Source organism: Streptomyces sp. NPDC002276, from assembly GCF_053891435.1.
On sequence record NZ_JBSFCQ010000013.1, the window covers coordinates 56,619 to 284,425 of the forward strand.

Here is a 227,807-nt window from a genome sequence, read left to right on the forward strand (position 1 = left end):
GCGGCTACCCGGTGCTGCGGGACGGGCAGCCGCTGGCCGGTCTCGACAACACGACCTCGGCCGTGCGCACCGCCGTGGGCATCGCGCAGGGCGGCCACCGTCTGCTGCTGTTCGCCACGGACGGCGCGGTCGCGTACCGCAGCGGTCTGACGATCGCCGAAGTCGCCGCCGAGATGAAGAAGTTGGGCTCGACCGACGCCTTCAGTCTGGACGGCGGCGGCTCGACGACCCTGGTCGCCCGCGCACCCGGCGCGAGCGCCGTCACGGTACGGAACCACCCCAGCGGCGGCGCCGAGCGGCCCGTACCGAACGGCGTCGGGATCTTCTCGACCCGCTGACCTCACGAATGACCCGCTGACCTCACGAATGACCCGCCGACCTCACGGATGCCCCGCCGGCCTCATGGATGCAGTCCGCTCACCAGATCCGCGGTGGCCGTGAGGCCACTGTGGATCGTGGGCGCCATGCTGGTACTGGCCATGAAGAACCCGAGCAGTGCGCAGACCAGCGCATGGGAGGGCTTCAGCCCGCCGCTGCGCATGAAGATCACCGCAAGGATCAGGAGCAGCAGCACCACAGAGATGGAAATCGCCATCGTCACCCTCCTCCGCCACGCCGTCATGTCTGGTTCGCGGCGTTCGGCCGCAAGTGTGGCGTAGCGGAGGGTTCATCCGGGCTACCGACGTGTCCCCCGAACGTGTGGTGTCACCCCATGTCACGTGGCCACATGTGGTGTCACGCCGTGCGGTGGGCGTCCAGGAAGGCTTCCAGCCCTGCGAGGTCGTCGGTGTTGAGGAAGTCCACACCGGCGGCGAACAGTTCCTCCCACAGCGCGTCACGGGCGGGGCCCGCCAGGTCCGGGGTGTTCCAGAACCGCACGGTCTGCCCGGCCGCGTGCGCCTGCCGCACGATGTCGCGCAGCTTCTGCCGCTCGGCGTCGGGGAAGGCGCCGTCGCCGAGCCAGGTGAAGTTGGTCTGCCAGTTGTCGCTGATGAGCGAGACGAAGGAGGCGGGCGCCGAGGTGCCGAGGTCGGTGAGCCGGCCGTCGTAGAAGGCGCGGCGCACGGTCTGCGCCTCCATGGGGATGCGGGCCGCGCGGTCGCCGGAGATGACGTTGGTGACCGCGCCCTGGTGGACGCGTCCGTGGGCGTAGGTGGTGAACAGGTGCTTGTAGCGCAGGAGATGGCGGTCGAGTTCGAGGTACGTCGAGGAGCCCTCGGTCTTGATGTCGATCAGGAGCTGGAGCGGCTTGTGCCAACCCCGGTACACGGAGCCGTGATTGGCCTTCACGAGGGCGGAGAGCGGGTCCAGGTAGAGGGATTCGAGGGTGCGGCTCGGGTCGAGTTCGGACGCGTCGTGTCCGATGAGGAGTTGGTCGCCGACGAGGAAGATGTCGGCCTCGACGCTGCCGAAACGGTGGTCGAGGGCGTCGAAGAGGGGCCGGGGGTGCTCGTAGTCGTTGTGGGCGTGGGCGCGCCACAACGGGCGCCGGCGGTGCCCCTGATCGGCGGCGAACGCGCTGCCCGCGGGCGGGGCGAGCACGACCGCGAGGGTGGCGCCGAACGCGGTGAGGGCTCTGCGACGGGTGATGAGGGCCATGGTGTTCCTCCCTGTGGGGCGGGTTCGAACCACAGGGAGTATGGAGCTGTACGGCCCCCAACGAACCTGCACATGCCAGGAGTTGGCCGGACCGTCCTTGCTTGTTCACTCCTTCGGCGGTGGCGCACGGAAAAGCCCGCCCCAGGTGGGACGGGCTTCACCGGATGGTCGAACGGCGGTCAGGGGGCGCGCAGATCGACCAGTTCCGCCAGCGCCTCGCGATGGGCGCCCGCCGTGCCGTAGGCGATCGAGTCGGCCTTGGCCCGCTTCAAGTAGAGGTGGGCCGGGTGCTCCCACGTCATGCCGATGCCGCCGTGCAACTGGACGGCCTCCTCGGCCGCGTGGACGGCGACGGACGCCGCGTAGGCCTGCGCCACGGCGACCGCCACCTCGGTGTCCTCGCCGGTCGTGAGCGCGTCGGCCGCGTTCCGCGCGGCGGCCCGCAGACTGACGACCTCAAGCCACAGCTGCGCGAGCCGGTGCTTGAGCGCCTGGAACCCGCCGACGGGCCGGTTGAACTGCTTGCGCTCCTTGAGGTACCGGACCGTCTCCGTCAACGTCCAGTCGGCGAGCCCGAGTTGCTCGGACGCGAGCAGCCCGGCCCCGGCCCGCACCGCCCGCCGTACGGCAGGAGCCGCGTCGCCGATCCGGCGCCCCGCGACCCCGTCGAACACCACACGCGCCAACGGCCGGGTCAGGTCCAGGGACACCTGCGGTACGACGGTCACGGCGCCCGCCTCGACGGCGTACAGCCCGCCGTCCTCACCCGGCACCAGCAGCACATCGGCGGCGGCAGCATCGGCGATCCCGGTCAACTCGCCGTGCAGGGAACCGTTTTCGAGCCGTACAGCCTTGTGGGCGGCGCCCGGCGCGACGCTCAGGGAGACGGCGAGGACACCGATCCTGCGGCCGGACGCCAGCTCGGCGAGGAGGTCATCGGCCCCGCACTCCAGCAGCGCCTCGGTGGCGACGACGGCGCTCGTGAGGTACGGCACGGGTGCGACCGCGCGGCCCAACTCCTCCAGTACGACGGCGACTTCGCGGTGGGTGGCGCCCTGGCCGCCCTGTGCCTCGGGCACCAGGAGTCCGGCGAGGCCGATGCCCTCGGCGAGGGACTTCCACAGGGACAGGTCGTGCGGGGCGTCCGACTCGGTGCGGGCGATGACGCTCGCCGCGTCGCAGTGGTCGGTGAGCAGGTCCCGGACGACGGCGCGGAGCGCCTCTTCCTCCTCCGAGTAGAGCAGGTCGGTCATCGGGCCAGGTCCTTCCAGGCGACGTCCTTGTCGGTGCGCGGCTCGGCCGGGAGGCCCAGCACGCGTTCGGCGACGATGTTCAGCAGGACCTCGCTGGTCCCGCCCTCGATGCTGTTGCCCTTGGAACGGAGGTAGCGGTAACCGGCGTCGCGGCCGGTGAAGTCCACGAGTTCCGGGCGGCGCATGGTCCAGTCGTCGTACAACAGGCCTTCCTCGCCCCGGAGTTCGACCTCCAGGCCGCTGATCTCCTGGTTGAGGCGGGCGAAGGAGAGCTTCATGCCGGAGCCCTCGTGACCGGGCTGGCCCGCGACGAGCTGCTGGCGCAGCCGCTCGCCGGAGAGCCGGGCGACCTCGGCCTCCACCCAGAGCTTGAGGAGGCGCTGGTGGAGGTCGTGGGTGCGCAACTCGGGGCGCTCGCGCCAGGTTTGGCTGATCGGGCCGATCATGCCGCCCTCGCGGGGGATGCGCATGCCGCCGATGGAGACGCGCTCGTTCATCAGCGTGGTCTGCGCGACCCGCCAGCCGTCGCCGACCTCGCCGAGGCGATGGGCATCCGGGATGCGGACGTCGGTGAGGAAGACCTCGTTGAACTCGGCCTCGCCGGTGATCTGGCGCAGCGGCCGGACGTCGACGCCTGGGTCGGTCATGTCGCAGATGAAGTAGGTGATGCCGGCGTGCTTGGGCACGTCCGGGTCGGTGCGCGCGATGAGGATGGCCCAGCGGGCGACGTGGGCGCTGGACGTCCACACCTTCTGCCCGTTGACGATCCAGCCGTCGCCCTCCCGTACCGCGCGCGTGCCGAGCGCGGCCAGGTCGGACCCGGCGCCCGGCTCGCTGAACAGCTGGCACCAGACCTCCTCGCCGACCCAAAGGGGCCGTAGAAACTGCTGCTTCTGCTCTTCCGTGCCGTACTTGAGGATCGTCGGGGCGGCCATGCCGAGGCCGATGCCGATCCGGCGCGGGTCGTTGTCGGGGGCGCCCGCGGTCGCCAACTCGGCGTCCACGACGGCCTGGAGAGCGCGCGGGGCACCGAGGCCACCGAGGCCCTCGGGGTAGTGGACCCAGGCGAGTCCGGCGTCGAAGCGCGCCTTGAGGAAGGCTGTCCTGTCGGTCTCCAGCGGTGGGTGCGCGGCCAGCAACTCGGCCGTACGACGCCTGAGTTCAGTTGCGTCGATGGTCATGCGGCGGCTCCGTTCTCCAACGACGAGTCCTCCAGCGACGGCAGAATGGTGACCCGGCCGGTCGTGACACCGTCGGCGACCCGCTGCACGGCGGCCGCGGCGCCGCTCAGCGGTACGCGCTCGCTCACCAGGGGCTTGACGACACCCCGGGCGGCCAGGTCGGTGAGCTGCTCGTGGCAGTGGAGGATCAGCTTCGGGTTCTTGGTGGCGTACAGGCCCCAATGCAGGCCCAGGATCGAGTAGTTCTTCACCAGGGCGTGGTTGAGCGAGGGGCTCGGGATGGTGCCGCTCGCGAAGCCCACGACCACGATCCGGCCCTCGAAGGCGACGACCTTCGTGGACTGCGTGTAGGCGTCGCCGCCGACCGGGTCGTAGATCACGTCGGCACCGCGCCCGCCGGTGGCCTCCTTGACGGCCGCGACGACGTCCTCGGTGCGCCGGTCGATCACGACGTCGCAGCCCAACTCCCGTGCCACGGCGGCCTTGTCGGCACCGCCGACGACACCGATGACGGTGGCACCGGCGGCCTTGCCGAGCTGTACGGCCGCGCTGCCGACCCCGCCGGCGGCGGCGTGCACGAGGAGCGTCTCGCCGGCCTCCAGGTGGGCGCGCCGGTGGAGGCCGAACCAGCCCGTCTGGTAGCCGATGTGCAGCGCGGCGGTCTCCGCGTCGTCCAGCGACTCGGGCGCGGGCAGCAGTCCGGCGGCGTCCGCGACGGCGTACTCGGCGAAACCGCCGTACGGCAGCGCGGGGTTGGCGATCACGCGGCGGCCGTCCTCGGTCTCGCCGCAGATCTCCACGCCGGGCGTGAACGGGAGCGGGGGCCTGACCTGGTAGTGGCCGCGGCACATCAGGACGTCCGGAAAGTTGATGTTCGCGGCGCGCACCTTGAGCAGGACCTGGCCCGCACCGGGTGTCGGCTGCTGCACCTCCTCCAGGCGCATCGCCTCGCTCGGCTCGCCGTTCTGGTGCACTTGCCATGCCTGCATGCGGGGCCTCCACGGACTGCTCTGTCTTACCGGGCTTGGTCGCATACTAAGCGGTCGCTTGCGGATCTGGAACCGTCGGGTTCGTCACGGTCCACCGGCTGAGCAGGTCCTGTACACCGCGGGCCGGTGGGGGCTGGTCGCGCAGTTCCCGGCGCCCCTTCAGGGCGCGTTTTACTGGACCTTCCTGGGACGTGCACGGACGTGCATCCGCTCCCCCTGCGGCCCGAACAGGCTCAGGAACTCCGCCGGGCCCTCCCCCGTCGAACCGAACCAGTGCGGCACCCGCGTGTCGAACTCGACGGCCTCGCCCGTCGCGAGCACCACGTCGTGCTCGGCGAGTACGAGCCGCAGCCGTCCGGACATGACGTACAGCCACTCGTAGCCCTCGTGGGTCCGTAGATCGGGTTCCTCCTGCCGCTGCGGCACCAGCACCTTGAAGGCCTGGAGTCCGCCCGGCTGGCGGGTGAGCGGCCAGTAGGTGCGGCCGTGCCGCTGGATCGGCTCGGATCGCACCCGCGGATCCCGGACCGTCGGCGTCCCCACCAGCTCGTCCAACGGCACCTGATGGGCCCGCGCGATCGGCAGCAGCAGTTCCAGGCTGGGCTTGCGCAGGCCGGACTCCAGTCGGGACAGCGTGCTCACCGAGATGCCGGTCGTCTCCGACAGCCCCGCGAGGGTCGCGCCCCGCTCCTTCCGGATCCGCCGCAGTCGCGGGCCGACCTCCGCCAGGACCTCGTCCGTGTCGTCGCTCATGACCGGTATTGCAGTTTCGGCAAACGCGTTTGTCAATACGGCAGCGATGGCGCGACCTTCGGGGGTGGAGGTGGTCACCATGACCGAGACACACACCGAGACGCACACCGGGACATCTCCCGGGACCTACGAAGTGGTCGTCGTCGGCGGTGGCGCGGCCGGTCTGTCCGCCGCACTGGTCCTGGGCCGGTCCAGGCGCCGCACCCTGGTCGTCGACGCGGGCGAGCCGCGCAACGCGCCCACCCCGCACATGCAGGGCTATCTGACCCGGGACGGCATGTCCCCCGCCGAGTTCCTGGCCCTGGGCCGAGAGGAGATCGCGCGCTACGGCGTCGAGCTGGTCCGGGACCGGGTGGTGGACGTCACCGGCGGCTTCGCGGTCACGCTGGCCGGCGGCGAGACCGTCCGGGCCCGGCGGCTCGTCATCGCGACCGGTCTCAAGGACGAGCTGCCGGCCGTCCCCGGAGTCGCCGAGCGCTTCGGCCGTGACGTGATCCACTGCCCGTACTGCCATGGCTGGGAGGTCCGCGACCAGGCCTTCGGCGTGCTCGCGACCACGCCGATGAGCGTGCACCAGGCGCTGATGGTCTCGCAGTGGTCCAAGGACGTGACCCTGTTCCTGCACACCGTCGCCGAGTCCCAGCTGACGGACGACGATCTGCGCAGGCTGGCGGCGGCCGGGGTCGCCGTGGTCCCCGGCGAGGTCGCGGAGCTCGTCGTCGCCGACGACCGGCTGACCGGCGTCCGCCTCGCGGACGGCACCACGCACCCCCGCGAGGCCGTGTTCGTGGCGCCCCGCGCGATCCCGCAGACCGGTCTCCTGGAGCAGCTGGGCGCCGACATGCAGGAGACCCCGTTCGGCGCGTACCCGGTGGTCGACCCGACGGGCCTGACGACCGTGCCCGGGGTGTGGGCTGTCGGCAACGCGATGGGCTTCGGCGAGCAGGTCGTGAACGCGGCCTCCGCCGGCTACCGCGCGGGCGCCACGATCAACGGGGAACTGCTCATGGCCGACCTCGACGCCGACATCCGGGCGTAGCCGATATCCGGGCGTGGCCGACATCCGGGTGCGGTCGTCCGGGTGTAGACCGGCCGCCTCCGTTGCACGATGGCTGCATGCTGCTGACCCGGCTCGCGCAGGTGTCCCAGGAGGTCGCCGCCACCTCGGCGCGGTCCCGGAAGATCGCTCTGCTCGCGGAGCTCTTCCGGGACGCGGAGGCCGACGACGTCCCGATCGTCATCCCGTACCTGGCGGGCCGCCTGCCACAGGGCCGGCTCGGCATCGGCTGGAAGGTGCTGAGCCGGCCGGTCGCCCCGGCCCCCGAACCCACCCTGACCGTGCGCGAGGTGGACGCCCGCCTCTCCGCTCTCGGCAAGGTGTCGGGCACCGGCTCACAGGCTGAACGAGCGCTTCTTGTGGGCGAGTTGATGGGCGCGGCCACCGCCGACGAGCAGCGCTTCCTGTTCGGTCTGATCACCGGCGAGGTCCGGCAGGGCGCGCTGGACGCGGTCGCCGTGGAGGGCCTGGCGGAGGCGACCGGCACCCCTCCGGCGGACGTACGGCGGGCGGTCATGCTGGCCGGTTCGCTCCAGACGGTGGCCGAAGCCCTTCTCGCCGACGGCCCGGCCTCCCTCGACCGCTTCCGCCTGACCGTGGGCCGTCCGGTCCTGCCGATGCTCGCGCACACCGCCTCCTCGGTCGCCGAAGCGGTCGAGAAACTGGGTGAATGCGCGGTCGAGGAGAAGCTCGACGGCATCCGCGTCCAGGTCCACCGCGACGGCCAGGTCGTACGGCTCTACACCCGCACCCTCGACGACATCACCGACCGCCTCCCCGAACTCACCGCAGCCGCCCTGGAGTTGAGAGGCGAGCGGTTCATCCTGGACGGCGAGGTGATCTCCTTCGACGCGGACGGGCGGCCCCGTTCCTTCCAGGAGACGGCGGGCCGGGTCGGCTCCCGGGTGGACGTGGCCACGGCCGCCGAAACAGTCCCCGTCTCCCCCGTGTTCTTCGACGCGCTGTCCGTCGACGGCCGCGACCTGCTCGACCTCCCCTGCGCCCAACGGCACGCGGAACTGGCCCAGTTGGTGCCGGAACCGATGCGCGTCCGCCGCACGCTCGTCTCCGGCCCGGAGGACATCCCCGCCGCCGAGGCCTTCCTCGCCGAGACCCTGAAGCGCGGCCACGAGGGAGTCGTCGTCAAAGGCCTCGACGCCCCCTACAGCGCGGGCCGCCGGGGCGCCTCCTGGCTGAAGGTGAAGCCCGTCCACACCCTCGACCTGGTCGTGCTGGCCGCCGAGTGGGGCCACGGCCGCCGAACCGGCAAGCTCTCCAACCTCCACCTCGGCGCCCGCAACCCCGACGGCTCCTTCGCGATGCTCGGCAAGACCTTCAAGGGCATGACCGACGCCGTCCTGACCTGGCAGACCGAGCGCCTCCAGGAGCTGGCCGTGGAGAGCGACGGCCACGTGGTGACCGTACGGCCCGAACTCGTCGTGGAGATCGCGTACGACGGACTACAGAAGTCGACCCGCTACCCGGCCGGTGTCACGCTCCGCTTCGCGCGGGTCGTGCGCTATCGCGAGGACAAGCGGGCGGAGGAGGCGGACACGGTGGAGACGTTGCTGGCCGCGCATCCGGAGGTGAAGCCGTGAGTGGGAAGCGCAGTGCGGGGTTGCTGTTGTTCCGGCACACCGATCGCGGTCTGGAGGTGTTGCTCGGGCATATGGGCGGCCCGTTGTTCGCGCGACGGGACGCGGGGGCGTGGAGTGTGCCCAAGGGTGAGTACGAGCCCGACGAGACCGCATGGGACGCGGCCCGGCGCGAGTTCGAGGAGGAGCTGGGGCTCGCGCCGCCCGAGGGTGAGGCGATCGAGCTGGGTGAGGTGCGGCAGACCAACGGGAAGGTCGTCACCGCGTGGGCGATCGAGGCCGATCTCGACCCGGCGACCATGGTGCCCGGCACCTTCCGGATGGAGTGGCCGCCGAAGTCCGGGCAGGTCCAGGAGTTCCCCGAGCTGGACCGGGTCGAGTGGATGGACCTCGCACGGGCGCGAGCCGTCGTCGTCCAGGCGCAGGCCACGTTTCTCGACCGGCTGGCGGAGCACTCGGGCTGAGCACGGTCGCCCTCTCGACACCGACTGGAGCGCCCCGAAAGCGAACAAATCAATACAGCCGCCCACGCGTTGCGGTCGTCCGCACCGCGCGGGAAGGTCGAAGCACAGTCCGCTCCAGGAGGTCAGCCATGCCCATCGCGACGGTCAACCCGGCCAACGGTGAGACGCTCAAGACGTACGAGGCCATGGGTGACGAGGAGATCGAGCGCAGGCTCCGGCTCGCGGAGGCCACGTTCCGCACCTACCGGACGTCCGCCTTCGCCGAACGCGCCCGGCTCATGCACCGGGCCGCCGACCTGCTCGACGAGGACCAGCGGGACATCGGCCGCGTCATGACCACCGAGATGGGCAAGCCGGTCAAGCAGGCCCGCGCGGAGGCCGCCAAGTGCGCGCGGTCGATGCGCTGGTACGCCGACCACGCACAAGAGTTGCTCGCCGACGAGGAGCCCGCCGCCTCCGACGTGAAGGACTCCGGTGCCTCCCGGGCACTGGTCCGCTACCGGCCGCTGGGCCCGGTGCTCGCGGTGATGCCGTGGAACTTCCCGCTGTGGCAGGTGATCCGCTTTGCCGCGCCCGCGCTGATGGCGGGCAACGTCGGCCTGCTCAAGCACGCCTCGAACGTCCCGCAGACCGCGCTCTACCTGGAGGACCTGTTCCACCGCGCGGGCTTCCCCGAGGGCGCCTTCCAGACCCTCCTCGTCGGCTCCGGCGCGGTCGAGGAGATCCTGCGCGACGAGCGGGTGAAGGCGGCCACCCTCACCGGCAGCGAACCCGCCGGGCGGGCCGTCGCGTCCGTCGCCGGGGACATGGTCAAGAAGACGGTGCTGGAACTGGGCGGCAGCGACCCCTACGTCGTCATGCCGTCCGCCGACATCGACCGGGCCGCGCGGATCGCGGTGACGGCACGCGTGCAGAACAACGGGCAGTCCTGCATCGCCGCCAAGCGGTTCATCGTGCACACGGACGTCTTCGACGCGTTCGCCGAACGGTTCGTGGCCGGCATGAAGGCGCTCACTGTCGGTGATCCACTGGCGGAGGAGACCGAGGTGGGACCGCTCGCCAGCGAACAGGGGCGGGACGATCTGGAAGAACTCGTCGACGACGCCGTGCGCAGCGGCGCGACCGTGCTGTGCGGCGGGGAGCGGCCCGACGGGCCCGGCTGGTACTACCCGCCGACCGTCCTCGGCGACATCACCCGCAAGATGCGCGTCCACCGCGAGGAGACGTTCGGACCCGTCGCCACGCTGTACCGGGTGGCCGACCTCGACGAGGCGGTCCTCGTCGCCAACGACACGCCGTTCGGGCTGAGTTCCAACGTGTGGACGCGGGACGAGGGCGAGGCCGACCGGTTCGTACGGGATCTGGAGGCCGGCGGGGTGTTCTTCAACGGCATGACCGCGTCCCATCCGGCGTTCCCGTTCGGCGGGGTGAAGCGGTCCGGGTACGGACGGGAACTGTCGGGGCACGGAATCCGGGAGTTCTGCAACATCACCACGGTATGGCACGGAGCGTGAGCGTTCCGCGGCTACGATCCCCTGTGTGAACCGCGAAGTGACTCTGCCTCTGATCGTCGACGACCGCGGGACCTTGCAGGTGGCTGCGGCGGATGTCAGCAAGCTTTTGCGTACCGTGGGTGGGCGGTGGCTGCACCTTGTTGAGGCCGGGGAAGAGGGGCTTGATGAGGACACGGTGGCTGCGTTGACGATCGAGCTGGCGAAGCTGGCGGATCGTATTGACGTTGCGTGCATCGCGCACAGCAGTGGGGGGTCGTCGTAGTCGGGCGGGTGCGGGTGGGTTGTGGCTGGGCGCGCAGTTCCCCGCGCCCCTAGGAAACTCCCCCCAGCGTGGTCCAGAACATCGCCTCGTAATGCTTGAGCAAGGTGCTGTAGGTGTTCACCAACCCCTTGTTCGCCCCGCTCGCCCTCGCCGCCTTCTCATCCAATTCCGGGGACGGCTCTGCGAAGAAATCGAAGAAGCCGCAAGCCTCCTCCGTGAAGCCGTACTCGGACCGCAGCGCGCCCGCGATCGTCGCGCAATAGCCGCCCCATTCCGCGAAGTTGGATGTCAGGGCCGCCACCACGTCCGTCGGATCGGCGTTCAGGGCCAGCCACGCCACGTACGCCGGATAGGCCTGGCAGCCCGGTAGTGGCTCATACGCACGCAACCGTTCCTCGTCCACTCCGCACGCCTCCGCGAAGGCGGTCAGTCGCTCGCCCGCCATCGCCTCCCCCGCCGCCACGAACTCGAAGAAGTCGGCTGCCTCCGGAGTGGTCGTTTCGCGTTGCGCCAGATGCAGGAAGGCGCGGCGGTCGGCCGGGATCACGCGGTGTTGTTCCAGGGCAAGAGTTGCGAGGGTTTCGATGGGGGCCGTGCCGGTCTCGATCCGGGCTACCAAAGGGTTCGTGGTCATCGCGTCCTTCTTCGGGCGGGGTCCGGATACTGATCCGACCTTTACACAGGGTCCCTGAATTGGAGTAGTCCACCGAGAGATCGTCGCCCTCAAGGGTGATCGTGGGTGCACCACCCTCTGAGGTGAACCACCTTCTGACCGGCGGGCGAAGGCCTTCCGGAAGGCGAAAGCAGGGACGGTTCATGGCGACTTTGTGCAAACCCTCGGTGTCGGTTCCGGAGCACGTGATCACGATGGAGGAGACGCTTGAGCTGGCGCGCTCCCGCCACGCGGACCACCCCAACCTGCCGCTGGCCCTCCGGCTGATCGAGAACACCGGTGTGCGCACCCGGCACATCGTGCAGCCCATCGAGGAGACCCTGAAGCACCCCGGGTTCGAGGACCGCAACAGGATCTACACGGCCGAGGCGAAGGCCCGGGTCCCGTCGGTCGTACAGCGGGCGCTCGACGAGGCGGAGCTGCTCACCACCGACATCGACGTGATCATCTACGTCTCGTGCACGGGCTTCATGATGCCCTCGCTCACGGCCTGGCTGATCAACGAGATGGCCTTCGAGTCCACCACCCGGCAGATCCCGATCGCCCAGCTCGGCTGCGCGGCCGGCGGCGCGGCGATCAACCGGGCGCACGACTTCTGCACGGCGTACCCGGACGCCAACGCCCTCATCGTGGCCTGCGAGTTCTGCTCGCTGTGCTACCAGCCGACCGACCTCGGCATCGGCTCCCTGCTCTCCAACGGGCTGTTCGGCGACGGTATCGCCGCCGCGGTCGTGCGCGGGCGGGGCGGCACCGGCATCCAGCTGGAGCGCAACGGGTCGTACCTGATCCCCAAGACCGAAGAGTGGATCATGTACGACGTGCGGGCCACCGGGTTCCACTTCCTGCTGGACAAGCGGGTGCCGGCCACCATGGAGCCCCTCGCCCCGGCGCTCCAGGACCTCGCGGGACTGCACGGCTGGGACGCGGCCGACCTGGACTTCTACATAGTCCACGCGGGCGGGCCCCGAATACTCGACGACCTGAGCAAGTTCCTCCAGGTCGACCCGCACGCGTTCCGGTTCAGCCGGGCCACCCTCACCGAGTACGGCAACATCGCCAGCGCCGTCGTGCTGGACGCGCTGCGCCGGCTCTTCGACGAGGGCGGCGCCGAACACCGGGCGCGTGGACTGCTCGCCGGGTTCGGACCCGGTATCACCGCCGAGATGGCCCTGGGCCGCTGGCACCGCGACGACCGAGAGACGGCTTGAGTACGGCATGACTGAAGAGACGATCACCGAGACCCTGCCCCCGGTCAGGCCCTGGCCGGCCCTCGACCTGACCGGGGTGGACTTCGACCCGGTCCTCACCAAGTTGATGCGGGAGGGTCCGGTCAACCGGATCAAGCTGCCCAACGGTGAGGGCTGGGCGTGGCTGGTCACCCGGCACGACGACGTGCGGATGGTCACCAACGATCCCCGGTTCAGCCGCGAGGCGGTGATGGACCAGCCGGTGACCCGGCTCGCCCCGCACTTCATCCCGGCCCGCGGCGCGGTCGGCTTCCTCGATCCGCCGGACCACACGCGGCTACGGCGCTCGGTGGCGCCAGCGTTCACGACGCGCGGGGTGGAGCGGGTGCGGGAGCAATCCCGGTTGCTGCTAGACGAGTTGGTCGACGAACTGCTCCAGGACGGACCGCCGGCCGATCTCACCGAGACCGTGCTGAGTCCGTTCCCGATCGCGGTGATCTGCGAGCTGATGGGCGTGCCGGCGGCCGACCGGCACGGCATGCACACCTGGACCCAGCTCATCCTGTCCTCCTCGCACGGCGCCGAGGTCAGCGAGCAGGCCAAGCAGGAGATGGGCGCCTACTTCGGCGATCTCATCGGGCTGCGGGAGAGCAGCGACGGCGAGGACGTCGCCTCGCTGCTCGGTGGAGCCGTGGGCCGCGAGGAGATGACCCTGGAGGAGGCGGTCGGGCTCGCGGTGCTGCTACAGATCGGCGGCGAGGCGGTCACCAACAACAGCGGGCAGATGTTCTATCTGCTGCTGACCCGCCCCGATCTCGTCGAACGGCTGCGCTCCGAGCCGGAGTTGAGGCCCCAGGCCATCGACGAGCTGCTGCGGTACATCCCGCACCGCAACGCGGTCGGGCTGTCCCGGATCACCATGGAGGACGTGGAGATCCGCGGGGTACGGATGCGGGCGGGCGACCCGGTGTACGTGTCGTACCTGGCCGCCAACCGCGATCCGGACGTCTTCCCCGACCCCGAGAAGATCGACTTCTCGCGCAGCCCGAACCCGCACGTCTCCTTCGGTTTCGGCCCGCACTTCTGTCCCGGCAACATGCTGGCGCGGATGGAGTCCGAGCTGCTGGTGGACGCGCTCCTCGACCGGTTGCCGGGGCTGCGGCTCGCGGTTCCGGCCGATCAAGTGCCGTTCAAGAAGGGCGCGTTGATCCGTGGTCCCGAGGCACTGCCCGTGACGTGGTGAGGTGTCGATGACGGCGACGGAGGGGCTGCTCGTGCCGCCGGGGCACGGCCGGGTCGTACAGACACCCGCGCAGCACGTGACGTTCAAGGTGACCGGGTCGCACTCGCGGACGGCGTCCACCTTCGAGGTGGTGGTGCCGCCGGGGTTCGACGTCGGGGCCCATGTGCACACGCGCAGCGAGGAGTTGTTCTACGTCCTCGAAGGCGAGCTGGACGTGCTCGCCTTCGAGCCGCGGATCCGGACGCCGGACAACTGGCAGCGGTGGGAGTCGAGTTCGGGGAGTCGGGTGGTGCGGGCGACACCGGGGACGGTGATCGTCGTACCGCCCGGGTGTCCGCACGCGTTCTCCAACCCCACGGAGACGCCCGCGAAGATGTTCTTCCAGGCGTCTCCGCCGCCCGATCATGAGCGGTATTTCGAGGAGTTGTTGGAGATTCTCGGGGGTGGGGGGCCGCCGGATCATGCGGCTATCGAGGAGCTGCGGGCGCGTTATGACATCGAGCAGTTGACGCCTTTGAAACACCGGTAGTTGTTCGGCTACCGGCCGGTGGGGGCTGGTCGCGCAGTTCCCCGCGCCCCTTAAGGACACCGGTGCCTGACGGGTTTTCAGGGGCGCGGGAACTCAACGAATCGGCATCCCCGACAACGTCCGTGCGATCACCAGCCGTTGGATCTCACTCGTGCCCTCGAAGATCGTGTAGATCGCCGCATCCCGGTGCATCCGCTCGACGGGATACTCACGCGTGTAGCCGTTCCCGCCGAGGATCTGGATCGCCTGCGCGGTCACCTTCTTCGCCGTCTCGCTGGCGAAGAGCTTCGACATCGAGCCCTCGGCCGCGGTGAACTGCTTGCCGTTGACCGCCATCCAGGAGGCCCGCCACACCAACAGCCGCGCCGCGTCGATGGACGTACGCATGTCGGCGATCTGGAAGGCGACGCCCTGGTTGTCGATGATCGGGCGGCCGAACTGCTCGCGGGTCTTCGCGTAGTCGAGGGCGACCTCGTACGCGGCGCGCGCGGTGCCGACCGCCATGGCGCCCACCGCGGGGCGGCTGGCCTCGAACGTCGCCATCGCCGCGTTCTTCACCCGCTCGCCGCCGCCGGCCTTCGCGCGCTCACGGGCACGGGCGAGGCGCTCGTCCAGCTTCTCCTTGCCGCCGAGCAGGCAGGAACCGGGGACGCGCGCGTTCTCCAGGACCACCTCGGCGGTGTGCGAGGCGCGGATGCCGTGCTTCTTGAACTTCTGCCCCTGGGACAGACCCGGCGTGCCCGACGGGACGATGAAGGAGGCGTGACCCTTGGAGCCGAGGTCCGCGTCGACGACCGCGACGACGACGTGGACGTTGGCGATACCGCCGTTGGTCGCCCAGGTCTTGGTGCCGTTGAGGATCCACTCGTCCTTGGCCTCGTCGTAGACGGCACGCGTGCGCATGGAGGCCACGTCGGAACCGGCGTCGGGCTCGGAGGAGCAGAAGGCGGCGACCTTCACGTCGTTGGCGTCGCCGTACATCTGGGGAATCCAGGTGCCGATCTGCTCCTCGGTGCCGTTGGCGAGGACGCCGACCGCGGCGAGACCGGTGCCGACTATGGAGAGGGCTATGCCCGCGTCGCCCCAGAACAGCTCCTCCATGGCCATCGGGATGCCGAGGCCGGTGGGGTCGAAGTACTGCTGGGCATAGAAGTCCAGGGAGTAGATGCCGACCTTGGCGGCCTCCTGGATGACCGGCCAGGGAGTCTCCTCACGCTCGTCCCATTCGGCGGCGGCGGGGCGGATGACATCGGCGGCGAAGCCGTGCAGCCAGTCCCGCACCTCCTTCTGTTCGTCGTTGAGTTCCATGGTGAACTCGGCCATGACTCCTCCAGCAGCGCACTAGCATGTTACTTGCGGTAACGACAGAGTCTGTTACCGACGGGTAGGAAAAGTCAACTCCCGATGACGTCTCGGCAGCCCGTTCGAGGTGTGTGGCACGTTGAGTGTTAGTTTGCGCAGGCGTTACCGATTCAGCACGGGTGGGGAGAGACCATGAGCACCACGCAGCGGACCGATCAACAGCGGTCCGCCGACCGCCGACGGCGTGAGCTGTTGGAGGCCGCGGACAGGGTGGTGCTGCGTGACGGCCCACAGGCCTCGATGAACGCGATCGCGGCCGAGGCCGGCATCACCAAGCCGATCCTGTACCGGCACTTCGGTGACAAGGGCGGACTGTACGCGGCGCTCGCCAAGCGGCACACCGACGCGCTGCTGTCCTCACTGCGGGCCGCGCTGGACGCTCCCGCCGAGCGTCGGGAGCGGGTCGAGGCCACGCTCGACACCTACCTCGCCGCGATCGAGGCGCTGCCTCAGGTGTACCGGTTCCTGATGCATCCCGTCGAGGGCGGGCAGACCGCGGACCACGGGTTCGACACGGGGAATCACTCGGTACCGCTGCTTCGGCGGATGGGGGAGGAACTCGCTCAGGTCATCGAGGAGCGGGTGGATCTCGGGCCCAACAGCCAGCAGTTGGCCCGGGTGTGGGGGCATGGGATCGTCGGGATGATGCATGCGGCCGGGGACTGGTGGCTGGGGGAACGGCCTTGTTCTCGGGCGGAGTTGGTGCGGAGTTTGGCTGATCTGTTGTGGGGGCGGTTGGCTGCCGCCGGGGACAAGGTGGGTGGGCCGGGGTTCTGAGGTCGTGTTCAGAGTGCGGGTGAGTGGGGGCTGATCGCGCAGTTCCCCGCGCCCCTAAAGAAAAGACCTGAACTCACCGGCGCCATGAAGCTCGGGCCGCTTGTCGCATCAGGCGGTTTCGGCGCCAGCCCGTCACGCGGTCCGCGTACACCCGTCCCTCCACGTGGTCGCACTCGTGCTGCAAGCACCTCGCGAACCAACCCGTCCCCTCCACGGTGATCGGTTCCCCGGTCACCGTGAAGCCCTCGACGACCGCGTGGTCGTAGCGCTCCGTCCCCGCCTCCAGGCCCGGTAGGGACAGGCAGCCTTCAGGGCCGCGCAGCACCAGCCCATCCGTCTCGACCAGGCGTGGGTTCACCACATGACCCAGGTGGCGGGTCTCCTCGTCGTCGGGGCAGTCGTAGACGAACACCCGCAAGGATTCGCCGACTTGGTTCGCGGCGAGGCCCACGCCCTGGGCCGCGTACATCGTCGCGAACAAGTCCTCTACGAGGCGGGCGAGTTCGGGGCCGAAGTTCGTCACCTCCTCGCACGGGGCATGCAGGAGGGGGTCGCCGAGCAGGGTGAGGGGACGGACTCGCCCGTGGGCGCCCGGGATGGAGCCGTATCGCATGGGCGCAAGGGTACGGTTCTCTACGGCGCACGCCCGCCGCGAGGCGTTCGCGGTGCCGCGGGTTCGGGCACTGATAAGGATCTCGATAGGCTGAGGTCCACACCACGTTGCCGGAGGCAGAGGCGCGGCGCGTACGCAAGGAGGATCGAGAACTGATGGCAGGCAACTCGGACCCGCTCACGCCGCGGGCCAAGCTCGCCGTGACGGCGGGCAAGGCGGTCGCGGCGGCATCGCGTGCCGCGGGGCGGGGCAGCGGATCGGTGATCGGCGGCCGAGTGGCACTCAAACTCGACCCCGACCTCCTCGCCCGGCTCGCGCAGAGTCTGGATGTGACTCTGGTCTCGGCCACCAACGGCAAGACCACGACCACGCGGCTCATCGCCGAGGCGCTCGGGGCCGCCGGGCCCGTCGTGTCGAACGCGCTCGGTGCCAACATGCCCGCCGGTATCACCTCGGCGCTGGCCGGCGGCTCGGACGCCAAGTTCGGGGTCATCGAGGTCGACGAGAAGTACCTCGCCGGCGTCGCCCGGGACACCGACCCCAAGTGCATCGCGCTGCTCAACCTCTCCCGCGACCAGCTGGACCGCGCGGCCGAGACCCGCATGCTCGCGGAGAACTGGCGTGAGGGGCTTGCCGGTTCGAAGGCCGTCGTCGTCGCCAACGCGGACGACCCGCTGGTCGTGTGGGCCGCGTCCTCCTCCCCCAATGTGATCTGGGTCGCCGCCGGGCAGATGTGGAAGGACGACGCCTGGTCCTGCCCGTCCTGTGGTGGCGTGATGCAGCGGCCCGGTGACGACTGGTTCTGCGGTGAGTGCGGGTTCCGGCGGCCGACGCCGAGTTGGACGCTGTCCGGGGACCATGTGCTCGATCCGCACGGTTCCGCCTGGCCCATCCACCTCCAGTTGCCCGGCCGCGCCAACAAGGCCAACGCCGCGTCCTCCGCCGCCGTCGCCGCCGTCTTCGGGGTGCCGCCGCAGGTCGCCCTGGAGCGCATGTACCGGGTGCAGGCCGTCGCCGGACGTTATGACGTCGTCCAGTTCATGCAGCGCGACCTGCGCCTGCTGCTGGCGAAGAACCCGGCGGGCTGGCTCGAAACGTTCAGCCTGATCGATCCGCCGCCCACCCCGGTGATCCTCTCGGTGAACGCGCGCGGCGCCGACGGCACCGACACCTCGTGGCTGTGGGACGTCGACTACACGCGACTGACCGGCCACCCCATCTTCGTCGTGGGCGACCGCAAGCTGGACCTCGCGGTCCGTCTGGAAGTGGCCAACCAGCACTTCCAGGTCTGCGACAACCTCGACCAGGCCGTGCAGCAGGCCCCGCCCGGCCGGATCGAGGTCATCGCGAACTACACCGCGTTCCAGGACCTGCGCCGCCGCGTCGGCAACTGAGACCCAGAACCCCCAGAGGACGAATGACCATGAGCGACAACCAGCTCCGTCTGGTGTGGATCTACCCCGACCTGCTGAGCACCTACGGCGACCAGGGCAACGCCCTCGTCGTGGAACGCCGGGCGCGGCAGCGCGGCCTCGACGTGGCACGGCTGGACGTGCGCAGCGACCAGCCGATCCCGACCTCGGGCGACATCTATCTGATCGGCGGCGGCGAGGACCGCCCGCAGCGGCTCGCGGCCGAGCGGCTGCGCCGGGACGGCGGCCTGCACCGGGCGATCGGCAACGGCGCGATCGTCTTCTCGGTGTGCGCCGGCTACCAGATCCTCGGCCACGAGTTCATCAACGACCTCGGGCAGCGCGAGCCCGGCCTCGGCCTGCTCGACGTGGTGTCGGTGCGCGGCGAGGGCGAGCGCTGCGTCGGTGACGTCCTCGGCGACATCGACCCGCGGCTGGGCCTGCCCCCGCTGACCGGCTTCGAGAACCACCAGGGCGTCACCCACCTCGGCCCCTCCGCCCGCCCGTTCGCGCAGGTGCGGCTCGGCAAGGGCAACGGCACGGGCGACGGCACCGAGGGCGCGTACAACGACACGGTGTTCGGTACGTACATGCACGGACCCGTGCTCGCCCGCAACCCGCTGATCGCGGACCTGCTGCTCAAGCTGGCCCTTGACGTGAACGCGCTGCCTCCGATCGACGACCGCTGGTACGAGGCGCTCCGCAGCGAGCGCATCGCCGCAGCTCAGCAGCCCGCGTAAGCGGCGCGTACACCTGGTCTTCGGGTGCGGGCAACCAGCCCGTCTGACGGCTCGTCCGCGCAGGTGAGCGGGGTCGTCCAGCAGGCGGACGCACGCTACGACCCCGCCCCCTCCTGCCGTTAGGGTGGCGGGGATCGTGCCGGACAACGTGGTCCGGTCCCGCCCACGTTGAGAAGGTTCTTTCGGGCTATGCGCATTGGTGTGCTCACGTCCGGCGGCGACTGCCCCGGCCTGAACGCCGTCATCCGGTCCGTCGTGCACCGCGCCGTCGTGGACCACGGCGACGAGGTCATCGGCTTCCGGGACGGCTGGAAGGGCCTCCTGGAGTGCGACTACCTCAAGCTCGACCTCGACGCGGTGAGCGGCATCCTCGCCCGCGGCGGCACCATCCTCGGCTCCTCCCGGGTCCAGCCCTCCCATCTGCGGGACGGCGTGGAGCAGGCCCGGGGCCATGTCGAGGAACTCGGCCTCGACGCCATCATCCCGATAGGCGGTGAGGGCACCCTCAAGGCCGCCAAGCTGATGTACGACGCCGGGCTCCCGATCGTCGGCGTCCCCAAGACCATCGACAACGACATCGCTGTCACGGACGTCACCTTCGGCTTCGACACGGCCGTCGGTGTCGCGACCGAGGCGCTCGACCGGCTCAAGACGACCGCCGAGTCCCACCAGCGCGTCCTCGTCGTCGAGGTCATGGGCCGCCACACCGGCTGGATCGCGCTGCACTCCGGCATGGCGGCGGGCGCGCACGCCATCGTCGTACCTGAACGCCCCTTCGACATCGAGGAGTTGGCCGCACGCGTCGGCGAACGCTTCGAGGCGGGCAAGCGGTTCGCGATCGTGGTGGCGGCTGAAGGTGCCAAGCCGCGTGCGGGCTCCATGGAGTTCGACGAGGGCAAGAAGGACGTCTACGGCCATGAGCGCTTCGCGGGGATCGCGCGGCAGCTGTCCCTCGAACTGGAGGAGCGGCTCGGCAAGGAGGCGCGGCCGGTGATCCTCGGGCACGTCCAGCGCGGTGGCACCCCGACCGCCTACGACCGCGTCCTCGCGACCCGGTTCGGGTGGCACGCGGTGGAGGCCGCGCACCGTGGGGAGTTCGGGAAGATGACCGCGCTCCGGGGGACGGACATCTTGATGGTGCCGTTGGCGGACGCGGTGGAGACCCTCAAGACCGTTCCCGCTGATCGGTACGAAGAGGCTGAGTGCGTGCTGTAGCCCGTACGTAGAACGAAACTGCCCCCGGTCATGATCCTGACCGGGGGCAGTTCTAGTCTGTGTGCGGACAGACTTGCACAACCCCCACGAATCAGGAGCCGTCCGATGGATCACGGCGGGCACGGCATGACCATGGATCTGCCGCCGTTCACGTTGGGGCGCGGGCTCGAATGGTCGGCCGACCCGTTCTTCCTCACCGCCTGCCTGGTCGGGCTCGGGCTGTACGGGTGGGGGGTCGTGCGGTTGCGGCGGCGCGGGGACTCCTGGCCCGTGGGGCGGACGATCTCCTACGTCATCGGTGTGCTGACGGTCGGGCTCGTGATGTGCACCAAGCTCAACGACTACGGCATGGTCATGTTCAGCGTGCACATGGTGCAGCACATGATCATCAGCATGCTGTCGCCGATCCTGCTGCTGCTCGGCGCCCCGGTCACGCTCGCGCTGCGGGCGCTGCCGCCGGCGGCCCGGGGTCGTAAGGGGCCGCGCGAACTGCTGTTGATGTTCCTGCACAGCCGGTACATGAAGATCATCACGCATCCCGCGTTCACGATCCCGCTGTTCATCGCGAGCCTGTACGCCCTCTACTTCACGCCGATCTTCGACTTCCTCATGGGCTCGAAGACCGGGCACATCGCGATGATGGTGCACTTCCTCGCCGTGGGCGTGGTGTTCTTCTGGCCGATCATGGGCGTGGATCCGGGACCGAGTCGGCCCGGTTATCTGATGCGGATGCTGGAGCTGTTCGCCGGGATGCCGTTCCACGCGTTCTTCGGCATCGCGCTGATGATGGCGTCGGAGCCGATGGTCGAGACGTTCAAGCACCCGCCCGCCTCGCTCGGCATCGACGCGCTCTCCGACCAGAACGCGGCCGGCGGTATCGCCTGGGCGTTCAGCGAGATCCCCTCCGTACTGGTGCTGATCGCCCTGCTGTTCCAGTGGTACAGCTCGGAGCAGCGGCAGGCCAAGCGGCAGGACCGGGCCGCCGACCGGGACGGCGACAAGGAACTTGAGGCGTACAACGCCTATTTGGCCTCATTGAACACACGAGGCAATTGAACGCACGCGGCTCACTGAACGGAAATTTCGTTCAGTAGCATAAAGCGCGATGGGGGAACCGCGACCGGGGGGAGCGGTAATGACAATTCGCGCGATTGTGCAAAGCATCGGAATTTCGGTGATCCGCAGGATCGCCGCGCTGCTCGTCTGTGTCCTGGTGGTGAGCGGATGCAGCGCGGGCGCACATTTGTTCGCCGTGCAGGCGGTCGCCGCCGGAGTTCCGTCGCTCGCGCCTTTCTTCGACGAGAAACAGGGCCTGGGACATGACGCCCAGGTCCGGTCGCTGCCGGTGCGGGGCACCTTGCAGCAAGGGGACACACCCGGCCTGTACGGGGGCACCAGGCAGCCGACCATCTGTGACGTGGCGAAGCTCAAGAAGTTCCTGACCGATCCCGCGAACCATCGGAAGGCGGTGGCGTGGTCGTCCGTGCTCGGAATCACCACGGGCGGGATTCCGGCCTATCTCGACCGGCTCACACCCGTACTCCTGCGTCACGACACTCTCGTACAGAACCACGACTACAAAAAGGGAAAGGCCATGCCCTACAACTCCCTTCTCCAGGCCGGAATCGCGATTCTCGTCGACGAGCAGGGGGAACCCGCCGCGAAGTGCTCGTGCGGAAATCCGCTGCGTCCGTTCAAGGGCGACGCGGGGAGGATTTCCGTCAAGTTCGCGGACGGCAACAGGAAGTGGCACGGATATGAGCCGACCTCGGTGGTGGCCGTGCGTCCGGCGCCGCAGAAGATGGACGGGCTCGCCCTCGTGGACGTCGACGATCCCGACGTCGGCATCACGCGTCCGGTCGGTACGACGGGCAAGCGCGACGCCACCTTCGACACGCGGCGGCAGCAGGCGGTGCCGAACCTGATGGGGGTGACGTTCGGGGAGGCTCGGCGGCAGCTGGTCAGCAGTGGGCTGGCCGTCGGGTACGGCGGAAGCTCGGCGCCCTCCGACGACGCGCGGGTCACCGCGTCCGATCCCCCGGCGGGGACCGAGCTGCGGTTCGGGCAGTACGTGACGCTGACCGTGTCCGGTGGGACGAGCGGAGGGGCGACCGGAGCGACGTCCACTCCCCCGGCTCCGACGACCTCAGGACCGACCATCGGCCCACCGACATCCACGGCACCGCCCTCCACGTCCCCGACACCACCGCCCACTACCTCATCGCCACCCGCCTCACCACCCTCGTCGCCGCCCCCGTCCTCGCCCAAGAGCGAGCCGCCGTCCAGCAGTTCACCCTCCAGCGCTTCCCCTGCGACCGTTTCGCCCTCGGTGGTGAGCAGTTCACCCGTGACGAGCGCACCGGTCACCACCAGCGCGGCTCCCTCGACCAGCAGCGTGCCGGTCACCAGAGACCCCGTGACCGGCACCCCCACCACCCCCACCACGACCGAGACATGACGCGGACCCGGGAGGGGGACTCCGGATGCCACAGGGATCGCCGACATCGGGCGTGGGCCGGGTCATCGCCGGCCGTTATCTGCTGCTGAACCAGTTGGGCAGTGGCGGTATGGGACATGTGTGGCTCGCACATGATCAGCGGCTGGCCTGTGAAGTCGCGCTCAAGGAGATCGTGTTCAGCAACCCGGCCTTCGCCGACGCCGAGCGCGAGGCCCGGGTCGCCCGCGCCCAGGCCGAGGCCCGGCACGCGGCGGGGCTGCGCGGCCACCCCCATGTGGTGACCGTCCATGACGTGCTGGAGCACGACGGACTGCCGTGGATCGTCATGGAGTACGTGGCGAACGCCGTCGACCTGCGCGACCTGGTCGGCCGGCAGGGCCCGCTCGCCCCCGCGGAGTGCGCCCGCGTCGGGCTCGCCGTGCTCGACGCGCTGACCGCCGGGCACGACCGGGGCGTGATGCACCGGGACGTGAAACCGGCGAACATCCTGCTCGCGCCGGACCGCACCGGTTCGCCGTACGCCCGGGTCCTGCTCACCGACTACGGCATCTCGGTGCAGCCGGACGCCGGGGAGACGCGGTACACGCTGACGTCCGTGCTCGTCGGCACCGCGGGCTATCTGGCGCCGGAACGGGCCACGGGCGGGCCGCCGACGGCCGCCGCCGACCTGTTCTCACTGGGCTGCACGCTCTACCACGCCGTCGAGGGCCACGGCCCCTTCACCCGCGAGTCGCCGCTCGCGGAGGTCACCGCCGTGGTCATGGAGGACCCGCTGCCACCGTCCCGCGCGGGCGCCCTGGCACCGGTGCTCCACGCGATGCTGGAGAAGGATCCGCTACGGCGGATTCCGGCGGCGGAGGCGGAGGCGGCGCTGTCGCGGATCGTGACGCCGCAGACGGAGGCGGAGGCGTACGCCCGGACGCAGACGGACCTGGGTTCGCAGTCGCCCTGGGAGGGCATGCCCGCACCCGTGGCAGTGCCGATGCCGGTGCCGACACAGGGCTCGCCGCCGTACGGATGGGTCCCACCGCCCGGCAGGCGTCGGCGGGCCCGCCCCCGGCTGCTCCAGTCCGTCCTGGCGGGGCTGCTCGGGCTCGCGCTCGCCCTGGGCGGTGTCTGGTACGCGATGGCCCATCAGCCGCCCGCCAAGGGCACCGGCAAGAAGAGCCCGCCGTACGGCACGGCCGTCGGGCTGTCCGTGCCGCTCAAGGACGGCGACTGTGTCACCGCCGACTGGCCGGGCGGGCGCCTTTTCCAGGGGACGCCGCGGCTCGCCGTGGACGCCGGTTGCCGGACCACCGTGCCGGACGGGCAGGTGATGGCGTTCGTGTCCACGGCGTCGGCCGACGAGGCGCGGAAGGTCGGCGCCGACCGGTGCGCGCGGCGGACGCGGGAGATCCGGGAGAAGCTCGCGGACGTGCGGGGCTACGCCGTCGTACCGACCGACGCGGGTTTCCAGGCGGCCGGACGTCGGACCGCCTGTCTGGTGCTGGGTGCGCACGGACCGGTCTACGGGCCGCTCGGCGGCCGTCGTGCCCTCGGTTCGGCGTTCGCGGACACGTCGACCATGCAGAAGCGGGACTGTCTGGACGTGCCCTCGAACCGGGCGGCGAGCCTGGTCTCCTGCACCGGCAAGCACGATCAGGAAGTGGTCGGGTTCACCCGGTTGGGCGCGGACGTCACGCTGGCCCAGGCCCGTACGCGGTCGGACGCGGCGTGCGCGCGGGACGTGCCGCCGGCCGACTACGGCTTCGATCCATCGGTCTACGAGGCCGCCTCCTGGACCAGTGAGGGACCGTGGAAGTCCGGCACTCATTTCGTCGTGTGCGCCGTGCGGAAGCAGAACGGGGGCACCATGGAGGGGGACGAACCATGAGGAGGGTGTCGCGATGCCCGGTTCCACGAAGACCATGGGGGTGATCACCGTCGGCGGGTTGGTGGTGGTGACGGCCTACACGGTGGCGCTCGGCAGCAACGGCTGGCTGTGGTTCGGCTGGGTCGTGCTGGGGTTGATCACTCTGGGGATGGTGGCCACGCGCAGCACCTGACGCGCGCTATTCGGCGCTCCGCCGACTGGCCGAGTGCACGCCCGGCTGGTACTTCGGCAGCCGGGCGGTGATCTTCATGCCCGCTCCTACGGCGGTCTCGATGACGAGGCCGTAGTCGTCGCCGTAGACCTGGCGGAGCCGGTCGTCGACGTTGGACAGGCCGATGCCGCCGGAGGGGCTGACCTCGCCCGCGAGGATGCGGCGGAGCAGGTCGGGGTCCATGCCGGTGCCGTCGTCCTCGATGACGACGAGGGCCTCGGCGCCCGCGTCCTGCGCGGTGATGCTGATGCGGCTCTTGTCGGCCTTGCCCTCCAGGCCGTGCTTTACAGCGTTCTCGACGAGCGGTTGCAGGCACAGGAACGGGAGCGCGACCGGGAGTACCTCGGGGGCGATCTGGAGCGTGACCGAGAGGCGTTCGCCGAAGCGCGCCCTGACCAGTGCCAAGTAGTGGTCGATGGCGTGGAGTTCGTCCGCGAGGGTGGTGAAGTCGCCGTGCCTGCGGAACGAGTAGCGGGTGAAGTCGGCGAATTCGAGGAGCAGTTCGCGGGCGCGCTCCGGATCGGTGCGGACGAACGACGCGATCACGGCGAGCGAGTTGAAGATGAAGTGCGGGGAGATCTGGGCCCGAAGTGCCTTGATCTCGGCCTCGATCAGCCGGGTACGGGACTGGTCCAGATCCGCCAACTCCAGTTGGACGGAGACCCAGCGGGCGACCTCTCCGGCGGCCCGCACGAGGACTGCGGACTCGCGCGGCGCACAGGCGACCAGCGCGCCGTGGACCCGGTCGTCGACGGTGAGCGGCGCGACCACCGCCCAGCGCAACAGGCAGTCCGGGGCATCGCACTTGAGCCGGAACGCCTCACCCCGGCCGGTCTCCAGCGGACCCGCGAGCCGCTCCATGATCTCGGCCCGGTGATGGTCGCCGACGCCGTCCCACGCGAGGACCTGCTTCTGGTCGGTCAGGCAGAGCGCGTCGGTGCCGAGCAGCGTGCGCAGTCTGCGGGCCGAGCGGCGGGCCGTCTCCCCGGTGAGCCCGGCCCGCAGCGGAGGTGCGGCGAGGGAGGCCGTGTGCAGGGTCTGGAAGGTGGCGTGCTCGACGGGGGTGCCGAGCCCGCCGAGGCTCTCGGGGCGCGCGGTGCGCCGCCCGAGCCAGAACCCGGCGGCGAGCAACGGGAGTACGGCGACACAGAGGCCGGCCAGGAACCCGCTCATGCGCCCGCCTCCGTCACGTAAAGGGTGTCCCCATGAAGGGTGTTCACGCCTTCACCTCCGCCCGCAGTTCCTCCGGCAGATGGAAGCGCGCCAGGATCGCCGCCGTGCCCGTCGGCACCCGGCCCGGGGTGGCCAGGGACACCAGCACCATCGTGAGGAAGCCCAGCGGTACCGACCAGAGCGCGGGCCAGGCGAGCAGGGCGTGCAGGGAGCCGGTCCCGGGGAACCCCGCCATGGTCGCGGCCACGGCGACGAACGCCGAGCCGCCGCCGACCAACATCCCGGCCGCCGCACCGGGCGGGGTGAGCCGCGTCCACCAGATGCCGAGGACCAGCAACGGGCAGAAGGAGGACGCCGATACGGCGAAAGCGAGTCCCACGGCGTCGGCGACGGGCAGCCCCCCGACCATGACACTCGCCGCCAACGGGACGACCATGGCGAGGACCGTGCCGAGCCTGAAGTGCCGTACTCCGCGCGACGGGAGGACGTCCTGGGTGAGGACGCCCGCGACGGCCATGGTCAGTCCGGACGCGGTGGACAGGAACGCGGCGAAGGCGCCGCCCGCGACCAGCGCGCCGAGCAGATCGCCGCCGACACCGCCGATCATGCGGTCGGGCAGCAGGAGTACGGCCGCGTCGGCGTCGCCGGTGATGGTGAGTTCGGGGGTGTAGAGGCGACCGAGGGCGCCGTAGACGGGCGGCAGGAGGTAGAAGGCGCCGATGAGGCCGAGGACGGCGACCGTGGTGCGGCGGGCGGCGACTCCGTGCGGGCTGGTGTAGAAGCGGACCACGACGTGCGGCAGGCCCATGGTGCCGAGGAAGGTGGCGAGGATGAGGCCGTACGTCGCGTACAGCGGGCGTTCCTCGCGGCTGGCGGCCAGGGACGTCGACATGCCGCCGTTGGTGCCGCGGTCGGCGACCGGGACCGTGGCGCCCTTGGCGAAGGTGAGGCGGGTACCGGCTCCGATGTGGTGGGTGCCGGTGGGGAGTTGGAGCCGCTCGGCACGGTGGCGTCGGCCGTCGACCGTGCCGTTCACCGTGACGGTCAGGGGGTGGTCGAGTTTGAGGTCGAGGGTGTCGTCGACGCGGACGACGCGCTGTTCGCGAAAGGCGGCCGGTTCCTCGAAGGCGTGCCGGGGCGCTCCGTCGCTCTGCCAGGCGAGCACCAGGAAGAGGGCGGGGACGAGCAGTGCGGTGAGCTTGAGCCAGTACTGGAAGGCCTGCACGAAGGTGATGCTGCGCATTCCACCGGCGGCGACGGTCGCGACGACCACGACGGCGACGATCAGCCCGCCGAGCGAGTCGGGGGCGCCGGTGAGGACTGTCAACGTCAGCCCCGCGCCCTGGAGTTGGGGCAGCAGGTACAGCCAGCCGACCCCGACGACGAAGGCGCCCGCGAGGCGTCGTACGGCGTGCGAGGCGAGCCGGGCCTCGGCGAAGTCGGGGAGGGTGTAGGCGCCGGAGCGGCGCAGCGGGGCGGCGACGAAGAGCAGCAGGACCAGGTATCCGGCGGTGTAGCCGACCGGGTACCAGAGCATGTCGGGGCCCTGCACGAGGACCAGGCCCGCGATGCCGAGGAAGGACGCGGCGGAGAGGTATTCGCCGCTGATGGCGGCCGCGTTGAGGCGGGGGCCGACGGTGCGGGAGGCGACGTAGAAGTCGGAGGTGGTGCGGGAGATGCGCAGGCCGAAGGCGCCGACGAGGACGGTGGCCACGACGACGAGGGCGACCGCCGGTACGGCATAGCTGGAGTTCACGCGCCTCAGCGGTCCTCTACGAGGCGCACGAAGTCGCGTTCGTTGCGTTCGGCGCGGCGCACGTACCAGAGGGCGAGCAGGACGAGCGGGGCGTAGAGGCAGAAGCCGAGGACCAGCCATTCGAGGCGGCGGGAGTCCGGGGTGGCCGCGAACACCAGGGGCAGCGGGCCCACCAGGAGGACGAGGATCGCGAACACCGTGAGGGCGGCGCGGAGTTGGGTGCGCATGAGGGAGCGGACGTAGGTGTGGCCGAGGGTGGTCTGTTCGTCGATCTCGGTGCGGGGGCGGGAGTAGCCGGAGGCGCGCCGGGTGCGGCGGGGCGGGCCGGTGACGACGACCCTGCGTTCGGTGGGTTCTTGAGGCACCGTCAGGACCTCCGCATCAGCAGGTCGCGCAGTTCGCGGGTGTGGCGGCGGCTGACCTGGAGTTCCTCGCCGCCGACCAGGACGCTCACCGTGCCCGCGTCCAGGCGGAGTTCGCCGATGTGGCGCAGGGCGACGAGATGGCGGCGGTGGATGCGCACGAAGCCGCGCGAGCGCCAGCGGTCTTCGAGGGTGGACACCGGGATGCGGACGAGATGGCTGCCGCGGTCGGTGTGGAGCCGGGCGTAGTCGCCTTGTGCCTCGACGTGGGTGATGTCGTCGACGGCCACGAAGCGGGTGACACCGCCGAGTTCGACGACGATGTGGTCGGGGTCGGGTTCGTGCACGGGTATCCGCGGTGCGGCGCCGCCGAGTTCGGCGGCCCGGCGCACGGCTTCGGCGAGCCGTTCCTTGCGGACGGGCTTCAGCACGTAGTCAACTGCCTTGAGATCGAAGGCCTGTACGGCGAAGTCCTCGTGCGCGGTGACGAACACGACGAGCGGCGGCTGCGCGAAACCCGTCAACAGCCGTGCCAGGTCGAGTCCGTCGAGGCCGGGCATCTGGATGTCGAGGAACACGACATCGATCGCCTCCGGGCCGTCCGGGCCTGATTCCAGGGCCCTGTTGATGCGGCGCAGCGCCTCGGTCGCGTCGCCCGCGCCCTCCGCGCTGCCGATGCGTGGATCGGCGTTCAGCAGATAGAGCAACTCCTCCAGCGAGGGGCGTTCGTCGTCGACGGCGAGGGCGCGCAGCATGAACGTGGAGTGTAGGAGGAATTCGTACGCCTGGACATGTGCCGGGCGTGGACGTACACGCTGGATACAGTGCGGACATGAACAGCAGGACCACCCCGTTCGACGAGCTCGACCGGAAGATCATCAACGCGCTGATGGCGAACGCCAGGACCAGCTTCGCCGAGATCGGCGCGGCGATCGGGCTGTCCGCGACGGCCGTGAAACGGCGGGTGGACCGGCTGCGGGAGACGGGTGTGATCACCGGGTTCACGGCGACCGTGCAGCCGTCCGCGCTGGGCTGGCGCACGGAGGCGTACGTGGAGGTGTACTGCGAGGGCGCCGCGCCCCCCAGACGGCTCGCGGAGGTGGTGCGCAACCATCCGGAGATCACCGCGGCGATGACGGTGACCGGCGGCGCGGACGCGCTGCTGCATGTGCGGGCCACCGATGTGGACCATTTCGAGGAGGTCCTGGAGCGGATCCGGCAGGAGCCGTTCATCCGGAAGACGATCAGTGTGATGGTGCTGTCCCACCTCCTCCCGGAAAGCCCGGAAGCGGGCGCCACCCACCCCGCGCCGGGCGACGCATCAGACCTGCGCTGACCCCGCCAAAGACGCAGCATTCCTGCGCGGACACGCAGCCTTCATCGCTTGTCGCACGTATTGGTCTCTTCCTACCTTGGTGTCAACCCCAGTCGACACCACAGGAAGCGGAGGGACCCCTCTGTGCCCGACACCCGTGTGCGGCGCCGGCGGCGCTTTCTCGTCTGCGAACCCAGACACTTCGCCGTGCAGTACGCGATCAACCCCTGGATGCATCCCGATGCCCAGGTGGACGTCGATCTCGCCCAGGACCAGTGGCGGACGCTGATCGACACCTACCGCGAGCACGGCCACAGCGTGGAGACCGTGCCCCCGGCGCCCGGCCTCCCGGACATGGTCTTCGCCGCGAACTCGGCGGTCGTCGTCGAGGGCCGTGTCTTCGGCTCGCTCTTCCACGCGCCCGAGCGGCGCCCCGAGTCCGACCACTACGACATGTGGTTCAAGGCGGCGGGCTACGACGTCCACCGCCCCGAGTCGGTGAGCGAGGGCGAGGGCGATCTGATCCCGACCGGCCGCTATGTGCTGGCCGGCACCGGGTTCCGTACGACCCGCGAGGCCCATCGCGAGGTGCAGGAGTTCTTCGGCGTCCCGGTGATCAGCCTGACGCTGGTCGACCCGTACTTCTACCACCTGGACACGGCGCTGTTCGTCCTCGACGAGGACAACGTCTGCTACTACCCGGAGGCGTTCTCCCCGGGCAGCCGTGAGGTGCTCGCCCGGCTGTTCCCGGACGCGGTGCTCGCGACCCGTGAGGACGCGATGTCGTGGGGCCTCAACTCCGTCTCGGACGGTCTGCACGTCTTCATCGCGCCCCAGGCCGAGGCGCTGGCCTCGCGCCTCGCCGCACACGGCTACGTCCCCGTCCCCGTCGACCTGTCGGAGTTCCACAAGGCCGGCGGCGGCATCAAGTGCTGCACCCAGGAGATCCGCTCATGACCGCGCCCACCCGTGAACCCGCCAGTGCCCGTACGTCGGCCGACCTGATCCGCGCCGAGGAGCCGGTCCTCGCGCACAACTACCACCCGCTGCCCGTGGTCGTCGCCCGCGCCGAGGGCACCTGGGTGGAGGACGTCGAGGGCCGCCGCTACCTCGACATGCTCGCGGGCTACTCGGCCCTCAACTTCGGCCACCGCCACCCCGCGTTGATCGAGGCCGCGCACCGCCAGCTCGACCGGCTGACGCTCACCTCCCGCGCCTTCCACAACGACAAGCTGGCCGAATTCGCCGAACGGCTCGCGGAGTTGACCGGCCTCGACATGGTGCTCCCGATGAACACGGGCGCGGAGGCGGTCGAGAGCGGCATCAAGGTGGCCCGCAAATGGGCCTACGACGTGAAGGGCGTCCCCGCCGACCGGGCCACGATCGTCGTCGCGGCGGAGAACTTCCACGGCCGTACGACGACGATCGTGAGCTTCTCCACCGACGAGTCGGCGCGGGCGGGCTTCGGTCCCTTCACTCCGGGCTTCCGGATCGTGCCGTACAACGACCTGGCCGCGCTGGAGGCGGCGGTCGACGAGACGACGGCGGCGGTGCTGATCGAGCCCATCCAGGGCGAGGCCGGGGTGATCATCCCGGACGCGGGCTATCTGGCCGGTGTGCGTGAACTCACCACCCGCAAGGGCTGCTTGTTCATCGCGGACGAGATCCAGTCGGGCCTCGGCCGCACCGGCCGCACCCTCGCCGTCGAGCACGAGGGTGTCGTCCCGGACGTACTGCTGCTGGGCAAGGCGCTCGGCGGCGGCATCGTGCCGGTGTCGGCGGTGGTCGCGCGGCGCGAGGTGCTGGGGGTGCTGCACCCGGGCGAGCACGGGTCGACGTTCGGCGGGAACCCCCTCGCCGCGGCGGTCGGCACGGCGGTCGTCGAACTCCTGGAGACCGGCGAATTCCAGCGCAGGGCCGCCGAGTTGGGCGTGGTCCTGCGGGACGGTCTGACCGAGCTGGTCGGCAAGGGTGTGGTCGGTTTCCGCTCCCGGGGCCTCTGGGCGGGCGTCGACGTCGACCCGGCCATCGGCACCGGCCGCGAGATCAGTGAACGCCTCATGCGCGAGGGGGTGTTGGCCAAGGACACCCACGGCTCCACGATCCGGCTGGCCCCGCCGCTGACCATCACGGCGGACGAACTCCGGTCCGCGGTGGGCGCGTTGGAGAGGGTGCTGACGCAAGGGGCGTGAGGTGACGGGTGGTTGGACCGGCGCGGGGACGCCGGTCCGACCACCGACCCCTACGTGTCCGTGGGGGTGTCGGCCAGGGCCGCCTGCGCGAGCAGTCGACGCGCCAGGTCACGGGCCTCGTCGACGGTCAGGGAGGCCCAGAGTCCGGGCTCGCCGCGCACGACCGGGCCCACGTCCAGGGTGACCCGGGTGATCGGCCGCTCTGGGAGCGCCAGCAGCAGCCGCTTCACCGCGACCTGCCGACCGCACGTGGTCACCAACGGCGCTTCACCCGACGGCGGGAGCGGCTCCTGCCCTGACCGAATCATGTCGTCCACGACCCTTCTCTGAATACCCGGCGAGGTACCAGGAGCAGCGCGGAACGGGCCCGGGTTGTTCCCGGAGACCGGCTGGCGGCACCCGTCCGGCCGAGGGGCGGGGTGCGGTCGTGTCGCCGCCTCTCCAGGCGCTGCCGGTTTGCGCCGGCCATGGTCATGGCTCCGGGCCGATCCTGGCGAAGGACGCCGCAGCGAGCCGCCTGCCCACGCCCTGGCACCGCGTGCGCCGCGTGCAGCAGACCGGCCTCGGCCATGGCCATGGCGTTGCCTCTGGCCGACCGCCCCGGCGCCTGGCGCAGCCGTAGCCGTAGCCGTAGCCGTAGCCGTAGCCCACCGTGCAGCGCCCCGCAGCGGACCGTGGTGCTCACGGACGACCGGGTGAACCCCGGGCGAATTCTCGCCCGCCCTCCGGTCAGAACAGGGTCAAGGGACGCGGTGGGGGCCGTGACGCCCTCCTAAGATCGCTGGTACCGCCACCTTTCGTACGACTCCCCCTGGAGGCCCGGCGTGCCCGGAACCGCGCGCGGCGCCGAAGCCGAAACAGAACCCGGCCGGACAGAACCCGCTCCCGCCGCGGGACATCGTCGTACCGTCCTTCTCGCGGCCGGTGCCCTGGTCGCCGTCGCGGCCGTGGTGGGCGGTGTGCTGGCGGCCCGGGGGTCCGGCTCGGACGGGAAGGCGACCGCCGTCAGCGGGCTGCCGCGCACCACCGTCGAGGTCGCGACCTCCGGCTGCGGGAGCGGCTGGACGCATCCGCGGGCCGGACACCAGGTCTTCGAGCTGCACAACACGTCGAGCACGGCGGCCGAGGTCTATCTCACCGATCCGGCGACCGGCGCGGTCTACGGCGAGGTCGAGGGCCTGGCGCCGGGGACGGTACGGCCGCTCGGGGTGACCCTGGGGAACGGTTCGTACGCCTTCAAGTGTCTGCCCGACGACGCCGACGCCGTGACCGGCCCCACCGTGCGGATCACCGGGTCGAAGGTGAGGAGCGGACCGGCGGCCGTGCCGATCACCCAGCAGGAGCTGATCCCGCCGACGCTCGCCTATCAGAAGTGGATCCAGGGCCGGACCGTCGAACTGGCCCAGAAGACGGACGTGTTGCGGGCCGCCGTCGATCGCGGTGATCTCGCGGCGGCCCGAAAGGCGTGGCTGCCCGCGCATCTCGTCTACGAGCGGATGGGCGCCGCCTACGGCACGTTCGGTGACTCCGACGGGGCGATCAACGGCACCACGGCCGGGCTCTCCGGCGGGGTGCGCGACGCCGGGTTCACCGGGTTCCACCGGGTCGAGTACGGGCTGTGGCACGGCGAGCCGGCGAACGAGTTGCGCGGTCCCGCCGATCAACTCGCCAAGGACGTCCACGCGTTGGAGAGCGGCTGGCCAGCCCAGCGGATGGACCCGGCCGACACCGGTCTGCGCGCGCACGAAATCCTGGAGAACACCGTGCAGTTCGAGCTGACCGGCCGCACCGACTACGGCAGCGGAACCAACCTGGCCACCGCCCGCGCCAACCTCGACGGCACCCGCGTACTGCTCGGCTATCTGGGCCCGCTGCTGAAGACCCGGGACGCGGGCTATGCCGAACTCGGCGACTGGATGGACCGGGCGCAGCACACCCTGGACGGCTTCGACCACTCCGGGAAGTGGACATCGTTGGCTCAACTCACCCGTCCGCAAAGGGAGAAGGTCGACTCCGACCTCGGTGGACTGGTGGAGCGGCTGGCCGATGTGGCCGCCCTCACGGACGTACGGAGGACCGCGTGAAGCGCGTGAACGAGGTGGGCCGCCGGGGGTTCCTGGCGAGCGCGGCGGCCGTGGCCGGTGCCGGTCTGGTGGCCGCGGACCGGGGTACGGCGTCGGCCGCGGCGGAGGCCAGTACGCGCGTGCCCTTCCACGGGCTCCACCAGGCGGGGATCATCACCCCGGCGCAGCGTGCCACGGCGTTCGTCTCCTTCGACACGACCGCCGAGAACCGGGCCGAACTCACCGACCTGCTGCGGACGTTGACCGAGCGGGCGCGTTTCCTGACCTCCGGCGGCAGTCCGCAGGACCTGGGCATCACCGCGCCGCCCGCCGACTCCGGCACCCTGGGCCCGGACCTCCCGGCCGACCGGCTGAGCGTCACGGTCGGTGTCGGCGCCTCGCTCTTCGACGACCGCTACGGGCTCGCGAAGCAGGCACCCCGCAGGCTGACCGCGATGCCCGCCTTCCCCGACGACGACCTCGACTCCGCCTGGTGCCACGGCGATCTGAGCGTGCAGTTCTGCGCCGACACCTCCGACACCGTGCTGCACGCCCTGCGCGATGTCACCCGGCACACCCGGGGCGGTCTCCAAGTCCGTTGGCGGACGGACGGGTTCATCAGCCCGCCGCGCCCCTCGGGCACCCCGCGCAACCACCTCGGCTTCAAGGACGGCATCGCCAACCCGGAGGTGACCGACGCCCGTGCGATGAACGACCTGGTGTGGGTGGGCGGTAGCAGTGGCGAACCGGAGTGGGCGACCGGCGGCAGCTATCAAGTCGTACGCCTGATAAGGATGTTGGTGGAGTTCTGGGACCGGGTCTCCATCACCGAGCAGGAGCGGATGTTCGGCCGCGCCCGGGACACCGGCGCCCCGCTGGACGGGCGGCACGAGAAGGACACGCCGAACTTCGCGCAGGACCCGCAGGGCGATGTGATCCCGCTGGACAGCCACATCCGGCTCGCCAACCCGCGCACCACGCAGAGCGCCGACCAGCGGATCCTGCGCCGGGGCTACAACTACGACCGGGGCATGGACAGCAACGGCAACCTCGACATGGGGCTGCTGTTCTGCTGCTACCAGCAGGACCTGGCACGGCAGTTCGCGAAGGTCCAGGAGCGGCTGGCCGGTGAACCGCTGGTCGACTACGTCTCGCCGTACGGCGGTGGCTACTTCTTCGCGCTGCCCGGGGTCCGCGACAGCGCCGACTGGCTGGGCCGCGGCCTGCTGGCCTGAGAGCAGGGTCAAGAACGGGCCAACAGACCATGAGAATTTCCTGACCGGGCGTTCGCTCCCGCGACATTGCCGCTCCCCCGCCCCGCCGTCACGATTGCCCAGGATTCGGCCGTAGGCGCCACGGCCACGGACGGCGTGAGCACGGAACCACTGCTCCCGGAAGGCGAGACAGCATGATCGGCAAAGGAAGAACCCCAGGCGCACGGCGCCGGTTGACACGCGTGGGCGCCCTGCTGGGCGCCGCGGCCCTGGCCACCGCGGGCGGGGCGTTCCCCGCGTCCGCGGCCTCGAACGGCCACCGGCCCTCGGGCAGCACGCACACGTCGACGCCGATCAAGCACGTGGTCGTCCTCTACGACGAGAACATCTCGTTCGACCACTACTTCGCCACCTACCCGCAGGCCGCCAACACGGACGGCACGAAGTTCAAGGCCGCGGCCCACACGCCGAAGGCCGACAACCTGCTCAACGCCGGGCTGCTGAAGCAGAACCCGAACCTCTACACGCCCACCCGGCTGAGCAGTTCGCAGGTGATGACCTGCGACCAGAACCACTCCTACGGCCCCGAGCAGTACGCGGCCGACGGCGGCAAGGCCGACAAGTACGTCGAGAACACCGAGGTCAACAAGTGCACCGGCCTGTTCGGTGAGCCCGGTCTGGTGATGGACTACTACGACGGCAACACCGTCACGGGCATGTGGAACTACGCCCAGCAGTTCGCACTGAACGACCACTCCTTCAGCTCAACCTTCGGACCCTCCACGCCCGGCGCCCTGAACCTGATCTCCGGTCAGACGCACGGCGTGATCTCGGTCGACCCGGCCTCCGGCACCGAGAATCCGAAGCAGACGACGACTCCGGACTCGTACGCCGTGGTCTCCCCGAACGCCAAGGGCGTCGGCACGGTCATCAACGACCCCGACCCGGCCTTCGACGACTGCTCGGACAAGGACCACACCTCGACCAGCGCGCTCGCGGTGATGCAGGGCAAGAACATCGGTGACCTGCTCAACAACAAGGGTGTGACCTGGGGTTGGTTCCAGGGCGGCTTCCGGCCGAGCACCGCGTGGGACGGCACGAGTGGCAACTACGCGAAGTGTGCGGGCACCACGCACACCAACGTGGGCGGCGCGGCCTCCGAGGACTACAGCCCGCACCACTCGCCCTTCCAGTACTACAAGTCGACGTCGAACCCGCACCACCTGGCGCCGAAGTCGGTCGCCGAGATCGGGCACAACGGCCGGGCGAACCACAACTACGACCTCACGGACTTCGACGCGGCGCTGAAGGCCAACAACCTTCCCGCGGTGAGCTTCCTGAAGGCGGCCGAGTACCAGGACGGGCACGCCGGCTACTCGGACCCGGCCGACGAGCAGAACTTCCTGATCAAGGAGATCAACGCGATCCAGAAGTCGCCGGAGTGGAAGTCGACGGCGGTCGTCATCGCCTACGACGACTCCGACGGCTGGTACGACCACGTGACCTCCAAGGTGCTCAACGGCTCCACGGACTCGACGGTCGGCTCGAACGGCAAGGCCACCGACAGCCCGGCCTGCCAGTCCGGCCCGGCGGCGAAGAGCGGCTACGCGGACCGCTGCGGCCCCGGCACCCGGCAGCCGCTGCTGGTCATCTCGCCGTACAGCAAGGTCAACAAGATCGACCACACGCCCACCGAGCAGGCGTCGATCACCCAGTTCATCGAGCACAACTGGCACACCGGCCGGATCGGTGACGCGTCCTTCGACCAGCGGGCGGGCACCCTGGGCGGCATGTTCGACTTCAAGCACCCGAACGACAAGCAGGTGCTGCTGAACACGAACGGCTCGGTGCAGTCGGTCAAGCGGATCCCGCACTACTCCCAGACGTCGTCGACGGCCACCACGGCCCCGTACCCGGCGTACGTCCAGGACCTGAAGGCGCAGAACGTCGCCGCCAGCGGAACCGCCTCCAACACGCCCGCGATCGCGATCGGCGCGGGGCTCGTCACCGCCGCGGGCGCGACCACCGCGTTCGCGCTGTACCGCCGCAGGGCGCGCACGGCGTCCGTGTAACTCCCGGCGGACCGGGGGTAGTTGTTCCGTCCCGAGGGCGGCGAGGAGGTCCTTCTCGCCGCCCTCGGCCGTGTCGGCGGCGGGCTGATCGCGACCGGTTCCACGCGACGGCGCCTGCCTCTACACTGGCAGCCACGAGATGCCGGGTGACCTGCGAGAACAGATCGGTCGAGCCGACCCGCCGGAGTGAGGAGCGACCCCCCTTTGTTCTACTACCTCCTGAAATACGTCATTCTGGGGCCCCTGCTCAGACTCGTCTTCCGGCCCCGTATCGAGGGCCTCGACCACATACCGGAGTCGGGCCCGGCGATCGTCGCCGGCAACCACCTCTCGTTCTCGGACCACTTCCTGATGCCCGCGGTCCTCAAGCGCCGGATCACCTTCCTCGCCAAGGCCGAGTACTTCACCGGCCCCGGCATCAGGGGCCGCCTCACCGCGACCTTCTTCCGCAGCGCGGGCCAGATCCCGGTCGACCGCTCCGGCAAGGAGGCGGGCCAGGCCGCCATCCGCGAGGGCCTGGGCGTCCTGAGCAAGGGCGAGCTGCTCGGCATCTACCCGGAGGGCACCCGCTCCCACGACGGCCGCCTCTACAAGGGCAAGGTCGGCGTCGCGTCCATGGCGTTGCAGGCCCGTGTGCCCGTCATCCCCTGCGCGATGATCGGCACCTTCGAGGCCCAGCCGCCCGGCAAGGTCATCCCGAACCTCCACCCGGTGACCATCCGCTTCGGCAAGCCCCTCGACTTCTCCCGCTACGAAGGCATGGAGAACGAGAAGGCCATCCTGCGCGCCGTCACCGACGAGATCATGTACGCGATCCTGATGCTCTCCGAGCAGGAGTACGTCGACCAGTACGCGGCCGTCGCCAAGGCGGAACAGGCGGCTGCCACGAAGGAACGCAAGTTCCCGCGCCTGCCGCTGAGTTGAGGTTCAGCAAGCGCAAGACACGCCAAGGGGCGGCCGGTTGCGAACCGACCGCCCCAAGTCATTTACGAATACCGCTGGTTACGGCACCGGCGTCGCGTGCGGGGTGCACGTCACGTCGGACTTGTCCAGCTTCCCGGTCAACAGGTAGGTGTCCACACGGGAGTTGATGCACGGGTTGACCAGACCGGTCACACCGTGGGAGCCCGCGTCCTTCTCGGTGATCAGGCGGGAGCCCTTGAAGCGCTGGTGCAGTACGACGGCGCCCTCGTACGGCGTCGCGGCGTCACGCTGCGACTGCACGATGAGCACCGGCGGCAGACCCTTGCCGGTCTTGACCTCGACCGGGGACTGCTGCTTGACGGGCCAGGTGGCGCACGGCAGGTTCATCCAGGCGTTGGCCCAGGTCAGGAACGGGTACTTCTTGTTGAGCGCGGTGTTGTCCTTGTCCCACTTCGCCCAGCTGGTCGGCCACTTGGCGTCGGTGCACTCGACGGCCGTGTAGACGGCGTTGCCGTTCTCCGAGCTGATGTTGCCCGCGGTGTCCGACAGGTCGGGCGAGGCCGCGTCGATCAGCGGCTGGGGGTCACCGGCGACGTACTTGCTGAACGCGGTGGCGACCGGCACCCACGAGGAGTCGTAGTACGGGGCGCCCTGGAAGAAGCCGAGCAGCTCGGCCGGACCGACGACCCCGCCGAGCGGGCTCTTCTTGGCGGTGGCGCGCAGTTGCAGCCACTTGGCCTGTACGGCGTCGCGCGTGGTGCCGAGGTGGAAGGCCGCGTCGTTCTTCGCGACCCAGTCCTCCCAGTCCTTCCAGCGGCCCTCGAAGGCGACGTCCTGGCCGAGGTTGGCCTCGTACCAGATGTTGTCGCGCGCCGGGTTGACGACGCTGTCGACGATCATCCGGCGGACGTGGCTCGGGAACAGGGTGCCGTAGACGGCGCCGAGGTAGGTGCCGTAGGAGACGCCCAGGTAGTTGAGCTTCTTCTCGCCGAGGGCGGCGCGGATGACGTCGAGGTCGCGCGCGGTGTTCGGCGTGGTCATCTGCGCGAGCATGGTGCGGCCGGTGCGCTCGGCGCAGCCGTCGGCGTACTCACGGGCCAGCTTGCGCTGCGCGTTCTTGTCGGCCGTGGAGTCCGGTACCGGGTCCGCCTTGGGCGCCTTCACGAACTCCTGCGGGTCGATGCAGGAGATGGGCGCCGAGTGGCCGACACCGCGCGGGTCGAAGCCCACGAAGTCGTACGCCTTGGACGTGTTGACCCACAGCGGGTTCTTGGTGGTGACCCGGAGCGGGAAGCGCATACCGGAGGCGCCGGGACCACCGGGGTTGTAGACGAGCGCGCCCTGGCGCTCCGCCGCGGTGCCGGTGCTGACCGCGCGGTCGACGGCGAGCTTGATCTTCTTGCCGTTGGGCTTGGTGTAGTCGATCGGCACGGTGACCCAGCCGCACTGGACCGGCTTCGCGAAGCCCCACGCGGTGGGGCAGTCCTGCCAGTCGATCCCGGCCTTCGCGGCGCGGGCGGCGGTGAGCGCGGCGCCCTTGGCCGCACTGTCCTGTCCGTGGCTCGCCGCCAGATTGGTCTGCGCGTTGGCCGTGGGCGCGGCCACGGCACCGGCTATCAGAGCCGCCGCGGCGAACCCGGCCGAGCCGAACGCCGTGACGCGGCTCCTCGGTCTGATGAACCTCAAGTGGGCCCCTCCCCGTACATAGTTGCGAAATGGTCTCGGGGGATCCTCCCGGCTGTGAGGTGTCTGAGGACAGGGGCTGTTGACCTTCTTTACCAATCCGATAAGCGGAAACTCACGTACCGCTCAGCGGATACTCATCCCAGCGAGACCAACGCCTCGTCCAGCACCCGGCGCAGCCGCAGCCCGTCGGCCGCGACAGCCGTCACCAGCACGGCGGGCCCGGCCAACGGCGCCAGCGCGGCACCCTCCCCCAGCATCCGCGCCACAGGCGGCTCCAGGGTGAACTCCGGCCGTACGACGACGAGTTGACCCACCGCGCGATGTCCCGCGAGGACGGCGGGCCCGTCCCAGCCGCCCGGTGCTCCGGGGCCGCAGGCCAACTCCTGGTCCAGCACGGTCCGTCCGGCGATCCGCAGCGTGAGCCGGCTGGTGAGCCGCCCGGGTTCCTCACCGGCCCGCCCGAGCACCTGCTCCTCGCGCAGCACCAGCCGGGCGGAGGCGGCGAGGTCGACACGCGTGGTGACCCGCAGATCGCTGCCGCACACGGAGATCAACTGCTCGGGCAGCCACTCCAGTTCACCGCCCTCGCCGACGTCGATCCGCACGTCGTACCGCGACTCGCCCTTCGCCTGCCCCGGCAGCGCGATGGTGGCGGCGGCCGACCCGACCCGCAACCGCGCTCCACTCTCCACCTGGGCCTCGACGCCGAAGTGATCCCCTCCCAACGGCCCGCTCATCGCCCCCACGAGCATGACCCGGGCCTCCGCACCACTCGCCCGGACCCGGCGCAGCGCGAGCGGCCCGTCCCCCTCCAGCACGGGCAGCGCGGTGCCGCCACGCCCGTCCTCCCGGGCCACGATCCGCGCGGTGGCCCGAACGCCGGTCGCGATCACGCCGCCCACGCGGCAAGCTGCTGCCGCACCCAGCGGGCGACATCCCCAACCCCCGCCTCGGTCCGCAACGACTGGAAGACGACGGGCAGTTCGGCCCGCTGCGCCTTCGCGTCGGCGGCCATCCGCCCGAGGTCGGACCCCACGTACGGCGCGAGGTCGGTCTTGTTGACGACGAGCAGATCGGCGGTCGTGACCCCGGGCCCGCCCTTGCGCGGGATGTCGTCCCCGCCGGCGACGTCGATCACGAAGATCTGCGCGTCGACGAGCCCCTTGGAGAAGGTCGCGGTGAGATTGTCCCCACCGGACTCGACAAGGATCAGATCCAACGGCCCGACCTCGTCCTCCAGGTCTTCCACCGCTTCGAGGTTGGCGGAGATGTCGTCCCGGATCGCCGTGTGCGGACAGGCCCCCGTCTCCACGGCGGTGATCCGCTCGGGCGGCAACACGGCCTCCCGCAACAGGAATTCGGCGTCCTCCCGGGTGTAGATGTCGTTGGTGACGACAGCGAGGGACAACTCGTCCCGCAGGGCCCGGCACAGCGCGGCGACGGTAGCGGTCTTACCGGAACCGACGGGCCCACCGAGCCCGATACGCAGCGCACGCCGGTTCCCGTCGGGCCGGTGAGCGTCGGCACTGACGGCGACGGGGCCGTCGTGGGTGTGGTCGAGGTGCATGAGTGCGGCTCCTTCTGGTTTCCTACGGGACTTTGGGGGATCTCATGACCCGGGCCGGCACCATCCAGCCCGTCCGGCGTTTGAGGACGAGGCCGTCCAGGCCGACCGGGGGTCCAGGGGGCAGAGCCCCCTGGTGACGGGACGGGTAGGGGCGGCGGGGGCGAGAAACCCCCTACGACGCGAACAACCGAACAGCCCAAGCGGCATGCGCCTCCGCCCCGATCTCCAGCAACGGCGCAGACGCACAAGGCAGTTCACCGACCCCGTGCTCCACCACACGCCCAGCCGCCTCCACCGCCCGATCGACGACAAGGTCCAACTCCGGCGCCAACCGCGCCAGCACAGCCGTAGCGTCGAACGGATCAAGACTCAGCAACCGCACCGTCGCGGACGCGGGCCCACTCACACTCTCGTAGGCCGCGCAGTACGCCGCGTCCTCCGCCCCGAGCCCGGCCGCCCGAGCGACCAGCCCCAACACCACAGGCTGATGCGCCCCCTTGGGGAACTCCCGCGCCAGCGCGTCGAGTTCACCCGACGGCCAGGTTGCCCGCGCGGCCCGCGTCAACTGCCGCCCGAGCTTCCGCGCGGCGGTCCGCAACGCGGGCGACGGCGTCCGCGCATCAGCGGCCGCATCCAACTCCACAGGATCGACGCCGAGTACGGCAGCGGCGGCCAGCGAGGCGGACACGACCCCAGCCGTGTACAGCCGCCCCCGGCAGAAGTCCCCGAGGCTCGCCGCCCCGGTGACCCGCCCGGCCTTGACGGCCGCCTCCGCCCCGCCGGAGTGCGCGTGCCCACCGGCGGGAAAGCGCCCGTCGGCGAGGACCAACAATGCTCCCCTGGACATCAGAAGAGGAAGTACCGCTGGGCCATGGGCAGTTCAGCGGCCGGAGTCGCCTCGACCAACTCCCCGTCGATGTGCACGGCAAAGCTGTCGGGATCGACCTGGACGCGCGGCCGGGCATCGTTCTCGCGCATGTCGGCCTTGGTGACCCCACGGGTGGACTCGATGGCGACGAACTTCTTGCCGAGGTCGAGCCGTTCGGGCAGCCCGTCCTCGATCGCCAACGGCGCGACGAAGTTGAAGGAGTTGGAAGCGGGAGCCCGCCCGATCGCCCCGAACATCGGCCGGGGCAGGATCGGCTGCGGAGTCGGGATGGACGCGTTCGCGTCGCCCATCTGCGCGTAGGCGATCTGCCCGCCCTTGATGACGAGGTGCGGCTTGACGCCGAAGAACGCCGGTTCCCACAGCACGAGGTCGGCGAGCTTGCCGGTCTCGACGGAGCCGATCTCGCGGGCGAGGCCCTGCGCGAGGGCGGGGTTGATCGTGTACTTGGCGACATAGCGCCGTACGCGATGGTTGTCCGCGCGCCCGTCGCCCGGCAGCGCCCCCCGCCGCCGCTTCATCACATGCGCCGTCTGCCAGGTCCGCAGGATCACCTCGCCCACGCGCCCCATGGCCTGCGCGTCGGAGGAGATGATCGAGATGGCGCCGAGGTCGTGGAGGATGTCCTCCGCGCCGATCGTCGAGGGGCGGATGCGGGACTCGGCGAAGGCCAGGTCCTCGGGGACGGCCGGGTTGAGGTGGTGGCAGACCATCAGCATGTCGAGGTGTTCCTCGGCGGTGTTGACGGTGTAGGGCCGGGTCGGGTTGGTGGAGCTGGGCAGGACGTGCGGCTCGGAGACCACGGTCATGATGTCGGGCGCGTGCCCGCCGCCCGCACCCTCGGTGTGGTAGGCGTGGATGCCGCGTCCGGCGATGGCGGCGAGGGTGTCGCCGACGAACCCGGCCTCGTTCAACGTGTCGGTGTGGATGGCGACTTGGACGCCCGTGCGGTCGGCGACGGTGAGCGAGGCGTCGATGACGGCCGGGGTCGAGCCCCAGTCCTCGTGCAGCTTCAGTCCCAGTGCTCCTCCTCGGATCTGGGACAGCATCGCGTCGTGCGAGACGGTGTTGCCCTTGCCGAGGAAGCCGATGTTGAGCGGGTACTGCTCCATCGCCGCCATCATCCGGGCCAGGTGCCAGGGGCCGGGGGTGACCGTGGTCGCCTTGGATCCCTCGGCAGGACCGGTGCCGCCACCCACCAGCGTGGTGACTCCGGCGGAGAGCGCCTCGTCGGCGATCTGCGGGCAGATGAAGTGGACGTGCGCGTCGACGGCACCGGCCGTGAGGATGCGTCCGTTGCCCGCGATGACCTCGGTCTCGGGGCCGATCACCAGGTCGGGGTGGATGCCGTCCATGGTGTCGGGGTTGCCGGCCTTGCCGATGCCGGTGATCCGGCCGTCGCGGATGCCGACGTCGGCCTTGACGATGCCCCAGTGGTCGATGATGACGGCGCCGGTGATGACGGTGTCGGGGGTGCCCTCGGCGCGCGTGGCACGGGCCTGGCCCATCGACTCGCGGATGACCTTGCCGCCGCCGAACACGGCCTCGTCACCGGCGAGTCCGGGACCGCCGGAGCGGTCCTCCTCGATCTCGATCAGGAGGTCGGTGTCGGCGAGCCGGATGCGGTCGCCGGTGGTCGGCCCGAACAGGTCCGCGTACGCGGCGCGGGAGATCTCAGGCATCGAGGGCACCTCCGGTCTCCCCGCGCAGTCCGGGCACGACACGGGCGCCGGCCAGCGGGACGAGTTCGACGTCGACGGGGATCCCCGGCTCGAAGCGCACGGCCGTACCGGCGGCGACGTTGAGCCGCTTGCCGCGTGCGGCGGCGCGGTCGAATTCGAGCCCGGGGTTGGCCTCGGCGAAGTGGTAGTGGGAGCCGACCTGGACGGGCCGGTCGGCTGCGTTGAGGACGGTCATCGCGGTGACCTCGCGGCCCGCGTTGTAGACGATCGGGTCGTCCGCGAACAGGATCTCGCCGGGAATCATCGAGGCCTCCTACACGATCGGGTCGTGGACGGTGACGAGCTTGGTGCCGTCCGGGAAGGTCGCCTCGACCTGTACGTCGTGGATCATCTCGGGGATGCCCTCCATGACGTCTTCCCTGGTGAGCAGCTTGCGCCCGGAGGACATCAGCTCGGCGACGGTACGGCCGTCACGGGCGCCTTCGAGGATGTGCGACGTGATGAGGGCGACCGCCTCGGGGTGGTTGAGCCTCAGTCCACGGGCCCGGCGCTTCTCGGCCACGTCGGCCGCCACATGGATGAGCAGCCTCTCTTGCTCGTGCGGGGTCAGTTGCACGCTCCCACCTCACAGTCCTCGCTCCGGACCGTGCGGGGTCCGGCTGCCGCAGCCCCCGGTCAAAGTCCCTGGTGGCGTGGATCGGCAGGCTAGTTGGACCGGGTTTCAAGCAAGTTAACCGAGCTGTGATCAGGACAATCACATCTACGCCCGTAGAGCCGCCTCTGAACCGGTCACCTAAGAGGGGTTCGCCCCCCGGTGCTCGGCCGCAATGCCGAACCGCTGGTGTTCGCGGGGAGCGGACGCGACCTCGTGGACGCGCGAGACGGAGCTGATCACCGGTTCGTCGGCGTTCGCGTCGAGCTTGTCCAGCCGGTCGAGTTCGTCGAGTCGCTCCAGGTCGGCGGCGGAGACCAGCGCGACAAGGGGCTTGCCGTGCCGTGTCACGACGACGCGCTCACCGCCGTACACCACCCGGTTGATCAGGTCGGCGAGCTCAGCCCTGGCTTGCGTCACCGGAATCTCGTAGGCCATACCCCCATCATAACGTGATGTACGTCCTGTACATTTCTTACAGATACCGAAGGAGGGGCACCCATGACCCGACCGTTCGCCCGCCATGTCCTGCCCGAATTCACCGAGCGCACCAGCTCCGGGTACCGGACCCTCGATCCGTACTCGAAGCTGCTGGAGGAGCGGATCGTCTTCCTCGGGACGCCGATCGACGACATCTCGGCGAACGATGTGATGGCCCAGTTCATGCACCTGGAGTACCTGGCGCCGGATCGGGACATCTCGCTGTACATCAACTCGCCCGGCGGCTCGTTCACCGCGATGTCGGCGATCTACGACACGCTGCGGTTCGTCACCTGCGACGTGGAGACGATCTGCCTCGGCCAGGCCGGCACCAGCGCGGCGGTGCTGCTGGCTGCGGGCACACCGGGCAAGCGGTCGGCACTGCCGGGCGCGCGGATGGTGCTCCGCCAGCCCTCGCTGACCGAGCCGGTCCAGGGTCAGGCGAGTGATCTCGCCATCCAGGCCGAGGAGTTGGCGCGCACCCGGGCCCAACTGGAGGGACTGCTCGCCCTGCACACGGGCCGGACGGCGGAGCAGGTGAGCGCGGACATCGAGCGGGACCGGATCATGGATGCCCACCAGGCCCTGGAATACGGCCTGGTGGACCGGATCGTGTCGACCCGCAAGACCTCGCTCACCGAGTACGGCGGGGAGTGAGCCCGCGATGCTGCCGCCGGAGCTGCCGCCGTTGCCCGCACTGACGCGTGCCGAGGGCGAGTTGATCGACCGTTATCTGGATGTGGCCGACCTGCTGGGCCGTATCAACCCGGCGCACCACGGGGACACGTACCGTGGACTGAGGGCCGCCCAGGCACTGGTGGCCAAGGCCACCGAGTTGCGGGACGCGCTGGCGCTGATGCACCAGCGGGGCGAGGCCGAACTGCACGCCCCCACGCTCGCGCGGGCGCTGCGCGTGCTGGACGGGGAGCGCCGCACGGCTCGCGTCACGATCCCCGCACCCTCCGACAGTTGACGGACCCGGAGCCCTGACGGCCGGGGTCGAAACGGGCCGAACGACGTACCCCCGATCGGTGTAGTCGCCGCTCCGTCCATGCGGCCGTCCGGGTTGCGCAACACGCGTAGCCCGAGGGGCGGGTGAGGTGTTCCGGCGCTGGTCCGGGGGTCACGCGCCCTCGACACGCCGTCGAACACCGACGCGTTCAGCCGAACGGGTGAGTGGTGAGTAACCCCACAAATCCCCGATTCCGTTGGGCTTTTCGGACATTCATAGGTGAAGATCCCTGTCTGACGACAAGACCCCGCCGCAGCGGCGGGGCGATCCGGGCGGACGCCGAGTCCTACCGCCGCCGGGATGACAGGTCGACAGGATTGCATCGGTAGGAGTGGAGGACCCAAGCACGACGGGTCGCCGGGACGGTCACGCCATGACCGGGTCGAGCAGCCCTTGGGGTGAAGCCGCGAGTGTGCGGCCGGGCAACTTTGTCAGCCCGAATCCGACAGGTCATCCTTCACAGGCGGCTGACGAAGGGTTGCGCATGACTGCGCTCAATCGTGTCCCGTCGCTGATGGTCCGGGCCGGTACGGCTTCGGCCTTCGCCATCGCCGCCGTAGGCGGTTCCGTCGTGATCCCCGGTGTCGCGTCCGACGCCGCGGCAGCGACACCCGCGACGAAGGCACTCCAGGTCGCGGCGTCCAAGAAGGGCTCCCCGTACAGGTACGGGGCCACCGGACCGGGCCGCTTCGACTGCTCCGGGCTCACGCTGTACTCGTACAAGAAGGCAGGCAAGAAGCTGCCCCGTACGGCGGCCCAGCAGTACAACAAGACCCACCACATCTCGGCAGGCAGCCGCAAGGCCGGGGATCTCGTCTTCTTCCACTCGGGCTCCAGCGTCTACCACGTCGGCATCTACGCCGGCGGCGGAAAGATCTGGCACGCCCCGAAGACCGGGGACGTGGTGCGGTTGCAGAAGATCTGGACCAAGAGCGTCTGGTACGGCCGGGTCAGCTGACCCGTGCTGAATACCCCGAGGGGTGGCGGTCTCCTGACGGACCGCCACCCCTCGGGTGTACCGGAGGCGTTCAACACGCCGCGCTACGGCTCCTGTTGGCCCGCCGCGGTCACCGGGCGGGCCGGTACCGTCCAGGGCACCTCGATGGAGACCGTCTTGCCGCCCTCCAGGGTGGGCCGGACCCGGAGTTTGCCGCCGCACTCCGCGGTCAGCCAGCGGATGATGACCATGCCCCGGCCGTTGTCCTGCTGGACGGCGGCCGGCAGGCGTTTCGGGAAGCGGGGATGGCTGTCGGTAACTCCGATGCGCAGCTGTTCGTCACGCTCCAGCTCGATGTCCACCGTGAAGGTGGGTGACTGTCCGAAGGTGTGCTGTACGGCGTTGGTGGCGAGTTCGGAGACGATGAGGCGGATGGTGTCGGCGACCTCCGTGTCCGCCGGCAGTCCCCATTCCACGAGGGTCCCGACCACGTAGGAGCGGGCGGTGGAGACCGAGGCGGGATCGCTCGGCAGAGTGACGGATGCTTCCAGATGGTCTGCCATGGCGCGGTCGTCCCTTTCCCGCGGGACCGGTGTCCGACACGGAGCGGATGGTTCGAGTACGGTCCCGGACTGGTGCTTCTTCGCCAGACTGCCATTACCGCGTCGCCAACGGTGCCGATCCACCAAGATATGCATATATCTGTCGCTCAAAGCGGTGAACTCTGCGAACCCAGACTCTATTTGGGCGGCTCGGAAGGAGTAAGGAGAAACCCATGCAGTACGGTCCCGCGGTGCGCCGCCGGAAACTGGGCGCCGAACTCCGCGCGTTGCGTGCGGACGCGGGGCTCACCAGCGGTGAGGCGGCCCGGCTGGTCGGCTGGCACCAGTCGAAGGTGAGCCGCATCGAGACCGGCGCGAGTGGCGTGAAACCGCCCGACGTCCGGTTACTCCTCGACGCCTATCAGGTCGGCGACGCACAACTCCGGGACATGCTGCTCGTGTTGGCGGGCTCCGACGACGGGGGCGGCCGACATCACTGGTGGCACGCCTATCGCGGTGTACTGCCGCCCGCCTACCGGGACTTCATCAGCCTGGAGTCACAGGCCAGTACGATCCGCACCCTGGAGACCTCGGTGGTCCCCGGTCTGCTCCAGACACCCGAGTACGCCCGCGCGGTGACCCGGGCCGCCGTGGGAGGCCTCGACAACGACGGGCCGGAGCGGCTCGACGCGCTGGTGCAGGTCAGGCTGGCCCGGCAGGACATCCTGCGGGCGGATCCGCCGCTGGAACTGAGCGTGGTCCTCGACGAGGCGGTGGTACGCCGGGAGGTCGGCGGGCCGGGTGTGATGGCACGGCAGCTGGAGCGGCTCATCGAGGCGGCGCATCTGCCCCAAGTCCGGCTTCAGGTCTTGCCGTTCGCCGCAGGAGCACACATCGGTATCACCGGGCCTTTCGTTATCTTCTCCTTTCCGAGCACTTCTGATCTGGACGTGGTTGTTCTAGACCACTTGACGAGTAGCCTCTACCTCGAACGGAAAGAAGACCTAGAGGCCTACGGCGAGGCCTTCAACACCCTTCAGTTCCACGCCCTTTCACCCGAGGACTCGTTGGACTACATCGCCGGGATAGGTAACGGCTCGTAAGGAGGCACCATGTCTGCACTGCCTCGGAACGTACCTTCCAGTACCGATCTGTCCGGAGTGCGGTGGCTGCGCAGCAGCTACAGCACGGGAGCCAACAACTGCGTCGAGGCGGCCCGTCCGCACTCCGGCCCCCGCGCGGGGCTGCTCGCCGTACGCGACTCCAAGGACCCGCAGGGACCCGCTCTGCTCTTCTCCCCCGAGAGCTGGACGGGATTCCTCGGCGCCTTCCACTGATCGGTTCCCCCGTCAGCGACGCACGACCGTGTCACGCCGACTCATGGTCGCGTCTCGCCGATCACACGTACAGCGCGTTCGATCTCGGCCCCGGAGAGGTCCGCTCGGGCGGTCAGCCTGAGCCGTGAGATGCCGTCGGGCACGGAAGGAGGACGGAAGCAGCCCACGGCCAGCCCTGCCGTACGGCAGTCGGCCGCCCACTGCACGGCCGCCTCCGGGGACGGTGCCCGCACCGACACCACCGCGGCGTCCGGACGTACCGCTTCCAGACCCGCGGCGGTGAACCGTGTGTGCAGCTCACTCGCCACGGCACGGGCCCGGGCAGCCCGCTCGGGCTCGCGCCGCAGCAGGGTGAGCGCCGCCAGCGCGGCACCCGCGGCGGCGGGCGCCAGCCCCGTGTCGAAGATGAACGTCCGTGCCGCGTTGACCAGATGGTCGATCACCCGGGCCGGACCGAGCACGGCCCCGCCCTGACTCCCGAGCGACTTGGACAGCGTGACCGTCACGACCACGTCCTCGGCCCCCGCGAGCCCCGCCGCGTACGGCGCCCCGCGCCCGCCCTCGCCCAGCACCCCGAGCCCGTGCGCGTCGTCGAGCAGCAGCCCCGCCCCGAACTCCCGGCTCGCCGCGGCGAGCGCCTCCACCGGAGCCGCATCGCCATCGACGGAGAACACCGAGTCGGACACGACCACGGCCGGCCCGTCGTGCGTCCGCAGCGCCTTCCGCACCCCGTCCGGATCGGCGTGTCCTACGACCTGGGTGGCGCCCCGGGCCAGCCGGCAGCCGTCGATGAGCGAGGCGTGGTTGCCCGCGTCGGAGACGATCAGCGAGCCGTGCGGCGCGAGCGTGGTGACCGCGGCGAGGTTGGCCGTGTAGCCGGAGGAGAAGACGAGGGCGGCCTCGAACCCGGTGAACTCGGCCAGTTCGCGCTCCAGTTGGGCGTGCAGCTCGGTCGTACCGGTGACGAGCCGCGACCCGGTGGATCCGCCGCCCCAGGTCCGTGCCGCCGCCGCGGCCCCCTCGACGACCTCGGGATGGTGGGCGAGCCCCAGGTAGTCGTTGCTCGCGAGATCGAGGAGCGGCGAGTCGGCGGGGCGCGGGCGCAGGGTCCGTACGAGCCCGGCGCGGCGGCGCTGCTCCGCCTGGTCGTCGATCCAGCCGAACGCCATGGTTCCTCCGGGGCTTTTGTAGGCAGTGCACAGACAGTAATCGGACGACCGGCCGCCCATGGTGTGGTGATACCCACACCGCCGACCGCATGTCTTGTCCGATCTCTCCTTGGCCGCGGGCGGTGCCGTAGGACAGGATCGGGACTCATGGACCTGCTGAACACACTCGTGGACAAGGGGCTTCGGCGCGAGCTGCCGACCCGCGCCGAAGCACTCGCCGTCCTCGCCACCTCCGACGACGACCTGCTGGACGTCGTGGCCGCGGCCGGAAAGGTGCGCCGGCACTGGTTCGGCCGACGGGTGAAGCTCAACTACCTCGTCAACCTGAAGTCCGGCCTGTGCCCCGAGGACTGCTCGTACTGCTCGCAGCGGCTCGGCTCCAAGGCCGACATCCTGAAGTACACGTGGCTGAAACCCGACGATGCCTCGAAGGCCGCGGCGGCCGGTGTGGCGGGTGGCGCCAAGCGGGTCTGCCTGGTGGCCTCCGGCCGGGGCCCGACCGACCGGGACGTGGACCGGGTCGCCGGCACCATCAAGGCGATCAAGGACCAGAACGAGGGCGTCGAGGTGTGCGCGTGCCTCGGCCTGCTCTCCGACGGCCAGGCCGACCGGCTGCGCGAGGCGGGCGCGGACGCCTACAACCACAACCTCAACACCTCCGAGTCGACGTACGGCGACATCACGACCACCCACACGTACGCCGACCGCGTCGACACCGTGCAGAAGGCGCACGCGGCGGGCCTGTCCGCCTGCTCCGGCCTGATCGCCGGCATGGGCGAGACCGACGAGGACCTGGTCGACGTCGTCTTCTCGCTCCGGGACCTCGACCCGGACTCGGTGCCGGTGAACTTCCTGATCCCGATGGAGGGCACCCCGCTCGCGGCCGAGTGGCACCTGACCCCGCAGCGGTGTCTGCGCATCCTCGCGATGGTGCGGTTCGTCTGCCCGGACGTCGAGGTGCGCATCGCGGGCGGCCGTGAGGTCCACCTGCGCACGATGCAGCCCCTCGCCCTGAACCTCGCCAACTCGATCTTCCTCGGCGACTACCTGACGTCCGAGGGCCAGGCCGGCCAGGCCGACCTGGAGATGATCGCGGACGCGGGCTTCGAGGTGGAGGGCGCGGGCGAGGTGACGCTGCCGGGGCACCGGGTGACGGCAGGCGGCGTCTGCGGGTCTCATGAGGAAGCCTGCGGGGGCTGCGACTCGCACGAGGGCGCCGGCGTCTGCGGCTCGGCTCCCACTGCCACGCCCGCACCCCAGGTGGACGAGGTCCGCCGGGACCTGGTCTCCGTCCGTCGTCGAGGTGCCGGAACGGATCTCGCGCCCAATGCCTGACCTGAACGGCCCTCTGCCCGTCTCGGAGTTGCTGGAACTGGACCGGCGGCACGTCTGGCATCCGTACGGTCCGATGCCCGGCCGGGTCGAACCGCTCGTCGTGGAGTCGGCGAGCGGGGTCCGCCTCCGACTGGCGGGCGGCGGGGGCGAGTTGGTCGACGGGATGTCGTCCTGGTGGTCGGCGATCCACGGCTACAACCACCCCGTGCTCAACGAGGCCGCGCGCGAACAGCTCGGCCGGATGAGTCACGTGATGTTCGGCGGGCTCACGCACGAGCCCGCCGTACGCCTGGCGAAGCTCCTTGTCGACATGTCCCCTGACGGCCTCGAACACGTCTTCCTGGCCGACTCGGGCTCGGTGTCGGTCGAGGTCGCGGTGAAGATGTGCCTCCAGTACTGGCGCTCGCTCGGCCGCCCCACGAAACAGCGCCTGCTGACCTGGCGCGGCGGCTACCACGGCGACACCTGGCAGCCGATGTCGGTGTGCGACCCCGAGGGCGGGATGCACGAGTTGTGGGCGGGGGTGCTGCCCCGGCAGGTCTTCGTGGACGCGCCCCCGGCCGCGTACGAGGAGTCGTACGCCGACGAACTGCGCGCCGCGATCGAGCGGCACGCGCACGAACTGGCCGCGGTGATCGTCGAGCCCGTGGTGCAGGGCGCGGGTGGGATGCGGTTCCACTCCCCCGCGTATCTGCGGGTGCTGCGCGAGGCGTGCGACGCGCACGACGTGCTGCTGGTGTTCGACGAGATCGCGACGGGTTTCGGTCGTACGGGCGCGCTGTTCGCGGCGGAGCACGCGGCGGTGACGCCGGACGTGATGTGCGTGGGCAAGGCGCTGACCGGCGGCTATATGACGATGGCGGCGAGCCTGTGCACGTCTCGCGTGGCCGAGGGCATCTCGCTGGGCGAGGTGCCGGTCCTGGCCCACGGCCCGACCTTCATGGGCAACCCGCTGGCGGCGGCCGTGGCCTGCGCGTCGATCGAACTCCTCCTGAACCAGGACTGGTTGACGGAGGTCAAGCGCATCGAGTCGGGCCTGCGCGAGGGCCTCGCCCCGGCCTCACGCATCCCCGGCGTCCGGGACGTTCGCGTCCTCGGCGCCATCGGCGTGGTCCAACTCGACCACGACGTCGACATGAAGGCGGCCACGGACGCGGCCGTACGCGAGGGCGTGTGGCTACGGCCGTTCCGCGACCTCGTCTACACGATGCCGCCGTACGTCACGAACGACACCGACCTGGCACGGATCGCCCGCGCGGTGTGCGCGGCGGCGCGGGAGGGATGACATGCCGGTACTGGTGATCACGGGCACGGGCACGGAGGTCGGCAAGACGATCACCACGGCCGCGGTGGCCGCGACGGCCCTCGCGGCCGGCCGCACGGTGGCCGTCCTGAAGCCCGCCCAGACGGGTCTACGGCCGGAGGAGCGCGGGGACGCCGACGAGGTCGCGAGGCTCGCGGGCACCGTCACGGCGGCCGAACTCGCCCGCTACCCCGAGCCGTTGGCCCCCGGCACGGCGGCACGCAGAGCCGGTATGACTCCGGTCCATCCGCAGGAAGTCGCTGAGGCCGCCCAGAAGTTGGCCACCGAGCACGACCTGGTGCTGGTCGAGGGCGCGGGCGGGCTGCTCGTACGGTTCGACGCGGAGGGCGGCACGCTGGCGGACGTGGCACGGTTGCTGGCCGCTCCGGTCCTGGTGGTGGCCTCGGCGGGCCTGGGCACCTTGAACACGACGGAACTGACGGCCCGTGAACTCCGTTCTCGGCGGCTCGACTTGCTGGGTGTGGTGATCGGCAGCTGGCCCAACAACCCTGATCTTGCGTCGCGTTGCAATATTGCCGACCTGCCGGAGGTGGCGTCGGCACCACTGCTGGGCGCGCTGCCGGAGGGGGCCGGAGCTCTCGCCCCGGCCGACTTCCGTTCCGCGGCGCCGAGTTGGCTGGCGCCGCGGCTCGACGGGGTGTGGGACGCGGAGGTGTTCCGGGGGCGCGAGGCGCCGCCGTCCTGGAACGGCGGCACGGTCTAGGACACCTCCCCGTCCGCCAGCAGCCGTACCAGTTCGATCCGGGACCGGATGCCCAACCGGCTGAAGACACCGCGCAGATGGTGGTCGATGGTGCGGGGGCTGAGGGCGAGCCGGACGGCGATCTCGCGGTTGGTGGCGCCGTCGGCTGCCATGCGGGCGACCATCAGTTGTTGGGCCGTCAGGCGAGCCGCAGGTGTGGGGAGGGCGGTCGCACCCACCGGTGTGCCGAGGGCGCGGAGTTCGGCCCGGGCCTGGGCGGCGCAGTGCGGGGCGCCGAAGGACTCGAAGGCCTCCAGCGAGGTGTGCAGTCGGTCGCGGGCCTCGGTACGGCGGCGCAGTCGGCGCAGCGCGCCGCCGAACAGCAGCTCGGTGCGGGCCCGTTCGAAGTCGCGGGTGCCGTGTGCGTGCAGGTCGAGGGCGGTGCGGTAGTGGTCGACGGCTTCGGCGCCGGGGGCGAGCAGGGCCCTGCAACGGGCGCTCAGGGCAAGGTCGTCGGGGCTGCGCACGGCACGTGCCCAGCGGTCGTAGTCGGCGTGCGCGGCACGGGCGATCCGGGTGTCGCCGCTGCGGGCGGCGGCCTCGACGTAGTGCGGGGTGGCGAGGTGCCGGATCGCCCGGTGGCCGTGGCCCGGGCCGAATCCGGCGAGCGCGCGCAGCCTGGCCGCCGCGGCGGCGAAGCGTCCTGTGCTCAAGTCGAGGTAGGCGAGCGCCCATTGGGCGAGGGCGGCGGGCAGTCCCAGGCCTCGGCCCAGGGCGAACGAGCGGGCGGCGGCGGCCCGTTCACGGCAGACGTCCTCGTCTCCGGTGAGCGCCGCGAACATGGCGAGGGCCGCTTGGAGATGGCAGGCGCCGTTGTCCTGGCCGGTGGCGTGGGCCTGCCACAGGGCGTCCGCCGTGGCAGTCTCGGCGGCTCGCGAGTGTCCGGTCCAGAACTCGGCGTACGCCCGGAACTCCATCGCCTGCGGCACGATCACCGTCGCGCCGTACGCCCGGGCCGAGGCCGCCGCCCGCACGGTGGCGGTGGTGGCGCGGGTGTGGTCGCCGAGCATCAGGGCGGCGATCCCGGCGTGGACGAGGAGGGTGGGGTCGCCGCCGGGCCCGCATCGCCCGGCGGCTGCCTTCAGCAGGTCCCGCGCGTCCTCGTACCGTCCCTCGAAGGCGGCGACCAGTCCGCCGAGCGTCCCGTGCGGCACGATCCCGAGCCGGGAGGCGACGGCGGCCGCCTCCCGGCAGCGTCTCAGGTCCCCGGTGTAGACGGCGGCCTCGGTGGCCCGGGCGAGGAGGTGAACCGCGTGGTCCGGGGCGGGAGTTCGGGGTACGGCGGTGACGTGGGGTGGTGTGGCGACGTGGCGTGGGGTGGTGACGTGGGGTGGGGTCACGGTCGTTCGAAGTGGCGCGGTCGTTGGAGGCGTTGCCGTTTCGGGCGTCGCCGTGCGGCGCGTCTCGCTCAAGTGGGCGCTCACCACAGGCACTTCGCCATTAGGCCGAGCCACCGCCCCCTCAACTCCCCGTCGCGCCACCGCGATCAGCAGCGCGTCGAACGCCTCCGCCGCGTTCCCGGCCCGCAGCGCGAACACCCCGTTCAGCGCGTCGCTGTCCGTCGCGGCGGCGAGTCTTCGGGCCCGGTCGCCCTCGCCGGACTGCCAGGCGTCACCGGCGGCACGGTCGAGGAGGCGGGACTGTTCGCGGGGGTCGCGGGAGAGGGCGGCGGCACGTTCCACCAGGGCGCAGGCGAGGGCGTGTTCGCCCGTCGCCCGTGCCTTGCCCGCCGCCGTGCGGAGTTCCGCGGTGAGCCGCACGCTGGGGCCGAGCGCGCCCGCGCCCCGATGCCAGGAGCGCCGGGGTGTCTCGCCCTCCGCGCGCAACACCCTTGCCAGCAACCGGTGGACGTCCCGTCGGTCCGCCGCGGACCCGGTCTCGTACGCGGCGATCCTCGTCCACGCGTCGCGGAACACGACCCCGCCCGCCGTCGCCTGTGCGACCCCTGCCGCCTCGGCGGCTTCGAGGGGCCGGGTGTCGAGCCGACCCGCCGCGACCGCGCGGAGGAAGGCGTGGGTGGGGACGGGGTACTGGTCGGCGGCGGCGAGCAGGAGGAGCAGGCGGGTGTCGTCGGGCAGGGAGCGGATCTCCCGGCGGTGGCGGTTCAGCAACTCCGGTGCCAGGGACGCCGGTTCGGTGGGGAGGGGGTCGAGTCCGGCGGCCTGGCGTGGGGTCAGGCGGGAGCGGAGTTCGGCGGCGGCGCGGGGGTCGCCGTAGGCCGCGCGGAGCAGTCGGATGCGGACGCCCTCGGGGAGCGCGGGATCGGGGGTTCGCCACACGTCGGTGCGCGACGGTGGCCAAGTGCGGTCCAGAGGTGGGGGGTTCACTGGTGTCACCACACAACTGACGTTACTGGCGAGTTAATTCACACGTAAAGACCGGCGATTTCGCCGATGCGGCGCGCGTAGACCCCGCTGACACTCCTGACAACCCCACCCGTATCAGGAGGCATCATGCAGCGCCACAAGCGTCGCATCGCCACGGCCCTGTCGGCCGTGACCACCTCGCTCCTTCTGTCACTCTCCCTGGCCTCGACGCCCGCCCACGCGGCGAGCCACGATCCCATCGTCTTCGTGCACGGCCTGAGCGGTTCGGCGAGCGGCTGGGACGACTGGGTCGCGGACTTCGAGGCCGACGGCTACTCCTCGTCCGAGCTGTTCGCGTGGTCGTACGACTGGACGCAGTCGAACGTCACGACCGCCTCGCAGCTGGCCACCGAGGTCAAGAGCGTGCTCGCGCAGACCGGGGCGTCGAAGGTCGACATCGTCGGTCACTCCATGGGGACGCTCAGCGCCCGCTACTTCCTGAAGAACCTGAGCGGCACGTCGTACGTGGACCACTTCGTGTCCGTCGCCGGCGTGAACCACGGCACCACCATCGCCTCGCTGTGCGGCTGGCTGTACACGTCCTGCAAGGAGATGCAGACCGGGAGTTCCTTCCTCACCGCGCTCAACTCCGGTGACGAGACGCCCGGCAGCGTGTCGTACGCGGCCTACTGGTCGGACTGCGACGAGGCGATCAACCCGGACACCTCGGCCGAACTGAGCGGCGCGACCAATGTCGACGTCGGGTGCATCTCGCACACCGACATGAACAACGACCACGGCGTCTACGAACAGGTGCACGACTTCATCTCCTGACCCGCCCCAGGGCGACAGCGGGGGTGGTCACGGCCCGCAAGGGGGACAATCCCGGTAGGGACCGGTTTCGGCCCGGTCCGGTCCGGGAGGTCGCCATGCCGCTACGGTCCGCAGGCTCCGGCACAGTCGGCACTGTGCCGCGGGACGCCGTCCACCACCCGCTGTTCGCCCGTTACTACGCCCGTTTCAGTGTGCGCGCCGAGTCACGGTTCGGCCTGGCCGGGCTGCGGGAGAGGCTGCTCGCCGGGCTCTCCGGGCGGGTGATCGAGATCGGCGCGGGGAACGGACTGAACTTCGCGCACTATCCGAACGCGGTCTCGGAGGTCGTCGCGATCGAACCCGAGCGAACTCTGCGGCAGCTGGCCGTGGAGTCCGCGCTCCGCTCCGGGGTGCCCGTCGACGTGGTGCCGGGCGCGGCGGAGAAGCTCCCCGTCAAGAGCGAGGCCTTCGACGCGGTCGTGCTCTCGCTGGTGCTGTGCAGTGTGCGGGATGTGCCGCGGGCGCTCGCGGAGGCACGGCGGGTGCTGCGGCCCGGCGGGGTCGTGCGGTTCTTCGAGCACGGCCGGGGCGGCGGACCGGCGATGGGATTCACCCAGCGCGCCCTGGACCGCACGCTGTGGCCGCCGCTGAACGGAGGCTGCCATCTGGCCCGCGACCCGGTCGCCGCGCTGCGTGCCGCCGGGTTCGAACTCGGGCCGTACCGGCGGGTGTTGATCCCGGAGAAGGGGCCCGCGCTGCCGACGTCGTACTGCGTCCTGGGGACGGCCTGGCGCCCGGTCGCGGACGGGTGATCACACGTCACAGGCTCCACTGGCGCAACTCGTGCGCGATGTCGTCGACCGACGCCTCGCCGCTCTTCACCAACCGGGCCAGATCGCGGACCTGTTCGGGCGAGGTGATGACCTTCAGGCCGCTGGCGACGAGGTACGCGTAGGCGACGGCCGAGGCGAAGAGGGCGTTGGAGCGCTCCAACGCGGGGACGTGGATGAGGAGTTGGAGTAACGCGGCGGCGCGGGCATGCGGGCTGTCGTAGACGGGGACGTCGAATATGTCGGCCTGGTGGCGGGCGACGGCGGCGACGAGCGCACCCCAGTCGGTGACCTGGGGGTCCCCGGGTGTGTTGTGTTCGGCGAGCATCAGCAGCCAGGCGAGGTCGATCCTGAGGTTGTTCAAGGGATCAGCGGCGACCTTCGCGGGTGCTCGCCCCGTCGGCGCCGAACTCGTCGGCGAAGACGGACTCGTACTGCTTCATGAAGTCGGCGGCGGCCTCGACGAAGGTGTGGCCGACCTCCCCGGTGTCCTGTCTGACCAGCTCTTCTATGTAGCGGTTGACGCTCATCCCACGGGCCAGGGCACGCTCACGCGCCGCGCGGGCGGTGCCCTCGTCCACGCGTACGTTCAGCTGGGTCTTCGCCATACCTAGACGCTAGCGCCAAATTGCTAGCAGAGGCAAGGGCTCGTCCCGTGGGTGGAGAGTGCCCCTTACACCGGTGTCGGGGGCCCGACCTGGGGCGGAGACCGCCTCGGTCGCACGGGGGATATCGGGTGTGCGCCGCGTCACACTAGGCTCGGCCGGGAGTACGGAGTCGGGCACGTCCACGAGCGAGGGAACTCCAGGAGGCCGTCTTGTCCACACCTGCACCGGAGCACGCCCCGGGTCAGGCCTCGGCCGACCGGATAGCGGCCCGCGCCCGCGGTCTGACCAAGGCGTACGGCTCGGGCGAGACGACCGTGCTCGCCCTGGACGCGGTGGACGTGGACATCGCGCGCGGCCGTTTCACCGCCGTCATGGGTCCTTCGGGCTCCGGGAAGTCCACGCTGATGCACTGCCTGGCGGGGCTCGACACCGTCTCGGCCGGGCAGGTGTGGCTCGGCGACACCGAGATAACGGGCCTGAAGGACCGCGAGCTGACCCGGCTGCGCCGGGACCGGATCGGGTTCATGTTCCAGTCGTTCAACCTCATCCCGACCCTCAACGCGGCCGAGAACATCACGCTGCCCATGGACATCGCCGGGCAGAAGCCGGACCAGAAGTGGCTGGACCAGGTCATCGACACGCTCGGGCTGCGGGACCGGCTCAAGCACCGGCCGTCCCAGCTGTCCGGCGGCCAGCAGCAGCGGGTGGCCTGCGCGCGGGCGCTCGCCTCCCGGCCCGAGCTGATCTTCGCGGACGAGCCGACCGGCAACCTCGACTCACGGGCCGGTCTGGAGGTGCTCGGCTTCCTGCGCGACGCGGTCGACGGCCTGGGGCAGAGCGTGGTCATGGTCACCCACGACCCGGGCGCCGCCGCCCACTCCGATCTGGTGCTCTTCCTCGCGGACGGACGGATCGTGGACGAGATGGAGCGGCCTACGGCGGAGGGCGTGCTGGAGCGAATGAAGCGGTTCGACCTGGCCAAGGGGCAGCTCGACGGGCCGCCGGCAGCCGCTGGGGACACCGAGGACAAGGACTGAACCCGTGCTGAAGGCGACCCTCCGGAGCTTCCTCGCGCACAAGGGAAGGCTGCTGCTCTCGGCGCTGGCCGTAGTGCTGTCCGTCGCGTTCGTCGCGGGCAGCCTGATCTTCTCCGACACGGTGACCCGCACCTTCGACCGCCTCTTCGCGTCCACATCAGCCGATGTGACCGTCGAACCGAAGCAGGACCTCAAGTCCTCGGTGCCCACCGGCGCGACCGAGACCGTGCCCGCCGCGCTGGCCGGGCAGGTGGCGAAGGTGGCCGGGGTCGCCGCGACGCACGCCGACGTGTCCGTGCAGAACATCGTGGTCGTCGACAGCAAGGACAAGTCGGTCGGGCCGACGACGGGCGCGCCCACCATCGCCACCGACTGGTACCTCACCGACCGCAGCCCGGTGAAACTGACCTCCGGACATGCCCCGCAGGGCGCCGGCCAGGCCCTCCTGGACGCGGACACCGCCGACAACAAGCACGTCAAGATCGGCGACACACTGACCGTGCAGGCGCAGCCCGGCAGCTTCAAGGTCGAGATCGTCGGCATCGCCACCTTCACCACCACCAACCCCGGTGCCGCGCTGGTCTTCCTCGACCCGGCCACCGCGAAGTCCCAACTGCTGGGCGCCTCCGACCGTGCCACGAGCATCTCGGTGGACGCGGCGAAGGGGGTCGACGACGCCGTGCTCAAGCAGCGGGTGGCCGCCGCGATCGGTTCGTCCGGCTCCTACGACATCAAGACCGCCGACGAGCAGGCCAAGTCGGCCGCCGCCGACCTGGGCGGCTTCCTCGACGTCATCAAGTACGTGATGTTGGGCTTCGCGGGCATCGCGGTCCTGGTCGGGGTCTTCCTGATCGTCAACACGTTCTCCATGCTGATCGCCCAGCGCACCCGCGAACTGGGCCTGTTGCGCGCCCTCGGCGCCGACCGCAAGCAGGTACGGCGCTCGGTGCTCACCGAGGCGCTGCTGCTCGGCCTGATCGGTTCGACGCTCGGTCTGGCCGCAGGTATCGGACTCGCGGCCGGGCTGATCAAGCTCATGACCGCGTTCGGCATGAACCTCAAGACCACTGAGATGGTGGTGAGTTGGCCGACTCCCGTGGCGTCGTACGTCGTTGGGGTCGGCGTCACCTTCGTCGCCGCGTATCTCCCGGCCAGGCGGGCCGCGACGGTCTCGCCGATGGCGGCCCTCGCGGACGCCGAAGTCGCCGGTGTGGGGCGGCCGTTGAGGGTACGGGCGGTGGTGGGTTCGATCGTCGGCGCGATCGGAGTGGCCGCGCTCGCGGGTTGCGCCGCCGCGACGAAGACCGCCTCGGCCTCCTCGCTCCTGGGCCTCGGGGTCGTACTGACCCTCATCGCGACCGTGATCGCGGGCCCGCTCCTGGTCCGCCCGATGATCCGGGTGCTGGGCGGCGCCTTCCCCGCCCTGTTCGGCTCGGTCGGCCGGATGAGCCAGCGCAACGCCCTGCGCAATCCTCGCCGTACGGGTGCCACCGCGGCGGCGCTGATGGTGGGGCTGGCGCTGGTCGGCGGGATGTCGGTGGCGAGCGCGTCCATGTCCAAGTCCTTCGACCAGCAGATCGACAAGACCCTGGGCGCCGACTTCGTGATCCAGAACGGGAGCTTCGTGCCGTTCTCCAAGGAGGTGACCGACCAGGTGCGCGCCACCGACGGGGTCGGTCTCGTCGTACGCGCGCGGTTCGCGCCCCTCGCGGTCCGGCTGCCGGACGGCAAGCGGGTGGAGACGACGGCCGCCGGTTACGACGCCCCGCTCGACGACGTCGCCCACATCAAGTACGCCCAGGGGAACACGACTTCGGCGCTCGCGCCCGGCCACCTCGCCATGGACGTCGGCTTCGCGAAGGACCACGGGGTACGGCTCGGCAGTGTGCTGCCCGTCGAGTTCCCGGGCGGACGCACCACGCAACTGACGGTGGGCGCCCTCAGCGACCAGGAGTCGGCGGGCGGATTCGGGACGCAGGGCGGGCTGTTCTTCGGGATCGCGACGGTCGAGAAGTACGTCCCGAACGGCCAGGACTCCACGCTGTACGTGAACGCTGCCTCCGGCACCGGCGCCGACCAGCTCCGCAAGGCGCTCGACACGACGCTGAAGCCCTATCCGCAGGTACAGGTCCGCGACGAGGCCGACTACAAGAAGCTGGTCCACGACCAGATCGCCGTACTGCTGTATCTCGTCTACGCGTTGCTCGGGCTGGCCATCGTCATCGCGGTGCTCGGCGTGGTCAACACCCTTGCCCTGTCGGTCGTCGAGCGCACCCGGGAGATCGGACTGCTGCGCGCGATCGGGCTCGGACGGCGTCAACTGCGGCGCATGATCCGGCTGGAGTCGGTGGTGATCGCCGTGTTCGGCGCGGTCCTGGGACTCGGGCTCGGCCTGGTGTGGGGCGTGTGCGCGCAGCAAGTCCTGGCGCTCCAGGGCCTGAAGGCCCTCGCGGTCCCGTGGACCACGATCGTCGCGGTGGTGATCGGCTCGGCGGTGGTCGGCATCGTGGCGGCCCTGCTCCCGGCGCTGCGCGCCTCCCGCATGAACGTGCTGGCGGCGATCGCGCACGAGTGATGGAATCGCGACGGTCGATCTGAAGTCCCCCGCCGCTGAGGAGAGTTCATGCCGCGCCCGTTCCGCTTCGGGGCCAGTCTGCTCACGTCCGCGCCCGCCGACGAGTGGCGCGCGAGATGCCGACGCGTCGAGGAACTCGGCTACGACGTGATCCTGGTCCCCGACCATCTGGGCATGGTCGCGCCGTTCCCCGCGCTGGTCGCGGCGGCGGACGCGACGGAGCGGCCACGGGTGGGCACGTTCGTGCTCAACGCGGGCTTCTGGAACCCGGCTCTGCTGGCCCGCGAGGTCGCGACGACCCACGACCTGACCGGCGGACGCCTCGAACTCGGCCTGGGCACCGGCTATATCCAGGCGGAACACGACACGGCGGGGCTGCCCTTCGGTTCGCCGGGGGAACGGGTGGACCATCTCCGGCGCACCGTCGAGGAGTTGGCGCGGCTGCTGGCGGCCACGGAGACCCGGGTGCCGCTGCTCCTGGGCGGCAACGGCGACCGCATGCTGCGGCTGACCGCCGAGCACGCGGACATCGCGGCGTTCACGGGTGCGCGGCTGGTGCCGGGCGACACGGAGGGCAGGCTGGCGCCGGTCGACTCCGCCGAGTTCGGTCAACGGGTCGCCCGATACCGGGAGTTCGCCGCCGACCGGGCGGAACCCGCCGAACTCAACCTGCTGATCCAGCTGGTGGCGGTGACGGACGATCCTCAAGACGCGCTCCGCCCACTCCTGGAGCGCCGACCGGACCTCACCCTGGAGCAGGTCCTCGACCTGCCCGTCATGCTGGTCGGCACCCTGGACCACATCACCGCGAAGCTGCGCGCGCTGCGCGACCGGTACGGGTTCTCCTATCTCACCGTGCTGGAGCCGTACCTGGAGGCGTTCGCGCCGGTCGTCGAGGAACTGCGCCGAAACCCGCTCGCCGCGCCCGCCGTCCCTCTGCTTGGCTCGTCCCATGAGTGATCTTCATATCCGCAGCGCGGCCCTCTCCGACATCGACGCCGTGCTGGCGTTCTGGGGCGAGGCCGCCGAGGGCACGAGCATCAGCGACGACCGCGACGGCGTGGCCCGGCTCATCGAGAGGGACCCGGAGGCGTTGATCCTCGCGGAGCGCGACGGGCGGCTCGTCGGATCCGTGATCGCCGGGTTCGACGGCTGGCGCTGTCACCTCTACCGGCTGGCCGTGCACCCGGAGCAGCGCCGACAGGGCATCGGGTCGGCGCTGCTGACGGCGGCCGAGGAGCGGTTCGTGGCGCTGGGCGGGCGGCGCGGGGACGCGATGGTGCTGGAACGCAACGAGACCGGTCAGCATGCCTGGCGCGCGGCGGGGTATGCACGCGAGGACCACTGGCGGCGCTGGGTGAAGCACCTCACCACCTGAACGCTTTGCTCATCCTTTACCATTGGCGGACGACCCGGAACTTCTGCATCTCCTCGAAAGGTGTGAGCGTCCGCCCATGGGCGAGCCTCCCAGTACGCGACATCGCGCGAACCTCCCTGCCCTGTCCGATCATGGGACGGAGGTGACCCGATGACCGAAGTGCTTCTGCTGCTGGTGGCGATCCTGCTCTCGCTCCTCTGCGGCGCCTTCGTCGCGGCCGAGTTCTCGCTGACCACCGTCGAGCGCGGCGAGCTGGAGCGCGCGGTCGAGCGTGGCGAGCGGGGCGCCTCCGGTGCCCTGAAGGCCGTACGGAATCTGACCTTCCAGCTCTCCGGCGCGCAGCTCGGCATCACCGTCACCAACCTGGTCGTCGGCATGCTCTCCGAGCCGTCGATCGCCGCCCTCATCGCGGGCCCGCTCGAATCGCTGGGCATCTCGCACTCCGCGTCGAAGTCCGTCGCGCTGGTCCTCGGTACGGCGCTGTCGACGGTGTTCCTGATGGTCGTAGGCGAGCTGGTGCCGAAGAACTGGGCCATCTCCTCGCCGCTGGCCGTGGCCAAACGGGTGGGCAACGCGCAGCGCTGGTTCAGTGCCGCGTTCCGCCCGTTCATCAGCCATCTGAACAACACGGCGAACCACGTGGTGCGCGCCTTCGGTCTGGAGCCCGCCGAGGAGCTGGCCTCCGCGCGCGGGCCGCAGGAGCTGGCCGCGCTGGCCCGGCACTCCGCCAAGGCGGGCGCCCTGGAGCCGGACACCGCCGAGCTGTTCGTCCGCACCCTGAACCTCGCCGACCTCACCGCGGAGAACGTGATGACGCCCCGCGTCCAGGTGGTCGCCCTCGACGCCCAGGCGACCTGCGAGGACGTGGCCAACGCGACCCGGGCGACCGGGCTGTCCCGCTTCCCGGTCTACCGCGGCAGCCTCGACGACGTCGTCGGCACCGTGCACATCAAGGACGTCCTGGCGGTACCGGCGGACCAGCGGGCCCGCTTCCCCCTCTCCGACGTGCTGCGCGAACCCCTCCTCGTCCCCGAGTCCCTCACCGTCGACCGCCTCCTGGACCGACTGTCCGGCAAGCGCACGATGGCCGTCGTCATCGACGAGTACGGCGGTACGGCGGGGGTCGCGACCCTGGAGGACATCGTCGAGGAGGTCGTGGGAGAGGTGCGGGACGAGCACGACCCGCACGAGACGCCCGACCTGGCCCCGGCCGGGACGGACGACGAGGACCGGGCGCTGTACTCGGCGGACGGCGCCGCCCGCATGGACCAGCTCGCCCGCGTCGGACTGCGGGCGCCCGAGGGGCCGTACGAGACGCTGGCCGGTCTGGTCGCCACCGAGCTGGGGCGGATTCCGGAGGCCGGGGACACCGTCGCGGTCACCGGGTGGCGGATCGACGTGGTGGACGCGTCGGGGCGCCGGGCCGCACGGCTGCTGCTGCACGCGCCGCCCGCCACATCCGGCCCTGACTCCGATTCCGGTTCAGGTTCCGGTTCCGGCTCAGGTTCAGGTTCCGGTTTCAATTCCGACTCCGCGAAGGGGGAGCTGTGACCGCCGTACAACTGCTGATCGGGCTCGCGACGCTGGTCGTCAACGCCTTCTTCGTGGGCGCCGAGTTCGCGCTGATCTCGGTGCGCCGCAGCCAGATCGAGCCGCACGCCGAACAGGGCGACCGACGCGCGAAGAGCGTGCTGTGGGGTCTTGAGCACGTGTCCGTGCTGCTGGCCGCGGCCCAGCTCGGCATCACGCTGTGCACGCTGGTGCTCGGCATCGTCGCCGAACCGGCGATCGCGCATCTGCTGGAACCGGTGTTCCACGCGGTCGGCGTCCCGGAGAGCGCAGGCCACGCGGTGTCCTTCGTGATCGCGCTGGCCGCGGCGACCTATCTGCACATGCTGCTCGGCGAGATGGTGCCGAAGAACATCGCGCTCGCCGAGCCGGTGCGCAGCGCGCTGCTCCTCGGGCCGCCGCTGGTGACGCTGTCCCGGGCGCTGCGTCCGGTGATCTTCACGATCAACGCGTTCGCCAACACGCTGCTCAAGCTGCTGCGCGTCGAGGTCAAGGACGAGGTCACGGCGACCTTCTCGGACGCCGAACTCGCCCGGATCGTCCGGGACTCCGGTGAGGCGGGCCTCATCGACGAGCGCGCCCGGGAGCGGTTGAACGACGCCCTGGAGCTGGGCAGCAGGCCGGTCCGTGATGTCGTACTCCCCCTCGAACGCGTCGACTACGTGGTCGCGGGCATCACCCCGGCCGAGCTGGAGGTGCTCTCGGCCGAGTCCGGCTTCTCCCGCTTCCCGGTGGTGGACGCCGAGCGCCGGATCATCGGCTACCTCCACGTCAAGGACGCGCTGGACGCCTCGCCGCGCGACGAGCCGTTCAAGGTGGAGGACATGCGCTCCATCGCGAACATCCGGGAGAGCACACCCATGGACGACGTCCTCACCGCGATGCGCAGGGGCCGTACGCATCTCGCGGCGGTCCTCGACGAGGAGGGGCGACTGACCGGTCTGGTGACCATGGAGGACGTGCTGCGGGAGCTGTTCGAGCAGCGGGCGTAGGCCCGGGCCCCGATCGGGAAGGGGGGACCGACCGGCGGGTATGGAGGCGGGATATCATCTTCGTCGCCATGCAGACGAATCCCACGCACACCAGCCTGGTCGCGATCGGCGACTCCTTCACCGAGGGCATGTCGGACCTGCTCCCGGACGGCACCTACCGGGGCTGGGCCGACCTCCTCGCCGGCCGGATGGCCGCCCGGACGCCCGGCTTCCGGTACGCCAACCTCGCCGTGCGCGGCAAGCTGATCGCGCAGATCGTCGAGGAGCAGGTCGGCCCGGCCGCGGCCATGCAGCCCGATGTGATCACGCTGGTCGGCGGCCTGAACGACACCCTGCGTCCCAAGTGCGACATGGGCCGGGTGCGCGCGCTGCTGGAGGAGGCCGTGGAGCGCCTCACGCCCGCCTGCAAGCACCTGGTGCTGATGCGCAGTCCCGGCCGCAACGGCCCGGTCCTGGAGCGCTTCCGCCCCCGCATGGAGGAACTGTTCGCCTGCGTCGACGACGTCGCCGCCCGCCACGGCGCCCTGGTCGTGGACCTGTACGGCGCCCCCTCACTCGGCGACCCGCGCGCGTGGGACGTCGATCGTCTCCACCTCACGGATGAGGGCCACCGCCGCGTCGCCGAGGCGGTGTGGCAGACCCTCGGCCACGAGGCGGAGGACCCGGAGTGGCGCACCCCGATGCCGCCGACCCCGCCCCCGAACTGGACCGCCCGCCGCGTGGAGGACGTCCGCTTCACCCGGCAGTACCTCCTCCCCTGGATCGGCCGCCGCCTCACCGGCCGCTCCTCGGGCGACGGCCTCTCCCCCAAGCGCCCGGACCTCCTCCCCTACGAGGGCCCGGAGGCGTAACTCCCCATGACCACGCGGGTGATCAACGTCAGGGGCCGGATCCACGAGTACGGCCCCCAACTGGAACTCGCCCCCACAGACCTCGTCTACGTAGGCCGCCGCTGGACCCTCGGCGGCTGGGACCTCCCCCGCCACCCGCTCTACAACCCCTTCGCCTACGACACCCCCACGCGCCGCCGGGACGGCACGCGCGCGGAGGTGATGGCGAAGTACCGGGCGTATCTGCTGGCCCGCCCCGACCTGCTGGCCCTGGTGCCGGAGCTGCGCGGACGGACGCTGGCGTGCTGGTGCGCGCCGCTGCTGTGTCACGCGGAGGTGCTGGCCGACCTCGCCGACGCGGGACGGTGACGGAGGTCTCGTAGCTTCCGACGAACGGGGCCATGGCGCTGGCCTGCACGAATCGCCAGTAGAATCCGTACACGTGACTTCCGCTGCCGCCAAGCCCCGCATCCCGAACGTCCTCGCCGGACGTTACGCCTCCACCGAGCTCGCCACGCTCTGGTCACCCGAGCAGAAGGTGAAGCTGGAGCGGCAGCTCTGGCTCGCCGTGCTGCGGGCCCAGAAGGACCTCGGGATCGAGGTGCCGGACGCGGCGATCGCGGACTACGAGCGCGTCCTCGACCAGGTCGACCTGGCCTCGATCGCCGAGCGCGAGAAGGTCACGCGGCACGATGTGAAGGCGCGCATCGAGGAGTTCAACGACCTCGCCGGGCACGAGCAGGTGCATAAGGGCATGACCTCCCGGGATCTCACGGAGAACGTCGAGCAGTTGCAGATCCGGCTCTCCCTGGAGCTGATGCGCGACCGTACGGTGGCCGTTCTGGCGCGTCTGGGCAAGCTGGCCGGTGAGTACGGCGAGCTGGTCATGGCCGGCCGCTCGCACAACGTGGCCGCGCAGGCCACCACCCTGGGCAAGCGTTTCGCGACCGCGGCCGACGAGCTGCTCGTGGCGTACGGCCGGGTCGAGGAGCTGCTCGGCCGTTACCCGCTGCGCGGCATCAAGGGCCCGGTGGGCACGGCGCAGGACATGCTCGACCTGCTCGGCGGTGACGCGGCGAAGCTCGCGGAGCTGGAGCAGCGGATCGCCTCCCACCTCGGTTTCTCGCAGGCGTTCACCTCGGTCGGCCAGGTGTACCCGCGGTCGCTGGACTACGAGGTCGTGACCGCGCTGGTGCAGGTCGCGGCGGCGCCTTCGTCGCTCGCGAAGACGATCCGGCTGATGGCCGGGCACGAGCTGGTCACCGAGGGCTTCAAGCCGGGCCAGGTCGGTTCCTCCGCGATGCCGCACAAGATGAACACCCGCTCCTGCGAGCGCGTCAACGGCCTGATGGTCATCCTGCGCGGCTACGCGTCGATGACCGGCGAGCTGGCGGGCGACCAGTGGAACGAGGGCGACGTCTCCTGCTCGGTGGTGCGCCGGGTGGCCCTCCCCGACGCGTTCTTCGCGCTCGACGGGCTGCTGGAGACGTTCCTGACCGTACTCGACGAGTTCGGCGCGTTCCCGGCGGTCGTGGCGCGTGAGCTGGACCGCTATCTGCCGTTCCTCGCGACGACCAAGGTGCTGATGGCCGCCGTCCGCGCGGGTGTCGGCCGTGAGGTCGCACACGAGGCCATCAAGGAGAACGCGGTCGCCTCCGCGCTGGCCATGCGTGAGCAGGGCGCCGAGCGCAACGAACTGCTCGACAAGCTCGCCGCCGACGAGCGCATCCCGCTGGATCGCGCCCAGTTGGACGCCCTGATGGCCGACAAGCTGTCCTTCACCGGCGCCGCCGCCGACCAGGTCGCCGCCGTGGTCGCCCGCGTCGAGGAGATCGCCAAGCAGCACCCGGAGGCCGCGGGCTACACCCCGGGGGCGATCCTCTGACGCCTCCCAAGCCTCCGACGCCTCCGACGCCTCCGAAGCGCTTCACCCAGGCCGAGCTGGAGGCCGCCCGCGACCGTCTCGTACCGGACGTCGTCGCGGACGGCCTCGGTGTCCTGTTCTGCGGGATCAACCCCGGTCTCATGACGGCGGCCACGGGCCATCACTTCGCCCGCCCCGGCAACCGCTTCTGGCCGGTGCTGCATCTGTCCGGCTTCACACCGAGGCTCATGAAGCCCTCGGAGCAGGGCGAGTTGCTGTCGTTCGGGCTCGGCATCACGAACGTGGTGGCACGGGCGACGGCACGGGCCGACGAGCTGAGCGCGGAGGAGTACCGGCAGGGCGGACAGTCGCTCGCGTCGAAGCTGGCGGGGTGGCAGCCGCGGTGGCTGGCGGTGCTGGGCGTCACGGCCTACCGGGCCGCGTTCGACGACCGTCGGGCTCAAGTGGGGCCGCAGGAGCGGGTGTTCGGGGGCACGCGGGTGTGGGTGCTGCCCAATCCGAGCGGGCTGAACGCGCATTGGACGGCGGCGACGATGGCCGAGGAGTTCGCGCGGTTGCGGGAGGCCGCGCGGGGCTAGGTCGTGTCCGGCGGGTCACGGTGGGGCTGAGCCGATCCAAGGTGACCGGATGCCGGTCACCGTTTTCCTGGCCGATGACGAACCCCTCGTACGCGCGGGCCCGCGGGCCGTTCTGGAGGCGCGGGCGGTGATCGCGGCGTCCGAGTCGGGGTTCGTGGCGCCCGGGTGATCCGGTGGGGCTCGTAAGTCCGTGGCGCCCGGCACTCGCCCGGGTCCGCCGCGCCGAGTACGATCCGCCCAACACGCGCACGAGCTGGGAGGACAGACCTTGGCGGGGCTGACCGGCGGGGACCCCTCGCTGCTGCGGAGGATCAACTCCGCGGTGGTGCTTCACGCGTTGCGTGCCACGGACTGCGCCACGCTGACGGAGATCACCCGGGTGACCGGTCTGTCCCGGCCGACCGTGGAGGGCGTCGTCGAGGGACTGATCGAGGCCGGGCTCGTCGTCGAGAAAGCGGCCGACGAGAGCGTTGTACGGCGCCAGGGGCGGCCCGCGCGACGGTTCAGGTTCCGGGCTGAGGCCGGGCACTTGCTGGGCCTGGAGATCGGCGCACATCGCGTCGCCGTGCTCCTCGCCGACCTGGACGGCCGGGTGCTCGGCGCGATCGCCAAGGACGTCGACGAGACGGCTTCGGCGGACGAGCGGCTGGAGCGACTGCGCACCGCGGTCGCCGAGCTGCTGCGCCGGGCGGGGGTCGCGCGCGGCTCACTGCGGGCGGTGGGGGTCGCCACACCGGGCATCGTCGAGGCGGACGGCACGGTACGGCTGGGCACCGCGCTGCCCCAGTGGACGGGACTGCACCTGGGCGAGCGGCTGAGTCGCTCCTTCAAGTGCCCCGTCCTGGTCGAGAACGACGCGAACGCGGCGGCGGTCGCCGAGCACTGGAAGGGCGCCGCGACCGAGTCCGACGACATGGTGATGGTGCTGGCGGGGCTGAGCCCGGGCGCCGGTTCGCTGATCGGGGGGCGGCTGCACCGGGGGTATCGCGGGGCGGCCGGTGAGATCGGCGCGCTGCATCTGCTGGGCCGGGACGTGACTCCGGAGACGCTGCTGTCCACGACCGACGAGCCGCTGCACCCCTTGGACGAACAGGCGGTCGCGCAGGTCTTCGCGCTGGCCCGCGACGGCGACCTGCGGGCCCGCGCGGCCGTCGATCGCTTCATACAGCGCCTTGTGCACGATGTCGCCGCGCTCGTCCTCGCCCTCGATCCGGAACTGGTCGTCGTGGGTGGTTGGGCGGCCGGTCTGGACGGCGTACTGGAGCCGCTGCGGCGGGAGTTGGCGCGGTATTGCCTGCGTCCGCCGAAGGTGGCCCTGTCGTTGCTCGGCGAGGCGGCCGCGGCCACGGGGGCGCTGCGGCTCGCTCTCGACCATGTCGAGGAGCAACTGTTCGCGGTCGAGGGCACGGTGACGCGGCGCTAGCTTGGCGATGGGGTTGAGTTTCGGGTGCGGCGCCGTCGTGGCTGGGCACGCCCACGCGGCGGAGCCGCGAATCGACACAGCCCCGCGCCCCTGAAGGGGCGCTGCCATCCCCGGCGTTGAGAGGAAAACGCCCAGCGCCCCGGTGGAGTTCCGGGGCGCTACGGCTGAGCTGTGACTGCCGTCAGGAAGCCTGGCGTTCCGGGCCGTGGTGGATTTCCACGCCTCCGGAGTCGGCGAAGGTCAGGCGGCAGGTGTCCGCGCGGTAGGTCGCTACGGAGACCGCGGCGGTGCGGCCCTCGGCGAAGAAGCGGGTCGTGACGACGAGGACCGGTGCCCCGGGAAGGCGGTCCAGCTCCTTGGCGTCGTCCGCGCGGGCCGAGCCGAGTTCGACGGCGCGGTCCTGGCCCTCCAGGTCGAGGCGCTGCAACTCGCGCAGCACCGCACGCGCGCGTGCCGTCGCGGACGGAGTGTCTATCGCGGAGAGGTCGGGCACCGACGACTCCGGGATGTAGAGCAGTTCGGCGGCGACCGGCTGGCCGTGGCTCACCCGGGAGCGCCGTACCGTGTGCACCAGTTCCTCGGAAGCGGTCTCCAGGACCGCGGCGACGGCCGCCGGCGGAGCCGCCAGCACGCAGTCGACGGACTGCCAGGCGTCCTCCGCGGCACCCGGCCAGGCGTGCTGTTCGGTGCCGACGGCGACACCCACGCGCGGCGGCGCGACGGTCGTACCGACACCGCGCCGGCGCTGGAGCCGGCCTTCGAGTTCGAGTTGTTCCAGAGCCTGCCGGAGTGTGGCCCGGGCGACGCCGAAGCGGGCTGCCAGGTCTCGCTCGTTGGGCAGGATCTCGCCCACGGAGAACTCGGAGTCCAGTGCCTCACTCAGCACTGTCTTGAGATGCCAGTACTTCGGCTCCGGCACCGATTCCAACTGCGTGGTCCCCACCCTGTCCTCCGCAATCGCCGTGGTCCGGCCGCGTTTTAGCGCCCTTGTTTATTAAAGGTTGTTTCACTTATCAGTGACCATAGGACGGCCCACACCCTTGGTCAAGACCAATCCTCGATCCCACAGGCAACACAGAGAGCGGTTGCCATGGAGCGTTCACAGGGCGTTCGTAAAGGGCGCGTTTCGTGACACGACGGCAAAGCCCCCGTCGCGAGACGGGGGCCCTGTCGGTGGCTCGGCTAAACGGAAGCCAGCGACCGGAGCTTGTCGGGGTTGCGGACGATATACACGGATCGGATGCGTCCGGCGGATACGTCCACCTGGAAGACACTGTCGGGCTTGTCACCCGAAAGGATCAGCACCGCCGGGCCGCCGTTCAGCTCAAGGAAGCGGAACGAGAGTTCCGGGATGCCCTTGCCCGCGACGGCGATCAGGAAGCGGCCCACATTGTCCGCAGTCTCCAGGATCCGCAGCGGCGCCTTGGTCTTGCCGCCGCTGTCGCCCACGAGTCGGACGTCCGGTGCGAGCAGTTCCATCAGGCCCGCGAGGTCGCCCTCCGCCGCCGCGGCGAGGAACCGCTCGGTCAGATCGCGGCGTTGGGCCGGGTCGACGTCGTAGCGCGGGCGCCCTTCGTCGACGTGCTTGCGGGCCCGTCCGGCGAGTTGGCGCACAGCAGGCTCACCGCGGTCCAGCATGGCCGCGATCTCGGCGTACGGATAGCCGAACGCCTCCCTGAGGACGAACACCGCGCGCTCCAGCGGCGACAGCGACTCCAGGACGACGAGTACGGCGAGGGACACGGAGTCGGCGAGGACGGCCCGTTCGGCGGAGTCCGGGACGGTGTCCCCGAAGTCGGTGACGTACGGCTCGGGCAGCCAGGGGCCGACATAGGTCTCGCCGCGCGCCTTGATCTGGCGCAGTCGGTCGATGGCGAGGCGGGTGGTGACGCGCACCAGGTAGGCGCGTGGTTCGCGGACCGCGCGGTGATCGGCTCCGGACCAGCGCAGCCAGGCCTCCTGGACCACGTCCTCGGCGTCGGCCACCCGCCCGAGCATGCGGTAGGCGACTCCCATGAGGACGGGGCGGTGGTCTTCGAAGACGTCGGTCGGCATGTCGGTGGTCACGGTCCTATCCCATGCGACGCGTGCGGCCCTGTCCAGGAGAAAACCGTGTGTCCCGGAGCAGAATTGGCCACGGGCCGGCGGCGTCCGGCGGCCCCTTCCGGAGGTGGCGATGCGGTACGCGGTGCTGGGTACGGGCGAGGTCGGCCAGGCCCTGGGCGGCAAGTTGGTCGAGTTGGGGCACCAGGTGACCCTGGGGTCGCGCACGAAGGACAATCCGGCCGCCCTGAAGTGGGCCGAGAGCGTGGGGGCCGGAGCGAGTGCCGGTACGTTCGCGGAGGCCGCCGCAGCGGCCGAGGTGATCGTGAACGCGGTGGGCGGCCGGGTGGCGCTCGCCGCGTTGGAGGCGGCCGGGGCGGAGCATCTCGACGGCAAGGTCGTCCTCGATGTCTCCAATCCCCTGGCGTTCGAGGACGGGCGGCTGAGGCTGTCGCCGGTGGAGTCGGACAGCGTGGGCGAGCAGATCCAGCGTGCCTTCCCGCACGCGCGCGTGGTGAAGTCCCTCAACACCGTGAACTGCCAGGTGATGGTGGACCCTTCGCTGGTGCCGGGCGAGCACCAGGTGTTCGTGTGCGGTGAGGACGCGGAGGCCAAGGCGCGGGTGACGGCCCTGCTCGGGGAGTTCGGCTGGCCCGCGCACCGGGTGCTGGATCTGGGCGGCATCGAGTCGGCGCGCGCGGTGGAGATGATGCTGCCGCTGTGGGTGAATCTGTTCCGGACCCTCGGGCACGGCGAGTTCAACCTTGAGGTGCGCAGCGCGCGTTGAGGTCCACGAGGTCCACGGCAATGGGGGCTACCAGTCGGTAGCTTTTGCTGACAAGCTGTCTACACGGCCTGTACGGCGTCTGTCAGCAAGTCCAGACGAGGAGCAACCCCCATGTCCGCCACCGTCTCCTTCCCGGTCCCCTCTCCGCACGGCCCGCGGACCGTGACGCTGTCCTACGCGCGCGTGGGCAGCGGTGAACCGCTGCTCCTGTTGCACGGCATCGGCCATCACCGGCAGGCCTGGGACCCGGTGGTGGACATCCTCGCGACCGAGCGGGACGTGATCGCCGTGGACCTCCCCGGGTTCGGTGCCTCGCCCGCGCTGCCGGAGGGGCTGGCGTACGACCTGTCCACGACGGCCGCCGTCTTCAGCGCGTTCTGCGAGGCGCTGGGGCTCGACCGTCCGCACATCGCGGGCAACTCGCTCGGCGGTCTGCTGGCCCTGGAGTTGGGCCGCGAGAAGGTCGTGCGGTCCGTCACCGCCCTCTCGCCGGCCGGGTTCTGGTCCGAGGCCGAGCGCCGCTACGCCTTCGGGGTGCTGCTCACCATGCGGCGGATCGCCCGGCGGATGCCGCTCCCGATGGTCGAGCGGCTGTCGCGCACGGTGGCCGGCCGCACCGCCCTGACGAGCACCATCTACGCCCGCCCCGGCCGCCGTTCACCCGAGGCCGTGGTCGCCGAGACGCTCGCGCTGATCAACGCCCCCGGGTTCGACGACACGCTCCGGGCCGGTACGACCGTCCGGTTCACCGACGACCTCCCCGGCCTGCCGGTCACCGTGGCCTGGGGCACCCAGGACCGGCTGCTGCTGCGTCGCCAGGGCGTCCGGGCCAAGCACCTGATCCCGCGGGCGCGGCTCGTGCGGCTGCCCGGCTGCGGGCACTGCCCGATGAGCGACGACCCGGCGCTGGTCGCGCGTGTCATCCTCGACGGAAGCCGCTGACCGGCGCGGGAACCGCGTCGACGCACCCGATCCCAGGGCCACTCCGACGCCGACGAGGGCGCTGCCGACGGCCTGGGCGGCCCCGTAGGAGCCCGTTCCGACGAGCGGTGCGGTTCCGGCCGCCGCGACCGGGATGAGGCCGGAGAAGAGCGTGGCGCGCTCCGCGCCGATCCGTTGCAGGCCCATGTACCAGCACACGAAGCCGACGACCGTGACGACCGCCGCCTGCCACAGCAGCGCGGCGGCCTCGGTGGCGTCGGGGCGCCGCAGCCAGGCGCTCCCGTCGAGGAGCAGCCCGGCCGTCGCCGCCTCGATCGCGGCCACACCGCACACGGTGGCCGACAACAACCGCGGCCCCAGGGGTCGCAGCACGGGTACCGCGAGCACCGCGAAGCCCACCTCTCCCGCGAGTGCGCACCCGGAGAAGGCGATTCCGGCGGCGTCCGTACGGCCCCACCCCTGGACGGTGAACGCGCCGACGGCGACGAGCGACGCCCCGTAGAGCACGATCCTGCGCGGACGGCGTCCCTCCAGGAGCGGGACGAGGGTCGCGACGACCACGGGTGCGCAGCCCACGAAGACTCCCGGGACGGCCGGTTCGGCGCTGTGTTCGGCGGCGATGACAGCCAGGTTGAAGCCGGCCATGCCGATGGCCGCGAGGAGTGCGAGTCGGGCCCACTGACGGGGCGTGAGCGCGCGCAGCCGGGTTGTCGCGTCCTTGCCGGTGAAGGGGAGCAGCAGCAGGCAGGCGAGGCCGTAGCGCAGGAACTGGCCGCCCGCGTACGGGTAGTGGCCGAGGACGCTGTTGGCGGTGAAGGAGGCGCCGACGAGGACGCAGGCGAAGGCGGCGAGCGGGGCGCCGCGGGCGGCGGTTGCGGTCATGGCGGCGACGCTAGGCCGCGCGGTGGCCCGGTTTAAGGTCCACTTCCATGACGTCATCGCGAACCAATCCGGAGGGACCGACCGATCCGGAGGGCCTGACGGGTTCAGCCGCGTGGGAGTTGCTGCTGCCCGCCGTCTCGGCACCGGCACGCACGCGTGGCCGTTCGCTCCAGGCCGCGTTGCGCGAGGCGGTGCGCTCGGGGCGGCTGGCGCCGGGCACGCGGTTGCCGTCGAGCCGGGACCTGGCGGCCGACCTCGGGGTGTCGCGGGGCCTGGTCACGGAGGCGTACGAGCAGTTGACGGCGGAGGGATATCTGCGCAGTGGCCGGGGTGCGGGCACCTGGGTGGGTGGCGCCGTGCGGGCGGCACGGCCACGCGCGCGTGACTTCGCACCGCGCTCCCCCGGCGCCCGGGTCGACTTCGTGCCCGGCACTCCCGACCTGTCGCTGTTCCCGCGTTCCGCGTGGGCCGCCGCGCAGCGCGGTGTGCTGGCGGAGTCCCCGCACGAGCTGCTCGGTTATCCCGATCCTCGCGGGCTGCCCCGGTTGCGTACCGCGCTCGCGGAACTGCTGGCGCGCCGCCGGGGTGTGGTCGCCGATCCGGAGCGGCTGATCGTGGTCTCCGGAGTGGCACAGGCGACGGCGCTGCTCGGATCCGTGCTCCACGCGCGCGGGATACGCACCGTCGGCGTCGAGGACCCCGGCAGCCCCCAGCACGACGCCCTGTACGCGGCGGCGGGCGTCGGCACCGTACCGCTGCCCCTGGACCACGAGGGCCTGGCGGTCGACCCCCTGCGGGCGTCCGGCGTGCGGGCCGTGGTGACGACGCCCGCCCATCAGTTCCCCACGGGCATCGCCTACTCCGCGCGGCGGCGGCCCCAACTCCTCGACTGGGCGCGGTCGGTGGACGGCCTGGTCTTCGAGGACGACTACGACGGCGACTTCCGCTACGACCGCGCCCCCGTGGGCGCTCTCCAGGGTCTCGACCCGGAGCATGTCGCCTACGCGGGCTCGGCGAGCAAATCACTCGCCCCTGGGCTGCGGCTCGGCTGGCTGCTGGTGCCCGAGTCCCTGGCCGACGAGGTCGTCGAGCGGAAGCGGACCATGGATCTCGGCCACCCGACCCTCGACCAGGCGCTGTTCGCCCGCTTCCTGGAACGCGGCGACTACGACCGCCAGTTGCGCCGCTGCCAGCGCGCCTACCGGCAGCGGCGTGACACCCTGGTCGCCGCCCTGGCGGAGCACTTCCCCGGAGCGGGGGTCACCGGGATCGCCGCGGGACTGCACGTCATCGCCGAACTCCCGGAGAAGTACGGCCCCCAGGACGACTTCCTGGCACGGGCGGCCGCCGCCGGTGTCGCCGTGCGCCCGCTCACCGCCTACGCACACGCGCGTGCCGACGACGCGGTCGTACGGCTGGTCCTCGGGTACGCGCATCTGTCTCCGGGGCGGATCCGCGCGGGTGTACGTCTGATGGCCGGCGCCCTGCATCCGGACGGCCTCTGATGTCAGGCGTTCCGTTGTTCACCCGTGGTTTCCGTGCGCGCTGTGGCGCACCAGTAGTTGTGGCGGTGCACCCTGACCGCATCCCGTCCGTGGAGGCGCAACCCCATGTCGCAACGTCCGTTCCCCGCCCGCCGCAGCGTCCTGCGCGGCACCCTGGCCGCGTCGGCGGCCCTGACCGTGCCCGCCACCCTCGGTGCCGCGCCGGCCTTCGCCCTGTCCGGACGTCCGAAGGCGGGCTGGGGTGTGCAGGCGGGGGACGTGACCTCCGACTCCGGTCTGGTGTGGGTGCGTTCGGACCGCCCGGCCCGGATGATCGTGGAGACCTCGGCCTCGGAGTCGTTCCGCAACCCGCACCGGTGGCACGGCCCGCTGCTCGGCCCGGGCACCGACTTCACCGGCACCACCCGGCTGCGCGGGCTGCCCTCGGGGCAGCAGATCCACTACCGGGTCCTGCTCGCCGACCCCGACGACCCGCGCCGTACCGGAGAGCCGGTCACCGGCACGTTCCGTACGGTGCCGACCGGGCGGCGCGGTGTGCGCTTCCTGTGGTCCGGTGACCTGGCGGGCCAGGGCTGGGGCATCAACCCGGACCTCGGCGGCTACCGCATCTACGACGCGATGGCCAAGCTGGATCCGGACTTCTTCGTGTGCAGCGGCGACAACATCTACGCCGACGGTCCGATCACGGCGACGCAGGCCCTGCCCGACGGCAGCCTGTACCGGAACGTCACCACGGAGGAGAAGTCGAAGGTCGCCGAGACCCTGGCCGAGTTCCGCGGCAACTTCCGCTACAACCTGCTCGACGAGAACCTGAAGCGGTTCAACGCCCAGGTGCCCTCGATCATCCAGTGGGACGACCACGAGGTGCGCAACAACTGGTACCCGGGCGAGGTGATCGCCGCCACCGACACCCGCTACACGGAGAAGAGCGTCGACGCCCTGGCGGTGCGCGCCAGGCGGGCGTTCAGCGAGTACTTCCCGATCTCGACGCTGCGGCCGGGCGCGAAGGAGGGCCGGGTCCAGCGTGTGATGCGGCACGGTCCGCTGCTCGACGTGTTCGTCCTGGACATGCGGACCTACCGCAACGCCAACTCGCCCGACAACCAGACCGTGGACCCGCAGGGCATCCTCGGCCGTGAGCAACTGGAGTGGCTCAAGCGGGAGTTGTCGCAGTCGCGGGCGGTGTGGAAGGTGATCGCCGCCGACATGCCGATCGGCCTGGTCGTGCCCGACGCCACCGAGGGCAAGGCGAACATCGAGGCGGTCGCGCAGGGCGACCCGGGCGCGCCGCTGGGGCGTGAGCTTCAGATCGCCGAGCTGCTGCGGTACATCAAGCACCGGCGGATCACCGGCACCGTGTGGCTGACGGCGGACGTGCACCACACCTCCGCCCAGCACTACCAGCCCTCGCGGGCCGCGTTCACCGACTTCGAGCCGTTCTGGGAGTTCGTCTCCGGTCCGCTGAACGCGGGCGCCTTCCCGGCCAGCGCGCTCGACAACACCTTCGGTCCCGAGCGGGTGTTCGTGAAGGCGCCGACCGCGCAGAACGTGTCGCCGGCCGAGGGTTACCAGTTCTTCGGCGAGGTCGACATCGACGGCCACAGCGGGGAACTGACGGTGCGTCTGCGGGAGTCGGACGGCACCGTGCTGTTCGCGCGGACCCTTCAGCCGGGACGCGTCGGCCAGTAACTCCACTACCCTCGGACCTGTACCGCGCACCGGCGTCATCCCCCGGTGCGCGGTGCCTTCCGCAGCACGCCGACATCCGCGCCCAGAGCCGCGTTTTCGCAGGTCAGGCCGGTTGTCAGTGGCGGCCTCTACGGTTTTTCCATGACGCGATCTTTGCAGGCCGTGACCTATCGCCGACCCTCCGCGCTGGAGTCGTCGGAGGGTGGACGGCGCCTCGGGCTGGAGACCTCACAAGGCGCGACTCCTTCGGGTGTCACCGACCATCCGCGCTTCTTCGCGGGCTTCCTGACCTCGCCTCAGGTCGCCTCGTCGGCGCTGCTGGCGGTGGCGGACGTGGCGGGCGCCCGGTACTACCAGCGCCAACTGGCCGCCTCGCTCGACCCGGTGGTGACGGCGGGCGGTGACCGGCTGCGCTTCGAGTCCTTCTCCGGGTGCGGCGGGGTGTACGCGCGACTGGACATCCTCGGCCCCGGTCTCGACGGCGGCGAGGTGGGACACGGCACGACGAACGTCGACGTCAACAATCCCCTCCGCGAGGCCCTGTCCCGGATCGGCTCGGACGATCCGCTCCATCTGCGGGTCGGCCCCGAGGAGTTGGCCGTGACCACGCTGGGCGGTCCGGTGCTGGAGAAGAAGGTGCCGCTCCCGGACCGGTGGCTGCGCGGCTTCGCGGAGGCCCAGGTCATAGCGGCAGGCTTCGACCTGCGGGCCGAGCTGCCCGCGGCGGAGGCGGTCCGCTTCCTGCGCTCGCTCCCGAAGGCCGGCGCGCGCGGCACCACGAGCGGCCCCCGCTGGGTCGTACCGGCGGGCCGCGGTCTGCGCCCCACCACCCGCCCCGTCCCGTCCCGGGTGCGGTGTGCCTGCCGGGCCCGGAGCGGCTGATCGCCCTCCAAAGGGTCCTGCGCCACGCGACGGCCCTGCGGATCTACGGCCCCTCCGTCATCGGCGGCGCCGCCACCGCCGGTGCTTGGGAGGCCGTCCTGCCGGGGATGCGGCTTACCCTCACGCTGTCGCCGGACGCGTCGCGCGGCTTCTCCGGCGAGGGCGGGGTCCTGGACGCACTCGCGGCCGACGAGGCCGGAGAGGACGCCGAGTTGATCGCCGTGCTGCTGGCCTGGGAGCCCCGCATCGACGTCGCCGACCTGGCCGCCTCCTCGGGACTCACCCCCGAGCGGGTCCGCGCCGCGCTGATCCGCCTGGGCACCTCCGGGCGGGTCGGCTACGACACGGCGGAGGCGGCCTACTTCCACCGTGAACTCCCGTACGACGCGCGGCGCGTGGAGCGGCACAACCCGCGGCTGAGCTCGGCTCTCGCGCTGGTGGCCGCGGGCGCGGTGCGGCTGGAGGGCGCGATCGGCACGGTGACCGCCGAGGACGGTCATGTGCACCGGGTGCGGGACGAGGTGGGGGTGCTGAGTTGCAGCTGTGTGTGGTGGGCGAGGTACCGGGGCGGGCGCGGGCCGTGCAAGCACGCGCTGGCGGTACGGATGGTGCGGCGGGGTGCCGCGGTGGAGCGGGACACGGTGCGGGTCGACGGGGGTGTGCGATGAGTGCGCTGATGGAAGCGGTGCGGGCGGGGCGGACCGCCGAGGTGGTGGGATTGCTCGACGGGCTGACGGATCCCGAACGCCGGGCGTTCCTGCCGGAGTTGAAGGATCTCCGCAAGGAGCTGCGCGCGGCACCGTGGGGACATGCGTCCCGCCATGCCTATCCCACGCTGCACGCGGCCGGCGCCGCCTGTGAGACGGGGGCGGCCGCTGCGGTGAGCTGGATCGCCGGCAGTGACATGCGCTGGTCGCAGTCGTCGGCGGCGCTGCTGGTCCATGTCCTGGGCGACCGCGATTCGTCCTGGCTGGCCGATGTGACGCACCGCCTCGCCGGGCGTCCGGCCTCCGCCGGTGTGTCGTACGAGCTGATGGCCGGTCTGGTCCGGCTCTCCGGTTGTCCGGTGCCGACGACGGAGACCTATGTGCAGGCCTGGGTGGCGCACACCGGTCAGCTGTGGCAGCGCGGGGACACCCTGTTCGACCGGCTGCGCAGGGATCCTCACCTCGCGGAGCTGATGGCCGCGCTCTTCGAGACGAACGATGTCGCCGGTCCCATGGAGTGGTCCTCGGCGGAGGACATGGACGGCTGGGTCGACGCGATCGCCCGGCTCACCGTCGAAGGCGCCCTGGACCGGAAGCGGACGGTGGACGCCTGTGTGGCCCGGCTGCTGCGGGGCGGTTCGACGCTCGACCACCGGGCGTTCCTGCGCGTGTTGAAGGGACTCGCCCTCACCCGTGAGGAGGAGCGGGAGCACATCGCCGACTGGCTGGCCCTGGCCTCGGACGCGGTGCCCACCGTGGCCTCGCACGCCCAGACGGTGCTCGGATCCCTGGCGCTGGACGGGGAGCTGACGCCGCGTCGGCTGGCCGAGATGTCCGACGCGGTGCTGTTCAGGTCCGAGAAGAAGCTCGTCCGAGCACAACTCGTGCTGCTGGGAAAGGTGCTGGCACGGGACGCGTCGGCCGCCACCGAGGTACTGCCCGCCCTCTCCGTCGCCCTCGGGCACCAGGACACGGACGTGCAGGAACGGGCGCTGAAACTGGTCGAGCGGCACCTCAAGAAGGTCGACTCCCCCGAGATCCGGGCCGAACTCGCGGCGGCTGCCGACCAGTTGGTCCCGGCGCTGCGTGCGCGTGCGGTCGCGTCGCTGGGGGCAGCGCCGGTCGCGGCGGCGGCTGTCCACGAGGAAGTGCTTCCGCCGCCTCCGACGCCGGTCCGCCTGGCGCCGGCTCCCGAGTCGGCGGTCGAACTCGCCGAGGAAGTAGGGGCGTTGCTGGCGTCCAACGGCGATGTGACAGCTTTCGAGCGCGCGTTGGACGGACTCGTCCGCCACGCCTACCAGGACCGGGACGCGCTGCTGGAGGCATTGGGGCCGGTGTGCGCGCGCCTCTGGTGGGGCGGCTCCGATCCGGACGACGTCCGTGTGGACAACCGCTTCAGCAGGAATCACCACGGATTCAACAGCGTGGCGGAGAGCCTCGACCTCCTGCTGGCCACCCTCCGGGGCAAGGTGCACACCGCCACACTCCACGACGCCGTCCAGCACGGCGGCTCCCGGTCCCGGGTGTGCGGACACAGCCCGCTGTCCAGTGCCTTCGAGGCACGCGTCTGGGAGGTGGCGTACCGCATCCGCGCGGAGCCGCTGCCGTTCCTGCTGTCGACCCCCAGCTGGAGTACCGGCCTGCTGGAGCCGGACGAACTGGTGGCCAGGCTCGACACCTATCGGCGTCTGGGTGCGCGGGTCTCGGCGGCGGACTTCACGCAGTCGCTGCTGCGGGTGCGCCGTGGAGACCGGGCGGCGGCAGCGGCGGCAGCCGAGCGCGCGGCGGCGCTCGGTACGGCCGAGGGCGTCCGGCTCGCGCGATGGCTGTCGTCCGGGGAACCCGTGCTGCCCGCCGGCCGACGACGGTCCACCGGTGCCCGCGTCCAGCTCGAATTCGGTGAACTCGTGTCGCTACAGGCCGACTTCCCGGCGGGATACCGGGAGCTGGGGCAGCCCACGACGGTCTACGGCGAGCGCTGGCACTGCTACCACTGGAACCGGAACATGCAGCAGCACTGGCTCGCGATACTCCCCGAACTGCGCGAGCTGGTGGCGGTGCGGATCGTGCGGGAGATGTCCACCGCGGCCGTGGACGACGCCCGGGGCGCGGCCGGCGTACTCCCGGCGCTGGCCGAGTCCGGCGGCACGGCCGGTGAGGCGACGCACCTGTGTCTGGCGTACGGACTGGGTGCCCGGCACCCCGAGGACCGGCTCGCCGCGGTGGACGCGTTGCTGGTGCTCGCGGCACGGGGACAGCTGGACGGGGACCGGCTGGGCACGGATCTCGGGCAGTTGGTGCGCAGCGGGGCGGTGAAGCCCTCGCGGCTCGCCGAGTCGATGCGGACGGGGGCCGCCACCGGGGCGAACACGAGCATATGGGGGATCCTCCGCCACACCCTGGCCGCGCTGCTCGCCGGTCTCGACGGCGACATCAAGCCCGCGCTGGCGCGGGGGCTCGGGGACCTGCTCGCCGTGGCCGCCGAGTGCGCGGAGCGGTCAGGGGCGCGGGGCGAGCTGCCGCATCTGGCGCAGACGGCGGACCGGACCGGCTCGTCCCGACTGGTCACGCAGGCACGTCGGCTGCGCAGCGCGCTGGTGGTGGGGGTGGCCGCATGACGTAGGGCACCGGGGCTGACCTTCCGGGCAGCAGACTCGTAAAAAGAACTGCAAAAGGTACAGAACCACGCTTTTACCGGTCGGTCACAGAGCGTTCGTGATCACGCAACACCCTTCCTCCACAGTGGTTGCATGAGTCGAGACATGTCTGATGTGACGCGAGCCAGGCACGGGCGTCCGGTGCACCACTGGCGGCGCGACCTGGTGGAGCTGGCGGCGCTGTTCACTGCGGTGGCGGTGGCGGACGTCGTGGCGAATCTGGTGGGGCACGGTCCCGGGGGGCCGGCGCTGCTGGCGATCTCCGCGCTGGCGCTGATCGCCACGGCGGGGTTCCACACATGGTGGTCACGCCGCCACGGTCACGCACCTCCTACGGGCGATACCGGTGCCCGGTCGGCCGCCCAGGTGCGGCAGGCCGGGCCCTCCGAATCGGAGTCCCCGCGCGGGTCCGAGTCGGAGTCCCAGCAGTCGTCCGTGGCGCCCGACGGCGTCACCGAGCCCGCCGCGCTGTGGCGGATGCGGACCACGGTGCGGGACGCGCCCGGATCGCTGGCCGTGTTGTGCACGGCGCTGGCCGGACGGCAGGTCGACATCCTGAGCCTCCAGACGCATCCGCTGGCCGAGGGCACGGTGGACGAGTTCCTGCTGCGGGCGCCGGGTGAGGTCGCGGCGTCCGAGATCACCCGACTGGTGGCGTCGGCCGGCGGTTCGAGTACCTGGATCGAGCGGGCCGACGCCCACGATCTGGTGGACGCGCCGACCCGCGTCCTGGGCCTGGCCACCCGCACGGCCCTCGACGCGGCGGAACTCCCGCTGGCGCTGCGGCAGTTGCTCGGCCGGTGCACCATCCGTTCGCTGCCCGCGACCGCTTCGGGCAAGGGACGCGAGCCGGAGTCTGTGCCGACGGAAGGGGCGTTGGAGGACACGGTCATGCGCCTGCGGGCGCCGGAAGGCGGAGTGATCACCGTGGAGCGGCCGTATCTGCCGTTCACGCCCACCGAGTTCGCCCGGGCGCGGGCGCTGGTGGAGCTGGACGCCCGGCTCGGTCCGCGCATCCCGCGCAGCCAGGACGTACTGACGCTGCCCGAGGGCAACGCGATCACCGTGCGGCGCGCGGACACCGGCGATCTTGAGGCGGCCCGGGAGATGCACGAGCGCTGCTCCGCGCGGACGCTCGGGATGCGGTACCACGGGCCGGTCGGTGACGCCGACCGCTACCTCAACCACCTGCTCTCCCCGCGCTTCGGCCGGACGCTCGCCGTACAGACGGCCTCGGGGCGGATCGTCGGACTCGGGCACCTGTTGTGGGACGGGGACGAGACGGAGGTCGCGCTGCTCGTCGAGGACGACTGGCAACGGCGGGGCATCGGGAGCGAGTTGCTGGGGCGGCTGGTGGGGATGGCTGTCGAGGCCGGTTGCGAGAGCGTGTATGCCGTGACGCAGGCGTCCAACACGGGGATGGTGGCGGCGATGCGGGGGCTTGAGCTGCCGCTCGACTATCAGATCGAGGAGGGGACGTTGGTGGTCACGGCGCGGTTGGAGACAGCGGTGGCTTCCGTGGACGTTACGGAGTTCGGGAGGGCCGAAGCGCCGTAGCAATGGCGGCTGAGTCGGCGGGTGCGGGTGCACTGTGGCTGGTCGCGCCCCGCGGCGGAGCCGCAGATGAATACAGCCCCGCGGCCCCGAGGGACGGCGCTAGCGCGCCGTCCAGATCTGCCCACAGGTCCTCGACATCCTCCAGGCCCACCGACAACCGAAGCAGACGGTCGCTCACCCCGGCGCCCCGCCGGTCCGTCTCGCCCACCACCCGATGGCTGATCGACGCCGGATGTTGGATCAGGCTGTCCACGCTGCCCAGGCTCACCGCCGGGGTGATGAGGCGGACGGCGGCGATGACCTCGTGGGGGTCGCCGTGGGTCTCGAAGGCGATCATCGCGCCGCCGATGCGCGGGTAGTGGACGTGGGTGACGCGCGGGTCGGCGGAGAGGCGGCGGGCGAGTTCGGCGGCGGTGGCGGATGCGGCCCGTACCCGGATCGGGAGGGTCGCGAGGCCGCGCAGCAGCAGGTAGCCGGCCAGGGGATGCAGCACGCCGCCGGTCGCGAAGCGGATCTGGCGCAGTCGCCCGGCGAACTCCTCGTCGCAGGCCACCACGCCCGCCATCACGTCGCCGTGTCCGCCGAGGTACTTGGTGGCGCTGTGCAGGACGAGGCGCGCGCCGTGTTCGGCGGGGCGTTGCAGGACGGGCGTGGCGAAGGTGTTGTCCGCGAGGAGGGGCACCGAGCCGCAGGAGTGGGCGACGGCGCGCAGGTCGAGTTCGGTCAGGGTCGGGTTGGCCGGTGACTCGACGACGACAAGACCGGTGTCGGGGCGCAGCGCGTCGGCGATGCCGGCCGGGTCGGTCCAGGTCACCTCGGAGCCGAGCAGTCCGGCGGTGAGCAGGTGGTCGCTGCATCCGTAGAGGGGTCGTACCGCCACCACATGGCGCAGCCCCATTGAGGCGCGCGTCAGCAGGACGGCGGTCAGGGCCGCCATGCCGCTGGCGAAGGCGACCGCGCTGTCGGTGCCTTCGAGGCGGGCGAGGGCGGTTTCGAAGCGGGCGACGGTCGGGTTGCCGAGGCGGCCGTAGACGGGCGGGCCGTCGGGTTCGGCGCCGGTGGTGGCGAAGGCGTCGATGCGGGCGGCCTCGCCACGGCTGTCGTACGACGGGTAGGTGGTCGACAGGTCGATGGGCGGGGCGTGCAGGCCCCGCCGGGCGAGGTCGTCACGGCCGGCGTGCACGGCTTCGGTGTCCAGTGCTCTCCGGGCCGGGAAGGGGTGCGGGCTCGTTGTGTCCATGAAGGCAAGGGTGAACAACGGACGGGTCCGCGGCGCAAATCTCCGTGTTACGTTCGATGGATGACCGACTCAGTCGTACTCGATCCGGTGGATCTTCATCTGCTGCGGTTGTTGCAGAACGACGCCCGAGCGACGTATCGCGATCTGGCCGCGCAGGTCGGGGTCGCGCCGTCGACGTGTCTGGACCGGGTGGCGCGGTTGCGCCGGGCCGGGGTGATCCTCGGGCATCAACTGCGGCTCGATCCGGCGAAGTTGGGGCGCGGTCTGGAGGCGCTGCTGTCGGTGCAGGTCCGGCCGCACCGACGGGAGTTGGTGGGGCCGTTCGTGGAGCGGGTGCGGGCGTTGCCCGAGTCGCGGACCGTGTTCCATCTGACCGGGCCGGACGACTATCTCGTCCATGTGGCCGTCGCGGACATGGCGGACCTGCAACGGCTGGTCCTGGACGAGTTCACGTCACAGCGGGAAGTGGCGCGCGTGGAGACCCGGTTGATCTTCCAGCAGTGGGACTGCGGGCCCTTGCTGCCCCTTGCCACGCCCGTGGCTGAATCGGGGTGACGGGGGAAGTCCCAGGTATGAGGATGGTCTCCATGTCGCAGACCAACACTCCGCTGCCCCGGCAGGTCGCCGACGCCTACGTCGACGATCTCATCGCCCTCAACCCGGTCATCGGTACGTATCTCGGCGTGAAGGAGAGTTCGAGCAGGCTGCCCGACCTCTCCCCCGCAGGTCAGGAACGACTCGCGGAGCTTCAGCGGGCGACCCTCGCGAAGCTCGACGAGGCAGAGCGCCGGCCCGGCGCGGACAGTGGTGTCGAGCGCCGGTGCGCGCGCCTGCTGCGCGAGCGGCTGACCGCCGCACTCGGCGTGCACGACACCGACGAAGGGCTGCGCGAGGTGGGCAATATGCACACCCCCGCGCACACAGTGCGTGATGTGTTCACGCTGACGCCGGCGCAGTCCGACGAGGACTGGGCGGCGATCGCCGAGCGGCTGCGCGCGGTGCCCAGCGCGCTGGCCGGCTACCGCGAGTCCCTCCAACTGGGCCTGGACCGCAAGCTGTTCGCGGGCCCGCGCCCGACGGCCACCTTCATCGACCAGCTCACCGAGTGGTCCGACCCGGACGGCGAGGGTCGCGGCTGGTACGAGGACTTCGCCTCGGCCGGACCCGAGTCCCTGCGCGCCGAACTGGACGAGGCCGCCCGCGGGGCGACCGCGGCCCTGGTGGAACTGCGGGACTGGCTGCGAGATGTGTACGCGCCGGCGATCGAGGGCGCGCCGAACACGGTGGGCCGTGAGCGGTACGCGCGCTGGGCGCGCTACTACAACGGTACGGACCTGAACCTCGACGAGGCGTACGCGTACGGCTGGTCCGAGTACCACCGGCTGCTCACGGAGATGAAGCGGGAGGCCGAGAAGATCCTGCCCGGGGCCGAGACCCCGTGGGTGGCCCTCGCGCACCTCGACGAGCACGGTCGGCACATCGAGGGTGTCGACGAGGTCCGCGAGTGGCTCCAGGGTGTGATGGACCGGGCGATCGAGGAATTGGACGGCACCCACTTCGAACTCGCCGAGCGGGTACGGCGGGTGGAGTCGCGGATCGCGCCCCCGGGCAGTGCGGCGGCGCCGTACTACACGTCACCCTCGCAGGACTTCTCGCGGCCGGGCCGCACCTGGCTGCCGACGATGGGGCAGACGCGGTTCCCGGTCTACGACCTCGTCTCGACCTGGTACCACGAGGGCGTGCCCGGCCATCACCTCCAGCTCGCCCAGTGGGCGCATGTCGCCGAGGACCTGTCCCGCTACCAGGCGTCCGTCGGCATGGTCAGCGCCAACGCCGAGGGCTGGGCGCTGTACGCGGAGCAACTGATGGACGAGCTGGGCTACTTGGAGGACGCGGAGCAGCGACTCGGCTTCCTGGACGGGCAGATGATGCGGGCCACCCGGATCATCGTCGACATCGGCATGCACCTGGAGCTGGAGATCCCGGCGGACTCGCCGTTCCATCCCGGTGAGCGGTGGACGCCGGAGCTGGCGCAGGAGTTCTTCGGCGCGCACAGCAGCCGTCCGGCGGACTTCGTGGAGAGCGAGCTGACCCGCTATCTCACGATCCCGGGCCAGGCCATCGGCTACAAACTCGGCCAGCGGGCCTGGCTGTTGGGCCGCGAGAACGCGCGGCGGCGGCACGGCGACGACTTCGACCTGAAGGCGTGGCACATGGCCGCGCTGTCGCAGGGTTCGCTGGGCCTGGACGACCTGGTGGACGAGCTGTCACAGCTCTGACGCCGATGCCTGGGGCGGACGTCCCTTCGGCCTCAGGGCAGTTGGCGCCTGAGGCCGAAGTCCCGTCACCCCCAGGTCAGTTGGGAAGCCGTCGTAGTTGCACAAGGCCCAGCCAGGTCTCCGGGCCCGGCTGGGCGCGGCCCGCGCGGACGGCGTAGCGTCCCGGTTCCAGGTCGACCTTCAGGTGCTCGGTGCCCTCGGAGTCCCGCCCGGGCCACGCCGAGTCGAACAGCACCAGCGGTCCGGGGACGTCCCACCGCACCTCGTTCTCCCAGGTCGCGGTGGCGAGCGCGGTGGGCACTCCGGCCAGCACCTCGTCCTCGGAGTCCGCGGCACACCACCGTACGAACGTGCCGTGCTCCGGCAGGAAGGCCGTCGAGGCGGGTTCGTCGCCCAGGACCAGGGCCGCGCTGTCCCCCACCGGCAGCAGGCCGACGTATCCGCCGACCTCGCACGCCCGGTCGTAGTCCGAGGCCAGTTCGTCGCCGTCGGCTCCCGTCCAGAACGGCAGCACCGTCTCCGGTACCGCTATGAGCGGCCCGCCGCCCGACTCCACCCACTGCACCGCCGTGCCCGGCTCCGCGTATAGCGCCATGGGCAGAACCTAACGCACAGCGAGCCCACATGTTCAGGGTTCGAGCCGCCGCGCGCGCCGCCAACTCTCCTGCGGGCAGAGCCCGTTCGCAGCTTTAGCAGCCGCAGTCGGCCGCGTCCACCGGCGCCGTCAGCGGGTCGGCCGAGCGTCGCTCCCGCCCCTGCCAGGTCTCGAACTCGAAGCCCTCGCGCACCCAGTACTCGAAGCCGCCGAGCATCTCCCGCACCTGGTAACCGAGTTCGGCGAGGGCGAGGGCCGCGCGGGTGGCGCCGTTGCAGCCGGGGCCCCAGCAGTACGTCACCACCGGCACGGATCTGTCGAGGAGCCGCCCGGCCTGTTCGGGAATGAGTGCGGTGGGGAGGTGGACCGCTCCGGGGATGTGCCCCTGGCCCCAGGACTCGGTGGAGCGTGAGTCCACGAGGACGAAGGCGGGATCGCCGGAAGCGAGCGCGGCGGCGACATCGGAGACATCGCTGTGGAAGGCGAGGCTCGCGCGGAAGTGGGCGGCGGCTGCCGCGGGGGTGGTGCTGCTCATGGCTGACCGGCCTTTCACCGAGGTGTCCTGACACCCGGAAATCTACGGTCGTCGGCCTGTCGCCTGAAGTGACGATTCCCGGCGTCCGGCTTGATTTGCCGGGGATTCCCCTGCTATTTCTCGGCTATGACCACGTATTCCCCGGACGCCACCGACTGGCGCATCCTCGACGTCCTCCAGCGGGAGGGCCGGGCCGGTTTCGCCGAGCTGGCCCGGGCCGTGTCCATGTCCGCGAGCGCGGTCACCGAGCGGGTGCGGCGGCTGGAGGAGGCGGGGGTGATCCAGGGGTACACGGCGGTCGTGGACCCGGAGCGGCTCGGCCTGCCGATCCTGGCGTTCGTGCGGCTGCGCTATCCGAACGGCAACTACAAGCCGTTTCACGACCTGGTCGCGGTGACGCCGGAGATCCTGGAGGCGCATCACATCACGGGCGACGACTGCTTCATGATCAAGGTCGCGGCCCGCTCGATGCGCCACCTGGAGGAGGTGTCGGGGAAGATCGGCGCGCTGGGCTCGGTCACCACCAGCGTCGTCTACTCCTCACCGCTCCCCCGCCGCCCGCTCGGTCACTGACCTCACCGACCTCACTGCCCCCGCTGTCGTACGGCCGACCCGGCCCGCCCCTTCACGACCTCCAGCTGCGCGTGGATGCGCCGCCGCAGGTCGGCGACATGGCTGACGATGCCGACGCTGCGGTCCCGTTCGCGCAGCGAGTCCAGGACGTCGAGGACCTCGTCGAGGGTCTGCTCGTCGAGGCTGCCGAAGCCCTCGTCGATGAAGAGGGTGTCGAGCCGGACCCCGCCGGCCTCGTCGGTGACGACGTCCGCGAGTCCGAGCGCGAGGGCGAGCGAGGCGAAGAACGTCTCGCCGCCGGACAGCGTCGCCGTGTCCCGCTCCCGCCCGGTCCACGCGTCGACGACATGCAGCCCGAGCCCGCTGCGGCCACGCCCGGCCCGGTCGTCGGAGTGGACGAGGGTGTAGCGCCCTGACGACATGCGCCGCAGCCGTACGGTCGCGGCGGCGGCCACCTGTTCCAGGCGGGCGGCGAGGACGTACGACTCCAGGCGCATCTTGCGTTCGTTGTCCGCCGAGGTGCCCGCGGTGAGGGCGGCGAGGCGGGCCACCCGGTCGTACTCCTCGCGCAGCGGCGCCAGTTGACGTGCCCCGGCCGCCGACCGGGCGGAGAGCCGGTCCAGTTCGGTGCAGCGCCGGGCCGCCGCGTCGCGCGCGGAGGCCGCGTCGCGAGTCCGCCGCTCGGCCGCGCTCGCGGCGCGCTCCGCCAAGTCCAGTTCGGCGGGGGCCTGTTGGGAGGCTGCCACGGTGTCGGCCTCGGCGAGGACCGCCCGTACGGCGGCCTCCTCCGACTGCCAGGCGTCCAGGCGCCGTTGGAGTTCGCGATGGGCACTGTCGTCGAGGAGGGCGTCGGCAGCCGCCTGCGGGGTGTCGAACCCGGCGCGAAAAGCGGCGTCGGCCAGCCGCGCGTCGGCGTCCTTGAGCCGCTGCGCGGTGTCCTCGGCGACCCGTGCGGTGTCGGCGGCGTCGGTGAGCAGCGCGGCCTGCCGCTCCAGCTGGGCGGCGCGCGCCGCCACACTGTCGGCGGTGCCCCGCGTCTGCGCCAACTCCGCTTCCAGCAGGGTGCGTTCGCGGTCCAGGGTGTCGCGGAGGGTCGTACGGGAGGCGGCTCTGAGGGCGGCCTGCTGCTGGATGTCGATCCGCCGGTCGTGCTCCTGCTCGGCCCGCCGCAGCTCCTCGGTCGCGGGGTGCAGCCAGGACGCGTCCCGGCGCGCCTGCTCGTACAGCCGCTCCAACTCCGCCACCTCGTCGGCGAGTTGATCGGTGGGCGTGTCCCCCGCCTCCGCCGTGGCGGCGGCGAGCGCTTCCCGTACGACACCGAGGCGGCGCTCGGCCTCGGTGCGCTGTTCCTCGGCGTGCTGGTGGGCGGTGAGGGCCTGTTCCTCGGCCGCGCGGTCGACGTGTTCCGCGGACTTGCGGGCGGGCGCGGGGTGTTCGGAGGCTCCGCAGACCGCGCAGGGTTCGCCGTCGGTGAGGTGGGCGGCGAGTTCGGCGGCGATGCCGTTGAGCCGCTGTTCCTTGAGGTCGAGCCAGTGGGCGCGGGCGTCGACGGCGCGTTCGGCGCGGGCGAGCACCTGGCGCTGGGCGTCCTCCGTGTCACCGGCGAACTGGTCCCGCTGCCGGGCCGCCCGGAGCCGCCGCTCGGCGGGCTCGCGGCGCACGGCGAGCTGTTCGGCCCGGCTCGCGGCCTCCTGCGCGGACTCGATCCGGGTCCGCAGCTCCGCGCGGTTCGTGTCCCACCCGGCGAGCCAGGCCTCGGCCTCCTGCCGTACGTCCTCGTCGGCACGCTCCTGCCGCTCCAACTCGGCCCGTTCTACGCCGAGTTCGGTCAGCCGTTGTTCGGCGCGGCGGGCCGACTCCAGGCCGCCCAGCTCCTCGGCGGCCCGGCGGGCGGCGGCGGTGAGCCCGGCCGCTCCGGCGTCCGCGAAGGTCTCCGGCAGCAGGTCACGTGCGCGCGCCTCGGCCCGGGCGGCTTCCCGGTGTTCGGTCTCGGCGGCCTCCCGCAACTCCAGCGCCGGCGCCACCGCCTCCGCCTTGCGGGCCCGCTCCATCCGCGCCTGCGCCTGCCGGTAGCCGTCGGCGCGCTCCTCCAGCAGCGTGGCCCGCTCCCGGGCCTGCCCGAACCGCTGTTGCAGGCGCGCCAGTTCGCGTACGTCGGCGAGCTCTCGGTCGGCGGCTGCCCGGGCGGACTCGGCGGCACTGAGGCGGCTGTGCGCGATGGTCAGCTGCTCGCGGGCGGTGCTGCGGGCGACAGCCGCCGCGCCCAACACCTCGGCGGTCAGGCCGGGTTCACCCGGTGCGAGGTCCGGCAGCTCCATGGCGTTCCCGGCGGCCTGCTGCATACGGTGCGCGTCGGCCAGCAACTCGGCGTCGCCCTGCCGGACTTGAGCCTCGGTGGCGCGCCGCCGGTCGGCGAGCCGTTTCTCGACCTCGGCGAAGCGGTGGGTGTCGAAGAGGCGGCCGAGCAGTTTGCCGCGCGCCTCGGCGTCGGAGCGCAGGAACCGCGCGAACTCCCCCTGCGGCAACAGCACGACCTGGCAGAACTGCTCCCGGCTCATCCCGAGCAGCTGGGTGATCTCCTCGCCGATCTCCTGGTGCGAGCGGCTGAGGTCCTTCCAGTCACCGGCCGACGCGTCGTACTCGCGCAGCCAGCTCTGTGCCTTCTCGACCGTGTTCCCACGGCCCTTCTTCTTGGGGCGCTCCCAGGGCGGCTGCCGGGTGAGTTCCAACCGCCGCCCGGCGACGGTGAGTTCGAGTCGGACCTCGGTGCGGGTGGCGGGCGCCGCGTGGTCGCTGCGCAGGGTGAGCCCCTGGCCGGACTGCCGGACGCCGGGCACCGAGCCGTAGAGCGCGTAGCACACGGCGTCGAGGACGGAGGTCTTCCCGGCGCCGGTCGGGCCGTGCAGGAGGAAGAGGCCGGCGGAGGACAGTTCATCGAAGTCGACGGTCTGCGAGCCGCCGAAGGGACCGAAGGCGGTGATGTCGAGCCGGTGCAGCCTCATCGGACACCCTCTCCTACCGAAGACCGCGCATTCACTCGCGCCGAGGGCCGCGCGTTCACGGCGTCACCTCCCGTACCATCGCGTCCGCGCGCACCGCGTCGAACGCCTCCTGGAGCACGGTCTGTTCGTCGTCGTCGGGTCCGGCGCCGCGCACATGGGCCACGAAGTCGTCGGCGATCTCCTGGTCGCTGCGGCCCGCGAGACGTCTCGCGTACGACTCGTCGGGGTCGTCCGGGGACCGCTCGGGGTCGAAGACCAGGCTGAGGGTGTGCGGGAAGCGTTCGGTGAGCCGGGCCATGGGGTCGGCCGGGCGCACCGGGTCGGTGAGCGTCGCCTCGACCCAGGCCTCCTCGTGCCGCGCAAGCTCCGGATCGTCGAGCAGGTCCTCCAACGCGCCCCGGATCCGGGCCAGTTCGCGCTCCACCGGGCAGTCGACGCGCTCGGCGGTGACGGTCCCGTCGGCGTCCAGGTCGACGAGCCACATGCTCTTGCGGTGGTCGGCCTCGGAGAAGGAGTACGGCAGCGGGGAGCCCGAGTAGCGCACGCGCCCGGTGATGGTCTGCGAGCCGTGCAGATGTCCGAGCGCCACATAGTCGACGCCGTCGAAGACCCCGGCCGGTACGGCGGCGACCCCGCCGACGGTGATGTCCCGCTCGCTGTCGCTGGCCTCGCCGCCGGTGACGAAGGCATGGGCGAGGACCACGGACCGGGTGCCGGGCGCGCGGGTGGCGAGGTCGGCGCGGACGCGTTCCATGGCGGCGGCCAGCACCGCTTCGTGCCCGGCCTTCTCCACTCCGAACTCGGCCTTGACCAGGGCGGGTTCGAGATACGGCAGCCCGTAGAAGGCCACGTCCCCGAACGCGTCCGGAATCACCACGGGCGTCCCGCAGGCCGACGGCTCGGTGCGCAGATGGATGCCCGCGCGGTCGATGAGTCCCGCGCCGACGCCGAGGCGGCGGGCCGAGTCGTGGTTCCCGGAGATCATCACCGTGGGCACGCCCAGGTCGGCGAGCCGGTGCAGGGTGTCGTCGAAGAGTTCGACGGCGGCGAGCGGCGGGACCGCACGGTCGTACACGTCTCCCGACACGACCACGGCGTCCACCGCGCGCTCGCGCACGACGGTGACGAGGTGGCTCACGAAGTCGGCCTGGGCCCCGAGCATGTTCACTCGGTGGAACGCCCGGCCCAGGTGCCAGTCGGAGGTGTGCAGCAGTTTCATGGAGCCACCACGCTAGCGCCTGTGGCCCCCCTGCTTCACCACGGCCACACGTCCGCGCCTGCCTCGCCGTGCGAGACGCGACGAATATCCCTTATGTCGATATCGAACACCCCTTATGTCATGGCCTGGTACACGAGGTTGCGCAGCTGGCGGCGGACCGGTGGGCGGTGTGTGCCCCAGGTGACGACCTGGGAGCAGAAGACCGCCGTGACGCCGTCGACCGGGTCCACGAAGAAGTGGGTGTTGGCCGCGCCGGACCAGCCGAACTCCCCCTTGTTGCCGAACGAACCCGCGCCCACGGGGTCGGTCATGACATAGAAGCCCAGCCCGAACCCGCAGCCCCGGTGCTCGTCGTCGGGGTACAGCCCGAAGGAGTTGATCCCGGCGCCGCCGGGCAGGTGGTTGGCGGTCATGTGCGCGAGGGTCCGGGGGCCGAGCAGCCGCTCGCCGTCGAGTTCGCCGCCGCGTACGAGCATGGCCGCGAAGCGGTGGTAGTCCTCCAGCGTCGACACCAGTCCGGGCACACCGCTGCCGGACGGGAACGGCGCCGGTTCGCGGAAGGTGGGCCGCAGTTCCTGGTTCACGGCGAGCCGGCCCGATTCGGGGTCCGGGCTGTAGACCTCGGCCAGGTCCGGCACCCGCTCGGGCGCGAGCGCGAACGTCGTGTCGGTCATCCCGAGCGGTTCGAGCACGTTCCGTTCGATGAACCGGTCGAGGCTCCGGCCGCTGACGACCTCGATGATCCGGCCCAGGACGTCGACGCCCAGGGAGTAGTTCCAGGCCGTGCCCGGTTCGAACAGCAGCGGCAGGGCGCCGACGTCGGCGCACATCTGCTGGAGGGTCGCGCCGGGCAGCGGCAGTACGTCCTGGCCCGCCTGGCGGTACAGCGCGTCGACGGGGTTCATGTGGGCCAGTCCGAGGGTCAGCCCGGCGGTGTGCGAGAGCAGGTGGCGCACGGTCACCGGGTGGGCGGCCGGGCGCACCCGCACGCTCCCCGGCGACCCGCCGTCGTAGACCCGCATGTCCGTGAACTCGGGGATGTACTCGCCGACCGGGTCGTCGAGTCCGAGCAGGCCGCGCTCGACCAGCATCATGACGGCGACGGACGTCACCGGTTTCGTCATGGAGTAGAGGCGCCACAGGGTGGTCGGCTCGACGGGTAGTCCGAGTTCGAGGTCGCGGAGTCCGCCGCCCGCCGCGTACACGGGTTCCCCGTGGCGGGCCACCAGTGCCGACCAGCCGGGGATGACCCCGAGTTCGGTCTGCCGGTCGAAGAACTCGGTGATCCGGCCCAGGCGTTCAGAGCTGAAGCCGGACCGCTCCGGGGGCTTGGTGACGCCGAAGCGTTCGGCGAACCGCTGCATGTGGGCCTCCGTGTACGGGAGTTGGCCGGTCATGGGCTGGTGGGAGCTGGGGTCTGCACTCCGGCCGCCGCCAACAGCTTTCTGGTGTAGGGGTGTTGGGCGTCGGCGTAGACCTCCTCGGTCGTGCCGTGCTCCACGACGTCACCGCGGTAGAGGACGACGATCCGCTGGGCGAGGTGCCGTACGACGGCGAGGTCGTGGGAGATGAACAGGTAGCTGACGCCCGTCTCCCGCTGAAGGTCGGTGAAGAGGTTCAGGACCTGGGCCTGGACCGACAGGTCGAGTGCACTGACCGGCTCGTCGCACACGATGAGCTTCGGCGCCATCACCAGGGCCCGGGCGATGGCGATCCGCTGCCGCTGGCCGCCGGAGAACTGGCGCGGGTAGCGGTCGGCCGCCTCGGCCGGGAGCCCGACCAACGCCAGTACCTCTCTTACCCGTTGCTGGACCACGGACCGTTCGTCGCGCGAGTGCACGAGGAGCGGTTCGGCCAGGGTCTGGCCCACGGTCAGTGCCGGGTTGAGTGAGCCGTTGGGGTCCTGGAAGACGGCCTGGACGCTCTTGCTCAGCTCCCTGCGCCGGGCGCCGGCGGCATGGGTGATGTCCTCGCCGTCGAACAGGATCGTGCCCTGGGTGACGGCCGTCAGCCCGAGCACGGCACGGCCCAGCGTGGACTTCCCGGAGCCGGACTCGCCGACCAGCGCGACGGTCTCGCCGGGCCGGATGTCCAGGGACACGTCCCGGATGGCCGGGGTGCCCCTGCCACGGCGGTGGTACGAAACGGAGAGGTCGCGGATGTCGAGCAGGGGCTGTTCGGTCACGCTCGCACCGGGCGCGCTCACGTCGGCCGTACGCCCGTCTTTCGTGCTCACGAGGACACCTCCAGCAGTTCTTCGCCCAGCTCTTCCTCAACCAGCACGCAGCGGGCGACGCCCTGGTCGTCGGGTTGGGTCAGGGCGATCGGGGCCTCGGTGCAGCGGGCGACCCGGTCGGGGCAGCGGTCGGCGAAGTGGCAGCCGATCGGCCACTGGCCCGGGGGCGGCACGGTGCCGGGGATGGTGGGGATGGGCTCGCCGACCGTCGCCAGGCGCGGGTTCGCGGCGAGCAGCTTGCGGGTGTACGGGTGCAGCGGCGCCGTCATGACGCGCTCCGTGGGACCGGCTTCGACGACCTGGCCGGCGTACATGACCAGGGCGGTGTCGCAGGCCTCCGCGATGACGTCCCAGTCGTGGCTGATCATCAGCAGGGCCATGCCGGTGTCCCGCTGGATGGTGCGCAGCAGTTGGACGATCTCGCGCTGGACGGTGACGTCGAGCGCGGTGGTCGGTTCGTCGGCGACGAGGATGCGCGGGCGTCCGGCGAGCGCGACGGCGATGGAGACGCGCTGTGCCATACCGCCGGAGATCTGCGACGGGCGGAGCTTCAACACCCGGTCGGGGTCGGGGAGTTGGACCTGGGCGAGCAGTTCGCGGGCGCGGAGTGCGGCTTCCTTGCGGGAGAGTTTCTCGTGGGTGCGGACCGCCTCGCGCAGCAACTGGCCGATGGTGAAGAGGGGGTCGAGGCCGACCATGGGTTCCTGCGAGATGAACGCGATGGTGCCGCCGCGCAGTGCCCGCCACTGGGCCGGGCCGAAGGAGCCGACGTCGGTGCCGTCGATCTCGACCGTGCCCGAGGAGACCCGGGCGCCGTTCGGCAGCAGGCCGAGCAGGGCGAGCCCGGTCATGGACTTGCCGCAGCCGGACTCGCCGACCAGCCCGACCGTACGGCCCTGCCCCACGGCCAGGCTGACGTCGCTGATCAGCTCGACCTCGCCGTGCTCGGTCTCCGCGGTGACGGTCACCTTGGTGAGCCGTACGACCGGTTGCGGTTCCGCCAGCAGCCAGGCGTCGTCGGACTCCGGTGCCGCGGCGGCGGTCACCGGAGCAGTAATTGCCTTACGGTGTCGGGTCGTTGGCGCGTGGGAGGTGCCGGACCAGCGTTCGGCGAGTGTGTCGCGCAGGCCGTCGCCGAGGACGATCAGCGCGGCGGCCGTGACGGCGACGAGACCGCCGGTCGGGATGGCCAGCCAGAGGCTCTGGTTGAGGGTCTGCGCGGCATCGGCCATCATGCCGCCCCAGGACGGGGCGGGCGGCTTCACGCCGAGGCCGATGGCGTTCAGGCCGGCCGCGATGAGCAGGGTGTTCGCGCAGGCCAGGGCCGCGTTGACCAGGATCAGGCCGGTGATCCTGGGCAGCACGTGCCGACGGGCCACGCGCCAGGTGCCGAGGCCTGAGACCCGCGCGGCGGCGACGTAGGTCTCGCGGCCGACCGTGAGGGACGCGGAGCGGACGACCCGCATCATGCCGGGTACCGACAGCAGGCCGATCACGATCATGGCCGCGGTCATGCTCTGCGAGAACAGGGCCAGCACGATCAGCAGCAGGATGATCCCGGGGATCGACATCACCACGTCGGCCAGCCGCATCAGCACCGCGTCGATACGGCCCCGGCGCAGACCGGCGACCAGGCCGAGCGGTACCGCGATCACCAGGGTGATCAGCACGGCGATCGCGATCTCGCGGAACGTGTCCGCGCCGCCGTACATCAGCCGCGAGAGCACATCGCGGCCGAGGCGGTCGGTGCCCAGCAGGTGCTTCGCGCTGGGGCCGCTCAGTGCGGCGGCGAAGTCCGCCTGCTGGGGCGGGTAGGGCGCGAGCCAGCTCGCGCCGAACGACGCGATCAGCTCCAGGACCAGGACCACGGCCGGGACCGTGATCCGCGGGCGGCCCAACGCCCGCCGGAGGAAGGGGACTTGGGGTGTGCTCATGCGGCGACCGCCTGTGGGTTGAGCCAGCCGATGGCGAGGTCGAGCAGGAGATTGAGTCCGACCACGATGAGGGTGAAGTACACCGCCACTCCCTGGATCACCGGAATGTCGCCGCTGGACGCGGCGGTGACCGCCGCGCTGCCGAGGCCGGGCAGGCCGAAGAGTTCCTCGATCACCACGGCCGAGCCGAGGAGCCCGATGAGGTTGTTGCCCGCCACGGTGAGGACCGTGACGGAGACGTGCCGCAGCGCGTGCTTGAAGAGGATGGAGCGCTCGCTGACGCCGTTGGCGCGCAGGTTCCGTACGAAGTCTCGGCCCAGTACGTCGGCGAACTGCTCGCGTGTCTGCTTGGCGATCACCGTGACCAGGGCGAAGGCCAGGGCGGCCACCGGCAGGACCAGTGAGCGCGCCCAGCCGCCCGCGGACGTCCCGAAGAACACGTAGCCGTTGGCGGGCAGCAGGTCGAACCGGGTGTTGAAGATCCAGATGCCCAGCAGACCGACCCAGAAGGCGGGGATGGTCATGCCCGCGATGGACGCGCTGTCCGCGGCGAGCCGGGTGGCGCGCCCGCCGCGAACGCTCGCCATGCCCAGGACGACCCCGACCACCAGCGCGAGCAGGGTGGTCGCGATCACCAGGGAGAGGGTCACCCCCAGCCGGGTGTTGAGGGTGCCCGAGACCGATTCGTTGTTGCTGATCGAGCGGCCGAGGTCGCCGTGGACCGCGTCCTTGAGCCAGGCCCAGTAGCGCTCCCAGACCGGCTGGTCGAGGTGGAGGCGGTGGCGCAGCGCGGCGATCGCCTGGGGTGAGGCGGTCAGCCCTCCGATGGACCGGGCGGCGTCACCCGGGATGAACAGCTGGAGGAAGAAGGTGAGCGCCGAGACGAAGAGCAGCAGGGGTACAGCCTGCACGATCCGCATTCCGCTGGTTCGCCACATGACTGGGTGCCTTTCTCGGGAGGGTCACTTCGCGGCGTACAGGGACGTCAGGTCCGGGGTGAGGTTGGTGGCCGAGAGGTCGATGCCCTTCAGTCCGGGCCGGGCGTAGACGATCTTCTCCATGGAGACCATGGGGATCGTCCAGGACAGGTCGGACAGCCGCTGTTCGAACTTCTGCCAGCCCTGCTCCTGGAGTGCGCCGGAAGGTGCGGAGGCCGCCGTGCTGTAGAGCGTGTCGAGCTGCTTGTCGCTGACCTTGAGCGGGTTGCCCCAGCTGTAGAGGAGGTCGTTGCCCTGGGCGTAGGGCGGGGCGATGCCGGCGCCGTAGTCGAACATCATCGCCGGGAACTTCGCGTAGGTGGAGAACAGCTCGTTGACGTTGGCCGGGACGTTGATCTTGACGTTGATCCCGATGTTGGCCATCTCCGCGGCGAAGGCCTCCGCGGCCTGGGACTCCCCTACGCCGGTGAGGTTCACCGTGATGGACATGCTGAAGCCGTTGGGGTAGCCGGCCGCCGCGAGGAGCTTCTTGGCCTTGGCGACGTCGTAGGGGTACTTTCCTTCGCTGCCCTGGGTGTAGCCGCTCGTGTTCGCGAGCACGGGGTAGTCCCAGCCCTTGGCGTACGAGCCGTAGAGGGCCTTGGCGATCGAGTCCCGGTTGATGCCGTACATCATGGCCTGGCGTACCCGCAGGTCACCGAGGGCCTTGACCATGGTGCCCGCCCGGTCCTGGATCATCAGCTGCATGATCGAGTAGGGGCTCGAAAGGACCTGGAATCCGGCGGACTTGGCACCCTTGGCGGTGGTGGAGTCGCCGAGCGCGTAGTCGACCTCGCCGGAGCGGAAGGCGCTGAGCGTGGTGTTCGTGTCCTTGATGACCTTGACGACGACCTTTTTCCAGTGCACCCGCGACTTGTCGTAGTACGTGGGGTTGGGGACGTAGGTGTAGGTCTGGCCGGAGACGGTCTGCGAGCTGTCGATCATGTACGGTCCGGCGCCGTGGGTGGTGGTCCCCAGTTCGCTCGTCCTGGCGAGGCCGGTGGGGCTGATGATCTCCCCGGTGGTCGGTCTGGAGAGGTAGAGCGGCAGCAGCGGGTCGGACGTCTTGAGATGGATGCGGAGGGAGAGCGGGGAAGTGACGTCGATCGATCCGACGGGGGCCAGGTCGGCCGCCAGTGGGCCGCCGGCCTTGGCGTAGTACTCAAGCGACTTCTTCACGCCGTCGGCGGTGAGTGCGGAGCCGTCGTTGAACTTCACACCGGACCGCAGGGTGAGGTCGAAGGTCTTGCTGCCGGAGCCGACGAAGCCCCATTTGGTCGCGAGGGCGGGCGTGTACTTCCCGTCCGGGGCCTGACGGATCAATGTGTCGTATGCCAGTTCGAAAAAGTACTGCTGTGGGTCGGAGGAACCGCCCAGAGCCGGGTTGAGGCTGTTGGGCGCGATGGCCGAGGCGACCGTCAGGACGCTGGGGTCCTGGGCCTTCGCGGTACTGGACGAGGTGCTGCCGCCACCGCCGCACGCGGTGGTCAGCAGCGCCAGCCCGGCGGCACCGGCCGTGACGGTGAGTGTGAGACGCGAACGAGACATCTGAACCTCCGGCGTTGAGGCATCGAACGGGAACGCGGGGTTCACCGGGCGTGGGGAAGGAGGCCACCGTCGTGGTGGCCGCTCCGTTGCGTGAGTCCGCGGGGATGGAGGGGCGGCGGGACGGTCTCGCCGTACGGCTGCGTACGGCGGCGTCCGGAAACCGCGGAGCGTGGCCCGGCTGAACGGGGAACACGCGAACCGTGCTGTCGAGAGCTGCGAGCCTAGGAGTGAAACCGCTGTTCGGCCCACTCTTGTGGAGGTCGGGCCGAGCAGGGGGTGGGGCCCCACGGATCGGAGTTCGCCCATTATTCGGTCGGCCGCCGCATTCCCGGAAAGACTCCAGTCCGCTGAACGGACCGCCGGACACATCGGGACACCGCGGCCGCCCCCGGCCGGGAGGCGCCGCGGGACCTCGCGAAGGCGGTGGCGGAGGCGGTGGGTGGTGGTGTCGGTCCGGCCGGGGCGCCGGCGGCGAGCAGGAGCCGACCGCCGGGGCCGCCCAGGTCGGGGAGACCAGGCGCGCGGGTGCTCCTACGGCGACGGTGCCGAGAGAGACGCGGGTGCCGCCCGGGGCGGGGGTCGGCCGGGGGCGGCGGCCGACGCCGAGGAGCTGGGCGCCGCCCCAGACCTGGTGGGCGCCGGGGGGCATCGGCTCGTCGCCGGTGAGGGTGGGCGGGGCGATGACCGTCTCGCCGGTGATCACGACCCGGTGGCGGTCTCCGTCGAGCGGAACGACTGGGCCTCCAGCCTGACCCGCCCCTCCCGGAACCGGAACGGCGGCGCGTCGGCGGTGCACCGCTCGACGTCCCGCGGTCCGCCCGGCCGGCCGACCGGAGTTCTCCCGCCGGTGCTCCCCCAGGCGCTCGACTCCCCACAGGAAACCCTCAACTCCCCTGCCCCATACGGGAGCTGCGCTAATCTCACGTCACACGCACCACGCGAGAGACACAGGGTTCCCATGCCAGTCGAGTACCGCGGTCGGTCCGAAACGATGGCCTATGCGGCGGCGGGGATGGAACCGCCGCCCGAGGTCCCGTTGCGGAAGAGCGATCCCCGGCAGGCGGGCCCGTACCGCTTGCTGTCGGTACTGGGCAGCGGCGGAATGGGCCGGGTCTATCTCGGCCGCGACACCACCGGCTCCACCGGCCCGGCCGCCGTGAAGGTGATCCGGCCCGAGTACGCGGAGGACCCGCAGTTCCGCAAGCGCTTCGAGCGCGAGGTCGGCGCCCTGGACAGCATCCAAGGGGCGCACATCGTACGGCTGTTGGGCAGCGGCTGTGACGAGGACCTGGTCTGGGTCGCCACCGAGTACATACCCGGGCCCACGCTGGACCAGCTGGTCGCCGCGCGCGGGCCGGTCGACGCGGCGGCGGCCTGGCGGCTGATGGGCGACGTGGGACGCGCGATCGAGGCGATCTGGCGCTCGGGGCTCGTGCACCGCGACCTCAAGCCGTCCAACGTCATCCTGGGTGCCGACGGCGCCCGCGTCATCGACTTCGGGGTCGTCCAGGCCACCGACGGCACCTCGATCACCGCAACCGGCCAGAACGTGGGCACCCCCGCCTACATGTCCCCGGAGCAGGTCCGCGGCCAGGAGGTGACCGCCGCCTCGGACGTCTTCTCGCTGGCCTCCACGCTCACCTACGCCGTCGCCGGGGAGGCGCCGTTCGGCGAGGGCACGGGCGTCGACGTGCTGCACCGGGTGGCCTTCGACCCGCCCCGGGAGGAGACCCTCGACAAGGTGGCGGCCGTGGACATGGACCTGGCCGCGTTCATCCGCGTCTGCCTGGACAAGGACCCCGAGCAACGGCCGTTGCCCGAAGCCGTGTTCAGGACGGCCATCGGGCATCAGCTGTCCGGGCCGGTCGGGGACCCACCCCCTGTGGCTCCCCGGCGCGCGGCCTCCCCCGGCCTCACGATCTCCCCCGTCGCGGCGCCCCCGGAGCAGCCCGCCGAACCCGGCGAGCCCCAAGTAGCGCCCCGGAAGCGGATGTTCACGCCCGGGAAGCGCGGAAAACTGGTCGCGGGTGCCGCCGCAGCCGTCCTGGTCGCCGGCGGCATCACCGCGACACTGCTGCTGCACGACGGCGGCGGGACGTCGGCCGGTGCCGCGCCCAGGACGCCCTCGTCCGGTGTCGCGCCGGAGAACTCGCCCTCGGCGGGCGGCAGTTCGCCGAGCACGGCCGCGAGCGCGTCGGCGACGACGAACGGGCCGTCGCAGAGCCCTTCGAGCGCGCCGAGCACCGCCACCCACGATCCCGCGACCCTCGACATCCGGATCGCCTCGTGCGTCGCCGAGATCGCCTCGCACTCCCACGGCGACTGCGTCAGGGCCCTCCAACTCCTCCTCGCCGGCTACGGGTTGCACGTCACCGTCGACGGCGACTACGGGGCGGCGACGACCGACGCGGTGAAGGCCTTCCAGACCGAGGCCGGAACCACCCCGAGCGGAACGGTCGACGCGCCGACCATGAAGCTGCTGTACGGCACGGAACGCGGACCGGTCAGGACCGGTTCGGTGACCGTCACCGAGAGCGTGCACGCCGTCGATGTCGCCCGGTGCCTCGACGCCCGCGTCTCCGCGGTGCGGGTGTGGGGGTGCGACGGCACGGCGGCCCAGCGGTGGGCGCTGTACCGCGTGCCCGGCCACGCGTCCCAGTACCTCGTCGTCAATCAGGGCAGCCACGCCTGCCTGGACGCCGACGCCGACACTGTCGGCCAGAACTTCTCGAAGATCCGGGCCAGGAGCTGCGACGGCCTGAGCGCGCAACGGTGGCAACTGGGCAGCGCCGGGACCCTGGTCAGCGCCCCGGACGGCTTCTGTCTGGACGCGGAGGCCGACCAGTCGGGGCAGGACGGTCAGCCCGTCCAGACCTTCGGCTGCGCGGGCAGCTCCAACCAGGTCTGGAACTGGCACTCCTGACGGAGCATCAGAACACGTTCGAAGACGGTCAGGCGTCCCCGTACGCCTCGCCGCCCAACTCCAGCGCCGCGGTTCCCGCCGTCGCATCGGCGAGCCACGCCCTGAAGGCGTCCACATCGGCGTCCGGCAACCCGATCTCGATGGTCACCGCCTCGCCGTAGCGGACGTCCCGGACCTCGCGTCCCGTGGCGCGCAGGTCGTTCTGGATCTTGCCGGCCCGCTGGTGGTCGACGGTGACCGTGGCGAGCCGGAAGCGGCGGCGGGTGAGCGTGCCGAGGGTGTCGAGCGCTTCGCCGACCGAGCCGCCGTAGGCCCTGATGAGGCCGCCCGCGCCGAGCTTGACGCCGCCGTAGTAGCGGGTGACGACGGCGACGACGTACCGCATGTCGCGGCGCAGCAGCATCTGGAGCATGGGGACGCCGGCGGTGCCGCCGGGTTCGCCGTCGTCGCTCGCCCTCTGGATCGCGGCGTCGGCGCCGATGACGTAGGCGAAGCAGTTGTGCGAGGCGTCGGTGTGCTCCTTGCGGACGCGGGCGACGAAGTCCTGCGCCTCCCGCTCGGTGGCCGCCGGGGCGAGGGCGCACAGGAAGCGGGAGCGGTTGACCTCGGTCTCGTGCACGCCCGGGCGGGCCACTGTGCGGTACTCGTCCTGCATCCGGCCAGCCTATGCGCAGGGTCAGGGGTCGCCCCCGGTCCGGGTGCGGGTGACGATGTGGTGGATACTCGCTGCTCGTTGCCCCGGTGGCGGGCACGGTGGTCCGATCTCAGGGAGTTCTCGGCATGACCGGCGCGCAGGTGGACCCGACGGAGAGCGTGGAGTCCGGCGGTTCGGGGTCCGCCGCCGAGCGCTGCCGGGCCTGGCTGCTGGAGGGGCTGAGCGAGCAGAGCGCCCGGCATCCGGGGCCGCACGCGACGCCGAACCCGGAGCACGAGGGGCACCGGTGGTGGCGGGTCATGTGTCTGACCGGCGTCGACTACTTCTCGACGCTGGGTTATCAGCCGGGTATCGCCGCCCTCGCGGCCGGACTGCTCTCTCCGCTGGCGACGGTCGTGCTGATCGGGCTCACGCTGCTCGGGGCACTGCCGGTCTACCGGCGGGTGGCGCACGAGTCTCCGCACGGCGAGGGGTCGATCGCCATGCTGGAGCGGCTGCTGCCCTGGTGGTCGGGGAAGATCTTCGTCCTGGTGCTGCTGGGCTTCGCGGCGACCGACTTCATGATCACGGTCACCCTGTCGGCGGCGGACGCGGCGGCGCACGTCGTGGAGAACCCGTTCGCGCCGGGCTGGATGCACGGCGGCAACACCTGGATCACGCTGGTGCTGGTCGGCGCGCTGGGCGCGGTCTTCCTCAAGGGGTTCCGGGAGGCCATCGGGATCGCCGTGGTGCTGGTGGGCGTGTACCTCACGCTCAATGTGGTGGTCCTCACGGTGTCCGCCTGGGAGGTGCTGAGCCATCCGGTGAAGATCGGCGACTGGACGGACGCGGTGACGGCCGCGCACTCCTCGCCGCTCGCGATGGTCGGGGTCGCGCTGCTCGTGTTCCCGAAACTCGCCCTCGGCATGTCCGGCTTCGAGACGGGCGTGGCGGTGATGCCGCAGGTCAAGGGCGATCCCACGGACACCTGGGAGAAGCCGACGGGCCGTATCCGGGAGACCCGCAAGCTGCTCACCACAGCCGCCGTGATCATGTCCGGTTTCCTGCTGCTGTCCAGCCTGGCGACGACCATCCTGATCCCGCAGAGCGCGTTCAAGACGGGCGGTCCGGCGAACGGCCGCGCCCTCGCCTATCTCGCGCACGAGCACCTGGGACAGGTCTTCGGCACGTTCTACGACGTCTCGACGATCGCGATCCTGTGGTTCGCGGGCGCCTCCGCGCTCGCCGGCCTGCTGAACCTCGTGCCCCGCTATCTGCCGCGCTACGGCATGGCCCCGGAGTGGACGGGGGCGGTGCGTCCGCTGGTGCTCGTGTTCATGGTGACGGCCGTGCTGATCACCCTGTGGTTTCACGCGAGCGTCGACGCACAGAGCGGCGCGTACGCGACCGGTGTGCTGGTGCTGATGCTCTCGGCGGCGTTCGCCTCCACGGTCACCGTGCACAAGCGCGGCCACCGCAAGGCCACGCTCGGCTTCGGCGTGATCACCGCCGTGTTCGCGTACACCCTCGTCACGAACGTCATCGAACGGCCCGACGGCATCAAGATCGCCGGGATCTTCATTCTGCTGATCCTGGCGACGTCGTTCGGTTCGCGCATCCACCGCGCCTTCGAACTCCGCGCCGCCGAGGTCACGTTCGACGCCACGGCGGCCCGTTTCATCGACGAGGCGGCCCGCTCCGGCCCCCTGCGCCTGATCGCCAACGAGCCGCAGGAGCACAGCAGTCGGGAGTACCGGGCCAAGGAGTACAGCCAGCGCGAGGAGACCCACATCCCGGACCGCGGGCCGGTGTTGTTCCTGGAGGTCCTCCTCCACGACTCCTCGGACTTCTCGGCGGACATCACCGTCCACGGCGAGGAGAAGTACGGGGTACGACGACTCCGCGTCGAGGGCCCGACGGTCCCCAACGCGATCGCGGCCGTCCTGCTCTCCCTCCGCGACCGCACCGGCAAGGTCCCGCACGCCTACTTCACCTGGACCGAGGGCAACCCGGTCAGCCATCTGATCCGCTTCCTCGTCTTCGGCGACGGCGAGGTCGCCCCCGTCACCCGCGAGGTACTGCGCCGCGCGGAACCGGACCCGGAGCGACGGCCCCGCGTCCACGTCGGCTGACCGCCGTGAGAGTCCTCGTGGTCGGCGGCAGCGGCTTCCTGGGTACGGAACTCGTCCGCCGGGCGAGCGCGGCGGGCTGGGCCACGGCGGCGACGTACTGCTCCGCGCGCCCCGGCACCGTGCCGCCCGGTGTCTCCTGGCACCGGCTCGACCTCCGCGCGAACGCCCAACTCGACTCCCTGCTGGCCGAGTCGGAGCCCGACGCGATCATCAACGCGACCAGCGGACAGAGCGACTGGGCGGTCACCGCGGACGGTTCGGTCCGCGTGGCGATGGCGGCGGCACGCCACGGATGCCGCCTGGTCCATGTCTCCAGCGACGCCGTGTTCTCCGGTTCCCGGATCTCCTACGACGAGTCGTGCCTGCCCGACCCGGTCACCCCGTACGGCGCGGCGAAGGCCGCCGCCGAGACCGCCGTACGCCTCCTGACACCGGCCGCCGCGGTCGCGCGCACCTCACTGATCGTCGGCCACGGCGGCTCCGCGCACGAGCGCATGGTGCGTGAACTGGCCGCCGGTGCCCGCGAGGGCGTCCTGTTCACGGATGTCGTCCGCTGCCCGGTCCACGTCGAGGATCTGGCCGCCGCGCTGCTGGAACTCGCGCTGTCCGACGGGTCCGGCATGTTCCACCTGGCCGGTCCGGACGCCCTCAGCCGTCACGAACTCGGTGTGCTCATCGCCCGACGCGACGGACTCGACGCGAGTCGACTCCCCGCCGGACGACGGGAGTTCACGTCCATGCCCCTCGATGTCCGCCTCGACTGCCGGGCCACGCAGGAACTGCTGGGCACGCGGCTGCGCGGAGCCCGGGAGTTCCTCCGACTCCCGTAGAAGCGGGCCTACTTCTTCCTGCCCCTCGGCACGGTCAGGCCCGTCAGCAGGGCCGTGCCAGGGGCGAGGTCCTGCCAGGTGCTGCCGTGCCAGGCCAGGACCGCGATCGCCGAGGTCGGGAACTTCACCCGGACCTCGTCGAGCGCGTCGTCGAGACCGTCACCGGCGAGTTCGAGGACCAGCTCCTCCAGACCGGGGTTGTGGCCGACGACGAGCAACGTCTCGACCTCGTGCGGCACTTGGTGAACGGCGTCGAGCAGGTCCATCACGTCGGCCGCGTAGAGCCGCGGTTCGTACCGCACCGGCGGCGGGGTGCCCCACTCGGCGGAGGCCAACTCCCAGGTCTGGCGCGCCCGTACGGCCGTGGAGCACAGCGCGAGATCCGGCAGGGCGTCCGCCTCGGCGAGCGCGATCCCGGCGGCCGGGGCGTCACGGAGACCGCGCGGGGCGAGCGGCCGCAGCTGGTCGGGAACGCCCGCGGGCCAGGCCGACTTGGCGTGCCGCAGCACCACGAGTCGGCGCAGCGGGCGGGCCCCGGAGCGGGCGTTCACGCCAACGACCCGATGTCACGGGTGAGTTCGAGCCCGAGCAGCCGGTCGGCGTAGGCGTACGTCTCGAAGCGGGCACCGTCCGGCAGGTCGGGCCAGGTCTCCACGCGCCGCAGCACCTCCAGCACGGCAGGCACGTTCAGGTCGTTCTCCCAGGCGCTCCGCAACTCGACGCGCACCTCGTCGGGCACCGGCCGCGAGGGCCGCCGCGCCCAGTCGGCGACCGACCCGCGCCAGTGCGCCAGGGTCCGCCGAGCCTCGTCGAGGGCCGCCGCGTCGAGCCGTCCCGGCAGGTCCCGCGCCTGCGAGAGCAGGGCGAGGCGGAGCGCCCCCGGGTCGGAGAGGTCAGGGGCAGCGGTCGTAGCGGACTCGACGGGCGCTACGGCGACCAGGACTCCCCCGGGTGTCGTCTCGCTCCCGGCGGCCACGTGGAGGACCTGGGCCTCGCCGAGTCCGGAGCCCAGGTCTCCGCCGTCCTCGAACGGGCGGATGCCCAACGCCCCTGCGGCGGCACGGAGCTCGGCCTGCTCGTGGTCGCCGGTGAGCAGGGCCCACACGGGTGTGCCGCCGAGTTCGAGGGCGCGCACGAGGAGGTCGGCGACGAGGAGGACACGTAGTGCCGTGGGATCGAGGCCCGACGCATGCGCCTCGACCCTGGTCAGGCCACGGCGGGCGGGGGCGGCTTCGGTGGAGTCGCCGGTTCGGGCGTCGATGATGCGCAGCACGGCCCGAGCGTAGGCGGGCGGAGGGCCGTACGCACGCATGTTCGCTCTGTTCAGGCCGGAGTGGCGAGGTTCACGCGAGGCTGTCCGGCACATGGATCCGTACCTGGTCCAGGGTCGCGACGGCCGCGGTCTCGCCCAACACGTCGGCCACGCACGGCAGAAACGAACGCAGCCGTCGCTCGTCGTCCACGATGATCACCAGGCAGGGCCCGTGATCGCGGAGGTGCCGGACCTTGCCGGGGTGCCGGGCCTTGGGGTCGCCCGCGCCGAACCCTGCGACGCCGTGGAAGACGCTCGCTCCGGCGAGGCCCTCGCGGTGGGCGCGATGGACGAGTTCGGCGTAGGCGGGTCTGTGGTGCCAGAGCGCGGCCGCGTCGAGATGGATGGTGAGGCGGGCGGCGAGCGGGTCGGGCGCGGGCATCGGGCACCCCCTGCCGTGGGGACTGTCCCGACGGTACTGCGCGGGTCGGCAGGGGGGAACGCGGTCAGCGGGCGAGCAAGTCCCGGAGTGCCTTGGCCACGTCGGCGGGTGCCTCCTCCGCCATGAAGTGGCCGCAGGTCACGGTGGAGTGCCGTAGGTCCGGTGCCCAGGCGCGCCACAGGGCCGCCGCGTCGAAGCCGAGGGCGGCGCCCCAGTCCTGCTGGAGCACGGCGACCGGCATCCGCAGTTGGTTTCCGGCGTCCCGGTCGGCCTGGTCGTGGGCGAGGTCGACGCCGGCGGAGGCGCGGTAGTCGGCGACGATCGACGGGACCGCGGCGCGGCAGGCGTCCAGGTAGGCGGCGCGGACGTCGGCGGGGATCGCCTGTGGGTCGTCGGTCCAGAGGTCGAGGAAGTGGCCGAAGAACGCGTCGGGCGCGGCGGCGATCAACTCCTCGGGCAGGCCCGGGGGTTGGGCCATCAGGTAGAGGTGGAAGCCGACGGCGGCGGTGACTCCGTGCAGCACGTCCCACATGTCGAGGGTGGGGAGTACGTCGAGACAGGCGAGGTGGGTGACGGTGTCCGGGTGGTCGAGTCCGGCGCGGAAGGCGACGAGGGCGCCGCGGTCGTGTCCGGCGAGTGCGAAGCGGTCGTGGCCCAGGGCGCGGGCGAGGGCCACGATGTCGTGGGCCATGGTGCGCTTGGCGTAGCCGGTGCCGTCGGTCTCGGCGGGCTTGTCGCTCGCGCCGTAGCCGCGCAGGTCGGGGCAGATGACGGTGTGGTCGGCAGCGAGGTCGGCGGCGACGTGGCGCCACATGAGGTGGGTCTGCGGGAAGCCGTGCAGCAGCACGACCGGACTGCCCGAACCGGACACGGCCGCGTTCAGGGACACCCCGTCGGCGACGGGAACGCGGTGGTAGGTGAAGCCGGGGATGGTCGGTGGCATGGTGCGCTCCGCTTTCGTGCGTGTGCCAGTGGTGCCTTCGACCCTGCCGCGCGCCGATGAGCAATGGGTGAGCGCGCTACCGTGACCTGGGGCGATGCCCCGGAAAGGGTGGTCGGTGATGGAGGCCGCGTTCGGGGTCCTGGGGCCGGTGACGGCCTGGGACGGTGCCGGGGACGTGATCGCGCTGAGGGGGCCGCGACACCGGGCGGTGCTGGCGCGGCTGCTCGTGGCCCGGCGCCGGGTCGTCCCGGTCGGGCGGCTGGCCGAGGACCTGTGGGCGGGCCGGGAGGAGCCGCCCGCCGACGCGGTGGGCGCGGTGCGCACCTTCGTCGCCGCGCTGCGCCGGTCCCTGGAACCGGAGCGTCCGCCGCGCGCTCCGGCCCGGCTGCTGGTCACCGAGGGGCCGGGGTACGCGCTGCGGGCCGCGCCGGATGCCGTGGACGCGTGGCGCTTCGAGCGTGCGGTGACCGCCGCCGGGGCGCTGCCGGAGGAACGGGCGCTGGCCCACCTGGAGGAGGCGCTCGGCTGGTGGCGGGGCCCGGCCTACGCCGACTTCGGCGCCGAGACCTGGGCCCGCGCGGAGCGCTCACGCCTCGCCGAGCTACGCCTGCACGCCGTCGAACGCCGGGCCGAGACCCAACTCGCCCTGGGCCGGGCCGCGGAGGCGGTGCCGGACCTGGACGCGCACGCGGCCGAACACCCGTGGCGCGAGAACGCCTGGCGACTGCTGGCACTGTCCCTGTACCGCACCGGCCGCCAGGGCGACGCCCTCGCCGTACTGCGCCGGGCCCGCACCCTCCTCGTGGAACAACTCGGCGCGGACCCGGGCCCGGCCCTGCGCCACCTGGAGTCGGACATCCTCACGCATGCTCCGCACCTCGGCATCGGGCCTGGCAATTCGCAGGAACAGGCGCAGGTGATCAGCAGCCCACACGAACAAGGCCGGTCGCCGGCGGGCAGCGGCCCCGCGGAGCGGGTATGGGCAGCCGCCACCGCCGCCTACGACCGGACCGTGGCAGTCGGTGCCCGGGTGCGGCTGGAGTCGACGGTGGGGTTGCTGCGGGATCTCGCGGTGACCGGTGGCGGTGGGCTGGAGGCGGCTCGCGGGCATCGGCTCGCGGCGATCGCGGCGGCGGCCGAGCTGGGCGATCCGGAGCTGACCGCCCGGGTGATCGGCGCCTACGACGTCCCGGCGATCTGGACCCGGGTCGACGACCCCCGGTTGGCGGCGGAGACCGTGGCCGCCGCCGAGCGCACCCTTGCCGAACTCCCGCCGGACGCTCATCTCGCGGTGCGGGCGCGGCTGTTGGCCACGGTCGCTCTGGAGTCACGGGGTTCCCGTTCCGCGCGGGGGCCCCAGGCCGCCCGCCAGGCGGAGGGCATCGCCCGTCGGCTCAACGACCCCGCGCTCCTGGCCTTCGCCCTCAACGGGGTGTTCATGCAGACCTTCCACCGCACCGGTCTCGCGCCGCAACGGGACGGGATCGGGGCCGAGTTGGTCGACCTCTCCGCCCGGCACGGCCTCGTCACCCACGAAGTGCTCGGCCATCTCGTACGGCTCCAGGCTCGTAGCGCCCTCGCCGACTTCGGCGGAGCGGACCTGCACGCGGCAGCCGCCGAGGAACTGGCGGAGCGTCATGAACTGCCGCTGGTGGGCGTGTTCACCCAGTGGTATCGGGTGGTGCGGCTCGCCGAGAGCGGCAGTGCGCGGCCGGAGGACGTGGCGGCGGCCTACCGGGACGCGGCGCTGCGGCTGGTCGGAGCCGGTATGCCGGGGCTGGAACACGGGCTGCTGCCGCTGGCCCTGCTGTGTCTGCGGGTGCGGCTCGGGCGGCCCGCCCAGACCGACGAGCACATCGACTGGGGGCCGTACGCACCGTGGGCCCGGCCGCTCGTGTCGCTGGCCCAGGGACGGCCCGACGACGCCAGGACCGCGCTGCGTTCGCTTCCGGAGCCGCCGCGTGACCTGCTGTTCGAGGCGCTGTGGTGCCTGGCCGCGCGGGCGGCGCTCGCCGTGGGCGACCGGGAGACGATGAAGCGCGCACAGGCCGAACTGGCGCCCGCCGCAGCCGAGTTGGCCGGGGCGGGAAGTGGCCTGCTCACGCTGGGCCCCGTCGCGCGATGTCTCGACGATCTCGCCGCAGCGCTACGGGGCCCTCGGTGAGCGGGAGTTCGCGTCAGTCGCCGACCTGGACCACCGTCGTGGCCCCGGCCCGGACCGTCGGTGTCGCGTAGGTGTAGGTCACGCCGTGGACCGTCTTCACGCGCACGTGCTGCTGGACGCCGTTGACCTTGATCTTCTTGTGGACGCCGACGAAACGGGCCTCCCAACTGTAGGAGCCCTTGCGGGAGTTGTTCGTCAGCGTGGTCTTCGTGGCGCCGTCGTGCCGCACGGTGACCGTACCCGTGCCGATGGGGACGTCCGCCGCCTGGAGCCACTTCATGCCGGTCGGCAGCTGCGACTGGGTGGTCACCTTGCGGTCCGGTGCGTCCGGTGTGATGCCCATCAGGCCCTGGATGGTCTGGCTGACCAGGGTGAACGACACCTCGGGGTAGTCGCCGTTCGGGCCCTGGCTGGAGTTGATGTGCTGGGTCTCCCGCTCGCCGTAGATCTTCCGCATCCACTGCCAGGCGGTGTCGGGGCGGTTGTTCTTGAAGAACATGTCGGGCAGGTAGGTCGTGGACTCGATGTTGGGTGAGCCCTGCGGTCCCAGTTCCTGCTGCTGGATGTAGTCGAGGTAGGCGTCGTTGCGCGGGCCGGGGTCGATGATCTGCTTCATCGGCATGAAGACGCTGTTCTCCTTGCCCCAGCCGGTGACCGGGGTGCCGGAGACGGTGTAGGCGCGGACCATGTCGGCGCCGCTGCCGGTGCCGCTCCAGGTGTCGTTGAAGTACGTCTTCAGGTCGGCGGCCTTCTTGTCGTAGGTCTTCGCCAGCTTGGTGTCGCCCTTGCCGCGGGCGAGCACGGCCATCGCCAGGTAGGCCTGGTACTCGGTGGCGATGGTGTCGCCGGCCTCGGCGAGGTCGTCGCCGTCCTGTTCGTTGTAGCTGGCGGCACCCGCGAAGATGCCCTGTCCGGTGCCCTCGGCGACCTTGACCTTGCCGTTGTCCTTGGCGGAGTTGTGCAGGTCGATGAACTGCTCGGTGGCGTGCCGGTAGAAGTTCCACAGCACCGGGTCGTCGACGTATCTGCGGTCACCGGTCCAGAGGTAGGCCTGGGCGGCCTTCTCGACGAGTTCGAAGGTGGCCGGCACCTCGCGGACGAAGTTGTCCGGGCTCTTGTAGTCGATGCTGAGGTAGGTCTTGGCGTCGAAGTTGAGGGACCAGACCGGGAAGTACTTGCTCTCGGCGGTGGCCGACGCCGCGTACGAGCGGAGCATGGTCTCGTTCTCGGTGTCGAGGCCGATGAGGTGGGCGCCGGCGAGCTGGTGGGTCATGTCGCGGGAGTAGTAGGCGCTGCGGTTGGCGTATCCGGCCCAGTAGGTGGGCTCGTAGGTCGCGGTTCCGGTGCCGCCGGTCTGGTACTCGTCGACGTTGACCGGGCCCACCGTGCCGGGCAGTTGGACCCAGCTGTTGGCCTTCTTCTGCGCCCAGGCGAACATCTCGACCACCGAGGGGTCGGACGAGGTGACCTTGGGGTCGGCGGGCGCGGCGGGCGAGATCATCAGATCGTCGGCGTTGACCCAGGAGGTGCCGGAGCCGAATTCGATCTCCAGCCGGTCGCCGGTCCTCAGCTTGACGTCGCTGATGGTGTAGCGGGCATATCCGGGGTGCTGCGGCAGGGTGATGGTCCCCACGGTCACGCCGTTGCGCCGGACCGTGTACGTGCCGCCGGTACCGGCGCTGCCGATCCAGGCGGAGAAGTCGTAACTGCCGTCGCGGGGCGCGACGATGGTCGTCTCCCCGCTCTTTCCGGCTCCGGAGTCGAGGTAGAGGAAGCGCTGGCCGCCGTGCCGGTTGCCGGTACCGACTCCGGCGCCCGAGGTGAAGGTCCAGCCCACGCCGCCGTTCTCGAACCCGGGGTCGGGGATGGCGAGTTGGGGGCGGGGTGCGGCGGAGGCGGTGGCCGACAGAGCGGGAGCCATCGGTGCGAGCAGGGCAACAGCGGTGAGCAGCATGAGCCTTGAGGGCTTCATCGGGTCTCCCGGGTCTTCGGTCACTGCGGGATGGGCGCCGCGTGGTGGCCGGAAAGCTAGCAGGGGCCGAAGTGGCGATTCAATGGTCATGCGCAAGAAACATGGAAGACATGCAGTTTCGCTGCTATGTTGCGCGGGAGGTCGGACTGAAAGTTTTCATCGGACTGTTGCAAGTCGGGGCGGAGGGAACCGTATGAAGGTCGGCATCACCGAGGTCGCGGACCGGGCGCAGGTGAGCGAGGCCACGGTCAGCCGGGTCATCAACCGGCGCCAGGGCGTGTCCCGCAGGACCCGCGAAGCCGTCGAGCAGGCGATGGCCGACCTCGGCTACGAGCGGCAGACGCGGGGGCAACTCGTCGCGGTCGTCACGGAGTTGGTCTCCAACCCGTTCTTCGCCGATGTCGCCGAGCGCATCGAGTCGGTGCTCGCCCCGCACGGTCTGAAGACGGTGCTGTGCCCGTGTTTCCCGGGCGGGGTCCAGGAGTTGGACTTCGTGACCTCCCTCGCGGACCGGGGTGTGGCCGCCGTGGTCTTCCTCTCGGCCAGCAACACGATCGAGGGCGCGGATCCGCAGGCGTACGAACTCCTCACCTCCCGCAGGATCCCGTTCGTGGGGATCAACGGCCGGTTCGAGGGCGTGAGCGAGGCACCCGTCTTCTCCACCGACGATCTGCTCGCGGCCGAACTCGCCGTGGACCACCTCCACCGACTCGGCCACCGTCGGATCGGCATGGCGTCGGGGCCAGTTGGCAACCGTCCGGCCGACCGGCGGGTCAGCGGCTTCGTCGCCTCGCTCGCCAAGCGCGGGGTCGAGGACGCGGAGCAGTGGGTGGTCCGGCAGTCGTACACCGTGGAGGGCGGTCAGTCCGCCGCGATCTCGCTGCTCGGCCGCGGCGCGACGGCGATCGTCGCCGCCAGCGACTACATGGCGCTGGGCGCGATCCGCGGCGCGCGCCGGCAGGGGTACGACGTCCCGGGCGATGTGTCGGTCGTGGGCTACGACGGCTCCATGATCATGGACTTCGTCGACCCGCCGCTCACCACGGTCCGGCAACCTGCCGACCGGCTGGCCTCGGAGGCGGGCCGCAGCGTCCTCGCCCTGGTCGGCAACCGTGATGTCCCCGTCGGCGAGCTGCTCTTCGACCCCGAGCTGGTGATCCGCGCGAGCACGGCGGCGCCCAAGGCGTGAACTCCCTTGCTCGTCCGGACCATTGACCTAGAGGTCGGATCTATAGACACTCCAGTCGGAGTTCGACCGGAGCGAACCGGCCGCAACTCCGTTTATTCATCGGGTGTTTGATGACTCATGAATGCTCCGGAGGGGCTATGTCTCGATCTCGGTTCGTGTTTCTTGGGGTGGCGCTCGCGCTGCTCTTCGGCGGCGGAGGTCCCGTCGCCGCGGCGTCGGGAGCGACGCCCGCGCCGGCGGTGGTGCGGGTCGACGCGTACGGCGCCGACCCGACGGGCCGGACGGACTCCACGCCCGCCGTCGTCGCGGCGCTGCGGCACGCGAAGAAGGTCGATCACGGGCGGCCGGTCAGGATCGTCTTCTCCAGGGGGACCTATCAGCTCTACCCCGAGCGGGCCGAGACGCGTGAGCTGTATGTCTCCAACACCGTTGGCGCCGACCAGCGTTACCGGGACAAGAAGATCGGGCTACTGATCGAGGACATGCACGACGTCACCGTCGACGGCGGTGGCGCGAAGCTCGTCTACCACGGTCTACAGACGGCGTTCGCGTCGATCCGCTCGACCGATGTGACGTTCCAGAACTTCTCGTTCGACTACGCGGCCCCCGAGGTCATCGACGCGACCGTCGCGAACGCCGGTGTCAGCGACGGGCACGCCTACCGCGTGCTGTCGATCCCGGCAGGCAGCCCGTACCAGGTGAACGGCACGCACATCACCTGGCTCGGCGAGAAGAGCCCGGCCACCGGACAGCCGTACTGGCAGGGCGAGGACGGACTCCAGTACACCCAGATCCACGACCCCAAGGCGCAGAAGACCTGGCGCGGGGACAACCCCCTCTTCAACGACGTCTCCAAGGTCACCGACCTCGGCAACCGCAGGATCCGCATCGACTACACGACCGCGGCACAGCCGTCGGACGCCGGTCTCGTCTACCAGATGCGCCTGATCGAGCGGACCGAACCGGGCGCCTTCATCTGGCAGTCCAAGAACGTCACGATGCGCTCGATGAACGCCTACTACCTCCAATCCTTCGGTGTGGTGGGCCAGTTCAGCGAGAACATCACCATCGACAAGGTGAACTTCGCGCCCGATCCCCAGTCCGGCCGCTCCACGGCCTCCTTCGCGGACTTCGTGCAGATGTCCGGCGTCAAGGGCAGGGTCTCCATCACCCGGAGCCTCTTCGACGGCCCGCAGGACGACCCGATCAACATCCACGGCACCTACCTCGAAGTGGTCGGACAGCCGGGTCCGAACACCCTCACCCTCGCCTACGAACACCCGCAGACCGCCGGGTTCCCGCAGTTCGCCCCGGGTGACGAGGTCGAGTTCACCACCCAGCGCACGATGACCCCGGTGGCGGACCCGCACGCGAAGGTCACGGCCGTGGACGGCCCGAGCGGCATGGACCACGACAAGCCGCTCACGACGATGAACGTCACCTTCGACCGGCCGGTGCCCGCCGGGGTGCAGATCGGCGGCACGGTCGTCGAGAACATCACGGCCACCCCGTCGGTCGTCATCTCCGGCAACACGTTCCGCGACGTGCCGACGCGCGGCATCCTGGTCACCACCCGCAAGCCCGTCCTGATCAGCGGCAACCACTTCGACGCGATGTCCATGGCGAGCATCTACGTCTCCGCCGACGCCTACCAGTGGTTTGAGTCCGGCCCGGTGGCCCACCTGACGATCCGCGACAACTCCTTCACCCGCCCCACCGGTCCCGTCATCTTCGTGGAACCCACCAACCAGGTCGTCGACCCGGCGAACCCGGTGCACCACGACATCGCGGTCGAGGGCAACTCCTTCGACATCGGTGACGTGACGGTCGTCAACGCCAAGAGCGTCGGCGGCTTCGCCTTCACCGGCAACACGGTCCGCCGCCTGGCCGCACCGGACGAGCCGCCGTACACCTCCCCGCTCTTCGTCTTCCACGGCAGTACGGGCATCAAGATCGCCCACAACCACTACGACAAGGGCCTCAACACCTCGGTGGTCTCGGACTGAGGGAATCCCCGCCCGCCGTGCGCCGTTGTGCCACGCGTCAGACTCCGCACGCACACCAAGGAGGCCGAGCGTGTACGGCGACTCAGCAACGGTCCGCGAGATCCTCACCGAGTCCGGTGACACCTGGGCGGTCGTGGGCCTGTCCTCGAACCGGTCCCGCGCCGCGTACGGCGTCGCGGAGGTGCTGCGGCGCTTCGGCAAGCGCGTCGTCCCGGTCCACCCCAAGGCGGAGACGGTGCACGGCGAGCAGGGGTACGCCTCGCTCGCTGACATCCCCTTCGAGGTCGACGTCGTCGACGTGTTCGTCAACAGCGATCTCGCCGGGGCGGTCGCGGACGAGGCGGTCGCCAAGGGCGCGAAGGCGGTCTGGTTCCAGCTCGGCGTGATCGACGAGGCCGCCTATGAGCGGACCCGGGCAGCGGGCCTGGAGATGGTGATGGACCGCTGCCCCGCGATCGAGATCCCTAGGCTCGGCCACGGTTGAGGCGGAGACAGTAAGAAGAGACCGTAAGAAGCCTGTGTGCATGTCAAAGAAGACTTCGAAGACAAGCAAAATTTCAGGCAACGGACTTCTGCAAGAATTCATTCATTCCTAGCCTGAGGCCTCCCGTCCGTTAAGCATGCGTGCTGACTTCGAGAGGCCTCTTGACATGGTGAGCGTTGACCAGTCCGTTCCGGAGGCCACCAGGGATCCGAGCGGTCTGCGGAGGGACGTCGGCCTGATCGGGCTGACATGGGCGTCAGTCGGCTCGATCATCGGCTCCGGCTGGCTGTACGGCGCGCACGACGCGGTCATCCAGGCCGGACCCTCGGCGATCATCTCGTGGGTGATCGGCGCGGTCGCGATCGTGCTGCTCGCGCTGGTGCACGCCGAACTCGGCGGCATGTTCCCGGTCGCGGGCGGTACGGCCCGCTACCCGCACTACGCGTTCGGCGGCCTCGCGGGCATGTCGTTCGGCTGGTTCTCCTGGCTCCAGGCCGCGACCGTGGCGCCGATCGAGGTCGAGGCCATGATCGGTTACGCCGGTCACTGGTCGTGGGCGAAGCACTTCCAGCACTCCGACAAGACCCTGACGACCAGCGGTCTGCTGGTGGCGATCGTGCTCATGGCGGTCTTCGTCGCCGTGAACTTCTTCGGCGTACGGGTGCTCGCGCACACCAACAGCGCCGCGACCTGGTGGAAGATCGCCGTTCCGCTGGGCGCGATCTTCATCGTGGCCGCGAGCAACTTCCACCCCGCCAACTTCCACTCGGAGGGCTTCGCGCCCTTCGGCGCCAAGGGCGTGCTCACCGCGATCAGCACCAGCGGCATCATCTTCGCGCTGCTCGGCTTCGAGCAGGCCATCCAACTGGCGGGCGAGAGCCGCAACCCGAAGCGCGACCTGCCGCGCGCCACGCTCGGCTCGGTCGCGATCGGCGCCGTCATCTACGTCCTGCTCCAGGTGGTGTTCATCGCCGCACTGCCGCACAGCACCTTCGCCAACGGCTGGGGCCACCTCGCGTTCAAGGGCGACAGCGGCCCGTGGGCCGGTCTGACGACTCTGATCGGCCTCGGCTGGCTGGCCTGGATCCTCTACCTGGACGCGATCATCTCCCCCGGCGGCACCGGCCTGATCTACACCACGGCCACCTCACGCGTCTCCTACGGCCTGGCGAAGAACGGCTACGCCCCCAAGCTCTTCGCGAAGACCGACGCGCGCGGTGTGCCGTGGTTCGGCCTCATCATGTCGTTCGTGACCGGCGTGATCTGCTTCCTGCCGTTCCCCAGCTGGCACAAGCTGGTCAGCTTCATCACCTCGGCGAGCGTGCTGATGTACGCGGGCGCTCCGCTGGCCTACGGCGTCTTCGCCGACAAACTGCCGCGCCTGGAACGCCCGTACCGGCTGCCGGCGGGCAAGGTGATCTCCCCGCTGTCGTTCGTGGTCGCCAACTTGATCATCTACTGGGCGGGTTGGGACACCCTGTGGCGGCTCGGCCTGGCGATCCTGCTCGGCTACCTCCTGCTCGGCGGCTACGCCTACTACGCCCACAGCAACAACCTGCCGGACGCGCCCCGACTGGACTTCAAGGCCGCGCAGTGGCTGCCGGTCTATCTGCTGGGCATGGGCCTGGTCTCCTGGCAGGGCGGCTTCGGCGGCCAGGGCAACATCCCGCTGTGGTGGGACATCCTGCTCATCGCCGCCTTCTCCCTCGGCATCTACTACTGGGCCAAGGCGACTTCGTCCACGGTCGAGGACATCGAGCGCAGCATCGACGAGGTCGTGATCACGGACGCGCCCGCGCACTGATCCGACCCTCCTCACGCACGTTCCGAACCGGCCGCCGTCCAGGCGGCCGGTTCTCGGTTGTCGGAACACCGTCATACTGGACCGGTGACTTTCGCGTCCCCCCACACCAACTCACCGTCCATTCCCCGCTTTCCGGTCGTCGTCGTGGGCGCCGGCCCCGCCGGGCTCACCGTCGGCAACATCCTGCGCGCGGCGGGAGTCGACTGTCTGGTCCTGGAGACCGAGACCAGGGAGTTCATCGAACAGCGCCCCCGGGCCGGGGTCATCGAAGAGTGGGCCGTCCGCGGCCTTGAGCAACGCGGCCTCGCCCAGAACCTGTTGGAACGGGCACAGAGGCACACCCAGTGCGAGTTCCGCTTCGGCGGGCAGCGACATCGGTTCTCCTACACGGAGTTGACGGGGCATCACCACTACGTCTATCCACAGCCGTTGCTGGTGACGGACCTGGTGCGGGAGTACGCGGACGTGCGCGGCGGCGAGATCCGCTTCGGTGTGCGGGACGTCGAACTGCACGACCTGGACACCGACCGCCCGACGGTGTCGTACACCGACGAAACCGGTCAACGGCAGCTCGTGCACGGGGACTTCGTCGCGGGCTGCGACGGTGCGCGCGGGGTGAGCCGGGCCGCGATACCCCCGGAGCGGGCCCGCACCGCGCGGCACGACTACGGCATCGGCTGGCTCGCGCTGCTCGCCGAGGCACCGCCGTCCTCGGACTGCGTCCTGTTCGGGGTCCATCCGCGCGGCTTCGCCGGGCACATGGCACGCAGCCCCGAAGTCACCCGCTACTACCTCGAATGCCCGCCCGGCGACGACCCCGCCGACTGGCCGGACGACCGCGTCTGGTCGGAGTTGCAGCACCGGCTCGCCGCGACCGGCGCCCCGCCGCTGACCGAGGGCCGGTTGATCGAGAAGCGCGTGCTCGACATGCACAACTACGTTGTCGAACCCATGGTGTTCGGCCGGCTCTACCTCGCGGGCGACGCGGCCCACCTCACCGCGCCCATCGCCGCGAAGGGAATGAACCTCGCCCTGCACGACGCGTTCCTGCTCGGTGACGCGCTCGTCGCGCACCTCACGAGGGGCGAATCGGCGGGGCTGGGCGACTACTCCGAGGCCTGTCTGGGCCGGGTCTGGGAGTACCAGGAGTTCTCCCGGTGGCTCTCCGAGGTCTACCACGGCGCCTCGTCCGGCGACCCGTATCTCGCGGGCACGACCCTCGCCCGACTGCGCCGGGTCTTCCAATCCCCTTCCGCGGGGCTCGCGTTCGCGGAGTCGTACCTCGGCAAGGACCCGGCCGGCTGACGGAGCGTCAGTCGTGCGGCGGGCGGTCGCTCAGCCGGTGGTCCGCCACGTTCAACGCCTCGTCGACGAGCCGTCGTAGATGACCGTCGCTCAGTGCGTAGATGACCCGGCGGCCCTCCTTGCGCGTGGTCACCAGGCCCGCGAGACGCAGCCGCGCCAGGTGCTGGCTGACGGCAGGGCGGGCCGCGTCGCACGCCTCCGTGAGCGTGGTGACGTCGGACTCACCCGCCGTCAGGGCGTGGAGGAGGGTCAGCCGGGTGCGGTCACCGAGGAGGGCGAGGAGTTCGGCGGCCAGGGCGAACTGTTCCTCGCCCGGGGTACGCGGATGCGCATCGTGCGCAGGTGATAGGTGCATGCGTGCGCTCATACGCACATAATGGTCCCGTGGGCGCCGTACGTCCACCCGCGCACCGGAAGGGGACGCACGTGAGCGACCAGCACCACCACACCCATGATCACGAGCACCATCACCACCACTCCCCCAAGGGCGTCCGACACCTCTTCACTCCCCACTCCCACGAGACCGCCGACAAGCTCGACTCCGCCCTGGAGTCCTCGGCCCGCGGTATGCGCGCCCTGTGGGTGTCGCTCGCGGTGCTCGGCGCGACGGCGCTGGCGCAGGCGGTCGTGGTCGTGATGTCCGGGTCGGTCGCGCTGCTCGGCGACACGGTGCACAACGCGGCGGACGCGCTGACCGCCGTACCGCTGGGCATCGCGTTCGTGCTCGGCCGCCGCGCGGCGACCCGGCGCTTCACCTACGGCTACGGCCGGGCCGAGGATCTGGCCGGTATCGCGATCGTGCTGACGATCGCCGCGTCCGCGGCCTTCGCGGCCTGGGCGGCGGTGGACCGACTGCTCGATCCGCGGCCCGTCACGCATGTCATGGCGGTCGCGGGGGCCGCGCTGGCCGGTTTCGTCGGCAACGAGTGGGTGGCCAGGTACCGGATCCGGGTCGGGCGGGAGATCGGCTCGGCCGCGCTGGTCGCCGACGGACTGCACGCCCGTACCGACGGGTTCACCTCGCTGGCCGTGCTGATCGGCGCCGCCGGTTCGGCGCTGGGGTGGCAACTCGCCGATCCCCTCGTGGGGTTGGCGATCACCGCCGCCATCGCGCTGGTGCTGCGGGACGCGGCGCGCGAGGTGTTCCGGCGCGTGATGGACGCCGTCGATCCCGAACTCGTGGACCGGGCCGAGCACGCCGTGCGGGAGGTCCAAGGGGTGCGCGGAGTGGGCGAGTTGCGGCTGCGCTGGATCGGGCACCGACTGCGCGCCGAGGTGTCGGTCGTGGTGGACGGGGAGGCGACGGTACGGCAGGCCCACGCGGTCGCCGTGGCGGCGGAACACGCGCTGCTGCACGCGGTACCGCGGCTCACCGCGGCCCTGGTGCACGCCGATCCGGCGCCGGTGCCGGGCGAGCCGGATCCGCACGGGGAGTTGGCCCACCACCACAGCATGGCCTGAGGTCAGGCGACCCCGAGACCTTCGAGTACGACAGCGCCCGGAAGTTCCGCGAACGCCTTGCCGGGGACGAGGAGTTTGCCGCGCCGGCGTCCGCTGCCGACCAGGACGTAGGGCAGGTCGACCACGGCCGAGTCCACCAACACCGGCCAGTCGGCGGGGAGTCCGATGGGGGTGATGCCGCCGTACTCCATGCCGCTCTCGCCGGTAGCCGTGTCCATCGACGCGAACGAGACCTTGCGGGCGCCGAGTTGGCGGCGGACCAGGCCGTTGACGTCGGCGCGGGTGGTGGACAGGATCACGCAGGCGGCGAGCGTGGTCTCGCCGCCGCGCTTCCCGGCCACGACCACGCAGTTCGCGGACCGCTCCAGCAGCTCCCGGCCGTAGCGCTCGACGAAGGCGGCGGTGTCGGCCCACTCCGGGTCGGTGTCGACGTAGACGATCTGGTCGGCGGGGACGGTGCTGGGCCAGCCGCGCACGGCCTCGGCGACCGGGCGGATCAGTTCGTCGAGGCAGTCGGGGGCGGGAGTGGCGTGGTCGAAGTGTCCGATGGGTGCGTGCATGACGGCACGTTAACAGTCGTACGGCGGCCGTTCACGGGGTGTCGCGGTGGACCGGCGGGACGGACACCGCCATCACCATCTCCATCGGTACAGCGCCCCGATTCCCGTATGTGTGCGGGGTGTTGGCCTCGAAGGTGGCGCTCGCGCCGGCCGGGACGAGGTGGTCCTCGCCGTCCACGGTGAGGGTCAGTTCGCCGGTGGTGACATGGACGAGTTCGACGGTGCCGGTGGGGTGGGGCTCGGAGGGGCTGCTCTCCCCCGGCATCAGCCGCCAGTCCCACATCTCCAGCGGTCCGGGCGCCTCGGTGCCGGCGAGGAGGCGGTTGTAGCTGCCGGCCTCGGTGTGCCACAGCCGGACGGCCCGGTCGGCGGGGACGATGCGGACCTTCGGGCCCTGTTCGTAGTCGAGCAGGGTGGTGATGCTGACCCCGAGGGCGTCACCGATCTTGACGACCGTACCGATGCTGGGATTGGTGCGGGCCTGCTCGATCTGGATGAGCATGCCCCGGCTGACGGCGGCCCGCGCGGCCAGTACGTCCAGGGTGAAGCCGCGCACCGAGCGCCAGTGCTTGACGTTGCGCGCCAGGGACTGGTTCAGCAGGTCGAGGTCCGACACGTTCCGTCCATACCTTCAGTTCAATATTATGGATGACAGGGTTCACTTCACTGAACTACGATGTGGTGCACCCGATCGTTCACCGAACTGTACTGCGAGGCACCCCGTGACAGCATTCTTCGCCCTGGCCACCAGCCTCCTGTGGGGACTGGCCGACTTCGGCGGAGGTCTGCTCACTCGAAGGTCCCCGGCGCTGACGGTCGTCGTCGTGTCACAGGGGATCGCGGCGGTCGTGCTCGGGGCGGTCGTGGTCGCCACCGGGGGCTGGAGCGAGGCCGGGCCGCGCCTGTGGTTCGCGTTCGCGGCGGGGCTGGTGGGACCGATCGCGCTCCTCTCCTTCTACAAGGCGCTCGCGCTGGGCCCGATGGGCGTCGTCTCACCGCTCGGCACGCTGAGCGTGGCCGTGCCGGTCGGTCTCGGGCTGTTCCTCGGGGAGCGGCCCGGGCTGACGCAGCTGGCGGGGATCGCGGTCGCGGTCACCGGAGTCGTCCTGGCGGGCGGCCCGCAGTTGCGGGGCGCGCCCGTGCAGCGGCGGACCATCCTGCTGACGCTGATCGCCGCGCTCGGTTTCGGCACGGTGTTCGCGCTGATCGCGGAGGCGTCCACCAACGTCACCGGCCTCTTCCTCTCGCTGTTCGTGCAGCGGGTGACGAGTGTGGCCACGGGCGGGGCCGCGCTCTGCGTCTCCGTGCGGCGGGGCGGGACCGCGCTCCCGGAGGGCGGCTTCCGCTGGGCCTCGCTGTCGGCGCTGGGCTTCGTGGGGCTCGCCGATGTCGCGGCCAACGGGACGTACTCGATCGCCGCGCAGCACGGGCCGATCACCGTGGCGGCTGTCCTCGCCTCGCTCTATCCGGTTGTCACGTCGCTGGCCGCGCGCGGCTTCCTGAGCGAGCGACTGCGGGCGGTTCAGGCGGCGGGGGCTGGGCTCGCGCTGGTGGGGACGTTGTTGCTGGCCACGGGGTGAGCGCCGCTCAGGCTTCGGCGTCCAGTTCCGCCAGCCGCGCGATCGTGTCGTCGTCGAGTTCGGCGAGCCGCGCCGCGGTCTCCTCGTCCAGGCCCGCGAGCGCGTTCAGCTGGTCCGGGGTGACGCCCTCGGGGATCGGCACCGGCGCGGGCGTCCGCAGCGGCGGCTGCCAGCCCTCCGCCGGAGTCCACCGTCGTACGACGCGTGCGGGCGCGCCCGCCACCACGGCATGGTCGGGCACGGTGCCCCGGACCACCGCACCGGCCGCCACCACCACGTTCCGGCCGATCCGCGCGCCCGGCAGGATCACCGCGCCGGTGCCGATCCAGCAGCCCGGGCCGATCTCGACGGGCTCCATGCGCGGCCACTGCTTGCCGATGGGCTCGTGCGGGTCGTCGTAGGAATGGTTCGTGGAGGTGACGTAGACGTACGGCCCGAAGTAGCAGTCACTGCCGATGGTGACCGTCGTGTCGGCGATGACATGGCTGCCGCGGCCGAGGACGACGCCGTCGCCGAGGCGCAGGATCGGGTCGGGGCCGAGGTCGAGGTCGGGCATCAGGCCCGCGGTGAGGGTGACTTGTTCGCCGACGATGCAGTGGGCGCCGAGATGGATCCAGGGTTCGCCGAAGACCGTGCCCAGCGGGAAGGCGAGTCTGGTACCTGTTCCCATCGCGCCGAAGCGGAACCGTCCCGGGTGTGCGGCGGTCACAGAGCCCGTGCGCTGCACCCAGGCCCAGCCCGCGTGGACAGCGCGTTGCGCGAGGTGGCGGCGCCATTCTGAGAACGTGTTCTTGCGCTTGGGCACCCGCTCACGGTACTCAGCGTGAGCCGCACCCATGAGGTCCGGCCGCTGTGATCTTCGCCCTACCCGATGACGTACCGTGCGGGTGTCTCCGACGGTTGGGAGGGTCTTATGACGCACAGGGCGTTGATCGTAGGTATTGGTGGCAGGGAGCCGGAGGTCGATGAGTCGGCGTTCGTGGCTCCTACGGCGTCCCTGATCGGGGCCGTGACGCTGTCTGCGGGGGCGAGTGTCTGGTACGGGGCCGTGTTGCGCGGTGACGTCGAGCGGATCGTCATCGGGGCGAGCAGCAATATCCAGGACAACTGCACGCTGCACGCCGATCCCGGGTTTCCCGTGACCGTCGGGGAGCGGGTGTCCGTGGGGCACAACGCCGTTGTGCACGGGGCGACCGTTGAGGACGATTGCTTGATCGGGATGGGGGCTACGGTGCTCAACGGGGCGGTGATCGGGGCGGGTTCGCTCGTTGCCGCGCAGGCGTTGGTGCCGCAGGGGATGGTTGTGCCGACGGGGTCACTGGTCGCGGGGGTGCCGGCGAAGGTACGGCGCGAGCTCACCAGTGAGGAACGTGAGGGGTTGACCCTCAACGGGACCATGTATGCGGAGTTGGCCAAGGCGCATCGCGAAGTGCATCAGTAGACCGGCTGGCGGGTGCGGGTCGTTTGTGGCTGGTCGCGCAGTTCCCCGCGCCCCTGTTTACTCGGCGGCGTTGACTGGCTCGGGTTCCTTTTTCGCCGCGTTCATCTTCTGCGCCTTGCGCCTCACCATCAACATCGAGGCCAGGCCCACCAGTACCGCCGCTGCCAGGCCGAAGTACGAGAAGCGCTTCAGCCAGTCCTCGGCGACGATGCCCACGTAGTAGACGACTGCCGTGGTGCCGCCTGCCCAGATGATTCCGCCGAGGAGGTTGGCGATCAGGAACTTCCAGTAGGGCATGTGCAGTACGCCCGCGAGCGGCCCGGCGAAGATGCGGAGCAGGGCGATGAAGCGACCGAAGAAGACGGCCCACATGCCCCACTTCTCGAACGACCGCTCCGCGGTGGCCACATGGCCCTCGCTGAAGTGTCTGGGGAACTTGTCGGCGAGCCAGGCGAGCAGCGGGCGTCCGCCCTTGCGGCCGATCGCGTAGCCGATGGAGTCGCCGATCACCGCGCCGAGGCTGGCGCAGGCGCCGAGGATGACCGGGTTGATGCCGGAGTGCTGGGAGGAGAGCAGCGCCGCCGAGACCAGGACGATCTCGCCCGGCAGCGGGATGCCCAGGCTCTCCACCCCGATGACCAGCGCCACCAAGGCGTAGACGGCCACTGGGGGAACCGTGTCGAGCCATTCCTGGACGTGCAACGCCGGTCCTCCCGAGTTCGCGTACCGCCTTGCCTGCGCGCGCCGCGCAAAAGGGCGCACTCCGGGAAGGGTACCGCTCGCCGTCACGGGCCGACGCCCCGCCGATCGAGCGCATCGGAACCGCTCCGTTACCTACTGAGCGGGCAGAAAGGGCTCCCACTCCCCTCAATTCACTTAAGGTAGCCTTGCCTAAGTTGGCCGGTTTCCGGAGGGTGGCTGGTGGGAGCAGGGGAACTGTCTGGGCGGGATGTCCTGACGCGCTCGGTCAAGGGACAGATGCGGCGCGTCGCTCTCGGCTCGGCGCTCGGATGCGTGCACCAACTGGGGGAAGCCCTGGTGCCGGTGCTCATCGGCGTCGTCATCGATCAGGCCGTCGCCGGTCAGAACGCGGGGCGGCTCGCGCTCTGGCTCGGCGTGCTGGCCTTCATGTACGTGACGCTGTCGTGGAGTTTCCGGCTCGGCGCCAAGGCCGGTGAGCGCGGGGCCGAAGAGGCCGCGCACACACTGCGGTTGGCGATCGTGGGCCGGGTGCTCGATGCGCGCGGCGGTGCCGAGGACGGGCGGCTGCCCGGTGAGCTGGCCAATGTCGCCACCGAGGACGCCAAGCGGGTCGGCGCGGTCAACATGGCGCTGATGAGCGGGATTTGGGCCGTCGCGGGAGTCGCGGTGAGTGCCGTCGCGCTGCTGCTGATCTCGGTGACGCTCGGGCTGATCGTGCTGCTGGGCACGCCTGTTCTGCTGTGGCTGGGGCATCTGCTGTCCAAGCCGCTGGAGCGGCGCAGCGAGGCCGAGCAGGACCGGGCCGCCCATGCCTCGGGCGTGGCCGCCGACCTGGTGGCCGGGCTGCGGGTGTTGAAGGGTCTCGGCGCGCAGCGGGCCGCCGTCGAGCGGTATCGGCGGACCAGTCGTATCTCCCTTGCCGCCACGCTGCGTTCGGCGCGTGCCGAGTCCTGGCAGACCGGGCTCGTGCTCGCGCTCACCGGTGGGTTCATCGCGCTGATCGCCCTGGTGGGCGGGCGGCTCGCCCTCAACGGGTCTCTCACGTTGGGGCAGTTGGTGTCGGCGGTGGGGCTCGCGCTGTTCCTGCTGGGGCCGTTGGAGACGTTCGCGTGGGTCAACGCCGAGCTGGCGCAGGGCCGGGCCTCGGCCGCCCGGGTCGCGGAGGTGCTCGCCACCGGGCACGCCGTCGTGGACGGCGACGACCCGGTCACCGAACCCGTGCGCGGCGAACTGCGGCTGCGGGGCGTACGACTCGGCGGCCTCGACGGTGTCGATCTCGACCTGCGCGCGGGGCGGTTGACCGGCATCGCGGTGACGGATCCGGCCGGAGCCGAGGCGCTGTTGCGCTGTCTGGGCCGGGAGACCGACCCCGAGTCGGGCTCGGTGGAGCTGGACGGTGTGCCGCTGACTCGGCTGGATCCGACGGGACTTCGGGCGGCGGTGCTGGTCGCCGCCCATGACGCGGCCCTGTTCGAGGGCTCGTTGGCGGCCAACGTGACTCCGGAGGAGGAGTCCGCGAGCGCGGCGGCCGACCTCCGTACCGAGCAGGCCATGGCCGCCGCCCGTGCCGACGAGGTCGCCGAGTCCCTGCCGTACGGGACCGCCACCGGTGTCGGCGAGGGCGGCCGGTCGCTGTCGGGCGGGCAGCGTCAACGCGTGCTGCTGGCACGGGCGTTGCGGGCCGGGCCGTCCGTCCTGGTCGTGCACGATCCGACGACCGCCGTCGACACGGTGACCGAGGCACGGATCGCGGAGGGGCTGCGCGAGTTCCGGCAGGGCCGCACCACGATCGTCGTGACCAACAGCCCGGCACTTCTCGCCGTCACCGACCACGTGATCCTCCTCGACGCCGGACGCGTCGGCGCCGAGGGCACCCACGCGGAGCTGGTGCGGACCGACGCGACCTACCGGACGGCGGTGCTGGCATGACGACGACGGACGACATACGGACAGACTCCGAAGCCCTACGGACGGACTCCGACCGTGCGCTGCTCCCCACCGCCACGCCCGCCCGTACCCGTGCCGCGGTCCGTGAACTGCTGCGTCCGCAGCGGGGGTTGGCCTTCGCCGGGTTCGGGCTGATGGTGGTCGCCACGGCCGTCGGGCTGCTCACCCAGCCGCTGCTGGGCCATATCGTCGACGTGGTCACCGAGCGCCGCTCCCCCGACGCGCTCACACTGCCCGTGGTCGCGCTGGCCGGGGTCGCCGTGGTCCAGGGCGTGACGACCGCGCTGGGCATGTCGCTGGTGTCCCGGCTCGGTGAGACCGCGCTCGCGCGGCTACGCGAACTGTTCGTCGAGCGGGCCCTGTCGCTGCCCCTGGACCGGATCGAGAAGGCCGGCTCCGGCGACCTCAACTCCCGTGTGACGCGGGACGTTTCACGGGTCGCGGACGCGGTGCGCGGCGCGCTGCCCGAACTGGCGCGGTCCGCGCTGTCGATCGTTCTGACGTTGGGCGCGCTCGCCCTGCTCGACTGGCGGTTCCTGCTCGCCGCGCTGATCGCCGTGCCCGTGCAGGCGCACACCGCCCGCTGGTATGTGCGCAACGCCGTTCCCCTGTACGCCAAGGAGCGCATCGCGACCGGCACCCAGCAGCAGCAGTTGCTGGACACCATCGGCGGGGCGCGGACCGTACGGGCGTACCGGCTACAGAAGGGGCACACCCGGCAGGTCACCGAACGCTCGCGCGCGGCCGTGGAGTTGACGATGAGCGGGGTGCGGCTGATGCTGCGCTTCTACAGTCGGCTGCACATCGCCGAGTATCTGGGGCTGTCCGCCGTCCTGGTCACCGGGTTCCTGCTGGTGCGCGACGGTTCCGCCTCGGTCGGTACGGCCACCGCGGCCGCGCTCTACTTCCACAGTCTCTTCGGTCCGGTCAACACCGCGCTGGTGCTGCTGGACGACGCCCAGTCGGCAACTGCCGGACTGGCCCGGCTCGTTGGTGTCGTGGACGAGCCCGCGCCGGTGGTCGCCGGACACGCGGACGACCGTACGACCGCGGCCGGACCCCCGTCCGTGACGCTGACCGGTGTCTCGCACTCCTACGTGCCGGGCCGCCCGGTGCTGCACGACGTCGACCTGGAGATCCGGCCCAAGGAGCGGGTCGCGCTGGTCGGGACGACCGGTGCGGGCAAGACGACGCTCGCCAAGCTGGTCGCGGGGCTGCACCGCCCGCAGGCGGGCCGGATCGACGTCGGCGGCGAAGAGCCGGACGAGGCAGGGCAGTTGGTCGGGCTCGTCACGCAGGAGGTCCACGTCTTCGCCGGGCCGCTCGTCGACGATCTGCGGCTGGCCCGCCCCGACGCGCACATCGAGGAACTGCGGGAGGCGCTCGACACGGTGGGCGCGCTCGGCTGGGCCGAGGCGCTGCCGGAGGGCCTGGACACGGTCGTGGGCGACGGCGGTCACCGGCTGACCGCCGACCGCGCCCAGCAACTCGCCCTGGCCCGGCTGCTGTTGGCCGACCCGCCGGTCGTAGTGCTCGACGAGGCCACGGCGGAGGCGGGCAGTTCGGGCGCCCGCCAGCTCGACGAGGCCGCCGAACAGGCCCTGCGCGGCCGTACCGCACTCGTCGTGGCGCACCGGCTGAGCCAGGCCGCCTCCGCGGACCGGGTGGTCGTCCTCAGCGACGGCCGGGTCGTGGAGAACGGCACGCACGACGAACTCCTCGCCGCCCAGGGCCAGTACGCCGCTCTCTGGCAGGCCTGGTCCGACAGCCGTTCCTCCGGCACCCCCTGAACCCGTCACCCCCCGCCGTACCCATCGCGACGAACAGAAGGATCATCCGATGCCCCGCGCCACCAGAGCCTCCCGGCTGTCCGGCCTGCTCGCCTCCGTACTCCTGCTGGCCGTCACGGCGGTGGGCTGCGGTTCCTCCGACTCCGGTTCCGACACGTCCTCTTCAGAGACGGCGGGTTCGGAGGCGAAGGTCTCCGCCGACGCGTTCCCCGTGACGATCGCCCACAAGTTCGGCAGTACGACGATCAAGTCCGAGCCCAAGCGCATCGTCACCGTCGGTCTCACCGACCAGGACGCCGTCCTCGCCCTCGGCAAGGTGCCGGTCGGCACGACCGAGTGGCTCGGCGGCTACAAGGGTGCCATCGGCCCGTGGGCCACGGACAAGCTGGGGAGTTCGCCCGCGCCGACCGTCCTCAAGGACACCGGCACCGGCCCCCAGGTGGAGAAGATCGCCGCCCTGAAGCCCGATCTGATCCTCGCCGTCTACTCGGGCCTGACCAAGGCCCAGTACCAGAGCCTGTCGCAGTTCGCGCCGGTCGTCGCCCAGCCGAAGGCCTACAACGACTACGGCGTGCCGTGGCAGCAGCAGACCGAGGAGATCGGCCAGGCGCTCGGCAAGGCCGACGAGGCCAAGACCCTGGTGGCGGGCGTCGAGGCCAAGTTCACCGCGGCCGAGAAGGCCAACCCCGCCTTCGCCGGCGCCTCCGCCGTCATGGCCACCCCGTACGAGGGCGTCTTCGTCTACGGCAGCCAGGACCCGCGCTCCCGGCTCCTGTCCGACTTGGGCTTCTCGCTCCCGAAGGACCTCGACAAGGTCATCGGGGACACGTTCGGCGCCAACATCAGCAAGGAGCGCTACGACCTGCTCGACCAGAAGGTCGCCGTGTGGATCGTGCCGGACACCACCACGGCCGTCACCAAGCTGCACGACGACAAGATCTACGGCGACCTGAACGTGGTGAAGCAGGGCCGCGAGGTCTTCATCAAGGAGACCAGTGACTACGGCAACGCGGTATCCCTGTCTACTGTGTTGAGCATCCCCTACGTCCTGGACCGCCTGGTGCCGCAGCTCGCGGCGGCGGTGGACGGCAAGACGTCGACGAAGGTGGAGCAGCCCGCATCCTGACCCAAGTGAAGGGGGCCGGTCCGAGTTCACGACTCGGACCGGCCCCCCTTTCGTGTGCTCAGGCCCCGTCGACCAGGCTCTTGGGCCGCATGTCCGTCCAGTTGGTCTCGATGTGGTCCAGGCACTCCTGCCGGGCGGCGGGCCCGTGCGCGACCGTCCAGCCGGCCGGTACGTCCACGAAGTCGGGCCACAGGCTGTACTGGCCCTCGTCGTTGACGAGGACGGAGTAGACGCCTTCGGGGTTCTCGAACGGGTTGCTCATGTCAGGGCTTCCTTGCCTTTCGTGCGTTCTGGTGGGTAAGTGCTGTTCGGTCAGGGCTTGTTGAGGGCGTCCGCCCGTCGTACGACGGCCTCCAGCGCCCGGAACCAGGTGCGGGCCAGGTCCTGGACCCGTTCCTCGGTGAGGAGTTCGGCCGCGTACGCCCAGTGGGCGCTGAGTTCCGGGCCCTCGGGACGGTTCTCGGTGATGGCGTTGAGGGTCAGGGCGTGGGACATCGGCTGGCCGGGGTCGGCGTCGAGGTCGGCCGCGTCGTCCTCGGGGGCGTAGGACCAGTCGGCCGCGGCCGGGCGGTCGAAGCGGCCCATGTAGTTGAACTCGATCTGCGGCTCGGCGAGTTGGGCGAGGAGCGGGCCGGTCCCGGAGTTGAGATGGCGCAGCAGTCCGTGTCCGATTCCGGCCGTGGGCAGCGCGGTGAGGTGGGCACGGACGCGGGCCAGGGCCGTGTCCAGTGCGGGTCCGCCCGCGAAGGCGTCCGCCAAGTCGGCCTGGCCCGGGTCGAGTCGTACGGGTACGACGCTGGTGAACCAGCCGACGGTACGGGACAGGTCGGCGTCGCCCGCGAGTTGCTCCTCGCGGCCGTGGCCTTCCAGGTCGACCAGGACGGGCCCGCCGGTGCGCCCGGCGCCGAGTGTCCGGGTCCGCCAGTCCCCGACCGCCAGCGCGAACGCGGTGAGCAGGACGTCGTTGACGGTGGCGCCGAAGGCCGCCGGGGCGCGGCTCAGCAGCGGTTCGGTGAGGTCGGCGGGCAGGGTCAGGGAGAGGTAGCGGGTGGTGGCGACGGTGTCCCGGGCCGGGTCGAGCGGACGGGCCAGCGGAAGGCCCGCCCCTTCGGCGAGGGCGGAGGTCCACCACGGCAGTTCGTCCTCGGTGGCGGGGTCGCCCGCGCGGGTCCCGAGGAGCCGGGACCAGCGGGCGAACGACAGCTCCACGGGGGCGAGTTCGGCCGTACGACCGCCTCGGACCGCCGCCCAGGCGGTGGCCAGGTCGGGCAGGAGGACGCGCCAGGAGACGCCGTCGATCACCAGGTGGTGGACGAGGATCAGCAACCGCCCGGGCTGTCCGGGTCCGGCGTCGAACCAGACCGCCCGGACCATCGCCCCGCTGTCGGGGTCGAGCCCCGCCCGTGCCGCTTCGGCGTGTCGGGAGATGGCGGCGCGCAGTCCGGCCTCGTCCGACCCGCGTACATCGGCCCGGGTGAGCCAGGTGCTGACGTCGGTGTCCTCGGCCGGGGGCACCCGCAGACTCCACTCCGGTGCGCGTACGAGCCGCGCCCGGAGCATGTCGTGCCGGTCGGCGAGTGCCTTGAGCACGGCCACCAGGCCGGGTTCGGTGAGGTCGGCGGGGGTCTGGACCAGGGCCGCCTGGTGGTAGGCGGCGATGGGGCCGCCGCGCTCCAGCAGGCCGCGCATGATCGGGGTGAGCGGGACGGTGCCGGTGCCGTCGTCGTGGACGGCGTGCCGTTCGGCGGTGCCCAGCGGGACGGCAACTGCCGCGAGGGCGGCGACGGTTCGGTGCTGGAAGACCTGGCGCGGGGTGACGCGCAGGCCGCCCGCCCGTGCTCGTGCGACCAGTTGCATCGCGACGATGCTGTCGCCGCCGAAGGTGAAGAAGTCGTCGTCCGTGCCGACCGCCTCGGCGGGCAGCCCGAGGGCGTCCGCGAACAGGTCGCGCAGGGTGCGCTCGGCGTCGTTCTCAGGGGCCCGGCCGCCGCCCGTGGCGGTGAAGTCCGGGGCGGGCAGGGCGGATCGGTCGAGCTTGCCGTTGGACATCAGCGGCAGCCGGTCGAGGACGACCACGGCGGCCGGGACCATGTAGTCGGGCAGCACGGCGGCGGCATGGGCGCGCAGGTCCGACCCGTCCGCGCCGTCGGCTACCGCGTAGGCGATCAACTGCCGTATGCCGGGCCGGTGTTCGCGGGCCACGACGACGGTCTGGGTGACGGCCGGGTGGGTGTCCAACGCGGCCTCGATCTCGGCGAGTTCGATACGGAAGCCACGGATCTTGACCTGGTCGTCGGTGCGGCCCGCGAACTCCAGCTGGCCGTCCTCGGTCCAGCGGGCCAGGTCGCCGGTGCGGTACATGCGCTCGCCGGGCCGGGTGGCGTACGGGTCGGCGACGAAGCGCTCGGCGGTCAGGCCGGGCCGGTCGAGGTAGCCACGGGCCAGACCGGGCCCCGACAGGTACAACTCGCCGGTGACGCCGGGCGGTACGGGGCGCAGGGCGGTGTCGAGGACGTAGGCGCGGGACTCGTGGACGGGGCGTCCGACGACCGGGGTGGCGCTGTCACGGACCCGGCCGACGAGCGCGTCGACGGTGGCCTCGGTGGGGCCGTACAGGTTGAACGCCTCGGTGTCCGGGAGCGCGGCGAGCCGCGTCCACAGCGACTCGGGTACGGCCTCGCCGCCGAAGCCGACCACCGCGAGCGGGCAGTCGCCCTCGGTGCCGATCAGTCCGCTGTCCGCCATCTGCGCGAGCAGCGACGGGGTGACCTCGATGAAGTCGATGCCCCGGCCGCGGATGAACTCGGCGAGGAGTTCGGGGTCACGGCGGGTCTCGTCGTCCGCGATGTGCAGCGCGTGTCCGTCCAGCAGCCACAACTGCGGCTGCCAGGAGGCGTCGAAGGAGAACGACCAGGCGTGACCGACCCGCAGGCGTCGCAGTCCGGTGCGCTCCCTGGCCACCTGGTGCAGGTCGTGGCGGTGGCTGTGGAAGAGATTGGCGATGCCTCGCTGGGTGACGACGACACCCTTGGGGCGGCCGGTGGAGCCGGAGGTGTAGATGACGTAGGCGGGGTGGTCGGGGCCGGGGGCGACGGGTTCCGCCTGCGGCAGTCCGTCGTCCGGGGCATCAAGTCGCAGTACCGGTACGCCGGTTGGGGGCAGCGTGGCGGCGGTCTCGTCCGTGGCCAGGATCAGCACGGGGCGGGCGTCGTCGAGCATGCCGGTCAGGCGGGAGGCGGGCAGGTCGGGGTCGAGGGGCAGATAGGCGGCGCCCGCCTTCATCACGGCGAGGATCGCGGCGATGTGATCGACGGTGCGGGGCAGCGCGAGGGCCACGATCCGCTCGGGCCCGGCGCCGTGTCCGGCGAGGGTGCGCGCCAACTGGTCCGTGCGGGCGTCGAGTTCACCGAAGGTGTAGGTCGTACGACCGTCGGTGACGGCGATCGCGTCCGGGCCCGCGGCGGCCTGCGCGGAGAACAACTCCGGGACCGTGCGGAGGCGTTCAGCGTCCGGGAGCGCGGTGTCGTTCCAACTCTCCAGGACGGTGCGCAGGTCGGCGGGGCCGAGCAGGTCGAGTCGTCCGACGGGGCGGTCGGGGTCGGCCGCCATCCCGGTGAGGAGGGTGGTCAGGGCGTCCGAGATCCGTCGTACGATGGCCGGTTGGAACAGGTCGGGACGGAACTCGGCGGTCAGCCGCAGCCGTTCGGCGGGCTCGATCGCCCAGGCGAACGGGTAGTGGGTGGAGTCCTCGTGGTCGCGGACTGTGACGCGCGGCCCTTCGCCGTCCTCGTCGGCGTCGGCGACCGGGTACGACTCGAACACCACCAGGGTGTCGAAGAGTTCACCGAGCCCGGCGGCCCGCTGGATGTCGGCGAGACCGAGGTGCTGGTGCGCGATGAGGGCGGACTGCTCGTCCTGGAGCCGGGTCAGGAGGGCGGCCGTGCTCTCCTCGGGGCGGACGTTCACCCGTACCGGCACGGTGTTGATGATCAGGCCGATCATCGACTCGGCGCCGTCGAGTTCGGGCGAGCGCCCGGCGACGGTGGCGCCGAACACCACGTCGTCGCGTCCGGTGAGTCGGCCGAGGAGCACGCCCCAGGCCGCCTGGACGAGGGTGTTGACGGTGACGCCCCGGCGACGCGCGAACGCCTCCAGCTCCGCCGTACGGTCCGGGTCCAGCTCCACGGTGTGGGTGCTCGGTACGACGGCGGCCCGGTCGGGGTCGACCGGCGCGAGCCGGGTCGGCTCGGCCAGCCCGCCGAGCGCCTCGGCCCAGGCCGCGGTGGAAGCGGCCGGGTCCTGGGCGGCGAGCAGCCGCAGGTGTTCGCGGTACGGGGCGGGCGCGGCCGGAGTGCGGCCCTCGTAACGGGCCCACAGCTCGGCGGTGAGCAGTGGCAACGACCAGCCGTCCAGCAGGAGATGCTGGTGCGACAGCACGAGCCGGTGCCGGTCCGGACCGAGCCGGGCCAGCAACAGCCGTAGCAGCGGCGGGTGTTCGGGATCGAAGCGGCGCCGCTCCTGCACGAGCAGCCGCTCCCACTCTCCCGGGTCGTCGCTCAGGTCGAGCTGCCGCCACGGCAGTACGGCCGTACGCGGTACGACGGCCACGGGCCGACCGGAGGACAGGTGCCGGAAGCCGCTGCGCAGGTTCTCGTGCGCGTCGAGCACGGACTGGGCGGCGGTGTGCAACCGGTCGGCGTCCAGGGGGCCTTCGAGGTCGTAGGAGACCTGGACGGTGTAGACGTCAGGGCCGTCGTCGCCCGAGTCGAGGGCGGCGTGGAAGAGCAGGCCGGCCTGGAGCGGGGAGACGGGCAGGACCTCGGTTCCGGCGGGCAGCGCGGCGAGTTCGGCGCGCTCGTCGTCGGTGAGGTCGAGCAGCGCGGTGTCGTCGGCGCGCTCGGCGGTGACCGTGGTCGCGGTCACGGTGGCCAGCCCCGCCGCCGACTTGTGGCGGAAGACGTCACGCGGGCTGAAGGTGAGCCCGGCGGCACGTGCGCGGGCGACCAGTTGCATGGCCACGATGCTGTCGCCGCCGAGGGTGAAGAAGTCGTCCTCGACACCGACCCGTTCGAGCCCGAGGACATCCGCGACGAGCGCGCAGAGGGTCTCCTCAAGGGCCGTGCGCGGCCGGGTGTCGGTGACCTCGGCGGCGAAGTCGGGGGCCGGTAGGGCGCGGCGGTCCAGCTTGCCGTTGGGGGTGAGCGGGAGGGCGTCGAGCGTGACGACGGCGGCCGGGACCATGTGGTCGGGCAGCGAACGGGCGGTGTGGGCGCGGAGTTCGGCGGATTCGGCGGGGGTTCCGGCCGGTACGACGTACGCCACGAGCCGTTCGTCGCGTACGACGACGGTGGCGTGCGCGACGCTCTCGTGCGTGGCCAACACGCTCTCGATCTCGCCGAGTTCGATCCGGAAGCCGCGCAGTTTCACCTGGTCGTCGGCGCGGCCCAGGTACTCCAGTTCGCCGTCCGGGGTCCAGCGGGCCAGGTCGCCGGTGCGGTACATGCGCGCGCCGGGCTCGGTGGCGTACGGGTCGGCCACGAAGCGTTCGGCGGTCAGGGCGGAGCGGCCGAGGTAGCCGCGCGCCAACTGGACGCCCGCCAGGTACAGTTCGCCGGCCACGCCGGGCGGTACGGGGCGCAGCTGGGCGTCGAGGACGTAGGTGCGGGTGTTCCACACCGGGCGGCCGATCGGCACGGTGGCCGGGGTGGCGGGCACCTCGTGGGCGGTGACGTCGACGGACGCCTCCGTCGGGCCGTAGAGGTTGTGCAGACGTGCGGTCGGCAGGACCTGGTGGAAGCGGGTGGCCAGCGGGGCGGGCAACGCCTCGCCGCTGCACATCACTTGGCGCAGGTCGGTGCGGCCGGTGGCGGTGGGTTCGTCGAGGAAGGCGCGGAGCATCGACGGCACGAAGTGGGCCGTGGTGATGTGCTGACGTCGGATCAGGTCGGCGAGGTAGGCCGGGTCCTGGTGGCCTTCGGGGCGGGCCACGACGAGCGTCGCCCCGGTGATGAGCGGCCAGAAGAACTCCCACACCGACACGTCGAATCCGGCCGGGGTCTTCTGGAGCACCCGGTCGTCGGCGTCGAGGCGGTAGGTGTCCTGCATCCACAACAGGCGGTTGGTGATGCCCTGGTGGGGGACAGTGACGCCCTTGGGGCGCCCGGTGGAGCCGGAGGTGTAGATGACGTAGGCGGGGTGGCGGGGGTCGTGGGCGGTGGGCAGCGGCGCGTGCGCCGGGTGGTCGGGCGTGCCGTCGGTGTCCACCGTGAGGGTGGGCACGTCGGTGTCCGGGAGGGCGACGCCCTCGGCGGTGACCAGGCAGACCGGGCGGGCGTCGGTGAGCGTGTAGGCGAGTCGGTCGGCCGGGTAGCCGGTGTCCAGGGGCAGATAGGCGGCGCCCGCGCGGTGCACGGCGAGCAGGGCGACCACGAGGGCGAGGGAGCGCGGCAGGGCGACGGCCACGACGGCCTCGGCCCGCGCGCCGTGCGCGGCGAGGGTGTGGGCCAACTTCTCGACGCGTAGGTCGAGTTCGGCGTAGGTGAGGGCGGTGTCCTCGAAGACGACCGCCGTGGCCTCGGGGGTTCGGGCGACCTGGCAGCGGAACTGCTCGGGCAGGGTGAGGTCGGGGACGGTGCGGGTGGTGGTGTTCCAGTCGGTGAGGACGAGGGCGCGTTCGTCGTCGCGGAGGATGTTGAGGGCGCCGAGGCGACGGTCGGGGTCGAGGGCTATCTGGGCGAGCAGTGACTCCAGTCGCCGGGCGAGGAGTTCGGCGGTCGACTCGTCGAAGAGGTCGGCGCTGTACTCGATCCAGCACCGCATGCCGTCCGCGCCCTGCTCGACGAAGTCGAAGCTGAGGTCGAACTTGGCGCCCTGCTGGCCGAGTTCCTCGCGGCGCGCGGTCAGTCCGGGCAGGGCGGGGGTGGGGCCCTCGTCGTCGAGGTGGACGACCATCACCTGGAACAGCGGGTGCCGGGCCAGCGAGCGGGCCGGGTTGACCGCCTCGACCAGGCGCTCGAAGGGCAGGTCCTGGTGCTCGTAGGCGGCGAGGTCGGTGTCCCGGACGCGGGCGAGCAGATCGGCGAACGTGGGGTCGCCGGACAGATCGGTGCGCAGGACAAGGGTGTTGACGAAGAACCCGACCAGGTCTTCGAGCTGCTCGTCGGCCCGTCCGGAGATCGGCGCGCCGAGCGGGATGTCGTCCCCGGCGCCGAGCCGGTGCAGCAGCGCGGCGACGGCGGCCTGGGTGACCATGAACATACTGACGCCGTGGCGGCGGGCCAACGCCCGCAGTTCTGACATCCGTTGAGCATCGAGAGTCAGGCCGACCGCGCCACCCCGGTGGCTGCTCTCCAGCGGGCGGGGGCGGTCGACGGGCAGCGCGAGCTCGTCGGGGAGGCCCGCCAAGGTGTCCTGCCAGTAGGCGAGTTGGCGGGACTGGCGGCTGTCCGGGGCGTCGGGGTCGCCGAGCGCCTCGCGGTGCCAGAGGGCGTAGTCGGCGTACTGCACGGGAAGCGGCGCCCACGCGGGAGCACGCCCCTCGCGGCGGGCCTCGTACGCGGTGGCCAGGTCCCGCCACAGCGGACCGTCGGACCACTGGTCGCCGGCGATGTGGTGCAGCACCAGGAGCAGGACATGCTGGTCCTCGCTCACCTCGAACACGTGGGCGCGCAGGGGGAGTTCGTGGTCGATGTCGAAGCCGCGCGCGGCGGCCCCGGCGAGCAGGGCGGGCAGTTCGGTCTCCGTGACCCGGCTGTGGTGCAGGGGCACCGGGGCCTGGTCCAGCACCACCTGGTGGGGGCGGCCGTCCCGCTCGGGAAAGACCGTGCGCAGGCTTTCGTGGCGTACGGCGAGGTCGTTCAGCGCGGCGGACAGCGCGTCCCGGTCGAGCGTGCCGGTCAGCCGCCAGGCGGCCGGGATGTTGTACGTGGCGCCCGGACCCTCGATGCGGTGCAGCAGCCACAGGCGCTGTTGGGCGAAGGAGAGCGGGAGTTCGTCGGGTCGTTCGGCGGGGACGAGGGCGGGGAGTCCGTCGGCCGGGTCGTCGAGGCGGGCCGCGAGGAGTGCGGGGGTGGGTGCCTCGAAGACGGTTCGGACGGTGAGGTCGGCGCCGAGCAGCGCGCGGACCCGGCTGACCAGGCGCATGGCGAGCAGTGAGTGGCCGCCGAGTGCGAAGAAGTCGCCGTCCGCGCCGACCTGTTCGAGGCCGAGGACATCGGCGAAGAGTCCGGTGAGGATCTCCTCGCGCGGGCTGCGGGGCGCGGTGCCCGCGTCCGTGCCGGTGGTGGTGGCGGTCGTGAAGTCGGGGGCGGGCAGGGCGGCGCGGTCGAGCTTGCCGTTGGGGGTGAGGGGCAGCGTGTCGAGGGTGACGAAGGCGGCCGGGACCATGTGGGCGGGGAGGGTGGCGGCGGTGTGGGCGCGCAGCGCCGTCACCTCGACGGAGCCCGCCGGGACCACATAGGCGACGAGGTTCTGCTCCCGGACCACCACGACCGCGTGCGCGACGGACGGGTGCGTGGTCAACACGCCCTCGATCTCGCCGGGTTCGACGCGGAAACCGCGCACCTTGACCTGGTCGTCGGTGCGGCCGAGGTATTCGATCGTCCCGTCCGTGTTCCAGCGGGCAAGGTCGCCGGTCCGGTACATCCGGGTGCCGGGCTTTTTGGCGTAGGGGTCGGCGACGAAGCGCTCGGCGGTCAGGCCGGGCCGGTCGAGGTAGCCGCGCGCGAGTTGGACGCCCGCGAGATACAACTCGCCCGGGACGCCGGGCGGTACGGGACGCAGTCCGGCGTCGAGGACGTAGGTGCGGGTGTTCCACACCGGGCGGCCGATCGGCACGCTCGTCGCGTCCGGTCCGATCTCCACGGCCGTCACGTCGACCGAGGCCTCGGTGGGGCCGTAGAGGTTGTGCAACTCGGCGGTGCCCAGGGTCTCGTGGAAGCGGTGGGTGAGGGTGACGGGCAGGGCCTCGCCGCTGCACAGCACGCGGCGCAGGCCGGTGCAGTCGGCCGCGGCCGGTTCCTCCAGGAAGAGTTGGAGCATCGAGGGCACGAAGTGGACGGTGGTGACGTCCTGTTCGCGGATCAGCCGGGCCAGGTAGGCCGGGTCACGGTGGCCCTCGGGGCGGGCGACGACCAGGGTGGCGCCGGTGATCAGGGGCCAGAAGAACTCCCACACCGACACGTCGAAGCTGGACGGTGTCTTCTGCAACACCCTGTCGTCGGCGGTGAGTTCGTACGCGTCCTGCATCCACAGCAGCCGGTTGACGATGCCCTCGTGCGGGACGACGACGCCCTTGGGGCGGCCGGTGGAGCCGGAGGTGTAGATGACGTACGCGGGGTGCGAGGGGTCGTAGGACGTGGGGAGTTGGGCCTCGGGGCCGGTCGGCAGGGTGTCGCGGACGACGTACACCGGGCGGGCGTCCTCGACCATGAGGGCGAGGCGGTCCTCCGGGTAGTCGGGGTCGAGCGGGAGGTAGGCGGCTCCGGCGCGGTGGACGGCGAGCAGGGCGACGACGAGTTCGAGTGAGCGGGGCAGGGCCACGGCGACGGTCCGCTCGGGGCCGGCGCCACGTGCGGCCAACACCCGTGCCGTGCGCTCCACTTGGGCGTCCAGTTCGGCGTACGTCAGCCGTTGTCCCTCGAAGACGAGGGCCGTGGCGTCGGGGGTGCGGGCCACCTGGGCGCGGAAGAGTTCCGGCAGGGTGGTGGCCGGGACGGGGTGCTCGGTGGCGTTCCACTCCCCCAGGACCAGGGCGCGTTCGGCGTCCTCCAGGAGGTCCAAGTCCCTTACCGCGCGGTCGGGTTCGACCGCCGCCCGGTCCAGCAGGCGGGCCATGCGGGCGGCGATGCGTTCGGCGGTCGACTCGTCGAAGAGGTCGGTCGCGTATTCCAGGAGCAGGACCACCCGGTCGCGGCCGGTCTCGTCGACGAACGTGAAGTGGAGGTCGAACTTGGCCATGCCGGTGTCCATGTCGAACCACTCGGTCGCGAGGCCCAGCACGTCCGGGTCGCCGTCGGGGCGGTGGTGGTAGCCGAGCATGACCTGGAAGAGCGGGTTGCGGCCCGCCACGCGCGGCGGGTTGAGGGCCTCCACCACCCGGTCGAAGGGCAGGTCCTGGTACTCGAAGGCCGCGAGGGACGACTCCCGTACGCGACCGAGGAGTTCACGGAAGGTCAGCTCGTCGCCGGACACGTCGGTGCGCAGGACAAGGGTGTTGACGAAGAAGCCCACCATGTCGGCGAGGGCCTCGTCGGTGCGGCCGGCGATGGGGGCGCCGAGCGGGATGTCGTCGCCCGCGCCGAGCCGGTTCAGAAGTGCGGCGGTGGCCGCCTGGAACAGCATGAACATGCTGGTCCCGGTGGCGGTGGTGAGGTCGCGCAGTGCGTGGCCGGTGGCGGTGGGCAGTTCCAGGCGGACCTTGCCGCCGTGGCCGGTCGGTTCGGCGGGGCGCGGCCGGTCGGCGGGCAGCGCGAGTTCGTCGGGCAGACCGCGCAACGCGTCTGCCCAGTGGGCGAGTTGGGTGTCGCCGGTGTGGGCGAGGAGGTCGTCCTGCCAGAGGGTGTAGTCGGCGTACTGCACCGGCAGCGGCGCCCAGTCGGGGGCCCGTCCCTCGCGGCGGGCCGCGTAGGCGGTGTCGAGATCCGCGAGGAAGGGGCGGTCGGACCACTCGTCGGTGGTGATGTGGTGCAGGACGACGGCCACGACGTGTTCGTCCTGGCCGAGCCTGAACACCTCGCAGCGCAGCGGGAGTTCGGTGGTGAGGTCGAAGGAGCGGCGCTGGGCGGACTCGATCAGCGCGGGCAGTTCGTCCTCGGCGCAGTCGACGACCGTGCAGGCCGGGACCGCCGCGTCGGCGGGGAGAATCCGCTGGTACGGCTCGCCCTCGTGGGTCGGGAACACCGTCCGCAGGGCCTCGTGCCGTCCGGCGACATCCCGCAGGGCGGCGGCCAGCGCGTCGGTGTCGAGGACGCCGCGCAGTCGGAAAACCAACGGGAAGTTGTAGGCGACACCGCTGCCGGTGATCTCCTCGACGAGCAACAGCCGTCGCTGGGCAGCCGACAGGGGAATGCGGGCGGGCCGGTCGGCGACGGGCGTGACCGCCGGGCGGGCCGGGCTCGCCGCGTCCGCACGGCCCGCGAGCAGAGCGGGAGTCGGGGCCTCGAAGAGGTCGCGGATGGCGAGTTCGGCACCCAGTTCGGTGCGGGCGCGGCTGACCAGTCGGGTGGCGAGGAGTGAATGGCCGCCCAGGTCGAAGAAGTTGTCCTCCGCGCCGACCTCGGGGAGCCCCAGCACCTCGGCGAACAGGCGGCAGAGCACCTCTTCCTGCGGGGTGCGCGGACCGCGTCCGCCGCCGAGGGCGACGGCGGGTTCGGCGTCGGGCAGGGCCCGGACGTCGAGCTTGCCGTTGGCGTTCATGGGCAGGCCGTCGACGGTGACGAAGGCCGACGGGACCATGTAGTCGGGCAGTTCGCGGCCCAGGTCCTCGCGCAGACGGCGTACCAGTGCGCTGGCCTCGCGGGCGGCGGTGGGGTCGTTGGCATAGGGGTGCGTGCCGCCGCCGGGCTTGAACAGGCCGCCGGTCAGGCGGAGTTCGGACGCTTTCAGGAATACGGCGTCATACGTCCCCCGCTGCTCCGACCAGGTCGTCAGCACCCGGTATCCGGCCGCCGTACCCAGCTCGTGCAGGTGCTCGGGGTCGACGCCCGTCTCGGTCGTACGGCCGTCGGGGATGCCGGTGAAGCGGAGTGCCTCGGGCCGTTCGCCGCGCGGGCGTTCGGTGGTGGCGCCGGTCGCGGACCAGCCGCCGCGCAGGAGTTCACCGATCGCCTCGGCGGACGTCCAGTCGCCGCGCAGGAGTTCGCCGATGGTGTTGCCGGTGGCCCAGTCCACGGAGGGGATGCTGTCCAGGCGGACGTCCGGGTCGTCGGCGTAGAGGACGACGTCGTAGCGGTGCCGGGACAGCTCGTTGTGGTGCTCGGCGCGCTTGGTGCGCAGGTCGACGCCGTAGCCGAGGGTGGTGAAGTAGTCGGGGTCTACGAGGAGTTCCTTCTCCAGGCGCAGTCCGCGTTCCACCGCCCGCTCCAGGTCCGCTTCGGCGGTTCCCCGGGCGCGCTGGATCTCGGTGTGGAAGGTGCCGGCGAGCCGCAGGTTGCGGACGTCGCCGACGAACAGGGCGCCGCCGGGCGCGAGCAGCTCCATCAGGCCGTTCAGCACGGTCGTGAGGTGGTCGATGCTCGGGAAGTACTGGATGACGGAGTTGATGACGATCGTGTCGAAGTAGGCGAACGGCAGCCCGCTCAGGTCCTCGGCGGGGCGGCAGCGCAGTTCGACCTTGGCGGCGAGCGCGGGGTCGCGCCGTACCTCCTCGCCGATCTTGCGGATGACGGGGGCGGCGAAGTCCGTGGCCCAGTAGGCCTCCGCCTCCGGGGCGAGGCGCGACAGCAACAGGCCGGAGCCCACGCCCACTTCGAGGATGCGGCGGGGCTTGAGCGAGCCGATGCGGGCGAGGGTGGCCTCGCGCCACTCGTGCATCTCCTCGAAGGGGATGGGCTGCCCGTCGTAGGAGCTGTCCCAGCCGTCGTACTGCTCGGTGAAGACGGCGGTGCCGATCTCCTCGTACTCGTCGGAGTAGATCTCCTGCCACTCCCCCACCTGCGCGGCCTCGGCTGCGGTGCGCTCCGCCGTGTCGGCTCCGGAGGGCACGACATAGCCGACGAGGCGTTCGTCGCGGACGACCACGGCGGCCTGGGAGACGAGCGGGTGGCGGCTTAGGACGGTCTCGATCTCGCCGGGTTCGATGCGGTAGCCGCGGATCTTGACCTGGTCGTCGGTGCGGCCGAGGAAGTCGAGGTTGCCGTCGGGGTTGCGGCGGACCAGGTCGCCGGTGCGGTACATGCGCTCGCCGGGCTCGCCGAACGGGTCGGCGACGAAGCGCTCGGAGGTCAGCGCGGGCCGGTCCAAGTAGCCCCGGGCCAGGCCGATTCCGGCGATGTACAGCTCACCGGGGACGCCGTCCGGCACCGGGCGCAGCCAGGCGTCGAGGATGTGGGCGCGGGTGCCCCGGATGGGCTTGCCCACGGTGGGGGTGTCGCTGTCGAGAGTGCCGCCGCCGAGGGTGTTGATCGTGTACTCGGTCGGCCCGTACAGGTTGTAGCCGTACGTGCCCTCGGTGTCGCGCAGTGCCGTCCACACCGTCTCCGGGACGGCCTCGCCGCCGAGGAGGACGAGTGGCGGGACGTGGCCTTCCAGCAGGCCCTGCTCGATGAGGAGTCGGGCATACGTGGGCGTGACGTTGACGACGTCGACGCGGTGACGTTCGCAGTAGGCGACCAGCGCCTCGGCGTCGCGCCTCAACTCCTCGTCGCAGACGTGCACTTCGTGGCCCTCGACCAGCCAGAGCAGTTCCTCCCACGACATGTCGAAGGCGAAGGACACGGTGTGCGCGATGCGCAGCCGTCGCCCGCCGGCCGAGGCGATGGCGGGTTCGAAGATCTCCTTCTGGTGGTTCAACTGCATGTTCGTCAGGCCCCGGTAGGGGGTGACGACGCCCTTGGGGCGGCCGGTGGAGCCGGAGGTGTAGATGACGTAGGCGGGGTGTTCGAGGCTGAAGCGGCGGCGGACAGGGGTGTCGGGTTGATCCGCCAACTCCCCCTTGGTGGCGGGGTCGTCTAGCAGGACACGGGTCATCTCGCCGTCCAGCGTGGCCGATACGGCCGTGGTGCTGAGCAGAAGGAGCGGGTTGGCGTCGGCCAGCATCAGGGACAGGCGGTCGGCCGGGTGGTCCAACTCCAGGGGCAGATAGGCCGCTCCGGTGCGCAGGACCGCGAAGAGTGCCACCACCATGTCGAGGGAGCGCGGCAGGGCGAGGGCGACTACCTGCTCGGGGCCCGCGCCCCGGTCGGTCAGCAGCCGGGCCATGCGGTTCACGGCCACGTCGAGTTCGGCGTACGTCATGCTGCGCTCGCCGAAGACCAGAGCCCGCTCGCCCGGGGTGCGTTCGGCCTGCGCGGCCAGCAGGTCGGCGATGGTGTCCTCGGGGTCGGGGACACGGCTGGCCGCCGACTCCCGCCGTAGCGCCTCGACTTCGGCGGGAAGGAGGGAGTCGAGAGAGCCGACCGGTGCCGTGAGGTCGGCGGTGAGGCGGTCGACGAGGAGCGCGAAGCGGTCGAGGAGGGCCTGTGCGTGGGCAGTCGGTACGAGGTCGGGGCGGTGGGTGAGGGTGACGGCGATCTCGCGGCCGGGGGTGATGACGAGGTTGGCCGGGTAGTGGGTGGCGTCGACGTTGGCGACGGCCGTGGCGCCGTGCCGGGTCTTCAGGTCGGCGAGCCGTTCCTCGGTGTCGTTGTTGCGCAGCACGAACAGCGTGTCGAAGAGCTTGCGGTGTCCGGTCTCGGCCTGGAGGACACCGAGGCTGAGGTGCTCGTACGGCATCAGGTCGAGGCGTTCGCCCTGGACGCGGCGGAGCAGGTCGAGGACCGGTTCGGCCGGGTCGAGGGCGATGCGGGTCGGGACGGTGTTGAGGAACAGGCCGATGATGTTGCCGACGTCCGGGACCTCGCTGGGGCGGCCTGCGACGGTCGTGCCGAACACGACGTCGGCGCGGCCGGTCGCGGAGGCGAGGGTGAGACCCCAGGCCGCGTTGAGGATCGTGTTGAGGGTCAGACCGTGGGTCGGTGCCAACTCGCGCAGCCGGTCGCCGAGTTCGGCGGGGAGGCGGGTGTCGAGCTGGTCGGGGATGACCGGTTCGAGGCCGTCGGTGGCGGCGGGCGCGAGCAGGGTCGGCTCGTCGAGACCGGCGAGCGCGGTGCGCCAGGCGGCCGTGGCGACCGAGTCGTCCTGCTCATCGAGCCAGGTCAGGTAGTCGCGGTAACTGCCCGGCTCAGGCAGGGCGTTGTCGTCGCCGCCCGTCTCGTAGAGCGCGAACAGCTCGTCCAGGAACAGCCAGGCCGACCAGCCGTCCCAGAGGATCAGATGGCGGCCGATGACGAGCCGGTCGCCGCGTTCCGCGCCGAGGCGGAGCAGGAGGAGCCGGAAGAGCGGGGGTGCGGACAGGTCGAAGCGGCGGTTGCGTTCGGCGTCCGTCAACTCCTTGAGAAGTGCGTCCTGTTCGGCGGCCGGGAGGAGGGAGAGGTCCACCTCTTCGAGGGGGATCTCCGGGTCCTCGACGATGAACTGCACCGGCTGGTCGAGGCCGTCGCTGGTGAAGCCGGCGCGCAGGCCCGGGTTGCGGTCGAGGAGCGTGCGGACGGCGGCGCGCAGCCGGGTGGTGTCGAGGCGGGTGGCGAAGTCGAAGGTCTCGTGGACGGTGTAGACGTCCAACGCGCCCTCGTCGTACGCCGAGTGGAAGAACAGGCCCTCCTGGAGGGGGGCCAGCGGCCATACGTCGACGACCTCCTCCGGGGCGGCGACGGCACGGACACGAACCTGTTCGGCCTCGGTCAGGGTGAATGCCTCAACACGAATGCTGGTTACGGCCGTTGTGGTGCCGGCCGCCAGCGCGAGGGCGGCGGGCGTGCGGTGGGTGAACACGTCGCGCGGGCTCAGGTCCAGGCCCGCCGCGCGGGCGCGGCTCGCGACGCCGATGGAGCTGATGCTGTCGCCGCCGAGGCGGAAGAAGTCGTCGTCGGGGCCCGCGTCCTCGATGCCGAGGACGGCCGCGAAGATCGCGGTGAGCCGCTGCTCCAACAGGCCTGCGGGGGCCCGGCGTTCGGCGCGTTCGGCCTCGGGAGCGGGCAGCGCGGCCTGGTCGAGCTTGCCGCTGGGAGTGAGCGGGAGGTCGGCGAGGACGACGTACGCCTCGGGGACCAGGGGTGCGGGCAGCGCGTCGGCCAGGGCGGCGCGCAGGGCGGCGGGGTCGAGCGTGACTCCGGACGCGGGTACCGCGTAGGCGATGAGCCGCTGGTCTCGGATGACGACCGCGCCTCGGGCCACACCCGGCACGCGGGTCAACTCGGCCTCGATCTCGCCGAGTTCGACGCGGTTGCCGCGCAGTTTGACCTGGCGGTCGGTGCGGCCGAGGTAGTCGATCGTGCCGTCGGGGCGGCGGCGTACGAGGTCGCCGGTGCGGTACATGCGGGCGCCGGGTTCGGTGGCGTACGGGTCGGCGACGAAGCGGTCGGCGGTGAGCGCGGGGCGCCGGTGGTAGCCGCGGGCCAGCTGGACGCCGGTCAGGTACAGCTCGCCGGGGACGCCGTCCGGGACCGGGCGCAGGCAGGAGTCGAGGACGCGCAGGCCGGTGTTCCACACGGGTCGGCCGATGGGCACGGTGGTGTCGGGCGAGCCGTCGTAGGTGTGGTGCGTGACGTCGACGGCGGCCTCGGTGGGGCCGTAGAGGTTGTGCAACGGGACGCCGGTCAGCTCGTGCCAGCGGTGGGCCGCGGAACCGGACAGGGCCTCGCCGCTGCTGAAGACGTGGCGCAGGCTGCCCGCCCATGCCGGGTCGGCGGTGACCTCGTCGGAGGCGAGGAAGGCCTCCAGCATCGACGGCACGAAGTGCATGGTGGTGATGCCCTCGGCCTGGATCAGGCGGGCCAGATAGGCGGGGTCGCGGTGGCCGTCCGGGGCGGCGAGGACGACGGCGGCGCCCTCGTGCAGCGCCCAGAAGAACTCCCAGACGCTCACGTCGAAGCTGGACGGTGTCTTCTGCAACACCCGGTCGTCGGCGGTGAGTTGGTAGGCGCCCTGCATCCAGGCGAGCCGGTTGCCGATGGCGCGGTGGGTGACGACGACGCCCTTGGGGCGGCCGGTGGAACCGGAGGTGTAGATGAGGTAGGCGGGGTCGTCGGGGCGGGCGGGGTCCTCCGCTCCGCCGTACAGGGCCTCTTCGCCCTCCGCGTCCACCCGCAGCACGTCCAGGCCGTCGACCGAGGGGAGCCGGTCCGCGTCCCGTTCCGTCGTGACGACCGTGGTCGCGCCCGAGTCGGCCAGCATGTAGGCGAGGCGCTCGGCCGGGTAGTCCAGGTCGAGGGGCAGATAGGCGGCCCCCGACTTCAGGACGCCGAGGAGCGCCACCATCAGCTCCCCCGAGCGGGGTACGGCGACGGCGACGAAGCGCTCCCGGCCCGCGCCCTTGGCCCGCAGTCGGGCGGCCAACTCCTCTGCCCGTGAGTCCAGTTCGGCGTAGGTGAGCGTGGTCGTGCAGTCGTACACGACGGCCGTCGCGTCCGGGGTGCGCGCGGCCTGCGCGGCGAACGCGGCGGCGAGGGTGGTGGCCGGGACCGGTCGGGTCTCCCCCGCCGGGTGGGCGGCGGTCAGCTCGTCCGGGGTGAGCAGGTCGAGGTCGGCGACGCGGGCGCCGGGGTCGTCGGCCAGGGCGTGCAGGACGAGGGTGAGCCGGTCGGCGAGGGACTGTACGGCGTCGGCGTCGAGGCGTCCGGCGTGGTGCTTGAGGCGCAGGTCGAGGCGGCGGCCGGGCTTGACGATGAGGGCGAGGGGGTAGTGCACGGCGTCGTGGAAGGCGTGTCCGGCGACGGCGATCGTGCCGGTGGGGTCGGTGATGCCGGGGGCGCCCTCGCCGCCGGGGTAGTTCTCGAACACCACGAGGGTGTCGAAGAGTTCGCCGTCGCCCGCGTGGCCGGTGGCGCGCTGGATGTCGGCGAGGCCGAGGTGCTGGTGGTCGAGGAGCGCGCTCTGTTCGTCCTGGAGCCGGTCGAGGAGCGTGCCCAGGGTGTCTCCGGGGGCCCAACGCAGGCGGGTGGGGAGGGTGTTGATGAACAGGCCGATCATCGACTCGATGCCGTCGACGGCGGCGTCACGTCCGGCGACCGTCGTACCGAACAGCACGTCCTGGCGGCCCGTCATCCGGCCGACGAGCAGGCCCCAGGCGCCCTGGACGAGGGTGCCGAGAGTGACTCCGCGTTCGCGGGCGCGGGCGGTGAGCCGCGAGGTGATCCGTTCGGTCAACTCGACGCGGATCTGGGCGGGTTCGAGGGGACCGGCGGGCGCGGGGGTGGCGACGAGACGGGTGGGCTCGTCGACTCCGGCGAGCGCGGTGCGCCAGGCGGCGCGGGCCGCGTCGCGGTCGGCGCCGGCGATCCGGCGGAGATAGCCGCGGTAGGGGGCGACATCGGGGAGGGGGGTGGGGTTCTCGCCGTAGAGAGCGAGGAGTTCGCGGTGCAGGACGGGCAGGGACCAGCCGTCCGCGACGATGTGATGGAACGTCAGGACCAGTCGGCTGCGGTCCTCGCCGAAGCGGATGAGGGCGCAGCGGATCAGCGGCGGGTGGGCGAGGTCGAAGCGGTGGGCGCGTTCGTCGGCGGCGACGGCCTCGGCGAGGGCGCGGCGGACCGTGGGGTCCTCCTGCGCGGACAGGTCGACTTCGTGCCAGGGCAGTTCGAGACCGGTGGCGATGAGCTGGACCGGGCGGCCGTCGGGCGTCTGGCGGAAGCAGGCGCGCAGCGGGGCGTGCCGGTCGACGAGTCGCTGGGCGGCCGTGTGCAGCAGGGTGCCGTCGACCGGGCCGGACAGTTCGATGACCTGCTGCACGACATACGCGTCGTGTTCGGCGCCGTCCACCAGGGCGTGGAAGAAGAAGCCCTCCTGGAGCGGGCCGAGGGGCAGCGCCTCTTCGACGGTGACGGGGAACTCGCCCTGTACCGCGTCGAGTTCGGCTTCGCTCAGGGTCTGCCACGGGGTGGTGGTCGGGTCGTCGGCCGTGCCGGTGCGGGCGACGGTGGCGAGTTCGGCGACCGTGCGGTGCCGGAACACGTCTCGGGGGGTGAGTTCCAGGCCTGCCCGGCGGGCGAGGATGAGGAGTTGGACGGCGACGATGCTGTCACCGCCGAGCGCGAAGAAGTCGTCGTCGACGCCGACCGAGGGGACCTTGAGGGCCCGGGCGTACAGGTCGCAGAGCAGTTGTTCGCGCGGGGTCTCGGGCGCGCGGCCCGCGCTGAGCTGCCGGGTGAGGTCCGGGACGGGCAGTGCGGCGGCGTCGAGCTTGCCGCTGGGGGTGACGGGCAGCCGGTCCAGCGGGACGAAGGCGGCCGGGACCATGTAGTCGGGCAGGTACTCGGTGGCGTGCGTCCGCAGTGTCGACATCAGGGCGTTGACGTTGCGGAAGGGGGCGGGGCAGTTGGTGAGCGGGTGGCCCCCGCCGGGGTAGTACGGCGCCCGGGTCTCCGCTCCGAGGGCGAACTCGGCGTCCAGGCTGCCGTCCTCGGCGTCCCCGTTCCAGGTGAGCGCCAGCTCGTAGCCGTGCCGCTCGGCGATCTCGTGGAGGGTCTCGGGGTCCACGCCGTACGGTCCGGCGGCCGGCCTGCTGCTGTCGGCGAGGGCGTCGAGCGCGTCGAGGTCGTCGGCGAGGCGGGAGTTGGGGATGCCCGTGATCCGTAGCCGGTTCTGCCGTCCGGCAAGCAGCTCGTCCAGCGCCTGTGCCGAACCGAGCGCGGGCCAGGGCGAGTCGGGGGTTTCCTCGGGTGCGTCCGACGGCGATCGCAGGACAACGTCGTAGCGGTAGCGGGTGAGTTCGTTGTGGTGGGTGCCGCGCTTGACGCGGATGTCGGCGGTGAGGCCGTCGAGGGTGGTGAAGTAGTCGGGGTCGACGAGGAGTTCGCCCTCCCAGGCGACGGCCCGGTCCACGGCGGCGCGCAGGGCTTCCTTGTCCTCGTCGGCCTCGTCGCGCGGCCGTCCGCTCTCGACGGCCGCGCTCAGAGTGCGCAGCAGGCGCAGGTTGCGGACGTCGCCGACGAACACCGCGCCGCCGGGGGCGAGCAGTTCGGTGGCGTTGCGGAGCACGTCGGTGAGGTAGTCGCCGCCGGGGAAGTACTGGATGACGGAGTTGACGACGATCGTGTCGAAGTGGCCCTCGGGCAGTCCGGTGAGGTCGTGCGCGGGGCGGGCCAACAGGGTGACGCGGTCGGCGAGTTCGGGGATCGCGGACACCTGGGCGTCCAGGGCGCGTACGGCTTCCTCGGAGAGGTCGGTGCCCCAGTACTCGGCGCAGTCCGGGGCGAGCCGGGACAGCAGCAGGCCGGAGCCGACGCCGATCTCCAGGATGCGCCGGGGGCGTAGCGCGCGGATGCGGTCGAGGGTGGCCTCGCGCCACTCGCGCATGTCGGCGAGCGGGATGGGCAGGCCGTCGTACATGCTGTTCCAGCCCGCGAAGTTCTCCTCGAAGCCGTCCGATCCGGCGGCGGAGTAGAGGAGTTCGTGCAGGTCCTTCCAGTCGGCGACGCCCTCGTCGGGGGTCGCCTCGGCGTCCAGCGAGGGCACGACGTAGGCGGCGAGGCGGCGTTCGCCGGGGCGGTCCTCGCGGACGACCACGGCGGCCTGGTCGACGGCGGGGTGGGAGCGCAGGACGGACTCGATCTCGCCGGGTTCGATGCGGAAGCCGCGGATCTTGACCTGGGTGTCGACGCGGCCGTGGAACTCCAGTCGGCCGTCGGTCTTCCAGCGCACCAAGTCGCCCGTACGGTAAAGGCGTTCGCCGGGACCGCCGAAGGGGTCGGCGACGAAGCGTTCGGCGGTGAGCGCGGGGCGGCCGAGGTAGCCGCGCGCGAGACCGTCGCCCGCGAGGTAGAGCTCTCCCGTGACTCCGGCGGGGACGGGGCGGAGCCGGTCGTCGAGGACGTAGGCGCGGGTGCCGGGGTCGGGGATGCCGATGGGCACGATGGTGCCGGCCGGGGTGTCCGGGTCGCAGAGGCCGAGGGTGGAGTTGGTGGTGGCCTCGGTCGGCCCGTAGGCGTTGAACATCATCCGGCCGCGTGCGTAGCGGCCGACCAGTTCGGGCGAGACGCGTTCGGTGCCCGCCAACAGGGTTGCCGTGGGCGGGAGTCGGACGTCCTCGGGCATGGCGGCGAGCAGCGCCGGCGGGAGGATCATGAAGGTGATGCCGTGCTCGTTCGCGTAGTCCGCGAGGGGTGCGCCCGGGACGCGGCGGTCGGCGGGGACGACGACGAGTCGGCCGCCGGAGAGCAGGCCGAGGCACAGGTCCCAGAACGCGACGTCGAAGCTCGGTGAGGCGAACTGGAGGACCCTGCTGTGCGGGCCGATTCCGAAGCGTTCCCGCTGGGTGGCGACCAGTTTGGCGACACCCGCGTGGGACAGCACGGTGCCCTTGGGGCGGCCGGTGGAGCCGGAGGTGTAGATGACGTAGGCGGCGTGCGCGGTCGTCAACTCGTCGGCGGTGGACGGGCCTTGGGCGGGGTGGGCGGCGAGTTCGGCGATCGTCCCGGGGGCGTCGAGGATCAGCGGGTCGAGGCCCGGCGGTAGGTCGGGGGCGATCTCGGCGGTGGTGACGAGGCAGACCGGGCGGGCGTCGGCGAGCATGTAGGCGATGCGGTCGGCCGGGTAGTCGGTGTCGACGGGCAGATAGGCGGCGCCCGCCTTCAGGACGGCGACCTCGGCCACGATCATGTCGGCGGAGCGCGGTACGGCGAGCGCGACGACCTGCTCGGGACCGGCACCCCGGGCCACCAACGCGTGCGCCAACTTGGCCGCACGGGAGTCGAGTTCGGCGTAGGTGAGGCGGACGTCCTCGTGGATGAGGGCGATCTCGTGCGGGCGGGCGGCGACCTGGTCGGCGAACATGCGGGGCCAGGTGAGCGCGGGCACGTCGTGCGCGGTGTCGTTCCAGCCGTGCAGGACGCGCTGCCGTTCGTCGGCGCCGAGGAGTTCGAGGTCGGCGACCTGGGCGTCCGGGCGAGCGAGGGCGTCGGCGAGGAGCGTGCCGTAGTGGCCGAGGATCAGGTCGACGGTGGCGGGGGTGAGGAGGTCGGTGCGGTAGTCCGCCGTCACCTCGCCGTCGGTCACGGTGAGGGCCAGGTCCAGTGGGCCGCTCTCGTGCCAGGGGTCGGTGCCGAAGCCCGTGGCGCACAACAGGCCGCCGCCGCGGAAGGGTTCGGGGGCGAGGAGCCGTAGGAGATCGGTCGTCGGCAGGTGGTGGGCGGCGGCCTCCGTGCGCACGGCGGCGATCTGGTCGCGGAGTTCGGTGAACGGGGTGTCGCCGTCGACCGTGACGCGCAGTGGGAGGCCCTCGTGGGCGACCGCCGTCTCGGTGGCCGTGGTGCCGCTGTAGCGGTGCAACAGGGCGACGAAGGCAGCGAGTTGGGTGGCCGTGTCGGCCGTGGTGTCGAGTACGGCCGTGCGGCGCGCGCGGGACACCGGGCCGTCCTGGCGTGGCGGACGGGGGAAGTCCAGCGGCAGTGCCGTCTCCGGGACCGGAGAGGCGAAGCGCCGTCGCCAGAAGTCGTTCGTCGCCGTTGCGTGTGCCGAAGAAAGCGTGTTGCCCGCCACAGCTGCCCGTGCCTCCCAATGCGTGCGGAACGGCTCAGCGGAGCCGCGACCGCTCGCATAGTAAGGTAAGCATTGCCTTACTTGATAGACCTTCCCGGGAACCACCGGCGCATGTCACAGCAGCTGAGGTTATGCTCACCTAAGCTGCTGGCCGGGCTGTCCGAGGGTCCGCCAACAGGGCTCCACAGCAGGGAAGATGACCCGGAACACGACATGGAGACCGGCACGTGGCTTCAGGCAGAAGGCTTCGCACCACGGTGCTGGTGACACTCGTCGTCGCTCTCCTCGTCCTGCTGTGTCTGCTGTCCGTCGCGCTGGGCGCGCTCAGCGTGCCGCTCGACCAGGTCGTGCGATCGGTGCTGGGCCATCCGCCCAGCCGGCTGATCGACAACATCATCTGGTCGGTACGCGTGCCGCGCACCCTGCTGGGCCTGACGACGGGTGCCGCGCTCGGCCTGTCCGGCGCGCTGATGCAGGCCCTGACCCGCAATCCGCTCGCTGACCCGGGGATCCTCGGAGTGAGCGCGGGCGCGTCCTTCGCGATCGTCCTGGCGGTCGGCGTACTCGGGGCCACCTCGCTCTACGGCTATGTGTGGTTCGCGTTCGGCGGAGCACTGGTCGCGAGTGTCGTGGTCTTCTTCCTCGGGCGGCTCGGCAGGTCCGGGGCAACTCCCGTCAAACTGGCGCTCGCAGGGGTCGCCGTCACCTCGCTGTTGCAGTCGTTCACCAGCGCCATCGTGCTGACCGACCAGGACGCGCTGGACCGCTACCGCTTCTGGTCGGCCGGCACCCTGGCCGACCAGGACTCCGGCGACCTGGTGCGCATCCTGCCCTTCCTCGCCGTGGGCGCCGTACTGGCCCTGTCCTGCGCGCCCGCCCTCAACAGCATGGCGCTGGGCGACGACGTGGCCGCCTCCCTGGGACGGCGGCTGGGTCTGGTTCGGCTCCAAGGGGTCACCGCCGTCGTGCTGTTGACCGGCGCGTCCGTCGCCGTCATCGGTCCTGTCGTCTTTCTGGGCCTGGTCGTCCCGCACATCGCCCGGGTCCTCGCCCAGTGGGTCGGCATCGGTCCCGACTACCGGTGGCTGCTGCCGCTGTCCGCCGCGCTCGCGCCCGTGCTGCTGCTGTCCGCCGACATCCTGGGCCGGATGGTGGACCGCCCGACCGAGATCCAGGCCGGCGTTCTCGTCGCCTTCCTCGGCGGCCCGTTCTTCATCGTCCTGGTCCGCCGCCGGAAGCTCGCGGAGGTATGAGCGTGTCCGCACCACCGTCACCTGCCTTCCTGGGCAACCGACCGTTCCGGCTCACCTTCCCCCCGGTGTCCGGCGTACTGCGTCCACGCCTGCTCCTTACGGGAGTTGGCGTGACGGTCGGCGCCTTCCTGCTGTTCTGCTGGGGTCTGACCATCGGCGACTATCCCGTGGCGTTCACCGACGTCATCAGGGCGCTGTGGGGTTCGGGCGACGCGGGCACGGTCATCGTCGTACAGGATCTGCGGCTGCCGCGTGCGCTGGTCGGGCTGCTGGTCGGGATCGCGTTCGGGGTCTCCGGGGCCGTGTTCCAGACGATGACCCGCAATCCGCTGGCCAGCCCCGACATGATCGGACTCACCGAGGGCGCCGGAACCGCCGTCGTGGCGGCGGTCGTTCTGGGCTGGACCGGTGGACTCGGGCTGTCCACGCTGGGGTTGCTCGGCGCGCTGGTGACCGCGCTGCTCGTCTACGCGCTGGCGTGGAAGGGCGGGGCCACCGGGTACCGCATCATCCTCGTCGGCATCGGGGTGTCCTGGATCTGCTCCAGTGCCACCAACTTCCTTGTGGCGCGCGGCAATCGGTTCGAGGCGGAAGCGGCCCTCGGCTGGCTGGTCGGCAATCTCAACGGCCGGACCTGGGGCCAGGTGGACTCCCTGGCCATCGCCCTGGCCGTACTGCTGCCGGTCACGCTGGGCATGGGGCGCTGGATGCGCACGCTGATGCTCGGCGACGACGTGGCCGCCGGGCTCGGCACCCCCGTCCAAGTCGTGCGGCTGGCACTGCTGTTGGCCGGGGTGGGCCTGGTCGCGTTCGGTACGGCGGCGGCCGGTCCGGTGGCGTTCGTCGCGCTGGCCTGTCCGCAGATCGCCCAGCGGCTGGCGGGCACCGCCTCGCCGCCCCCGCTCGTCTCCGGTCTCACCGGCGCGTTCGTCGTCCTCGGCTCGGATCTCCTCGCCCGCGAGGCGATCCCCGGGACGGAACTGCCGGTCGGTATCGTCACCGGCGCCCTGGGCGCGCCGGTCCTGCTGTGGCTGCTCATCCGCGTCAACCGCGCGGGCTCTGGAGGCTGATCGCATGTCGACCACCGACCCGCGCACCCCGCGGACGTCCGAATCGCCCGCCCCAGGGCCGGAGTTGCGGGCACGTGATCTTCATCTCGCCTACGACGGACGGGCGGTGGTCGAGAACCTCGACCTGACCGTGCCGACCGGCCGGATCACGGCCATCGTCGGCGCCAACGCCTGTGGAAAATCGACCCTGTTGCGGGCGCTCGCCCGACTGCTGGCCCCGCGCCAGGGCGTAGTGGAGCTGGACGGCGTCGCGCTGCGTTCCGTGCCGACCCGTGAACTCGCCCGGAAACTCGGCATCTTGCCGCAGACGCCGGTGGCGCCGGAGGGGCTGACCGTCCTCGACCTGGTGGGCCGGGGCCGGTCCCCGCACCAGACCTGGTGGCGGCAGTGGTCGGCCGCGGACGAGGAGGCCGTGCACGCGGCCCTTGAGGCGACCAATCTCACCGAGCTGGCCGAGCGTCCGGTCGACGAGCTCTCCGGCGGCCAGCGGCAACGCGCCTGGATAGCCATGGCGGTTGCCCAGGGCACCCCCGTGCTGCTGCTCGACGAGCCGACGACGTATCTCGACCTCGCCCACCAGATCGACGTACTCGACCTGATCACGGACCTCAACCGGCGCGAGGGCCGCACGGTCGTGATGGTCCTGCACGACCTCAACCAGGCCTGCCGGTACGCCGATCACGTCATCGCCATGAAGGCCGGCCGTATCGTCGCCGAGGGCGCGCCCGCCGATGTCGTCACCGAGGCGACCGTCGAGGACGTGTTCGACCTGCGCTGCCGGATCACCCCCGACCCGGTCAGCGGCACCCCGCTGGTGATCCCGCTGGGGCGGCACCACCACGACGGAGACACCTCCCGGATCGAGGACACGGTCACGACCCGGTGAGGGTCCGGCACGGGACCTGGTCCGAAAAAGTGTGACGCTTCTCGCGAGAAGCGTCACACTTTTTTGCCACACCTACCCCGCCCGGCGCGGGAAGCCGCCCTCAGGGGCGTGACGTCAAGTACCCGCCCATGGTGCGGAAGTAGTCGCCGGCCGCGTACTCGGTGCCGTCGTCGGTGCGCACGCGGCGGACCAACAGCCCGCGGCCGTGCCCGGTGTGGGCCTCGGGGCCCGCCACGACGACCACACCGTCGCCCTCACGGATGAAGATCCGGCCCGGGGTGCCGCCGTAGCGTCCCTCCGAGACGGCCGCCGAGACGATCCTGAGCCGCTGACCGCGGTGGAAGGCGTAGGCGTTCGGGTACGGGTCCGACTGGGCGCGTACGAGGCGCTCCAGGCGTTCCGCGGGCCAGCTCCAGTCGATCCGGCTGTCCTCCGCCGACCGCTTGTGGAAGAAGCTGGCGCGGCCGCGGTCCTGCGGCACCCACTGGCCGGCGTCGCGGCCCGAGGCGATCAGGTCGAGCGACTCGCGCACGATGGGCGAGATGAGGTCGACGGTCCGGTGGAACAGGTCGGTCGCGGTGTCGGTGGGTCCGACCGGCACCGAGCGCTGGATCAGGATGTCCCCGGCGTCGAGTTCGCCGTTCATGCGGTGCGCGGTGACACCGACGCGCGGCTCGTCGTTCAGGAGCGCCCAGATGATCGGGGAGAAGCCCGCGTACGACGGCAGCAGCGAGTCGTGGACGTTGAGGGTGCCGTGCGGCGGGAGGTCGAACAGCTCCGGCGGCAGCCAGGTCCGCCAGTTGTTGGCGACGATGATGTCCGGCCGTGCATCCCGTACGGCGTCGAGGAGTTCGGCGTCGTCGGGGCGGTTGCGCAGCAGGACGGGGACGTCGTGCTTCTCGGCGAGTTCGGCGACGCTGTCGTCCCAGATCTTCTCGTAGGCATGCTCACTTTTCGGGTGGGTGACGACGAGAACGACCTCGTGGTCGGAGTCCAGCAGCGCCTGAAGCGTGCGGTGACCCCAGGTCTGATAGCCGAGCATGACGACCCGCATGACGGTCCTTCCCTTCAACGACTCATTGCAAGGTAAGCCTTACCTTATCTAGCATTGGGCTGCCTGAGGGAGGCGATGCCACGGTGAAGTCACCGCTACTGGATTCCGAAGTGGTCCACGACATACTCGGAATCGGATTCGGTCCGTCAAATCTCGCTCTGTCCATAGCGGTTGAGGAGCACAACAAGAGCCTTCCGGCAGACAGCCGTCTCAACGCCCTGTTCCTGGAGCGCCAGCCGCGGTTCGGCTGGCACCGGGGCATGCTCATCGACGACGCCACGATGCAGGTGTCGTTCCTCAAAGACCTGGTCACACTGCGGAATCCGACCAGCGACTACAGCTTCCTCTGCTTCCTGCGCGAGCAGGGCAGACTGATCGACTTCCTGAACCAGAAGACCCTCTTCCCGCTGCGCGTGGAGTTCCACGAGTACTTCGAGTGGGCGGCCGAGCGGGTCTCCCACCTCGTCTCCTACGGCAGCGAGGTCGTCGCCGTCGACCCGGTGCGCGGCGACGACGGCGAGGTGGCCTTCTTCGACGTCACCACCCGGGACCCCTCGGGGAACGGCGCGACCGTGACCCGCCGGGCCCGCAACATCAGCGTGGCCATGGGTCTTGAGCCGCATGTGCCGCCGGGTCTCGAACTGGGCGAACGGCTCTGGCACAACAGCGAGTTGATCCCCCGCGCGACCGAACTGGCCGAAGCGGGGCAGCCGGTGCGGCGGGCCGTGGTGCTCGGCGCGGGCCAGAGCGCCGCCGAGGCGGTGGACTATCTGCACCGCACCTTCCCGGACGCCGAGGTGTGTTCGGTGTTCGCCAAGTACGGCTACACCCCGGCCGACGACAGCCCGTTCGCGAACCGCATCTTCGACCCGGAGGCGGTGGACGTCTACTTCTCGGCGCCCTCCGAGGTCAAGCAGTCGCTGCTCGACTACCACCGGTCCACCAACTACTCCGTGGTCGACATGGAGTTGATCGAGGCCCTGTACGCCACCGCGTACCGGGAGAAGGTGGCGGGACGGGAGCGGCTGCGCTTCCTGAACGTCTCGCGGGTCCGCGCCGTGGACGCCGGAGCGGACGGCGGTCTCGATGTCGCCGTGGAGTTCCTGCCCACCGGCGAGAAGCAGGTGCTGGCCGCCGATGTGCTGGTGCTCGCGACCGGTTACCGGCCCCGCGACCTGAGTTCACTGCTCGGCGAGGCGGCCAAGCTCTGCCTCAGGGACGACGGGGACGAGATCCGCGTGGGCCGGGACCACCGGGTCGAGACCGTCCCGGAGGTCACCGCGGGCCTCTACCTCCAGGGCGGCACCGAGCACACCCACGGGCTGACCAGCACCCTGCTGTCGACGGTCGCGGTCCGGGCGGAGGAGATCCACCGCTCGGTGCAGGCGACGAAAGTAGCCGTCTGACGGCCCCACGACTCCCCGGGCCCGGAGGGTACGGTCCCTTCCGGGCCCGGGGTCTTTGCCCACGATCAGCGAACCCTGCGCAGAATCAACGGTGTTGAGACACCTGCTCGCCGAACACGTCCACAACGCCCCGCACGGTCCGCACCGCTCCACAGGTCGCCGCGATCCAGTCGACGGCCATGCGGTGGTCGTCGGGCGCCCGGTCGGCCACCGCGTCCGCGACGACGAACGGCTCCATGTCCTGCATCCACGCGTCGGCCACGGTCAGCAGTACCTGAGTGCGCGCGAACACCCCGACGATCACCGGCTGGTCCCGCCCCGACTCCGCGAGCCTGCGCCGCAGTCCGGTGCCGGCGAAGGCGCTGAACCGCTTGGCCACCAGCACGCTGTCGCCGACCTGCGGCCTGATCGCGTCCACGATGTCCCGGGAGTCCTCGCCACCGGGCAGCCGAGGGTGCCCGAAACTGGTCTCGCGCCCGGCCGGTTCACGCTCGGCGGTCTTGAGGGTGTACAGCACGGGGATGCCCGCGGCCCGCGCCGACTCCGCCAACAGACCGACTCCGGTGAGGAGTTGACCGACCGGCGCGGAGGACTCACGCAGCACGTGCAGGAAGTGGTTCTGGACGTTCAGGACGACCAGGGCGGCGCGGCGCGCGTCGACGGACCAGCCGGTGCGGTCCGCGGGCAACGCGGCGGGGCCCGGCATGTCGTACGGGATCATGAGTAAGGGCCGTGGGTCCAGCGGCCGTTCGTCATCGTGGCGTGCACGGGCATCGCGCGCAGGGTGTCCGGACCGGCGTCCAGCGGGTCCGTGTCCACGACCACCAGGTCGGCCGGGTCCCCGACCCTGATGAGCCGGCGACCACGGGCCGCGGCGACCAACGCGTCCGGGACGGACAGGCGTTGCTCCGGGTGCCAGGCGGGGCGTTCGTCGTCGGTACGGCTGACCGCCGAGGCGATGGCGAGCCAGGGGTCGAGCGGCGAGACGGGGGCGTCCGAGCCGAACTCCAGCCGCGCGCCGGCGGCGAGCAAGTCACCGTAGGCGAAGGCGCGTTCGGTGCGTCCGACCCAGTGCCGGTCCGCCACGTCGCGGTCGTCCGTCGCGTGCCGGGGCTGGACGCCCGCGATCACCCCCAACTGGGCGAATCTCGGGAGGTCTTCGGGGCTCAGCAGCTGCGCGTGCTCGATCCGGCCGCGGCAGCGCACCGCCTCGAAGGCGTCCAGGGCAACGGTGTTGGCGCGGTCGCCGATGGCGTGCACGGCAGGTTCGATGCCGTGGGCGGCGGCGCGCCGCATGAGCCGTACGAGTTCGTCGGGGGCGGTCTGCTCGATGCCGTGGGCGCCGTCCGTGCCCTCCAGGCCCGGGTAGGGGTCGCGGCACAGGGCGGTGCGGGTGTTGAGCGAGCCGTCCGTGAAGAGTTTCAGCGGGCCCACCCCGACCAGGCCGCCGATCTCGTCGCCCGTCCGCAGCCCGCGCTTGATCGCGGCGTCCAGATGACTCGGATACACCGCCGCCAACACCCGTACGGCGGGCCGGAATTGGGCCGACCGGCGTTCCCAGTCCGCGACCGTGTCGCCGAACTGGAAGTCGATGACTCCGGTGACCCCGCGTGCGGCGGCGGCCCGGCAGGCCTCCTCGATCCAGCCGTCGAGCACCTCGGCCGGTGTCGCGGGGAGGGCCGCGAGGACTTCGTGGGCCTCGTGTTCCCTGATCAGTCCGGTGGGGTGGTCGGCGCGGCCGACGAGGGCGAGGCAGGCCGAGTTGAACCACGCGGCATGGAGATCGGCGCTGACCAGGGCGACCGGCCGGTCCGGCAGCACCGCGTCGAGCAGCGCCTTGTGCGGGGCGTCGGGCCACAGGCCGTCGCGGAACCCGTAGCCGTAGAGCACCGTGCCGTCGGCCGCCCCGGCACGTTTCCGGACGAGGTCGGCCACCTCCCGCGCGGAGGCGGTTCCGGCCAGGTCCAGCCGGTGCCGGGCGCTCGCCCATTCCGCGAGGTGGACATGGGCGTCCCACAGGCCGGGCAGCAGCACCCGCCCGTCGAGATCGAGGACCGGTCCACCGCCGGCCCCGGTGTCCGCGTCCGCGCCCGCTTCCGGGACGACGTGGGTGATCCTGCCGTCCGCCACCCGCAGCCGGGCAAGCGGTCCACCGGCGCCGAGCCGGACTCGGGCGAGCGTCCGTGCGGGCGCCAGGGCGCTTGCGGTGTCTGCCATACGAGACCCCCCAGGTAAAGTTAGGCTTACCTTACCTCCAAATCAGTGCCGGGCCGGGACGAGCCCGGCGAGGACACCGGTGACAGTGTTCACGACGTCCCCGACGACCGTCACCACCGGCCGCAAGGCATCGACGACCGGTGCGGGCGTGGGTGTGGGCGTGGAAGTGGGGTCCGGCGCGGGCTCCTGGCAGCAGGCGACCTGCACGGCGCGGGGTGCGTTCTGCGGCTGGTCCTGCTGAGGCAGACCCGTGGGAAGCGATTGCGGCACGTCACCACCCTCAGGTGCCGCCGGAGCACCGCCGCGCGGTGCGTCGCCCGGCCCCTCCGGCTTCCCTCCGTCCGCCGGTTCGCCGCCTTCGGCCGCCGCGTCGGCGGCGGATCCGAGCGCCCAGCGCTGCCCGGCGGACCCGTCCCGTCCCGCCAGCACGATCCGCGCCCCCTTCTTCCCGTTCTCCGGCGCAACGGCCAGCCCCTGGCTCCAGCGGAGCAGCAACTCGCCACGGACCGTCAGGTCGTAGTGCACCTCACCGGCGTGCACCAGGCACCCGGCCAGCGTGACCGTGCCCCGGTCGGTGTCGGCGGCGAGGCAGAGTCCGGGATCGTCGAGGCTGCGCAGCAGACCGTCCTGGTCGTACGACCACTGCTGCGACCCGGCGTCGGAGCACCCGGCCAGGGTGACGGCGGCGCCGTCGCGCACCCGCCCGCCGGCCACGTCGAGGCACAGCCCGGACGCGAGGGCGCGCAGCACACCCTGTTGGACGACTCCCGCGCCGACGGCACCGGCGGCCGACTCGGCACCGGCCGACGAGGGCACCGCGACCGGGCTCTGGTGGGACGAACTGCCGCTGGGCGCACCCCAGGTGACCTGCGGATCAGGGGTGTCGCCCTGGGACCAGCCCTTGGAGACCAGCACGGTCGCGAGCAGCGCGAGGGAGGTCAGCCCCACGCCCACGACCGCTGCCTTGGGGTGCCTGCGCGGAAAGGCGAGGACGCCGTCCGGGGTGGGGCGGTGGCGGCCCATCGGGCGGCGGGCGGCACGGGCGGCGGAGCCGGGCGTCGCACGGCCGGGCCGTGAGTCGAGATAGCGGCGGGCGCCCCAGCCGAGGACGGTCTCGGCGAGCAGTACTTCGAGGCCGCCGTCGAAATGACTCAACTGCTCCGCCGCGAAACGGCAGTAGCGGCATGTCATGAGATGCCGTTGCACATCGGGCAACAGACTGCCGCCGCGGCGGATCGGGACGTCGAGGAGACGGTTGTAGTAGCGGCATTCCGGAGTCGGCGCGAGTTCGTGGTGGGCGCGGACACAGCCCGCCCTGAATTGTTCACGTGCCTGGTCCAGCGCGGCGGTCGCGGTGGCCTCGTCCACGCCCAGCAGACCGGCCGGTACGGTTATGGGTTCGGCTTCGACCTCGGTGTGCCACAGCAGGCATTGGGAGGCGCCCGCCAGCTTGCCGAAAGCGCGTTCTGCGAGCTTCCGCCTTTCGGAGGTGCCGGGCCTCGCCGCGCGTAGACCGCGGGCGCCAGTGGGTTTGCGAAGTTCCGGCAGCAGCGCGGGAATTCGCTCATCGGCGGCCCACTTCTTCACCATCTCCCTTACCGTCACAAGGAGTTGGGGCCGCAGAGCGCCACCGGTCACCCGGCTCGCGAGTACCTGGTGGAAGGCGGCGCTCGCCACCATGGACGCCGAACTCTCGGCGGTGGCGAGGCAGATGGCCGCATATTCACTTGTCGCCTGCCAGTGGCGCGCGAGCAGCAGGGCGACGGCACGAGTGCCCGCGGTTTTGTCGCCGAGTTGTGCCATGAGATTGCGGTCCGACTCCCCCGGACTTGATCCGGGGCGAGGCGGGAACGGCGGACGTGGGGGGTTGGGGGATTGCACGGGACCATTTCCTTCCAAGCCGCAGGACGGCACACGAATGCCCGACCATCGGAAAGCAGGTGCTTGCTTGGTGCATACCTATGAACTGTCAGAAACGACCCTGACCATTGCCTTCTCACGACTGGCCTCATGAGGTGGCTCACACTCGCACAAGCGCCTGACAGGAAACAAGGAGTTAGGGTGACCGATGTTCAAAACGCTGTGAATTCAGATTGGTTACCGCCGGTATCCACAGGCGTCTACACGAAATCTCCAACTCTCCCGCGAACTAAGCGAGGCGCACAGGGAACTCCGAAGTTTCTCTCGGGATGCTCTCATCGCCGTGGGCCACCATGAGCCGCATGATCGCCCCCCACCCCTCAGCCACCCCCGCACCCGCTCCCGCCCCCACGGTCCGCAAGGCGGTCGTACCGGCCGCCGGACTCGGCACGCGGTTCCTGCCCGCGACGAAGGCGACGCCGAAGGAGATGCTCCCCGTCGTCGACAAGCCCGCGATCCAGTACGTCGTCGAGGAGGCCGCGGCGGCCGGACTCGACGACATCCTGATGGTCACCGGCCGGCACAAGCGCGCCATCGAGGACCACTTCGACCACGCCTTCGAGCTGGAACAGGCCCTGGCCGCCAAGGGCGACACCGTGCGCCTGGACGCCGTACGCGATCCCGCGCGCCTCGCCGACATCCACCACATCCGCCAGGGCGACCCGCTCGGCCTCGGCCACGCGGTGCTCTGCGCCCGCCACCACGTCGGCGACCAGCCGTTCGCCGTCCTGCTCGGCGACGACCTGATCGACCCGCGCGAGACCCTGCTCAGCCAGATGCTGGAGGTCCGCGAACGGTACGCGGGCAGCGTGGTCGCCCTGATGGAAGTCCCGGAGGAACAGGTCCACTTGTACGGCTGCGCGGCCGTCGAGCCGACCAGTGAGGACGGTGTCGTACGGGTCACCGGCCTGGTCGAGAAGCCGTCCCGCGCGGACGCGCCGAGCCGTTACGCCGTCATCGGCCGCTACGTCCTCGATCCCGCGATCTTCCCCACCCTGGAACGCACCCCGCCCGGACGCGGCGGCGAGATCCAACTGACCGACGCCCTCCAGGAGTTGGCCGCCGGCGGCACGGTCCACGGAGTCGTCTTCAAGGGCCTGCGCTACGACACCGGCGACAAGGCCGACTATCTGCGCACGGTGGTCCGGCTGGCCTGCGACCGCCCGGACCTGGGGCCCGAATTCGTCGCCTGGCTCAAGGAGTTCGTGGCGGGGATGGAGGGCGGCGCCAGCGCCGACGAGCGGCTCGCCGCCTGAACTCCGCACGCCCGAGGGCCCGGTCACGCCGTGGCGACGACCGGGCCCTCCTGTCGGCGATACGGCGATACGGCGGTCAGCCGTTCGGCCGGAGCGTCCAGGTGACCGTCATCTCCCCCGTCACGGCGCCGTCCTCACGCTGGATGGCGACGGTGACCGGGAACTCGGGGCGCTCGCCCGCGTCGAGTTCGGCCACGACGTCGGCGACGGAGCGGCCGAGGGTCGCGGTGGCCCGGACCGGGCCGAGGGCGATCTTCTTGAACGCGATCTCGGCGTTGACCGGGAGCGGCACGGCCCGCGAGAGCTGGTCGCCGAAGGCGGCGAGGACGATCGCGCCGCTGGCGGACTCACCGAGGGTGAACATGGCACCGGCGTGCGGCCCGCCGACATGGTTGCGGTACTCGCTCTGGTCCGGCAGGGCCAGCACGGCCCGCTCGGGACTGGTCTCCAGGTACTCCAGGTTCAGCGTGCGAACCATCGGCACCGTGGCGGCGAGCAACTCGCCGATGGACATCTGATCTGCGCTCATGGACGACATGTTACCCATGAGTAGCGAAGTCGGACCAGACCTGTGCGCCGGCAAACACCGTCGGGTCCCCAGTTGGTACGACCCTGACAAGGGCCGGTGACCCAACCGTGTCCCGTGCCGCACTAGGGTTACTGCCCATGTGGCCAGGACAGCAGCCGCCCGGGGGCGAGCAGAACCCGCAACAGAACCCGTACCAGCAGCCGGGGTACCAGCAGCCGAATCCGTATCAGCAGCCCGGCTACCAGCAGCCCAACCCCTATGGGCAGCAACCGCAGTGGGCCGCTCCGGGCCCCGCGGGCGGACCACAGCTGCCGCAGGGCGGGGGCGGCGGGAACCGGACGAAGCTGGTCGCGATCATCGCCGCGACGGCCGTCGTCGTGGCCGCCGGGGTGACCGGATTCCTGGTCCTCGGCGGGAACAAGGACGACAAGGCGGACGGCGGCAAGGGCACGTCGAGCCACTCGCCCTCGGCCTCCGCGGACCCGAGTGCGGGGTCCTCGGAATCCTCCGGTTCCGACGACAACCCGCGCGGCACCGAGACCGAGCAGCCGACCATCGCGGGCTGGAAGGTCGTCGTCAACCAGAAGTACGGCACCGCCTTCGACGTCCCCGCCGACTGGGAGGTGGGCACGCCGGGCACCTTCACCTTCTTCGAGGACGAACAGAAGGGCGACGGCTCCCCGTACATCGGCTTCTCCGCGCCCGCCTACCTGAAGCAGAACTGGTGCGAGTCCGACGACAACAAGGACGGCACCAAGGAGACCTCGTCGCTGGCGTCCAGCGGCACCAAGGGCGAGGACGGCGCGAAGGACACCGCGAGCACCGCGCGCGGTGACGCCGCCTCGTTCGCCTTCGGCGGGTACACGGACCAGAAGGACTCCTCCAAGAAGTACCTGAAGATCGGCGCGGCGAAGTCGTACACGACGAAGTCCGGTGTCGCCGGCAGCGTCGCCACCTCGTACACGACCGGCGTGCCGAAGAGCGGCAAGTGCTCCTCGGACGGCAAGGCGACCACATTCGCCTTCAAGAACTCGGCGGGCGACTTCGTCTCCTGGACCCTCTACGGCGCCAAGGGCGTCAGCGAGGAGATCCCCGACGCGACGATCCAGAAGATCCTCAGCACCGTACGGCTGCACGGGGACCCGACGGGCAGCACCAGCTGACGCCGTGACGGGTTGGCCGGATTCTGGCAGCAAATGGTTTGGCAGGGCGTGGCCCGGGCGGCGATAGTCGGCCGGTGAACGACACCGCCGCCCTCCGTCACCCGCACCGTCCCGACTGGGCGGGCCGCAACTACACCCTGCTGACCGTCGCCGCGGTGGCGACCGGGCTCGGTGGGAGCGGCGCGCTGATCGCCGCCGCGTTCGCGGTGCTGGACGCGGGCGGCGACAGCGGTGACGTGGGGCTGGTGGCCGCCTCGCGCACGCTGCCGCTGGTGGTGTTCCTGCTGATCAGCGGCGCGCTCGCGGACCGGGTGCCCCGGCACCGGGTGATGGTCTCGGCCAACGCCCTCAGCTGTGTGTCACAGGCGGCCTTCGCGGTACTGGTCCTCACCGGCGAGCCCCGGCTGTGGCAGATGATGCTGCTGACCGCGCTCGGCGGCACCGGGCAGGCGTTCTTCGGTCCGGCGGCCGAGGGCATGCTGATGTCCACGGTGAGCGGGGAACAGGCGGGCCGGGCGTTCGCGGTGTTCCGGATGGCGATGCAGGGCGCGTCCCTGGGCGGCGCGGCCCTCGGCGGCGCGCTGGTCGCGGTGGTCGGCCCCGGCTGGGTGCTCGCCCTCGACGCGGCGATGTTCGCGGTCGCCGGGGCGCTGCGCTCCTTCCTCGACGTGAGCCACATCCCGGCGCGCGCGCCGGGTGGCGGGATGCTGGCCGATCTCCGGGACGGCTGGCGGGAGTTCATCGGCCGGCCCTGGCTGTGGTCCATCGTCCTGGCGTTCTCCATCGCCAACGCGGTCGTCGGCGCGGCCGACGGCGTCTACGGTCCGCTCGTCGCCCGGGACAGCCTCGGCGGCGCGGGTCCCTGGGGCCTGGCCCTGGCCGCGTTCGGCGCGGGCACGGTCGCGGGCGCCCTGCTGATGACCCGCTGGAAACCCCGCAGGCTGCTCCTCGCGGGCATGCTCTGCATCTTCCCGCTGGCCCTGCCGTCCGCCGCGCTCGCGGTACCGGTGCCGGTCGGCGTCCTGTGCGTGGTGATGTTCGTCGCCGGAGCCACCGTCGAGGTCTTCGGGGTGTCGTGGATGACGGCACTGCACCAGGAGATCCCCGAGGAGAAACTCTCCCGGATCGCGGCGTACGACTGGCTGGGCTCGATCGCGCTGATGCCGGTCGCCGCCGCGGCGGCGGGCCCCGCGGAGTCGGCCTTCGGCCGGACGGCGGCCCTGTGGGGGTGCACGGCCCTGGTCGTCCTGGTCACGGCGGGCGCGCTGTGCGTGCCGGAGGTACGCGATCTACGGCTGCGCACCGCATCGCCCGCCCACGACGAACCGGAGGCCGTAGACGGCTCAGCCGATCCCGAACGCTCCGTCGGGGGGCTCGGGTGACGGTACGGCGTCCTCGTCCCGGACGGGTCGCGCGGCGCCGATGAACTCCCGTACCGCGAGCCCGTGTTCGAGCCGCGCGGGGAAGGCGTCCGAGGCCACGAGCCGGGTCAGGGCCACCGTGTCGACCGGCCGGTGGGCGGCGACGAGCACCGCGTTGCCGAACCGGCGTCCGCGCAGCACACCCGGTTCCGCGATCAGCGCCAGCTCCCCGAACACCGCGCCGAACGTGGCGAGTTGGGCACGCAGGAACGCGAAGGGGGCGGAGTCCGCGAGGTTGGCGAGGTAGTACCCGTCGGCCCGCAGCACGCGCTCGGCCTCGCGGGCGTACGCCACGGAGGTCAGATGCGCCGGAACCCGCGTCCCACCGAAGACATCCGCGACGACCACGTCCGCCGAACCGTCCGGCGCCGCCTCCAGCCAGGCCCGGGCGTCGGCGCCGTGCACGGTGACACCGGCACCGTCCGGCACCGGCAGATACTCGGCGACCAGCTCCAACAGCCCCCGGTCCGCCTCCACGACGTCCTGCCGCGAACCGGGCCGGGTCGCCGCGAGATACCGGGGCAACGTGAGCGCCCCGCCGCCCAGATGCACCACGTCCAGCGGGCGCCCCGGCTCCGCGACGGTGTCCAGCACATGCCCGAGCCGCCGCGCGTACTCGAACTCCAGGTGCGTCGGCGCGTCCAGGTCCACATACGACTGCGGCGCCCCGTCGACGGTCAGCAGCCAGGCCCGCGCCCGGTCCACGTCGGGCATCAGCTTGGCGGTCCCGTGATCAACGTCCCGGGTCACGGGTATGGGCTCGTTCACGGGTCCATTGTGCCGGGGTGGTGGGAAGGGGTGCGGTCGTACGGGCCCGTCAGACCCCCGCCGCCTCGCCCGGCCCGTGGGAGCGGCCCCGGACACGCGAAGGTGCCCGCCCCCGCAGGAACGGGCACCTCGCTCGTTCAGCCGACCTCCGTCACCGTGCCCGCGCCGACCGTCCGCCCGCCCTCGCGGATCGCGAAGCCGAGCCCCGGCTCCAACGGGACCTCACGGCCCAGCTCGACCGCCATCGTGACGGTGTCCCCCGGCCGCGCGACCGCCGTCTCGCCGAGGTCGATGTCGCCGACGACGTCCGCGGTACGGATGTAGAACTGCGGCCGGTAGCCGGTCGACACCGCGGTCGTACGGCCGCCCTCGCGGGCCGACAGGACGTACACCCGCGCCGAGAAGCGACGGCTGGGCACGACGCTGCCGGGCGCCGCGACGATGTGCCCGCGCCGGACCGCGTCGCGCGGCACCCCGCGCAGCAGCAGCGCCACGTTGTCCCCGGCCTGCGCCTCCGCCATGGGCTTGCCGAAGGTCTCCAGGCCGGTGACCACCGTGTCGACGGCGGCCCCGAGCACTTCGATCCGGTCGCCCACCCGGACCGTGCCGCGCTCGATCGCGCCCGTGACCACCGTTCCGCGCCCGGTGATGGTGAGCACGTTCTCGACCGGCAACAGGAACGGCGCGTCCAGGTACCGCTCGGGCATGGGCACATACGTGTCCACGGCGTCGAGCAGCGCGTCGATCGACGCCGTCCAACGGGGGTCCCCCTCAAGGGCCTTGAGGCCGGACACCCGTACGACGGGTACGGAGTCGCCGCCGTAGCCGTTCGCGGTGAGCAGCTCGCGGACCTCCAGCTCCACGAGGTCGGTGAGCACGGTGTCCTCGCCGTCGTCGACGGCGTCGGCCTTGTTGAGCGCGACCACGATGTGGTCGACGCCCACCTGCCGGGCGAGCAGCACGTGTTCGGCGGTCTGCGGCATGATCCCGTCGAGCGCGGAGACGACGAGGATCGCCCCGTCGAGCTGCGCGGCCCCGGTGACCATGTTCTTGACGTAGTCGGCGTGACCGGGCATGTCCACGTGCGCGTAGTGCCGGGTGTCGGTCTCGTACTCGACGTGCGCGATGTTGATGGTGATGCCGCGCGCGGCCTCCTCCGGCGCCCGGTCGATACGGTCGAACGGGACGTAGGTGGACGCGCCGCGCTCGGCGAGGACCTTGGTGATGGCGGCGGTCAGGGTGGTCTTGCCGTGGTCGACATGGCCCATCGTGCCGATGTTGAGATGCGGTTTCGTGCGGACGTATGCCGTCTTGGACATGGCGGTACCTCGAAGCCTGGTGAGTGAAGTGCGGGGACCCCGAGGACTCGCCGACCCTCCCCCTGCGGGGTCCGCCGGACGATCCGGAGAGGGTCAGCTTCGGGCGCCGTCGACTGCGGCGAGGAGAACAGGCACAGGAACAGGCACGGGGGGAACGGCAGCCTTCTGAGCATCCGCGACCGCGGATGCTGCGAGGTGGAAGGCGTACCGGAACATGACGCCGATCATTGCCGACGCTTTGCCCCACGTCGAACGATTTATCAGCGGCCGGGACTTGAGGGGTCGTTGTTCTTCAGGAGCCGAAGTTCTTCAGGAACCGATGTTCTTCAGGGCCTCGCGCACCGACAGCGGAGCGAACCGGCCCTTCTCCCTCGCCAGGAATCCGCGCACCGCCTCCGGGTCCGCCTTCGCGTACTCGCGCAGGCACCAGCCGATGGCCTTGCGGATGAAGAAGTCGGGGTGCCCGGACTGGCGCAGGCAGTACGCGAAGAGGCGTTCGGTGTCGGTGCGCTCCTTGTAGCGCAGCTGGTGGAGCAGGGCCGTACGGGCGACCCACAGGTCGTCGTCGACGATCCACGCGTCCATGTCGGCCGTCAGCTTCGGATCGGCGGCGACCAGGCCTCCCACTACGTGGGAGGCGAGTGCGTCGACGGTGTCCCACCAGGGGACCGTGGAGACGAGATGCCGGGCGACCGGCAGGAAGCCGGACGTGCAGTGCCTCACATGCCGGCGCAGGTAGTCCACCGCGAAGTACTGGTACTCGCGCTCCGGCAGTTCCCAGCAGCGCAGGGCGATCGCGGTGCAGTCGGTCTCGTCGGGGCGGGGCGTGCCCTCCAGGACCGTGCGGGACAAAGCCCTGCGTACGGGCGTGGTCAGACCGAGGAAGGGCGCGATGTCCTTCATGTAGGCCCGCATCGGAACGGCCCGTTCCGCGTCGGCCGCGGCGGCGTACGTGGCGGTGAGCCGCTCCAGCACGGTGTCGGCGAGAACACTGCCCGGCATCTTCGGCGTGCCCGCACCTGTGACGCTCATGAGACGAACCATACGGCGATCACACACACAGGTCGGTTAGGGTCGCCGACATGCTCGCCGATGCCGCCACCGACTCTGGGGGCACCCGCTCTGGGGGCACCGCCACGGCCACTCCCCAGGCCACTGCCCAGTTCACCGGCACGGAACTCGCCGCAGTCGTGACCGTCCCCACGGCCACGTCCGTCGTCTCCGTCGCGCCCGTGCTGCCCGTCGCCCCGACCGGCTTCGCCGCGCGCTGCACGAGAGCCCTGCTCTCACCCTGGTCCCGGCTGTCGCTGCTGCTCGTCCTGCTCGCCGGGGCGGCTTCGACCGTGCTGCTCTTCCACCCGCAGCGACTTCTCTCCGACGGCTGGCCGCCCCAACTCACCGGCGCCATGGCGGCGTTGGTGTTCGCCGCGGCCTACGGCCTGTGCAGCGTGGCGTTCGTACCGCGCCCGCTGCTCAACCTCGCGGCGGGCGCGCTGTTCGGCTCCCAGATGGGCACCGTCTCGGCGCTGGCGGGCACGGTGCTCGGGGCCGGGATCTCCTTCGGTCTCGGCCGCATCCTGGGCCAGGACGCGCTGCGCCCGCTGCTGCGCGGCCGGTGGCTCAAGGCGGCGGACGGGCAGCTCAGCAAGCACGGCTTCCGTTCGATGATGGCGGCCCGGCTCTTCCCGGGACTGCCGTTCTGGGGCGTGAACTACTGCGCCGCCGTCTCCCGCATGCGCTGGATGCCGTTCCTGCTCGCGACGGCTCTCGGGTCGCTCCCGAACACCGCCGCGTACGTCGTCGCCGGTGCCCGTGCGTCCAGCCCCACGTCTCCGGCCTTCCTGATCGCCATGGCGTGCATCGCCCTGCCGGCCCTCGGCGGCGCGGTGGTGGCCTGGCGCAAGCGCCACCACCTGCGCCCCCAGTAACACGTCAGACGGCCTCGACGATCATCGCGTTGGCGAGGCCCCCGGCCTCGCACATCGTCTGCAACCCGTAGCGCGCTCCCCGGTCCCGCATCGCGTGCACGAGCGTGGTCGTCAGCCGGGTGCCGCTCGCGCCGAGCGGATGGCCGATCGCGATGGCCCCGCCGTGCACGTTGACCTTGGCGAGATCGGCGCCCGTCTCCTGCTGCCAGGCCAGAACGACGCTGGAGAACGCCTCGTTGACCTCGAACAGGTCGATGTCGTCGAGGGTGAGCGAGGCCCTGCGCAGCACCTTCTCCGTAGCCGGTATGACACCGGTGAGCATGAGCAGCGGGTCGGAGCCGGTCACGGCGAAGCTGTGCAGCCGGGCGATCGGACGCAGCCCGAGCCGGGCCGCCGTCTCACTGGACGTGATCAGGACCGCGGAGGCGCCGTCGTTGATCGGGCTGGAGTTGCCGGCGGTGATGTTCCACTCGATCCCCGGGAACCGCTCGGCCCAACTCGGGTCGTAGAAGGCGGGCTTGAGACCACCCAGGACCTCGGCCGTACTGCCGGGCCGTACGCACTCGTCGCGCGAGGCGCCCGCCAGGGGTGTCACCTGGGCGTCGAAGAGGCCCGCCTCCCAGGCGGCGGCGGCCTTGTGGTGCGAGGAGAGCGCGAAGTCGTCCAACTGGTCCCGTGTCATGGACCACTTGGCGGCGATGAGTTCGGCGCTGATGCCCTGCGGGACGAGACCCTCCGGGTAGCGCGCGGCGACTCCGGGGCCGAAGGGATCCGTGCCGGGCAGCACGGCCGACCCCATCGGCACGCGCCCCATGGACTCCACTCCGCAGGCCACGACCAGGTCGTACGCCCCGGAGAGCACGCCCTGCGCCGCGAAGTGCACGGCCTGCTGGGAGGAGCCGCACTGACGGTCCACCGTGGTCGCGGGCACGGACTCCGGGAAGCCCGCCGACAGGACGGCCTGCCGGGTGATGTTGACGGACTGCTCACCGACCTGGGTGACCGTGCCGCCGATGACGTCGTCGATGAGGGCGGGGTCGATCCCGGTGCGCTCGACGAGGGTGCGCAGGGTGTGCGAGAGGAGTTCGACGGGGTGGACCTGGGCGAGGGAGCCGTTCGGCTTGCCCTTGCCCACTGGGGTGCGTACGGCTTCGACGATCACTGCGTCACGCATGGGGTGGGCCTCCGTTATTTTTTCCAGCTAGCACTACTATTTTTTTCCAGCAAGCACTACCAGTGAGTAGGAAATCCAAACTCACCATAGCTCTGTCAGTTGGAAAATCAAACCCACCCTTAAAGTAGGTGCTATGGCCCCTCCCAAAGACAAGCCCGCCCCCAAAGACCCGCGCCCCTGCTCGATCGCCGACGCCCTCGCACTCGTCGGCGAGAAGTACTCCCTGCTCGTCCTGCGGGAGGTGTGCCTCGGCAATCGCCGCTTCGACCAGCTGGTCCGCAACATCGGCGCCCCGCGCGACGTCCTGGCCACGCGGCTGCGCCGCCTCGTCGACGCCGGGATCCTCACCCGGCGGACCTACAGCGAGCACCCGCAGCGCTTCGAGTACCGGCCCACGGAGGCGGGTCTCGAACTGGAGCCGGTCCTGATGACCCTCATGGCGTGGGGCGACCGGCATCTCCGTAGGGATCTGCTCGACCGCCCCATGGTGATCGAGCACATCTGCGGCAACGAACTGGTCCCGGCCGTCACCTGCACGGCCTGCGGCGGCACGGTCCGCCACGAGGACCTGACGGCCCACCCGCAGGTACCGGGCTGGACCGTCACGGGCCCGGCAGCGGCCTAGACGTCGTAGACGTCCAACCGCCCGCACATCCCGAACTTCCCGTACGCCGAAGGCTGTTCGGCCCGTACGGCGGCGTCGGCGAGGTGGGTGAAGTCGCCCCGGTCGAGCCGGTCGAGCTGCTCCCCCGTGGCCTCGGCGGCGGCCCGCGCACCCCGTTCCCAGCGCTCGCGCCACTCCGCGAGCCGGGGCCGTACCAGCGCGGCGGCGGCCCGGTGGAAGGCGGCAAGCGCTTCCGGGCCCTCGGCGGAGCGCAGCGCCTCGTAGCCCTCCAGGGCGAGGTCGCGGCGGGCCCGGGCGATCCGTTCCTGCTCGGCCTCCGGCGCGTCGGCCGGGATGACGGTGACAGCGGCGTACGTCTGCGGGTCGATGAGGTACTGCGGGGGCAGGGTGAGTACCGCGTCGCCCGCCTCGGGCAGCCCGCTGTTCTGCATGAGGACGGTGATGCGCAGATCGCCCTCGTTGACGAGCCGGTGGATGGTCCCGGGCGTGAACCAGGCGACCGTTCCGGCCGCGAGCGGTGTGACCGTGTACCCGGACGTCGTGCCGGACGCAGTGAGCGTCTGCACCGCACCGCGGCCGCCGGTGACGACGTACCCCTCCGAACAGATCAGGTGCATATGGGGAGTTCCGCCGCACACCCTGCCTGCACCATCGGCCTCGGCGGGCCACTCGTAGACGGACAGATGCGAGACGGCGACCCCGCCCGGCAGTCCGCCGAAGCCGAAACTCTCGGTGCTCACCACGGCCGCGCCTCAAGGTACTTGGCGATCTCCTCCCGCTCCCACGCCCCGTCGGCGACGACGACGCGGTAGCGCCGGGTGAGCGTGTCGCCGGGGTCGAGGACCAGCTCGTCGTGGAAGGCGAAGGAGGGGGCGATCCCGGCGAACGGCTCGTTGCGTACGAACCAGTGGGCGGGGTGGGCGCCCTCGGCGCCGGTGTGGTCGTTCTCGGGGGCATGCTCGAAGACGACCGTCGCGTGACCGTCGGTGCCGTCGTGCTCTCCGGAGACGGCGAGCCAGGGACCCTGGGAGCCCATCAGATCGGGGCCCTCGCCGTCGGGGCCGATGATGCGGCCGTCGCGGAAGGCGCGCGGGCCGCGCCAGAACAGACCGGTGTAGCCCGCCGCCTCACGCCCGTGGGTGGTCGGGCTGCCGAACAGCAGGGGCTCGTCGCGGCGGTTCGTCACGGCGCTGGTCCAGGTCAGCGCCCATGAACCCGACTCCGTGTCGACGTCGTGCACCTCGATCCGGCGCCGCTCGTCGGCCCATAGTTCACCGCTGTACGGATGCCAGGTAAGCCGTTCGGCGATGACGAGGCGCTCGGCGTCGGCGTAGAGCTCGTCGAAGGCGACATGGGCCATCGACCCGACCCGCTCGGGGAGTTCGAGATACCCCTCGCCGTGAACGTATGTGTTGCCGCCCCACAGGTTCTGGCCCGACAGATGTGAGGCGGTGAACTGCAAGCCCTTGTGCCAGCGGTGGTCGTTGGGCCGGTAGTCCGTGACGATGTCGCCGGCCAGCGTTCTGATCGGGTGGAGGTACGGCTTCGGCGCCTCCCAGGACGCCTCGGGCCGGTAGACGTAGCTGAACAGCTCGACGCCGGTGGCCGGTTCGGTCACTGTGACGCGGTCGCCGTGGGCATGGACGATACGCAGGCCGGTCATGCCGACACCTCCTCGCGCGCCACGGGCGCCCAGCCGGGGGCGCCGCCGTGCAGCGCCGTGTAATAGGGGTCACCGGGGCCGATCTCGCCGGCCCGTACGGTCGTGTCGGTGAACGCCGACTTGTAGAGCGCGGTGATCAGTTCCAGGCTGGTGCGCCCGTCGGTGCCGCTGGCGCGCGGCCGTTCGTCGGCCCGCATGCTGACGACGAGTTCCCGCAGCTGCTCCAGGTGCGAACTCGGCACGTCGGGACCGAAGTTCCGCCAGGCGGCGGCCTCCTCGCCCGAGACGTCCGGGGCGGGGGTGATGCGCCAGTTGTCGTTGCTGTGGCCGTACAGGTGGGTGAGTTCGACGGTGGCGCGCTCGCAGTCGATGCGGATACGGCTGACCTCGTCGGGGCTCAGGACGCTGTTGACGACGGTCGCCATCGCGCCGTTCTCGAAGCGGACCAGGGCGGTCGAGACGTCCTCGGTCTCCACGTCGTGGACCAGCCGCCCGGCCATGGCCTTGACCTCGCTCCACGGCCCGAGCAGATCGAGCAGCAGGTCCATCTGGTGGATGCCGTGTCCCATGGCGGGACCGCCGCCCTCGGTGGCCCAGCGTCCGCGCCAGGGCACCGCGTAGTAGGCGGTGTCGCGGTACCAGGTGGTCTGGCAGTGCGCCACGAGCGGCCGGCCCATGGCCCGCTCGGCGAGCAGCCGGCGTACATGCCGGGTGCCCGAGCCGAACCGGTGCTGGAAGACGATGGAGGCGTACGGCCCCCCGACCGTCCCCTTTGCCGGGCCCTCCTCGTCCTGCACGGCGTCGAAGTCGGCCAGTGTCGGCACCGGCGGCTTCTCGCACCAGACCCAGGCGCCGGCCCGCAGCGCGGCGACGGTCTGCGCGCGGTGCAGGGTGGGCGGGGTGCAGATGGTGACGAGGTCGGGCCGCTGTTCCCGGAGCATCTGCTCCAGGTCGGTGTAGGCATGCGGAATCCCGGCCTCGGCACAGAAGGACTCGACTGAGGTGGCATCGATGTCAACGGCCGCGACCACCTCGGTCTCGCCCTCCTCGGCGAGCCGCGCGAGCGCGGGGAAGTGCGAGCCGCGGCCGATGGCACCGGCGCCGACCACGGCGGCCCTGATGCGCCGCCCGGCGAGGGGGGCCGGGGGCCGATACGCCCCGGGGTTGGTGGCGGGTGTGGACATGGGCGTGATCAGCACTCCTCCGGAGACAGCGAGCGCGTCCAGCAAGCGCTTTCCTCCGCTGCAACGTATGCGCCGCCCCCGCGCCTGGTCAACACCACGCACCCGGAGTCGCCCGACCGCCCGCGAAACCCCTGTGTCCGGCCTGTCACACCGGGACGCTACGCTGCCCCTCACACACACTCGATCACCGTGCGCGGCGTTTTGGTGTGTCCTTTGCCCCTCCGCGAGCAGCACTTGGACGCCGTAACTCCATGTCTTGGTTTGAATCCCTCATCCTCGGACTCGTCCAGGGGCTGACCGAGTTCCTGCCCGTGTCGTCCAGTGCGCATCTGCGGCTGACGGCGGCCTTCTCCGGCTGGAAGGACCCGGGCGCGGCCTTCACGGCGATCACCCAGCTCGGCACGGAGGCGGCGGTGCTGATCTACTTCCGCCAGGATGTCGGGCGGATTCTCGCCGCGTGGTTCCGGTCGCTCACGAACAAGGAGATGCGGCGCGACCACGACGCCCAGATGGGCTGGCTGGTGATCGTCGGCTCCATTCCCATCGGCGTGCTCGGGGTCACGCTCAAGGACCAGATCGAGGGGCCGTTCCGGGATCTGCGGATCACCGCCACCATGCTCATCGTGGTGGGCATCGTCATCGGCGTCGCCGACCGCCTCGCGGCCCGCGACGAGACGGGCGGCCGGCACCGGGCGCCCAAGCAGCGCAAGACACTGGTGGACCTGAACGCCAAGGACGGCCTGTTGTACGGCCTCTGCCAGGCGATGGCGCTGGTTCCCGGCGTCTCCCGCTCGGGCGCGACCATCAGCGGCGGCCTGTTCATGGGTTACACCCGTGAGGCGGCGGCCCGTTACTCCTTCCTGCTCGCCATGCCGGCCGTACTGGCCTCGGGTGCCTTCGAGTTGAAGGACGCGGCCGAGGAGGGGCACATCGCGTGGGGTCCGACGATGTTCGCGACGGTGATCGCGTTCGCGGTCGGATACGCGGTCATCGCGTGGTTCATGAAGTTCATCTCGCACAAGAGCTTCATGCCGTTCGTCTGGTACCGCATCGCCCTCGGCATCGTCATCATCGCGCTGGTCACGGCGGGCGCGCTGAGCCCGCACGCGGCCGAGTCGGCGGGCTGAGCTACCGCTCGGGCAGGGCGAGAGCCCAGGGTTCGGGGGCGATCCCGACGCCGTTGGCGACGTAGGCGATCGTGCGGTACCACCCTGCCAGTACGAGGAGTTCGAGGGCCTCGGGCTCGTCGAGGTGCTCCCGCAGGCCGGACCAGACGGGGTCGCTCAGTCGTGCGCCGGCGTCGAGTTCGTCGACGGCCCGGAGCAGCGCGGTCTGCCGTGGCGACCAGGCCGGGTCGTCCGGGGTGCCGGTCGCGGTCAAGGTGACCTGTTCCGGGGTGAGTTGGGCGGCTTCGGCGTACGCCGCCATGTGGACGCCCCACTCGTAGGCGCAACCGGCGCGGGCGCAGACGCGGGCGATCACGAGTTCGCGGTCGGCGGCGCTCAGGCGGCCGTGCACGAGGAGTCCGGCGCCCAACGCCCGCATGCGGGAGGCGAGTTCGGGGTGGCGTTCGAGGACCTTGAACAGCATGAGGGGTTCGTGGGCGACACCGGGCGGCATCCAGCGGCGCAGGGCGCGGTCGGTGTCGGGGGTGTAGGGCGGGGTGACTCCTTCGATGCGCTGTCGTTCGATGTCCTGCTCTTCGATGCGCTGTCTCATGTCCACCGACTCTTGCGCTTCTGAAATCGAAGCGCAAGAGTAAGTCGGGAGATCGCCAAGACCCCGGCAAGGAGGCCCTGTTGGAACCGGTCCCCGCTCCCGGCCGCCCTGTACGCGGGTCGGACACCGGGCGTCCCGTCATGGCCGCGCTCGACCTCCTCGGGCGGCGCTGGACCCTCCGCGTGATCTGGGAACTCCACCGTCACCCCGCCCCGATCGGTTTCCGCGATCTGCAACGGCACTGCGACGCCATGTCCTCCAGCGTCCTGTCCACCCGCCTCACGGAGTTGCGCGAGGCGGACATCGCGGGCCAGACACCGGACGGGGCCTGGCAGTTGACCCCGCTGGGCAGGGACCTGGTGACGGCGATGGGGCCGCTGCTGGACTGGTCGCGGGTGTGGGCCGAGCGGCGAGGGAGAGCCAACTGATGCCGCTGACCCAGCAGTTCGCCCGCGTGTCGTCCGGGTACCTCGACCGTTGCCGTGCTTCGGCACTCGCCTCGTCCGAGGCTTGCCTCGGCGGGGATGCGGCATTCCTGGACCGCATCCGACTCGACGGCCTCCTCTCGGAGTTGTCGACGTCAACCGAAGAGGCGGCCACCGCCTGCTGGTTCGGCGCCGAATTCGACGGCACTGTACGAACCCACCTGGCCGAACACTTCGCGGCCATAGGGGAGTTCTACCGAACTGCCACGCCCGTGACCAACCCCATACGGTTTGAGTAGCCGTCCGGTAGCGCAGTGTCAGTCCTTGCCCCTAGGCTGTTCCGCATGTCCCCCGATTCCGTGACCCCTGGTTCCGTGCGGTCTGCTTACGAGGTGAACGAGCAGATCCGGGCTCTCTGGCTGCGCGCGGGCGGATCGCTCTCCACTCAAGAGCGGGAGGAATACGAGTTGTTGGTGGTCGAGTGGGCCGCCGCGATACGCGACGGGGTCATCGAGGCCGCCTGAGCGGCAGGCGGCGACACCCCAGCACCGGCACCGGCACCGGCACCGGCACCGACCCCATCGCCACCCTCACCGTCCCCCCGACACCCGCACCACCGTGCCCGTCGTGTACGACGCGTCCGGCGACATCAGCCAGGCGATGGCCGCGGCGATCTCCTCGGGCTGGCCGGGGCGGCGCAGCGGGATCGACGCGGACACGCGTCGCGCGCGGTCCGGGTCGCCCATTCTCGCGTGGATCTCGGTATCGACGATGCCGGGTGCGACCGCGTTGACGCGGATGCCGTCGGGGCCGAGTTCCTTGGCCAGGCCCACCGTGAGGGTGTCCACGGCGGCCTTGGTCGCGGCGTAGTGGACGTGGTCCCCGGGGCTGCCGAGCGTGGCGGCGGAGGACGACACGTTCACGATCACGCCGTTGCCCCGGGCCGTCATGGTCTGCGCGGCGCGGCGTGAACACAGCAGTGTGCCAAGGAGGTTGACCTCGACGACCCGGCGCAGGTCCGCGGTGTCGATGTCCGCGAGCCGACCGAAGGGGCCGGTCACCCCAGCGTTGTTCACCAGCCCGGTGACGGGCCCGAGTTGCCGCTCCGCCGAGGTGAACAGCCGCTCCACGTCCGCCTCCACGGCCGTGTCCGCGCCCACGCACACGGCCCGCACCCCGAACTGCCGTACCCTGTCCGCCACTTGTTCGGCCGCCTTCGCGTCCCGGAGATACCCGACGACCACGTCGTGCCCGTCCTCCGCGAGCCGCAGACAGGTCGCGGCGCCGATTCCCCGGCTGCCTCCGGTGACGACCGTGACGAGACGTTTCATGCGGACTCCCCTTCCGGAGCTGAGCAGTTCAGGTGGTGGCCGGTCCCAGCCGGGCGCGGACGAGCGTGTCGAGTCGCCGCCAGGCCGGGGACGAGGCGTTGACCATGCCCTGGACGAGGGCGGGGATCCTCGGGGGCAAGGTCGTGCGCGCGGTCGTAGTCCAGGAAGAGCTGTCGCAGCGCCGGGTCGGCCAATGTCCCGGCCTGGTCGTGGAACAGGGTGATCGCGTGCTCGGGGTGGGTGGCGAACACGAGGATCCCTCGTCGGGCAGCGGTGTCAGATCTCCGGCGGCGAGCCGACGCAGCCGCCCCCGCGTTGCCCGCAGGTCGCGGATGCGGATGCGGATGCGGGCGGTGAGGTCGTCATCGACGGCGTCGTGCGCGCCGTAGCGGCGATATCCGGACGCGTCGCGTTCTGGCTCGGGCTCGGGCTCGGGGAGCAGGCCCTTGGCGTGATGGACGCGGACGGTCTTGACCGAGACTCCGACATACCCGGCCGGCTGCCCGATGGGGATCACCCGGCCATCGTCCCACTTGACCCCGCCCCTGGGGCAGGGTCGCAGCATGGGGGCATGACGCACACGAACATCGACCGGGAGACCCTGCGCGAGCTGCGGCGGATCTCCGACGCCGGGTACGACGACGCCGGGCAGGAGCTGGAACGGCTGCTGAAGACGCCCGCCGACGAGCAGCGGGACTGAGGGATCCGGCCACGTCCAGGGACGCACACCTGTCCGAACACCACCGAATGTTCCTCACGTTGTCCCCGTGTACCCCTTGGCTCGACACACCGCGTGACCAACACTTGGCCGATGACGCAGCGTGTGGAACTGGCGATCGTGATGGACCGGCTGGCCGTGGACGAAGTGATCACCGAGTACGCGGTGGCGGTGGACGACGGCGACTGGGAGGCGTACCGAAAACTGTTCGCGCCGAACGGGCGGGCCGACTACCGGTCCGCCGGAGGCATCGAGGGGAACGCGGAGGACGTCGCCGGGTGGCTCGCCGAGAGCATGCGGCTGTTCCCGATGCGGCAGCATCTGATCGTGAACCGGCGGATCCGTTTCGGCACCCTGGACCAGAACACCGACGACACCGCGCGCGTCCAGGCCGACTACGTGAATCCGATGCGCTTCGCCAAGGAGGACGCCGACGACACCTCCACCGCGCCCGACTTCGTGTGCGGCGGGCGGTACGAGTTCGGGCTGCTGCGGACGCACGACGGCTGGCGGCTGACCGGGGTCGTCGTGGCGGAGAAGTGGCGGCGCCTTCCGGAGCGACACCCGGAGGCCGTGATCAACTGACTCGATCGAGTCGATCGAGGTGACTGGCGCGACATCCTCTGTGCGAGATCGTCCGTGACGCGCACACTGGAGCGATCAGCGGGTAGGGAGGTGCCGTATGAAGACCTTCGGCGACTGGCTCGCCTCCCCATGGCGGCGTTCACTGCTCGCCTCGCTCGCGGGCGCGCTGCCCGTGTTCGCGTTCCCGGCGCCGTCGTGGTGGTGGTTCGCCTACGTCGCGCTCGTCCCTTGGATCCTGCTGACCCGCTCGGCGCCGACCCCACGCCGGGCGGTCTACGACGGCTGGTGCGGCGGGCTCGGGTTCATGCTGGCCGTGCACAGCTGGCTGGTGCCGAGCCTGAGCGTGTTCATCGTGGTCATCGCGGGCCTGCTGGGCGCGCTGTGGGCGCCGTGGGGCTGGCTGGTGCGCCGCTTCCTCGGTGGCGTGCCGTCGCTCCGGCGGGGTGCCGCCGCGCTGCTCGTGCTGCCCTCGGGCTGGCTGATGGTCGAACTCGTGCGGTCCTGGCAGGGGTTGGGCGGGCCCTGGGGTCTGCTCGGCTCCACCCAGTGGCAGGTGGAACCGGCGTTGCGGCTCGCGTCGGTCGGCGGGGTGTGGCTGCTGAGCTTCCTGGTGGTGGCCGTCAATGTGGCGGTCGCCGTGCTGGTCGCGGTCCGTGCGGTGCGGGTGCCGGCCGTCGCCGGGCTCGTCGCCACCGCCGCCGTGACCTCGGCGGCCTGGGTGTGGTCACCGCGCCCCGACGTCGACGGCCGGGTGCGGATCGCCGTCGTACAGCCCGGGGTCATCGACGGTGACGACAGCGGCGACCGGCGCTTCGACCGCGAGGAACAACTGACCCGCCAACTGGCCGGTCAACATGTCGACTTGATCGCCTGGGGCGAGAGCAGCGTCGGCTTCGACCTCGGGAAGCGGCCCGATCTCGCGCGCCGTATCGCGGCCCTCTCCAAGGAGACCGGCGCCGACATCTTGGTCAACGTGGACGCCGAGCGCTCCGACAAACCCGGCATCTACAAGAGTTCGGTCCTGGTCGGCCCGCAGGGGCTCACCGGCGACCGCTACGACAAGATGCGGCTGGTCCCCTTCGGGGAGTACATCCCGTTCCGTTCACTGCTCGGCTGGGCCACCTCCGTCGGCAAGGCGGCGGGCGTCGACCGCAGGCACGGCACCGAGCAGGTCGTCATGAACGTGGGGCACGGGCTGCGCATCGGCCCGCTGATCTGCTTCGAGACCGCGTTCCCCGACATGAGCCGCCATCTCGCCCAGGACGGCGCCGACGTCCTGCTCGCCCAGTCCTCGACCTCGTCCTTCCAGAACAGCTGGGCCCCCGAGCAGCACGCCACGCTCGGCGCCCTGCGCGCCGCCGAGACCGGCCGCCCGATGGTCCACGCCACCCTGACCGGCGTCTCCGCCGTCTACGGCCCGAGCGGCGAACGCATCGGCCCCTGGCTCGGCACGGACTCGGACACGACTCAGGTCTACGACGTCCCGCTCGCCCACGGCGTCACGCCGTACGTCCGCTACGGCGCCTGGCCGGTGGGCCTGGCCCTGCTGGTGCTGGCGGCGACGTGCGCGGGTGAGGGCGCGGTGGCGTTCAGGCTGCGGCGGACCGCTCCGCGACCGCTCGCACCACCCGCTCGCACAGTTCATGAGTCGCCAGCGCGTCCCGGGCGCTGAGCACCTTCCCCGCGCGTACGGCGTCCAGGAAGGCGAGCACGGCCTGCTCGATGCCGCGCTGCCGGGCCACCGGGACCCAGTCCCCGCGGCGCCGTACGGTCGGCTGGCCCTTGTGGTCGACGACCTCGGCGAGGTTGACGACCTGACGCTTGGTGTCCTGGCCGGAGACCTCCAGGATCTCCTCGACCGAGCCGCTGAGCCGGTTCATCACCCCGAGCGCGGTGAAGCCGTCGCCGGAGAGCTGGAGCACGAGGTGGTGCAGCAGTCCGTCCTGGGTGCGGGCGCGGACGGTCACGTCGTCGATCGGTCCGGGCACCAGGAACCGCAGGGTGTCCACGATGTGGATGAAGTCGTCCAGGATCATCGCGCGCGGCTCCTCGGGGAGCCCGATCCGGTTCTTCTGCATGAGGATCAGCTCGCGCGGGTGGTCGGCGCACTGCGCGTACCCGGGGGCGTAGCGGCGGTTGAAGCCGACCGCGAGCGACACGTTCCGCTCCTCCGCGAGCCGCACCAGGCGCTCGGAGTCGGCGAGTTGATAGGCGAGGGGCTTGTCGACGTACGTCGGTACGCCGGCCGCGAGCAGCCTGGTGACGATCTCGGGGTGCGCGGTGGTGGGGGCATGCACGAACGCGGCGTCGAGGTCCTGCGCGAGGAGTGCGTCGAGGTCCGGGTGGCGCCGGTCCGCCGGCAGGTGGAGGGCGTCGGCGACGCGGGTGAGGGTGGCGGGGGTGCGGGTCTGGAGATGCAGTTCGACGCCGGGCAGGGCGCCGAGAACCGGCAGGTAGGCCTTCTGCGCGATGTCACCGAGTCCGATGCAGCCGACCTTCACGGAGCCTCCCTGGCGCTCGCCCAGCGGTACGTTCCCGGAAGCATACGGCGGGGCGATATCCGGTGGTGCGGGCGGACCGGGAGCGCGAGGATGCGGGCATGACGATCGAGCGCAGTGAACCTTCGACCACCGCCGACGAACGCACCATGCTGGAGGGCTGGCTGAAGTACCACCGCGAGACCCTCGCCTCGAAGTGCGAGGGGCTCACCGACGAACAGTTGAGGACCAGGTCCGTGGAGCCCTCCACGCTGTCCCTCATGGGCCTGGTGCGGCACATGGCGGAGGTGGAGCGGGGCTGGTTCCGCTCGGTCATGGCGGACGAGCAGGCGGACCCGATCTACTTCACCGAGGAGGACCCGGACGGCGATTTCCACACCACCGGGACGGACACCTGGGTGGAGGCCCACGCGACCTGGCGGGCCGAGATCGCGGCGGCGGACGCTATCGCGGCCCGGTTCACCCTGGACGACATCTCCGTGGGCAAGCACCACCGCACCGGCGAGCACTTCAACCTGCGCTGGATCTACACCCACATGATCGAGGAGTACGCGCGGCACAACGGCCACGCCGATCTGCTCCGGGAGCGGATCGACGGCAGCACCGGCGACTGACGTCACGTCGTCACCCAGGGCGGGCGCGGGCCGTCCGTAAGGGGGCGGAGATCACCCGTGTGGGGCATCATCCGCCCGTCCGCTGTCCCAAACAGGGCCGGAACCAGCAGAGTTGCGCGGGTGCATCGAACGACGACCACCGCAACGCTCCTGGTCACCGTGGCTGTCTCGGCCCTGTCCGGCTGTGTGACCGTCCAGCGGCCACCGGCTCCCGCTCCCCCGGCCGCACCGTCCCAAGCGTCGGTGCCGCGCCCGGACGGCAGCGCGGAGCCGCAGGTCGTACAGGCCCCGGCCCGGGAGGCGCTCGAACTCATCGACCCCTCGCACCGCCCGAAACCGGTCGCGCATCCACCGCACCACGCACCGGCCCCGCCCCCACGGGCGGCCCAGGCACCGGTACCGGCACCGGTCCCCCGCTCGCACCAGCACCCCCATCCCCACCCGCATCCCAAGCCGCGCCACCCCCGGCAGCCGAGCGCGGACATCCCGGACGTGGTCAGGTCGGTACCCAAGAACACGTCAGATGTCTGCGCCCTGGGCAGGAAGTACGGCGGCTGGCAGAAGGACAGCCCGCAGTCGATCATCTGCGGTCAGACATACGGCCGTTGACGTCGGAGGAAACCTAGGGCCGCTGTCTCGGCGGCCCCCAGGTCCCCTCCCCGGCCGCACCGCCCTCTGTGTCGAGCCGCAGTTCCAGTCGGCCGATCGCTGCCCGCACCCCGTTGCCGTAGCCGTCGTCCGCGAGGACCGTGCAGGCGGCGCGGGCGCGGCGGAGGTGGGTGCGGGCGGCGTCCGGGCGGTCGAGCTTGATGTAGTCGGCGGCGAGGTTGAGATGCAGGGAGGGGTAGAAGCCGCGCACCCCACCCGCCCCCTCCTGGCCGGTGTCCCCCGTCTCCCGCCCGTCTGTCAGCTCGTCCGCCGCCAACAACGCCCGGAGATCCCAGGCGAGTTCGTCGGTCGGGTCGTCCTGGGTGTCGGCCAGGTAGTGCGCCAGTGTGCAGCGATGCAGCGGGGCGCCGTCCTCACCGAGCTCCGCCCACAGACCGAGCAGCCGCTCCCTGGCCTCCTCGCGATCGCCGCCGTGGTGCAGCATGACGACCTGTCCGATCCGCGTCAGCAAAGCGTCCGGCGCCGCCTGCTCCTGTCGCTCCGTCACAGCGTCCTCCGCACCTTGTCAGCCACCGTTGGCCGTCCCTGTCGAAGCTAACCGGCGGCACTGACAATCGCCGTCAGGCGGCCCCGGACCGGCCCGGCGAGCTCAGCCCAGGTTCGGGATGCGCCAGTCGATCGCGGTGTGGCCCTGCTTGGCGACGGCCTCGTCGATCTGGGTGAACGGGCGGGAGCCGAAGAACTTCTTGGCGGACAGCGGGGAGGGGTGCGCGCCCTTGACCACGACGTGCCGCTCCTCGTCGATCAGGGGGAGCTTCTTCTGCGCGTAGTTGCCCCACAGGACGAAAACCGCCGGGTCGGGGCGGTCGGCCACCGCGCGGATCACCGCGTCGGTGAACTTCTCCCAGCCCTTGCCCTTGTGGGAGTTGGCCTCGCCGGAGCGGACCGTGAGCACCGCGTTGAGCAGCAGGACGCCCTGCTGGGCCCACGGCATCAGATAGCCGTTGTCCGGGATCGGGAGGTCGAGTTCCTCCTTCATCTCCTTGTAGATGTTCCGCAGGGAGGGCGGGGTCTTCACTCCGGGGCGGACCGAGAAGCACAGGCCGTGTCCCTGGCCCTCGCCGTGGTACGGGTCCTGACCGAGGACCAGCACCTTCACCTGGTCGTACGGTGTCGCCTCCAGGGCGGCGAAGACCTCCTCGCGCGGAGGGTAGACCGGTCCCTTCGCCCGCTCCTCCTCGACGAACTCGGTCAGCTCCTTGAAGTAGGGCTGCTGAAGCTCGTCGCCCAGGACTCCGCGCCAGGACTCGGGGAGCATGGAGATGTCGGTCACGTCAACTTCCTTACCGTGTGCGGCGACTGCGATGCGGAGCGAGCGCGCGAGTGCGGTCGCTTCCATGTCCCAGAACCTACAGGCGACCACTGACAACGCGTGCCGCGAGCCGGATCACCAGCTCGTCTTGCGGTACAGCTGCCACATCATCATGATCGTCGACGGGTCGAGGGCCTGTTCGCCGCCGGAGATGTCGTCGCTGGCGGCCACGTACTGCCGGCCCTGCCACAGCGGCAGCAGCCGGGTGTCGTCCACCAGGATCTGCTGCGCCTCCTCGAACTCCTTGACCACGTCGGCCCGGTCGGACTCCTTGCGGGACTCGGGCAGCAGTACGCCGGTGATCCGCGGCGACGGGTAGGGCGTGCCGAGCGCGTTCTGCTGTCCCACGAAGGGCGCGATGAAGTTCTCGGCGTCGGGGAAGTCCGGGAACCAGCCGCGCCCGAACACCGGATACTCGCCCTTCTGGTAGCCCGTCACATACGTCTTCCAGGGGCGGCTCTTCAGGGTGATCGTGAAGAGCCCGGAGCCGTCGAGCTGCCGCTTGAGTTCCTTGAACTCCAGGGCGGTCTCGGAGCCGTAGCGGTCGCTGGTGTACCAGAGGGTGAGCGGGACGCGTTCGGTGATGCCCGCGCGGGTGAGGATTTTCCGCGCCTTGGGGACGCTGGGGTCCCCGAAGTCGTCGAAGAAGGCGGTGGTGTGGCCGGTGAGGCCCTTCGGGACCATGGAGTAGAGGGGGTCCACGGTGTCGCGGTAGATCTTGTGGGTGATCGCCCCGCGGTCGACGACCTGGGCGACGGCCTTGCGGACGGCGGGGTTCCGGGCCCACTGGTCCTTGGGGTTGAACACCAGGTAGTTGATGTCGGTGCCGGAGCCGTCGACCAGTTGCAGGTCCTTGGAGGGGCTGCCCTGGAGGGTGACGATGTCGTCGGCGGCGAGGCCGCGGTAGGTGACGTCGATCTTCTGGTCCCGCAGCGCCTTCACCATGGTGCCCGAGTCCTGGAAGTAGCGGATCGTCACCGCGCTGTTCTCCCGCTTGGCGAAGCCCTTGTAGCGGTCGTTGCCGACGAGTTGGGCCTGCTTGCCGTCGTCGTAGGACTTCAGGGTGTAGGGCCCGGAGCCGAAGACCTTGCCGTCCTTGCGCAGGGAGTGCGCGGGGTAGTCGTCGGGGTCGACGATCGACATGGCCGGGGTGGCGAGCACGAACGGGAAGGTCGCGTCGGGCTTGTTGAGGTGGAAGACGACCTCGCGGTCACCGGTCACCTGGACGCGGTCGAGGCTGCCCAGCAGTCCCGCGGGTCCGCCCGGGACGTCGATCTGTCGGATGCGGTCGATGGAGTGCTTGACGGCCTGGGCGTCGAGCGTGTCCCCGTCGGCGAACTTCATGCCCGCGCGGAGTTCGCAGCGGTACGTCGTGTTCGAACCGTCCGTGAAACCACAGCTCTTGGCGGCGTCCGGCTCGGGGGTGGTCGCGCCGGTCGGGTAGGCGAGGAGCGTCTGGTAGATGTTGCGGAACAGCTCCCACGAGCCGTCCCAGGAGGCGGCCGGGTCGAGCGTGCTGGGGGCGCTGGTGGTGCCGACGACGATGGGTCCCCGGTCGTCCTGATTTCCGTCCGAGAACACCCCGCAGCCGGCCACCAGGGATATCGATGTGAGCGCCGCGGCTCTCCGCAGGCCTCGGTTCCGGTTGAACACGCGCATGCTCCTCGATCCGCCGTGCCAAGGGTCGGCAGACCATACCGCAGTGCCCCGGCCGGTTGAGCAAGGTTCGGACGGGGCTCTTGATCAGCGGTTTTATGACGACGTTGTCAGTCCGCTGTGCGCGTTTTCGTACCTCGACACGGGCGCCGGTTCCGTAAAGGGAACAGCAAAGAAACCGGCGCCCGGGTCGTCGGGTCAGGCCACTCCGGCGTTCAGGAGGATGCCGCCGTCGACGACGAGGGTCTGGCCGGTGATCCACTCGGACTGGTCCGACGTGAGGAACGCGGCGGCGCCGCCGATGTCGGAGGGCACACCGAGCCGGGCCAGCGGGTAGGAGGCGGCGGCCTCCGCCTCGCGGCCCTCGTACAGGGCGGCGGCGAACTTGGTCTTCACCACTGCCGGGGCAATGGAGTTGACCCGTACGCCCGGCGCGAACTCGTGCGCCAGCTGGAGCGTCAGGTTGACCATCGCGGCCTTGCTGACGCCGTACGCGCCGATGAACGGTGAGGCGGAGATCCCGGCGAGGGAGGCGATGTTGACGATCGCGCCGCCGTTGTCCTTCTGCCAGGCGTGCCAGGTCTTCTGGGCGAAGCCGAGGGCCGAGATGACGTTGGTCTCGAAGACCTTGCGGGCGACGTTCAGGTCGAGGTCGGCGATCGGGCCGAACACCGGGTTCGTACCGGCGTTGTTGACCAGGTAGTCGACGCGGCCGAAGGCCTCCATCGTGCGCTCGACGACGACGGTCTGGTGGGCCTCGTCGTGGGCCTTGCCGGCCACGCCGATGACGCGGTCGGCGCCGAGCGTCTCGACGGCCTCCTTGAGGGCGTCCTCGTTGCGGCCGGTGATGCAGACCCGGTCGCCGCGGGCGAGCAGCGCCTCGGCGACGCCGTAGCCGATGCCGCGGCTGGCGCCGGTGATGACGGCGACCTTGCCGGAGAGCGCGGGCAGTTCAGGCTGTTCAGTCATGGTTCCGTGTTCCCGAATTCCCTAGTTGAGCGGTCCGCCGGCGACGTACAGGACCTGGCCGGAGACGAAACCGGCAGCCTCGTCGGTGAAGAAGGCGACGGCGTTGGCGATGTCGTCGGGCTCGCCGACGCGCTGCACCGGGATCTGGGTGGCGGCGGCGGCCTTGAAGTCCTCGAAGCCCATGCCGACGCGGGCGGCGGTCGCGGCGGTCATGTCGGTGGCGATGAAGCCGGGGGCGACGGCGTTGGCCGTGATGCCGAACTTGCCGAGCTCGATGGCGAGGGTCTTGGTGAAGCCCTGGAGACCGGCCTTGGCGGCGGAGTAGTTGGCCTGGCCGCGGTTGCCGAGGGCGGAGGACGAGGAGAGGTTGACGATCCGGCCGAAGCCCGCGTCGACCATGTGCTTCTGGACGGCCTTGGTCATCAGGAACGAGCCGCGCAGGTGCACGTTCAGGACGGTGTCCCAGTCGGAGGCGCTCATCTTGAAGAGCAGGTTGTCGCGGAGCACGCCCGCGTTGTTGACCAGGATCGTCGGCGCGCCCAGCTCGGCGACGATGCGCGCGACGGCGGCCTCGACCTGTGCCTCGTCGGAGACGTCGGCGCCGACCGCGAGGGCCTTGCCGCCGGCCGCGGTGATCTTCTCCACGGTGTCCTTGCAGGCGGCCTCGTCGAGGTCGATGACGGCGACCGCACGGCCCTCGGCCGCGAGGCGTACGGCGGTGGCGGCGCCGATGCCCCGCGCTCCGCCGGTGACGATCGCGACCCGCTGCTCAGTGGTGGACATTCCTGGTTCTCCTCGCCCTTGAGAAACTCTCGCCCTTGAAAACTGCGGCCCGTCGGTGAGCGACCGCTTAGTACCTTCGGCAGACGTGACGCTAGAAGCCCTGGCACTCGGTGTCAACGTGCGCAGGGCCGGGTGTGATTCATTACCTCACCAGCAGGTCGAGCAGGCGCTCCGTCTCGGCCGCCGGATCGACGGTGAGTCCGGTGTGCACGGGCCCGGGCTGCACGACGGTGGACCGGGGCGCGATCAGCCAGCGGAAGCGCCGCCCCGCGTCGTCCCGCGCCGCCTGCCCGGCCGCGTCACCACCGGCGCACACGCCTTCCACGGCACCGAGCGCGGCCCGGATCCCGGCCACGTCGGCCTGCGGGTCGAGGGCGAGCAGCCTCGCCTCGTCCAGATGGGTGCGGGCGCCGACGTAGGACCGGGCGCGGCAGTAGACGAGGACTCCGGCGTTGATGCACTCGCCGCGTTCCACGCGCGGTACGACGCGCAGCAGGGCGTACTCGAAGACATCTCGTTCGTTGGCCTCGCTGGGCCGGATGATGTGGCGCTCGGTCACTGGAGTCCCTTGATGCGCTCGTGGATGAAGGGCACGCGCGCGAGGAGGGGTGCCGCGTACGCCTCACGGAGGAGGTCCGGGGTGTCGAAGCCGGGTTCGTCGGTGAGCCAGGCGTCGGGGATCTCGGCGGTGACCTCGGCGAGGAGTCCCCTGGTGACCTTCGGTGCCAGGTCCGCGGCGGCGCCCGCGAGGTCCGGGGTGAAGCGGGCGAGGGCGTGGTCGGCGGCGTCGTAGGCGCGGGCCGCGGAGGCCTCCGCGCCGGGCCAGTTGTGGTGCCAGATCATGGTGGCGCCGTGGTCGATGAGCCACAGGTCGCCGTGCCACATCAGCAGGTTGGGGTTGCGCCAGGACCGGTCGACGTTGTTCACGAGGGCGTCGAACCAGACGATCCGGCCCGCCTCCTCGGGGCTCACCGTGAAGGCGAGCGGGTCGAAGCCGAGGGCGCCGGACAGGAAGTCCATGCCGAGGTTGGCGCCACCGCTGGACTTCAGCAACTCCTGTACCTGCTGGTCGGGTTCGCCGAGCCCGAGCACCGGATCGAGGTCGAGGGTCACCAGGCGTGGCACCCGGAAGCCCAGCCGACGGGCCAGCTCCCCCACGACGACCTCGGCGACGAGCGTCTTGCGGCCCTGCCCGGCGCCGCTGAACTTCATGACGTACGGCGCGAAGTCGTCGCCCTCGACGAGCCCCGGCAGCGAGCCGCCCTCCCGCAGGGGCGTGATGTAACGGGTCGCGATGACTTCCTTGAGCACTTTCCGAGACTCCCTGGCCTTGCCGTCCGCAACCGCTTCGGACGCGCCTCCGGCACGGAGTGAGCATTCTACGAGGAGTGGGGGGGCGCCCGCTCTCACCAGGACCGGGACAGCGGACGCCCCCTTTCCGCTCAGGTCATCGGCGGTACGCGGCGCAGCGGACGGCGCGCTCCACGGAGGCGGCCATGGCCTGCTGGCCCAGGGCGTTGGGGTGGGCGGGCGCGGTCGGCGCCGCCGCGACCAGGGGTTCGATCCAGCGCTCGCCGGCCGGCTTGCACATGTCGTGTCCGACCGTCGGAGTGTAGGTGTCGACGTAGGCGGCGCCGTGCGCCGACGCCTGGTCCGCGATCATCGCGTTGAGCTTCTTCTCGGTGTCCCGCAGATAGCCGAAGTCGCCGGCCGCGAGCGGTACGGCGGAGCTGGTGCAGCCGACTCCGTCGTCCGGGAACAGGTCGGGATAGCCGACCACCACGACCTTGGCCCGCGGAGCCCGCTCGTGGACGGCGTCCAGGGCCGCGGCGATCTTGGGAGCGGTGTCGTCGACGCGCTGCGCCAGCCGGTCGGTGCCGTCGCTCGTGAAGAAGGTCTGGCACGGGTTGCCGGTCGGGTTCTTGGACGTCAGTCCGGCGCAGGTGGCCAGGTTGCCGGAGAAGCCGATGTCGTTGCCGCCGATGGTCAGGGTGACCACGTCGGTGTCCGCGCCGAGGGCGTCCAGTTGGGGCGCCTTCGTGCCCTGGGGTCCGGCCAGGGCGGTCGTGGTGGCGCCGGAACAGCTGACGTCGGTCAGCTGCCAGTCGCGCGCCGCCGCGAGGAGCGAGGGATAGTTCTGGTCGGACCGCGCGCACGTGGCGTCGACCTGGGTCGGTATGCCGGGTCCTGAGGCGTACGAGTCGCCCAGCGCGACGTAGTTCACGGTGGGCGCGGTGTGCGCCGAGGCGCTCGCCGTCGTCGCCCCCGCGACGGACAGGGCCATCGCGCAACCCGCCACCGCGGCGCCGCGCAGCAGGCTCCGCCGGCCGGGAGTTCTCTTGCTCTGCTCGTTCAAGTCCGTCCATTCGTCGGGCCCCCGCCCCCGACACCCGTCGGGGTGTGGGCGTTGTGCTGGCGAGACTTGAAACGGCGCGCGCGCCAAAGAGGTTCACTCATGGCTTCACCGGGTGCGTGTTCAGGCCTTATGCAGGGCCGACAGCGAAACGACAGCGTGGTTTTACGCCTGCCTGATCTCGATAAGGCCAAGCTCTCGACACCGTCTGAACGACGGTCATCCGTACCCCGTACCCCTTTGCGGACCCACAAATGCTTTCTTCTGGAAGGAACGTCAGCATGACCAGCGATTCGTTCGAACCCGTTACGGCGCCCTCCCGTCGCACCGCGTTGGCGGCGGTCGGCGCGGCGGGACTCGCCGTCGCGCTGACCGCGTGTTCGTCGAGCGACGACTCGTCGTCGGACTCCTCGGACACCTCCGGCTCCACCACCACGGCCGGCGCGTCCACCGCCCAGGGTGACGCCGGTGGCACCGAACTGGCGAAGACCACCGACATCCCCGAGGGCGGCGGCAAGATCTTCGCCAACCAGGGCGTGGTGGTCACCCAGCCGACGGCGGGCACCTACAAGGCGTTCTCGTCGAAGTGCACCCACCAGGGCTGCGCCGTGACCACCATCAGCAACGGCGTCATCGGCTGCCCGTGCCACAAGAGCGAGTTCTCCATCACCGACGGCAGTGTGAAGAAGGGTCCCGCGACCACGGCGCTGCCAGCCGAGCAGATCTCCGTGTCCGGGGACTCCATCACGCTGGCGTGACGGTCAGCGTCGATCGGCCCTGCGCGGTCGTTTGAAACAGCCCAGCACCTCGTCCGTGGTCGCGACCGTAGCGACCAATGCGAGGGTGTTGCGGATCATCGCGGGGGTGTACTCCGAGGGCACCCCCGCGATGGCGTCCTTCGGTACGACGACGGTGTAGCCGCGGTTGACGGCGTCGAACACCGCGTTGGGGATCGCGACGTTGGCCGAGACGCCGGTGACGATCAGTGTGCGGCAGCCCAAGTTGCGTAACAGCGCGTCGACTTCGGTGCCCTGGATCGGTGACAGACCGTGCAGCCGTCGTACGACGAAGTCCTCCTCGGCGACCTCGATCGGGGGTGCCACGCGGACCGCGGCGGTGCCCGACAGCTGCTGGACGGGCAGGCGTTCGGCGGCGCGGAACAGGCGGGCGTTGTGGTTGGCGCCCCGGCCGTCCGGGCGGCGTTCGGCGAGCGCGTGGATCACCTGGACCCCGCTCTCGTGCGCGGCGGCGACCAGCCGGGCGACGTTGGTGAGCGCGCCCGACGACCGTGCGGCGAGGGCGAGTTCGGGCAGCGCGCTGTCCGGGCCGACCACGCCCTGTTGACATTCGACGGTGAGCAGGGCAGTGCTCACCGTGTCGAGGATCTCACTGAGTTGTGCGTGCGACGGCATGGCTCTCCCTTGTCGTCGACGGCCGGGGCGGGTGACAGTAACGAGCATCGCGTGCGTACGGAAGACGACCGGCGCTCATCCGGCCACCCTTCCTGACGTACCGTCAGAAGCGGCTGCCCGCCGCTCGCGCCGTAGCCGAAGGGGATCGCATGACCGCCACTCAGCGTCGAGGCCGGAAGATCATGATGACACCCGAGGAACTGGACGAGTTCCTCGCCGCCGAGCGCACCTGCCGCGTCGCGACCGTCTCCGCGGACGGGGCCCCGCACGTCAGCCCGCTCTGGTTCGCCTGGGACGGCACCTCGTTCTGGCTGTACTCGATCACCCGCAGCAAGCGCTGGGCCGATCTGCGCCGCGACCAGCGCATCGCCGTGGTCGTCGACGGCGGGCACGCCTACGACGAGTTGCGGGGCGTCGAGCTGTCCGGGACCGTCGAGTTCGTGGGCGAGTCCCCGCGCACGGGTGAGCCGCATCCCGAACTCGTCGCGGTGGAGAAGCTGTTCGCGCAGAAGAACTTCGGCCTGGACTCGATGCCCTACGACGGCCGCCACGCGTGGATTCGGCTGACGCCGGACACGGTGACGTCCTGGGACTTCCGCAAGTTGGCGGCGCTGTAGGGGAGATGGCGGGTCTGGGCGCAGAGCGGCGGCCTGTGGGCGGGGCGACTGCGCCGTGCTCAGGTCGGCCCACCTGTAGGCGGGTTGGCTGCGCCGCGCGTACGTGGGCTGCCCTGCCCCTACCGACGAGTCGCCCGTGCTGCCCGCAAGTCGGCCGCCCTGACGGCGAGTTGCCTCAGGCCCACTGTTGGGCGACTGCCTCCGCCGCCGCCCGCACGCCCGTATGCGGGTCGGCCGCACCGCGAGCACGTCGGCCGCCCTGCCCGCCAGTTACCTCACGCCCGCCGTCAGACGACCGTCTCCGCCGCCGCCCGCAGCGCCTCGACCGCCGCGCGGATGGAGGGGCGGCGGTCGGCGTCCGCGCGCCAGACGACGTAGACATGCCGGCTCACCCGCTGCTTCAGCGGGACGGTGACGACTCCGGCGGGCATCGGGCTGCGGCCCAGCAGGGGTGCGATGCAGACGCCCAACCCGGCTGCCACCAGGCCCAGTTGGGTGTGCGTCTCGGCGGCGCGGTGGCCGATGATCGGCTCGATGCCCCGGGAGCGCAGGGTGAACATCAGCCACTCGTGACAGAACTCGCCCTCGGCCCAGGTGATCCACTCGTCCTCGGCGAACTCCCCGAGGTCCACCTCGTCGCGGTCCGCCAGCGGATGGCCGACCGGCATCGCCACATCGGCGGGGTCGTCCAGGATCGGCGCCTTGACCAGGCCATCGGGCAGCGGCATCGGCTTGTTATACCAGTCGAGGACGACCGCGAGGTCGAGATCGCCGCGCACGACTCCCGAGATACCGCTCTCCGGCTCCAGTTCGGTGGAGCGGACGCGCAGCGCGGGGTGCTGGGCGCGCAGCGCGGCGAGCGCGGCGGGGAAGAGCCCGCGGGCGGCGGTCGGAAACGCGGAGATCCTCAACTCGCCCACCACTTGCCCCCGTTGGGCCTCCAGATCGGCCTGGGCCAGCTCCACCTGGGACAGGATCCGGCCCGCGTGCTCGGCGAGCAGCCGCCCGGCGTCGGTGAGCCGCACCCCGCGCCCGTTCTTGGCGAGGAGCTGCTGCCCCACCTCCCGCTCCAGCTTGGACAACTGCTGGGACACGGCCGAGGTCGTCACATGCAGCCCCTCGGCGGCACCACTGACCGACCCGTGCCGGGCCAGGGCGTCCAGGGTGCGCAGCCGCTCCAGGTTCAACATGTAAGCGATACTACGAGATACCCGAAGTCATATCCCATGTGCGCTACAAGGTCATGCCCTTACGCGTAGCCGCGCATCGGCGTCCGGCCGCACGCGGAGGCGATCGCCTCCGCCAACCGCCCGCTCTCGTCGGCCGTCAGGGTCGAGACGGTGATCCGGATGCCGGGCGGTGCGCTCATCCGGAAGCGGGCGCCGGGGGCGACGGCCCAGCCCGCGTGGAGGAGGCGGGAGACCGCGCCGGTCTCGTCCGGTACCGGGATCCACACGTTGAGGCCGCTGCGGCCGTACGCCGTGACGCCGTGGTCGGCGAGCGCGGCGATCAGCGCGTCCCGGCGGCGGCCGTAGGCGGCGGCCACCGCCGGGGTGTCCACCGCGCCGTCGGCCCACAGCCGGGCCACGGCGCGCTGGGTGATCCGGCTGACCCAGCCAGGGCCCAGACGCTGGCGGCCACGGACCCGGTCGAGGGTGACGGTGTCCCCGGTGAGCACGGCGAGGCGCAGATCGGGACCGTAGGCCTTGGCCATCGAGCGGACGAAGGCCCAGTGGCGGGTGGCGCCGGCGAGCGGGTGCAGGGGCTGGTCGACGATGCCGTGGCCGTGGTCGTCCTCGATCAGCAGGACCTCCGGGTGCTCGCGGAGCACGGAACGCAGGGCACGCGCGCGCGTGGCGCTCACCACGGCTCCGGTGGGGTTCTGCGCCCGGTCGGTGACGATCAGGGCCCGCGCGCCGGACTCCAGCGCGGTGCGCACGTCGTCGGGGCGCGGTCCGTCGTCGTCGACGCGGACGGGGGTGACGCGCAGCCCGAGCGCCGGTACGAGGTCGAGCAGACTGCCCCACCCCGGATCCTCGACGGCGACGGTGTCACCGGGCTTGAGATGGGCGGCGAGGACGCGCTCGATGGCGTCCAGGGAGCCTGAGGCGACGGCCACGGGACCGGCCGGCACACGGTCCGCATCCAGGGCGGCCCGCGCGAGGCGCGCCAACTCCGGTTCGACCGGGTCGTCGCCGTACATGACCGGTTCCCGGTCCGAAAGCTCGGCGGCCCGGGTGAACGCCTCGGCAAGGGAGGGCAGCAGGGCCGGATCCGGGTTGCCGTGCGCCACCTCGCGCACCCCCTCCGGCACATCCACCCGGATGTGCTCACGCCCGGTCGTGGCCGGCTTGGGCCGCACCCGGCTGCCGCGCCGCCCGGCGGTCTCGATGACCCCGCGCTCCCGCAGGGTCCGGTACGCGGCCGCGACCGTATTGGGATTCACGCCCAGTTCTACGGCCAACTCCCGCATGGGAGGCAGCAGTTGCCCCGGCTCCAGCTCTCCCGAGCCCACCGCGCGCTCGACGTCGGCAGCGATGTCCGCTGCGCGTCGCCCTTCGATCCGATATCCTCCTAGCACAAAGAACACTATGCACTAGTGCAATATGCATCGCAACTCGAACACCGATGAACACGAATGAGCACGGATGAAGACGGAGAACGCCATGCAGGGGACCGCCTCGCAGCCGATACCGCAGCCCGCCGCGTACACGCCGACCGACCTGACCGTCCCGACGCGTTCCGCGGAAAAGGCGTCGTACGACAAGGAGTTGGTGCACGCGATACTCGACACGGCCTACGTCTGCCACCTCGGCTTCGTCCGTGACGGCAGGCCGGTCGTGCTGCCGACACTGTTCGGGCGGGTCGGCGAGCGGCTCTACGTGCACGGTTCGACGGGTGCGCGCCCGCTGCGGATGACGGGGCAGGCCGACCCGGGGCTCCCGGTGTGCCTGACGGTGACCCACGTGGACGGTCTGGTGCTGGCCCGGTCCGCCTTCCACCACTCGATCAACTACCGCTCCGTGGTGGTGCACGGCATCGCCCACCAGGTGACGGACCCCGAGGAGAAACGGACGGCGCTGGACGCGCTGGTCGACCATGTCGTGCCCGGCCGCTCGGCGGACTCGCGGCCCGGCAACAAGAAGGAACTCGCCGCCACCATGGTGATCCGCCTCGACCTCGACGAGGTCTCCGCCAAGCTCCGCACGGGCGGCGCGAACGACGAGCCCGAGGACCTGGACCTCCCCCACTGGGCCGGCGTCCTCCCCCTGAACACCGGCTACGGCACCCCGCTCCCGAACGACGACCTGTCCCCCGACATCGAACTCCCGGACTACCTGGGGGTGTTGTGATGCTCGTCCACCCCTGGGACGCACCGCAGGACGACACCGAGTGGCAACACTGGCTGGCCGCCCACGACTTCGGCCAACTGGCCGTCAACGGCCCACCCGGCGAACCCCCGTTCGTGCAACCGCTCCACTTCGCCTACGACCCCGAGCGCGGCGAGGCGATCACCCACCTGGCCCGCCCCAACCCCCTGTGGCCGGCGCTGGAGTTGAACCCCCAGGTGGTGCTGAGCGTCGTCGACGACTACGTGTACATCCCCGGCCCCTGGCAGGCGGACCCGGACACCCCACCGGAACACGGCGTGCCGACCAGCTTCTACGCGGCCGTCCAACTCCGCTGCACCGCCCACCTCGTGGACGACCCGGCCGAGAAGGCGAACCTCCTCAACCGCCAGGTCGGCCACTTCCAGCCCGAGGGCGGCACCACACCGGTCACCCCGGGCGAGCCGCCGAACGGCCGCCTGCTGTCCGGCATCCGCGCTCTACGCCTCGAAGTGACCGGCGTACGCGCCAAGTTCAAGTACGCGGGCAAGCGGTCCGCCGAGGTCCAGGACCGTATCGCGGCCGCACTGGTGGAGCGGGGTGGAGTGCGGGACGGGGTGGCTCGGGGGCATTTGCTGCGGCGGCGGGGCGTCTGAGGAGTGGAACTCTCGTCACCCGAGGGCCGGTTCGTCGGCCCTCGCCGTACGCCACTCCGTCAGCGCGAGGCCGGCGACCGAGCCGAGCATCAGCAGCGTGCCGACCAATGTCGTGGGCGTCAGCGGTTCGCCGAGCAGGACGACGGCGAGGCCGGCCGCGCTCACGGGCTCCAGGAGCATGATCACGGAGACGGTGGCGGAGCGTACGACGGCCGCTGCCATGAAGTAGAGGGCGTAGGCGAGGGCTGTCGGAACCGTCGCGATGTAGCCGAGCAGCCACAGGACCCTGACCGGCTGGGCGGTGTGCGGTACCAGCCCCTCGGCCAGGGCGAACGGCAGTACGCACAGACTGGTGACCGCGAAGGTCCAGACGGCCGTCTCGGACGCGTCGGTCCCGCCGCCGCGTCCCCATCGCCGGGTCAGCAGGGTCATGACCGAGCCGCCGGCCGCCGAGACGAGTGCGAGCAGAACACCCGACGGGCGTACGGTCGCCGCCGGGCCCAGTGAGAGGACGGCGAGCCCCGAGAGCGCCCCGCCCACGGCGATCGTGCCACCGGTGCCGAGCCGTTCCCCCAGGGTCAGCCGTGCCCCGAGCGCCACCACCACGGGTCCGGCGCCGAGCGTGACGACGGTCGCCACGGCGAGTCCGGTGTCCGCGACGGCCGCGAAGTAGGCCGTCTGGAAGACGGCCAGTCCGAGGCCGGTCGTGACGGTCCGCAGGACCTTGCGGCGGAGCGGCTCGGCGGCAGTGGGGCGAACCCTCCGGCGGCCGAGGAGACGGACCACGAGCAGCAGCACGAATCCGGCCGCGCAGCGCCAGAACGACAGGGCGAGCGGGCCGAGGTCACTGGCCCTGTAGACCAGGGAGGCAGCCGCGCCCGCGGTCCCCCACGCGGCCCCGGCCACCATCAGACAGAACAGGCCTCGCCGGACGGGCAGGCCAAGAACAGCATTCGACACGAGAGATCTCCGCAGAAGTGCAGAAGTGCGACGAGGAGCCCCTGTCAGCGGGGTCCGTGGACTTCTTCTGCGGGCAGCACCGTCGCGCCCGGTGGTGCCGGGCGTGGAATCCGGAGGCCCGCCTCAGGCGGCCGGAGGCGGAAGAACGAGCGCGTTCCGATGCATGATCGGCAGCCTAGACGGCCGTTTCCCGGCGGGACAACTCCCTTTCGGGGCCGCCGATCGCGACCGGTTCCTCCGAGCCCTTCGTGGGCGCCGAGGACTGGGCGATGAACGCGCCGAGGAGGACGACCGCTCCGCCGGTGATCTGCGGGGCGGAGAGGTGTTCGCCGAGGAGGATCCAGGCCAGGACCGTCGCGATGACCGCTTCGAGGCAGGCGACGACGCCCGCGACCTGCGGGGAGAGGCGGCGGACGGAGACGACTCCGGTGACGTAGGCCAGGACCGTGGTGACCAGGACGATCCAGGCGAGGAGGACCGCGGCCGAGATCGCGGTGCCGTTCATGTGGGCGTCGCCCTTGAGGACGGACCAGTCCATGGTCCAGGGGCGGGCCACGGCGGTCAGTACGAGGGCGCCGACGAGCAGGCCGTAGGCGATCACGCCGAGCGGGTCGGGTGCCTCGGCGCCGGCGTCGCTGCCCTGGTCGGACAGGACGAAGTAGCCGACCTGGCAGCAGGCCGCACCGAGCGCGAGGAGCAGTCCGACGGCGTCGAAGTTCAGGCCCGACCAGACCTCGACGACACAGGCGAGGCCACCGGCCGCGAGGACCACGCCGAGCGCGGCGGCGCGGGTGACCGGACGCCGTTGCACGAACCGGACCCAGCCGAGGACGAGGGCGGGTGCAAGGTACTCGACGAGCAGGGCCACGCCGACGGGTATGCGGGAGATCGCGGCGAAGTAGCAGGCCTGGACGCCGGCGACGGCGAGCAGTCCGAAGCCGAGGAGCAGTGCGGGACGGCGGCGTACGAGCGCGCGGTGGCGCAGGGCGAGCGGCAGCATCACCAGGGCGGCACCGGCCACCCGCAGCCACACCACGTGCAGGGGGTCCAGGCCCGCCTCGATCAGCGGCTTGGCCGCGACGCCCGATCCTCCGAAGGCCAGCGCGGACCCGAGCGCCAGACCGAGCCCGACACCCTTCGCACCACCGGCGGCACTGCTCTCAGACGTATGCACGGCCACATGATGACAGGGGATGACATGAGCGTCACCCCCGTTGACACCTGTCTCAGCGCGTGGACGGCCTCCGCGCGGTCGGTGACCGGCTCGATCGGCCTCCGCGCGGTGGGTGGCCTACTCGGTCAGCAGCCCTGCTCGCCGCCCGCGACGTACTCCCCCGGCCGGCTCCCGATCCACACGAGCACCTCGGGGGACTCGATGCCCGCGCGGTGGAGGACCTCGACGGCGCGGGCCTCGGGGTCCGCGACGAGCGCGGCGAGGAGGTCGATGCCGCCCGCCAGGTCGCCGCCGCGGAGTTCGGCCCGCTCACAGGCGTACTCCAGGGCGCCCGCGGCCAGCGGCGACCAGCCCTCCGCCGCCGGGATCACGGGGATCGCGCCGGAGTCCTCGACGCTGCCCTGCCAGCGCAGGCCGTAGCCGATGCTGCGCTGCACCAAGTAGCCGAGGAGCCGGGCGATCTGGGGGCCGTCGCCGAAGACGGCACGTGCCTCGGGGTCCGACTCCAGGAGGCTGTGCAGCAGATGGGCCGTGTCGATCTGCCGGTCCCCGTCCCGCAGGGCCCGGCGTCGGGCACCCGTCACCACCGCTGCCAGCTCTGCACTGAGCCTGGCATCGTTGTCCGCGCGGTGGATGCCTTGCTCGCGGTTCGACTGCCTGGGAATACGGGGTTGCACACTCTTACCCCATCAGTCCCCCGCATTGAGGGCATCCCCGGAGGGGAGCATTTCGGCATCCCACACAGAGTGGACTCCGGACGACGCGTTCTCCTCCTTACGGATGAGATCACACACGTCAACCCGGAGAGGCGCGCGCCGCCTTGCCGCGCGCCCCGTGCGCAACCACCCTGCACCCGGCGTACGTCTTTCGCGAACATGGAGAGCAGGTGCTGGCTGGTGGCGTTGCCGGCGGTCGACGGCAGGCAGTACGTGTACCGGGTGTACGCCCCGGAGGACGCACTGCCCGCCGACCTGTTCTGGGACGCGTGGCACTGCCACGACGAAAGCGCCCACCCGCGCGCGTGGGACCTGTTCGACGCGGCGGTGATACGGCGCGTGGGCTGAGGCCGAGTGCCCAACACTGTTGCCGCGGACACTTCCTGACGGTTCATCAGTATTGAATGTTGCGCGCCCTGCGGCTACGTTCCGCGACACCGTAGCCCGACAGCACCGTAGCCCGACAGGAAGAGGTGGTCGTATGGCCGAAATCAGCGCGGAGGCACGCATCGAGGCCCCGGCCGAGAAGGTGTGGACGCAGCTCACGGACTGGTCCGCCTACGGCGAGTGGAACACGACCCACACCAACTTCCCCAAGGGCGGCCCCGAGACCCTCGAAGTGGGCGCGACCTTCCAGGAGAACATGAAGCTGATGGGCTTCCCGGCGGAGGTCGAGTGGACCGTCGAGGAGGCGGAACCGGCCCGGGTGCTCGCCATCCGCGGCAAGGGCCCGATGGCCGTGAACGTCGCCACGCGCTACACGCTCACACCTGACGGCGAGGCCACGACGGTCCGTATCGACGGTGAGTTCACGGGTGCGGCGGTGACGTTGATGGCGGGCAAGCTGAAGGACTCGGGGACGGCCGCTCTGAACGAATCGCTGCGCAAGCTGGGCGGGCTGGTGGCCTGAGGAAGGCGCCGGGGCACCGCAGGAACGGGAACGCGCACAGGGAAGGCGCCCCACGGAACTCCCGTGGGGCGCCTTGACCTGCTGCCCTTTCCGACCCCGAGGACATCAGTCCTCGTCGGCCAGGATCAGGTACAGCTTCTTGCGGGCGTCGTTGATGACGGTCAGCGCCTTCTCGCGCTGCTCCTTGCTGCCGGTCTTCCAGACCTGGCCGAAGGCCTCCATCAGACCGAAGCCGGCCTGGCGGATCTCGGTGAGGGCCTCCCAGTCGACACCGCGGGAAGCCTCTTCCCAGGGCGCGTCCGGACCTTCCTCGGCAGCGGTGCGGCCGGCGTCGGTGAGCGAGAAGAGCTTCTTGCCGCCCTCCGTCGCGCTGGCGATCAGGCCCTCGTCCTCCAGCAGTTGCAGGGTGGGGTAGACCGAGCCGGGGCTCGGCTTCCACGCGCCGCCGCTGCGCTCGGCGATCTCCTGGATCATCTCGTAGCCGTGCATCGGCCGGTCCTTGAGCAGGGCGAGGATCGACGCGCGTACGTCGCCGCGCCGTGCCCTGCCTCGCGGGCCGCCGCGCCCTCGTCCGCCCCAGGGGCCGGGACCGAAGCCCGGTCCGAAGCCGGGGCCACCGGGACCGCCCGGGCCACCCGGACCGAAGGGTCCGAACGCCGCACGCCGCCCGTCGGGGCCGCCCCGGCCGCGCCGGGGGTGGCCTTCCTGTCCATGTCCACGCTCGTATCCGTGGGTACGCATCGCAATCACTCCATTCCATCGTTGATCTGTCGCGATGCGTCAACGATATATCGGAACTGTTCGGATGACAAGCCCCCGAAGAATCTCGGTTGATCCGGACCCGGGCGCATGGATAACTGGACGACCATGCACGCCGACCAAGTGGATGTGACCAGCGAAATCGTCACGACCTTGATCCAGGAACAGTTCCCCCAGTGGAACGGCCGGGCCATCCGACCCCTGTCGTCGACGGGGACTGTCCACGCCATCTTCCGCATCGGGGACGACCTCGCCGCGCGTTTCCCCCTACGTCCGGCCGACGCCGACGAGGTGCAGGCGGTCCTCGAACAGGAAGCGCGGGCGAGCGCGGAGCTGGCGCAGGTGTCCCCGTTCCCCGCCCCGGAACCCGTCGCCCTGGGCAGGCCCGGAGCGGGCTACCCCATGCCGTGGTCGGTCCAGACCTGGCTGCCGGGAACCATCGCCCTCGACGCCGACCCCAGCGGCTCGAACGCCTTCGCCGAGGACCTCGCGTCCTTCATCGCGGCCCTGCGGGGCGCGGAGACGCACGGGCGTTTCTTCAGCGGCGACTATCGCGGCGGCGTCATCGCCGACCACGACGACTGGATGGCGCAGTGCTTCGAGAAGAGCGAGGGGCTGCTCGACGTGCCCCCGCTGCGCCAACTGTGGGACCACTTCGGGGAGTTGCCACGCACGAGCGCCGATGTGATGAGCCACGGCGATCTGATCCCCGGCAACGTACTGGTCGCGGGAGACCGCCTCACCGGCGTCCTGGACACCGGCGGCTTCGGCCCGGCCGACCCGGCTCTGGACCTGGTCAGCGCCTGGCACCTGTTGGGGCCGGGTCCCCGGGACGTACTCCGGCGGGCCCTGGCCTGCGACGACCTGGAGTGGGAGCGCGGCAGGGCTTGGGCGTTCGAACAGGCGATGGGTCTCGTCTGGTACTACGCCGAGACCAATCCGGCGATGAGCGGGATGGGGCGCCGGACACTCGACCGCATTCTGGGGTCGCTGGAGTGAGGCCGCCCGGACGGCCCAGCCGGACACGATCGGCCGCCAGGACCCGCGCTGAACGTCACCGCACTCCTACACCCACCGCGCCCTCTCCTGGACGGCCCGTGATCTTCCGAAGCAGATCGAGAAAATCGCCCTGAACCTGTTCACCAGCCGCGGAGAACGGGTCCGCCGAACGCCGGGAGTGGACGGCGAAGGAGACCGCGGCGGGCCCAAGACGGGAGTCCTCGGCCAGGCTCCCGCCGGGAGTCCCGGGCCGCATGCCTTCGACGATCGCCTCACCAAGAGGACTCGCGGCGACCGCTTCCAGGATGCGGCCGGCGCAGGCGTGCTCAGCCGGGCCCGGCTCCCACTCGCCGCTGTCGAACGCGGCATGCAGATCACGTATCCGCGTCGCCAAGTGCTCGATGTCCGCTGGCATGAGCCGACCCTACTGAGTCCGCCGCCGACCCCAGCCCCGTTCCAGCAACCAGTCGTCGACCACCGCGAAGTCCGCCACGGTGAGGCCAGTCATCGAATCAACACGATGAAGCAGGGCCTGTCCCCCATGGTGGGCCGACACCCACGCGTGGTCGAGGTCGGTGATCTCGTCGTCGACCCAGATGAAGGGGCGGCCCGCCGCGGCTCGGACAAGGGCTCGGGTCTTCCAGTTGAGTGCGTCGGGCTCGTACTCCTTTGGTGGGTCCGGGAGTTCGGCCACCGGGAAGCGCGGCAGTCCGAGGAGCGGGGACAGCACCTCGTTGGCGTACTCCATCCACGCGGTGGCCCAGATCAGCTCGCAGGGCAGCGCCAGCAGACGTGGAACCTGGCGTACGTCGATCTTCGCCAGCTGGGGATTCGACGTGCCCTGCCAGTCCACCCACCCCTGAGAGCTCGACGGAATCCGCGCCCCGCCGAGGGGCAGGAGCGTTCCGTCGACGTCCAGGAAGAACAGCGGGCGAGTCGCCCCATCACCCTGCTCTAAAGTCGCCCGCATGACCGAGCCCTCCTACCTCGCCGCGATCCGGGAGTCGTACGACACCGTCGCCGCCGACTACGTCCAACTCGTCAAGAATCCAGCCGAGTTGGACCCACTGTCACGGGCGATGCTGGCCGCCTTCTCGGAGAGCGTGCTGTCGGCGGGGCTCGGGCCGGTGGCGGACCTGGGGTGCGGGCCCGGCAAAGTCACCGCGTATCTGGCGGAGTTGGGAGTGCCCGTCTTCGGCATCGACCTGTCCCCGAGGATGATCGGGCTGGCCCGCCGCGCCTACCCGGACCTGACCTTCACCGTGGGCTCGATGACCGCGCCGCCGATCGGCGACGGCGAACTGGGCGGCGTCCTCGCCTACTTCTCCACGCACCACACCCCGCCGGAACAAGTCCCTGTCGTTTTCAGCGAGTTCCACCGAACCCTCGCACCCGGCGGCCATCTGATGCTGGCCGGCCACGTGGGAGAGGGCGAACTCCGGCGCCCGACAAAGGCGTACGGCGGACATCCCGTGTCCTACGAGTCCCATCTGCTCCCGCCGGAGCGGATCGCCGGGTTGCTGGAGCGGGCCGGGTTCGCGATCACCGCCCGGTTGATCCAGGAACCCGCCGCGGGATCGAAGCGGACGTACGGCACCTTCATGGCCCGGAAACCCGAGCACCCGTCGCCGTCGTAGCGGCCTGTTCCGAGCGACCCGGTACCGCACCGCCGATTCGTGGCCGCACCGCCCAATCGGTCCAGCACCACCGCCCTCCCCAGTCCACCACCACGGAATCGGCGCAGCACCGCCGAACCACCCCAGCACAACCGAATCAGTCCAGCACCGCCGACCCGACCCCGAACCGCCGACCCGACCCCAGATCACCGGCGCGACCCCGCGCCACCGGCCCGACCCAGCACCGCCGGACCAACCCCGCCACTGAATCAGTCCACCACCCCCGAATTGGCCTTGGCCCAGCAGGCCAGAGACCCCCTAGCGTCGAAGCATGCGGATTCGAATCGTCGACGCGTTCACCGACCGTCCCTTCGCCGGCAACCCGGCCGGAGTCGTCCTTCTCGACGCCTTCCCGGAGGGCGACGGCTGGCTGCGGCAGGTCGCGATGGAGGTCAATCACGCCGAGACGGCGTTCGCGCACCCGCTGCCCGCGGGCGGGGCCGCCGACTGGGCGTTGCGGTGGTTCACTCCGGCCACCGAGGTCGCGATGTGCGGACACGCGACCCTCGCGACGGCCCATGTGCTGCACACCACCGGCGTCCACGAGGGCCCCGTGCGGTTCGCCACCCACAGCGGTGTGCTCATCGCCACGCCGGCGCCGGACGGGTCGATCACCCTCGACTTCCCGAGCGCTCCGCTCACCGCCGTCGAGATCCCGGACGGTGTCGCCGAAGCCCTGGGCGCCGAGGCGCTGACCGCCTTCGACACCGGGCCGAACATCCGCGACCTGGTCGTCGAACTCGCCGACGAGAAGACCGTCGTAGGACTGGCGCCCGACCACAAGGCGCTCGCCGGCTGCTCCGAGCGCGGGATCATCGCCACCGCACGCGCCGAAGACCCCACGCGGGGCTACGACTTCGTGTCCCGCTGTTTCTTCCCGAACATCGGGATCGACGAGGACCCGGTCACCGGGAGTGCGCACACGGCACTGGCTCCGTACTGGGCCGAGCGGCTCGGGCGCACCACCCTCACCGGGCTTCAGGCCTCGCCCCGGTCCGGGCTCGTGCGTACCGAACTGCGGGGCGGGCGGACCCTGTTGACCGGGCGCGCGGTCACCGTCATCGACGGCGAGCTGCTCGCCTGAACCTCAACAGACCCGCCGCTCAAGCGACTTACGCGGTCGGCAGCCAGCCCACCTTGCCCGCCAGCAGCGCGTAGCCGACGAACGCCCCGATGTCGAGCAGGGAATGCGCCACGACCAGGGGACCCACGCGGCCCCAACGGCGGTACAGGTAGACGAAGACCACGCCCATCACCATGTTGCCGACGAAGCCGCCGATGCCCTGGTAGAGGTGGTAGCTACCGCGCAGTACGGAACTGGCCACCAGCGCGGTGCCCGGCGTCCAGCCCAACTGGCCCAGGCGGCGCAGGAGATAGCCCACCACGATCACTTCTTCGAGGATCGCGTTCTGCATCGCGGAGAGGATCAGGACCGGGTACTTCCACCAGACGTCGGGCAGCGCCTCGGGCACCACCGTGAGGTTGAAGCCGAGGCCGCGGGCGGACAGGTAGAAAGCGATGCCGGTGCTGCCGATGACCGCCGCGATCGCCGCCCCGCGGCCCAGGTCGGGCCAGGGCCGGGAGCGGTCGAAGCCGATCGTGCGCAGGCTCTCGCCCTCCCTCAGGAGGAAGTGCGCGACGAGGGCGACGGGGACGAGGGCCGAGGCGATGCCGAAGAGCTGCCAGGCCAGATCCAGCCATGGACGGCCGGGCGCGGCCGAGGCGTTGAGGGTGGCCGCCTGATCCTTGAGACCGCCCGGTTTCGTGACCGATCCGACAAAGCTGATCAGGGCGGACACTCCGCTCGCACCGAGCGAAAGCCCCAGAACGAGCAGTGCCTCGGACCGGAGAATCCGCCGTGTGGGCCGCTCCAGCGGAAAAGTTTCGGCCACCTGCCCTGCCTCCACCTGCACACCTGCCTTCAGTTCGGAAATCCCGCCTCATGCCCATCTTCGCCCCGCTAGGGTCTCGAAAGAACTTACGAAGATCGTGCGCGACAGGCCGTTGGGGGAGACGGAGGCACGAGGTTCAACAGGGAGGGGCACCACCGTCATGGGACGTCACAGCTTGCCCGATCCGCAGCGGACGGGCGGCAGCGACCCCCGTCCTCGCGCGCGGCGCCGCAAGGTGGCCCTCGCCACGGTGCTGGTGCTGACCGTCGCAGGCGGCACCGCGGTCGCGGTGCGGAGCGGGCTCCTCTCCTTCGGTTCCTCCTGCCGCAAGGACGCGGTACGACTGAAACTGGCCGCCTCCCCCGACATGGCCCCCGCCCTGCGCGCGGCGGCCGGAAAGGCGCGCGACGAGAACATCACGTCCGACGGGCAGTGCCTGAACATCTCGGTGACCGCCCAGGAGTCGTACAAGTTCGCGGACACGCTCAAGTCGGGCAAGCACCCGGACGTACAAGTGTGGGTGCCCGACTCGGAGTTGTGGGTGAACCAGGTGACGTCGGGCGCCGACTCGGACGCGACGGAGGCGACTCCGGCGGGCAACGTCGCCTCCACCCCGGTCGGCGTGGCGATGGTCCCGGCCGCCGCGAAGTCGCTGGGGTGGCCGCAGAAGACGTACACCTGGCTCGACCTGGCCGGTGCCACCCTCCAGGACGACTCGCTGCGGCTGGGCGCGGCCGATCCGGCGCGGAGCGCGACCGGGCTGCTCGCGCTGACGTCCCTGAGTACGGCCGCCGCCAAGGTCAAGGGCGGTGACACGCAGGCGGCGGCGATGATGAAGACGTTGTCGCAGCGGATCTCGGACACCGACGGCCAGGTGCTGGACACGCTGCCGCGCGACTCCTCGGGCACCGAGCAGGGCAATCCGAAGCGCAACCAGGCGCTGGTGCTGAGCGAGCAGTCGGCGTTCGCGTACAACGCGTCGGCGGACGGCGGCGGGAGTCTCGACCTGTTCTATCCGAAGGACGGCTCCCCCCGGCTGGACTACCCGTACAACCTGGTGGACCGGGAGCGGCAGACGACGGACCAGAGCCGGGCCGCGATCCGGTTCATGACGTATCTGGGCCGGCCCGCGCAGCGGAGGCTGATGGAGAAGTACGGCTTCCGCACCGAGGACGAGGACGCGCCGAAGGCGGTGGTCGCCAAGGCCGGCGGCAGCAGTCCGCAGCCGTACGCCGTGGCGCCCGCCGAGCCGGCCTCCGACGCGGCGCTCCAGGAGGCGCTGGGGACCTGGACGATCACGGTGCAGAGCGCGCGGATCACCACGGTCGTGGACGCGTCGTCGTCGATGTCGGAGTCGGTGCCGGGGACCGGGCAGTCGCGGATGGACGTCACCAAGGCGTCGCTGCTTCAGGCGCTGGCCACGTTCACGCCCGAGGACGAGATCGGGCTGTGGGAGTTCTCCACGAAGCTCGACGGGAACAAGGACTACCGCGTGCTGGTGCCGACCGAGCGGCTCGGCGACCGCGTGGGCGGCGGCACCCAACGGGACCGGCTCTCGGCGGCGTTCGGGGGTCTGAAGCCGGTGCCGAACGGGGCGACGGGGCTCTACGACACCACGCTCGCCGCGTACAAGGCGGCCACGTCCTCCTATGCGGCCGGGAAGTTCAACGCGCTGGTGATTCTGACCGACGGGGTCAATCAGGACCCGGGCAGCATCTCGCGGACCACGCTGCTCAAGGAACTGCGCCAACTCGCCAGCCCTGAGCGGCCGGTGCCGCTGATCATGATCGCGGTGGGTCCCGAGGCCGACAAGGAGGAGGCCACGCAGATCGCCGAGGCGACCGGCGGCTCGGGCCACGAGGTGAGCGACCCGGCCCAGATCCAGTCGGTGATCCTCCAGGCCATCGTGGCGGCGGGCGCGGCGGGCGCCTCCGCCGACTCGGGCTGAGGCAAAGGCCGTTCACCCCAGTGGCGCCGGTTCCGGGAGCCCGACCGGCCAGGTGTGGACCGGCTCCCCGAGGTGCATCAACTCGCTGTAGCGGCGGGTCGTCGCGGCGAAAGCGGCTTCCCTGCTGAGGCCCTGTTCGAGGGCGCGGTGGAAGGTGGCGGACTGCCAGGTCGCGCCGTTGGCCCGGCGTCGGCAGCGTTCGTCGATGACGCCCAAGTACAGGTCCCGGTCGGCCGGTTCGACCCCCCAGGCGTCCAGACCGGCCTCGGCGAGCGGCAGCAGTTCGTCGCGTACGAGGGCCACCGCGTCGATCTCGGTGGTGCCGCCGAGCCGTCCGCGCCGGGGCCAGAGCAGGCGGGCGTCGATGCCGTGGCGGCACGCGGTGTCGAAGTTGGCGGCGGCGGCCTCGAAGGGCAGCCGGGTCCACACCGGCCGCGATTCCTCGGCGAGGGCGCGGACGACGCCGTAGTAGAAGGCGGTGTTGGCCATGACGTCGGTGACGGTGGGTCCGGCCGGCAGGACGCGGTTCTCGACGCGGAGGTGCGGGACGCCGTCGGCGATGCCGTAGACCGGGCGGTTCCAGCGGTACACCGTGCCGTTGTGCAGGACCAGTTCGGCGAGGGTGGGGATGCCGCCGGCGTCGAGGACGTCGAGGGGTTCCTCGTCGTCGTGGATCGGGAGCAGGGGCGGGAAGTAGCGGAGGTTCTCTTCGAAGAGCTCGTACGCCGAGGTGACCCAGCGTTCGCCGAACCAGGTGCGGGGGCGGACGCCCTGGGCCTGGAGTTCGGGCGGGCGGGTGTCGGTGGCCTGCTGGAAGAGCGGCGGGCGGGACTCGGGCCACAGCTCGCGGCCGAACAGGAAGGGCGAGTTGGCGCCCACGGCGACCTGGACGGCGGCGACGGCCTGGGCCGCGTTCCACACGTCGGCGAAGCGGTCGGGGGTGACCTGGAGGTGCAACTGCACGGAGGTGCAGGCGGCTTCGGGCGCGATGGAGCCGGAGGTGCAGGTGAGGTGCTCGACGCCGTCGATGTCGAGGATGAAATCCTCGCCCCGGGCGGCCACGATCTGATCGTTCAGCAGGGTGTAGCGGTCGACCGCGGAGAGGTTCGAGGAGACCAGGTCGTCCCGGTCGAGGGTCGGCAGAATGCCGATCATCACTATTCCGGCGTCGACCTCGCCCGCTTTCCGGTGGGCATATGCCAGTGACGTACGGATCTCCTCGGCGAGCCGGTCGAATACCCGGCCCTCCAATCGATGTGGGGCAATGTTGACTTCCAGATTGAACATGGCGAGTTCTGTTTGGAAATCTCGGCTCGCGATGCGTTCGAGTACCTGTGCATTCAACATTTTCGGCATGCCGTCGGAGCCCGCGAGGTTGAGTTCGATCTCCAGCCCCATGAGGTTCCTGGGGCGGTCGAACCGCTTCTCGGCGAGCAGTCGCTCCAGTCCCGTCAGGCACCGTCGCAGCTTGGCGCGGTAGCGCTGGCGGTCGGCGAGCTCGAACGGCCCTGCCACGACCTTCTCACCCATCGAAGCCCCACCTCCTCGTCCCGGGTCAGGAAGGATGATGCCCAGACCTGGCGATCGATAACGTCCCGCGGCGGCCCGGCGCCCGCTACTCTGGTGCGAAGTGACCCGCGGCACATTCACGAGGCATGCGGCGATGCGCGGTTCCACGCGCAATGCGGACCTCGTGAAAAACGCCGACGAGAATTGGCCGACCGCATGGGTGACATATCCCGAGGTCATCGCCGTTTCCCCGGTTCGGAACCGGGATGATTCCCGCGAATCGCTGGCCGAATGGCCCCTTGTTGTTCATACGGGAAACGGTTAGACGAAACACCGTCTGAACACGTGTCGTATAAACTCCGCGAACAAGGCAGAAGGTTGGTGCCACGGTCCTGGAACCTGCCGTCGAGGTGACGTGCGGCAGGCCGCACCCATGTTCACAGCACCCCCGGCCCCCGCCTCTCTGACCCCGAGAGCTGACAGCGCCGTCCGCCCCCGTCCCGCCCTCGCGCCACCGTGCCTGTCGAATGAGAGGCGACCCACCATGCCGCTGCATGTCCCCCCGGCTCCCGCGCCCGCACTGCGCTCCGTTCTCACGGCACTCGGTTCCCCCACCGCCGTCCGCGAGGCCCGAACACCTTCTCTGCGCGCGGCCCAGGGGCCCGCCACACCCGAACTCCCGTTGCCCGTCCACGTACTGGACCGCGTCACGCCGGAGGGGACCGCCGTCACCTCGCTGGCCGGGTGGCGTTTCCTGATCCGCTGCGGTGACCGCGCGGTCGCCGCCGCCGAGACGATGCTGACCCCCGACGGCTGGGCGTTCTCGCACTTCTTCGAGGGCCCGTACATCGCCGCCACCGAACGCGCGCTGCGTCAGGCCGAGAACATGAAGGGCGCCTACCAGCCGCGCCTGCTGTCCGTGCCCGGCCTCTACATGCTCACGCTGTGGCTGCACGGCGATCTCACCGCGGACGGCGCCGGCGGCCACCCCGCCGCGGCCGATCTGCTGGTCCCACTGGCCCCGGCACCTCCCGGCATCGCGGCCCACCGTCCGCACCGGGTCGCCGAGTTGCTGCCGGTGCTGACTCATCGGGTGACTCCGGCGCCACTACTCAGTTCACCCGCCTGACTTCTCTCCGCTGTCACCTCCGTACCCCGTCACCGAATTCCCGGTGGCGGGGTACGATCGCGTTTCCGATCCTCTTTATGTTCGTATCGCTCGTACGAGCAGGAAAAAGCTCGTACGAGCCGGGAATTGGGATGAACCGTCCGCGCGGGTGATGCGTCATCAACCTGTGAGAAGCGGTGCCGCTAAATCCCTGCGGATTGACGCCCGTGGGGCAACACTGGGTTCGGACCAACTCAACACCACGGGGGACGGACATGACCACAACTGAGCGAGAGATCCCACCAATGTGCAAGCACCAGCCACCGTGTCCCACAGCCGAATCAGCCGACCGGGAATCCGCCCGTCTCACGGCGAGCCATCCCGAACAGGGCTGGAGCCTGCTGTGCAACGGCGTTCTCCTGTTCGAGGACACCGGTGAGCTCCTGCCCGACGGCCAGATCATCGCCCCGCACCGCCAGGTGATGACGGCCGCCTGAGCATTTCAAGGACATGAGGGGCCGGCCGCACACATTTCGGTGCGCACCGGCCCCGACGCATATCCGGGGCTGATCACTCCGCGTAGTCGACCGCTATACGAGTGCCTCCCCGGGTGCCGAATACTCGAACCAGTCGAAGGCCGCCGTGCCCTCGCCGACATACATGCCGATCACCCGTCCGGTGAAGCCCCCGGCGACCTGGGTGGAGAGATAGCGGCCGTCCAACTCGGCCAGTTCTACGGCGCCTTCGGGGCCGGCCACGGAAAAGGTGAGGGTGTCGGGGCCGCGCGTGCCGGTGTCGGCCGTGCTGATGTCGACGGCGAGGACGACCGGGCCGGGCGGTACCGGTCGCTCCGCGACCCGCTGCCGTACCGGGCCGATCCGTGCGAGCACGCTCACCACTCCCCCGGCGATCTCGATGTCGTAGTGATGGGCCTCGTCCATGCGGACGGAGAGACCGGCGCGGCCCGAGCCGGGGTCGATGCGGACGGCCGCCCGGCAGTCGGGGTGCTGCTGTCGGCGTCCGAGGAAGAAGGGGCCCGGCTTCGCGTCGAGGGTCAGCCACCCGGGCCGCTCGGTCAACGACCAGCTGTCGTCCGGCCTGTTGCGCGGGGAGATCCAGCAGAAGGCGAGGGTCGGGGCGTCGAAGTCGTCGCGTACCGGCGGGAGTTGGCAGGGGTGCCAGGCCTCCGGAGCCGGGTGCCGGTCCCGCACCGGGCCGACCCGTGGCCAGCCGTCCACCCATTCCACCGGGGTCAGGAACGTCTCCCGGCCCAGGACGTGGAAGCCGGGGAACCAGCCCCGGGGCCGGGTGCCGAGCAGCACCATCCACCAGGTGCCGTCGGGGGCGGTGACCAGGTCGGCGTGGCCGGTGCACTGGACGGGGAGGTCGGTGCTGCGGTGGGAGAGGACCGGGTTCGTGGGGGCCGGTTCGTAGGGGCCGCGCGGGGAGCGGGCGCGGGCGATCGAGACGCTGTGGCCGTGCGCTGTGCCGCCCTCGGCCAGCATCAGGTACCACCAGTCGCCGACGCGGTACAGGTGCGGAGCCTCTGGGTGCTGGAGTCCCGTGCCGGACCAGACGGGGAAGGGGCCCTCCAGGACCTTGCCGGTCGTCGCGTCGATGCGGGCCACTTTCACCCCGGCCACGGCACACCAGCAGTTCCCGTCCTCGTCCCAGGCCAGGTCGGGGTCGATACCCGGCACGTCGACGAGCACCGGGTCCGACCAGGGACCCTCGGGCCGCTCGGCGGTGACGAGGAAGTTGCCCTTGCCGCCGACATCGGTGGTGATGAGGTGGAAGCGGCCGTCGTGGTGGCGGAGGGTCGGGGCGTAGATGCCGGCCGAGGCGGGGGTGTCGTCCGGCAGGTCCAACTGGCTCGGCCGGTCAAGGGCGTTGCCGATCTGGCGCCAGTGCACGAGGTCCCGGCTGTGGAAGAGCGGGACGCCCGGGAAGTACTCGAAGCTGGAGCACGCGAGGTAGTAGTCCTCGCCGACCCGGCACACGCTGGGGTCGGGATGGAACCCGCCGATGACCGGGTTGTCGTACGTCCGCATGTGTCCCCGTCCCTCCGCCCGGCCCGCACTCGAAAGTTTCGGGCCAATCGCCGAACATTACGGTGCGGGACTGTAGGTGGGTCCTTCAACCGGGGCAAGAGTGGGGGCCAGTTGGAGACTGAGCACCATGGTCAGGCCGCCGCCCGGTGTGTCCTCGGCGCTGAGCGTGCCGCCGAGCGCCTCGGTGAAACCGCGGGCGACGGCGAGACCGAGGCCGACCCCGGCGCCGCGCGGGGCGTCGCCGTAGCGCTGGAAGGGTTCGAAGATGCGGTTCTTGGCCTCGTCGGGGACGCCGGGGCCGCGGTCGACCACGCGGATCTCGACGCGGTCGGCGATGGCACTCGCCTTGACCAGTACGGGAGTTGACTCCGGGCTGTACTTCACCGCGTTCTCGACGAGGTTGGCCACGGCCCGCTCAAGGAGCCCGGGGTCGACGGCCACCATGGGCAGCGTCTCCGGGATGTCCAGGTCGACGGTGTCCTCGGGGACTCCGCCCAGCGCCATCGGGACGACCTCGTCGAGGTCCACCTCGCGGATCATCGGGGTGACCGTGCCGGTCTGGAGGCGGGACATGTCGAGGAGGTTCCCGACGAGGTTGTCCAGGCGGTCGGCGCCGTCCTCGATGCCGGCCAGCAGCTCGGCCTGGTCCTCGTCCGACCAGGCGACGTCCTCGGAACGGAGCGAGGAGACGGCCGCCTTGATGCCGGCGAGGGGCGTCCGCAGGTCATGGCTCACGGCCGCGAGCAGGGCCGTACGGATGCGGTTGCCCTCGGCCAACGCGCGGGCCTGGTCGGCCTCTTCACGCAGCCGACGGCGGTCCAGGACTACGGCGGCCTGCGCGGCGAAGGCGGCCAGGACGCGGCGGTCCTCGGCGGGAAGCACCCGGCCGGAGAGCGCGAGGGCCATATGGTCGCCTACCGGTACGTCGACGTCCGCGTCCTCGGGGTTCTGGCAGGGGCGCGGGCCCACGCTGCCCGCGCAGGTCCAGGGTTCGACGTCGCTCGCCCGCTCCAGCAGGGCGGCCGACTCCATGCCGAAGGTCTCGCGGACCCGTTCCAGGAGGGCTTCGAGGCTGGTCTCGCCGCGCAGCACGTTGCCCGCGAGGAAGGACAGGATCTCCGACTCGGCGCGCAGCCGGGCGGCCTGCTGGGTCCGTCGCGCGGCGAGATCCACCACCGACGCGACGGACACCGCGACGGCCACGAAGATCGCGATGGCGACGATGTTCTTGGGGTCGGCGATGGTGAAGGTGTGCACGGGCGGTGTGAAGTACCAGTTGAGCAGCAGCGATCCGGCCACCGCCGAGGCCAGCGCGGGGAAGAGTCCGCCGAGCAGGGCCGCCGCCACGGTCAGCGACAGATACAGCAACATGTCGTTGGCCAGGCCCACTTCGGGCGCGACACTGCTGAGCAGCCAGGTCAGCAGCAGCGGTCCGCCGATACCGGCCAGCCAGCCCCAGACGATCCTGGCCCGCCCGAGCCGTGCGCCCCGGTTCACGGGCAGTCCGCGTCCCTTGCCCGCCTCGTCGTGGGTGATGAGGTGGACGTCGAGGTCGGGTCCCGAGTCCCGGGCGACCGTCGAGCCGACGCCGGGCCCGAAGACGTATTGCCAGCCCTTGCGGCGGGAGACGCCGAGGACGATCTGGGTGGCGTTGACCCCGCGCGCGAAGTCCAGCAGGGCCACCGGGATGTCCTCGCCGACGACTTGGTGGAAGGTGCCGCCCAAGTCCTCGACGAGCGTGCGCTGTTGGGCCAGTTCCTTCGGGGAGGCCGAGGTCAGGCCGTCGCTGCGGGAGATGTAGAGGGCCAACACCTCGCCGCCCGCGCCCTTTTCGGCCAGGCGCGCGGCCCGGCGGATGAGCGTGCGTCCCTCCGGACCGCCGGTCAGGCCTACGACGATCCGCTCGCGCGAGCCCCAGATCGCCGAGACGCGGTGTTCGCTGCGGTACTCCTGGAGGTAGGCGTCGACCCGGTCGGCCAGCCACAGGAGCGCCAACTCCCTTAGGGCGGTGAGGTTTCCGGGGCGGAAGTAGTTCGACAGGGCCGCGTCGACCTTGTCCGGTTTGTAGATGTTGCCGTGTGCCATCCGGCGCCGTAGCGCGGGCGGTGACATGTCGACCAACTCGATCTGGTCGGCGCGGCGGACGACTTCGTCCGGGACGGTCTCCTGTTGCCGTACGCCAGTGATGGACTCGACGATGTCGCCCAGGGATTCCAGGTGCTGGATGTTGACCGTGGAGATGACGTCGATGCCGGCGGCGAGGAGTTCCTCGATGTCCTGCCAGCGCTTGGTGTTGCGGGAGCCGGGGATGTTGGTGTGCGGCAGCTCGTCGACGAGGGCCACCTCGGGGTGCCGGGCGAGCACCGCGTCGACGTCCATCTCGCTGAACGTCGTGTCCCGGTAGGCGAGTTCGCGGCGCGGGATCTCTTCGAGGCCGTGCAGCATCACCTCGGTGCGCGGCCGGTTGTGGTGCTCGACGAACGCGACCACGCAGTCGGTGCCCCGCTCGATACGGCGGTGCGCCTCGGACAGCATCGCGTACGTCTTGCCGACGCCCGGTGCCGCGCCGAGGTAGATCCGGAGCTTGCCGCGTCCCATGTCATCCTTCGAAGCGGTAGCCCATGCCGGGCTCGGTGATCAGATAGCGGGGGCTCGACGGATCCCCCTCCAACTTCCTTCGCAACTGGGCCATATAGACCCGCAGGTAGTTGGTCTTGTTGCTCTGGGACACCCCCCACACCTCCTGCAACAGGTACTTCTGGGTGACGAGGCGGCCCGGGTTGGTGATCAGGATCTCCAGCAGATGCCACTCGGTGGGGGTGAGGCGGATGTCGTGTCCGGCGCGGGTGGCGCGCTTGGCGAGCAGGTCGATGGTGAAGTCGTCGGTGGTGACGAGCGTGGTGGTCGGGGCGAGCGGCACGTCCTCGACGCGGCGGACCGCCGCCCGTAGCCGGGCCAGGAGTTCGTCCATGCTGAACGGCTTGGTGATGTAGTCGTCGGCGCCCGCGTCGAGGGCGGCGACCTTCTCGTCGGAGGCCTGTCGCGCCGACAGCACCAGGATCGGGACCCGGGTCCAGCCGCGCAGCGCCTTGATGACGTCGACGCCGTCCATGTCGGGCAGTCCGAGGTCGAGCATCACGACGTCCGGCTGCCGCATGGCCGCGAGCCGGAGCGCGGTGGCGCCGTCGGGGGCCGCGTCCACGCCGTACTGGCGGGCCTGCATGTTGATCACGAGGGCCCGTACGAGCTGCGGGTCGTCCTCCACCACCAGCACCCTTGTCATGGGGGTGTGCCTTTCGTGTGGTCCCTGGCATGGCGGCGGGAGTCGGCGGCACCGGGATCCCGCCCGGACCGCCGACTCCCCTGCCGGTCGCGTAACGCCATCAGCTCTTCGTCACAAGGGACTTGAGCGCGATGTTGAGTTCGAGGACGTTCACCGTGGGCTCACCGATGAAGCCCAGGGTGCGGCCGTCGGTGTGGTCCTTGACCAGCTTCTCCACCTGGGTGACGGAGAGGTGGTTGCGCTCGGCGATCCGGTGGACCTGGAGTTCGGCGTAGGCCGGGGAAATGTCCGGGTCGAGGCCGGAACCGGAGGAGGTGACGGCGTCGGCCGGTACCTGGGAGGGCCTGACCTTGTAGTCGGCCGTGGAGTTGTTCTTCACGACCGCCGCCTTGGCGTCCTCCACCTGCTTCACCAGCACCTTGCTGTCGGCGGCGAGGTTGGTGGCACCGGAGAGGATCAGCTTGTACCGGGTGTTGACGGAGTTGGTGCCCAGTCCATTGGCGGGGCGCCCCTGGAAGTAGTCCAGGCTGTAGCCCTGTTGACCGATGAGCGAGGAACCGACGACCTTGCCGTCCGCCTTGATCTCCGAGCCGTTCGCCTTGTTGTTGAACAGCGCCTGGGCCACCCCCGTGACCGCCAGCGGGTAGATGACGCCCGTCACCAGGGTCAGCACGAGCAGGGCGCGCAGGCCCGCCCAGAGCAACCGGGCTGTGTTGGATACCGAGTTGTTCATAACTGGTCAGCCGATTCCGGGGATGAGGGAAATGAGGAGGTCGATGATCTTGATGCCGATGAAGGGCGCGATCAGGCCGCCGATGCCGTAGATCCCGAGGTTGCGGCGGAGCATCTTGTCCGCGCTGACCGGCCGGTACCGCACGCCCCGCAGGGAGAGCGGGACCAGCGCGATGATGACCAGCGCGTTGAAGATGACGGCCGACAGGATCGCGGAGTCGGGCGAGGCCAGGTGCATGATGTTGAGCTTGTCCAGGCCCGGGTAGACCGCCGCGAACAGCGCCGGGATGATCGCGAAGTACTTCGCGACGTCGTTGGCGATCGAGAACGTCGTCAACGCGCCCCGGGTGATGAGGAGTTGCTTGCCGATCTCGACGATCTCGATGAGCTTCGTCGGGTTCGAGTCGAGGTCGACCATGTTGCCGGCCTCCTTCGCGGCCGACGTGCCGGTGTTCATCGCGACGCCGACGTCCGCCTGGGCCAGCGCGGGCGCGTCGTTCGTGCCGTCGCCGGTCATCGCGACCAGCTTGCCGCCGGCCTGCTCGCGCTTGATGAGGGCCATCTTGTCCTCGGGAGTGGCCTCCGCGAGGAAGTCGTCGACGCCGGCCTCGTCCGCGATCGCCTTGGCGGTCAGCGGGTTGTCACCGGTGATCATGACGGTCTTGATGCCCATGCGGCGCAGCTCGTCGAACCGCTCGCGCATGCCCGCCTTGACGACGTCCTTGAGGTGGATGACGCCCAACACCCGTGCGCCGTCGGCGTCTTCGACCGCCACGAGCAGCGGGGTACCGCCCGCCGCGGAGATCCGGTCGGTGAGCGCTCCGGCGTCCTCGGACACCTCGCCGCCCCGCTCCTGGACCCAGGCGACGACCGAACCGGCCGCGCCCTTGCGGATCTTGCGCCCGTCGACGTCCACGCCCGACATGCGGGTCTGGGCGGTGAAGGCGATCCACTCGGCGTGCGCCAACTCGCCCTGGTGGCGCTCGCGCAGGTCGTACTTCTCCTTCGCGAGGACGACGATGGAGCGGCCCTCGGGCGTCTCGTCGGCGAGCGAGGAGAGCTGGGCGGCGTCGGCGAGTCGGGCCGCGGTGGTGCCGGTCACCGGCACGAACTCGGAGGCCTGACGGTTGCCGAGGGTGATGGTGCCGGTCTTGTCGAGCAGGAGAGTGGAGACGTCACCGGCGGCCTCAACCGCCCTGCCGGACATGGCCAGTACGTTCCGCTGCACCAGCCGGTCCATGCCCGCGATGCCGATCGCGGAGAGCAGCGCGCCGATGGTCGTAGGGATGAGACAGACCAGCAGGGCCACCAGCACGATCATCGTGAGGTGGGTGCCCGCGTAGTCCGCGAACGGCGGCAGCGTGGCACAGGCGAGCAGGAAGACGATCGTCAACGAGGCCAACAGGATGTTCAGGGCGATCTCGTTGGGCGTCTTCTGCCGGGCTGCGCCCTCGACCAGGGCGATCATCCGGTCGATGAAGGTCTCGCCGGGCTTCGTCGTGATCTTGATGACGATGCGGTCGGAGAGGACCTTCGTGCCGCCGGTGACGGCCGAACGGTCGCCGCCGGACTCGCGGATGACGGGCGCGGACTCGCCGGTGATGGCCGACTCGTCGACGGACGCGACACCCTCGACGACGTCACCGTCGCCCGGGATGATGTCGCCCGCCTCGCACACCACCAGGTCGCCGATGCGGAGTTCGGTGCCGGGGACCTGCTCCTCGACCGTGCCGTTGAGTCGCCGGGCCACCGTGTCGGTCTTGGCCTTGCGCAGGGTGTCGGCCTGCGCCTTGCCGCGGCCTTCGGCGACGGCCTCCGCGAGGTTGGCGAAGATGACGGTCAGCCACAGCCAGGCGCTGATCGTCCAGCCGAACCAGTCGCCCGGGTCCTTGAAGGAGAAGACGGTGGTGAGCACGGACCCGATCCACACCACGAACATGACGGGCGACTTGACCATGATGCGCGGGTCGAGCTTGCGGCAGGCGTCGGGCAGGGACCTGATCAGTTGCTTCGGGTCGAACAGGCCCGCGCCGACCCGCCCCTCGGGGGACGTGTGACCGGTCGGCACATCGCTGTGCGGCGCCCGGGTCGGAGTGGCAGTGGACATCGAGTCCTCTTGGTCTTCTTGGTTTTCTTGGTTGTCTATGCGGGTGCTCATGACGCCAGCCCCTCGGCCAGCGGGCCCAGCGCCAGCGCCGGGAAGTAGGTCAGACCGGTGATGATGAGGATCGCGCCCACCAACAGGCCGGTGAACAGAGGCTTTTCGGTGCGCAGGGTGCCCGCGGTGACCGGCACCGGCTTCTGCTCGGCGAGCGAACCGGCCAGGGCCAGCACGAACACCATCGGCAGGAAGCGGCCGAGCAGCATCGCGAGCCCGGTCATGGTGTTGAACCAGTCGGTGTTCGCGTTCAGACCGGCGAAGGCCGAGCCGTTGTTGTTCGCGGCGGAGGTGAAGGCGTACAGCACCTCGGAGAAGCCGTGCGCGCCGGAGTTCAGCATCGAGTGCGGCGGGGTCGGCAGCGCCATGGAGGCGGCCGCGAAGATCAGCACCAGGGCCGGGGTGATCAGGATGTAGCAGGCCGCGAGCTTCATCTCGCGGGTGCCGATCTTCTTGCCCAGGTACTCGGGCGTACGGCCGACCATGAGTCCGGCGATGAACACCGCGATGACCGCCATGATCAGCATGCCGTACAGGCCGGAGCCGGTACCACCGGGCGCGATCTCGCCCAACTGCATGCCCAGCATGGTGATTCCGCCGCCGAGACCGGTGAACGAGGAGTGGAAGGAGTCCACCGCGCCCGTCGAGGTCAGGGTGGTCGACACCGCGAAGATCGAGGAGGCGCCGACGCCGATGCGCTGTTCCTTGCCCTCCATCGCACCGCCGGCGATCTGGAGCGCCGAGCCGTGGTGGGCGAACTCGGTCCACATCATGAGGGCGACGAAGCCGACCCAGATGGTGGCCATGGTGGCGAGGATCGCGTAGCCCTGCTTGATCGAGCCGACCATCACACCGAAGGTGCGGGTCAGCGCGAACGGGATGACCAACAGCAGGAAGATCTCGAAGAGGTTGGTGAACGGGGTCGGGTTCTCGAAGGGGTGCGCGGAGTTGGCGTTGAAGTAGCCACCGCCGTTGGTACCGATCTCCTTGATGGCCTCCTGCGAGGCAACGGCACCGCCGTTCCACTCCTGCCGCCCGCCCATGAACTGACCGACTTCGTGAATCCCGGAGAAGTTCTGAATGGCACCGCAGGCGACGAGCACGAGGGCAGCGACCACGGAGAGCGGCACCAGGATACGGATCGTGCCGCGCACCAAGTCGGCCCAGAAGTTGCCGAGTTCACCGGTACGGGAGCGCGCGAAGCCCCGTACGAGAGCCACCGCGACGGCGATGCCGACGGCCGCGGAGACGAAGTTCTGCACGGCGAGACCGGCGGTCTGCACGACGTGACCCATGGTCTGCTCGCCGTAGTACGACTGCCAGTTGGTGTTCGTCACGAACGACACGGCCGTGTTGAACGACTGCGCCGGATTCACCGAGGAGAAGCCCAGCGAGCCGGGCAGAATGCCCTGCAACCGCTGAAGCAGATAGAGAAAGAAGACTCCGACGGCCGAGAAGGCGAGCACGCCGCGCAGATACGCGGGCCAGCGCATCTCGGTGTTCGGGTCGGCACCGATGCCCTTGTAGATCCACTTCTCGACGCGCCAGTGCTTGTCGGAGGAGTAGACCCGGGCCATGTAGTTGCCGAGGGGGATGTAGGCGAGTGCCAGCGCGCCTATGAGGGCGAGCAACTGGAGGACACCTGCGAGTACGGGACCCATGTCGTGGCTCAGAACCTCTCCGGGAAGATCAGGGCGAGGACGAGATAGCCCAGCAGGGCGACGGCCACGACGAGGCCGACGATGTTCTCGGCGGTCACAGCTTCGTCACCCCCTTGGCGACGAGGGCCACCAGCGCGAAGACCGCGATCGTGGTGACGACGAAGGCCAGATCGGCCATCGTGAGCTCCTGGATTGAGGTTCGAATGGAACGGACGCTTAGAGGTAACCGCGCCCATGACCGGATTCACCCGCCGTTGACGGGTCCCATACGGCAGCACACACGCCTTTGACGCGACTCTTACGGCAACACCGTGCTGCGGCCTGCGAGCGAGCTTCCACGACGGCACGGGGCACCGACCGACGGCCGGTTTCGCCGACGCCGACGCCGGGCCGCGGGGCGGCTTTACGGTGACGCCGACACCGGCCCGCGAGCGGTTTCCGACGACTGCGGTGCGGGGCGGCGGGTGGTCTCCGACGGCGCCGACACCAGCCCGCAGGGCGGCTCTACGGCAGCGTCGGCACGGGCCGCAGGCCGCTACACGGCACCGCCGGCACCGGGCCGCGAGCGGTTTCCCGCGACAGCGACACCAGCCCGCGCGGCGGCTCCACGGCAACACCCGTACCGACCCCCAGGGCGGCTCTACGGCAGCGTCGGCACAGGCCCGCGGGCAGCTGCACGGCAGCCCGGCGCCAAGGCGCAGGCCGCTCCACGGCACCGCCGACACCGCCGACACCGACCCACAGTCGCCCCACGCCGATACACCCGCACCAACCCCCAGGGCGGCTCCACGGCAGCACCGGCAGCGGCGCTCGCAGGCAGTTCCACGCCGACGCCCCTGCGGCAGCCGCAGGCGCGGGCACCGTACCCCGGTGGCGAAGCAGGTGCCCGCTTCACGTCCCGTGCGTCAGAACAGGCGGAACCGTAGTCGGCAGATCACCGCGTCCGTGTCCCGTCGTACGGCGTGGGCGACGACGGCTCCGCGCTGGTTCTGGAGCAGCCGCTGCCACAGGCGGACGGGCTCCACCTCGGCGATCAGGACGGTGACCCGGGTGTCCGGTTCCGTCGCTGAGACGTCTCGTACGTAGGCGGCGATGGGGCGGCCCAGGGTGCGGCGTTCGCAGGTGAGGCGGACCAGGGGGACGCCGGGGTTCCACTCGGCCCAGGCGCGTTCCAGGGCGTGGAGGTGGGCGCGGTCCTCGGGGTCGGGGTAGCAGACGGTGACCGCGCGGACCTCGTCGCCGAGCGAGGCGGCGGCCGTCAGGGCCTCGGAGGTGAGCCGGGTGAGGGAGGAGACCGGCACGATCACCACCGACCGGTCGCGGTGCGGCGGTTCCGGGATGCGGCCGAGGCCGAGCCGTTCGCCGATGTGCGCGTACGCGCGGTGCACGGTCTCGAAGGCGAGCACCAGCAGGGGCAGGGCGATCACGATCAGCCAGGCGCCCTCCTCGAACTTGGTCGCGGTGACGACGATCGCGGCGACGCCTGTGAGGAGCGCGCCGAAGCCGTTCAGCAGGGCCTTGCCGCGCCAGCCTGGGCCCCGCTCGCCGCGCCAGTGCCGGACCATGCCGACCTGGGCGACCGTGAAGCCGACGAAGACACCGATCGCGAAGAGCGGCACGAGGGTGTTGGTGTCGCCGCCCGAGAACACCAGCAGGGCCGCCGAGACCGCGGCCAGCGCGAGGACGCCGTGCCGGTGCACCTGGCGGTCGGCCTTCAACGCGAAGACGTGCGGGAGGTAGTTGTCCCGGGCCAGCAGCTTCAGCAGCACGGGCAGCCCGCCGAAGGACGTGTTCGCGGACAGCGCGAGCAGGATCATCGTCGCGAACTGGATGACGTAGAAAGCCCAGTTGTGGCCGAGGGAGGCGTCCGCGAGCTGGGCGAGGACGGTGACTCCCTGGACGGGCTGGAGGTGGAAGCGGGAGATCAGGACGGACAGGCCGATCAGCATCACGCCGAGCACCGCGCCGAGGGCGACCTCCGCGCGCTGGGCCCGCTTGACGCGGGGTGCGCGGAAGGAGGGCACGGCGTTGGCTATCGCTTCGACGCCGGTGAGGGCGCTGCACCCGGAGGCGAATGCTTTCAGCAACAGCAGGGTGCCGACGCTCGTCGCGTTGTCCGCGAGCGCGGAGGCATGGCCGTCGGCGGTCGCGGTGCTCACCGGCGCGGACCGGAACAGACCGACCACGATGAGCACGAAGATCGAGCCGACGAACACCACGGTCGGCACGATGAAGGCGCGCGCCGACTCTACGATCCCGCGCAGGTTCACCCCCGTGACCAGCACCAGCACCGCGAGACACAGCCACAGCCGGTCGTCGTACAGGCGCGGGAAGGCCGAGGTCAGGGCGGCGACTCCGGCCGTCACGGCCACCGCCACGTTCAGTACGTAGTCCAGCACCAGCGAGGCCGCGGCCACCAGGCTCGTCCGCGCGCCGAGGTGGGTCTTCGCCACCGCGTAGGAGCCGCCGCCGTCCGGGAAGGCCGCGATGACCTGCCGGTAGGAGGCGACGAGGACCGCCAGCAGTGCGGCGATGGCGAGCGTCACCGGCAGGGTGAAGCCGAGTCCGTGCGCCCCGGCGGCGGCCAGCACGAGGACGATCGCCTCGGGGCCGTACGCCACGGACGCCATGGCGTCCAGGGACAGGGCCGCGAACCCGGCGAGGGCGGTCAGCCGATGGCGCTCGCCGGTATCCGGGGGCTCCTCGTCGGCGGGCGTCTCGCCGGGCTGGACGGTCAGAACGGTCATGCTGGTGGCTCCTTCAAGGTACGGACGCGCGGGTGCGCTCCAGGTTCGGTCCCGTCACCGCGGGTTTCTCCTTCTCCTTGCGGCTTCTTCGCGCCGAACACGCGTTCCTTGACGCGAACTTGACGAGGGTGTGACCAGGGCAACTGCTCCCGCCCGCCGGCGGGGACGCTGCGGGCGCGTCAAGATCCACCGGCCGTCCGTCAGAGTCCCGTCAAGGCCCGGCTTCCGTACGCCGGGAATCCCTACCGTCGCCTCCATGGCACCGATGGAGGACCGACGATGGACGCGCGACCTGCGCGGCACATTCCGCTGTGCGGGCGCGCTTCTCGGACTCCTGCTGATCGTCGACCACTTCAGCGGTCGGCTCACGCTCTGGCGCGCCGCGCTCTGGTTCGCCGTGGCGCTGCTGCTCTTCGTGGTGCTGTATCCGGCGCGGGTCCGGGCGGGCGAGGGCTGGCTGTCCTCGCGCCGGCTGCTGCGCGAGCGACGCGTCCGCACGGACCGGCTCGTGTCGGTGCGCTGTCTGGACGGGATCTCTCAACGGCTGTCGCTGCGGGACGAGTTCGGCGGTCGCGTCGAGATCGATCCGGACGTGCTGGTCAACAACCCTGACTTGTGGCACCGGTTGGCCGAGGACGCGCACAAGTCCCTTGTCTCGGGCTCGCTCACCTGCGGGGCGACCGCGCTGCGCCGGGTCGCGCACCGCGTCGAACGCGAGACCGCCGAGACCGTGTTCAAGGTGTCCGGCCTGGAGTAGCCGCCGTGGTCGTGGTCGATTCCGGCTCAACTGCCCGCTCCGCCAACGGAATCGACACGACCATGGTCAGGCCGCCGCCCGGTGTGTCCTCGGGGGTGAGCGTCCCGTGCATCGCCTCGGTGAGGCCGCGCGCGAGGGCGAGACCCAGGCCGAGCCCGGTGGTGTTGTCCGTGTCACCGAGGCGCTGGAACGGCTCGAAGAGCCGCTCGCGTCCGGTGGTCGGCAGCCCGGGCCCTCGGTCCACGACCCGCAACTCCACCCGCCCGCCCAGCGCACTGGCGGTGACCAGCACCCGGCGCCCGGGCGGGGTGTGCCGGGCCGCGTTGCTCGCCAGGTTGGCGATCACGCGTTCCAGCAGCGGCGGATCTACGAGCACCGGCGGGATCGACTCCACGTCCCGCAGATCCACGTCGGGCACGTCCGCGAGCGCCATCGGCAGGACCTCCTCCAGGCTCGTGGCCCGCAGGTTCAACGGCAGGACGCCCGCCTCAAGACGGCTCAGGTCGAGGAGATTTTCCAGCAGTCGGTTCAGCTTGGCCATCGACTCGTCGGCGGTGGCGAGGAGTTCGTCACGGTCCTCGTCCGAGAACTCCACGTCCCGGCCGCGCAGCGAGGTGACGGCGGCCCAGCCCGCCGCGAGCGGCGTCCGCAGGTCGTGACCGACCGCCCTCAGCAGCGCCGTACGCAACCGGTCGGCCGCCTTCACCGGCTCTATCTCGGCCGCCGCTTCGGCGAGTTGGGCCCGTTCGACGGCGGAGCCGACATGGGCGGCGAAGGCGGCCAGTACTCGCCGTTCCGAGGAGGAGAGGGTGCGTCCGCGCAGCACCAGGTAGGCGCCGGGGCCCGCGGGGACGGTGGTCACCCCGCCGCCGATCTCGTGGTCCGGCGGTTCGTCGACGAGTTCCGCCGAGTCGGTGCCGAAGGTCTCGCGGGTGCGTTCCAGCAGGGCCGGGATCGTCTGGCCACCGCGCACGATGCTGCCCGCGAGGGACGACATCGTCTCGGCCTCGGCGGTGGCACGCGCCGAGCGGCGGGACAGTCGTAGCGAACGGTCGACCACGGCGGCCACGGTCGCCGCCACGACCGTGAACACCCCTAGCGCCAACAGGGCGTTGGGGTCGTCCAGCGTGAACTGGCCGATGGGCGGGATGAACCAGTAGTTGAGCAGCAGTGAGGCCGTCACCGACGCGATGACCGCCGAGGTCACGCCGCCTATGCAGGCGACCCCGACCACGGCGAGCAGGAACAGCAGTGCCTCGCTGGTGAGGTTGACCGTGCCGCGCACCTGCGCGAGGCAGACGGTGAGCAGCACCGGCAGCACAAGTCCCGCCACGGGACCGGCGATCAGCCGCCCCGTCGAGAGGGTACGGCGACGGGAGGGCAGCAGGGTGCCGCGCCCGGCACGCTCGTGCGTGACCCGATGTACGTCGATGTCTCCCGATAGCTCAGTCACCGTCTCGCCCGTGCCGGGGCCGGTCAGGAACCGTTCCAACCGGCCCCGGCGGCTGGTGCCGAGGACGAGTTGGGTGGCGTTCTCGGTGCGGGCGAACTCGACCAGGGCGGTGGCGACCCCGTCGCCGACCACCGAGTGGTAGCTGCCGCCCAGGTCCTCGACGAGACGCCGCTGTCGGGCGAGCGAGGCGTGCGACACCCCGGCGGCGAGTCCGTCGCTGCGGGCCACGTGCACGGCGAGCAGATCACCGCCCGCCGACCGGTCGGCGATGCGGGCGGCCCGCCGGATGAGCGTATCGCCCTCCGGGCCGCCGGTCAGCGCCACGACCACCCGCTCCCGGGTCTCCCACACCCCGCCGATCGCGTGCTCGGCGCGGTAGGTGTGCAGGGCCTCGTCGACCCGGTCGGCGACCCACAGCAGCGCCAACTGCCGTAGTGCGGTGAGGTTTCCGGGCCGGAAGTAGTTGGCGAGGGCCGCGTCGATCTTCTCGGGCGTGTAGATGTTGCCGTGTGCCATGCGCCGCCGTAGTCCCTCGGGCGGCATGTCGATGAGTTCGATCTGCTGTGCTCGGCGTACGACGTCGTCGGGCACCGTCTCGTGCTGCGGTACCCCGGTGATCTTCTCGACGACGTCCTTGAGGGAGGCGAGATGCTGCACGTTGACGGCGGTGACGACGTCGATGCCGGCGGCGAGGAGTTCGTCGATGTCCTGCCAGCGCTTGGCGTTGCGTCCGCCGCCGGGCACGTTGCTGTGCGCGAACTCGTCGACGACGGCGACCTCGGGGCGGCGGACGAGGACCGCGCCGAGGTCCATCTCCTCGAAGTACCCGCCCCGGTAGGCGCATTGGGCCCGCGCCACGACCTCCAGGCCGTCGAGCATCGCCTCGGTGAGCGGTCGCCCGTGGCACTCGGCGAAGCCCACCACCACGTCGGCGCCCCGGGCGGCCCGGCGCCGCGCCTCGTCGAGCATGCGGTAGGTCTTGCCGACGCCCGGGGCCGCCCCGAGGTAGACCTTGAGTCGCCCGCGTCGTTGTACGTCGTTCATCGCCTCCCAGAGAAGCGCCCGGCAGGCCTTCGGGCAGACGTCTTGACGCGTCTCTGGCGCCGCCCGCGAGGACGTTGACACTGTCTTGACGGCGTCCGGCCGGGTTAGGGTGGCCGCGGTGTGCCGGGAAGTCTGGTCGGCGGGGAGTCCGCATGGGCTCGTCCAAGACCACAAGGGGACGGCATGCGCGGCGTCGGTACGGTTCTCGCTCTGGTGGTACTGGCGACGCTGGTCGCGACGTTCGCCCGCCGCTGGCGGATCCCCGCCCCCTCTCTCCTCGTGGTCGCCGGTCTCGCCGTGGCGCTGCTGCCGGGCACCCCCGCCATCGGGATCAGCCCGGACGTGATCGGTCTGGTGGTGCTGCCGCCGTTGCTCTACGCCAGTGCCGAGGATTTGTCGTGGCGCGAGCTGAAGGCCGTGTGGAAGCCGGTCGGGATCCTCGCGATCGGCCTGGTCCTCGCCTCCGCGGCGGCGGTGGGCTGGGTCGCGTCCACGGTGACCCCGCTGTCCTGGCAGATGGCGTTCGTGCTCGGCGCGGTCCTGGCCAGTACCGACCCGGTCGCCGTCACCGCGCTGGGCCGGCGGCTCGCGCTGCCGCCCCGGGTCCAGATGCTCGTCCAGGCGGAGTCCCTGTTCAACGACGCGACCTCGCTGGTCCTGTTCCGGGTCGCGGTGAGCGTCGCGGTGGCCTCGGCGGCGGCCGACTGGGGTGCCGCGGGCGGGGAGTTCATCGTCCTCGCGGGTGGCGGCACGGTCATCGGGGCGGCCGTCGCCCACGCCGTGACACTGATCCGGCGGCGCACCGAGGACCCGGTCCTGGAGACGGTGATCGCCCTGGTCACGCCGTACGCGGCCTATGTACTGGCGGAGGGG

Annotated in this window: 198 protein-coding genes, 3 pseudogenes and 1 riboswitch (2 of these 202 cut by a window edge); of the genes and pseudogenes, 104 read left to right on the top strand and 97 right to left on the bottom strand. The window is 71.0% G+C overall.

Annotation, left to right across the window (positions count from 1 at the left end):
* Positions 1-338, top strand: the 3' end of a protein-coding gene (locus ACWIHT_RS29750) for a phosphodiester glycosidase family protein (protein ID WP_456171372.1). Its footprint begins 814 nt before the window's first position; 338 of the gene's 1,152 nt are visible here — the last part of the coding sequence; its start codon lies off the left edge, out of view; its stop codon occupies positions 336-338.
* A gap of 62 nt (positions 339-400) precedes the next feature.
* On the opposite strand, the gene ACWIHT_RS29755 is transcribed toward ACWIHT_RS29750, so the two are convergent.
* The 6 genes from ACWIHT_RS29755 to ACWIHT_RS29780 form a co-directional block, all read right to left on the bottom strand.
* Complete coding sequence (locus ACWIHT_RS29755) at positions 401-595, bottom strand: hypothetical protein (RefSeq protein WP_456171373.1); 195 nt, start codon at positions 593-595, stop codon at positions 401-403.
* Positions 596-735: 140 nt separating this feature from the next.
* Positions 736-1,599 carry a phosphatidylinositol-specific phospholipase C/glycerophosphodiester phosphodiesterase family protein gene (locus ACWIHT_RS29760; protein ID WP_456171374.1) on the bottom strand — a complete coding sequence of 288 codons (864 nt, stop codon included), beginning with the start codon at positions 1,597-1,599 and terminating at the stop codon, positions 736-738.
* A 179-nt stretch (positions 1,600-1,778) separates the two neighbouring features.
* Entirely contained in the window at positions 1,779-2,852 is a 1,074-nt protein-coding gene (locus ACWIHT_RS29765; protein ID WP_456171375.1) for an acyl-CoA dehydrogenase family protein, read from the bottom strand.
* Entirely contained in the window at positions 2,849-4,033 is a 1,185-nt protein-coding gene (locus ACWIHT_RS29770; RefSeq protein WP_456171376.1) for an acyl-CoA dehydrogenase family protein, read from the bottom strand. The genes ACWIHT_RS29765 and ACWIHT_RS29770 overlap by 4 nt, the downstream gene beginning before the upstream one ends.
* The gene (locus ACWIHT_RS29775; protein WP_456171377.1) at positions 4,030-5,022 is read right to left on the bottom strand and encodes an NADPH:quinone oxidoreductase family protein; all 993 of its coding nucleotides are present in this window, start codon (positions 5,020-5,022) and stop codon (positions 4,030-4,032) included. Before ACWIHT_RS29775 ends, ACWIHT_RS29770 begins: the two co-directional genes overlap by 4 nt.
* Positions 5,023-5,193: 171 nt before the next feature.
* Positions 5,194-5,775: a helix-turn-helix domain-containing protein gene (locus ACWIHT_RS29780; protein WP_456171378.1), complete on the bottom strand. Its 582-nt coding sequence runs from the start codon at positions 5,773-5,775 to the stop codon at positions 5,194-5,196.
* 79 nt (positions 5,776-5,854) lie between these two features.
* Between ACWIHT_RS29780 and ACWIHT_RS29785 the strand changes: the two genes are divergently transcribed.
* The 5 genes from ACWIHT_RS29785 (at position 5,855) to ACWIHT_RS29805 (ending at position 10,667) form a co-directional block, all read left to right on the top strand.
* Complete coding sequence (locus tag ACWIHT_RS29785) at positions 5,855-6,814, top strand: NAD(P)/FAD-dependent oxidoreductase (protein ID WP_456171379.1); 960 nt, start codon at positions 5,855-5,857, stop codon at positions 6,812-6,814.
* A gap of 77 nt (positions 6,815-6,891) precedes the next feature.
* The gene (locus tag ACWIHT_RS29790; protein ID WP_456171380.1) at positions 6,892-8,430 is read left to right on the top strand and encodes an ATP-dependent DNA ligase; all 1,539 of its coding nucleotides are present in this window, start codon (positions 6,892-6,894) and stop codon (positions 8,428-8,430) included.
* Positions 8,427-8,891, top strand: a complete 465-nt coding sequence (locus tag ACWIHT_RS29795; RefSeq protein WP_456171381.1) for an NUDIX domain-containing protein — start codon at positions 8,427-8,429, stop codon at positions 8,889-8,891. The genes ACWIHT_RS29790 and ACWIHT_RS29795 overlap by 4 nt, the downstream gene beginning before the upstream one ends.
* 128 nt (positions 8,892-9,019) lie before the next feature.
* The gene (locus tag ACWIHT_RS29800) at positions 9,020-10,405 is read left to right on the top strand and encodes an NADP-dependent succinic semialdehyde dehydrogenase (RefSeq protein ID WP_456171382.1); all 1,386 of its coding nucleotides are present in this window, start codon (positions 9,020-9,022) and stop codon (positions 10,403-10,405) included.
* Between the two features lie 25 nt (positions 10,406-10,430).
* Complete coding sequence (locus ACWIHT_RS29805; protein ID WP_317880821.1) at positions 10,431-10,667, top strand: DUF6213 family protein; 237 nt, start codon at positions 10,431-10,433, stop codon at positions 10,665-10,667.
* A gap of 49 nt (positions 10,668-10,716) precedes the next feature.
* On the opposite strand, the gene ACWIHT_RS29810 is transcribed toward ACWIHT_RS29805, so the two are convergent.
* A complete protein-coding gene (locus tag ACWIHT_RS29810; protein ID WP_456171383.1) occupies positions 10,717-11,301 on the bottom strand; it encodes a thiaminase II/PqqC family protein in 585 nt (194 codons plus the stop codon).
* Positions 11,302-11,483: 182 nt separating this feature from the next.
* Between ACWIHT_RS29810 and ACWIHT_RS29815 the strand changes: the two genes are divergently transcribed.
* Genes ACWIHT_RS29815 through ACWIHT_RS29825 form a run of 3 tightly spaced genes read left to right on the top strand, consistent with a single transcriptional unit; the run spans position 11,484 to position 14,299 of the window.
* A complete protein-coding gene (locus ACWIHT_RS29815; protein ID WP_200714065.1) occupies positions 11,484-12,548 on the top strand; it encodes a type III polyketide synthase in 1,065 nt (354 codons plus the stop codon).
* Between the two features lie 7 nt (positions 12,549-12,555).
* Positions 12,556-13,770 carry a cytochrome P450 gene (locus ACWIHT_RS29820; RefSeq protein WP_456171384.1) on the top strand — a complete coding sequence of 405 codons (1,215 nt, stop codon included), beginning with the start codon at positions 12,556-12,558 and terminating at the stop codon, positions 13,768-13,770.
* A 7-nt stretch (positions 13,771-13,777) separates the two neighbouring features.
* The gene (locus ACWIHT_RS29825) at positions 13,778-14,299 is read left to right on the top strand and encodes a cupin domain-containing protein (RefSeq protein ID WP_456171385.1); all 522 of its coding nucleotides are present in this window, start codon (positions 13,778-13,780) and stop codon (positions 14,297-14,299) included.
* Between the two features lie 93 nt (positions 14,300-14,392).
* Here ACWIHT_RS29825 and ACWIHT_RS29830 read toward each other — a convergent pair whose 3' ends face one another.
* A complete protein-coding gene (locus ACWIHT_RS29830; protein WP_317880826.1) occupies positions 14,393-15,622 on the bottom strand; it encodes an acyl-CoA dehydrogenase family protein in 1,230 nt (409 codons plus the stop codon).
* A 171-nt stretch (positions 15,623-15,793) separates the two neighbouring features.
* Here ACWIHT_RS29830 and ACWIHT_RS29835 point away from each other — a divergent pair, with 171 nt between their 5' ends.
* Positions 15,794-16,438: a TetR family transcriptional regulator gene (locus ACWIHT_RS29835; RefSeq protein WP_200714059.1), complete on the top strand. Its 645-nt coding sequence runs from the start codon at positions 15,794-15,796 to the stop codon at positions 16,436-16,438.
* Positions 16,439-16,511: 73 nt separating this feature from the next.
* On the opposite strand, the gene def is transcribed toward ACWIHT_RS29835, so the two are convergent.
* Positions 16,512-17,051: a peptide deformylase gene (gene def, locus ACWIHT_RS29840; RefSeq protein ID WP_456171386.1), complete on the bottom strand. Its 540-nt coding sequence runs from the start codon at positions 17,049-17,051 to the stop codon at positions 16,512-16,514.
* 155 nt (positions 17,052-17,206) lie between these two features.
* On the opposite strand from def, the gene ACWIHT_RS29845 reads away from it, so the two are divergent.
* The 7 genes from ACWIHT_RS29845 to ACWIHT_RS29875 all read left to right on the top strand — a co-directional run bounded on the left by ACWIHT_RS29845 (position 17,207) and on the right by ACWIHT_RS29875 (position 24,924).
* Positions 17,207-18,445 (top strand): MurT ligase domain-containing protein, encoded by a 1,239-nt coding sequence (locus ACWIHT_RS29845; protein WP_456171387.1) that lies wholly within the window; start codon positions 17,207-17,209, stop codon positions 18,443-18,445.
* Between the two features lie 29 nt (positions 18,446-18,474).
* Positions 18,475-19,203, top strand: a complete 729-nt coding sequence (locus tag ACWIHT_RS29850) for a type 1 glutamine amidotransferase (protein ID WP_456171388.1) — start codon at positions 18,475-18,477, stop codon at positions 19,201-19,203.
* A 189-nt stretch (positions 19,204-19,392) separates the two neighbouring features.
* Positions 19,393-20,418 carry a 6-phosphofructokinase gene (locus ACWIHT_RS29855; RefSeq protein ID WP_456171389.1) on the top strand — a complete coding sequence of 342 codons (1,026 nt, stop codon included), beginning with the start codon at positions 19,393-19,395 and terminating at the stop codon, positions 20,416-20,418.
* A gap of 105 nt (positions 20,419-20,523) precedes the next feature.
* The gene (locus tag ACWIHT_RS29860) at positions 20,524-21,474 is read left to right on the top strand and encodes a cytochrome c oxidase assembly protein (protein WP_456171390.1); all 951 of its coding nucleotides are present in this window, start codon (positions 20,524-20,526) and stop codon (positions 21,472-21,474) included.
* A gap of 118 nt (positions 21,475-21,592) precedes the next feature.
* Positions 21,593-22,876, top strand: a complete 1,284-nt coding sequence (locus ACWIHT_RS29865; RefSeq protein WP_456171391.1) for a DUF6777 domain-containing protein — start codon at positions 21,593-21,595, stop codon at positions 22,874-22,876.
* A 25-nt stretch (positions 22,877-22,901) separates the two neighbouring features.
* On the top strand, positions 22,902-24,752 hold the full coding sequence (locus ACWIHT_RS29870; RefSeq protein ID WP_456171392.1) for a protein kinase domain-containing protein: 1,851 nt from the start codon (positions 22,902-22,904) through the stop codon (positions 24,750-24,752).
* 13 nt (positions 24,753-24,765) lie between these two features.
* A complete protein-coding gene (locus ACWIHT_RS29875; RefSeq protein WP_019070924.1) occupies positions 24,766-24,924 on the top strand; it encodes a hypothetical protein in 159 nt (52 codons plus the stop codon).
* Positions 24,925-24,930: 6 nt separating this feature from the next.
* Here ACWIHT_RS29875 and ACWIHT_RS29880 read toward each other — a convergent pair whose 3' ends face one another.
* Genes ACWIHT_RS29880 through ACWIHT_RS29895 form a run of 4 tightly spaced genes read right to left on the bottom strand, consistent with a single transcriptional unit; the run spans position 24,931 to position 29,009 of the window.
* The gene (locus ACWIHT_RS29880) at positions 24,931-26,136 is read right to left on the bottom strand and encodes a histidine kinase (RefSeq protein WP_456171393.1); all 1,206 of its coding nucleotides are present in this window, start codon (positions 26,134-26,136) and stop codon (positions 24,931-24,933) included.
* A gap of 43 nt (positions 26,137-26,179) precedes the next feature.
* Positions 26,180-27,892, bottom strand: a complete 1,713-nt coding sequence (locus tag ACWIHT_RS29885; RefSeq protein WP_456171394.1) for a sodium/solute symporter — start codon at positions 27,890-27,892, stop codon at positions 26,180-26,182.
* A 5-nt stretch (positions 27,893-27,897) separates the two neighbouring features.
* Positions 27,898-28,257, bottom strand: coding sequence for a hypothetical protein (locus ACWIHT_RS29890; RefSeq protein WP_200713093.1), 360 nt, complete (start codon positions 28,255-28,257; stop codon positions 27,898-27,900).
* Between the two features lie 2 nt (positions 28,258-28,259).
* Positions 28,260-29,009, bottom strand: a complete 750-nt coding sequence (locus tag ACWIHT_RS29895) for a LytR/AlgR family response regulator transcription factor (protein WP_456171395.1) — start codon at positions 29,007-29,009, stop codon at positions 28,260-28,262.
* Between the two features lie 77 nt (positions 29,010-29,086).
* Here ACWIHT_RS29895 and ACWIHT_RS29900 point away from each other — a divergent pair, with 77 nt between their 5' ends.
* The 3 genes from ACWIHT_RS29900 (at position 29,087) to rocD (ending at position 31,761) form a co-directional block, all read left to right on the top strand.
* On the top strand, positions 29,087-29,590 hold the full coding sequence (locus tag ACWIHT_RS29900; protein WP_200713092.1) for an Lrp/AsnC family transcriptional regulator: 504 nt from the start codon (positions 29,087-29,089) through the stop codon (positions 29,588-29,590).
* A gap of 123 nt (positions 29,591-29,713) precedes the next feature.
* Positions 29,714-30,526, top strand: a complete 813-nt coding sequence (gene ddaH / locus ACWIHT_RS29905) for a dimethylargininase (protein WP_456171396.1) — start codon at positions 29,714-29,716, stop codon at positions 30,524-30,526.
* Positions 30,523-31,761 carry an ornithine--oxo-acid transaminase gene (rocD, locus tag ACWIHT_RS29910; protein ID WP_456171397.1) on the top strand — a complete coding sequence of 413 codons (1,239 nt, stop codon included), beginning with the start codon at positions 30,523-30,525 and terminating at the stop codon, positions 31,759-31,761. Before ddaH ends, rocD begins: the two co-directional genes overlap by 4 nt.
* A gap of 50 nt (positions 31,762-31,811) precedes the next feature.
* Here the strand turns inward: rocD and ACWIHT_RS29915 are convergent, their stop codons facing one another.
* On the bottom strand, positions 31,812-32,069 hold the full coding sequence (locus ACWIHT_RS29915; protein WP_262059821.1) for a hypothetical protein: 258 nt from the start codon (positions 32,067-32,069) through the stop codon (positions 31,812-31,814).
* 516 nt (positions 32,070-32,585) lie between these two features.
* Here ACWIHT_RS29915 and ACWIHT_RS29920 point away from each other — a divergent pair.
* The 4 genes from ACWIHT_RS29920 (at position 32,586) to ACWIHT_RS29935 (ending at position 38,034) form a co-directional block, all read left to right on the top strand.
* Positions 32,586-33,845: an EfeM/EfeO family lipoprotein gene (locus ACWIHT_RS29920; protein ID WP_456171398.1), complete on the top strand. Its 1,260-nt coding sequence runs from the start codon at positions 32,586-32,588 to the stop codon at positions 33,843-33,845.
* A complete protein-coding gene (efeB, locus tag ACWIHT_RS29925; RefSeq protein ID WP_456171399.1) occupies positions 33,842-35,059 on the top strand; it encodes an iron uptake transporter deferrochelatase/peroxidase subunit in 1,218 nt (405 codons plus the stop codon). Before ACWIHT_RS29920 ends, efeB begins: the two co-directional genes overlap by 4 nt.
* 173 nt (positions 35,060-35,232) lie before the next feature.
* Positions 35,233-37,110, top strand: coding sequence for a phospholipase C (locus ACWIHT_RS29930; RefSeq protein ID WP_456171400.1), 1,878 nt, complete (start codon positions 35,233-35,235; stop codon positions 37,108-37,110).
* Positions 37,111-37,314: 204 nt separating this feature from the next.
* Positions 37,315-38,034 carry a lysophospholipid acyltransferase family protein gene (locus tag ACWIHT_RS29935; RefSeq protein ID WP_456171401.1) on the top strand — a complete coding sequence of 240 codons (720 nt, stop codon included), beginning with the start codon at positions 37,315-37,317 and terminating at the stop codon, positions 38,032-38,034.
* A 78-nt stretch (positions 38,035-38,112) separates the two neighbouring features.
* Here ACWIHT_RS29935 and ACWIHT_RS29940 read toward each other — a convergent pair whose 3' ends face one another.
* The 8 genes from ACWIHT_RS29940 to ACWIHT_RS29975 all read right to left on the bottom strand — a co-directional run bounded on the left by ACWIHT_RS29940 (position 38,113) and on the right by ACWIHT_RS29975 (position 44,945).
* On the bottom strand, positions 38,113-39,720 hold the full coding sequence (locus ACWIHT_RS29940) for an alpha/beta hydrolase (RefSeq protein ID WP_456171402.1): 1,608 nt from the start codon (positions 39,718-39,720) through the stop codon (positions 38,113-38,115).
* A 134-nt stretch (positions 39,721-39,854) separates the two neighbouring features.
* Positions 39,855-40,622: an urease accessory protein UreD gene (locus tag ACWIHT_RS29945; RefSeq protein ID WP_456171403.1), complete on the bottom strand. Its 768-nt coding sequence runs from the start codon at positions 40,620-40,622 to the stop codon at positions 39,855-39,857.
* Positions 40,610-41,287 carry an urease accessory protein UreG gene (gene ureG, locus ACWIHT_RS29950; RefSeq protein ID WP_456171404.1) on the bottom strand — a complete coding sequence of 226 codons (678 nt, stop codon included), beginning with the start codon at positions 41,285-41,287 and terminating at the stop codon, positions 40,610-40,612. Before ureG ends, ACWIHT_RS29945 begins: the two co-directional genes overlap by 13 nt.
* A 172-nt stretch (positions 41,288-41,459) precedes the next feature.
* Positions 41,460-42,134: an urease accessory protein UreF gene (locus ACWIHT_RS29955; protein ID WP_456171405.1), complete on the bottom strand. Its 675-nt coding sequence runs from the start codon at positions 42,132-42,134 to the stop codon at positions 41,460-41,462.
* On the bottom strand, positions 42,134-43,855 hold the full coding sequence (locus ACWIHT_RS29960; protein ID WP_456171406.1) for an urease subunit alpha: 1,722 nt from the start codon (positions 43,853-43,855) through the stop codon (positions 42,134-42,136). The genes ACWIHT_RS29955 and ACWIHT_RS29960 overlap by 1 nt, the downstream gene beginning before the upstream one ends.
* Positions 43,848-44,159, bottom strand: coding sequence for an urease subunit beta (locus ACWIHT_RS29965; protein ID WP_403658642.1), 312 nt, complete (start codon positions 44,157-44,159; stop codon positions 43,848-43,850). Before ACWIHT_RS29965 ends, ACWIHT_RS29960 begins: the two co-directional genes overlap by 8 nt.
* 9 nt (positions 44,160-44,168) lie before the next feature.
* Positions 44,169-44,471 (bottom strand): urease subunit gamma, encoded by a 303-nt coding sequence (locus ACWIHT_RS29970; protein WP_055535472.1) that lies wholly within the window; start codon positions 44,469-44,471, stop codon positions 44,169-44,171.
* A gap of 177 nt (positions 44,472-44,648) precedes the next feature.
* On the bottom strand, positions 44,649-44,945 hold the full coding sequence (locus ACWIHT_RS29975) for a type II toxin-antitoxin system Phd/YefM family antitoxin (RefSeq protein ID WP_456171407.1): 297 nt from the start codon (positions 44,943-44,945) through the stop codon (positions 44,649-44,651).
* 63 nt (positions 44,946-45,008) lie between these two features.
* Here ACWIHT_RS29975 and ACWIHT_RS29980 point away from each other — a divergent pair, with 63 nt between their 5' ends.
* The 3 genes from ACWIHT_RS29980 (at position 45,009) to ACWIHT_RS29990 (ending at position 46,957) form a co-directional block, all read left to right on the top strand.
* Positions 45,009-45,644, top strand: a complete 636-nt coding sequence (locus ACWIHT_RS29980; protein ID WP_456171408.1) for an ATP-dependent Clp protease proteolytic subunit — start codon at positions 45,009-45,011, stop codon at positions 45,642-45,644.
* 7 nt (positions 45,645-45,651) lie between these two features.
* Positions 45,652-45,960 carry a hypothetical protein gene (locus tag ACWIHT_RS29985; protein ID WP_456171409.1) on the top strand — a complete coding sequence of 103 codons (309 nt, stop codon included), beginning with the start codon at positions 45,652-45,654 and terminating at the stop codon, positions 45,958-45,960.
* Between the two features lie 338 nt (positions 45,961-46,298).
* A riboswitch (cyclic di-AMP (ydaO/yuaA leader) is annotated at positions 46,299-46,480 on the top strand.
* Positions 46,481-46,483: 3 nt separating this feature from the next.
* Positions 46,484-46,957 carry a C40 family peptidase gene (locus ACWIHT_RS29990; protein ID WP_456171410.1) on the top strand — a complete coding sequence of 158 codons (474 nt, stop codon included), beginning with the start codon at positions 46,484-46,486 and terminating at the stop codon, positions 46,955-46,957.
* Positions 46,958-47,040: 83 nt separating this feature from the next.
* On the opposite strand, the gene ACWIHT_RS29995 is transcribed toward ACWIHT_RS29990, so the two are convergent.
* On the bottom strand, positions 47,041-47,499 hold the full coding sequence (locus ACWIHT_RS29995) for an ATP-binding protein (RefSeq protein WP_019070948.1): 459 nt from the start codon (positions 47,497-47,499) through the stop codon (positions 47,041-47,043).
* 212 nt (positions 47,500-47,711) lie between these two features.
* Between ACWIHT_RS29995 and ACWIHT_RS30000 the strand changes: the two genes are divergently transcribed.
* Positions 47,712-48,581, top strand: a complete 870-nt coding sequence (locus ACWIHT_RS30000) for a helix-turn-helix domain-containing protein (protein ID WP_456171411.1) — start codon at positions 47,712-47,714, stop codon at positions 48,579-48,581.
* Positions 48,582-48,590: 9 nt separating this feature from the next.
* Entirely contained in the window at positions 48,591-48,815 is a 225-nt protein-coding gene (locus ACWIHT_RS30005; protein ID WP_019070950.1) for a DUF397 domain-containing protein, read from the top strand.
* A gap of 41 nt (positions 48,816-48,856) precedes the next feature.
* On the opposite strand, the gene ACWIHT_RS30010 is transcribed toward ACWIHT_RS30005, so the two are convergent.
* The gene (locus tag ACWIHT_RS30010; RefSeq protein WP_456171412.1) at positions 48,857-49,984 is read right to left on the bottom strand and encodes an 8-amino-7-oxononanoate synthase; all 1,128 of its coding nucleotides are present in this window, start codon (positions 49,982-49,984) and stop codon (positions 48,857-48,859) included.
* Between the two features lie 147 nt (positions 49,985-50,131).
* On the opposite strand from ACWIHT_RS30010, the gene bioB reads away from it, so the two are divergent.
* From bioB to bioD, 3 genes are read left to right on the top strand one after another with little or no spacing between them, the layout of a single operon-like run.
* Positions 50,132-51,319 (top strand): biotin synthase BioB, encoded by a 1,188-nt coding sequence (gene bioB, locus ACWIHT_RS30015; protein ID WP_456171413.1) that lies wholly within the window; start codon positions 50,132-50,134, stop codon positions 51,317-51,319.
* Positions 51,312-52,604: an adenosylmethionine--8-amino-7-oxononanoate transaminase gene (locus ACWIHT_RS30020; protein ID WP_456171414.1), complete on the top strand. Its 1,293-nt coding sequence runs from the start codon at positions 51,312-51,314 to the stop codon at positions 52,602-52,604. Before bioB ends, ACWIHT_RS30020 begins: the two co-directional genes overlap by 8 nt.
* 1 nt (position 52,605) lies before the next feature.
* Positions 52,606-53,346, top strand: coding sequence for a dethiobiotin synthase (bioD, locus tag ACWIHT_RS30025; RefSeq protein WP_456171415.1), 741 nt, complete (start codon positions 52,606-52,608; stop codon positions 53,344-53,346).
* Here bioD and ACWIHT_RS30030 read toward each other — a convergent pair.
* The gene (locus ACWIHT_RS30030; protein WP_456171556.1) at positions 53,343-55,721 is read right to left on the bottom strand and encodes a LuxR C-terminal-related transcriptional regulator; all 2,379 of its coding nucleotides are present in this window, start codon (positions 55,719-55,721) and stop codon (positions 53,343-53,345) included. The two genes, bioD and ACWIHT_RS30030, sit on opposite strands and share 4 nt — an antisense overlap.
* 117 nt (positions 55,722-55,838) lie before the next feature.
* Here ACWIHT_RS30030 and ACWIHT_RS30035 point away from each other — a divergent pair, with 117 nt between their 5' ends.
* Together ACWIHT_RS30035 and ACWIHT_RS30040 are read left to right on the top strand one after the other, a co-directional pair.
* Positions 55,839-56,525, top strand: coding sequence for an esterase/lipase family protein (locus ACWIHT_RS30035; RefSeq protein WP_456171416.1), 687 nt, complete (start codon positions 55,839-55,841; stop codon positions 56,523-56,525).
* Positions 56,526-56,620: 95 nt separating this feature from the next.
* Positions 56,621-57,316 (top strand): class I SAM-dependent methyltransferase, encoded by a 696-nt coding sequence (locus tag ACWIHT_RS30040; protein WP_456171417.1) that lies wholly within the window; start codon positions 56,621-56,623, stop codon positions 57,314-57,316.
* Between the two features lie 7 nt (positions 57,317-57,323).
* Here ACWIHT_RS30040 and ACWIHT_RS30045 read toward each other — a convergent pair whose 3' ends face one another.
* Both ACWIHT_RS30045 and ACWIHT_RS30050 read right to left on the bottom strand, forming a co-directional pair.
* On the bottom strand, positions 57,324-57,698 hold the full coding sequence (locus ACWIHT_RS30045; protein WP_019070960.1) for a hypothetical protein: 375 nt from the start codon (positions 57,696-57,698) through the stop codon (positions 57,324-57,326).
* 4 nt (positions 57,699-57,702) lie between these two features.
* Entirely contained in the window at positions 57,703-57,942 is a 240-nt protein-coding gene (locus ACWIHT_RS30050; RefSeq protein ID WP_366094160.1) for a toxin-antitoxin system HicB family antitoxin, read from the bottom strand.
* A gap of 209 nt (positions 57,943-58,151) precedes the next feature.
* Between ACWIHT_RS30050 and ACWIHT_RS30055 the strand changes: the two genes are divergently transcribed.
* From ACWIHT_RS30055 to ACWIHT_RS30110, 12 genes and pseudogenes are all read left to right on the top strand, one after another.
* Complete coding sequence (locus ACWIHT_RS30055; RefSeq protein WP_456171418.1) at positions 58,152-58,979, top strand: ABC transporter ATP-binding protein; 828 nt, start codon at positions 58,152-58,154, stop codon at positions 58,977-58,979.
* Positions 58,980-58,983: 4 nt separating this feature from the next.
* A complete protein-coding gene (locus ACWIHT_RS30060; protein ID WP_456171419.1) occupies positions 58,984-61,554 on the top strand; it encodes an ABC transporter permease in 2,571 nt (856 codons plus the stop codon).
* Positions 61,555-61,602: 48 nt separating this feature from the next.
* Positions 61,603-62,514, top strand: coding sequence for an LLM class F420-dependent oxidoreductase (locus ACWIHT_RS30065; protein ID WP_456171420.1), 912 nt, complete (start codon positions 61,603-61,605; stop codon positions 62,512-62,514).
* Positions 62,507-62,932, top strand: coding sequence for a GNAT family N-acetyltransferase (locus tag ACWIHT_RS30070; protein ID WP_456171421.1), 426 nt, complete (start codon positions 62,507-62,509; stop codon positions 62,930-62,932). Before ACWIHT_RS30065 ends, ACWIHT_RS30070 begins: the two co-directional genes overlap by 8 nt.
* Positions 62,933-63,082: 150 nt before the next feature.
* Complete coding sequence (locus ACWIHT_RS30075; protein WP_456171422.1) at positions 63,083-64,483, top strand: hemolysin family protein; 1,401 nt, start codon at positions 63,083-63,085, stop codon at positions 64,481-64,483.
* The gene (locus ACWIHT_RS30080; protein ID WP_456171423.1) at positions 64,480-65,493 is read left to right on the top strand and encodes a hemolysin family protein; all 1,014 of its coding nucleotides are present in this window, start codon (positions 64,480-64,482) and stop codon (positions 65,491-65,493) included. Before ACWIHT_RS30075 ends, ACWIHT_RS30080 begins: the two co-directional genes overlap by 4 nt.
* 68 nt (positions 65,494-65,561) lie before the next feature.
* Positions 65,562-66,344, top strand: coding sequence for an SGNH/GDSL hydrolase family protein (locus tag ACWIHT_RS30085; RefSeq protein ID WP_456171424.1), 783 nt, complete (start codon positions 65,562-65,564; stop codon positions 66,342-66,344).
* Between the two features lie 6 nt (positions 66,345-66,350).
* Entirely contained in the window at positions 66,351-66,692 is a 342-nt protein-coding gene (locus ACWIHT_RS30090) for a DUF4326 domain-containing protein (protein WP_456171425.1), read from the top strand.
* Between the two features lie 73 nt (positions 66,693-66,765).
* The gene (gene purB / locus ACWIHT_RS30095) at positions 66,766-68,208 is read left to right on the top strand and encodes an adenylosuccinate lyase (protein WP_019070970.1); all 1,443 of its coding nucleotides are present in this window, start codon (positions 66,766-66,768) and stop codon (positions 68,206-68,208) included.
* 56 nt (positions 68,209-68,264) lie between these two features.
* Positions 68,265-68,786, top strand: coding sequence for a G/U mismatch-specific DNA glycosylase (mug, locus tag ACWIHT_RS30100; protein ID WP_456171557.1), 522 nt, complete (start codon positions 68,265-68,267; stop codon positions 68,784-68,786).
* Between the two features lie 49 nt (positions 68,787-68,835).
* Positions 68,836-68,910 (top strand): annotated as a pseudogene (locus ACWIHT_RS30105) (DNA-binding response regulator); the annotation flags it as partial.
* A 144-nt stretch (positions 68,911-69,054) separates the two neighbouring features.
* Positions 69,055-70,209, top strand: coding sequence for an ROK family transcriptional regulator (locus tag ACWIHT_RS30110; protein WP_200711069.1), 1,155 nt, complete (start codon positions 69,055-69,057; stop codon positions 70,207-70,209).
* A gap of 181 nt (positions 70,210-70,390) precedes the next feature.
* On the opposite strand, the gene ACWIHT_RS30115 is transcribed toward ACWIHT_RS30110, so the two are convergent.
* Together ACWIHT_RS30115 and ACWIHT_RS30120 are read right to left on the bottom strand one after the other, a co-directional pair.
* Entirely contained in the window at positions 70,391-71,152 is a 762-nt protein-coding gene (locus ACWIHT_RS30115; protein WP_456171426.1) for a GntR family transcriptional regulator, read from the bottom strand.
* A 239-nt stretch (positions 71,153-71,391) separates the two neighbouring features.
* Complete coding sequence (locus ACWIHT_RS30120) at positions 71,392-72,276, bottom strand: RNA polymerase sigma-70 factor (protein ID WP_456171427.1); 885 nt, start codon at positions 72,274-72,276, stop codon at positions 71,392-71,394.
* Between the two features lie 109 nt (positions 72,277-72,385).
* Here ACWIHT_RS30120 and ACWIHT_RS30125 point away from each other — a divergent pair, with 109 nt between their 5' ends.
* Both ACWIHT_RS30125 and ACWIHT_RS30130 read left to right on the top strand, forming a co-directional pair.
* On the top strand, positions 72,386-73,039 hold the full coding sequence (locus ACWIHT_RS30125) for an NADPH-dependent F420 reductase (RefSeq protein WP_456171428.1): 654 nt from the start codon (positions 72,386-72,388) through the stop codon (positions 73,037-73,039).
* A gap of 111 nt (positions 73,040-73,150) precedes the next feature.
* Positions 73,151-73,981, top strand: a complete 831-nt coding sequence (locus ACWIHT_RS30130; protein WP_456171429.1) for an alpha/beta fold hydrolase — start codon at positions 73,151-73,153, stop codon at positions 73,979-73,981.
* Between the two features lie 45 nt (positions 73,982-74,026).
* On the opposite strand, the pseudogene ACWIHT_RS30135 reads toward ACWIHT_RS30130, so the two are convergent.
* Positions 74,027-74,920 (bottom strand): annotated as a pseudogene (locus ACWIHT_RS30135) (DMT family transporter); the annotation flags it as partial.
* Between ACWIHT_RS30135 and pdxR the strand changes: the two are divergent.
* The 5 genes and pseudogenes from pdxR to ACWIHT_RS30160 all read left to right on the top strand — a co-directional run bounded on the left by pdxR (position 74,911) and on the right by ACWIHT_RS30160 (position 83,860).
* Positions 74,911-76,368, top strand: coding sequence for a MocR-like pyridoxine biosynthesis transcription factor PdxR (gene pdxR / locus ACWIHT_RS30140; RefSeq protein WP_456171430.1), 1,458 nt, complete (start codon positions 74,911-74,913; stop codon positions 76,366-76,368). The pseudogene ACWIHT_RS30135 and the gene pdxR overlap by 10 nt on opposite strands.
* A 105-nt stretch (positions 76,369-76,473) precedes the next feature.
* Positions 76,474-78,057, top strand: coding sequence for an alkaline phosphatase D family protein (locus ACWIHT_RS30145; RefSeq protein WP_456171431.1), 1,584 nt, complete (start codon positions 76,474-76,476; stop codon positions 78,055-78,057).
* Positions 78,058-78,198: 141 nt separating this feature from the next.
* Positions 78,199-79,607 (top strand): annotated as a pseudogene (locus ACWIHT_RS30150) (SWIM zinc finger family protein).
* Positions 79,604-82,264 (top strand): DUF7825 domain-containing protein, encoded by a 2,661-nt coding sequence (locus ACWIHT_RS30155; RefSeq protein WP_456171432.1) that lies wholly within the window; start codon positions 79,604-79,606, stop codon positions 82,262-82,264. The pseudogene ACWIHT_RS30150 and the gene ACWIHT_RS30155 overlap by 4 nt, the downstream one beginning before the upstream one ends.
* A gap of 144 nt (positions 82,265-82,408) precedes the next feature.
* Positions 82,409-83,860, top strand: a complete 1,452-nt coding sequence (locus ACWIHT_RS30160; RefSeq protein ID WP_456171433.1) for a GNAT family N-acetyltransferase — start codon at positions 82,409-82,411, stop codon at positions 83,858-83,860.
* Here ACWIHT_RS30160 and ACWIHT_RS30165 read toward each other — a convergent pair.
* Positions 83,829-85,100 carry a trans-sulfuration enzyme family protein gene (locus ACWIHT_RS30165; protein WP_456171434.1) on the bottom strand — a complete coding sequence of 424 codons (1,272 nt, stop codon included), beginning with the start codon at positions 85,098-85,100 and terminating at the stop codon, positions 83,829-83,831. The genes ACWIHT_RS30160 and ACWIHT_RS30165 overlap by 32 nt on opposite strands.
* A 60-nt stretch (positions 85,101-85,160) precedes the next feature.
* Between ACWIHT_RS30165 and ACWIHT_RS30170 the strand changes: the two genes are divergently transcribed.
* Entirely contained in the window at positions 85,161-85,655 is a 495-nt protein-coding gene (locus ACWIHT_RS30170; protein ID WP_262061824.1) for an Lrp/AsnC family transcriptional regulator, read from the top strand.
* Between the two features lie 32 nt (positions 85,656-85,687).
* Entirely contained in the window at positions 85,688-87,379 is a 1,692-nt protein-coding gene (locus ACWIHT_RS30175; protein ID WP_456171435.1) for a DUF885 domain-containing protein, read from the top strand.
* Between the two features lie 76 nt (positions 87,380-87,455).
* Here ACWIHT_RS30175 and ACWIHT_RS30180 read toward each other — a convergent pair whose 3' ends face one another.
* Positions 87,456-87,974 (bottom strand): immunity 21 family protein, encoded by a 519-nt coding sequence (locus ACWIHT_RS30180; protein WP_456171436.1) that lies wholly within the window; start codon positions 87,972-87,974, stop codon positions 87,456-87,458.
* Positions 87,975-88,068: 94 nt separating this feature from the next.
* Positions 88,069-88,509, bottom strand: a complete 441-nt coding sequence (locus tag ACWIHT_RS30185; protein ID WP_456171437.1) for a rhodanese-like domain-containing protein — start codon at positions 88,507-88,509, stop codon at positions 88,069-88,071.
* Between the two features lie 126 nt (positions 88,510-88,635).
* Between ACWIHT_RS30185 and ACWIHT_RS30190 the strand changes: the two genes are divergently transcribed.
* Entirely contained in the window at positions 88,636-89,082 is a 447-nt protein-coding gene (locus tag ACWIHT_RS30190; RefSeq protein WP_262061820.1) for an Lrp/AsnC family transcriptional regulator, read from the top strand.
* 11 nt (positions 89,083-89,093) lie between these two features.
* Here ACWIHT_RS30190 and ACWIHT_RS30195 read toward each other — a convergent pair whose 3' ends face one another.
* From ACWIHT_RS30195 to ACWIHT_RS30225, 7 genes are all read right to left on the bottom strand, one after another.
* Complete coding sequence (locus tag ACWIHT_RS30195; RefSeq protein ID WP_456171438.1) at positions 89,094-92,084, bottom strand: AAA family ATPase; 2,991 nt, start codon at positions 92,082-92,084, stop codon at positions 89,094-89,096.
* Between the two features lie 55 nt (positions 92,085-92,139).
* On the bottom strand, positions 92,140-93,303 hold the full coding sequence (locus tag ACWIHT_RS30200; protein WP_456171439.1) for an exonuclease SbcCD subunit D: 1,164 nt from the start codon (positions 93,301-93,303) through the stop codon (positions 92,140-92,142).
* A 113-nt stretch (positions 93,304-93,416) separates the two neighbouring features.
* Positions 93,417-94,700: a serine hydrolase domain-containing protein gene (locus ACWIHT_RS30205; RefSeq protein WP_456171440.1), complete on the bottom strand. Its 1,284-nt coding sequence runs from the start codon at positions 94,698-94,700 to the stop codon at positions 93,417-93,419.
* Positions 94,697-95,539, bottom strand: coding sequence for an ATP-binding cassette domain-containing protein (locus tag ACWIHT_RS30210; protein ID WP_456171441.1), 843 nt, complete (start codon positions 95,537-95,539; stop codon positions 94,697-94,699). The genes ACWIHT_RS30205 and ACWIHT_RS30210 overlap by 4 nt, the downstream gene beginning before the upstream one ends.
* Positions 95,536-97,473 carry a dipeptide/oligopeptide/nickel ABC transporter permease/ATP-binding protein gene (locus tag ACWIHT_RS30215; protein ID WP_456171442.1) on the bottom strand — a complete coding sequence of 646 codons (1,938 nt, stop codon included), beginning with the start codon at positions 97,471-97,473 and terminating at the stop codon, positions 95,536-95,538. Before ACWIHT_RS30215 ends, ACWIHT_RS30210 begins: the two co-directional genes overlap by 4 nt.
* Positions 97,470-98,393: an ABC transporter permease gene (locus tag ACWIHT_RS30220; protein WP_456171558.1), complete on the bottom strand. Its 924-nt coding sequence runs from the start codon at positions 98,391-98,393 to the stop codon at positions 97,470-97,472. The genes ACWIHT_RS30215 and ACWIHT_RS30220 overlap by 4 nt, the downstream gene beginning before the upstream one ends.
* Before the next feature lie 42 nt (positions 98,394-98,435).
* The gene (locus tag ACWIHT_RS30225) at positions 98,436-99,998 is read right to left on the bottom strand and encodes an ABC transporter substrate-binding protein (protein WP_456171443.1); all 1,563 of its coding nucleotides are present in this window, start codon (positions 99,996-99,998) and stop codon (positions 98,436-98,438) included.
* Positions 99,999-100,048: 50 nt separating this feature from the next.
* On the opposite strand from ACWIHT_RS30225, the gene ACWIHT_RS30230 reads away from it, so the two are divergent.
* Both ACWIHT_RS30230 and ACWIHT_RS30235 read left to right on the top strand, forming a co-directional pair.
* Complete coding sequence (locus tag ACWIHT_RS30230) at positions 100,049-100,180, top strand: hypothetical protein (RefSeq protein ID WP_456171444.1); 132 nt, start codon at positions 100,049-100,051, stop codon at positions 100,178-100,180.
* A gap of 776 nt (positions 100,181-100,956) precedes the next feature.
* Entirely contained in the window at positions 100,957-102,921 is a 1,965-nt protein-coding gene (locus tag ACWIHT_RS30235; RefSeq protein ID WP_456171445.1) for a protein kinase domain-containing protein, read from the top strand.
* Between the two features lie 28 nt (positions 102,922-102,949).
* On the opposite strand, the gene ACWIHT_RS30240 is transcribed toward ACWIHT_RS30235, so the two are convergent.
* The gene (locus tag ACWIHT_RS30240) at positions 102,950-103,576 is read right to left on the bottom strand and encodes a YigZ family protein (RefSeq protein WP_456171446.1); all 627 of its coding nucleotides are present in this window, start codon (positions 103,574-103,576) and stop codon (positions 102,950-102,952) included.
* 125 nt (positions 103,577-103,701) lie between these two features.
* Between ACWIHT_RS30240 and ACWIHT_RS30245 the strand changes: the two genes are divergently transcribed.
* Together ACWIHT_RS30245 and ACWIHT_RS30250 are read left to right on the top strand one after the other, a co-directional pair.
* A complete protein-coding gene (locus ACWIHT_RS30245) occupies positions 103,702-105,687 on the top strand; it encodes an amino acid transporter (protein WP_456171447.1) in 1,986 nt (661 codons plus the stop codon).
* A gap of 5 nt (positions 105,688-105,692) precedes the next feature.
* Entirely contained in the window at positions 105,693-106,517 is an 825-nt protein-coding gene (locus tag ACWIHT_RS30250) for an SDR family oxidoreductase (protein WP_456171448.1), read from the top strand.
* Between the two features lie 8 nt (positions 106,518-106,525).
* On the opposite strand, the gene ACWIHT_RS30255 is transcribed toward ACWIHT_RS30250, so the two are convergent.
* From ACWIHT_RS30255 to ACWIHT_RS30270, 4 genes are all read right to left on the bottom strand, one after another.
* On the bottom strand, positions 106,526-107,068 hold the full coding sequence (locus tag ACWIHT_RS30255; RefSeq protein WP_456171449.1) for a SixA phosphatase family protein: 543 nt from the start codon (positions 107,066-107,068) through the stop codon (positions 106,526-106,528).
* Positions 107,065-107,829 carry a hypothetical protein gene (locus ACWIHT_RS30260; RefSeq protein WP_456171450.1) on the bottom strand — a complete coding sequence of 255 codons (765 nt, stop codon included), beginning with the start codon at positions 107,827-107,829 and terminating at the stop codon, positions 107,065-107,067. Before ACWIHT_RS30260 ends, ACWIHT_RS30255 begins: the two co-directional genes overlap by 4 nt.
* Before the next feature lie 31 nt (positions 107,830-107,860).
* Positions 107,861-108,211 carry a DUF190 domain-containing protein gene (locus ACWIHT_RS30265; protein ID WP_456171451.1) on the bottom strand — a complete coding sequence of 117 codons (351 nt, stop codon included), beginning with the start codon at positions 108,209-108,211 and terminating at the stop codon, positions 107,861-107,863.
* A gap of 64 nt (positions 108,212-108,275) precedes the next feature.
* Positions 108,276-109,154 carry an alpha/beta fold hydrolase gene (locus tag ACWIHT_RS30270; protein WP_456171452.1) on the bottom strand — a complete coding sequence of 293 codons (879 nt, stop codon included), beginning with the start codon at positions 109,152-109,154 and terminating at the stop codon, positions 108,276-108,278.
* A gap of 118 nt (positions 109,155-109,272) precedes the next feature.
* Between ACWIHT_RS30270 and ACWIHT_RS30275 the strand changes: the two genes are divergently transcribed.
* Positions 109,273-111,318 (top strand): AfsR/SARP family transcriptional regulator, encoded by a 2,046-nt coding sequence (locus ACWIHT_RS30275; RefSeq protein ID WP_456171559.1) that lies wholly within the window; start codon positions 109,273-109,275, stop codon positions 111,316-111,318.
* Positions 111,319-111,331: 13 nt separating this feature from the next.
* On the opposite strand, the gene ACWIHT_RS30280 is transcribed toward ACWIHT_RS30275, so the two are convergent.
* The gene (locus tag ACWIHT_RS30280) at positions 111,332-113,290 is read right to left on the bottom strand and encodes a hypothetical protein (protein ID WP_456171453.1); all 1,959 of its coding nucleotides are present in this window, start codon (positions 113,288-113,290) and stop codon (positions 111,332-111,334) included.
* A 193-nt stretch (positions 113,291-113,483) separates the two neighbouring features.
* Here ACWIHT_RS30280 and ACWIHT_RS30285 point away from each other — a divergent pair, with 193 nt between their 5' ends.
* From ACWIHT_RS30285 to ACWIHT_RS30305, 5 genes are all read left to right on the top strand, one after another.
* A complete protein-coding gene (locus ACWIHT_RS30285) occupies positions 113,484-114,479 on the top strand; it encodes a LacI family DNA-binding transcriptional regulator (protein WP_456171454.1) in 996 nt (331 codons plus the stop codon).
* A gap of 137 nt (positions 114,480-114,616) precedes the next feature.
* A complete protein-coding gene (locus ACWIHT_RS30290; protein WP_456171455.1) occupies positions 114,617-116,485 on the top strand; it encodes an alpha-1,3-galactosidase-related protein in 1,869 nt (622 codons plus the stop codon).
* Between the two features lie 70 nt (positions 116,486-116,555).
* Complete coding sequence (locus ACWIHT_RS30295) at positions 116,556-116,969, top strand: CoA-binding protein (RefSeq protein WP_456171456.1); 414 nt, start codon at positions 116,556-116,558, stop codon at positions 116,967-116,969.
* A gap of 166 nt (positions 116,970-117,135) precedes the next feature.
* Positions 117,136-118,773, top strand: a complete 1,638-nt coding sequence (locus ACWIHT_RS30300; protein WP_456171457.1) for an APC family permease — start codon at positions 117,136-117,138, stop codon at positions 118,771-118,773.
* Positions 118,774-118,857: 84 nt separating this feature from the next.
* Entirely contained in the window at positions 118,858-120,078 is a 1,221-nt protein-coding gene (locus ACWIHT_RS30305) for a 4-hydroxybenzoate 3-monooxygenase (RefSeq protein ID WP_456171458.1), read from the top strand.
* A 7-nt stretch (positions 120,079-120,085) separates the two neighbouring features.
* Here the strand turns inward: ACWIHT_RS30305 and ACWIHT_RS30310 are convergent, their stop codons facing one another.
* Positions 120,086-120,445, bottom strand: a complete 360-nt coding sequence (locus tag ACWIHT_RS30310; protein ID WP_456171459.1) for an ArsR/SmtB family transcription factor — start codon at positions 120,443-120,445, stop codon at positions 120,086-120,088.
* A gap of 59 nt (positions 120,446-120,504) precedes the next feature.
* On the opposite strand from ACWIHT_RS30310, the gene ACWIHT_RS30315 reads away from it, so the two are divergent.
* Positions 120,505-121,539, top strand: a complete 1,035-nt coding sequence (locus tag ACWIHT_RS30315; RefSeq protein ID WP_456171460.1) for a cation diffusion facilitator family transporter — start codon at positions 120,505-120,507, stop codon at positions 121,537-121,539.
* 2 nt (positions 121,540-121,541) lie between these two features.
* Here ACWIHT_RS30315 and ACWIHT_RS30320 read toward each other — a convergent pair whose 3' ends face one another.
* Entirely contained in the window at positions 121,542-122,099 is a 558-nt protein-coding gene (locus ACWIHT_RS30320) for a YbaK/EbsC family protein (RefSeq protein ID WP_456171461.1), read from the bottom strand.
* Positions 122,100-122,130: 31 nt separating this feature from the next.
* Positions 122,131-122,715, bottom strand: a complete 585-nt coding sequence (locus tag ACWIHT_RS30325) for a helix-turn-helix domain-containing protein (RefSeq protein ID WP_456171462.1) — start codon at positions 122,713-122,715, stop codon at positions 122,131-122,133.
* Between the two features lie 106 nt (positions 122,716-122,821).
* Here ACWIHT_RS30325 and ACWIHT_RS30330 point away from each other — a divergent pair, with 106 nt between their 5' ends.
* A complete protein-coding gene (locus ACWIHT_RS30330; protein ID WP_456171463.1) occupies positions 122,822-123,679 on the top strand; it encodes an EamA family transporter in 858 nt (285 codons plus the stop codon).
* Between the two features lie 7 nt (positions 123,680-123,686).
* Here the strand turns inward: ACWIHT_RS30330 and ACWIHT_RS30335 are convergent, their stop codons facing one another.
* On the bottom strand, positions 123,687-124,484 hold the full coding sequence (locus tag ACWIHT_RS30335; RefSeq protein ID WP_307783061.1) for an acyltransferase: 798 nt from the start codon (positions 124,482-124,484) through the stop codon (positions 123,687-123,689).
* A 108-nt stretch (positions 124,485-124,592) separates the two neighbouring features.
* On the opposite strand from ACWIHT_RS30335, the gene ACWIHT_RS30340 reads away from it, so the two are divergent.
* Positions 124,593-125,120, top strand: a complete 528-nt coding sequence (locus ACWIHT_RS30340) for a gamma carbonic anhydrase family protein (protein WP_456171464.1) — start codon at positions 124,593-124,595, stop codon at positions 125,118-125,120.
* A gap of 57 nt (positions 125,121-125,177) precedes the next feature.
* Here ACWIHT_RS30340 and ACWIHT_RS30345 read toward each other — a convergent pair whose 3' ends face one another.
* Complete coding sequence (locus tag ACWIHT_RS30345; protein WP_456171465.1) at positions 125,178-125,822, bottom strand: DedA family protein; 645 nt, start codon at positions 125,820-125,822, stop codon at positions 125,178-125,180.
* 276 nt (positions 125,823-126,098) lie between these two features.
* Here ACWIHT_RS30345 and ACWIHT_RS30350 point away from each other — a divergent pair, with 276 nt between their 5' ends.
* The 3 genes from ACWIHT_RS30350 to ACWIHT_RS30360 are packed head-to-tail and all read left to right on the top strand — an operon-like array spanning position 126,099 to position 130,685.
* Positions 126,099-127,751, top strand: a complete 1,653-nt coding sequence (locus ACWIHT_RS30350) for an ABC transporter ATP-binding protein (RefSeq protein ID WP_456171466.1) — start codon at positions 126,099-126,101, stop codon at positions 127,749-127,751.
* Positions 127,748-129,559, top strand: a complete 1,812-nt coding sequence (locus tag ACWIHT_RS30355; protein ID WP_456171467.1) for an ABC transporter ATP-binding protein — start codon at positions 127,748-127,750, stop codon at positions 129,557-129,559. Before ACWIHT_RS30350 ends, ACWIHT_RS30355 begins: the two co-directional genes overlap by 4 nt.
* 49 nt (positions 129,560-129,608) lie before the next feature.
* Positions 129,609-130,685, top strand: a complete 1,077-nt coding sequence (locus ACWIHT_RS30360; RefSeq protein ID WP_456171468.1) for an iron-siderophore ABC transporter substrate-binding protein — start codon at positions 129,609-129,611, stop codon at positions 130,683-130,685.
* A gap of 58 nt (positions 130,686-130,743) precedes the next feature.
* On the opposite strand, the gene ACWIHT_RS30365 is transcribed toward ACWIHT_RS30360, so the two are convergent.
* Positions 130,744-130,947: an MbtH family protein gene (locus tag ACWIHT_RS30365; protein WP_456171469.1), complete on the bottom strand. Its 204-nt coding sequence runs from the start codon at positions 130,945-130,947 to the stop codon at positions 130,744-130,746.
* Between the two features lie 50 nt (positions 130,948-130,997).
* Positions 130,998-152,915 carry a non-ribosomal peptide synthase/polyketide synthase gene (locus ACWIHT_RS30370; protein WP_456171470.1) on the bottom strand — a complete coding sequence of 7,306 codons (21,918 nt, stop codon included), beginning with the start codon at positions 152,913-152,915 and terminating at the stop codon, positions 130,998-131,000.
* Between the two features lie 227 nt (positions 152,916-153,142).
* On the opposite strand from ACWIHT_RS30370, the gene ACWIHT_RS30375 reads away from it, so the two are divergent.
* Genes ACWIHT_RS30375 through ACWIHT_RS30385 form a run of 3 tightly spaced genes read left to right on the top strand, consistent with a single transcriptional unit; the run spans position 153,143 to position 156,124 of the window.
* Complete coding sequence (locus tag ACWIHT_RS30375) at positions 153,143-154,168, top strand: FecCD family ABC transporter permease (protein ID WP_456171471.1); 1,026 nt, start codon at positions 153,143-153,145, stop codon at positions 154,166-154,168.
* Entirely contained in the window at positions 154,165-155,238 is a 1,074-nt protein-coding gene (locus ACWIHT_RS30380) for a FecCD family ABC transporter permease (protein WP_456171472.1), read from the top strand. The genes ACWIHT_RS30375 and ACWIHT_RS30380 overlap by 4 nt, the downstream gene beginning before the upstream one ends.
* A 4-nt stretch (positions 155,239-155,242) precedes the next feature.
* Positions 155,243-156,124 carry an ABC transporter ATP-binding protein gene (locus ACWIHT_RS30385; protein ID WP_456171473.1) on the top strand — a complete coding sequence of 294 codons (882 nt, stop codon included), beginning with the start codon at positions 155,243-155,245 and terminating at the stop codon, positions 156,122-156,124.
* A 100-nt stretch (positions 156,125-156,224) separates the two neighbouring features.
* On the opposite strand, the gene ACWIHT_RS30390 is transcribed toward ACWIHT_RS30385, so the two are convergent.
* A complete protein-coding gene (locus tag ACWIHT_RS30390; RefSeq protein ID WP_456171474.1) occupies positions 156,225-157,178 on the bottom strand; it encodes a methionyl-tRNA formyltransferase in 954 nt (317 codons plus the stop codon).
* A gap of 83 nt (positions 157,179-157,261) precedes the next feature.
* Here ACWIHT_RS30390 and ACWIHT_RS30395 point away from each other — a divergent pair, with 83 nt between their 5' ends.
* Positions 157,262-158,584, top strand: coding sequence for a lysine N(6)-hydroxylase/L-ornithine N(5)-oxygenase family protein (locus tag ACWIHT_RS30395; RefSeq protein ID WP_456171475.1), 1,323 nt, complete (start codon positions 157,262-157,264; stop codon positions 158,582-158,584).
* Positions 158,585-158,669: 85 nt separating this feature from the next.
* On the opposite strand, the gene ACWIHT_RS30400 is transcribed toward ACWIHT_RS30395, so the two are convergent.
* From ACWIHT_RS30400 to ACWIHT_RS30410, 3 genes are read right to left on the bottom strand one after another with little or no spacing between them, the layout of a single operon-like run.
* A complete protein-coding gene (locus ACWIHT_RS30400; protein ID WP_456171476.1) occupies positions 158,670-159,305 on the bottom strand; it encodes an isochorismatase family protein in 636 nt (211 codons plus the stop codon).
* Complete coding sequence (locus ACWIHT_RS30405) at positions 159,302-160,801, bottom strand: amidohydrolase (protein ID WP_456171477.1); 1,500 nt, start codon at positions 160,799-160,801, stop codon at positions 159,302-159,304. The genes ACWIHT_RS30400 and ACWIHT_RS30405 overlap by 4 nt, the downstream gene beginning before the upstream one ends.
* Positions 160,802-160,843: 42 nt before the next feature.
* Positions 160,844-162,604 carry an RICIN domain-containing protein gene (locus ACWIHT_RS30410; protein ID WP_456171478.1) on the bottom strand — a complete coding sequence of 587 codons (1,761 nt, stop codon included), beginning with the start codon at positions 162,602-162,604 and terminating at the stop codon, positions 160,844-160,846.
* A 419-nt stretch (positions 162,605-163,023) separates the two neighbouring features.
* On the opposite strand from ACWIHT_RS30410, the gene galU reads away from it, so the two are divergent.
* A complete protein-coding gene (gene galU / locus ACWIHT_RS30415; protein WP_456171479.1) occupies positions 163,024-163,977 on the top strand; it encodes a UTP--glucose-1-phosphate uridylyltransferase GalU in 954 nt (317 codons plus the stop codon).
* Between the two features lie 76 nt (positions 163,978-164,053).
* Here the strand turns inward: galU and ACWIHT_RS30420 are convergent, their stop codons facing one another.
* Positions 164,054-164,491, bottom strand: a complete 438-nt coding sequence (locus tag ACWIHT_RS30420) for a DUF4442 domain-containing protein (RefSeq protein WP_262061862.1) — start codon at positions 164,489-164,491, stop codon at positions 164,054-164,056.
* Between the two features lie 152 nt (positions 164,492-164,643).
* On the opposite strand from ACWIHT_RS30420, the gene ACWIHT_RS30425 reads away from it, so the two are divergent.
* Positions 164,644-165,669, top strand: a complete 1,026-nt coding sequence (locus ACWIHT_RS30425) for a hypothetical protein (RefSeq protein ID WP_456171480.1) — start codon at positions 164,644-164,646, stop codon at positions 165,667-165,669.
* 74 nt (positions 165,670-165,743) lie between these two features.
* Positions 165,744-167,051 carry an MFS transporter gene (locus ACWIHT_RS30430; protein ID WP_456171481.1) on the top strand — a complete coding sequence of 436 codons (1,308 nt, stop codon included), beginning with the start codon at positions 165,744-165,746 and terminating at the stop codon, positions 167,049-167,051.
* On the opposite strand, the gene ACWIHT_RS30435 is transcribed toward ACWIHT_RS30430, so the two are convergent.
* The 3 genes from ACWIHT_RS30435 to ACWIHT_RS30445 form a co-directional block, all read right to left on the bottom strand.
* A complete protein-coding gene (locus ACWIHT_RS30435; RefSeq protein WP_456171482.1) occupies positions 167,013-167,858 on the bottom strand; it encodes a spermidine synthase in 846 nt (281 codons plus the stop codon). The genes ACWIHT_RS30430 and ACWIHT_RS30435 overlap by 39 nt on opposite strands.
* Positions 167,859-167,995: 137 nt before the next feature.
* Positions 167,996-169,177 (bottom strand): elongation factor Tu, encoded by a 1,182-nt coding sequence (tuf, locus tag ACWIHT_RS30440; RefSeq protein ID WP_456171483.1) that lies wholly within the window; start codon positions 169,175-169,177, stop codon positions 167,996-167,998.
* 309 nt (positions 169,178-169,486) lie between these two features.
* Complete coding sequence (locus ACWIHT_RS30445) at positions 169,487-170,209, bottom strand: DNA alkylation repair protein (protein ID WP_456171484.1); 723 nt, start codon at positions 170,207-170,209, stop codon at positions 169,487-169,489.
* A gap of 50 nt (positions 170,210-170,259) precedes the next feature.
* On the opposite strand from ACWIHT_RS30445, the gene ACWIHT_RS30450 reads away from it, so the two are divergent.
* Positions 170,260-171,105, top strand: coding sequence for a TVP38/TMEM64 family protein (locus tag ACWIHT_RS30450; protein WP_456171485.1), 846 nt, complete (start codon positions 170,260-170,262; stop codon positions 171,103-171,105).
* 4 nt (positions 171,106-171,109) lie between these two features.
* Here the strand turns inward: ACWIHT_RS30450 and ACWIHT_RS30455 are convergent, their stop codons facing one another.
* Entirely contained in the window at positions 171,110-172,279 is a 1,170-nt protein-coding gene (locus ACWIHT_RS30455; protein ID WP_456171486.1) for a thiolase family protein, read from the bottom strand.
* A 133-nt stretch (positions 172,280-172,412) separates the two neighbouring features.
* Between ACWIHT_RS30455 and ACWIHT_RS30460 the strand changes: the two genes are divergently transcribed.
* Positions 172,413-172,904, top strand: coding sequence for a winged helix-turn-helix transcriptional regulator (locus ACWIHT_RS30460; protein WP_456171487.1), 492 nt, complete (start codon positions 172,413-172,415; stop codon positions 172,902-172,904).
* Here the strand turns inward: ACWIHT_RS30460 and ACWIHT_RS30465 are convergent.
* The 3 genes from ACWIHT_RS30465 to ACWIHT_RS30475 form a co-directional block, all read right to left on the bottom strand.
* Positions 172,901-173,521, bottom strand: coding sequence for a cupin (locus ACWIHT_RS30465; RefSeq protein ID WP_456171560.1), 621 nt, complete (start codon positions 173,519-173,521; stop codon positions 172,901-172,903). The genes ACWIHT_RS30460 and ACWIHT_RS30465 overlap by 4 nt on opposite strands.
* 119 nt (positions 173,522-173,640) lie before the next feature.
* Positions 173,641-174,567, bottom strand: coding sequence for a DUF6807 domain-containing protein (locus ACWIHT_RS30470; RefSeq protein WP_456171488.1), 927 nt, complete (start codon positions 174,565-174,567; stop codon positions 173,641-173,643).
* A complete protein-coding gene (locus ACWIHT_RS30475; protein ID WP_456171561.1) occupies positions 174,564-175,751 on the bottom strand; it encodes a Gfo/Idh/MocA family protein in 1,188 nt (395 codons plus the stop codon). Before ACWIHT_RS30475 ends, ACWIHT_RS30470 begins: the two co-directional genes overlap by 4 nt.
* Before the next feature lie 251 nt (positions 175,752-176,002).
* Between ACWIHT_RS30475 and ACWIHT_RS30480 the strand changes: the two genes are divergently transcribed.
* Positions 176,003-176,878 carry an undecaprenyl-diphosphate phosphatase gene (locus tag ACWIHT_RS30480; protein WP_359610566.1) on the top strand — a complete coding sequence of 292 codons (876 nt, stop codon included), beginning with the start codon at positions 176,003-176,005 and terminating at the stop codon, positions 176,876-176,878.
* Position 176,879: 1 nt separating this feature from the next.
* Here the strand turns inward: ACWIHT_RS30480 and ACWIHT_RS30485 are convergent, their stop codons facing one another.
* Positions 176,880-177,470 carry a carboxymuconolactone decarboxylase family protein gene (locus ACWIHT_RS30485; protein ID WP_456171489.1) on the bottom strand — a complete coding sequence of 197 codons (591 nt, stop codon included), beginning with the start codon at positions 177,468-177,470 and terminating at the stop codon, positions 176,880-176,882.
* 140 nt (positions 177,471-177,610) lie between these two features.
* Between ACWIHT_RS30485 and ACWIHT_RS30490 the strand changes: the two genes are divergently transcribed.
* The 3 genes from ACWIHT_RS30490 to ACWIHT_RS30500 are packed head-to-tail and all read left to right on the top strand — an operon-like array spanning position 177,611 to position 178,419.
* The gene (locus ACWIHT_RS30490; RefSeq protein ID WP_456171562.1) at positions 177,611-177,898 is read left to right on the top strand and encodes a winged helix-turn-helix transcriptional regulator; all 288 of its coding nucleotides are present in this window, start codon (positions 177,611-177,613) and stop codon (positions 177,896-177,898) included.
* A complete protein-coding gene (locus ACWIHT_RS30495; RefSeq protein WP_456171490.1) occupies positions 177,898-178,194 on the top strand; it encodes a hypothetical protein in 297 nt (98 codons plus the stop codon). The genes ACWIHT_RS30490 and ACWIHT_RS30495 overlap by 1 nt, the downstream gene beginning before the upstream one ends.
* 45 nt (positions 178,195-178,239) lie before the next feature.
* Positions 178,240-178,419: a hypothetical protein gene (locus ACWIHT_RS30500; RefSeq protein ID WP_200710564.1), complete on the top strand. Its 180-nt coding sequence runs from the start codon at positions 178,240-178,242 to the stop codon at positions 178,417-178,419.
* Between the two features lie 66 nt (positions 178,420-178,485).
* Here ACWIHT_RS30500 and ACWIHT_RS30505 read toward each other — a convergent pair whose 3' ends face one another.
* Both ACWIHT_RS30505 and ACWIHT_RS30510 read right to left on the bottom strand, forming a co-directional pair.
* Positions 178,486-179,226, bottom strand: coding sequence for an SDR family NAD(P)-dependent oxidoreductase (locus ACWIHT_RS30505; protein ID WP_456171491.1), 741 nt, complete (start codon positions 179,224-179,226; stop codon positions 178,486-178,488).
* A gap of 28 nt (positions 179,227-179,254) precedes the next feature.
* Entirely contained in the window at positions 179,255-179,743 is a 489-nt protein-coding gene (locus tag ACWIHT_RS30510; RefSeq protein WP_456171492.1) for a MerR family transcriptional regulator, read from the bottom strand.
* Positions 179,744-179,797: 54 nt separating this feature from the next.
* Here ACWIHT_RS30510 and ACWIHT_RS30515 point away from each other — a divergent pair, with 54 nt between their 5' ends.
* From ACWIHT_RS30515 to lnt, 3 genes are all read left to right on the top strand, one after another.
* Positions 179,798-179,926 carry a hypothetical protein gene (locus ACWIHT_RS30515; RefSeq protein WP_456171493.1) on the top strand — a complete coding sequence of 43 codons (129 nt, stop codon included), beginning with the start codon at positions 179,798-179,800 and terminating at the stop codon, positions 179,924-179,926.
* A 111-nt stretch (positions 179,927-180,037) separates the two neighbouring features.
* Positions 180,038-180,529: a nuclear transport factor 2 family protein gene (locus ACWIHT_RS30520; protein ID WP_456171494.1), complete on the top strand. Its 492-nt coding sequence runs from the start codon at positions 180,038-180,040 to the stop codon at positions 180,527-180,529.
* Between the two features lie 97 nt (positions 180,530-180,626).
* Entirely contained in the window at positions 180,627-182,201 is a 1,575-nt protein-coding gene (gene lnt, locus ACWIHT_RS30525; protein WP_456171495.1) for an apolipoprotein N-acyltransferase, read from the top strand.
* Here the strand turns inward: lnt and ACWIHT_RS30530 are convergent.
* Complete coding sequence (locus ACWIHT_RS30530; RefSeq protein WP_456171496.1) at positions 182,119-183,030, bottom strand: Gfo/Idh/MocA family protein; 912 nt, start codon at positions 183,028-183,030, stop codon at positions 182,119-182,121. The genes lnt and ACWIHT_RS30530 overlap by 83 nt on opposite strands.
* Positions 183,031-183,128: 98 nt before the next feature.
* On the opposite strand from ACWIHT_RS30530, the gene ACWIHT_RS30535 reads away from it, so the two are divergent.
* A complete protein-coding gene (locus tag ACWIHT_RS30535; RefSeq protein WP_456171497.1) occupies positions 183,129-183,641 on the top strand; it encodes a DinB family protein in 513 nt (170 codons plus the stop codon).
* Positions 183,642-183,761: 120 nt separating this feature from the next.
* Positions 183,762-184,250, top strand: coding sequence for a hypothetical protein (locus ACWIHT_RS30540; protein WP_456171498.1), 489 nt, complete (start codon positions 183,762-183,764; stop codon positions 184,248-184,250).
* A 13-nt stretch (positions 184,251-184,263) separates the two neighbouring features.
* Here ACWIHT_RS30540 and ACWIHT_RS30545 read toward each other — a convergent pair whose 3' ends face one another.
* The 8 genes from ACWIHT_RS30545 to ACWIHT_RS30580 all read right to left on the bottom strand — a co-directional run bounded on the left by ACWIHT_RS30545 (position 184,264) and on the right by ACWIHT_RS30580 (position 191,314).
* Positions 184,264-184,797 carry a hypothetical protein gene (locus ACWIHT_RS30545; protein ID WP_456171499.1) on the bottom strand — a complete coding sequence of 178 codons (534 nt, stop codon included), beginning with the start codon at positions 184,795-184,797 and terminating at the stop codon, positions 184,264-184,266.
* Positions 184,798-184,899: 102 nt separating this feature from the next.
* Positions 184,900-185,583, bottom strand: a complete 684-nt coding sequence (ung, locus tag ACWIHT_RS30550) for a uracil-DNA glycosylase (protein ID WP_019071064.1) — start codon at positions 185,581-185,583, stop codon at positions 184,900-184,902.
* Positions 185,584-185,697: 114 nt separating this feature from the next.
* Positions 185,698-187,281, bottom strand: coding sequence for an ABC transporter substrate-binding protein (locus ACWIHT_RS30555; RefSeq protein WP_456171500.1), 1,584 nt, complete (start codon positions 187,279-187,281; stop codon positions 185,698-185,700).
* Between the two features lie 195 nt (positions 187,282-187,476).
* Positions 187,477-188,247 (bottom strand): SDR family oxidoreductase, encoded by a 771-nt coding sequence (locus ACWIHT_RS30560; protein WP_456171501.1) that lies wholly within the window; start codon positions 188,245-188,247, stop codon positions 187,477-187,479.
* Between the two features lie 21 nt (positions 188,248-188,268).
* Positions 188,269-189,030, bottom strand: a complete 762-nt coding sequence (gene fabG, locus ACWIHT_RS30565) for a 3-oxoacyl-ACP reductase FabG (RefSeq protein ID WP_456171502.1) — start codon at positions 189,028-189,030, stop codon at positions 188,269-188,271.
* A 142-nt stretch (positions 189,031-189,172) separates the two neighbouring features.
* A complete protein-coding gene (locus ACWIHT_RS30570) occupies positions 189,173-189,589 on the bottom strand; it encodes a DUF3037 domain-containing protein (RefSeq protein WP_456171503.1) in 417 nt (138 codons plus the stop codon).
* Positions 189,586-190,341, bottom strand: coding sequence for a HipA family kinase (locus ACWIHT_RS30575; RefSeq protein WP_456171504.1), 756 nt, complete (start codon positions 190,339-190,341; stop codon positions 189,586-189,588). The genes ACWIHT_RS30570 and ACWIHT_RS30575 overlap by 4 nt, the downstream gene beginning before the upstream one ends.
* 136 nt (positions 190,342-190,477) lie before the next feature.
* Positions 190,478-191,314: an SGNH/GDSL hydrolase family protein gene (locus ACWIHT_RS30580; protein ID WP_456171563.1), complete on the bottom strand. Its 837-nt coding sequence runs from the start codon at positions 191,312-191,314 to the stop codon at positions 190,478-190,480.
* Between the two features lie 350 nt (positions 191,315-191,664).
* On the opposite strand from ACWIHT_RS30580, the gene ACWIHT_RS30585 reads away from it, so the two are divergent.
* Positions 191,665-192,141, top strand: a complete 477-nt coding sequence (locus ACWIHT_RS30585) for a Rieske (2Fe-2S) protein (protein ID WP_456171505.1) — start codon at positions 191,665-191,667, stop codon at positions 192,139-192,141.
* Positions 192,142-192,144: 3 nt separating this feature from the next.
* Here ACWIHT_RS30585 and ACWIHT_RS30590 read toward each other — a convergent pair whose 3' ends face one another.
* The gene (locus tag ACWIHT_RS30590; protein WP_456171506.1) at positions 192,145-192,795 is read right to left on the bottom strand and encodes a cysteine hydrolase; all 651 of its coding nucleotides are present in this window, start codon (positions 192,793-192,795) and stop codon (positions 192,145-192,147) included.
* A gap of 149 nt (positions 192,796-192,944) precedes the next feature.
* Here ACWIHT_RS30590 and ACWIHT_RS30595 point away from each other — a divergent pair, with 149 nt between their 5' ends.
* Complete coding sequence (locus tag ACWIHT_RS30595) at positions 192,945-193,412, top strand: pyridoxamine 5'-phosphate oxidase family protein (RefSeq protein WP_262061753.1); 468 nt, start codon at positions 192,945-192,947, stop codon at positions 193,410-193,412.
* A 287-nt stretch (positions 193,413-193,699) separates the two neighbouring features.
* Here ACWIHT_RS30595 and ACWIHT_RS30600 read toward each other — a convergent pair whose 3' ends face one another.
* Positions 193,700-194,602: a LysR family transcriptional regulator gene (locus ACWIHT_RS30600; protein WP_456171507.1), complete on the bottom strand. Its 903-nt coding sequence runs from the start codon at positions 194,600-194,602 to the stop codon at positions 193,700-193,702.
* 59 nt (positions 194,603-194,661) lie between these two features.
* On the bottom strand, positions 194,662-195,993 hold the full coding sequence (locus tag ACWIHT_RS30605; RefSeq protein ID WP_456171508.1) for an aminotransferase class I/II-fold pyridoxal phosphate-dependent enzyme: 1,332 nt from the start codon (positions 195,991-195,993) through the stop codon (positions 194,662-194,664).
* 85 nt (positions 195,994-196,078) lie between these two features.
* Here ACWIHT_RS30605 and ACWIHT_RS30610 point away from each other — a divergent pair, with 85 nt between their 5' ends.
* Positions 196,079-196,765 carry a pyridoxamine 5'-phosphate oxidase family protein gene (locus tag ACWIHT_RS30610; protein WP_456171564.1) on the top strand — a complete coding sequence of 229 codons (687 nt, stop codon included), beginning with the start codon at positions 196,079-196,081 and terminating at the stop codon, positions 196,763-196,765.
* Positions 196,765-197,397, top strand: a complete 633-nt coding sequence (locus ACWIHT_RS30615; RefSeq protein ID WP_456171509.1) for an FMN-binding negative transcriptional regulator — start codon at positions 196,765-196,767, stop codon at positions 197,395-197,397. The genes ACWIHT_RS30610 and ACWIHT_RS30615 overlap by 1 nt, the downstream gene beginning before the upstream one ends.
* Positions 197,398-197,412: 15 nt before the next feature.
* On the opposite strand, the gene ACWIHT_RS30620 is transcribed toward ACWIHT_RS30615, so the two are convergent.
* From ACWIHT_RS30620 to ACWIHT_RS30630, 3 genes are all read right to left on the bottom strand, one after another.
* The gene (locus tag ACWIHT_RS30620) at positions 197,413-198,357 is read right to left on the bottom strand and encodes a DMT family transporter (protein WP_456171510.1); all 945 of its coding nucleotides are present in this window, start codon (positions 198,355-198,357) and stop codon (positions 197,413-197,415) included.
* A 175-nt stretch (positions 198,358-198,532) separates the two neighbouring features.
* The gene (locus ACWIHT_RS30625; protein ID WP_456171511.1) at positions 198,533-199,537 is read right to left on the bottom strand and encodes an EamA family transporter; all 1,005 of its coding nucleotides are present in this window, start codon (positions 199,535-199,537) and stop codon (positions 198,533-198,535) included.
* Between the two features lie 119 nt (positions 199,538-199,656).
* A complete protein-coding gene (locus ACWIHT_RS30630) occupies positions 199,657-200,208 on the bottom strand; it encodes a Clp protease N-terminal domain-containing protein (protein ID WP_456171512.1) in 552 nt (183 codons plus the stop codon).
* Between the two features lie 219 nt (positions 200,209-200,427).
* Between ACWIHT_RS30630 and ACWIHT_RS30635 the strand changes: the two genes are divergently transcribed.
* Both ACWIHT_RS30635 and ACWIHT_RS30640 read left to right on the top strand, forming a co-directional pair.
* On the top strand, positions 200,428-200,595 hold the full coding sequence (locus ACWIHT_RS30635) for a hypothetical protein (RefSeq protein WP_019071081.1): 168 nt from the start codon (positions 200,428-200,430) through the stop codon (positions 200,593-200,595).
* 133 nt (positions 200,596-200,728) lie between these two features.
* Complete coding sequence (locus ACWIHT_RS30640; RefSeq protein WP_456171513.1) at positions 200,729-201,157, top strand: type II toxin-antitoxin system Rv0910 family toxin; 429 nt, start codon at positions 200,729-200,731, stop codon at positions 201,155-201,157.
* 105 nt (positions 201,158-201,262) lie between these two features.
* Here the strand turns inward: ACWIHT_RS30640 and ACWIHT_RS30645 are convergent, their stop codons facing one another.
* On the bottom strand, positions 201,263-201,898 hold the full coding sequence (locus ACWIHT_RS30645; RefSeq protein WP_456171514.1) for a PadR family transcriptional regulator: 636 nt from the start codon (positions 201,896-201,898) through the stop codon (positions 201,263-201,265).
* 108 nt (positions 201,899-202,006) lie between these two features.
* Between ACWIHT_RS30645 and ACWIHT_RS30650 the strand changes: the two genes are divergently transcribed.
* Positions 202,007-202,915: an aminoglycoside phosphotransferase family protein gene (locus ACWIHT_RS30650; RefSeq protein WP_456171515.1), complete on the top strand. Its 909-nt coding sequence runs from the start codon at positions 202,007-202,009 to the stop codon at positions 202,913-202,915.
* Positions 202,916-202,970: 55 nt separating this feature from the next.
* Here the strand turns inward: ACWIHT_RS30650 and ACWIHT_RS30655 are convergent, their stop codons facing one another.
* Positions 202,971-203,330, bottom strand: coding sequence for a hypothetical protein (locus tag ACWIHT_RS30655; RefSeq protein ID WP_456171516.1), 360 nt, complete (start codon positions 203,328-203,330; stop codon positions 202,971-202,973).
* Between the two features lie 9 nt (positions 203,331-203,339).
* Positions 203,340-203,885: a hypothetical protein gene (locus ACWIHT_RS30660; RefSeq protein WP_456171517.1), complete on the bottom strand. Its 546-nt coding sequence runs from the start codon at positions 203,883-203,885 to the stop codon at positions 203,340-203,342.
* On the opposite strand from ACWIHT_RS30660, the gene ACWIHT_RS30665 reads away from it, so the two are divergent.
* Both ACWIHT_RS30665 and ACWIHT_RS30670 read left to right on the top strand, forming a co-directional pair.
* Positions 203,884-204,552, top strand: a complete 669-nt coding sequence (locus tag ACWIHT_RS30665; protein WP_456171518.1) for a class I SAM-dependent methyltransferase — start codon at positions 203,884-203,886, stop codon at positions 204,550-204,552. The genes ACWIHT_RS30660 and ACWIHT_RS30665 overlap by 2 nt on opposite strands.
* Positions 204,553-204,862: 310 nt before the next feature.
* A complete protein-coding gene (locus ACWIHT_RS30670; RefSeq protein ID WP_456171519.1) occupies positions 204,863-205,675 on the top strand; it encodes a PhzF family phenazine biosynthesis protein in 813 nt (270 codons plus the stop codon).
* A 28-nt stretch (positions 205,676-205,703) separates the two neighbouring features.
* On the opposite strand, the gene ACWIHT_RS30675 is transcribed toward ACWIHT_RS30670, so the two are convergent.
* Positions 205,704-206,504 (bottom strand): CPBP family intramembrane glutamic endopeptidase, encoded by an 801-nt coding sequence (locus ACWIHT_RS30675; RefSeq protein ID WP_456171520.1) that lies wholly within the window; start codon positions 206,502-206,504, stop codon positions 205,704-205,706.
* A gap of 139 nt (positions 206,505-206,643) precedes the next feature.
* Between ACWIHT_RS30675 and ACWIHT_RS30680 the strand changes: the two genes are divergently transcribed.
* Complete coding sequence (locus ACWIHT_RS30680; RefSeq protein ID WP_456171521.1) at positions 206,644-208,431, top strand: substrate-binding and VWA domain-containing protein; 1,788 nt, start codon at positions 206,644-206,646, stop codon at positions 208,429-208,431.
* A gap of 12 nt (positions 208,432-208,443) precedes the next feature.
* Here ACWIHT_RS30680 and ACWIHT_RS30685 read toward each other — a convergent pair whose 3' ends face one another.
* Positions 208,444-209,961, bottom strand: a complete 1,518-nt coding sequence (locus ACWIHT_RS30685; protein ID WP_456171522.1) for a glutamate-cysteine ligase family protein — start codon at positions 209,959-209,961, stop codon at positions 208,444-208,446.
* A gap of 523 nt (positions 209,962-210,484) precedes the next feature.
* Here ACWIHT_RS30685 and ACWIHT_RS30690 point away from each other — a divergent pair.
* Together ACWIHT_RS30690 and ACWIHT_RS30695 are read left to right on the top strand one after the other, a co-directional pair.
* Complete coding sequence (locus tag ACWIHT_RS30690) at positions 210,485-211,069, top strand: hypothetical protein (RefSeq protein WP_456171523.1); 585 nt, start codon at positions 210,485-210,487, stop codon at positions 211,067-211,069.
* Positions 211,070-211,353: 284 nt separating this feature from the next.
* A complete protein-coding gene (locus tag ACWIHT_RS30695) occupies positions 211,354-211,545 on the top strand; it encodes a DUF5999 family protein (RefSeq protein ID WP_200713605.1) in 192 nt (63 codons plus the stop codon).
* 93 nt (positions 211,546-211,638) lie between these two features.
* Here the strand turns inward: ACWIHT_RS30695 and ACWIHT_RS30700 are convergent, their stop codons facing one another.
* The 8 genes from ACWIHT_RS30700 to ACWIHT_RS30735 all read right to left on the bottom strand — a co-directional run bounded on the left by ACWIHT_RS30700 (position 211,639) and on the right by ACWIHT_RS30735 (position 223,680).
* Complete coding sequence (locus tag ACWIHT_RS30700; RefSeq protein ID WP_456171524.1) at positions 211,639-213,099, bottom strand: glycoside hydrolase family 43 protein; 1,461 nt, start codon at positions 213,097-213,099, stop codon at positions 211,639-211,641.
* Positions 213,100-213,156: 57 nt separating this feature from the next.
* The gene (locus ACWIHT_RS30705) at positions 213,157-215,697 is read right to left on the bottom strand and encodes a DUF4118 domain-containing protein (RefSeq protein WP_456171525.1); all 2,541 of its coding nucleotides are present in this window, start codon (positions 215,695-215,697) and stop codon (positions 213,157-213,159) included.
* 1 nt (position 215,698) lies between these two features.
* Positions 215,699-216,382, bottom strand: coding sequence for a response regulator (locus tag ACWIHT_RS30710; RefSeq protein WP_456171526.1), 684 nt, complete (start codon positions 216,380-216,382; stop codon positions 215,699-215,701).
* Between the two features lie 100 nt (positions 216,383-216,482).
* Entirely contained in the window at positions 216,483-217,115 is a 633-nt protein-coding gene (locus ACWIHT_RS30715; RefSeq protein ID WP_456171527.1) for a potassium-transporting ATPase subunit C, read from the bottom strand.
* Between the two features lie 6 nt (positions 217,116-217,121).
* Positions 217,122-219,221: a potassium-transporting ATPase subunit KdpB gene (gene kdpB / locus ACWIHT_RS30720; RefSeq protein WP_456171528.1), complete on the bottom strand. Its 2,100-nt coding sequence runs from the start codon at positions 219,219-219,221 to the stop codon at positions 217,122-217,124.
* 47 nt (positions 219,222-219,268) lie between these two features.
* Positions 219,269-220,933 (bottom strand): potassium-transporting ATPase subunit KdpA, encoded by a 1,665-nt coding sequence (gene kdpA, locus ACWIHT_RS30725; RefSeq protein ID WP_456171529.1) that lies wholly within the window; start codon positions 220,931-220,933, stop codon positions 219,269-219,271.
* Positions 220,934-220,941: 8 nt separating this feature from the next.
* Positions 220,942-221,031: a K(+)-transporting ATPase subunit F gene (gene kdpF, locus ACWIHT_RS30730; RefSeq protein ID WP_016434100.1), complete on the bottom strand. Its 90-nt coding sequence runs from the start codon at positions 221,029-221,031 to the stop codon at positions 220,942-220,944.
* An 807-nt stretch (positions 221,032-221,838) separates the two neighbouring features.
* The gene (locus ACWIHT_RS30735; protein ID WP_456171530.1) at positions 221,839-223,680 is read right to left on the bottom strand and encodes an APC family permease; all 1,842 of its coding nucleotides are present in this window, start codon (positions 223,678-223,680) and stop codon (positions 221,839-221,841) included.
* Between the two features lie 256 nt (positions 223,681-223,936).
* Between ACWIHT_RS30735 and ACWIHT_RS30740 the strand changes: the two genes are divergently transcribed.
* Entirely contained in the window at positions 223,937-224,437 is a 501-nt protein-coding gene (locus tag ACWIHT_RS30740) for a hypothetical protein (RefSeq protein ID WP_456171531.1), read from the top strand.
* Here the strand turns inward: ACWIHT_RS30740 and ACWIHT_RS30745 are convergent.
* Positions 224,415-226,934 (bottom strand): ATP-binding protein, encoded by a 2,520-nt coding sequence (locus ACWIHT_RS30745; protein WP_456171532.1) that lies wholly within the window; start codon positions 226,932-226,934, stop codon positions 224,415-224,417. The two genes, ACWIHT_RS30740 and ACWIHT_RS30745, sit on opposite strands and share 23 nt — an antisense overlap.
* Positions 226,935-227,117: 183 nt before the next feature.
* Between ACWIHT_RS30745 and ACWIHT_RS30750 the strand changes: the two genes are divergently transcribed.
* Positions 227,118-227,807, top strand: the 5' portion of a protein-coding gene (locus ACWIHT_RS30750; protein ID WP_456171533.1) for a Na+/H+ antiporter. It continues 885 nt past the right edge of the window; only the first 690 of its 1,575 coding nucleotides appear in the window; it begins with the start codon at positions 227,118-227,120; its stop codon lies off the right edge, out of view.

Bases quoted from the DNA above. Each gene is read 5' to 3' on its own strand.
- ACWIHT_RS29755 (WP_456171373.1), bottom strand. From the start codon at position 595: ATGGCGATTTCCATCTCTGTGGTGCTGCTGCTCCTGATCCTTGCGGTG.
- ACWIHT_RS29760 (WP_456171374.1), bottom strand. From the start codon at position 1,599: ATGGCCCTCATCACCCGTCGCAGAGCCCTCACCGCGTTCGGCGCCACC.
- ACWIHT_RS29765 (WP_456171375.1), bottom strand. From the start codon at position 2,852: ATGACCGACCTGCTCTACTCGGAGGAGGAAGAGGCGCTCCGCGCCGTC.
- ACWIHT_RS29770 (WP_456171376.1), bottom strand. From the start codon at position 4,033: ATGACCATCGACGCAACTGAACTCAGGCGTCGTACGGCCGAGTTGCTG.
- ACWIHT_RS29775 (WP_456171377.1), bottom strand. From the start codon at position 5,022: ATGCAGGCATGGCAAGTGCACCAGAACGGCGAGCCGAGCGAGGCGATG.
- ACWIHT_RS29780 (WP_456171378.1), bottom strand. From the start codon at position 5,775: ATGAGCGACGACACGGACGAGGTCCTGGCGGAGGTCGGCCCGCGACTG.
- ACWIHT_RS29785 (WP_456171379.1), top strand. From the start codon at position 5,855: ATGACCGAGACACACACCGAGACGCACACCGGGACATCTCCCGGGACC.
- ACWIHT_RS29790 (WP_456171380.1), top strand. From the start codon at position 6,892: ATGCTGCTGACCCGGCTCGCGCAGGTGTCCCAGGAGGTCGCCGCCACC.
- ACWIHT_RS29800 (WP_456171382.1), top strand. From the start codon at position 9,020: ATGCCCATCGCGACGGTCAACCCGGCCAACGGTGAGACGCTCAAGACG.
- ACWIHT_RS29810 (WP_456171383.1), bottom strand. From the start codon at position 11,301: ATGACCACGAACCCTTTGGTAGCCCGGATCGAGACCGGCACGGCCCCC.
- ACWIHT_RS29815 (WP_200714065.1), top strand. From the start codon at position 11,484: ATGGCGACTTTGTGCAAACCCTCGGTGTCGGTTCCGGAGCACGTGATC.
- ACWIHT_RS29820 (WP_456171384.1), top strand. From the start codon at position 12,556: ATGACTGAAGAGACGATCACCGAGACCCTGCCCCCGGTCAGGCCCTGG.
- ACWIHT_RS29825 (WP_456171385.1), top strand. From the start codon at position 13,778: ATGACGGCGACGGAGGGGCTGCTCGTGCCGCCGGGGCACGGCCGGGTC.
- ACWIHT_RS29830 (WP_317880826.1), bottom strand. From the start codon at position 15,622: ATGGCCGAGTTCACCATGGAACTCAACGACGAACAGAAGGAGGTGCGG.
- ACWIHT_RS29835 (WP_200714059.1), top strand. From the start codon at position 15,794: ATGAGCACCACGCAGCGGACCGATCAACAGCGGTCCGCCGACCGCCGA.
- def (WP_456171386.1), bottom strand. From the start codon at position 17,051: ATGCGATACGGCTCCATCCCGGGCGCCCACGGGCGAGTCCGTCCCCTC.
- ACWIHT_RS29845 (WP_456171387.1), top strand. From the start codon at position 17,207: ATGGCAGGCAACTCGGACCCGCTCACGCCGCGGGCCAAGCTCGCCGTG.
- ACWIHT_RS29850 (WP_456171388.1), top strand. From the start codon at position 18,475: ATGAGCGACAACCAGCTCCGTCTGGTGTGGATCTACCCCGACCTGCTG.
- ACWIHT_RS29855 (WP_456171389.1), top strand. From the start codon at position 19,393: ATGCGCATTGGTGTGCTCACGTCCGGCGGCGACTGCCCCGGCCTGAAC.
- ACWIHT_RS29860 (WP_456171390.1), top strand. From the start codon at position 20,524: ATGGATCACGGCGGGCACGGCATGACCATGGATCTGCCGCCGTTCACG.
- ACWIHT_RS29870 (WP_456171392.1), top strand. From the start codon at position 22,902: ATGCCACAGGGATCGCCGACATCGGGCGTGGGCCGGGTCATCGCCGGC.
- ACWIHT_RS29875 (WP_019070924.1), top strand. From the start codon at position 24,766: ATGCCCGGTTCCACGAAGACCATGGGGGTGATCACCGTCGGCGGGTTG.
- ACWIHT_RS29880 (WP_456171393.1), bottom strand. From the start codon at position 26,136: ATGAGCGGGTTCCTGGCCGGCCTCTGTGTCGCCGTACTCCCGTTGCTC.
- ACWIHT_RS29895 (WP_456171395.1), bottom strand. From the start codon at position 29,009: ATGCTGCGCGCCCTCGCCGTCGACGACGAACGCCCCTCGCTGGAGGAG.
- ACWIHT_RS29900 (WP_200713092.1), top strand. From the start codon at position 29,087: ATGAACAGCAGGACCACCCCGTTCGACGAGCTCGACCGGAAGATCATC.
- rocD (WP_456171397.1), top strand. From the start codon at position 30,523: ATGACCGCGCCCACCCGTGAACCCGCCAGTGCCCGTACGTCGGCCGAC.
- ACWIHT_RS29915 (WP_262059821.1), bottom strand. From the start codon at position 32,069: ATGATTCGGTCAGGGCAGGAGCCGCTCCCGCCGTCGGGTGAAGCGCCG.
- ACWIHT_RS29930 (WP_456171400.1), top strand. From the start codon at position 35,233: ATGATCGGCAAAGGAAGAACCCCAGGCGCACGGCGCCGGTTGACACGC.
- ureG (WP_456171404.1), bottom strand. From the start codon at position 41,287: ATGCACCTCGACCACACCCACGACGGCCCCGTCGCCGTCAGTGCCGAC.
- ACWIHT_RS29955 (WP_456171405.1), bottom strand. From the start codon at position 42,134: ATGTCCAGGGGAGCATTGTTGGTCCTCGCCGACGGGCGCTTTCCCGCC.
- ACWIHT_RS29960 (WP_456171406.1), bottom strand. From the start codon at position 43,855: ATGCCTGAGATCTCCCGCGCCGCGTACGCGGACCTGTTCGGGCCGACC.
- ACWIHT_RS29965 (WP_403658642.1), bottom strand. From the start codon at position 44,159: ATGATTCCCGGCGAGATCCTGTTCGCGGACGACCCGATCGTCTACAAC.
- ACWIHT_RS29975 (WP_456171407.1), bottom strand. From the start codon at position 44,945: ATGGCCTACGAGATTCCGGTGACGCAAGCCAGGGCTGAGCTCGCCGAC.
- ACWIHT_RS29980 (WP_456171408.1), top strand. From the start codon at position 45,009: ATGACCCGACCGTTCGCCCGCCATGTCCTGCCCGAATTCACCGAGCGC.
- ACWIHT_RS29985 (WP_456171409.1), top strand. From the start codon at position 45,652: ATGCTGCCGCCGGAGCTGCCGCCGTTGCCCGCACTGACGCGTGCCGAG.
- ACWIHT_RS29990 (WP_456171410.1), top strand. From the start codon at position 46,484: ATGACTGCGCTCAATCGTGTCCCGTCGCTGATGGTCCGGGCCGGTACG.
- ACWIHT_RS29995 (WP_019070948.1), bottom strand. From the start codon at position 47,499: ATGGCAGACCATCTGGAAGCATCCGTCACTCTGCCGAGCGATCCCGCC.
- ACWIHT_RS30000 (WP_456171411.1), top strand. From the start codon at position 47,712: ATGCAGTACGGTCCCGCGGTGCGCCGCCGGAAACTGGGCGCCGAACTC.
- ACWIHT_RS30005 (WP_019070950.1), top strand. From the start codon at position 48,591: ATGTCTGCACTGCCTCGGAACGTACCTTCCAGTACCGATCTGTCCGGA.
- ACWIHT_RS30010 (WP_456171412.1), bottom strand. From the start codon at position 49,984: ATGGCGTTCGGCTGGATCGACGACCAGGCGGAGCAGCGCCGCCGCGCC.
- bioB (WP_456171413.1), top strand. From the start codon at position 50,132: ATGGACCTGCTGAACACACTCGTGGACAAGGGGCTTCGGCGCGAGCTG.
- ACWIHT_RS30020 (WP_456171414.1), top strand. From the start codon at position 51,312: ATGCCTGACCTGAACGGCCCTCTGCCCGTCTCGGAGTTGCTGGAACTG.
- bioD (WP_456171415.1), top strand. From the start codon at position 52,606: ATGCCGGTACTGGTGATCACGGGCACGGGCACGGAGGTCGGCAAGACG.
- ACWIHT_RS30035 (WP_456171416.1), top strand. From the start codon at position 55,839: ATGCAGCGCCACAAGCGTCGCATCGCCACGGCCCTGTCGGCCGTGACC.
- ACWIHT_RS30040 (WP_456171417.1), top strand. From the start codon at position 56,621: ATGCCGCTACGGTCCGCAGGCTCCGGCACAGTCGGCACTGTGCCGCGG.
- ACWIHT_RS30050 (WP_366094160.1), bottom strand. From the start codon at position 57,942: ATGGCGAAGACCCAGCTGAACGTACGCGTGGACGAGGGCACCGCCCGC.
- ACWIHT_RS30065 (WP_456171420.1), top strand. From the start codon at position 61,603: ATGCCGCGCCCGTTCCGCTTCGGGGCCAGTCTGCTCACGTCCGCGCCC.
- ACWIHT_RS30070 (WP_456171421.1), top strand. From the start codon at position 62,507: ATGAGTGATCTTCATATCCGCAGCGCGGCCCTCTCCGACATCGACGCC.
- ACWIHT_RS30075 (WP_456171422.1), top strand. From the start codon at position 63,083: ATGACCGAAGTGCTTCTGCTGCTGGTGGCGATCCTGCTCTCGCTCCTC.
- ACWIHT_RS30085 (WP_456171424.1), top strand. From the start codon at position 65,562: ATGCAGACGAATCCCACGCACACCAGCCTGGTCGCGATCGGCGACTCC.
- ACWIHT_RS30090 (WP_456171425.1), top strand. From the start codon at position 66,351: ATGACCACGCGGGTGATCAACGTCAGGGGCCGGATCCACGAGTACGGC.
- ACWIHT_RS30125 (WP_456171428.1), top strand. From the start codon at position 72,386: ATGCGGTACGCGGTGCTGGGTACGGGCGAGGTCGGCCAGGCCCTGGGC.
- ACWIHT_RS30130 (WP_456171429.1), top strand. From the start codon at position 73,151: ATGTCCGCCACCGTCTCCTTCCCGGTCCCCTCTCCGCACGGCCCGCGG.
- pdxR (WP_456171430.1), top strand. From the start codon at position 74,911: ATGACGTCATCGCGAACCAATCCGGAGGGACCGACCGATCCGGAGGGC.
- ACWIHT_RS30145 (WP_456171431.1), top strand. From the start codon at position 76,474: ATGTCGCAACGTCCGTTCCCCGCCCGCCGCAGCGTCCTGCGCGGCACC.
- ACWIHT_RS30155 (WP_456171432.1), top strand. From the start codon at position 79,604: ATGAGTGCGCTGATGGAAGCGGTGCGGGCGGGGCGGACCGCCGAGGTG.
- ACWIHT_RS30160 (WP_456171433.1), top strand. From the start codon at position 82,409: ATGTCTGATGTGACGCGAGCCAGGCACGGGCGTCCGGTGCACCACTGG.
- ACWIHT_RS30165 (WP_456171434.1), bottom strand. From the start codon at position 85,100: ATGGACACAACGAGCCCGCACCCCTTCCCGGCCCGGAGAGCACTGGAC.
- ACWIHT_RS30170 (WP_262061824.1), top strand. From the start codon at position 85,161: ATGACCGACTCAGTCGTACTCGATCCGGTGGATCTTCATCTGCTGCGG.
- ACWIHT_RS30175 (WP_456171435.1), top strand. From the start codon at position 85,688: ATGTCGCAGACCAACACTCCGCTGCCCCGGCAGGTCGCCGACGCCTAC.
- ACWIHT_RS30180 (WP_456171436.1), bottom strand. From the start codon at position 87,974: ATGGCGCTATACGCGGAGCCGGGCACGGCGGTGCAGTGGGTGGAGTCG.
- ACWIHT_RS30185 (WP_456171437.1), bottom strand. From the start codon at position 88,509: ATGAGCAGCACCACCCCCGCGGCAGCCGCCGCCCACTTCCGCGCGAGC.
- ACWIHT_RS30190 (WP_262061820.1), top strand. From the start codon at position 88,636: ATGACCACGTATTCCCCGGACGCCACCGACTGGCGCATCCTCGACGTC.
- ACWIHT_RS30195 (WP_456171438.1), bottom strand. From the start codon at position 92,084: ATGAGGCTGCACCGGCTCGACATCACCGCCTTCGGTCCCTTCGGCGGC.
- ACWIHT_RS30200 (WP_456171439.1), bottom strand. From the start codon at position 93,303: ATGAAACTGCTGCACACCTCCGACTGGCACCTGGGCCGGGCGTTCCAC.
- ACWIHT_RS30205 (WP_456171440.1), bottom strand. From the start codon at position 94,700: ATGACCGGCCAACTCCCGTACACGGAGGCCCACATGCAGCGGTTCGCC.
- ACWIHT_RS30215 (WP_456171442.1), bottom strand. From the start codon at position 97,473: ATGAGCACACCCCAAGTCCCCTTCCTCCGGCGGGCGTTGGGCCGCCCG.
- ACWIHT_RS30220 (WP_456171558.1), bottom strand. From the start codon at position 98,393: ATGCGGATCGTGCAGGCTGTACCCCTGCTGCTCTTCGTCTCGGCGCTC.
- ACWIHT_RS30225 (WP_456171443.1), bottom strand. From the start codon at position 99,998: ATGTCTCGTTCGCGTCTCACACTCACCGTCACGGCCGGTGCCGCCGGG.
- ACWIHT_RS30235 (WP_456171445.1), top strand. From the start codon at position 100,957: ATGCCAGTCGAGTACCGCGGTCGGTCCGAAACGATGGCCTATGCGGCG.
- ACWIHT_RS30240 (WP_456171446.1), bottom strand. From the start codon at position 103,576: ATGCAGGACGAGTACCGCACAGTGGCCCGCCCGGGCGTGCACGAGACC.
- ACWIHT_RS30245 (WP_456171447.1), top strand. From the start codon at position 103,702: ATGACCGGCGCGCAGGTGGACCCGACGGAGAGCGTGGAGTCCGGCGGT.
- ACWIHT_RS30260 (WP_456171450.1), bottom strand. From the start codon at position 107,829: ATGCGTGCGTACGGCCCTCCGCCCGCCTACGCTCGGGCCGTGCTGCGC.
- ACWIHT_RS30265 (WP_456171451.1), bottom strand. From the start codon at position 108,211: ATGCCCGCGCCCGACCCGCTCGCCGCCCGCCTCACCATCCATCTCGAC.
- ACWIHT_RS30270 (WP_456171452.1), bottom strand. From the start codon at position 109,154: ATGCCACCGACCATCCCCGGCTTCACCTACCACCGCGTTCCCGTCGCC.
- ACWIHT_RS30275 (WP_456171559.1), top strand. From the start codon at position 109,273: ATGGAGGCCGCGTTCGGGGTCCTGGGGCCGGTGACGGCCTGGGACGGT.
- ACWIHT_RS30280 (WP_456171453.1), bottom strand. From the start codon at position 113,290: ATGAAGCCCTCAAGGCTCATGCTGCTCACCGCTGTTGCCCTGCTCGCA.
- ACWIHT_RS30285 (WP_456171454.1), top strand. From the start codon at position 113,484: ATGAAGGTCGGCATCACCGAGGTCGCGGACCGGGCGCAGGTGAGCGAG.
- ACWIHT_RS30290 (WP_456171455.1), top strand. From the start codon at position 114,617: ATGTCTCGATCTCGGTTCGTGTTTCTTGGGGTGGCGCTCGCGCTGCTC.
- ACWIHT_RS30300 (WP_456171457.1), top strand. From the start codon at position 117,136: ATGGTGAGCGTTGACCAGTCCGTTCCGGAGGCCACCAGGGATCCGAGC.
- ACWIHT_RS30310 (WP_456171459.1), bottom strand. From the start codon at position 120,445: ATGAGCGCACGCATGCACCTATCACCTGCGCACGATGCGCATCCGCGT.
- ACWIHT_RS30320 (WP_456171461.1), bottom strand. From the start codon at position 122,099: ATGCACGCACCCATCGGACACTTCGACCACGCCACTCCCGCCCCCGAC.
- ACWIHT_RS30340 (WP_456171464.1), top strand. From the start codon at position 124,593: ATGACGCACAGGGCGTTGATCGTAGGTATTGGTGGCAGGGAGCCGGAG.
- ACWIHT_RS30350 (WP_456171466.1), top strand. From the start codon at position 126,099: ATGCGGCGCGTCGCTCTCGGCTCGGCGCTCGGATGCGTGCACCAACTG.
- ACWIHT_RS30355 (WP_456171467.1), top strand. From the start codon at position 127,748: ATGACGACGACGGACGACATACGGACAGACTCCGAAGCCCTACGGACG.
- ACWIHT_RS30360 (WP_456171468.1), top strand. From the start codon at position 129,609: ATGCCCCGCGCCACCAGAGCCTCCCGGCTGTCCGGCCTGCTCGCCTCC.
- ACWIHT_RS30365 (WP_456171469.1), bottom strand. From the start codon at position 130,947: ATGAGCAACCCGTTCGAGAACCCCGAAGGCGTCTACTCCGTCCTCGTC.
- ACWIHT_RS30380 (WP_456171472.1), top strand. From the start codon at position 154,165: ATGAGCGTGTCCGCACCACCGTCACCTGCCTTCCTGGGCAACCGACCG.
- ACWIHT_RS30385 (WP_456171473.1), top strand. From the start codon at position 155,243: ATGTCGACCACCGACCCGCGCACCCCGCGGACGTCCGAATCGCCCGCC.
- ACWIHT_RS30390 (WP_456171474.1), bottom strand. From the start codon at position 157,178: ATGCGGGTCGTCATGCTCGGCTATCAGACCTGGGGTCACCGCACGCTT.
- ACWIHT_RS30400 (WP_456171476.1), bottom strand. From the start codon at position 159,305: ATGATCCCGTACGACATGCCGGGCCCCGCCGCGTTGCCCGCGGACCGC.
- ACWIHT_RS30405 (WP_456171477.1), bottom strand. From the start codon at position 160,801: ATGGCAGACACCGCAAGCGCCCTGGCGCCCGCACGGACGCTCGCCCGA.
- ACWIHT_RS30410 (WP_456171478.1), bottom strand. From the start codon at position 162,604: ATGGCACAACTCGGCGACAAAACCGCGGGCACTCGTGCCGTCGCCCTG.
- galU (WP_456171479.1), top strand. From the start codon at position 163,024: ATGATCGCCCCCCACCCCTCAGCCACCCCCGCACCCGCTCCCGCCCCC.
- ACWIHT_RS30420 (WP_262061862.1), bottom strand. From the start codon at position 164,491: ATGTCCATCGGCGAGTTGCTCGCCGCCACGGTGCCGATGGTTCGCACG.
- ACWIHT_RS30425 (WP_456171480.1), top strand. From the start codon at position 164,644: ATGTGGCCAGGACAGCAGCCGCCCGGGGGCGAGCAGAACCCGCAACAG.
- tuf (WP_456171483.1), bottom strand. From the start codon at position 169,177: ATGTCCAAGACGGCATACGTCCGCACGAAACCGCATCTCAACATCGGC.
- ACWIHT_RS30445 (WP_456171484.1), bottom strand. From the start codon at position 170,209: ATGAGCGTCACAGGTGCGGGCACGCCGAAGATGCCGGGCAGTGTTCTC.
- ACWIHT_RS30450 (WP_456171485.1), top strand. From the start codon at position 170,260: ATGCTCGCCGATGCCGCCACCGACTCTGGGGGCACCCGCTCTGGGGGC.
- ACWIHT_RS30455 (WP_456171486.1), bottom strand. From the start codon at position 172,279: ATGCGTGACGCAGTGATCGTCGAAGCCGTACGCACCCCAGTGGGCAAG.
- ACWIHT_RS30460 (WP_456171487.1), top strand. From the start codon at position 172,413: ATGGCCCCTCCCAAAGACAAGCCCGCCCCCAAAGACCCGCGCCCCTGC.
- ACWIHT_RS30465 (WP_456171560.1), bottom strand. From the start codon at position 173,521: ATGCACCTGATCTGTTCGGAGGGGTACGTCGTCACCGGCGGCCGCGGT.
- ACWIHT_RS30470 (WP_456171488.1), bottom strand. From the start codon at position 174,567: ATGACCGGCCTGCGTATCGTCCATGCCCACGGCGACCGCGTCACAGTG.
- ACWIHT_RS30475 (WP_456171561.1), bottom strand. From the start codon at position 175,751: ATGTCCACACCCGCCACCAACCCCGGGGCGTATCGGCCCCCGGCCCCC.
- ACWIHT_RS30480 (WP_359610566.1), top strand. From the start codon at position 176,003: ATGTCTTGGTTTGAATCCCTCATCCTCGGACTCGTCCAGGGGCTGACC.
- ACWIHT_RS30485 (WP_456171489.1), bottom strand. From the start codon at position 177,470: ATGAGACAGCGCATCGAAGAGCAGGACATCGAACGACAGCGCATCGAA.
- ACWIHT_RS30490 (WP_456171562.1), top strand. From the start codon at position 177,611: ATGGCCGCGCTCGACCTCCTCGGGCGGCGCTGGACCCTCCGCGTGATC.
- ACWIHT_RS30495 (WP_456171490.1), top strand. From the start codon at position 177,898: ATGCCGCTGACCCAGCAGTTCGCCCGCGTGTCGTCCGGGTACCTCGAC.
- ACWIHT_RS30500 (WP_200710564.1), top strand. From the start codon at position 178,240: ATGTCCCCCGATTCCGTGACCCCTGGTTCCGTGCGGTCTGCTTACGAG.
- ACWIHT_RS30505 (WP_456171491.1), bottom strand. From the start codon at position 179,226: ATGAAACGTCTCGTCACGGTCGTCACCGGAGGCAGCCGGGGAATCGGC.
- ACWIHT_RS30515 (WP_456171493.1), top strand. From the start codon at position 179,798: ATGACGCACACGAACATCGACCGGGAGACCCTGCGCGAGCTGCGGCGG.
- ACWIHT_RS30520 (WP_456171494.1), top strand. From the start codon at position 180,038: ATGACGCAGCGTGTGGAACTGGCGATCGTGATGGACCGGCTGGCCGTG.
- lnt (WP_456171495.1), top strand. From the start codon at position 180,627: ATGAAGACCTTCGGCGACTGGCTCGCCTCCCCATGGCGGCGTTCACTG.
- ACWIHT_RS30535 (WP_456171497.1), top strand. From the start codon at position 183,129: ATGACGATCGAGCGCAGTGAACCTTCGACCACCGCCGACGAACGCACC.
- ACWIHT_RS30555 (WP_456171500.1), bottom strand. From the start codon at position 187,281: ATGCGCGTGTTCAACCGGAACCGAGGCCTGCGGAGAGCCGCGGCGCTC.
- ACWIHT_RS30560 (WP_456171501.1), bottom strand. From the start codon at position 188,247: ATGACTGAACAGCCTGAACTGCCCGCGCTCTCCGGCAAGGTCGCCGTC.
- fabG (WP_456171502.1), bottom strand. From the start codon at position 189,030: ATGTCCACCACTGAGCAGCGGGTCGCGATCGTCACCGGCGGAGCGCGG.
- ACWIHT_RS30580 (WP_456171563.1), bottom strand. From the start codon at position 191,314: ATGGCCCTGTCCGTCGCGGGGGCGACGACGGCGAGCGCCTCGGCGCAC.
- ACWIHT_RS30585 (WP_456171505.1), top strand. From the start codon at position 191,665: ATGACCAGCGATTCGTTCGAACCCGTTACGGCGCCCTCCCGTCGCACC.
- ACWIHT_RS30590 (WP_456171506.1), bottom strand. From the start codon at position 192,795: ATGCCGTCGCACGCACAACTCAGTGAGATCCTCGACACGGTGAGCACT.
- ACWIHT_RS30595 (WP_262061753.1), top strand. From the start codon at position 192,945: ATGACCGCCACTCAGCGTCGAGGCCGGAAGATCATGATGACACCCGAG.
- ACWIHT_RS30600 (WP_456171507.1), bottom strand. From the start codon at position 194,602: ATGTTGAACCTGGAGCGGCTGCGCACCCTGGACGCCCTGGCCCGGCAC.
- ACWIHT_RS30610 (WP_456171564.1), top strand. From the start codon at position 196,079: ATGCAGGGGACCGCCTCGCAGCCGATACCGCAGCCCGCCGCGTACACG.
- ACWIHT_RS30615 (WP_456171509.1), top strand. From the start codon at position 196,765: ATGCTCGTCCACCCCTGGGACGCACCGCAGGACGACACCGAGTGGCAA.
- ACWIHT_RS30640 (WP_456171513.1), top strand. From the start codon at position 200,729: ATGGCCGAAATCAGCGCGGAGGCACGCATCGAGGCCCCGGCCGAGAAG.
- ACWIHT_RS30645 (WP_456171514.1), bottom strand. From the start codon at position 201,898: ATGCGTACCCACGGATACGAGCGTGGACATGGACAGGAAGGCCACCCC.
- ACWIHT_RS30650 (WP_456171515.1), top strand. From the start codon at position 202,007: ATGGATAACTGGACGACCATGCACGCCGACCAAGTGGATGTGACCAGC.
- ACWIHT_RS30655 (WP_456171516.1), bottom strand. From the start codon at position 203,330: ATGCCAGCGGACATCGAGCACTTGGCGACGCGGATACGTGATCTGCAT.
- ACWIHT_RS30665 (WP_456171518.1), top strand. From the start codon at position 203,884: ATGACCGAGCCCTCCTACCTCGCCGCGATCCGGGAGTCGTACGACACC.
- ACWIHT_RS30660 (WP_456171517.1), bottom strand. From the start codon at position 203,885: ATGCGGGCGACTTTAGAGCAGGGTGATGGGGCGACTCGCCCGCTGTTC.
- ACWIHT_RS30670 (WP_456171519.1), top strand. From the start codon at position 204,863: ATGCGGATTCGAATCGTCGACGCGTTCACCGACCGTCCCTTCGCCGGC.
- ACWIHT_RS30680 (WP_456171521.1), top strand. From the start codon at position 206,644: ATGGGACGTCACAGCTTGCCCGATCCGCAGCGGACGGGCGGCAGCGAC.
- ACWIHT_RS30685 (WP_456171522.1), bottom strand. From the start codon at position 209,961: ATGGGTGAGAAGGTCGTGGCAGGGCCGTTCGAGCTCGCCGACCGCCAG.
- ACWIHT_RS30690 (WP_456171523.1), top strand. From the start codon at position 210,485: ATGCCGCTGCATGTCCCCCCGGCTCCCGCGCCCGCACTGCGCTCCGTT.
- ACWIHT_RS30695 (WP_200713605.1), top strand. From the start codon at position 211,354: ATGTGCAAGCACCAGCCACCGTGTCCCACAGCCGAATCAGCCGACCGG.
- ACWIHT_RS30700 (WP_456171524.1), bottom strand. From the start codon at position 213,099: ATGCGGACGTACGACAACCCGGTCATCGGCGGGTTCCATCCCGACCCC.
- ACWIHT_RS30705 (WP_456171525.1), bottom strand. From the start codon at position 215,697: ATGGGACGCGGCAAGCTCCGGATCTACCTCGGCGCGGCACCGGGCGTC.
- ACWIHT_RS30710 (WP_456171526.1), bottom strand. From the start codon at position 216,382: ATGACAAGGGTGCTGGTGGTGGAGGACGACCCGCAGCTCGTACGGGCC.
- ACWIHT_RS30715 (WP_456171527.1), bottom strand. From the start codon at position 217,115: ATGAACAACTCGGTATCCAACACAGCCCGGTTGCTCTGGGCGGGCCTG.
- kdpB (WP_456171528.1), bottom strand. From the start codon at position 219,221: ATGTCCACTGCCACTCCGACCCGGGCGCCGCACAGCGATGTGCCGACC.
- kdpA (WP_456171529.1), bottom strand. From the start codon at position 220,933: ATGGGTCCCGTACTCGCAGGTGTCCTCCAGTTGCTCGCCCTCATAGGC.
- ACWIHT_RS30735 (WP_456171530.1), bottom strand. From the start codon at position 223,680: ATGACCGTTCTGACCGTCCAGCCCGGCGAGACGCCCGCCGACGAGGAG.
- ACWIHT_RS30740 (WP_456171531.1), top strand. From the start codon at position 223,937: ATGGCACCGATGGAGGACCGACGATGGACGCGCGACCTGCGCGGCACA.
- ACWIHT_RS30745 (WP_456171532.1), bottom strand. From the start codon at position 226,934: ATGAACGACGTACAACGACGCGGGCGACTCAAGGTCTACCTCGGGGCG.